Origin of the sequence: Pseudomonas sp. MYb2 (assembly GCF_002979955.1) — a bacterium.
GTDB lineage: Bacteria > Pseudomonadota > Gammaproteobacteria > Pseudomonadales > Pseudomonadaceae > Aquipseudomonas.
Map to the genome: position 1 here is coordinate 173014 of NZ_PCQC01000006.1, position 230686 is coordinate 403699.

Sequence of the window (230686 nt, forward strand, 5' to 3'; positions counted from 1 at the left end):
ATCCGCAATATTTGAACTTCATTCTAACGGCAGCGGACGATCAATGATCACGTGCTTCATCACCAACGTCGATGTCAGACGCTGTACGTTGGGCAACCTCGACAGTTCCTCATCGTACAGTTTTTGAAATGCAGGAAGATCTGCTGTCACCACCATCAGCAGGTAATCAGGATCACCAAAAAGTCTCTGAGCTTGGACGATGTAAGGAATTCGCGGTAAAGCATCTTCAAAATCAGCTACTGCTTTTTGGTGTCCCTCTCTAAGCGTCACGAATATCAGGGACGAGAAATTGAGTCCTAACTCAGTTGCGGATAGTTGAGCTCGATAACCCTTGATCACTCCCTGATCTTCCATTGCCCGAACGCGTCGATGGCATGGAGACAAACTGAGACCTACGCGGTCGGCCAGCTCCGTCAGTGACTGACGACCATCTTGCTGTAGTTGCGCAAGAATCTTCTTGTCCATGCGATCCATTAAGTAAAACCTTCTAATTCAGTGAGCTTTGACAGGTATCTTCGAAAGATAATACCACCTCGCTTTCATTATCCTTCTATCAAGGTTTTTCAGGGCCAAGCGGCGCTTTGAATTGATGGAAGAGGAAGGATTTGATCGTGACTGTTTCTCTGATTATGGCGTTTTGGGCCGTATCATTTTTGTTTGTTATCACGCCCGGGGTCGACTGGGCCTACGCGATTTCGGCAGGTTTGCGAGGCCGCGTCTTACCCGCCGTAGCCGGCATGGTTTCCGGCCATCTTGTGGCCACGCTGATCGTCGCCGCAGGTGTGGGCGGGGTGCTGGTCAAAATTCCCTATGCATTGCTGACGTTAACGCTGATGGGGGCCGCCTATCTCTTATGGCTCGGCCTTAACATGTTGTTCAAGCCTTCGCTGCCTGCTCAAGGGGCATCCCGCGATGAAGGTGCCGGGATGGCCTGGGCGATAAAGGGACTATGCGTCAGCGGTCTCAACCCGAAAGTCCTATTGTTGTTCCTGGCGCTGCTACCTCAGTTCACTGATGCGTCAGCCGCATGGCCAGTAGGGGCTCAGATTGTCACCCTAGGCCTGATTCATGGTGTCAGTTGCGGTGTCGTCTATCTCGCGGTCGGCTATGGCGCTGGTGCGGTGCTTGCTTCACGACCAGCAGCGGCAATCAATGTGAGTCGGATATCGGGAGCCGCCATGATCGTAATCGCTGTGGTTCTAGCTGCCGAGCGGCTGGCCATTTGAATTGAGGAAGCGAAATGTCTGATCAAAATATTGCCCCCTATAACAGCCCGCGTCGCGGTAGGGTACGAATTCCACATTTACGGGATATGAAGGTACTGGGTCAGAAATGGGCCATGTTGACTGCTTATGACATGTACGCAGCGTCAGTGTTTGAGGCGGCAGGAATTCCAGTGCTGCTCGTAGGCGATTCCGCTGCCAACAACGTGTTTGGACATAACTCGACGTTGGCAATAACAGTTGACGAGATGCTTCCTCTTGTCAGAGCGGTTTCGAGTGCTACCGAACGGGCGTTGGTCATTGCCGATTTGCCCTTTGGCTCTTATCAGGGATCGCCTGAGCAATGCTTCCATACCGCAGTGCGCTTCATGAAGGAAGGCGGCGCTCATGCCGTAAAGCTCGAAGGAGGGATCGAGATGCTTGCGCAGGTTGAGATGTTGATAGCCGCTGGCATACCGGTTATGGCCCATATCGGTTTTACCCCACAGGCAGAACATCAGCTGGGCGGATACCGCATCCAGGGCAAAGGCGAAGACGCGCAGCGGTTGATTGACTTGAGCGTTGCCTTCGAGCGTGCTGGGGCGTTTGGCCTGCTGATAGAGATGGTGCCAGGCGATGTAGCAACGAGGATCACCGAGACAGTCTCCATCCCTACCGTAGGAATTGGTGCTGGTAATGGCTGCGATGCACAGGTGCTTGTCTGGCAGGACATGGCGGGACTAAGGGATGGTCAGTTGCCGCGATTCGTCAAGCAGTATGCGGATATGAGAAAGGTGATGAGTGACGCTGCTCAAGCCTTCGCTAAAGATGTCGAATCGGGCTCATTCCCTGGGCCAGAACATACTTTTTAGAGCATCGGAGATGGCAATGAGCACACTGCGCCAGAAGGCGATAGAAGGCCTCGAGGAAGGTGACACTTTTGAAATCAAACGCACTTTTTCGGACGCAGACATCGCCCAGTTTGAAGCGCTATCGCGCGATCACAACCCAGTGCATTCCAATGCCATGTATGCAGAGGCCAAAGGCTTTGATGGTGTCATCGCTCACGGTTTGCTTACCGCGACATTGATCACAGAGATCGGAGGGCAGTTGGGGTGGCTGGCTACTTCCATGAATTTGCGCTTCAAGCGCCCCGTTTATGTGGGGGATGAGCTTTCCTGTGTGTGGAAAATTATGGGGATCGATGAGGGCAATCGGGCTCAAGCCGAGGTAATTGTGACCAACAGTAGCGGCCTGTCTGTCTTGCTCGCGGAGACGACAGGGCTAATTCCCAATGACGCCGAGAGAAAACTACTCGCATCAATGACGGTTGATGAGATCTAGGCTTATCAGGGCGATGCAAAAACACCTTTTGTAGAGAATTTACAGATGCATGGCTTACTAAAATTAATTATTCGACCGGGAACGGAAAAGGCAGACGCCGGCTTTCTCGTTTTAGCCGCTTTCGTTGGTTGCGCAGCGGGACTATTGCTGGCCTACAAAGTGTCGCTTTCGGTGGGATTGCCCTTCGCACTTTGTGCAACCGTAATGCTTCATCTCACCTGGCGGACGCCAGGTTTTTCTCCCCAAACGACACAAAAATCTGGCCGTGCTGACGTATAGCATAACGGGAATAGTGGGGCCGTCTGATCGGTGCAATCAATCAAAGACCTGCTAAATGATTCGCTCTTTAATGGGCACTTTTATGAATCGCACATGACCGCTTTTGGCCGAAAACGGTCGTTCGTGAGTGGCAGCTATCGGCCCAGAGTGTGTAAAAACGCATATGGACTCGCGGTGACGGTTACGCATCCGGTTCGAAGACACCTGCATCCACGAGCATCTCAACTAATGCCTCTGGCCATACCGTTTCTCCAGTAGATTTCAGCTCGGGAGCGGACCACCAGTGATGATCTGCCATGACCTGAGTCTCGTGTAAGGTCCATTCGGAGCTGGAAAGGACAAGGTTTTCTGCGTGCACAACGAAATACTGCTCAACTGCCAATACCGTCTCGCCGCTGGGCAGGAGCATTGAAAACCTGCGATCTGCCACAGGCCCTACAACTGTGTTGACTTGAATACCGGTCTCCTCACGCAGTTCACGTATTGCCGCGGCGTGAAATGTTTCTCCATCCTCAAGGCCACCGCCAGGGGTGGCCCAGTAATTTCTCCCGGCTAAGGCACCGTCTTTGTGAAGAAATTTGAAAAGCAGGACATCTCGAGAGGGGCTTATAACTAGTAATCGTGCTGCCTTTCGCTCACGCATTTAACGTATATCTTCCCTAACAGTTGAGATGTGGAGTGCAGTCCTGATTGGCGGGGGGCGCCCACCTAGCTCGTAGCATTATGATGGGGTAATGATACTTCAGCAGGGCTGCCCATGAAGCGCTTCATCCAAGGTGAACAGCGCGGCCAAAGCACATTGCTTCCCGAGAGCCTCGACGACTGCGTCAGCGATACCAACCCCGTGCGCACAGTCGACGTCTTCGTCGACGAACTGGACTTGGTCAATTTGGGTTTTGAAGGTGCTGTTCCTGCTGATACCGGCCGGCCTGCTTACCATCCTGAGGTCCTGCTTCTGGTCGCCATCGATGGCAGCAAATCAGCAGACAAGGCTGATGGGCGTTTTAACAACGACGCTTTTATCTATGACGCCGCGAAAAATCAGTATGTATGCCCAGCTGGGGAAACGCTGATATGGCGCTTCTCCAGCGTCGAGAAAGGCATGAAGCTGCATCGTTATTGGAGTTCGAAATGCCAAGGCTGTGCGTTGAAATTGCAGTGCACACCTAGTACGGAACGGCGAATCCGACGCTGGGAGCATGAGGCAGTATTAGAGAAGATGCAGCTTCGGCTAAGCAAAGCGCCGGACATGATGCGCATCCGCAAACGTACGGTCGAGCATCCCTTCGGGACGCTGAAGCAATGGATGGGCGCTACGCGTTTCTTGACTCGAAAGCTTGAGGGCGTGGGTGCTGAAATGAGCTTGAACGTACTCGCCTACAACATGAAACGGGTTATAAAAATCCTCGGCACCAGCGGCTTGATGAAGGCGTTGTCGGCCTGAAAGCGTTGGCTTGGTTGACTACCTGGCGCTAGAAGCCTCGCTGAAACCTCCAAGACCATAGTGACGACACGCAGGGCTTACGGCGAGCAACTACTCGGCTAACTACCGTGGGCACTACGCACCGACAGCACACCTGCGCGGTTTTACACACTCTGGGCCGAAAGCGGACATTCACGACGATCCGCTATTGGCCGAAATCTGTCTTTAACGACAGCCATCAACTTCACGAGTATCCGCAAATATCAGCTTACGCCCCGGCTGACATCCGGTGATGCTCCAGCAAGAAGTCCACAAACAATCGCACCCGCGCCGGCATCGCCGCGCCACCAACGAACACCGCATGAATCGGTTCCTGGTCTCCGGGGTTCCAGGCCTCCAGCAGCGCAATCAGCTCGCCGCGCTGCAGATCCTCGCTCACGCTGAACTCTCCGATACGGGCAATGCCGGCACCGACTCGGGCGAATTGTGCCAACGCTTCACCACTGCTGCATTCGATGTTGCCGCTGACCTTCAGGGAAAACGCTTTGCCATCGCCGATAAATGGCCAGTTGGGTTCGGCACGCTTGAAATTGAAGCGCAGGCAGTTGTGCTGTAGCAAGTCTTCCGGTTCCTGCGGGACGCCGTGGCGCTGCAGATACTCCGGCGATGCCACCACGACCTGGCCGGTGGTGCCGATCCTGCGTGCGGTCAGCGGGCTGTCGGGCAGATGACCGAAGCGCACCGCGACGTCGGCCTGCCCGCCGAGAATGTCGACCACTTCGTCGCCGAGGGTGAGGTCGACGACGATGTTCGGGTAACGCGCGCTGAAGGCTGCGACCAATGGAACGATGGCCAGGCGTCCATGACCAAGGGCGGCACTGACCCGCAATCGCCCCTTGGGCACGCCCTGATCGGCGATGGCTTCTTCGACCTCGTCCATGTCGGCGAGGATCCGCCGGGCGCCGCGCAGGAACGCTTCGCCCTCGGCCGTGAAGGTAATCGCTCGGGTAGTGCGCAACAGCAGGCGGGTGCCAAGCCGTTGCTCGGTGCGCGCGATGATCCGACTGACTGCCGAGGGTGTCAGACCCAGTGCACGCGCGGCGGCCGACAAGCTGCCTTCCTGTGCGACGGTGGTGAACACGCTCATTTCACCTGACCTGCCGTTGAAATCCACTTGTGCCTCCTACGCAAAGGTGATTGCCAAAAACGCTATCTACCGCCTGAAAGGGCGGGATCGTAGCATTGGCAGCATAGATGAGGAGCTTTTCATGCGTATCAATCCACCACTTGTTGCACTCGCCATCGGTGCCTTCGGCATCGGCGTTACAGAATTCGCCCCCATGGGCATGTTGCCGGGTATCGCTGCGGATCTGGGCGTTTCCATTCCCGCAGCCGGTTTGCTGGTCAGTGCTTATGCGCTAGGCGTATTGCTCGGCGCACCGCTGATGACCCTGACCACCGGCAGGATTCCCCGGCGCTATCTGCTGATCGGGCTCATGGCGATTTTCACCCTGGGTAATCTGATGTCAGCGTTGGCCACCGATTACTACAGCCTGATGGTCGCCAGGGTCGTGACCTCACTGAACCACGGTGCTTTTTTTGGCGTTGGCTCCGTCGTCGCCGCTACCCTGGTCGCCCCGGAAAAACGCGCCGGGGCAGTGGCGGCGATGTTCATGGGCCTGACTCTGGCGACCATCGGCGGTGTACCGCTGGCCGCCTGGTTTGGCGAACTGTTCGGTTGGCGCACGGCGTTCTGGGGCATTACCGGCCTGGGCGTGCTGACCATGGCCGCATTGTGGTTCGCCTTGCCCAACGTGCGGGCGCCGCAGAGTGTCGGTGTCATGGCGGAAATCCGCGTCTTGGGGCGAGGCCCGGTGCTGGCCGCGCTGGCCCTGACCGTGGTCGGCTCGAGCGCGATGTTCACCGTCTTCACCTACATCGCGCCGATCCTCAGCAGCGAGACCCATGCGTCCACCGCCTTCATCACCGCCATGCTGATGCTTTACGGTGTCGGGTTGACGCTGGGCAACATGTGGGGCGGCAAGGCCGCTGACCGTTCGATCGATCGCACCCTGATCGTCTCGCTGAGCGTGCTGATTGTCGTGTTGTTGGCGTTCACCGTACTGATGCGTTGGCCGCTGCCGGCCGCCGTGGCCATTCTGATCTGGGGTATTGCCAGCTTTGCCCTGGTGCCGCCGCTGCAGATGCGTGTGATGGAAGCGGCCAAGGACGCGCCCAATCTGGCCTCGGCGGTGAACATCGGCGCCTTCAACTTCGGCAATGCGATTGGCGCAGCGCTGGGCGGTGCGGTGATCAGCAGTGGGCTGGGTTATCCGGCGATCTCCCTGGCCGGCGCGGCAATGGCGGGCCTGGGGTTGCTGATGGTGTTGGGGTTTGCGTGGCGTTCCAGAACGGTTGAAGCTGCAGTCGTGTAACACGTTCAACAATGCTTGGCGAGTTGTCAGTATTCGAGAGGATGAGTAAGCTGCCCCCATGAATCAGCCATCCCTATCTGCCTCCTCGCCGAGCACTCGCGGCCCCGCCGAACACGACATTCGTAACCAGATTGTCGCTGCGGCCAACGAGCACTTCAGCCAATACGGCTACGGTAAAACTACGGTTTCTGACCTGGCCAAGGCCATCGGTTTTTCCAAGGCTTACATCTATAAATTCTTTGATTCCAAGCAGGCGATTGGCGAGGCCATTTGCACCAACTGTCTGGGCCAGATCGTTGCCGCCGTCGAACAGGCGATTAACGCGCAAGCGCTTTCAGCCACAGAGCGTTTGCGCAGGTTGGTGAAAACCGTGATCGCCACGGGCGTGGACCTGTTCTTCAATGATCGCAAGCTCTACGACATCGCGGCGTTTTCCGCCTCGGAGCGCTGGAACAGTGCTCAGGTGTATGAAGCGCAGATCAAGGGCTTTATCGTCGACATCGTGCGTCAAGGTCGAGAAGCGGGGGAGTTCGAGCGCAAGACCCCGCTGGACGAGACCGTCGAGGCGATCAATCTGGCGCTGCGACCTTTCGTCAATCCGCTGCTGTTGCAACACAATCTGGATTTGATCGAGCAAGCGCCCACGCTGACCACCAATCTCATCCTGCGCAGCCTCATGCCTTGACCCTTCCCTGAGCAAAATTTTCAGGCGACTCAAGTCAAGGCGACATCCTCATATCAAGTTTCCTGTTCCCTGCACATGAGTGGCGGGAGAGATATCCATTTAGCTCCAAGTGACCATATATTGAATTGGTCATATGGATAATATGGCTTCTTGCAGCTCAGACTGCCAGTAACCATAATACTTACGAGTCGTTCCTGTCGGTCGATTGGTAGTCCTTTATTGCTGATGGTCAGGATGCAGTCATTTCCAAAATAGTGACTATTGACGATATTGGTCACAAGACTGAGAATATGATGATCATCCTATTCCTCAGTAAGGGAATCTATGCGCCGGCTCCGACCTTTCCCCATTGCCGCATGCTTGTTGCCTCTCGCCCTGAGCGCCTGTGGCGAATCTTCCAGCGTTGCAGATCCCCGCACACAGGCGCCACTGGTCAGATCCGCTGCCGTTCAAGCATCAGCCGATGTCGCTCGCTCTTTCACCGGCGTGGTCGCGGCGCGTGTTCAGGGCGACCTGGGGTTTCGCGTTTCGGGCAAGGTGCTCGAACGTTTGGTGGATACAGGGCAGGCCGTCAAGCGGGGGCAGCCGCTGATGCGTCTCGACCCGATTGATCTCGGACTGCAAGCGCGGGCGCAGCAGGCGGAGGTCATAGCGGCTCGCGCCCGCGCCAAGCAGACAGCCGACGACGAGGCTCGCTATCGCAAACTGGTCGGCGTTGGCGCCATTTCGGCATCAGCCTACGACCAGTACAGAGCCGCCGCGGAGACGGCAAAGGCGCAGCTCAACGCCGCGCAAGCGCAAGCGGACGTAGCGAGTAATGCTTCAGGTTATGCGTTGCTGGTCGCTGATGCGGACGGCGTGGTGGTGGAAACGCTCGCCGAGCCAGGACAAGTGGTCAGCCCGGGACAACCGGTGGTGCGCCTGGCGCGCGCAGGTCAGCGTGAAGCCATCGTGCATTTGCCCGAAACCCTGCGTCCGGCAGCCGGCTCCACCGCACAAGCGAACCTCTACGGGGTCAATTCAGCGGCGGTGACGGCAAAACTGCGGCTGCTTTCGGACTCCGCAGACCGCACGACGCGCACATTCGAAGCGCGCTATGTGCTCGAGGGACCGCTGGCCAACGCACCAATCGGTGCGACCGTGACCCTCAGCATTGCCGACGGCGCCACTCAGACACAGGCGTTACAAGTCCCCATCGCCTCTGTTTACGACCCGGGCAAAGGACCCGGTGTATGGGTGATCGCCGGGACACCGGCAACCGTGAGCTGGAGAGCGGTTCAGGTGCTGGGGTTGAGTGATGATTCGGCCCGCATCGCCGGCGACCTCGCTGCCGGTGAGCAGGTTGTAGCGTTGGGCGCCCATCTGCTGCGCGATGGCGAAGAAGTACGATTGCCGCAGCAGAGCGAAGCCAGCGTTGCCGGGAGTCGTCCATGAGCCAGGGACGCTTCAATCTTTCGGCCATCGCCGTGCGCGAGCGGGCGATCACGGTGTTCCTGATTTTTCTGATTGCTGTTGCAGGGACGTTGTCGTTCTTTCAGCTGGGGCGTGCGGAAGATCCACCGTTTACGGTCAAGCAGTTGACCGTGATTACCGCGTGGCCGGGTGCGACGGCGCAAGAGATGCAGGACCAGGTCGCAGAACCCCTTGAGAAGCGCCTGCAGGAACTCAAGTGGTACGACCGCTCGGAAACCTACACCCGTCCGGGACTGGCGTTCACGATGGTGTCGTTGCTCGATAGCACGCCACCCGCGCAAGTGCAGGAAGAGTTTTATCAAGCGCGCAAGAAACTTGACGATGAAGCCATCAGGCTGCCGTCCGGTGTGATCGGGCCGATGGTCAACGATGAGTTTTCCGACGTGACCTTCGCGCTGTTCGCCTTGAAAGCCAAAGGCGAGCCACAGCGCTTGCTGGTGCGTGATGCCGAAGCCATGCGCCAGCGTCTGCTGCATGTGCCGGGTGTGAAGAAGGTCAACATCATCGGTGAGCAAGCCGAGCGCATCTACGTTTCGTTTTCCCATGACCGGCTGGCCACCTTGGGCTTGTCACCGCAGGACATCTTCGCCGCGCTGAACGGTCAGAACGTGCTGACGCCCGCCGGCTCCATCGAAACCCATGGGCCACAGGTGTTTCTGCGTCTCGACGGCGCCTTCGACAAGGTGCAGAAAATTCGCGACACACCGGTCTCCGTGCAGGGGCGCACACTCAAGCTCTCTGATGTGGCCACGGTTGAACGCGGTTACGAAGATCCTGCCACCTTTTTTGTGCGTAATAACGGCGAAGATGCGCTGCTGCTGGGTGTGGTGATGCGCGAGGGCTGGAACGGTCTGGATCTGGGCAAGGCGCTGGATGCGGAAACCGCGCGGATCAATGCAGAAATACCATTGGGCATGACCCTCGCCAAAGTCACCGACCAGGCAGTCAATATCGACTCGGCGGTCGGCGAGTTCATGGTCAAGTTTTTTGTCGCGCTGCTGGTGGTCATGCTCGTGTGCTTTCTCAGCATGGGCTGGCGGGTAGGCGTGGTGGTCGCCGCAGCTGTGCCGTTGACCCTGGCGATCGTGTTCGTGGTGATGGCCGCCACCGGCAAGAATTTCGATCGCATCACCCTCGGCTCATTGATCCTCGCGCTCGGGCTGTTGGTCGATGACGCGATCATCGCCATTGAAATGATGGTGGTGAAAATGGAGGAGGGCTACGACCGCATCAAAGCGTCCGCGTATGCCTGGAGCCATACGGCGGCGCCGATGCTGTCCGGTACGCTGGTGACGGCAATCGGGTTTTTGCCGAACGGTTTTGCCCAGTCCACTGCCGGCGAGTACACCAGCAACATGTTCTGGATTGTCGGCATCGCACTGATCGCGTCCTGGGTCGTCGCGGTGGCGTTCACCCCGTATCTGGGCGTGAAGTTGTTGCCGGACATCAAGAAGGTCGAAGGTGGCCACGCGGCGATCTACAACACGCCGAATTACAACCGCTTCCGCCGGCTGCTGACCGCGGTGATCGCTCGCAAATGGCTGGTGGCGGGCACGGTGGTCACGCTGTTTTTCGTCGCCGTGCCAGGCATGGGGCTGGTGAAGAAACAGTTCTTCCCAACCTCCGACCGCCCCGAGGTGATGATCGAGGTGCAAATGCCCTATGGGACTTCGATCGAGCAGACCAGCGCCGCCGCCGCCAAGGTCGAGGCCTGGTTGCACAAACAGGATGAGGCGAAAATCGTCACGGCCTATATCGGCCAGGGTGCGCCGCGTTTCTTTTTGGCGATGGCGCCGGAATTACCCGACCCCTCGTTTGCGAAAATTGTGGTGCTTACGGACAGTCAGGAAGCACGCGAAACCCTCAAGTTCCGGCTGCGCGAAGCGGTTGCAGAAGGGCTCGCTCCGGAGGCCCGTGTCAGGGCAACACAAATTGTTTTCGGTCCTTATTCGCCGTTCCCGGTTGCCTACCGGGTGATGGGGCCTGATCCGGCGAAGTTGCGCGACATCGCCGAGCAAGTCCGGGGCGTGCTGCAAGACAGCCCGATGATGAGAACGGTGAACACTGACTGGGGGCCGCTGACCCCGACATTGCATTTCAGTCTCGATCAGGACCGCCTGCAAGCCGTGGGGTTGACCTCGAATGCGGTCGCCCAGCAATTGCAGTTTCTGCTGAGCGGAGTGCCGATCACCGCGGTGCGCGAGGATATTCGTTCTGTGCAGGTCGTCGGGCGTGCGGCGGGCAATATCAGGCTCGATCCGGCGCAAATCAAGGGTTTCACCTTGGTCGGCGCGACGGGACAACGCATCCCTTTGTCGCAGATCGGCGAGGTCGATGTGCGTATGGAAGATCCGATTCTGCGCCGCCGTGATCGCACGCCGACCATCACCGTGCGTGGCGACATTGCCGAAGGCTTGCAGCCACCGGATGTATCGAGTGCGATCATCAAGCAGTTGCAGCCGATCATCGACACGCTGCCGTCCGGTTACCGCATCGAGCAGGCGGGTGCCATCGAGGAGTCCGGCAAGGCGGGCAAGGCGATCCTGCCGTTGCTGCCGATCATGATCGCCTTGACGTTGCTGATCATCATTGTGCAGGTGCGTTCGATCGCGGCGATGATCATGGTCTTCCTCACCTCTCCATTAGGCTTGATTGGCGTGGTGCCGACGCTGCTTATCTTCAATCAGCCGTTTGGCATCAATGCGCTGGTCGGGTTGATTGCGTTGTCGGGGATCCTGATGCGCAATACGCTGATTCTGATCGGGCAGATCCATCACAACACGCTGGAAGGGCTGGACCCGTTCCACGCCGTGGTCGAAGCCACGGTGCAACGTGCGCGACCGGTCCTGCTGACGGCAATGGCGGCGATCCTGGCGTTTATTCCCCTGACACACTCGGTGTTCTGGGGCACGCTGGCCTACACCCTGATCGGCGGCACGTTCGTCGGTACCATCATGACGCTGGTGTTCCTGCCTGCGATGTACTCCATCTGGTTCAAGATTCGCCCTGCTAACAAGGCTCAGACTGAAACAGTCAGATTGGCGTAGCTAAAAAAGCCCTTGATAGAGGCCCGCTTTCGCGGGCCTCTTCGTTCCCACGTCAAAGCGTGGTGATCTGCCCGTTGCGATCCAGTTCATACACCTTATTCCCCTGCAATTTCTCCTTCAGCCACCGCTCCGCTTTACCCAGCGGCCGTTGCCGCGCCCAGAGCAAATCCACACCAATCTGCCAGTCGGTATGCGGATACGCCGAGAGCTGCAGTTCCACCAGTTCCCCCTTGGCCAGTTCACGCTGAACAAGCTGGCGGGGCAGGGTGGCCCAACCGAGCCCGGCGCGGACCATTTCCAATAACGCCAGATAACTTTCCGCCTGCCACAACTGGGTCGAGCGCAGGTATTCGCTGCTCGGCAGTTTGCTCGCGTGGGCGCTGAAGGCCAGGCGCCGGTGGACGTGCAGGTCGTCGAAGCTGACGTTATCGAGTTGCGCCAATGGATGCTCGGGGTGGCAGACGTGCAGCATGATCAGTTTGCCCAGTTGCTGGAACGCCAGTTCCTTGGGGTAGCCGGGCTGCGAGAACGCCACGCCGAGTACCGCTTCGCCGCTGCTGACCAGTTCGCTGACGTCGCCGTACACCGGATGGCGGATGATCAGGTCGACGAAGGGGAACGCGGCTTCGAAGGCTTTGAGCACCGGCATGATCGGGCCGTATGGCGTTTCAATCGCCAGTGTCAGGCTGGTTTCGACGTTGTCCGAAAGGCAATCGGCGTGGGCTTCGAAGGTCATGCAGCGTTCGAGTACGGCTTCGGCCTGCACCAACAATTTGTGGCCGCTGGCGGTGAGAGCAGGGCTACGGTTGCTGCGATCGAACAGGTCGACGCCAAGGTCGGTTTCGAGGTTGGCAATCGCCGCGCTGATGGTCGATTGGGTCTTGCCCAGTTTGCGCCCGGCGGCGGAGAACGATCCGCTTTTGACCACTTGGACGAACATCAACAGTTGATCGAGTGAGAAGCGCAAGCGGTGGACTCCCGGGTCGAAGATGGGGGTTGAAAGCAGGTAACGAATGCCAGATTCGTGCCATCGAAAAAAGCGATGGTTGCTAATTTGTTTCATCGCAATAAACGTTCAAATATGCCCTCGCGTCAAACGATCTCCGGGGCGGATCTACCCTTCAAACGCCCCTGAGCGCCCGCGATCTCAACAGATGCCGCACCTTCAGGAGCGTGTGAAATGACCACACAACGCATTCATCCGGTGGACGAAGTTTTGCCACTGCGACAGTTGTTCACGTTTGGCTTGCAGCATGTGCTGGTGATGTACGCGGGAGCAGTGGCGGTGCCGCTGATTCTCGGCAGTGCGATGGGGCTTACCTCGGCGCAGGTGGTGTTGCTGATCAATGCCAACCTGTTGACCTCGGGTGTTGCGACGTTGATTCAAACCCTCGGCTTCTGGAAATTCGGCGCGCGGCTGCCGCTGATTCAGGGCTGCTCGTTCATTGCCCTGGCGCCGATGATCATGATCGGCAAGGAATTCGGCCTCAGTCAGATATTCGGGGCGGTGATTGCGGCAGGCTTTATCACCATTGCCCTGGCACCGGTGTTTAGTCGTTTGCTGCGGTTTTTTCCACCGGTGGTGATTGGCAGTCTGATCACCATTATCGGCATCTCGCTGATGCCGGCGGCGGCGATCTGGCTGGGCGGCGGCAATCCCGACTCGGCGGATTTCGGCAATCCGGCGAACTTGTTGCTGGGTTTGGCCACGGTCAGCGTGACGTTGGTGATCTACTCCAAATGCAAGGGCTTCCTCGGCAACCTCAGCGTGCTCATTGGCCTGTTCGTCGGCAGCCTGATCGCAGCGGCTTGCGGCATGACTCACTTCAACCGGGTCAGCGAAGCCGCGTGGTTTGAGCTGAGTGCGCCGATGGCCTTCGGCGCCCCGGAATTCGCGCCGGTGCCGATTCTTATCATGACCCTGGCGATGCTGGTGATCATGGCCGAGACCACCGGCAACTGCCTGGCGATTGGCAAATTGACCGGCAAACCGACCACGCAACAGACCCTCGGCAACGCGTTTCGCGCCGACGGTTTGTCGACCATGCTCGGCGGCTTGTTCAACAGTTTTCCTTACAACGCCTTCACCCAGAACACTGGTTTGATTGCGCTTTCCAACGTCAAAAGCCGCTTCGTCGTGGCCGCTGCCGGGGCAATCATGGTGTTGATGGGTTTGTTCCCGAAACTCGGCGCGCTGATCGCCGCGGTGCCGACGCCGGTGCTCGGTGGCTGCGCGATCGTCATGTTCGGCATGACCACGGTGGCGGGGATTCAGGAACTGTCGCGGGTGCAATTCGAGGGCACGCGCAACGGCATTATCGTCGCCGTATCGGTGAGCGTCGGCGTCCTGCCGATGTCCTTTCCGGCGCTGTTCGAACACGTCGGCCCGACCCTGAAACTGGTGCTCGACAGCGGGATATTCCTCGGAGCGATCACCGCCATCGTCCTCAACATCCTGCTCAACAACGATAAAAAATCGACCGAAACCATCGGCGCTGAACTGGCCGACTGACTTTTGTTTTCCACTGCCCAGGAGTTACCCATGAATCAATTCACTCAGCTCATCCCGGCCGGCGTCAGCGAGCTTGATCTGACCTTGCTGCGCCAGACCATCGCCTTGTCCGAGGCATCGAAGCAACGCGGTCGCCATCCGTTCGCGGCATTGGTGGCCGATCGCAACGGCAAGGTGATTGTCGAAGCGGGGAATAACTCGATGCCGCCGGAAGGCGATCCGACTCAGCACGCGGAGTTGGTGGCGGCCGCCGCTGCGGCAAAACTGCTGTCGCCGCAAGAGCTGGAACTGTGCACGCTGTACACCAGCGCCGAACCTTGCTGCATGTGCGCCGGCGCGGTGTATTGGACCGGGATCGGGCGGGTGGTTTATGCCTTGTCGGAGCATGCGCTGCTGGGGTTGACGGGCGATCACCCGGAGAACCCAACGTTCTCGCTGCCGTGCCGCGAGGTGTTCGCCAAGGGGCAGCGCAAGGTCAGTGTGTTGGGGCCGATGCTGGAGGGGGAGGCGGCTGAGCCGCATAAAGGCTTCTGGTCGTAAACTGTTGTCCGCTTCACAAGGGCCAGCGAAGCGCAAACAGCAAAGGGCTTGAATGCCGCGCATCCTCGGATGCGCGGCAGACTATCGTTTCGACACTCACGAATCTATCGCGAAAGGAACCTCGCTTTTACAACGCAAACGTAGTCCCCCGAGTATTCACAAACAGCGAATAGATCGAGTGACTGCTGGCCATGAACAACCGATTCCCTTCGCGTCCCCCAAAGCACAAATTCGGGCAGCGCTCAGGCAGCGAAATATGCCCGATGGCCTTGCCCTGCGCATTGAAAACGCGCACGCCGTCGAGTTTTTCCAGGTCGGCCTTGGGGTCGCCATTGCCGCCCCAGCCGCACCACAGATTGCCCGCTTCGTCGCACTTGATGCCGTCGATCGCGGCATAGTCCAGCCCTTCGATATGCTTGCGGCGTTCGCCGAGTGTGCCATCGTCCTTCACGGCAATCGCCCAGATCAAGCGATTGGGCTTGGCGCGACCTTCGACGACGTACAGGGTTTTTTCATCGGGAGAAAAGCACAGGCCATTGGGGCCGTTGAGGTCGTCGATGACCCGCGCAACTTTCTTGCTCTCGCCGTCGATGCGGTACACGGCGTGGGGTTGGCTCGGGGTGATCTTGTGGCCTTCATAGTTGTTGCCGGTCTGAAACGGCGGGTCCGTAAACCAGATCGATCCGTCACTTTTGCAGACGATGTCGTTGGGCGAGTTGAAGGGCTTGCCGTCGAAGCTGTCGGCCAAAACGGTGATCGTGCCATTGGCTTCGGTGCGCGTGATGCGCCGGCCTTCGCTGGTAGTGGTGGAGCCTTCGCAGACGATCAGACGTCCCTGGCGATCCCGGCACATGCCGTTGGAGAAGTTGGAGTGTTCGCGGTACACGCTGAAGGTGTCGGTGATTTCGTCCCAGCGCATGATGCGATTGTTGGGAATGTCGCTGACCAACAAATAGCGGCCATCACCGACCCAGACCGGTCCTTCGGCCCAGCGCATACCGGTGGCAAGTTTTTCAACACTGGCGTTGAAAATACGCAGCTCCAGGAAGCTGTCGTCGAGGATATGAATCAGCGGGTCAGGGTAGCGCTGACTCAAGGGTTCGGCGGCCTCGGCGATCCGCGTCAGTGCGGTGCTGCCGACGGTGGCGAGCGTGGCGGAAACAGCGAGAGACTTTTTCAGGAAGCTGCGGCGGGTATTGCCTGGCGCTCGGTCGAGGCTTGCAGGCGTGGCGGACAGGGATGAGGCCATGTAGCGATCTCCGTGGTTTTATTTTTTTTCGGGGAGACGTAGTAATACCCTGTGATAGGACATCGTACAAGTTGTTCGTTGCGCGACGTGTAGGTAGCGGTGGAAAGCCAGTGAGCATCATGACCTCCACCGTAGAATTGGTATGCGATAACTTCGTGTCCTGCGGGCAAGGACAGCTTTTAGTCAACCATCACCTCATCCAGTGCCTGCTCAAGCAGGCTGACCGTGCGCTCGATATTCTGCAGCTTCTCCAGCCCGAACAGACCGAGGCGGAAGGTCTGGAAGTCGGCCGGCTCGTCGCACTGCAACGGCACGCCGGCCGCGATCTGCAGGCCGTGGTGGGCAAATTTCCTGCCGCTCTTGATGTCGGCATCATCGGTGTAGCTCACCACCACGCCAGGCGCCTGAAAGCCGACTGCGGCCACGCTTTTGAAGCCCTTGCCGGTCAACAGCGCACGCACCCGATCACCCAGCGCCTGTTGTTCATCGCGAACCTTGTCGAAACCGTAGGCTTGCGTCTCTTTCATCACATCGTTGAAGCGCGCGAGGGAATCGCTGGGCATGGTCGCGTGATAGGCATGTCCGCCCTGTTCGTAGGCCTGCATGATCTGCAGCCACTTTTTCAGGTCGCAGGCGAAGCTGCTGCTTTGCGTCTGTTCGATACGCTCGAGGGCCAGAGCGCTGAACATCACCAGCGCGCAGCAAGGGGAGGCGCTCCAGCCTTTCTGTGGTGCGCTGATCAGCAGGTCGACGGCGCATTGGTGCATATCCACCCAAATTGTGCCGGAGGCGATGCAGTCCAGCACAAACAGACCACCCACCGCATGCACGGCGTCGCCGACGGCCCGCAGGTAGTCGTCGGGCAGAATAATCCCGGATGAAGTTTCAACGTGGGGCGCGAAGACCACTTTCGGTTTCTGTGCGGCGATGGCTGCCAGCACTTCGTCCAGCGGCGGCGGGGCGTAGGCTGCCTGGCGCCCCGGCTCGACCGGCCGGGCTTTGAGAACTTTAGTGTCCGCCGGGATGTTGCCCATATCCAGAATCTGGCTCCAGCGATAACTGAACCAGCCGTTGCGTATCACCAGACACTGTTGGCCAGTGGCGAACTGTCGCGCCACCGCTTCCATGCCGAAGGTGCCACTGCCCGGAACCACCGCCACCGCTTCGGCGTGGTAGACCTGTTTCAGAGTCGTGGAAATATTCTTCATCACGCCTTGAAAGGACTGCGACATGTGGTTCAGCGAGCGGTCGGTGTAGACCACGGAGTACTCGACCAATCCTTCGGGATCGATGCTCGGATAGAGCTTTGACATGGTGACTCCTTGGGCAGAGAGGTAAACATCTTTGGCAAGCAAGTGTAGGCAAAGGGCAGGGAACAGCTCATTGATTCGCGCAAATGAGGTTAGAGTGCTCGGCAATGTCTCAATCGTTGCGTGAACCATGAAGCTGCCGCTGTTTATTTCTCTGGATGGGCCCAAGGGCACCGGCAAAACCACACTGCTGGAGGCCGTGACCGCCGCGCTGCGGGCAGACCAGCATAAAGTCATCCGGCTGTGCGAGAGAAAAAGCGATCCCTACCGCGGCGAAACCATGGCGCTGGTCAACCAACTCGCCAGACATCCCTCGCGGGATCTGGAGTGGGCGGTGTGTCAGCGCCTTGCGGATAGCCGTCGCTGGATTTCTGAGCGGGTGCTGCCCAAACAGCCGTTGGACAGCATCATCCTGATCGACCGCTGGTATCCGTCAGATGCCGCATTTCGCCATAGCGTGCCGTTTGCCGAGATTCTGCAGTTGAACATGCAGCGAGGCGTGCGCGTGCCGGATCTGCACGTCGGCGTTGTCACCGCACCTGATATTTCATGGGCGCGGGCAACGGCACGCTCGCGGGGACTGGGCGGCACGGTGATCCAGAAACACGCAGAGCACGTTGTGTGTAGCGAGATGTTCGAAAAAGCGGTTGCCGATCACGGCTGGGTGTTGTGCCGTAACGAAGGAACCATCGAAGCCGCGACGACTCAGGTAGTTGCAGAGATCTATAAGGTGCTTGGCTGATTGTCGCTGCCCAGGCGCTGGTTGAACTTGAATTTCAGGTTTCTCTGATCTGAGCTAACCGTACTGACGGATCCCACGCCCCCCATGCTTACAAACCTCTGGTATGTCGTTCTCCCATCGTCGCAGTTGACTGATGGACTGATGCCGGTTCGATTGCTCGGACAACCGTTCGTGGCGTTCCGCGATGACGCGGGTGTCGCTCACCTGCTCTCGGATATCTGCGTGCATCGCGGCGGCTCGCTGTCCGCCGGCAGCAAAGTGGGCAACAGCGTGCAATGTCCCTATCACGGCTGGCGGTTTGGCGGTGATGGTGTCTGCACGCAGATACCGGCGCAGCCCGACCTGCGGATTCCCGCCAAGGCCCGCGTCGATGCGTACCCGACGCTGGAGCGCTACGGTTGGATCTGGGCGTTTTTAGGTGATCTGCCGGAGTCTGAGCGCCCACCGTTGCCGACGCTCGACTGGATCGACGATCCCGCCATCCGCGTGGTCTCGGGCCACTTTGACTGGCAGGCCAGTTGGGACCGGATTATCGAAAACGGTCTGGACTTCGCGCACGCACCGTTTGTCCATGGTTCAACCTTCGGCGATCCGGATCATCCCGAGATTGAATCATTCGAGGTCGACAGCGATGCATGGAGCGGCACCGCCCAGATGCTCATGCGCAGGCCAGCACGCAAAGGGCTGCTGCGGCGCAAATCCTCCACCGAGTTTGTCAGTGTGGTCACCGTTCCGGGTTTCCATTTGTCCGGGCCGTGCACAACGCTTGAACTTGAGTTACCCAACGGCTGGCGGATCTACATCGTCTCGGCGCATGTGCCGATTGACGCCAATCGCACGCGCACCTGGTGGATGATGGGCAGAACGTTCCTGCGCTCGCGACTGCTGGATCGTCGGTTCATTGCCAGCAATATCCGCATCTTCGAACAAGACCACGTCGTGCTTAAAAACGTGCGGCCCGAGCGCGTGCCCGACTCCTTTCAGCAGGAGGTGTCGTTGAAATCCGACGCACTGCAGATTGCATTCCGCAAAGACGTACAGGCACTGGAACAGCGCGGCTGGCGCATCGATGAAGAGCGTCTTGCGCGAACCTTCACCGGGCGCAAGGCCTGCGCAGTGCCCAGCCCTGAACGTCGTCAGATTCGCGCTTGGGCGATCGAGCCGATTCCGCTTCTGGACATCAGCCAAGAAGAGGAATGACTGTTCCTGAGGGCATACATCTTGCTTTGCTAACAAAAACTATTCCGATAGCTAGCAAAGAGAGAGCCTGCAAACATGATCGCAACCTCCAGTCGTGCGGTGATCTGTACGCCTCATGCCGAAGCCAGCGCCGCCGGCCTGCGGATTCTTGAAGCGGGCGGCACGGCCATCGATGCCATGCTCGCGGCCAGTGCCATGCTCGCCGCAGTGTTCCCGCACATGACCGGGCTGGGCGGCGATGCCCTATGGATGATCCACGACAAACAAGTGCGCACCATCGTGGGGATTGGCCAGGCCGGGCAACGTTTGCCGGAGGGCGGAATCATCACCGTGCGCGGTCCGGCGTCGGTGGCCAGCACAGCAGGCGCGCTGGCGAGTTGGCGGACCGCCGCCGACATCAGTCGTCACCAGTGGGGCTCACGACTCGGTTGGTCTGATCTGTTGACAGACGCCGCGAGCGTGGCCGATGCCGGTATCGAGGTTTCGCGATCGCAACTGTTCTGGCAAACCCTGCGGCGCCCGCTGATCGAGCAACTGCCGGACCTGCATCGGCTGTGCAAGCGCGATGGGCAGTGGCTGCGCGAGGGCGATACCCTGCGCCAACCCGAACTGGCCAACACCCTGCGGCATCTGGCCAGACATGGCGTCGAGGATTTCTATCACGGCGAACTGGCCGAAGCTTTCGGAGCAGCCTTTGATGGCCTGGGCTGCGGCTTGACGACAGCCGATCTGGCGGCGACCCGAGCGCCGGAAGTCGCACCGGTCTCGGTACGCTATCGCGCTGGCCGCCTCTACAATGTCGCGCCGCCATCCCAAGGTTTGTACACGTTGCAGGCCATGGCCGCGCTGCAACACAAGCCGCTGGCAGACGTTGGCAACGGCAGCGCGCTTTACTATCACTATCTGGTCGAAGCCATCAAACAAGGCTTGCTGCGGCGCAATGCGCAGCTGTGCGATCCGCTGAGCCAACCGTGGGATTTCGCCGCCAGCCTGGAGGACGCGCAGATTCAGGCGTATGCCGCTGCCATCGATGACCGGCGTGCCGCGCCGTGGAACGAGCCGGGGCGACCTGCCGATACCGTGTGGATGGCCGCGACCGATGCCGAAGGGCGGACGGCCTGCCTGATCCAGAGCCTGTTCCATGACTTCGGTTCGGGCTGCATGCTCGGCGACACCGGTGTGTTGTGGCAGAACCGCGCGGCGGGTTTCAACGCCAACCCCGAACACGTCAACGGCTGGGCGCCCGGCAAGCGTCCGGCGCACACGCTCAATCCTTCCTGCTATCTGGCTGACGATGGCCGCCGCTGGTTCTTCGGCACCCAGGGCGGCGATGGCCAGCCGCAGACGCAAATGGTCCTGGCGACGCAACTGATCGACTTTCAGCAGCCTGTTGACCAGGCGCTGCTGACCCCGCGTTTTCTGCTGGGTCGCAGCTTTTTCGACAGCACGGACAATCTCAAACTGGAAGGCGATATGCGCGCCAGCACCATTGAAGGCCTCGGCCTGCTCGGGCATGCGGTGGAGATCATTCCGGTGCGCAGCCCCATGACCGGCCACGCCGGCATTATCGCTATTGATGCCGAAGGTCGGCGCAGCGCCATGCATGATCCACGGGGCGAGGGCACGGGACTCGGCCAGGTGGACTGACCTTTGCTATGGGCATTTGCCGGGCCCCGGCGGCTGGCGGATAATGCCGGCCATTGCCCGCCAACCGCAGATGTTGGATTGGCCGGCTTTCTGGACAACAGAGGTAAGGATGGGCTTGAGCACTGTCACCGCCAAACAGCTTGAGGTGCAACGTATCGTCGATGCGCTGTTCAGCGCGATCGCCCAGCATCGACTGCCGCCGGGCACTCGACTGATCGAAGCGCAAATTGTCGAAACCCTGCAAGCCAACCGCAATCACGTGCAGGTAGCGTTGCAGCGTCTGGCGATGCAAAAAGTGGTGACCATCGAAGCCAATCGCGGCGCCATGGTCGCCCAGCCAACGGCACGTGAAGCACGAGATATTTTCAGTGCGCGTCGCGCCATCGAGCGGGCGATTGTCGAGGCGATCACACCGGCAACCATGCGCAAGCAACGGCAGCGCATCGCCACCCACATGAACAACGAACGCAAAGCCACCAACGACACTGATCGCCGCGCCATCGTCCGCGAGCTCAGCGAGTTTCACCTGCTGCTTGGCGAGATCAGTGGCAATGCCGTGCTCAGCGACATCCTCGCCAACCTGATGGTGCGCAGTTCATTGATCGTCGCGCTGTATCAGCGCAATGACGTGCCATCCTGCGCTTCCGATGAGCACCAGGAAATCATCACCGCGCTGGAAAATGGCGATAACGAAAAAGCCGTGGCGGTCATGATCGAGCATCTGGATGAACTGGAAGCGCAGTTGGCGCTGGATGAAAGTGTGCCTGCCGAGTTCAACCTCAAGCAGGCGTTGATTGATTAAGTCGCTTTCATCAACGTTGCCGCCGGCCGGCTGAACGTCTGGCGTCCGCCCTTGAAGCCCATCAGCGGTGCGCTTATTTCGGCGATCACCGCCGCTGGCGAAGGCGCGTCGAACACAATGAAATCGGCGCGGCAACCTGGGCGCACACCGTAATCCTTCAATCTGAGCAGCGCGGCCGACTCGCTGGATACCCACGCCAGGCATTGCAGCAATTCCGCCACCGTACCCATCTGGCTGACGTTGGCGAACAGGTTGGCCTGACGAATCAACGACGCGTCGCCATACGGCGTGAACGGGTTGCCGATGTTGTTGGTGGAAACCGAGCACCTCACGCCGCACGCGTGAAGATGCGCCAGCGGCGCCAGCCCTCGGGGTTTGTTGTGAAACGCCTCGCGGCCCAGCAAAAACAGATCGGTGCTTGGCAGGCAAGTCACCTGCACGCCTGCTTTAGCCAGATGCAGAGCCAGCACCGTCAGTGGCTCACGGGGCAGCGTCGACAGCTTGGTCGCGTGACCGATGGTGACGCGACCACCCCAGCCGTGCAGCTGCGTGCAGCGTGCCACTTCCATGACCGTCATGCCCTCGCTGTTCAGGTCGAAATCCAGGTGCAGGTCCAGGTCGCAGTCGTAGCGCACTGCCAGTTCGAACAGACGCTGGATCTGCCCGTGCGGGTCGCTGTCCATGTAGGGGCAGCCGCCAAGTACGGTGGCGCCGCTTTCCAGAGCCTGGCAGAGCAGGGCTTCAGTTCCCGGATTGTTCAGCATGCCCTCTTGCGGAAATACACAGATTTCCAGGCTGATGGCCCAGGCGTAATCCGCCTGCAAACGGCGAATCGCGTTGAATCCGGTCAGGCCAATCTGCGGGTCCAGTTCGACATGGGTGCGCATGTGCGTCGTGCCTTGCACGATCGCCTTGTCCAGCACCTGCGCACCGCGCTGATAGACATCGTCTTCGGTGAACTCGGCTTTCGCCGCGCGGGTTTGCGCGACGGCTTCGGCCAGCGTGCCTTCCTGCAGATGACAGCGCTGCATGATGCAGGCCTTGTCCAGATGGATATGGCTTTCGATCAGCCCCGGCAGGATCAACCGGCCTTGCAGGTCAAGGGTTTGCCAAGGGCTGACGGTCGCGCTGAAGCGGTCGACAAAGTAGCCGTTCTCGACGTAAAGCTCAGTCACGCGGTGATCGCTGCCCAGCCGCGCATTGATGATTTTCAGAGCGCTCATGCGCTGGCCCCTTCACCCAGATAAGCGGCTGCCAACGCTTTGTCGGCGCGCAGTTCGGTGGAGCCGGCGGCTTTGACAATGGTCCCGGTTTCCAGGACATAAGCGCGATCTGCCACTTGCAGCGCGAGGTTGGCCATTTGATCCACCAGCAGGATGGTCACGCCCTCGTCGCGCAGGGCGGCCAGTGCGTCGTACAACTCGCCGATCATCGCGGGCGACAAACCCAGTGACGGCTCATCGAGCAGAAGAATGCTGGGCTTGGCCATCAGGCCACGACCCACGGCGACCATTTGTTGTTCGCCCCCGGAAAGCAGGCCTGCCGGGTTGTCGATGCGGTCGCGCAGGCGCGGGAAGCGCTTGAGGATGGCCTCGATTTCAGCCTCGGCATCGAAGGACTCGCGGCGCGAATAGCCACCGAGCAACAGGTTGTCGCGCACACTCAGGTAAGGGAAGACCTGACGGCCTTCCGGCACCAGGGCCAGACCTTTGGCGGCGATCGTGCTGGCGCTGGCCAGTTCGATGTTTTCGTTGTCCAGCACAATGCTGCCGCTGGTGGCGCGATGCAGACCGGCCAGACACTGCAGGATGCTCGATTTTCCCGCGCCGTTAGCGCCGAGAATTGCCACCAGTTCACCGGGATTGACCAGCAGGTTGACCTTGTCGACCACGGCTGAGGCGCCGTAATCGATCACCAGATCCTGCACGTACAATCGCGCATCGCGGCTGCCGTTCCAGGCTTGCGCGCGCGGTGTGGCTTGATACTCGGTACCGCCCAGATACGCCGCGATGACCTGCGGATTTTGCCGGATTTCAGCCGGCGGCCCCGACGCAATCGGCTTGCCGGCGTCGAGCACCAACAGCTGCTCAGACACCGACATCACCAACGCCATATCGTGCTCGACCAGAATCACTGTCAGGCCAAAGTCCGCCAGTTTGCGCAGCAATAAGGCGAGATCATCGGTGTCACGACGACTCAGGCCCGCTGCGGGTTCATCCAGCAACAACACCGCAGGCGCCGTGGCCAGTGCGCGGGCGATTTCCACCAGGCGACGATCGACATGAGGCAGATCCTCGGCAGCAATATTCACTTCGCCGCGATAGCCGACCAAGGCCAGTAGATCCAGGGCCAAGCTGCGTTGCTCGGTGGTGGACAGGCTGAACGGCCAGCCCATGCGTCCCTGCTGCATCGCCACCAGAAGGTTGTCCATGACCGACATTTCGCCGAACAGCAAAGTCGTCTGATAGGTGCGAGCAATCCCGGCCCGGGCGCTCTTCCAGGCAGGCAGCCCCGCCAGCGGTTGTTGCAGTTCGATCTGGCCACTGTCCGGCACATAAAAACCGCTGATCATATTGAGCACAGTGGTTTTACCAGCGCCGTTAGGGCCGATGATGCTGGTGATGCTGCCAGCCGGTGCATGCAGGCTGACGTGTTGCGCCGCCTGCACGCCACCGAAGCGAATGCCGATATCGCTGACGCGCAATCCGCAATTCGGGCCACGGCTGCGTAGATGCGCGGCAATGCGCTGCTGATTGAACTGCGTGGGTGGCAGCAAGCGAACCGGTTTGCTCCAGCGTCGGGCGAGGGCGCCCAGCAAACCGTTGGGTGCGATCCATAGCACCAACAGCAGCAAAGTGGAAAAGATCAGCAAGCGATACTCGGCAAAATCCGACAGCAACTCCGGCACCAGCACAATCAACAGCGCGCCAATCAGCGGCCCGAACAACCGGCCGCTGCCGCCGACAATTACCGCCAGCACAAACAGAATCGACTGCGAAAACGGAAAGGATTCAGGGTTGATGAACATCAGCAGCGGCGCGAGCAAGCCGCCCGCCAGTCCGGTCAAAGCCGCCGACAAGGCAAACGCCAGGGTCTTGCTGATCACCGGATTGAAGCCCAGCGAGCGCGCGGCAATTTCCGAGGCTTTCACCGCGAGCATGGCTTTGCCCCAGCGACTGTGGCTCAGGCGCTGAAAAAAGAGCAGGGCGCCAATCATCAGCGCCGCCGCCAACAAAGCAAGGAAGATTGACGGGTCGAGGCCGGCAAATTCCGGCATCGGGATGCCCATCAAACCGTTGGAGCCACCGGTGACGTCACGCCATTCGATCAGGCTGTGATGCACCACAAAAGCAAACGCAATGGTGATCATCGCCAGATACGGACCGCTAACGCGAAGGGCAGGAATTGCCAACAGCGCGCCAATCACCCCGGCCGCCACACCGGCGATCGGCAGAGCCAGCCACAACGGCCAACCCGCCAAGGTCAGCAGTGCCGAGACATAGGCACCGATCGCATAGAAGGCTATATGGCCAAAGGAAATCTGCCCGCTGAGGCCGATCAGAATATTGAGGCTCACGCCGACCACTGTCGCCAGCGCGCACAGGGTAAAAACCAGCAATGAGTAGCTGTCGAGTGTGAACGCCATGACGCCACACGCGACAGCGAGCAGGGCGATGAGCAGAGTAGGCATGCTTTTCATACTTTCACCAATGCCTGGCTGCCGAACAGACCGTTGGGACGAATCGCCAGCGCGACGATGACCAACGCAAAGGTAAAGATCTGCGTGAAGGCCGAGCCGAAATACATCGTGATCAGCGCTTCCGTCAGACCAAATAACAGGCCTGCCGTGAAGACACCGCCGGCACTGGTGATGCCGCCGAGAATGGCCACGGCAAAGGCTTTGAGGCCGAACAGCATGCCCATTTCCGCGTTGACGCTGAACAGCGGCGCAATCAACAAACCGGCCACGGCTGCAAATACCGTGGAAACCGCAAAGGCAATGGCGACCACCCGATTGACGTTGATCCCCATCAGCATTGCTGCGCGGGGATTCTGCACGCAGGCTTCCAGCACTTTGCCCAGCCGGGTGTAACGCCGCACCAGATACAGCGCCAGGGCAATCGCCGCGCCTGCCAGTGGAATAAGCATTTGCAGGGCGCCGACGTTGCTGCCAAACAGCTCGACATTCAGGTTGGCCAGACTGCTTTCAAACTGGCGCGGCTCCTTGCCGAAGGTGAACAGCGCGAGGTTGTCCACCAGAATTCCTCCGGCCACCGTCGCCATCAGCCAGGCCTGTGAGCCACGACTGTGGAAGGGCCGTACCAGCCAGCGTTCAATTGCCAGGCCATAGAGCGCACAGAGCAACAATGTCAGCGGCAGCGCGAGCCACAGCGACCAGCCCCAGTTAATGCAAAAGGTGTAGCCCAGCACCGCGCCGACCATCATGGCGCTGCCTTGGGCAAAATTGACGGTGCGCGAGACGACGTAGGTCAGGTGAAACCCCAACGCCAGCAACGCGTACATGCTGCCGAGGCCAAGCCCGGAGATGATGGCGGCGGTGTACATGGCTTACTCCTCAGGCTTGAGCGGCACGATCTGGTCGTTGACGAAGTGCGTGAACAGGTAATCGTCCGGGCCTAACGCGTCATGCTTTGCTGGGGTAAAGGGTTGCTGGTAGTGCTTGATCAAGCCGGCGTAGTCGCTGATGGCGTAAAAGCCGTCGCGGATCGCCTTGCCGTCGGTACTGCCGGCTTTTGCCATCGCCAGAGCGGCGAGGTGCAGACCGTCGTACGCATTGGCAATGCCGACCGCTGGCGTCACGTCGGCCAGCGTCTTGATCTGCGGGTAAGCCGTTTTCAACGCGGCCAACAAGGCATCGCCCTTGGCGCTGTTGTGCTCGGTGAACACGTAGGTCTGGATGAAATGCACGCGCGATGCATTCGGCCCGGCCAACTCACCAAAACGACCACCGGCCGGCCCCCAGTGCGAGACGACCGGCACGTCCCAACCCATGCGATCCAAAGACTTCACGACTTGCGCGGAAGGGCTGACGTTACCGACGAGGAGGAGGGTGTCTGCACCGGCGTTTTTCAAGCGGGTCAGCTGCGGCACGACGTCGAGATCGCTGTCCTGTATACGCTCGACACCGGCGCTGGCCATGCCACGTTTTTCCAGGGCGCGCTTGAGGCCAGCCTCGTTGGACTCGCCCCACGGGTTGTTGATGAGGATCATCCCCGGCTTCTTCATGCCGTGGTCGACGCCGTATTTCACCAGGGCTTCATCGACCAGCTCATCGACGGCGGAAACCCGGAATACGTAGTTGTCGGCGGCGCCGTTCTCGGTGATTTTCGTCCCCGCCGCCCAGATGCCCATGAACGGCACTTTCATCTGGTTGACCAATGGCACGATGGCCAGGGAAACCGGCGTATCGAGGCCACCAAACAGCACCGCGACTTTTTCGCGCTGGACCAGTTCACGAGCGGCGAGGATGCCCTTGGACGGGTTGCTTTCATCGTCGCGACGGACCAGTTCCAGCGGGCGCCCGAGCACGCCGCCACTGGCATTGACCTCATTGATGGCCATGGTCAAACCGCGAGTCAGGGCTTCACCGGACTTGGCCGACTGCCCCGAAAGCGCGGCGACCAGACCGATCTTGATCGGCGGCTCGGCCGCTTGCGCGCCACCGGACATGGCCAGGTTGAGCGTGACTGCCGCAGCCACGGGAAACAGCAGACGCTGCAGGTTTTGAAGCCGAGTAGCCATAGTTGATTCTCCTGATTGCTAGCAGTTATAAAATTATTGCTAGCAAGTAGGGTGCCACTCGGTCTGGCTATCAAAACTCCGGCTTTTGCAGCGTTGTGTGGCGAGTTGGCGCTCCAAATGGAGGCGTTCTGCACCACGCGGAAGCGCGTTTATTGCTGCGGCGCTGGCTCACCACTCAAGGCATCGACCATGGGCGGATGCTCCTGCACAGCCTGTCGCAAGTCTTCGGTCACCCGCAGCTCAGCGCCCGTCGGCGAGAACGTTGCCGCCGCTGCGAACGGCGCGGGATTGGCCGGGACCGGGCGTTTGCCACGTCGCCACAGAAAGAAAGTGACCATGCACAGATTGACCAGTGCGAAGACCCAGAACAGACCATTGGCGCCGAAGGAATTCATCACCGGCGAAATCATCATCGGACTGATCGCCGAACCCAGCGAGTTGATCAACAGCAAGCCCTGAATCATCGGCACCAATGCTTCGGCAGGCGCACGGTCGGCGGCATGGCTGACGGCAACCGGGTACAGCGCAAACACGCCGCCACCGAGCAGAAACAGCATCACCGCGAGCATTGTCGCGGACAACGGCAACAGCACGATCACCAGCGATAACACGGTGCACGCCACCGTCAGAATCGTCAGCACCTGCAGGCGATCCTTACGGTCGGACCAACGCCCGACCGGGTATTGCAGAAGCATCGCGCCGAGGATGGTCCAGGCCATCATGCTGCCGACTTCACTGACATTCAGCCCGGCGCGTTGCAGGTATAGCGGCAGCAAGGTGTAGATCGCCGCGATGGTGACACCCGAGCCGAAACAGCCGACCAGCCCGGTCGGCGTCACGCCCAACAGTTGTCGAGGCTTGAGCGGTTCCACCTGATCGAGCAGCGGCGACACGCGCGGCAGGATCACGATCGGCAGCACCGACAACGACGCGAGCATGCCGGCAACCATGAACGGTGCGCTGTCGCTCAACCCGGTGATTTTTCCCAGCGCTGCCTGGCCCAGTACACCGGCGCCGTACAAGACGATCATGTACAACGCGAGCAAGCGCCCGCGAATCTTCGCGTCGCCCGCCAACAGCAGCCAGCTTTCGATCACCAGAAACACGCCGACCGTGGCCCAGCCATTGATCAGGCGCAGCGCGAACCAGCCCCAAGTGTCATAGAACAATCCCTGCAGCAGGATGGTCACGGCGATCAGCGAAGCAAAGCTGCCGTAGGCGCGGATATGGCCGATACGCAAAATCAAGCGGTCATTGAATACGGCACCCAGGGTCAGCCCGATGAAGTAGGCCGATGAAACGACGCCGATCATCGTCGCTGAAGCGCCGGCAGCGTCCAGTCGAAGGGTGGTCAGCGAAGACAGGAAACCGTTGCCCAGCGCAACAATGAACAGCCCGAGCAGGGGCGCCAGCGCCATGGCCAGCAAACGCGGAGACATAAAAACCTCAAGAGATCGAACAGCGCAACGTGCGCCTCTGCGCATGCGATTGCCAAGCCGGGGTGTGTGGTGCGGGTGCCCGCCGAACGGGCAGGGCGGTTGGGTACGCTGCGGTCACCAGATCCGGCGACTGCGAGAGCGCGCGGGATTCTAAGGCTTGTGCGGAATTTTCCAATGGCTGTTTGCTGCGACAGTTGGACGCAGGTCAATCAAGGCTGAGTCATAACGACAGCTCATCCTTTGCAGGGCAAAAATGTTCCTTTATTGATGCTCTTTCGCTGGTTAGCCTGTGCGGTCGAGTTGCCATTTTGTGCCAGGAGTCATGATGCTGATCAAAGGTGAGCGGGCCGCCACAGCGTGTGGTTTGGTGGCGATTGTTTTGTGGAGTACCGCCGCCGGATTGATCAGGGGCGTCAGCGAGCACTTCGGCCCGCTGGGTGGCGCTGCGATGATTTATTCGCTGGGCGCCATGCTGTTGCTGGTATTTCTCGGCCGCCCGCGGATTCGTTCGACATCCAGACTCTATCTGCTGCTCGGCAGCGCATTGTTCGTCGCTTATGAGGTGTGCCTGTCGTTGGCGCTGGGTTTCGCCAGTGATCGCCATCAAGCCATCGAACTGGGCGTGGTCAATTATCTGTGGCCGTGCCTGACCGTGGTGCTGGCGATCGTCATGAACGGGCAGAAAACCCGCTGGTTCATCATTCCCGGCTCCGCGCTGGCGATTTTCGGCATCTTGTGGGTGGTCAGTGGCGAGGGGTTGTCGCTGCCGGGGATTGTGCGCAATGTTCAGTCCAACCCGTTGAGCTACAGCCTTGCATTGACCTGTGCGATCACCTTTGCGCTGTATTGCAATGTCACGCGTCGCTATGCCGGCGGGCAGAATCTGGTGGTGCTGTTTTTTGTGCTGACGTCCGTCGTACTGTGGGGGAAGTGGTACGTGAGCCAGGAACAGATTCCGCCATTCACTTGGGAAAATTCCCTGGAGCTGCTGGCTGCCGGAATCGCCATGGCCGGCGGTTACGCACTCTGGAACATCGGCATCCTGCGGGGAAACCTGACCTTGCTGGCGACCGCGTCCTACTCCGCACCGGTGCTGTCGTCGGCGTTCGCCGCGCTGTGGCTGGGCGTCAGTTTGCAGATGCAGTTCTGGCAGGGCGCCGTGCTGGTGACGGTGGGCTCGCTACTGTGTTGGCAGGCGACCCGGCAGCACAAGGTTTCCCAGGCAACTCCGATCAAGGTCAGCGTGGGCGAACCCCCTCACTGAAAGAGACCTTAGCGGTCACCCCTTGCCTGATGCTAAATTGCGGCTGTCACAAGTCTCCCGCAATTGAGTCTCGACAGGCTCAGAGAAATTCAGTGTTGATGCTCTTTTATGTGCAAAAGAAGCTGGCCGAAGCAGGCCAGAAAAACGCCAGTGCAATGGCTGATCAATAGTGGGGACTGAAATTTAGAATGCGCCGCTTAATAGCTCATGGATGTGTTGTTGTCAGTGTTGCGATGCTGTGTTCAGGATGTACCTCCTATGCGACCGTGCCGACAATCAACGAGCGAGCCGGAAATGGAACACAGGAAATCATCTCCAGCTTCAGTTACGAAATAGACTCTCCCTGGAAAAACAGTCGCCTTGGCAAAGACGCCTATGCGCTGACAAAGAACATGATTCCAAATGCGCAGGATCTCAGCTCCAGCCCCACAGCCTCGAGCCGCCCTGCACTGGACATAAAAATCTCGGAATTTTCATTGGGTGGCGCTTGCACGCAAGAGTATTTGACGGGGTTGAGTTTTGGTTTGATTCCGAGTTGGTGTACAAGGCCCGACCTGTTCAAGTTTGAGTTCATTCTGAATAAAGAAAACGGCGTTTGCAGGCAAAAAACCTATTCAGTAAACGCCACAACGGTTTCACATCTCGTGGTGATTCCATTTGCACTGTCGCAGCCCGACAATCGACCACTGACCCTTTATCAGGCTTCGCTAAAAGATTTCCTTCAAGCCGATCAATGTTCCAAAGGCTTGTGACCAGCGCATCAGGCTTTCAAAAATCTCGCGGCGTAACTGACAAACAACAATAGAAAAACCAAGCCACCCAACGCGACCACCAGCGTACTGAGGTGCGCAACCATGCCGATAAATGCCGGCCCCATGAGAATGCCGGCATAGCCCATGGAGATGATCGCCGGGATGGCGGTGCGCTGGGGCATGCGCTGTTGCCGGCCCGCCGCGGTAAACAGCACCGGGACAATGTTCGAGCATCCGATACCGACCAAGGCATAGCCCAGCAATGACGCCTGCCAGCTCTCGAACACCAGCGAAACCAGCATGCCTGCCGCCGCGCAGATCCCGCCCAGCGCCACCACGCGAACGCCACCCAGTCGGCTGACGATGGCGTCTCCGGTCAGGCGCCCGAGCGTCATCGCCGCTGCAAAACTCGCATAACCCAAACCGGCGTAGCTGGGTTCCATTGCGCGTTGCGAGGCAAGGAAAACCGCGCTCCAGTCGAGCATGGCGCCCTCAGTCAGGAACACAATGAAGCACAGGCAGCCCAACAGGAGCACGATCCCTCGTGGAATTGCCAACAACGGGCCATCTCTCTCGGTGCCATAGGGCAGCAAACCTGGCGCAGCCTTGTACAGCGCGGCAAGGATGATTGCCACCAGGCACAGCACGGACAGCAGCGGATCCAGCCCCAGGCTGAGCATCGCCGTCATGGCCCCGGCACCGGCGATGCCACCGACACTGTAGAGCCCGTGGAACCCGGATTGCAGGGTTTCGCCGCTGTTCTTTTCAACAATGATCGACTGGATATTGATTGCGCAATCGAGCATGCCCATGCTCGCGCCGAACCCCAGTACGGCAAGTGCCAGCCCCGGCAGCCAGGTCAGATGGCTGAGCATCGGCAGCACCGAACACAACGCGAGCGTTGAGCAGATGATCACTGGCCGGCAGCCAAAACGTGCGGTCAGGTAACCGGCAAATGGCATGGCGACGATCGAGCCGATACCAAATCCCAGCAACAACAGGCCCAGTCCACCGTCGTCCAGCCCCGTGCGCGCTTTGACTAACGGCACGAGTGGCGCCCAGGCCGACATCACGATGCCGGTGATCAAGAATATGATGCGGGTCGACACGCGTTCGCCGTAGTTTGCATAAGTCGCCACGGATGATGTCGGGGTGTTCATTGAGGCGGACATCCTTATCGGTGTCTCCCGGTTTTTTTGGCTACAAGCCGGAATAACAGCTTTTCGAAGCAAAAGAGTCCCTTCCAGCATCCGTCGGGATGCTGGAAGGGAGGAGGAGTGGAACTGGTGAGGAGAACGGATCAGCCAACAGACTTCAAAGGGATGGGGCCTTTGAGCCGATCCATCATGGTCGCGCAGTACCAGTCATCGAACTGACAAACGCCGGTCTCGGCGGTTTCCGAATAAGGACCCGGTTCGTACGACGGCGATGTCACGCCACGCTGGGTGCCTTCGACCAGCGTGCGGTCCTGATCGTTGGTGGCAATCCAGACTTTGGTCAGGCGATCGATATTGTAGTCAACGCCTTCCACCGCCGTGCTTGGAACGAGCCACTTGGTGGTGACCAATGTTTCCGTAGCGCTGATCGGCAGCACGCGAAAGCTCAACGCATGGTCACCGAGGAAGTGATTCCAGGTGGAGGGGTAGTGGAAGTACAGCAGCGCGCCAATGTCCGCTTCAGCTGTCTTGTCCAGGCGCCCGGCAACGGCTGGTTTGCCGTCCATGGTGTAGCTGACGGCACCGGATGACAGGGGAATACGGGTCATGCGGAACTGGCCGTTGATATCCATCACCAAACGGCTTGGCAACCCGGCGCTTTCGCACTTGGACCAGTAAGCCGACAGCTCTGGATCATCTTCGCCACTGACGCCGCCTACCGAAAGGTTATCGACGAACGAGTGCAGCAGCTCCGGGTGCGAGCCGTCGCAGTGATAGCACTCGCGATTGTTTTCGAAGACCAGCTTCCAGTTGCCTTTCTCGATGATGTTCGATTCGAACGCCACTTTGCAGTTTTCAAGATAGTGCGGCGCAATGAAAGGGCTGACGGCTTTGCGGAAACCTTCGAAATCAGGAGCCTTGGCGGCCACGCAGACATAAATGTAGGTGTCGACGATCTCGCAGTGAACGCTTTTCAGGCTGTATTGGGATTTGTCGAAATCCTGGCCCATGTTGCCAGCGAACAACAGGTTGCCGTCCAGCTCGTACGTCCACTTGTGATACGGGCAAACCATCTTCGCCACTTTGCCGTGATCGGCTTCGCAGATTTTCGCGCCACGGTGACGGCAGGCGTTATGGAACGCCCGGACCTCGCCGTCTTTGCCGCGTACCACTGCAACGGGATAGTCCCCGATCTGCAGGGTGAAATACTGCCCCGGTTTGGTGATTTCAAAGGTGTGGCCGGCGAAAATCCAGTCCTTGTGCCAGATCTGCTCAAGATCCTGGCGGTAAACGCTTTCACTGCTGTAAAGAGCGCCCGGCAGCGAGTGCCAGGGTTTGCGCTGTGCGATCAGGTCAAAAACGCTTTCTTTATTCATTATTATCCTCCCAGGGCGACATAGCCCTCAGCCTATAGGGCGCAGGACAGCGATCACAAACGACATTTGCTGTGGGCAATTCATGCGTTGGCGTTATCGATGGGGTTTGACTGGTGTGCCGGAGCGGCGTGAAAAATCGGCGCTAGAGCAGTAATGGCGCAACTGGATTGAGCGATGTGTTTGATCGCCGCTTTCACCTCGGCACTGCGTTCTACACCGAGACCGCTGGCGAACAGATCAAATTTCTGGCTCAGCTCTTCAGCACTCAGAGCCGTTTCGGGATCGCCCCGCGCGGCAGTGACCGGACTCACCAGCACCGCACCGTTCTTCAGGGTGATGGTCAGTCGCGAGAGGATTTCGTCGGGGAAGCGAGCGGAGATATCAGCGGCTTCGACGACTTCGATACGGCGGCTCAGTGCCAGAATATCTTCGGCAAAAATCGCCGCCCCGGTGACTTCTTCCGGACCGACCTTGCCCCGGACAATCAGTGCGGCCAGCGGGAAGGCGAGGGCGTACTGCGCCTGGTCGGCATCACTTGGTGTATGGCCCTGCAAACACATCGACTCGTAGAACGTTTCCACGCGAACGGTTTCTATCGAGTCGGCATCGAGCTGTGGATTTTCCCGCTGCAGTTCGAGCATGGCGGTCAGCGCCGGTTGCGCCCAGCGGCAGACTGGCCAGGGTTTGAAGTACTGGCTGTCGATCTCCCAGCGTGTACCGATATCGGTCCAGTATTCAGCGACGGTGACGTCTTCAACCGTTTCTGCCGGTGCACCGGTGATGCCTTCCCGGGCCATGAGCAGGGCGTTCAAACCCGCAAATGCACCTGCGCCGTGGGCATCGCGCAGCATCGTCGGCGCGTGTATCAGGCGCATCATCGGGCAACGTGCGCTGAAGTATTCGGCGATGCCCAAGGCATGGCGAAAGGTCGGCTCATCAAAGCCCAGCAACCGCGCGCCGGCGCAGACAACACCGAGCGCGGAAAAACCACCCGATGCGTGATAAGTCGGCGAGGTCGCCATCAATGCGGAACCGGCCCGCAGCGCCGTTTCATAACCGATGCACAGAGCGGTGAGCAGTTCATGGCCGCTGATCGACTGGCCTCGATGATGCAGCGCATCGGCGAGGGCAAGCACCGCAGGAACAACAGTGGCACCGGCGTGGCCCTTGGATTTGAAGTGGCCTTCGTGGGCGTCGAGGCTGTCAGCGCTGAAACCTCCGGCCCAGGCTGCGCCGAGTACGTTGACGCGCTGTCCGGCAAAGATCAGACGACTGCTATAAGCGCCAGCCGGGTAATGCAGTTCGGCAAAACGCCGCATGGCGCTGCTGGTGTCATTGCTGGCCGCGCCGGCCATGACGCCGACGATGTCCAGCAGACTGTTCTGCACAATTGCACGAGTCTTGAACGGGGCATCGAGGAAATCAAAGTCGCGACAGAATTCGAAGAGTGACATTCAACAATCCCTTCCTGTGAGTTGAGCCGAGCCGATCATGGTCGGCGCGGCTCAACAATGAGCCAGGGGAGGGTGCTGCTCTAGCAACATTTTCGTCGGGCTATTGATAACCAAATCAGCCGACGCCTGTGCGGACTGAATTAACGGCGGGGAAACTTCGCCAGAATCCATTCGCGAAAACGCCGCAGCTCGTCTTCGTTTTCGGAGCTTTCGCGACAGCTCAGGTAGTGCCAGCTGTTGCGCAACTGCACCTGTTGCTCGATCGGTCGCACCAGCAAGCCTTGCTGCACCAACCCCGTGACCAGGTGATTCCAGCCCAGCGCAATGCCCTGATGGGTCAAGACCATGCTGATGAGCAGGTTGTAGTCGTTGGCGTTGAAGATCTGCGGGCTGTTCGGCGGACGATCATCGATATCGATGGCCTGAAACGCCAGCCACACGCCCCAGTCGACATGCTCGGCAACTTGCGAGCGGCCGTAGGGACTGAGGTTGAGCAATGCCGAATCACGCACGCCTTCGATCGTCGAAATTTCCGGGTGCTTCTCCAGATACTGCGGGGTGCACACCGGGTAAATCACGTCGTGGCACAACGGGTAGCTTCTATAACCGTCACGGATGCGCGAAATCTTGGTGATGAAGATGTCCGGCTGGACACCGGGTTCCATGGTCAGAAAGTTCTGCGTGGTGATCAAGTTGAGCTCGATGTCCGGGCACTGCGCGAAGAACTCCTGCAGATGATTCGACAGCCACAGCGCGGAAAAGGCCGGCGAGCAACAGACGGTCAGAACCTTCTTGGTCGACTGGCTGCTGCGGATGCGTTCGGCAGCCTGGGCGATGTTGACGAACGAAAGTTGCGCGGCATCGAAGAACACCGCGCCGGCGGCCGTCAGCTCCACCGCACGGCCGACCCGGGTAAACAGTTGCGCGCCCAGGTAGCTTTCCAGCTCACGGATCTGCCGGCTGATCGCGGCTTGGGAAACGCACAGTGCCTCCGCCGCACGGGTGAAGCTTTCGTATTTGGCCGCAGCCACAAATGCCTTCACAGCCCTCAAGGACGGCATTTTCAGCAGGATGGTGTCAGGGTCGACATGCTTGCTCATTCGTACACTCTCCTAACGATACAGCTCCCCAACGAAGCGCGAGGAGGGTAACGGAACCGTCCGCCGTGGGCTATGCCGGCGTCGCTGCGGGGATAGACCCGGTCGCTCAGGGCACGAAAGCGGCTGTTACTCGCCACCGTCGTCATCTCCGATAACCTGACGTTATCAAATTGTCCCTGTAAATGTAGTTGGATTAACCGGGGTGATGCTAATAGATTTGAAACATCCCTTTTTCCTGGGACCTCAAAAATAATAAAAGGAAGCCCGTCGTGAAGACATCTATTCATTACCGCTGCCGCTTACAATTATTTTTGCTCGTTTGCCTGTCGCTTAATGCGAAAGATGCACGATGCGAAGGAGGCAAGGTATGACAAGTTCCGACGAGATCATCTGCGTAAAAAATGTTTTCAAAGTCTTCGGTACGCAGCCAGCACTTGCCATGAAAATGGTTAAAGAAGGTGCATCAAAAGCTGAAGTGTTCAAAAAGACCGGTCAGGCGATTGGTGTTTTTGATGCCAACTTCTCTGTTCGCCGTGGCGAGATTTTCGTGATCATGGGTTTGTCCGGCTCTGGCAAATCGACCATGGTCAGATTGTTCAATCGGTTGATCGAACCGACGTCCGGGCAGATCTTTCTCAATGGCAAGGAAATCACCGGCCTGGGCGACAAGGACTTGTTGCAGGTTCGCCGCAAAGACATGGGCATGGTCTTCCAGTCGTTTGCTTTGATGCCGCACATGAGTGTCATCGACAACGTCAGCTTCGGCCTGGAAATCAGCGGTGTCAGCGAAAAAGAACGCTATTGCCGCGCGATGGGCGCACTGGAGCAGGTCGGGCTTTCGGGGCAGGAGCTGAGCTTTCCCCACCAACTCTCCGGCGGCATGCAGCAACGCGTCGGTCTGGCCCGCGCGCTGGCCAACGATCCCGCCATTCTGCTGATGGACGAAGCCTTCTCGGCACTTGATCCGATGATTCGCAGCGAGATGCAGGGCGAGCTGATCAAGCTTCAGGCCGAGCAGGACCGCACGATCATTTTCATCTCCCACGATATCGAAGAAGCGGTTCGCATCGGTCACCGCATTGCGATCATGGAAGGCGGGCGCGTGGTGCAAATCGGCACGCCGCGTGAACTTCTGTGCAACCCGGTGAATAAATATGTGCGTGATTTCTTTAATGGCTTCGACACCAGTCGCATTCTGAAAGCGGGCGATATCGCCCAGCAGGATTGCAATGTCGCTTATATCCCTGGCGGGCAAACACCGATTAAAGCGGAAGCGTCTCTGCGCGACATCTTTCATCTTGTTGCTGCCTCGGCAACTCCCATGCCGGTTGTGGATGAAGTTGGGCTTTATAAAGGCTCTATTTCGCAAGGCCATCTTCTGAGCTGCCTGTGTAACAGCTGAACTGCGAATAACCAGAATTGATACGCCGTTTCTGAGTGCGAGGTAGCATCATGTCAGACTTCAACTTTTTAGATCCCTTTCAAAGTCTCAATATTCCTTTGGGATCCTGGGTGGAAACCGCCCTTAAATACTTGGTGCATAACTTCAGGGAAGTGTTTCGCTCGATCCGCTGGCCAGTCGATCAAGTGCTCGACGGTGTCCAGTGGGGATTACTGTCGGTTCCGCCCACGGTATTCATCATCATCGCCGGACTGATCAGTTGGCAGATTGGCGGCAAGCGCATCGCCATCTTCAGCGTCGCAACCCTCACCGGGCTCGGACTGATCGGTGTGTGGAGCGATGCAATGGTCACGCTGGCCCTGGTGCTGACATCGCTGCTGTTTTGCGCGGTTATCGGCATCCCGCTCGGCATCCTGTGCGCACGCAGTGATCGCACGGAAATGATCATTCGCCCGGTGCTCGATGCCATGCAAACGCTCCCTGCATTCGTCTATTTGGTGCCGGTGGTCATGCTCTTCGGCATCGGCAACGTGCCCGGTGTGATCGTCACCATCATCTTTTCTGTCGCGCCATTGGTGCGACTGACCAACCTCGGCATTCGTCAGGTTCCGGCCGACAAGGTCGAAGCGGCGCGAGCGTTCGGCTGTACGGGCACGCAAATGCTCATGAAGGTGCAGTTGCCGTTGGCGGCGCCGACGATGATGGCCGGCCTCAATCAGACGCTGATGTTGTCGCTGTCGATGGTAGTGGTTGCGTCGATGATCTCGGTAGGCGGTCTGGGCTTGATGGTGTTGAGCGGCATCGGTCGCCTCGACATGGGCCTGGCCAGCGTCGGCGGTGCCGGCCTGGTGCTGCTCGCGGTATTCCTTGACCGACTGACCCAGGCAATGGGTGAGCGCAGCAGCGATCTGGCCAGCGGTCAGCGCTGGTATGAAAGCGGCCCGGTGGGGCTGGTCATGAAACTGAAGAAAAAGAAGAACGTTGCACGTCCAGTGACGAATTGAGTTGGCCTGCTCACCCCATTAAAAATTCCAAGCGTGGTGAAACATGAAACTGACAAATCTCAAGAAAAGCGTGGTTGCGAGCCTGGTGGCTTCGGTGTTTGGCACCTTGCTGTGCTCGGCGGTTTACGCGGCCGATGCCAACAAACCCGGCGCGGGCGTTTCGATTACGCCGATCTTCCCGACTATCGCCGAAGAGCGCTTTCGCGGTGAAGTCGTGATCGCCGGCCTCAAGGAACTGGGCTATGACGTCAAACAGCCGAAAGAAGTCGACTACCCGGCGATGTTTCTCGCGCTGTCTTACGGCGATGCGGATTTCACCGTGCATGAATGGGAACACCTGCACCAAGCGTTTTATGAGAAGGCCGGCGGCGATGATGTGATGGTCAAGGTCGGGCAAATCATGAAGGGCGTGCTGCAGGGCTACATGATCGACAAGAAGACCGCCGAGGCTTATCAGATCAAGGATCTGTCAGACCTGAAGAAACCCGAAATCGCCAAACTCTTCGACAGCAACGGTGACGGCAAGGCTGACCTGACAGGCTGCAACCCGGGGTGGGGCTGCGAAATCATGGTTGAGCACCACATGAAAGCCTACGGTCTGGGGCCCACCGTGGTCGACAACCGCGGCTCGTACTTCGCCTTGATGGCGGACACCATTGCGCGCTTTCAGCAAGGCAAGCCCGTGCTGTTCTTCACTTGGGTTCCGCAGTGGATCGCCAGCGTATTGGTGGAAGGGCGTGACGTGGTCTGGTTGCCGGTGCCGTTCACCTCGCTGCCGGATGGCAAGGAAAGCAAGGACACTTTCCATGATGGCAAGAACCTCGGTTTCCCGGTGGACACGGTCAATGCCGTCATGAACAAAGAGTTCGCCGAGAAGAACCCGGTGGCGCGCAAATTCCTCTCTGAAGTCAGCATCCCTACAGCCGCTGAAAGTGCGCAAAACCTGCGCATGCAGAACGGTGAAAAGTCGCTGGCCGACATCAAACGGCATGCCGCGGAATGGATCAAGGCCAATCAGCAAGCCTATGACGGCTGGTTGAGTGACGCCCGAGCGGCAGCGAAGTAATCGGTGCAACTACGGGTTGGCGGCGGGCCGTGCCAGTCGCCAAACCAACGGGTTGTCGTTTCAAGTGAAGGTGAGCGGGTGACGCAAGATGGAAACGTTCCAGAGTCCGTTGAAACAACAGAACACCGGATTTCGCCAATCCACCGTGATGTCGGGCCATGAACGTGTGGTGCGGGTGGCGTTTATCCTGCTCGATCATTTTTCGTTGACGACGCTTTCAACGTCGATGGATGCCCTGGCCACTGGAAACCTGATCAACGGCGAGACGATTTACGAGGTATCCACTTACTCCGTTCAGGGCGGGCTGGTTGAAAGTGATATCGGCGTGTCGCTGGCCTCGCAAAGGCTGGTCGCAGAAGGCTTCAGTCATGATGCAGTGATTGTCGTCGGTGGCCAGCGTGTGAGGCTTGCCCCGCAGCCAGTGCTGCGCCGAGTGCTGAAGAAGTCCGCGAGCAAAGGGATCGTCGCCGGTTGCTGGAATGCCGCGTTTTATCTGGCTGACGCCGGTTTGCTAGAGACTGGGGACTTTGCTTGTCACAGCGACAGCTGCGGCCTGATCCATGAATATTTCCCGCAGTTGAACGTTTCGACTCGCGAGTTTGTTTGCACACAGCGCCGAGCCACTTGCGCCAACGCTCATTCGGCGCTGGATATGACCCTGGCGATCATGCAGGAACTGGGCGCGCGCAACGATGCGGCACTGGTCGATGAAATAAAACGGGTTCACCAACCTGGACAAGCTCACCCGAAGTTTGCGGCAAACGCCGACAGCCTTCGCTGCTCTTCGATTCCAAAGCCTTTGAATATCGCGCTCGACTTGATGGAAAAGAACATTGAGGAACCGCTGGAAATCGATGCAATCGCCAGCCAGGTCGGCGTGTCACGCCGGCAACTGGAAAGAAGGTTTGCCCGTTACCTGAATGCGGCACCGAATCGCTACTACCTGGAGCTGCGTTTGACACGGGCTCGGCAATTGATTGTGCAAAGTGACCGCTCGTTGACGGATGTGGCACTGGCCACCGGGTTTGTCAGTTATCCGCACTTCTATAAACGCTTCAAGGACCTGTTCGGCTTACCGCCCATGACCTTCAGGGATTATTACTACGCCAACGACTATGCCAGTAGCGGACGTTATGCCGTGGCGGCCAATTTTTAGAACAAACAGTTAATCGTCACTGTTTGCGCAAGTGCCAGTTTTGCAAGTTTCCGGATCAACGCCACTGCGTGCGTTTGCTTTGTGCCGCGTGCGTTTTGCAACTTCAACGATTAACGGTTCAACACTATGAAAGTCAGTTCATTACCCGCCGATGATGATAGTTGTGGCTGGTTTCACTTGAGCAAGCCACGCAGTCCCGAGCCGGCTCACCGCGGGCACCGTTCAGCCCGCTGGGTGATCATCGGTGCCGGCTTCACGGGTCTGGCGTGCGCGCGGCAACTGGCGTTGAATTTTCCCGACGACGAAGTGGTGCTCATCGAAGCGCAGGAAGTCGGACTGGGCCCGTCGGGGCGTAATGCCGGTTTTGCCATTGATCTTCCCCATGATATTGGCGCTGAGGATTACATCGGTGACATCGCGCTTGCACGCACCAGTTTGAAACTCAATCTGGCCGGCCAATCGATACTTCGCGAGCTGGTCGATCAATACCGTATCGAATGCCAGATGAGAGCTTGCGGCAAATATCAGGCGGCGGTAGAGACCCGCGGTATTGCCGTCCTCGATGCCTATCGCCGGGGCCTGGAAAAACTCGATCAGCCTTTTCAAATGATTGATGCCGATGAGTTGCCCGAACACTTGGGCACGCGCTTTTACCGCAAGGCATTGTTCACCCCGGGGGCGGTGCTACTGCAACCGTCCGGGCTGGTGAAAGGCCTCGCCGACAATCTGCCATCGAACGTCACGCTGTATGAGCGCACGCCGATTCTGGAAGTGGAGTACGGCGCCAAGACTGTCCTCAAGCACGCTCACGGCAGCATCACTGCCGACAAGCTGATTCTGGCGAACAACTCGTTCGGCATGCGTTTCGGTTTCCTGCAAGGGCGCATGTTGCCGATCTACACCTACGCCAGCATCACGCGGCCGCTGACCGAAGAGGAACAGGCGCGCCTTGGCGGCAAACCGTTCTGGGGCGCCATTCCGGCGGATCCGTTCGGCACCACGGTGCGCCGCACCCCGGATAACCGCCTGCTGATCCGCAACAGTTTCACCTTCAACCCGGATGGTCGCAGCAACAGCAAATACAACGAACGTTTCGTGCGCCGGCACAAGGCGTCATTCGATCAGCGTTTCCCGATGTTGCCGGACGTGACGTTTGAATACACCTGGGGCGGCGCCTTGGCCATGTCGCGCAATCACAACGGCTTCTTCGGTGAACTGGCGCCCAATGTTTATGGCGCGCTCGGCTGCAACGGTCTGGGCGTCACGCGCGGAACCGTCACCGGCAAGTTGCTCGCGGACTGGCTGGCGGGACAGCGCGACCCACTGATTGATTTCCTGTTGCAGGCGCCAGGGCCCAACAGCAACCCGCCAGAACCGTTTCTTTCGCTGGGGGTGAACATGAACCTCAAGTGGGGGCAGTACCGCGCCGGGAGAGAAAGCTGAGTCTGCGTTGACTAGTCGCTGAAGCCTCGTCGCTTTGCTGCCGTCCTGAAGGCTTGCGCCGCCAATAACCACGGTCTGCCCGGCATGCCGTCGGGCGCACGGATTGAACATTGAACCACTGGAGAAAACGCTATGAACTTTGACGGAATTTTTACCCCTGCCATTACCCCGTTGTCCGCTGATGGCCAGATCGACTATTCGGCGTTCTCCGAGGTGCTCGAATACCTGATCGAGTCCAAGGTTCACGGCATCGTTATCGGCGGCTCCACCGGCGAGTATTACGCGCACACCGCCGAGGAGCGGGTGGCCGTGGCCGAGCGTGCCAAGGATGTAATTCGTGGGCGCTTGCCGCTGGTCATCGGCACTGGCGGCATTCGTACCGAAGACTCGGTGTACTTCGCCGAAAAAGCCAAGTCCCTCGAAGCGGACGCCATTTTGGTCGGTTCGCCACCGTATGCCTTGCCGACGCAGAAGGAAATTGCCGCTCACGTGCTCGCCGTGGACAAGGCCGCCGGGCTGCCGATCATGTTGTACAACTATCCGTCGCGGATGGGCGTGGCGATGGGCGACGAGTTTTTCCAAGCGATTGCCGGCTGCAAGAACATCGCCGCCATCAAGGAAAGTTCGGGCGAGATGAGTCGCCTGCACCGTCTGGCTCATGCCCATCCGTCGATCCAGTTGTCTTGTGGCTGGGATGATCAGGCTTTGGAGTTCTTCGCCTGGGGCGCGCGCAGCTGGGTGTGCGCCGGCTCGAACTTCATCCCGCGTGAACACATTGCGCTCTACGAAGCCTGTGTCCTGGAGAAGAACTTCGATAAGGGCCGGCGGATCATGTCGGCGATGCTGCCGTTGATGGATTTCCTCGAGAGCGGCAAGTTCGTGCAATCGATCAAACATGGCAGCGAACTCAGTGGCCTGCGTGCCGGCGGTGTCCGGGCGCCACTGCAAGCGCTGGAGCCTTCCGAGAAGCAAGCGCTGGAAAGCGTGATCAAAACCCTTCAGAACAACGTCGCGCGTATCGTCGAGGAGGCTTGAAATGGCAGATCTGCTGAGTCAAGAGCAATACCGTGGACTGGCTGCGAAACTCGAGTTTCGCAATCAAGCGTTCATCAATGGGCAGTTCTGCGCCGCCAGATCGGGCAAGACATTCACCACAACCAACCCGGCTACCGATCAGGTGCTGACTGAAATTGCCGCGTGCAATGCCGACGATGTCGATGCAGCGGTAGCGGCGGCCAAGGAGGCCTTCGCCGACGCACGCTGGCATTCACTGGCGCCGTCGGCACGCAAATCGGTATTGCTGCGCTTTGCTCAGTTGCTGGAGGACAACGCCCACGAACTGGCGGTGCTCGAAAGCCTGGACAGTGGCAAGCCGATTCGTGAATGTCAGAACATCGACGTGCCGGAAACGATTCATACGTTGCGCTGGCACGCTGAGCTGATCGACAAGATTTACGACGCTACGGCGCCCGTCGGCTCGGGTGCAGTGACCATGGTGGTGCGCGAGCCGATCGGGGTTGTCGGCTTGGTGCTGCCGTGGAACTTCCCGCTGCTGATGCTCGCCTGGAAAATCGGCCCGTCGCTGGCAGCAGGTTGCTCGATCGTGGTCAAACCGGCCAAGGAAACCACCTTGAGCACTTTGCGCGTCGCCGAACTGGCGCATCAGGCGGGGATTCCCGCCGGTGTGTTTAACGTCGTGCCCGGGGGAGGGAAGGAGGCGGGCGAGCCGTTGGGGCGTCATCCTGACGTGGCCATGGTCAGCTTCACCGGTTCAACCGCCACCGGGCGGCTGTTTCTCAAATACTCCAGCGAATCGAACCTCAAACGCATCGTGCTGGAATGTGGCGGCAAGAACCCGGCCGTGGTGATGAATGATGTCGAAGACATCGATGTCGTCGCTCAGCATGTGGTCAACGGCGCGTTCTGGAACATGGGTGAAAACTGCTCGGCCTCATCAAGGCTGATCGTGCACGCCGACATCAAGGAAGAACTGTTGCAGCGTGTGCAGGTGCATCTGGGCGATTGGAAAATGGGCGACCCACTCGATCCTGAGAACCGCTTGGGTTCGATGATCAGCAAGGCGCATTTCGAGAAAGTCCGTTCTTACCTTGACGTTGCCCGCGACGAGAACCTCAGCGTGTTGGTGGGCGGCAAGACGGCCAAAGACATCTTCGTCGAACCGACCATCGTTGATGGCGTGAACCGCGATAGTCGCCTGTTCCAGGAAGAGATCTTCGGCCCGGTGCTGAGCGTCACCACGTTCCAGACCGTCGACGAAGCCATTGAACTGGCCAACGACACGGCCTACGGCCTGGCGGCATCGGCTTACACCGGCAACCTGCGCCATGCGCTGAAACTCTCGCGCGGGATCCGTGCCGGGATTGTCACGGTGAACTGCTTCGGTGAGGGCGACGCCTCTACGCCATTCGGCGGCTACAAGGAGTCGGGATTCGGCGGGCGCGACAAGTCGATCTGGGCGCATGACCAATACACCGAAATCAAAACCATCTGGATTGACGCATCCTGACAGCAACTTCGCCGCAAGAAGCCGGATCGCCCCGACCACTGGATTGAGTGGCGGGGCGATTGCCCCATACCGTTAACCAATCCATGAACTGGAATTGTTGGTGACCACATCAGCAGAAAGCTTTCAGTCATCCGCTTTTCGTCAGACATTTTGAACCTAACTCGAAACCGCTGGCTCAACCGGGAAATATTCGGGGTGGGCGAAATGAACGCGTTCAAGAACCAACTGACATTCGCACAAGAAACCAGATTACTCGCTTTGGCTGCCTGGCAACGCGCACTGGAAAACCTTGAACTGCGCATGGATTGCCCAGACGCCTATCACGACGAACTGGTGCGCCAATCGGATGAAATGGATCGTTTGGGCCTGCTCAGCTGGGACGAGTGGCGCGACCTGCGCAGAGAAGCAGACGTCGCCTACCTGCGCGCAGTCGCTGGAGACGATTACCATTGAGGTCATGTACGGTCGTTATCCGCATCCTCTGAAAGATCGAATCAAGAAAACAGGAGATTTCCATGCCCGAGCCGTTGACCTCATCAGCTGCACCTGCTCGCTCCTGGTTCGCCCGTTTCTCTGGGTCCGGATGGGGCGGGCGCGTCTTCTGGTCGATTCTGATCGGCGTGACAGTCTTCCTGCTGATTAGCGGCTATGGCGCCTTCGTCGGGGCCAACAAACAGAATCTGCACTTCGCCTTTATCGGTGGCATGACAGGCTTCGCTGCCACGGCAATGGGCGCTGTCGTAGCGATTGCGTTACGAGACATCGCCGCCCGAACCCAAGACATCATGCTCGGCTTCGCCGCCGGGATGATGCTGGCGGCCAGTTCGTTTTCGCTGATTCTGCCTGGCATAGAAGCGGCTCAGGCGCTTTGCGGTAACCCGTTGCTCGCAGCTTGCGTCGTCGTTGCAGGATTGGGACTGGGCGTCGCGCTGATGGTCGGGCTTGATCGTTTCGTGCCTCACGAACACGAGAAAAGCGGACGCCGGGGGCCAGATGCGCAGCGCATCAATCGTGTCTGGTTGTTCGTCCTGGCAATCACACTGCATAACCTGCCGGAAGGCATGGCCATTGGCGTGAGCTTCGCCAACGGCGATATGAAGGTGGGACTGCCGCTGACGACTGCCATCGCCATTCAAGACATTCCTGAAGGTCTGGCAGTCGCCCTGGCATTACGCGTAACCGGCATCTCCGCACTGCGCGCAGCGCTGATTGCGGTGGGTTCGGGGTTGATGGAACCCATTGGCGCCATCGTCGGCTTGGGTATTTCCAGCAGCTTTGCGTTGGGATATCCCATTGCGCTCGGTCTGGCAGCCGGGGCGATGATTTTTGTGGTGTCCCATGAGGTCATTCCCGAGACCCATCGCAACGGGCATGAGACCCCGGCCACGTTGGGACTGATGCTCGGCTTTGGGGTGATGATGTTTCTCGACACTGCTTTGGGTTAATCACGAACCTGACCAATGGAGAGAAACCGTCACGCACTGGCTTTAACCTCACCCCTGACCACTGATTTACGATAGGTCAGCAAAACGATGCCGGTGACCACGATCACCCCACCGAGAATCTGTCCGTTGCTGAGCATCTGGTCCAGCACAATCCAGCCCATCAGCAGCGTTGCCAATGGCTCGATGTTCATGACCGGCGCATTGCGCGGCATGTCGAGTCGAGGCACGGAAATGAACAGGACGATAAAACCGGTGCCGTACAGCACCACCAAGGTGGCGAGGGCCAGCCATCCGGTCGAGGTGGCGGGCAGGTTCAATCCGCCGGGAAGGGCGCCCGTCAGCCCTGCCAGGTTGACGCTGCTGAACACGATGAAAATGGTCAGCAGACTGCGCACCGAGCCGCGTACCTGAGACAGTTTGTGGTCGGTGATCCACAGCGCGCAGGCGAACACGCTGGCGGCGCAGAATGCGAGTGCGACGCCCGTCAGCCATTGCGCACTGACGTCTGTCGTGGTCGAAAGACGCCCGGGCACGTCCAGCACAAACACCAGGCCCAGTAGAATCAAGCCCATTAACGTCGCAGTGCGTGCGCTCGGTCGCTGACCACCCAGCGCCCAAGTGAGCAATGCCAGCAGAATAGGGAATACGTTTGCCACCAGCAGGGCCAGCGCCACCGGCACCCGTGCGACAGCAGAGTAAAGGCACAGACTCTGCGCAGTGATCAGCAACCCCAGCAACAGTTGCCAGCGCCAGGCACCCGCCGGCAAGCGCGGGCTTTGTCGTTGCCACAGCACCAGAATCGCGAGCACCAGCAAGGTCCCGCCGGACCGCATCAAAATCGCCAGCAGCACACCCGCACCATCATCAAATGCGACTCGCGCCGCCACATGATTGCCGGCAAACGCACAGCCCATGCACAACAGAATGATCACCGCCAGATAACGGGGGTAGGGCGGCGGTACGGTTTGCGTAGCGGTAGGGCGAGGCATGGCAGATCTCAGGATTGTTAGCCGTTCGAACGACTTGGTTTTTATTAGGTTGTCGTACAACCAGCCCGTTTTATCGCATTCGGCGACGTCGGGCAATAGACCTGAAAGCGCACAGCTACGCATATGTTCGGCTTTATGCTGGATTTTTCGCGCCTTTGATTGAGTGTGGAGATCGTATGACTTGATAGAGCTGGGGCCCATCGGCCCCTGCTTCCAGGGATTTACACATTCATGAGAGGCGGGTCGTCTGCTTCTGCTCAGGCATGAAATGGATAATCGATGTAGCCACGCTGATCCCCGCCGAAAAAGCTGCCAGGGTCCGGCGTGTTGAGTGTCAGGCCATCGTGCAGTCGACGCGGCAAATCAGGGTTGGCCAGGAATGGGCGGCCAAACGCGATGATGTCGGCACGATCGGCAATCAGCGCCTGTTCGGCAGATTGCGCATCGTAGCCGCCCGCCAGGATCAGCACGCCGTTCCAGGTTTTGCGCAACTGGGCAATGATCGCGTCCCAGCGCGGGTCGAAATTTTCATCTTTGACTGTGCCGACCATCGCTGGCTCGACCAGGTGTAGATAGGCCAGGTTCCATTGGTTGAGCGCCTCGACCAAGTGGCCGAAGGTGGCTTCCGGGGTGTCATCGCCCATGCCCATGAAACGGCCCATCGGCGTCAGGCGTACGCCGACCCGCTCGGCGCCAACTTCTTCAGCCACGGCCGCGACCACTTCCAGCAGAAACCGCGCGCGATTCTCCACGCTGCCGCCATAGGCATCGTCACGCTGGTTGCTGTTGCTGTTAAGAAACTGATCGAGCAGGTAACCGTTACCGGCATGAATCTCTACACCGTCCATGCCCGCCTGCAGCGCGTTGCGCGCGGCCAAGCGGTAGTCTTCGACGATACCGGCGATTTCCGCGGTTTCCAGCGCGCGTGGCACCGGCACATCACCCCAGACGCCGTTACCGTTGTCGTCGACGATAAACGTCTTGCCCGGCACCGGCAGCGCGCTCGGCGCAACGGGCAGGCCGGCATCGGGTTGAAAGCTGGGGTGGGACACCCGACCGACGTGCCACAGCTGCATGAAGATCAACCCGCCAGCCTCATGCACCGCCGCGCTGACGTCACGCCACGCCCGCACCTGCTCAGGGCTGTAGATGCCCGGCGTCCAGGCGTAACCCTGAGCCTGCCGGGAGATTTGCGTGGCCTCGGTGATGATCAGCGCAGCACTGGCCCGTTGGCGGTAGTACTCGGCGTTCATCGGCGTTGGCACATCGCCTGGTTGGCCGGCGCGTGAGCGCGTTAACGGCGCCATGGCCACGCGATGGGCGAGGGTGTAAGGACCGAGTGCGAGGGGTTGGAACAGACGACGGGTCATGGGTAGCTCCAGATTTCAATAAGGGGAATTCAAGCGCGGCAGCGGCGCCGCGAACCAGTGCCGCTAACTTAACCGCGCTCAGCGGGGCTGATAATCGGTGGCCGGCGCTACGCTGTTTTGCGCAGGGCGCAACGGCACCCTTGCTCATCAGCGATGAACACGGGCGTGGCTCAGGCGGGTGGGTTTGAGCGCGTCAGCGGCAGGTTCAGCCAGCGCCGGCCGGTGGCGTTGGTCACGGCGTTACCAAGGGCGGCGGCCATCGGCCCCTGGACAATTTCAGCGGCACCGAGGAACGGTTCTCCCGGTTGGTCGAGCAAATGCACATCGACTTTTTTCGGCAGTTGCGTGAAGCGCAGAATCGGATAACCGCTCCAGTCGTAGCTACGAATGCCCCCGGCGTCGTAGGCGACTTTTTCGTACAGGGTCCAGCTCGCGGACTGCACGATGCCGCCCTCGACCTGATTGCGCAGGCCGTCGGGGCTGACGATCTGGCCAACGTCAACCGCCGTCACCACGTGATCGATGCGGATCTCGCCGGTCTGCGGATGCACCCGAAGTTTCACCGCGATGGCACAGTAACCCATGATGTTTTTGTAGCGGGCGAAGGCGAAACCGATCCCGGCGCCGGGCTCGCTGCTTTTTTGCGGCCAGCCGATCTCATCACGCACACGTTCTACCACCGCGCGAGCACGCGGGTCGCTGAGATGGGCCAGACGCAAGGCGACCGCGTCGATGCCGGCCCTGATCGCCAACTCGTCGATGCTCGCCTCGATGGCGAAGATATTGATGTGCGCCCCCAGCGAACGCATGGCCGAGGTGCGAAAGGGCATCTGGGTGACGAAGGTCATATTGATGCGCTTCGAGTTCAACTCGTACAGCGGCACCGCGTTGCGATCACCATCGCCTTCGGGCTGGGCGATCGGCACGGAGGGCGCTGAGGTGAAGGGCCGCGCAAGCAAGCGTGCCGGCAGCAGACGCCCGGCGTTGACGATGCGTTCGTTGTGCGGTGTGGTCCAGAGTTCGTAGGCCCAGTCATGCAGCCGACCCTGGCTGATGCCCGCGTCGACTTCGGTGACCATCGCCGAGCTATACGGCTCCCAAAGATTTTCCTGTTCGCGCATCCATTGCACGCGCACCGGCGTACCGGGCACACGCAGAGCAATCAATGCAGCATCGGCCGCGGCATCATCGGCACCGTTATGCCCATAGCAACCTGAGCCTTCGGTATGAATACAGCGCACCCGCTCAGGTGGCAGACCGAGCATTTCGGCAATGCCGGCGCGCAGCGGATAAACACCTTGGGTGTGGGTCCAGACCGTGAGATTGCCGTCCTTGAACCAGGCCACCGCGCAAGACGGGCCGATCGAGCCGTGCATCAAATACTGCTTGGTGACCCGCGCCTGAAAACGCGTGTCGGCCGCGCCGCTCGGCGTGCCGCTGTTGCTGATCGGATAGCGCCGTGAGGGCAGGCGTTTGAGCAGACCATGAATCTCGGCCGCCTCTGGAATCGCTTCGCCCTCGCTCCATTGCGTCACCTCGCTGGCCCTGCGCATGGCTTTGATCGCTTGCCACTCATCACCGGCGGCCACCGCCAGATAGTTGCCGTCGCGGATCACCTTGACCACGCCAGCCAACGCCTCGATGGACTCCGCATCGAATGCTTGTAGCGTGCAGCCCGGACGCGGCGGGCGGATCACCCGCGCATGCAGCATGCCCGGCAGGCGCATGTCCTGGACGAACGCCGCGCCGCCGCTGACCTTCGCCGGGATGTCGAGGCGCGGCAACGAATGGCCGATCAGTTTGAAGTCAGCGGCGGCCATCGCCGGTGATTGAGCCTTGGCGTATTGGTGCACATCGACATGCTTGACCGCGTCGGCGTAACTCATCCGCTGAGCGGCCGGGCCTTCGATCACACCGTTGTGAGTGCTGAGCAGTGCAGCATCAACCTGCCAACGGCGCGCGGCGGCATCGACGAGCATTTCACGCACCTGCGCGGCGGCGTTATACAACGCGGTACCGCTGTCGAAAATGCTGTGGCTGCCGGCGGTGTAGCCTTCGTTGGGTGTCAGCGCGGTGTCGGCGGTGAGCAGGTTGATCGCGGATGCCGGTACCTGCAAACGCTCGGCGGCGATTTGCAGCAACGCGGTTTTCACCCCGGTACCCAACTCGACCTTGCCGGTGTAGACGGTGATGCCGTCAGCGCCGATGCGGATCCAGGCGTCGAGAAACGGGTTGGTGCGCAGGCTTCCGGGCAGGTCAGGCGCGAGGACCACGGTGCCGAGCGTATCGACTTCCGTATCCGCCAACACACGCCGCGCCACCGGCATCAAGGTAAACGCCATCAGCAACGCGCCGCCGCGCAGGAAGGCGCGTCGGCTCGGGTTCAAACCGTTCGACTCGCTCATGTCAGGCTCCCGTTGTGCCCGGCCACCTGTTTGATCGCCTCGATGATCCGCAAGTGCGTACCGCAGCGGCACAGGTTGCCGGCCATGTGCTCGCGAATGGTCGCGTCATCAGGGTGGCGATTACGCTCAAGCAACGCCTGCGCGCGCATCAGCATGCCGGCAATGCAGTAGCCGCATTGCGCAGCCTGTTTCTCGATGAACGCAGCTTGCAGAGGGCCGGGTTTTTCCGCGCTGCCGAGGCTTTCCACGGTGCGGATTTTTTTGCCTTCGAGGCCGGCGCAGGGCGTCAGGCAGGCGAACACTGGTCGATCATCGACGATCACCGTGCAGGCGCCGCATTGACCGAGACCGCAGCCGTATTTGGCGCCGTTGAGGTTCAAGTGATTGCGCAGCGCATACAGCAATGGCATGTCCGGCTCCAGCTCAAGCGGTTGCGCGGCTCCGTTGACGTTGAGGGTGATCTGGCTCATTTCGTCTCCTGACGTAACGCTTCAATAGTGAAAGAGAGGTCGGCCCACGGCTGATCTGGGCTGGCTTGCTGACGCAGATACGCGGCCAGTGCACCGAGCTGCGCGTTGTCGAGGCTGGCGGCGAATGCAGGCATCAGTGGGCCGGGCGATCCTGGCGTGGCGGGCAAGCCTTCAAGCACGGTTTTGAGAAAGTTGCGCGAACTGGCCGCTTGCAACGCCGAGGTGTTTTGCAGGCCCGGGCGACCATCGATGGTGCGCATTGGCGCCGCCGCACCATGGCAACCGGCGCAGGCGCTGCTGAAGAGCAGGGCGCCGGTCGAGTGGTCTGCCGGTTCATTGGCAGGCGTCTTCGGTGGCGTCTCTGTCACCGAAGGCGGGTTTTCCAGACTGAGCACATATTCGGCAATCGCCTCGGCTTCACTGGCGGGCAGGCGCGCCAGACTCAAGCTGACCGGACGCATCGGCCCGGCGGGTGTGCCGTGGCCATCAACGATTTCGGCGCGCAGATAGCTCACCAGTTGCTCACGACGCCACGGGTTGCCGCGTTGGCCCATACCGACCAACGCGGGCGCTTGCCAGCCATCGACGCTGCCGCCCTGCAGATACTCCGAGGATTTTTCCGCGCCGATCAGGTTCAGCGGCGAATGGCAGCCGGCGCAGTGCCCCGGGCCGTCGACCAGATAGCGCCCGCGATTCCACGCCTCGCTGCGCTGTGCCAGCGGCGTCAATGGCTCTCCGTGCAGGAACAGCAAGTTCCAGAACGCCACCAACGGGCGAATGTTCATCGGGAAATTCATCTGGTTCTGCTTGGCCGGCGCGTGCACGGCGGGGCCGCTCATCAAGTAGGCGTAGGCGTCGGCGATGTCTGCTGCGCTCATGCGCCGGTAGTGCACGTAGGGGAACGCCGGATAGAGCAAGTGACCGTCGCGAGCAACGCCCTGACGCATCGCCCGCTCGAAGGCCGGCAGTGACCATTGGCCGATACCGGTTTCTACGTCCGGGGTGATGTTGGTGCTGTACAACGTGCCGAACGGCGTTACCAGCGGCAGCCCGCCGGCCAGATATTCGCCACCGGGGCGGGTATGGCAGACCGCACAATCACCGGCCTCGACCACCCGCGCTCCGCGTTGCAACTGCGCAGTATCGAACAACGTCGGGCGCTCGATGGGCGCAATCGCTGGGCGCCACATCAGCCAAATGGCGCCGATCAGGCCGAGCACGGCGACGACGGCCACGCTGATCCATAGCGTTCTGGACTTCAGAAATGAGCTGTTCATGGGACGGAGAAAAACGCGGCAGGCAATGGCAGAACGGATGGGATACGGGTCATGACAACGCTCCTTGTAACAGCCGGGGAAGGGCGCCGATGGGGACGACGGCGCCAAGGGCCAAAGCGTAGAGAAACCGTCTGCGCGGGAGAATCAGCGGCGCACGCAATAGCGCGTTGCGCGAGAAGCAACGCCTGCGCCGTTGCGCAGGACGCATCAGTGCATTGCCCGCCGTGTGGATTCTGTGGATCGCCACAGGGCCGTAGCCTTGGCAGCACTTTCCTGAACTCAATGAGGTGTCATCATGCTCACGGGCAATCCGGCCGTTGCGGCGAATGCCGAACAGCCAACTTCACTTTCCGGCCTGATGGTCGCGTTCCTGGCATTTTGCTGTGGCGCGGTCGTCGCCAATCTTTATTACGCACAGCCGATCGTCGAGCTGATTGCACCGCAGATCGGCCTGTCCAGCGCGAATGCCAGCCTGATCGTTTCGCTGACGCAGTTTGGTTACGCGCTGGGCCTGTTGCTGCTGGTGCCGCTGGCCGATCTGATGGAAAACCGCCGGCTGGTGGTCGGTTTCACCCTGGCGGCGAGCGTCACGCTGTTGTGCGCCGGACTGACCCATTCACCGTCGATGTTCCTGGTGTTGTCTTTGCTGATCGGCCTGACCTCGGTGGCCGTGCAGATCCTGGTGCCGCTGGCGGCGCACCTGGCGCCCGAAGCCAGCCGTGGCCGTGTCGTCGGCAATATCATGAGCGGTCTGCTGCTGGGCATTCTGTTGTCGCGGCCACTGTCGAGCCTGTTGGTTGAAGTGTTCGGCTGGCGCGGAGTGTTTTACAGCGCATCAGCCCTGATGGCCGTCATCGCTCTGATTACCGCCGTGGCATTGCCGCGTCGGCTGCCGACGCATAAAGCCACGTATGCCGCGCTAATCGGCTCGGTGTTTGCCTTGGCTCGGCGCTATCCGCTGTTGCGTCAGCGCTCGCTGTATCAAGGGCTGCTGTTTGCCAGTTTCAGCCTGTTCTGGACCCTCGCGCCGATTGAACTGATGCGTCACCACGGCTTCACTCAGGCTCAAGTCGCGATCTTCGCGCTGGTCGGTGCAGTGGGTGCCATTGCGGCGCCGATTGCCGGACGTCTGGCCGATGCCGGGCATGGTCGTCGCGGCACGCTGGTCGCACTGTTGCTAGCGCCGGTTTCGCTGCTGATCGCCGCTCTTCCGGGCAGCGGCTATGTCTGGCTGGTGGTGTGCGCGGTGCTGCTGGATTTCGCCGTGCAATTGAGCATGGTGCTCGGCCAGCGTGAGGTCTACGCCCTCGATCCCCACAGCCGTGCGCGTCTAAACGCCGTGTACATGACCAGTATTTTCGTCGGCGGCGCCGTGGGCTCACTGGTCGCCAGTCCGCTGTACGAGCACTTCGGCTGGAACCTGTCCGCCGTCGTAGTGGCGCTGCTGCCAGCGCTGGCGCTCGGGTTGTTCCTGAGCCGCAAGGCCGATGTCTGAACAGCCAGCGAGTGCGTGCAAGCACGGCGGTACAAGACGTCGGGGGAACAGTGATGCACAATCATCCGCGTTCCCTTTCGACCGGACCCCGCTTATGGACAAGTTGCTGGCACTGAAGATGTTTGTGGAAACCGTGCGCTGCGGGGGCTATTCCTCGGCAGCGCGCAAACTCGGGATATCAACGTCGTCAGTGACACGGCAAGTGGCAGGGCTGGAACACGAGCTGGGCGCGAGCCTGCTCAATCGCACCACGCGCAACACCAGCGTGACCGTTGCCGGCCAGACCTATTTCGAAAAAGCCGTGGCGATTCTCGACGCGATCGACGAAGCCGATGCGGTCGTCGCCGATCGTGGCGCCGAAGCGCAGGGCCGTCTGCGCATCAGCGTGCCGGTGGAGTTCGGGCGGCGTCTGATTGCACCGCACCTGAGCCGTTTGCTTGAACGGCATCCGGGGCTGGAGATCAGTCTGTCGCTGAGCGATCAGGTCAGCGACCTGCTCAGCGAGCAGATCGATGTTTCGGTGCGGCTCGGATCGTCGGTGGTCAGTGAAGACATCGTCAGCAAACGCGTGGGGCAGTTTGAACGCTGGGTGGTGGCCAGTCCGGCGTATCTGGCACGTAGCGCGGCGCTCTGTCATCCACGGGATTTGCTGGAGCACCAATGCCTGCGTTTCGATTACGGCGGCACCCACCAACACTGGACCTTTCAGAATGAAGACGCGCCCATTCAGCTCAATGTCCACGGGCGCCTGCAAAGCAACAACGCCGACATCCTGCGCGAAGCTGCCATCGGTGGCGGCGGGGTGACGCTGCTGGCTGACTGGCTGGTGCGCGACGACGTGGCAGCCGGCCGGTTGACCCGATTGCTTGAGCAGTACGAGGTCAATCCCGGCAGTGCCAGCACCTGCATCAACGCCTTGTATTTACCCAATCACCGTGGGTCCAGCCGGATCAATGTGTTTATCGATTTCCTGATGGAAATTCTCAGTCCGGCTGCCGTGACCACGCCCGCCGCGTGATCCCTGCGGCTCAACGGCGCCCGGTCCGCGTACTCACATCCACCCAAACCGCCAACACCAGAATGCTGCCCTTGACGATCATCTGCCAATAGCTGTCGACATCGAGCATGGACATGCCGTTGTCCAGACTGGTAATAACCAGCGCGCCGAGGAGGGCGCCGTACACCGTGCCGGAACCGCCGCGCATCGAGGTGCCGCCGATGAAGCAGGCGGCGATGGCATCGAGTTCGCCCATGCTCCCGGCCGAAGGCGAACCGGCGGCCAGGCGCGCGGTATTGACCACGCCGGCGAGGGCGCACATCACGCCCATGATCCCGAAGATCCACAGCTTCACCGCCTGCACATTGATCCCGGACAGGCGCGTCGCTTCCATATTGCTGCCCACCGCATAGACGCGCCGACCGAACACGGTCTGACTGGTCACGTAGCTGAACACTCCCAACAAAATCAGTAGCAGCAGGACGGGCACGGGAATGCCGTCATAGCTGTTCAGCGTCTGGACGAAGCCGGCGAGCACGGCACCGATCACCAATACGCGGATGACGTCACGCACCAATGAATGCGCCGCGAGGCCGTGCAGGGCGCGATTGCGTCGTTGTTTCCAGGTGAGGAACACGGTCAGTGCGAACAACAAAATACCCAGACCGGTGCCGATCGCGTGGGGCAGGTAACCCTGGCCAATGTAAACCAGCTCCGGCGATACCGGCGCGATGGTCGTGCCGCCGGTAATCCCCAGCAGAATCCCGCGAAAAGCCAGCATGCCGCCCAGGCCGACAATGAACGAGGGGATGCGCAGGTAAGCCGTCATGTAGCCGTTGGCGAGGCCGATCATCAGCCCGCACAGGGCGACCAGACTGAGGTTGGCCAACAGCGGGATGTGATAGACCACATCGAGAATGGCCGCGAGACCACCGAGCAGGCCGAGCAATGAACCGACCGACAAATCGATCTCGCCGCTGATGATCACCAGCACCATGCCGCAGGCAAGAATGCCGGTAATCGACATCTGCCGCAGCAGATTGGACAGGTTGCGCGGGGTGAGGAATCCGCCCTCGGTCTGCCAGCTGAAGAACAGCCAGATCAGCACCACGGCAAACACCAGCGCGAGCATTTTGTAACGAGTGAACAGTTGTTTGACCTGATTCATTTACGCGGATTTCCGATCATTATTGTTATGGCTGCCAGGCTGGCTGAGTGCGGCAGCGAGCACTTGCTCTTGGGTGAGTTCATGGTTGATGAAGTCGCCGCGCAACTGGCCTTCGCCGATCACCAGCACGCGGTCGGAAACGCCGAGCACTTCGGCCAGCTCCGACGAGACCATGATGATCGACACGCCCGCAGCGGCCAGTGCGCCCATCAACTTGTAGATTTCGTATTTGGCGCCGACGTCCACGCCTCGGGTCGGCTCATCGAGAATCAGCACTCGAGGTTTGGCCAGCAGCATCTTCGCCAGTACGGCTTTTTGTTGATTGCCACCCGACAGGCTGGTGATCGGCAGGAACGGACTCGCCGTCTTGAGGTGCAGGCGCGAGATTTCCCGATCGATACTGCCCAGTTCGGCTTCGGCATCAATGCGGGTCAGTTTCGAGTAACTGCCCAGCACGGCGAGGGTGATGTTCTGGCCAACGCCCAGATCCGGAATGATCCCTTGGCGCTTGCGGTCCTCGGGTACCAGACATAGACCGGCACGGATTGATTTGAGCGGCGTGCGCGTGTCGATGGCTTGCCCGTCCAGCCAGACTTCGCCCTCGTGGCGACCGGGAAAAGCGCCGAACAGCGCGGTCACCAGTTCGGTGCGGCCGGCACCGACCAGCCCGGCGATGCCGAGGATCTCGCCGCGTTTGAGCACGAAGGAAATATCGTCGACTCGTTTGCGCTTGGGGTTGTCGACGTCGTAGCAGGTGATGTGGCGGGCCTCGAAAATCACTTCGCCAATGTCGTGTGGCTCGCTGGGGTAGAGGTTGCTCATTTCCCGCCCGACCATCTGCGTGATGATTTGCGCAATATCCATGTCGGCCATGGCGGTGGTGGCGATGTGTTTGCCGTCGCGGATCACCGAAATGGTGTCGCACACGGCGGCCACTTCATCGAGCTTGTGCGAGATGTAGACGCAGGCTACGCCCTTGGCTTTGAGGTCGCGGATGATGTCCAGCAACACCTCGATTTCCGAACGGCTCAAGGCCGAGGAGGGCTCGTCGAGGATCAGCAGGCGGGCCTTTTTGTTCAGAGCCTTGGCGATTTCCACCAGTTGCTGATAGCCGCCGCCGTACTGCGACACCGGCAGCGATACGTTCATGTCCGGGACTTTCAGTTCGCGCATCAGCGCTTCGGCGCGGTGGATCATCGCCGGGTAGTTCATGCGCCCGCCGGGCAGCGTCAGCTCATGGCCCATGAAAATGTTTTCGGCCACCGACAGGTCGGGTACCAGCGTCAGTTCCTGATGAATGATGACGATACCGGCGGCTTCCGTTTCGCTGATCGATTGCGCCTTGAGCGGTTGCCCGTCCCAGAGGATTTCACCGTCCCAGGTGCCGTGGGGGTAGACCGCCGAAAGGATCTTCATCAGCGTCGACTTGCCGGCGCCATTCTCGCCGCACAGACCAACGCATTCACCCGGCCTGACCTTGATGTCGATGCCGTTGAGCGCTTTGACACCGCCGAAGGTTTTGACGATGCCGTTCATTTGCAGCAGATAGTCGGACATGGAGAAGGCTCGTAATCAAAGACTCACACACCACTGAACCTGGGTGGGAGCGAGCCTGCTCGCGAAAGCGTCAGTTCAGACAATGCTTCGTTGACTGACACACCGAATTCGCGAGCAGGCTCGCTCCCACAAGGGTTTTTCGCATTACCGGAGATCACTTCCCGGCAATTTGCGCCTTGGTGTAGAAGCCGTCCTGTTCGAGCAGGTCGATGTTGTCCTTGGTCAGCGGGGTTGGCGTGAGCAGGATGGTGTCGACTTTTTTGCTGCCGTTGTCGTACTGCGAACTGAAGGCAGGTTTTTCGTTGCGCGCCAGTTGCACCGAGAGCTTGGCGGCTTCGGTGGCGATGAGTTTCAGCGGTTTGTATACGGTCATGGTTTGCGTGCCGGCGATCACGCGCTTGACTGCAGCAAGGTCAGCGTCCTGCCCGGAAATCGGCACCTTGCCGGCCAGTTGCTGCGCCGCCAGTGCCTGAATCGCTCCGCCTGCCGTGGCGTCGTTGGAGGCAACGATGCCGTCGATTTTGTTGTCGTTGCGGGTCAAGGCGTTTTCAACAATGCTCAGCGCCTCGGTCGGGTTCCATTCCTTGACCCACTGTTGGCCGACGATCTTGATATCGCCCTTGTCGATGGCTGGTTGCAGCACTTTCATCTGGCCTTCACGCAAGATCTTTGCGTTGTTGTCGGTGGGCGCTCCACCGAGCAGGAAGTAGTTGCCCTTGGGCGCGGCATTCAGCACGCCGCTGGCCTGCATCTCGCCGACCTTTTCGTTATCGAAGGAAATGTAGGCGTCGACATCAGCGTTGAGGATCAGACGATCATAGGACACGACCTTGATCCCGGCTTTCTTCGCTTCGGCCACCGCGTTGGTCAGCACCGTAGCGTTGAACGGCACGATGACGATGACATCGACACCCCGGGAAATGAGGTTTTCGATCTGGGAAATCTGCTTCTGCTCGTTGGCATCGGCTGATTGCACGAAGACCTTGGCGTCCATTTTTTCTGCCGCCGCGACGAAGTAATCACGGTCACGCGACCAGCGTTCCAGGCGCAGGTCATCAATGGAGAAACCGATTTTCGGGTGGGCAGCGTCAGCCATCACCGGCAGTGACAACAGCGCCAGGGCAGTGGCCAATAGCGTGCGTTTTACGTTCTTCATAGTGGGCGTCCTTTTATTGTTGTTGGAAAGACACGGCCTGACGATGAGTATCGGGCTGGTAAAACTGTAGAGAATCCGCAGACGCCGCAGGCACAGAATTGTCGTAGAAATGTCACCGCATGGATGCGCCCGCAGACTCCCTGTGTGATCAGCGATAGATAAACCGGTTGACGATGTTCTCAAGCATTTCCTGGCGGCCGCTGACGGCTTGCGGGTTCAACTCGTTGGTGAACGCGTGCTCGGCCAACGACTCAAGGTTGAAGTCACCGGCCATCACCGCTTGCCCGAACGGCTGCTGCCAACCGGCGTAGCGTTGATCCTTGAGCCGTTGCAGTTCGTCGTTCTGCACCATGGCTGCTGCGCGCTCCAGCGACAGGGCGAGCACATCCATAGCGCCGACGTGGCCATGGAACAGATCGATCTGATCGAGGCTTTGCCGGCGCACCTTGGAGTCAAAGTTGAATCCGCCATTCTTGAATCCGCCAGCCTTGAGAATTTCATAGGTGGCCAGGGTCATTTCTTCGACGCTGTTGGGGAACTGATCGGTGTCCCAGCCGTTTTGCGGATCACCCCGGTTGGCGTCGATACTGCCGAAAATCCCCAGCGAGACAGCCGTCGCGATCTCGTGATGGAAGCTGTGCCCGGCGAGGGTCGCGTGGTTGGCCTCGATGTTGACCTTGATTTCGTGTTCCAAACCGAATTGCTGAAGAAAGCCGAACACGGTGGCGCTGTCGTAATCGTATTGGTGCTTGGTCGGCTCTTGCGGCTTCGGTTCGATCAGCAGGTCGCCGGTAAAACCGATCTTGTGCTTGTGTTCGACCACCATGCGCATAAAGCGGCCGAGTTGTTCGCGCTCTCGTTTCAAGTCCGTATTGAGCAGGGTTTCATAGCCTTCGCGACCGCCCCACAACACGTAGTTGGCGCCTTTCAGGCGCTGGGTTGCGTTCATGGCGCTGAACACCTGCGCTGCGGCGCAGGCGAACACTTCCGGGTCCGGGTTGCTCGCGGCGCCGGCAGCGAAACGCGGGTTGCTGAAGCAATTGGCGGTGCCCCACAGCAGCTTGATGCCGCTGGCTTCCTGATGTTGCTCCAGGTGATCAACCATCTGTGCGAAGTGGTTGCGGTACTCCTTCAGCGAACTGCCTTCCGGGGCGACATCGGTGTCATGGAAGCAGTAATAGTCGATACCCAATTTGGAGAAGAATTCGAAGGCGGCTGCCGCTTTGCCGATCGCCAGTTCCATCGGGTCGCCGGCATGTTGCCATGGGCGCTTGAACGTCCCCGCGCCGAACACATCGGAACCCGGCCAGACGAACGTGTGCCAGTAACAGGCAGCCATGCGCAGGTGTTCGCGCATGGGTTTGCCGAGGATGAGTTTGTCGGCGTCGTAGTGACGAAAGGAGAGGGGGGAATCGCTGTTCGGGCCTTCGTAGCGAATCGCATCGACATCGGGGAAATACTGCATGGACCTTGTCCTTGTTGTTCTTGGCGGTGTCTCGATACTAGCAACGGCCCTGTGCCCGCTGATTATGAAAAACATCAACACCGAGTGCGATTTTGCGTATTGAGCTTCTTCGGCCACGCGCCTAGTCTGTGCCAATCGCCTCCGTGACCAGAGGCCCGGAACAAGCATAAAAACAATGAAAACCGTACCGCCTGTTCACCGCATCGCCCTGTTGTTCAACGGCAGCAAGATCTACGACCGTGGGATCATCAGCGGCATCGGCAACTACCTGAGCAGCACCCGTGCTTCCTGGGATCTGTTCCTGGAGGAGGATTTTCTCTGTCGTCTGAAAGGCATCGAGCGCTGGCAGGGTGACGGGATCATTGCCGACTTCGACGACCCGCTGATTGGCGAGGCGCTGGCCGATATCCAGATGCCGGTGGTAGCGGTAGGGGGCTCGTACGAGGATAAACGCGCCTACCCGAAAGCGATTCCCTACGTCGCCACCGATAACAACGCGCTGATGACCCTCGCTTACACGCACTTGATCGAGGCTGGACTGCAACGTTTTGCCTGCTTCAGCCTTCCGGAAGCCCAGGCCAATCGTTGGGCGCAGGAGCGCGAAAAAGCCTTTCGCAAACTGATGAAACGCGACGGCCTGCACGGCGAAATCTATCGCGGCATGGGCACCAGCGCACCGCTGTGGGACAGCGCCGTTGAACAACTGATCGCCTGGCTGCAGAGCCTGCCCAAACCCATCGGCATCATCGCCGTCAGCGACGCCCGCGCGCGCCAATTGCTGCAAGCCTGCCTGACCGCCGGCATTGCCGTCCCGGAGCAGGTAGCATTGATCGGCATCGACAATGATCCGTTGACCCGCAGCCTGACACGCGTGCCGCTGAGTTCGGTCATCCAGGGCACTGAAACCATGGGCCGTACCGCTGCGCAATTGCTGCATCAGATGCTGCACGGCATGCCATCTAACGGCACGCAGATCCTGATTCCTCCGGATGCAGTCAACGTGCAGGTCTCGAGTTTGCACCAGCCTTTGGGCAATCCCTACGTCATGCAAGCGCTACTGTTTATTCGCCAATATGCTTGCCAAGGCATTAAAACAGCACAGGTCGCGGCTTATGTCGGTGTGTCGCGTTCGTCACTTGAAGCGCATTTTCGTGCTGAGCGAGGGTGTAGCGTGCATGACGAGATTTTGCGTTTCAAATTGGCGGCGGCGACCAAGGGCCTGACGAGTACCGATTCGGTGATTGCCGACGTTGCGCGCAGTTGTGGGTTTAAATCTGCGCAGTATCTGCACACGGTGTTTCGGCGGGAGTTGGGTTGTACGCCTCGGGAGTATCAGCAGGCTCCGCCTAAATCTCATTGCTAAAAAAGCAATAGTCATTTGCGATTCCGGCGGATTGTTGCCGTCTATATCAGAAGTTAGCATCAATCCATTGCTGCAACTCATCAGGCCTTTGGCGCCAGTTCGGACAGTCCACATCGTTAGCCTGTCACTGCGCTGGTCGTCGTCTCAGTTGATCAACCTTGGAAAATTCTGATGTCGAAACTCTTCGAAGCACTTCGCCTGGGCGACACCACGCTCAAAAACCGCATCGTCATGGCGCCGCTGACCCGATCGCGTGCACCCAATGATGCTGCCGATGAACGCGTGGCGCTGTATTACGCGCAACGCGCTACCGCAGGCTTGATCGTCAGCGAAGGCACGCCGATTTCCCGTGAGGGGCAGGGCTATCTGTTCAATCCCGGGATCTTCACTGCCGAGCAGATTGCTGGATGGCGTCTGACCACCGACTCCGTGCATGCCGTGGGCGGCAAGATGTTTGCGCAGATCTGGCACGTCGGCCGCGTCTCGCATCCGTCGATCCAGGACGGTGGAAAACTGCCGGTGAGCGCTACGTCGAAGCAAGCTGTCGGCGCGACAGCATTTGGTTACGACGCTGACGGCAAGCCAGCGCTGGTCGAGCCGCCGGCACCCCGTCAACTGGAAACGGCTGAGGTTTCGCGCATCGTCGGTGAGTTCGCGCAGGCTGCGCAAAACGCAATCGAGGCGGGTTTTGACGGCGTGGAAATTCACGGTGCCAATGGCTATCTGTTCGAGCAGTTCATGAATCCACTGGTCAATGATCGAACCGATCAGTACTCGGCCGATCGCTTGGAAAATCGCCTGCGCTTCACCCTGGAAGTGATCGATGCTGTAGTCGCGCGGATCGGCGCGGGCCGGGTGGGCATTCGTATTTCGCCGTATGGCCAACTGTTCGATATGCCGCTGTACGAGCAAATCGATGAAACCTACACCACGCTGGCTGCGGAGATTGGTGCGCGGCAATTGGCGTATGTTCATGTGATGGATCAGTCCGGTTTTCCTGCTCCAGGTACTGAGGGCGGTGGCGGCGGGCCTATGGCAACGTTCCTTGAGTTGCTGTCGACCATCAAGTCGAAATTGCCGGCCACAGCGCTGATTCTGGCGGGCGGCATGTCGCGCCAGCGTGCGGACGATCTGATCAATGACGGCATCATCGACCTCGCCGCATTTGGCACCGCTTACATCAGCAACCCTGATCTGGTGGCGCGGCTGCAGCACAACTGGCCTCTGACCGAAGCCAAACGCGAAACCTTCTACGGCGGCGGGGCCGAGGGTTATGTCGATTACCCGCCCTATAAAGGCTAAGTAGCCGCTGAAGCACTGGCAGCCGTCACCGATATTCGGGACGGCTGCTTTTTCGTTTCGGATGCAAACAGGCCTGCAAGGATGTTGCGAGAGGACAAGCAGGCGAAGTTCTGTTTTAGTGCAAACCAACTGTTCTTGATGATCGGAAACCTTATGCACCTCAAAGCGCACCGGTACTTCGCCATGGTCGCCGTGACTGGCAGTTTCTCGGCGACGGCTCGTCACTTCCAAGTGCCGGCGTCTTCCGTTTCGCGCTTCATCGCGGCGCTTGAGCGAGAGGTGGGTCAGCAGCTTCTTTATCGAAACACCCGCGCAGTGAAACTGACAGATGCAGGCGAGCGCTATTACCTGCAGATCCGCGAAGTGCTGGAATTGCTCGATGCCGCCGATGAGGAAATAGCCGGCAAGGGTGGCGAGGTTCGTGGACTTGTACGGATCAACGCGCCAGTCGCGTTCGGCAGTCTGCACATCGTCAAACTGTTGAACGGTCTGTATGACAAGTATCCCGAGCTGACGGTCGAGTTGACGGTCACCGACGCCTTTATCGACCCGGTTCAGGAGGGCGCCGACCTCATCTTTCGGGTCGGGCACCTGGGCGACTCTGGCTTGATCGGCCGGAAAATCTGCGATCAACACTATGTTCTGTGCGCCAGTGCGGGATACATAGCAAAGCATGGCCAACCCGTGTCGCCGGCGGATCTGCAGAATCACGCCTGCCTGGTCTACAAGGGAACCGGCGGGGCGCAGCGCTGGTATTTCAGAAAGCCTGGCAGCGACAAACCCGAGATTATCGACGTCCATGGTCCGCTCAGAAGTAACAATGGGCAGGTGTTGGTGGAGGCCGCGCTGGCGGGTAGGGGGATCGTGTTTTTTCCGTCCTGGCTTTTTAGTCGCGAGAGCTTTATGAGCCAGCAGCTCATTCGGCTGTTACCTGATTGGCAGGGATCGGTGGAGCAAACGCCTAGCCAGATCCATCTGCTTTCCCCTGAGAATCGCCTGCGGTCTCAGAAGGTCCGTGTGGTGTGGGACTACTTCATCAAAGCGATCGGCGCGCCTCCTTATTGGGATGATCTCAGTGATTGTTGAGGTAGAAACAGGCAGGGAATGAGCTATCTTGTCGAACTGCCGATTCGATCAACATTCCAGGGACGCCAATGCTCAGTTCACTCATATCAAATGGCCAGGCACAAACGCCTGATCAATTAGAACTGAGGGTCCCTTGGTGGAGTTTCACGAAAACAGTCCTGGCTGCGACAGCCCTGTCGTTGGTCCGAGACGGGCTGATCGGACTGGACGACCAGATTCCTGATGACCCTTTCACCTTACGTCAGCTCTTGCGGCATGAAGCAGGACTGGCCGATTACGGCGAACTTGCGGAGTATCACGCAGCCGTTACCAACGGTGAATCTGCCTGGTCGGCGGACGAAATGATGCAGCGCCTTGACGGCACTTCACTTCGATACAGTCCCGGATCCAGTTGGCGTTACTCAAATGTTGGCTACTTGCTCGTTGGCAGACTGATTGAACGGCTAACTGAACTGACGCTTGATGAGGCGGTGCTTCAACGGGCGATTTCACCTCTGGGCCTGTCGAACGTTCGCTTTGCTAAAACGCGAGCTGACTTACAAGCGACCCATCCCGAATGCACCTTGAATTATGACCCTGCGTGGGTTTATCACGGCCTGTTGGTCGGCCCGGTTTCGCAAGCAGCGCTATTTCTCGATCGCCTCCTCAGCGCCGACTTGCTAACCACAGACTTGCTCCAGCAAATGCAGGCAGCGCGAACATTGGGCGGCCCGATCCCCGGACGCCCATGGATCACTCCGGGCTATGGACTTGGTGTGATGCAGGGGGCGATTGGCAGCGGGCATTCCCTCTGCGGGCACACTGGTTGCGGACCAGGTAGTGTCATCGCGGTCTACCGTATCGGCGACGCCGACGCATCAGCTTGTTGTGCAGTTTTTGAGGCAGGCGTAAATGAAGGCGCTGTCGAGGCCCGCGTTGTTGGACGACTGATGCAAGTACTGCAGCACAGGGATGAAAACATCTGAAAACGGCAGTAGGCCGACAACGGCGGCTTTGGGAACAGGTTACCGAGACACCGGGTTTGTGCAAAATCGACCGGGTTAGTGTAAGTGGACATGCTGCAAGGTCGCATAGCGTAATACATGATTTAACATAATATACATTACACGTAACAAGATGTTTCGAGATTAGCCCGGTTGCACAGTGGATTTCAACCTGCAGAATTGCCCTGAATCCGATCCACAGCTTTTCCTTGAATTCGACGCCTATCAACCCTCATCACGCGTCAGCTTTTCAATCAACGTTCGATGCTGTGGAAATTGCTGCGTGAGTTTCTGCCGATCACCCATTTCCATATCGGCAAAATCAAATCCTGGCGAAACGGCTTCGCTGATCAGCCCAAATCCATTTTCGCCTTCGAGCAACCGTGAAGCTTTCCATATTCCACCCGGTACGTGTAATTGCAAAAGCTGTCCTGCCAGAATGTCGGTGCCCATTACCAATGTCTGCAATGAGCCATCAGCATGAATCAGGCTGTACTCAATGGCGTCGCCCAGGTGGAAATAATGCAGGATGTCGGATCGATTGAAATGAAACTGGCCCACCGGTGATTGCTGATCCAGCAGATAGTAAATCGAAGTCATCAGATACCGTGGGCCGCTGGGGGTTTCGAGTGGGTCGCGATGATCGGCCTGATAGGTTCTGCGGAAGTAGCCACCTTCGAGGTGAGGCTGCAGATCCAATGTTCTAATAATGTCTCCAGCCTTGGCTTCAAGCTTGATCAAGGGCTCTTCTCCGCCGAATATGCTGCTAATTTACGTTAACTCGACTAAACGACCATTTAGTGTAGTTAAACATGATTTTCTAGTGAATAAAGGTCCATGCTCGTGCCACTACTTTTGAAATTCACTACGCCGCTGGTATCTCCAAGCAATCATGACGGAGCCGCCCTACCCTCAATGCAAAACCTCATCAGATCGCCATCACCTTCAAATTTTTCATCGCTTTCCCCCATTTAAAAAACCAGCGCTGCCCAGCGCGCAAATCTCTTTCGAACTGGCCTGTTACGGCGCAGGCCGGGGGCTTAGCTCGATTGGCGTGGTTTCAATCAAGCGCTTCGACAGAATCATCGACTGCGTGATAACAGCGTACTTTTTGAAGTGCGGCGATTCGATATGGCTTCGGTATGCCGAATCGCTGGCGTAGATTTCGAAGAAATGAAACCAGTTCGGGCGGTCGACTTCGGCGACGGCGTAGATTGATATGACGCCCGGCTCTGTTCGAGTCGACTCTGTGATCTCTTCCTTGACTGCGGCTTGATAGGCCGCAACCTGTGCAGGATCGATTTCGAGTTGCGCGATGCGCACCACCAAGCCATTTTCCTCGGCGGCCAGCGCTTGTCCTGCCAGTAATCCAGCCAATGCCACCACTCCTAATAAACGTTTACCCATCAGGTTTCCCCCTCTTCATTGTGTGGCAAGGCGGAAGCACTGATGCCCACCTCTTTGCCTGCGCGATTAAAGCTTTGATGGCGGGCAATGGCGAGAAAGTAGACAAAGTCTGCGACGTTGGCGCGGCTTACATTCATGAGGCCTCACAACTTGAATTCGGGATGGAAGCCGGACGAGCGACCACGTCAGATGATTCTACGGATCACATCAGCGTATTTTGATGAATTTCCCTCATTAAACTGCCGCATCAGACTCATCAGTTGAATTCCATGATCGGGAACGAAGGCCGGAAATCGGCTTCGTATCGCTATTTGCCACCGAGACTCCCTCCCCCATCGACGCTGATCACCTGGCCGGTAACGAAGGATGCTCCCTCGCTCAGCAGGAAGGTAATCAGCGAGGCCACTTCTGATGGCGTGCCCAGTCTTTGCATCGGAATCGTGGACAGTATCTGACGCTCACCCTCACTTCCCACGGGGCGGTTTTTTCGAAAAAGCTCGGTGTCTATAGGGCCCGGTGCGACGGCATTGACCGTAATGCCAATGGGCGCCAACTCAAGTGCCCACGTACGCGTGACCCCCACCAATGCACTTTTTGCCGCCGCGTAAGCGGTTCTGTCCCGGGCTCCAAAAATGGCACGGCTGCAGACATTCACGATGCGTCCTGCAGAAGATCGCTTGAGAGACGGCAGGCAAGCCTGGGCGATTTGTACCGAGGCTCGGACATTCAGGTCAAAAACTTTCTGGAGTGTTTCAAGTTCAAGCGTTTCCAGGCTTTGCGGGGACGCGACGCCTGCGTTATTGACGACGGCATCAATAGAGGTCTGCTCCAGGAGTTTCTCAAGTACTTCTGCCGTTTGCCGAGCATCGGTTAAATCACAGAGCAACAGCTTCCCGGGAAAATCATCAACCGGATGCCTGGCGATGCCGACGACATTCCAGCCTGCCTGATTCAACTGAGTACTGAGTGCAAAACCGATCCCTTTGGTTGCACCAGTGACCAGTGCAGTTCGGCTGTTGTTCATGATTACCCTCTCATCATCCGATGCCAGACCTATTGATAACACTTTCAGAACCCTATCCGACAGAAGTGCTCCGAGGATTTTCATCCTGAGCAAAACAGAGTGGAGATTCACGCATTCGCTACCCAAGTCACGTCAAATTACGAGGTTGCTCGTCCCACAGCCGTTTATATTCCCGGCCAAATTGATCGGCGCTTTCATCGAAGCTGTTTTCGGGATGTAAAGATCTGAGGGCGACATTGCATCAACGATCACCTGCGACGCCAGAAGCAGACGTTCCAGATAACTCACTCCAAGTAATATGACGGCCCTTCAGAATCGGTGAATTTCAATCCGTATCCCCTCATTCGTATCTGGAGCACGAAAGTAGCTCGTTATCAAATCGAACTCTGCGTCGCTTGCTGTAAACTCATGCTCGGCGCGGCCATTGCGCCGATGTAGCCTGCCCCGACAGGTCTCATCATCCACTTCGATGTAGTGGAAACAGTGGGGAATTTTCGGCAGCGTCCGCCAGACCGCGTAACCACTGCCGATCCTCTGGCGTGTTGGCCGGGAAATCCAGAACCACAGTCACGCCAGCCTTCAGCACATCGATGACAAGCGGGCCCACCAGTGCCCGAATCTGACGCGCCAGCCTCACGTAATCGGCCACTGATTGGATCTGATCAGGGTAGATCCTTGAGAGCCAATAATCCTCACTCATCAAAATAGCCGACCGTTCAGACGCCAAGGCATTGGTTTGGTCATGGGGACGTCTCCTTTGAGAGTGGTTTTGCCTGGGTCAGGAGCGGGCCCAGGCTTGAACGCTTGAGCAACTTTGCCAATCATTAAACCAGCACGTTTTCCCGGCGCATCACGATGACCATTCCTGGCCGAATTTCCTCCATAACGATGGGCAGCAATCGGCCATACTTCCGCCGGAACAGTTGATCACTTGTGAGATTATCAGAGGAAATGTGCGTTCAATCAGATTGAGCGCCCCCTTCCAAAATCTCAAACCCGTCATCAATGGGAGCATATCCGACAACTTTTCTGCTCTGATCAATAGAGAGGCGCTTATAGCGGTTATCTGAGACCCCATGGATAACGTGAAACCCCTTTAGCTCGGCTTCAACGCAATTATTGAGTAGCGCGACAACATCTCTAAAACTGATGAAGGCGGCGACGTCTCTGGGACTGTGGGTCTCCCCTTGTTGAAATTTGGCTACGTTGGCAATACGAACTGCGATGGTTGTCATCTGTCCATCGTTTGCATACATCGAAGCCAAAGCTTCTCCAAACGCCTTGCTGACGCCGTAAAGATTGCCTGGTTTAGGGGCCATGCATTCCTGTATCTGAACATCCGTTGGATATCCTTCGATCACTTGGGCACTGCTTGCAAATATGAAGCGCTTGCAGCCTTGTGCCTTTGCGGCGAACAGCATGTTGTAAGTGCCCACGATGTTCACTGGAAGCAGTGAGGCCATGAAATCGGCGTCCGGGTCAGGGTCAGCAGCAAGATGGATGACGGTATGGATACCTTCGCAAGCTCGAAGGCAAGTGGCTTGATCCGTGACATCCAGAGCGAAACGCTGTGCCGATTCCGGAAGTTGAGTTACGTCTAAATCGGCCAAACGCAAATCGGATTTATCGTTGCGCTCTTGCCAAAAAGCAGTGCCGATTTTTCCTGCCGCACCTGTGACGAGGATTTTTCCTGAGCTCATTCCGGCATGTCCTTATGGTAAATGTCACGCTAGCCTCCCAGCCTTTTGGACGGTCTACAACCTCTGATCCAATCAGCAGCGCGCCAACTCTCGTCGGGCTGCAGCCCTCAATTTCACGCAGCAGTCTGCCGCAACTCAGTCCTCACTCGGGTCGTAACTGTTCACATTGGGCACTTGCAAATGCAGCCGCCCAAGCAAATCAACCAACGTATCAACCTCAGCCGGGGTCAATCCGCTGAGCAGTCGCGCTTCTCGCTCAAGTGCAACTTTGAGCACGCGGTCATGCAGTTCTTTGCCGCTGGCCGTCAATCGCACGGTGTAACGCCGCGCATCCTTGGGATCCAGCTGACTGGTGATCCGCCCCGCTGCTTCCAGCGTTTGCAATGAACGACTGACAGCGCTCTTGTCGAGACCGATCGCCTGGCAGATTCGATTGGCGGTGATGTCGGATTCAACCGCCAGCATCGACAGCATCCGCCATTCAACCACGCCGATTCCGAAGTGTTTGCGGTAGCACTGGGAAGCCCCGGTGGCGAGTTTGTTCGCCAGGAATGTCACCAGGCCAGGTACATAACGCGACAGGTTCAGTTGTGTATCGGTAGCCATCGAGAAAACACCGTAGATCGAAGATCTTGCAATTTGGTTGACACCGCAACTAAATTATCTGAGGATTCACTCAGCCTGACATTGCGGACGATGCGCCGCATGATACGCCCTAGCACAACCTCAAAAAAATAATTAACAGGTCTTGCTTATGAACCCTCGCCAACCGTGCCCTTCCCTGGCGCCCATGATTAGCCACTCCTTCTGCTTCTTCGCGCCCGGCTGATTCGTCACCCGCTCGCCCCCCTTTTTGCCATACGTTTTTCAGCTGCCACTTCAATGTGGAGGGAGAAGTCATGCTTCAAGTCAACGTCACCCGCAAAGTCGTTGAGGCCGAGGGTATTTGCAGTTTTGAGCTGTGCGCAGCGGACGATCAGCCGTTACCACCGTTCAATGCCGGTGCTCACATCGACATCCACATTGCCGGCGGCCTCACTCGGCAATACTCGCTGTGCAATGACTCAAAAGAACGTCATCGCTACGTAATCAGTGTGCTGAAGGATCCCGCCTCTCGGGGTGGTTCTGCTGCGATGCACGACACCATCAGCCAAGGACAGACACTCAGCATCAGCGAACCCCGCAACCTCTTTCCACTCGCGGACTCAGCCAACCGTCACCTGCTGTTTGGCGGTGGTATTGGCATTACCCCAATGCTGGCAATGGCTCATGAGCTGCATCATCAAGGCGCGGATTTCGAGCTGCATTACTGCTTTCGATCCAGCGAGCGTGCCGCGTTTATCCAATACCTGCGACAAGCGCCGTTCGCCAGCCACGTGCATTTGCATGACGACAGCGGATCGCCCGCACAGAAACTCGATGCCACCGCCCTCCTCGCCGCGCCAGATACCACGACTCACCTTTACGTGTGCGGCCCTGCCGGCTTCATGAATTTCATCCTCGACACCGCGCAGATCGCTGGCTGGCCCGAAGATCGCGTGCACAGAGAGTTCTTCGCCGCCGCACCTGTCGATGCAAGCGCTGATTTGCCCTTCGAAGTTCAACTGGCGAGCACAGGGCAGATTTTTTACATCCCCGCCGATCGCACTGTTTTCGAAGTGCTCGATGAGGCCGGGATCGCCATCGAGTCATCGTGCGAGCAAGGCGTCTGCGGCACCTGTGTCACGGGCCTGCTCGAAGGCGTTGGCGATCATCGTGACCAGTTCATGACGGCTGCAGAACACGCTGCCAACGACCGTTTCACCCCGTGCTGCTCACGTGCCAAATCGCCCCGACTGGTATTGGATCTTTGACCTGAACCGAGCCTCGACCGCTCGCCGGAGAACATCATGACTACCGCTGCCCAACCCCTCGCCCATGAAATTGCCCCGGCCACTGTGCCGAGCTTCCCGCTCGATCAATGGTACGTCGCAGCCTTGAGCCGGGAGCTGAAAGACCAGCCCCTTGGCCGCACGTTACTGAACAAACCCGTGGTGCTTTTCCGCACGGCAGATAACCAGATCGCCGCGCTGGAAGACCGCTGCTGCCATCGCGCACTGCCGCTGTCCGGTGGCACAGTGGAGGAACGCGGTTTGCGCTGCGGTTACCACGGTCTGCTATTTAATGAAGGCGGTAAATGCATTGAAATTCCGGGCCAGGACAAGATCCCGAGCAAAGCCAAAGTGCCTGCCTACCCTGTCCGGGAGCAGGATCAGATCATCTGGATCTGGTTTGGCAGCGCTGAGCATCCAGAGCCGACATTCGCGCCACCGGTCTACGACGTGCACAGCAGCGGCAAATACCTGTTCGACGGTGATGTCTATCACTACGACGCGCCCTATCAACTCATCCATGACAACCTCATGGATCTCAGTCATCTGGGCTACGTCCATTTGCACACCATTGGTGGCAACGCCAGCATTCACATGAACGCGCAGATGAACGTGGATGGTGATGACTCGACGGTTCGCGTGGTTCGCCACATGCCCGATTCCGTTCCGCCGCCGACCTACACCGCGGCCTACCCGTTCAAAGGCAACATCGACCGCTGGCAGGAGATCGAATTTCACTTCAATCACCTGCGCATCTGGACCGGCGCGATCGATGCAGGCACGGACGACCTGAACAACCCGGATCGAGGCGGTTTTCATATGCGCGGTTTTCACGGCGTGACGCCGGAAACAGACACCACAAGCCACTATTTCTGGACCATGGCCACTAACCCTGAACATGATCCCGAGGCCGTCACAGCCAAAGTCCTGCATCAGACGCGATTGACGTTCGACGAAGACAAAGTGGTGATCGAGGCGCAGTACCAGAACATGTGCCGGTTCGGTACGCGCCCGATGATTGATATTCATGTCGACGTCGGAGCCAATCGTGCTCGTAGAATCATCGAGCGACTGCGCAATCCGATGAATTAGAGGCCTCAAAACAGTGGCGGCAGCAAACGCCGTCCACTGTGCTCAAAGCCTCTGCCGTGCTAACGCGGCGCAAACGCTACGCCGACCCGCTCGGCATACTTGAGCCACGCGGCTTTGAGCCGTTCGACCGTCTGCGGCTGAGCGGCCGCCAGGTCATGGGTTTCACCACGATCCTGCGCAACATCAAACAATTGCCATTGCGGCGGCTGTGCATGATCGCCGAACCCCGCTTGCGGGCGCATGCCCAACAATTTGAGGTTGCCCTCACGATAATAAGCATTGCCGAACAACTCTCCGCCCAGACTCTCAGCGTCGTGAGGGCTGCCCTTGCCTTCGAGCATTGGCAGGATGGATCGGCCGGTAATCGGGTGTTTGTCCGCTTCGCTCGGCAAGGCGATGCCCGCCAGATCAAGGAACGTCGGCGCCAGATCATCCACCCGCGCTACGCCTCTTTCCACACCCTGACGACGCAGTGTCCTGGGCAGTTGAATGATCACCGGCACACTGATTCCGCCTTCGGCCGTGGTGCCCTTGAACAAGTGGAAAGGCGCGGCACTGACCTCCGCCCAGCGCAAACCATAATCGATCTGCGAGCCCGGCTGGCCCAGATTGGCCAAGCTGTTATCGGTGTTCGCGCCGGGTGGATAGAACTGCGCATGGTTTTCCGCCGCTGCGCCGTTGTCGGACATGAACACGATCACCGTGTTGTCGTACTGGCCGCTTTGGCGCAGGTAGTCGATGACCCGGCCAATGTTGTGATCGAGGTTGTCGACCATCGCCGCGTAGATCTCCATTTTCCGCGCTTCGACTTTCTGCTGCTCAGCCGTGAGTTGCTGCCAACCGGGCAGCCGTGGGTTCACGGGCAACGGTTGCGCTGGCTGAAAGTCTTTGTCCACCAGGCCGAGCTTTTTCAGCCGATCAATGCGCGATGAGCGCACGGTGTCGTAGCCTTGATCGAAACGGCCGCGGTATTTGTCCAGGTATTCCTTGGGCGCTTGCAACGGCCAATGCGGTGACGTGTAGGCGGCATAGGCAAAAAACGGTTTGCCTTGGCGTTGGCTGTTTTGCAGATAGCCAATCAGCTTGTCGGTGTAAAAGTCTGTCGAGTAGAACGTGTCGGGCACCTCTACCGACTGGCCGTTTTCACGGTAATGCACTTGCTCCAACGGCGTGGGTGCAACGCTGGCGGGCTTGAAGTGCGTCGCCCCGCCTTCCAGCAAGGTGAACGACTGCTCAAAACCGCGCCGGTCAGGACCTTGATCGGCCTCCAGACCCAAGTGCCATTTGCCGACCATCAGCGTGTTGTATCCGCCCGCTTTAAGTAGCTCGGCAACCGAGTAGGCCCTCCCATTCAGGTATCCCTCATAGCTTGCTTTGCCTCGTTGAAACGGTTGCAAGGCTTCGGCCATGGTGCCCAGCCCGACGAGGTGATTGTCAGTGCCGGACAGCAACATCGATCGGGTGATGGAACAGGTCGGCGCCGCGTACATGCTGGTAAATTGCACGCCCTGTTGCGCCAGTTCATCCAGCCTCGGGGTGTGAATCTCGCCGCCATAGCTGCCCAGATCCGAATATCCGAGATCGTCCGCCACAATCAGCAGAATATTCGGTTGGCTGGCCGCCAGAGCCAAGCCGCTGCCCATACTCAGGGCGCAAAAAAGTGCCGTCAGCGGTAATCGCGATAGAGCCATCGGTTTTCTCTTATTGTCGTTGAAGGAGTGTCCGGAATTCACTCTTCGAAAATAGCCACCGCACGCACAAAACCTGCTGACGCATGGCGGATCTTGTAAGGAAAACACGACACCGTGAAGCCGCTCGCTGGCAGGGATTCGAGGTTGGCCAGTTTTTCCATCTGCCCGTAGCCGATATCGCGCCCGGCCTTATGCCCTTCCCAGATGATCGAGGCATCGCCGCTGGCAGCAAAACGTTCACGGGTGTATTTGAACGGCGCGTCCCAGCTCCAGGCATCCGTGCCGACCACGCGCACGCCGCGTTCCAGCAGATACATCGTCGCTTCGCGCCCCATGCCGATGCCGGCATCGAGATACCCCGGCTGGCCAAACAACGCCCCGGCGCGTGTGTTGACCAGCACGATATCCAGCGGCTGCAACGCGTACTCAATACGCGCCAGTTCCGCTTCAACCTCTTCTGCCGTGACCACGTGACCGTCGGGCAAATGGCGAAAGTCCAGTTTGACCCCCGGCTGCAAGCACCAGTCCAGCGGCAACTCGTCAATGCCAAACGCCGGCTCGCCGCCATCGGTGGTCGAGGCGTAATGCCACGGCGCGTCCATGTGGGTGCCGCTGTGGGTGGTGATCTGCAAACGCTCGGCGGCCCACGATTCGTTGCCGGGCATCTGCTCAAGTTGCAGACCCGGAAACATCGCGGCCATTTCCGGCCAGCCTTGTTGGTGGTCCATGTAATCGATTTTTGGCAACAGCGGCGGCGGGTCTGTGTACGGGTTGTTATCGAGGGTCACCGAAAGGTCGACCAGACGACGTTTACGCTGGATGGGCTGTGACATGAGGCGTATCTCCGTTCAACGGCAGAGGCCGATAAGGGGCTGGATTGAGGGCGTTGCGAATAAGCGTGGCGACGCTGCCGTCATGGCTGAAGCCAGCAGCGCGGGCCTGCGGGGTTTTCAAGGGCGGCATGCGCCCGAACAGGGTTTCGAGGTCAAGGTCAGCGGCGAAACTGATCAGCCCACGGCGTTGCTCGCCGTAAGTTGCCGCCAGTGCATCGATGACCTGGGCGATGGACAAATGCAGCACCGGCAGTTGCCAGACCCGCTGTTGCGCGGCGGCGTCATCCAGTTCAGCGGCGTGGATCAGGTTGTTTACGCAACAGCGCGCCGACATCCACCACGCCGTTGCTTGCGGTGATACCGGACAGCAATACTCAGCGCCCTCGGCAAAGGCACGCATCAAGTCGCTCATAAAGGCCGAGCGCAAGCCGTTGGGTTCGCGTGGGCGCGCGACAATGCCCGGCAGACGCACCGCGCGGCTGTCGACTTCAGCGCGCCGACCCAGATCGATCAGCGCGCGCTCGACCATCACCTTGTGTGTGCCGTACGACAGTTGCGGATGCAGTTCAGCCTGCTCGTTCATCTTCGCTGGCAGATCCGCGCCGTACACCGCGACGCTGCTGGCATAGACCAACACCGGAGGTCGCGCCTTGTTGCGCAGTTGATCGAGCAGTTCGAGGCTGGCCAGCAGGTTGACCTGATAACCCAGTTCGTAATGCGCCTCCGCCGCTCCGCCGGGGACGCTGACCAAGTGAAACACAACATCGATGCCATCGGCCAAGACCCGGCGCATCAACGCTGCATCCGTCACGCTGCCGCTGTGTCGACGCAAGCGCGGATCGTCTGGCAGTCCTTGCACATCGGTGTCGAGCACCAGCAACGAGCGAATGACTTGCCCGCGCAAACTGCCGCGCGCGAGCAGACAACGCAGCAGTTCGCGACCGACAAAGCCATTGGCTCCGGTAATCAGTACACGCATGGGCGTTCCTTAGCCGTGGGCCTTGACGACGCGTTGATCGATCGCACCAAACAGTGACTGGCCATCGCTGCCGGTGACGTCCATGCGCACGCGATCACCGAAACGCATAAAGCCTGTCACCGGTGCGCCGTGCTCGATCATCTCAATGGCCCGACGTTCGGCGATGCACGCCGAGCCGACATTGCGCTCGACGTTCGACACCGTGCCGGAACCGATCAGGGTGCCGGCGCGCAAGCGACGGGTTAAGGCCGCGTGGGCGATCAGCTCACCAAAATGAAAGTTCATCTGCGCGCCGTGCGGCTGGCCAAACCATTCGTCGTTCCACTGCACTTGCAGGGGCAAATTCACGCGGCCATCGCGCCAGGCTTCGCCGAGCTCATCCGGGGTAATCGCCAGCGGGGCAAAACTGGAGGACGGTTTGGCTTGCAGGAAACCGAACCCGGTGCGCATTTCCCGCGGTGCCAGCGCACGCAGGCTGACATCGTTGATCTGCAGGATCAGTTTGATGTGCTGCAACGCGCTCTCGGCCGAACAGCCCATCGGCACATCATCGACCAGCACGACAAATTCGCCTTCGAAATCGATGCCCTGGCTTTCGCTCGGCAGTTGGATGTCATCGTGTGCGCCGATGAAGTCATCACCGGCGCCCTGGTACATCAACGGCGTGCGGTCAGCGCCTTCGATCGGGTCGAGATTGAACGCTTTCTGCATCAGTGCGCCGTGACTGAGAAACGCCGAGCCGTCGCACCATTGATAAGCACGCGGCAGCGGCGCCATCGCCTGCGCGGGGTCGAAGGCAAAGGCCTCGCGGCAATCGTGGTTTTCAAGTTCACGCGCCAGGGCTTGCAAACGCGGTTCGGCTTCAGCCCAGTTTTCGATGGCTTGCTGCAAGGTCGGCGCTACCGAACGGGCGTCAATAGCCCGAGACATGTCGCGCGAAACCACCACCAATTGGCCGTCACGGCTAGCGTTTTTCAAGGTTGCGAGCTTCATGCTTTTTCTCCCGGGCAGTCTTGCAGTTCAGCGGTAAAGCGCCCGTCCAGCAGAATAAACACCATGCGCGCCATGGCCTCGGTGCGGTTGCTCCACGCGTGATTGGTGCCGCGTTGAACCACCACGTCGCCACGCTTGAGGTGGACCTCTTCATCGTCGAGCACCAGCCAGACTTCGCCTTCGGTGACGATGCCGTAATCGAGGGTTTCGGTGCGGTGCATCAGTTTGTGCCGCGAGTTCGCCTGGCCGGTGCCGGCATGCGCTTGGCCAATCTCGGCAAATGCGGCCGCAGCAGCGGCATCATTGACCTGGTTCTGCACGCTGTCTGGTGGAATGTCGACGACACGAATCACGCTGCCCTGCGGGCCGGGGCTCAGCTGTAAAGGTTTGCTGGTTGGATCATCGGCATTGTCCAGCAGTGCCGGACTGCCGCTACTGTTCCATATCTCATGAAACACCGTGCCTGGCACCGCTTGCAGTGCGAAGACGTTAGCGGTTGCGCCGAGACTGGCGACGACGGCGCGGCCGTGGGCATCATGCCCGGTGACCACGCGTTTGAAAGGGGGAAGCGCTTGCATGGAAAATCCTCGTTCAATGGCCGTTGCCGATGGAGTCGTGACCGCCGACATGGGCGCGTTTCAACAGACCACCGAGCCTCGGCACGGACAGACAAAACAGCGCCACGACCAGTTGCAGCCAACCGATCATGGCCAGTGCTTGCGGCAATGCCGTGGAAGCTCCGGATGTGATGGCGAGTACCACCAGCGGGCTGATGAATTCGCCAGCGAAAATCGCCGCGGTGAAACACCCCGCCGCGCGCCCACGCTGGTCAAAACCGACTTGCGCCATGATCCAGGTGATCAACGTCGGCAACATCAGGCCGATGCCCAGACCGTTGACCAAGACCGCGACCACCACTTGCGCGTGGCTGCCGGCAGCGGCCATCAACAGGCCGCCGATGCCGGCCAGGCCATAGGCAATCAGCAACAGATGCTGGCTGCGCAGACCGCTCAACAAGCGAAAACTCAAGGCCCCGACGAGCACGCCGAGTTGATTGGCGCCCATGGTCATGCCGATCTGCTGCGGCGCATCCACGTGCAACAAGTTGAGCAAGTAGCCGGCCTGCACCGGCACGATGAACAGGCTCAGTCCCGCGAGCAGCGACAATGCATACAGGGGCGTCAGTGCCCGCCATGGAAATGCGCGCGGGGCTGGCACCGGCGCCGTTGTCGCCGGTTGCACGCGGGGTTGCGGTTCCCAGAGTTTCCACGCCATCAGCGGCAGAAAAACCAGACCGACCGCGTACAGCGCAAACGGTGCGCGCCAGTCGTCCTGACCGAGAAAACCACCCAGCGCGATAAACACCGCAGCGGACAGTGAGGTCGCGACCATTTGCAAGGCGAACAAGCGCTCGCGTCGGGCGCCGCTGTAGTAGTCGCCCATCAGCGTGGTGCAGCAGGTCATGATCCCCGCCTCCGCCAGACCGATCCCGGCGCGGCTGGCGACGATGGCCTGCAGCGAATCAAGCCACAGCGGTAACACACCGCAAAGCGTGTAGAGGGCCATGCTCGCCAACAACAGCGGTTTGCGTCCGAGCCGATCGACGATGACCCCGGCAAACGGCGCCAGTACTGCAATCATCAATGCCGGCAAGGTCAGCACGATCGGCACCAGCACGGTGCTGCCGGCGACCTCGGCAAAATGGGCCTGCATGCGCGGTAATACCGGTGCGAGCAATACCGCGCCGAGCACGGGCAGGCAACTGCCGAGCAGCAACAGCAACGATTGCGTCCAACCGGCGCGGCGGCCGCTGTTTTCCAATGAAGACTCAACGGCCATGACAGGTCTCCCGATGACGCGATTGATGACTATCTACCGCCACGGCTCGCGACGGCAGGCTCAGATTGATCGCCTCCGCCGGCATTTCTGCGTCGGTGTTCGTGTGCCGTGCAGGCAGCAGGAAGTACGCCAGCGCTGGCAACAGCAGCAGCGCGCCGACCATGTTCCAGACGAACATGAACGCCAGCAGCACGCCCATGTCAGCCTGGAATTTGATCGGCGAGAAGATCCACGTGGCCACGCCAATGGCGAGCGTGATGCCGGTGAGCATCACCACTTTGCCGGTGGACACCAGCGCGCGGTAATAGGCCTCTGACAGGCTCGCGCCCTGGCGCAGATGACCAAGCAGGATGCTCATCACATACAACGCATAGTCGACGCCAATGCCAACACCCAACGCGATCACCGGCAACGTCGCGACCTTTACGCCGATGTTCAGCCAGACCATCAACGCTTCGCAGAGGATCGAGGTGACCATCAGTGGAATCACCGCGCACAGCGTGGCGCGCCACGAACGGAAAGTGATCAGGCACAGCACGATCACCGCGCCGTAGACCCAGAACAACATCTCGCGATTGGCTTGTTTGACCACGATATTGGTCGCCGCTTCGATGCCGGCATTGCCCGCTGCCAGCAGGAACTGCACGTCCTGGTCGTTATTGGCGGCGGCGAATTGCTCAACGTGCTCGACCAGCCGCGTCAGCGTTTCAGCCTTGTGATCGGTGAGGTAGGCGTACAGCGTGAGCAGGCTGCAATCCTCGTTGTACAAGCCGCGTGGCGCACTGGCGGTGATCATGTTGAGCATCGCCTGATTGTTCTGCAGCTCGTACCACTTGGCGCTGCCTTCGCTAAGGCCAACCAGCATGCGCCGGTTGAGCAAGGCCAGCGAGTTGGTCGAATCCACCCCCGGCAATGCCCGCAGTTGCCAGTCCAGCGCATCGACTTTGGCAAGGATGTCGTAACGCGCACATTGCCCGGCCGGAGTCTTCACCATCACGGCGAACAAATCACTGCTGGCGCCGTAATGCCGGGTCAGATACGCATCGTCCTGGTTGTAGCGTGAGTCGGCCCGCAGCTCCGGTGCGCCGGCATCCAGATCACCGATCTTCAATTGCAGGCTGACCACAAAGCCCAATGCCGCCAACGCCAGGCTGATGGCAATGCACAGGCTGGCCCAGCGACGTCGGGTAAACAGATCGAGAAAACGCCAGAAACCATGACGCCGCGCGCCGGCCTGATCGTTCTGCTCGCTCTTCAGGCTCAATTGCGCCGCACGTGGCGTTACGCCGACGTAGGACAGCAACACCGGCAGCAGAATCAGGTTGGTGAAAATCAGCACCGCCACACCGATACTGGCGATCACGGCCAGATCCTGAATCACCTGGATCTTGATCAGCATCAGCACGGCAAAACCCACTGCGTCGCAGAGCAATGCCGTCAGCCCGGCCAGAAACAGCCGTCGAAAGGTGAAGCGCGCGGCCACCACCCGGTGCATGCCGCGACCGATGTCCTGCATGATGCCGTTCATTTTCTGCGCGCCGTGGCTCATGCCGATGGCGAACACCAGAAACGGCACCAGCACCGAATACGGATCCAGTTGATAGTCGAGCAACGGCAACAGGCCCAACTGCCAGACCACCGCCACCAGCGAACAGAACACCACCAGCAACGTGCTGCGCAGGCAGCGTGTGTACCAGAACAGCACGGCGGTGGTGATCAGGATCGCGACGGCGAAGAACAGCAGGATCTGCTTGAGCCCGGCAATCAGGTCGCCGACCTTTTTCGCGAAACCGGTGATGTGAATGTCGATCCTGTCGTTCTGGTACTCGCTGCGCAACGCCTCCAGTTGCTCCGACAGCACCGAGTAATTGAGCGCCTGGCCGTCAGCGGTCGTCGCCAGTAACGGCACGTAAATGATGCTCGAGGTTTGATCGAACGCTACCAGTTGGCCAAGCTCGTTGGAGCGCTGCACGTTGCGGCGCAAAGCCTCGAGACCGGCCGGTGTGCCAGCGTAATCGTCCGGGATCACCGGGCCGCCATCCAGTCCGTCTTCAGTCACTGCGACCCAGCGAGTTGCCGGCGTCCACAGCGATTTCATGTAGGCGCGATCAACGCCAGGCAGCAGGTAAAGCTTGTCGCTCAAGGCCTGCAAGGTTTTCAGATAGTCAGAATCGTAGATATCGCCCTGGCGATTGGCGACGACAATGCGCAAGGAGTTGCCCAGACCGCTGAGTTGCTTTTGATGTTGCAGATAATTGGCGATGTAGGGTTGTTGCGTGGGAATCATCTTTTCGAAACTGGCGTTCAGCTCGACGCGCGTGGCCTGATAGCCCAAGAAAAGCGTGGTCACCAGGCACACCAGCAGCACCCACAACCGGTGGTTGAACAAAGTGCGTTCCACGACCGAGCCGGAGCGCGGGTCGAAACTCGCCAGGCTGGCCGTGGCGTTGTCGAATGGTTTCATAACCTCACTCCGAAGCTGTAGCGGTGGGCGACGCCAGGCGCGTCAACCCGGTAAAACCGGCCAGCACCAGGCTGCCATCGGCGGCCTGCACGACGCTGGCAATCGGTTTGCCCAGCGGTTTGCCGAAAGGCTGCAGGGTGGGTGCGTCGCCCGTGGTGCGAAACATCGCGCCCGCCTGATTGACCACCAACAGCTGGCCGTCAGCGGTGCGGATCGCTTCACTGAAGGACACGGGCATCGGTACGGGCGCGGGCAAAAAGCTGTCGCCGCCGTCGGTGGAAATGAACGCGTTGCCTTTCAATCCTGCCGCCAGCAGCGCGCCGTCATCGCGTACTTGCAGGGCGAAGAAACTGCCGCTGTAAGGGCTGTCGAGCGCAACGAAAGATTGTCCGCCGTCCTCGGAACGCGCCACATAGCCTTGCTCGCCAGCGATGAACCAACGCTCGCCTTGTTGCGCGATGGCATACAGATGCGCCCCCATCGGATTGTCGATATGGCCCATCAGCGACTGCCAGCTCACGCCGCCGTCTTCGGTGGTAAAGGCGAGGCCGTAGGCGCCGACGATCAGGCCGTGACGCGCATCGGTGAACTTGAGGCTCAGAAACGGTTTGTCCGCGCCTTCGCTGACCATCCGTTCGGCGGTTTGCACGCGTGCCGCCGCTGCGTCCGGGTCAGTGGCTGTCGGCAGTTGCTCGCGTGCGGCGTGCAATTCCAATTGCGCCGCGCGGTTGCCGTCCAGCTGCAACGCCCAGTTTTCGCCGCCGTCGTGGGAGACCAGCACCGCACCGGCATGGCCGACCGCCCAGCCCGTGTTGGTATCGACAAACTGCACCGCCGTAAGACTGACGGAGACCGGCACCTGCGCCTGCCGCCAATTGATACCGTTGTCATCGGAGAGCAAGACGATGCCGCGTTCGCCGACTGCCACCAACCGCGCGCCCGCCCGGGCCAGATCAAGCAAGACCGCTTGCCGGGCCTGCGGCGCGCGCATCGCCGGGGTGTTCAATACATCACCGACGGCTGCGGCCTGAGCCTGGCTCACGGGTAATACGCAAGGCAGCGCCAGCAGCGCTAACAACCGCCCGAGCACCTGACAGATTCTGTTCATACCGACCTCGAAACCACCTGTGAAACCGGATCGCCACACCGTGTGGCGATCCGGCCCGATTCAACGAACCCCGGCACCCGCCATCGCCGCCGGCGAGAATTCCGATGCCTTGTAGCGATCGACCACGCCGTATTGCTCAGGCAGGCCGGTGTAGACGTTCTGGATAAACCAGGCGCCGGAGGTCAGGTCGTAGAAACCCGAAGACAGCTGCGCCTGCGCTGGCAGATCCGGCAGCACGGCCGGTAGCGACCACAAGGTTTTGGCGAGTTGGCCGTTGGCGTCCCAACGATCACCGAGCATCGCTTGCCAGGTGTCTTCGTCGAGGTAGTAACGGCCCTTCGGCAGTTGGTGACGTTTGCCCGGTGCGAGTTCGGCGTCCACCACCCACACGCGATGCAATTCCCAGCGCACGTAATCAGGATTCATGTGATGGGCCAGAAACAGGTCTTCCGGCTTGCCTGCGGTCAGGACTTTGTTGGTGTTGTAGGGGATATACATTTCTTGCTTGCCGACCAGCTTCCAGTCGAAGCGATCGATGCGCCCCTGGAACACGCTCAACTCATCGAACGACATCACCCCGGCGGTTGCCGGCGTCGGCGTGTCGCAGCAGGCATTCGGCAACTTGCGCACGCGGCGCTGGCCGGTCAGATAGACGTGGGCCTGGGACTTGTCGCCGTTGATATTGGTGCGCCCCATGATTTGCTCACCGGCACGCAACGGCGGGCCGACGTTAAGCAGACGGAACAGCCAGTAATCACCAGCGAAGCTTTCCGGCGTGCCGTCCTGGTAGTAATACGGCATGTCCTGGATCGCCTGGCCGTCGGTGGTCATCACCTGTTTGCCGTCTGCGGTCATCAGGTAATGGCGAAAGTGCATGGCCAGTGACGTGCCGCGCCAGTTGAGGATGTGGTTCCACATGGCTTCGGCGCCGTTATGCGGAATCGGGAATGGAATACCGCCAAACGCACCTTCGGGCACCGGTCCGGCGCTGCTGTCGACGAGTTTGGCGCGGGTGGCATTTTTCAGGGTGTTGTCATACACCCATTGCGGTGCGGCGGCCGTGCGACGGGTCGGATAGACGTCGATGCGATAGGTGTCAGGAAAACGCTTGAACATTTCCTTGGTGCCATCGCTGAGCTTGCCGGCGTATTGCGCCAGGTTTTTCGAGGTGATGCTGAACAGCGGCTTGTCAGTCGCAAACGGATCACCGCGCTTGCCGCCCGGTTTGTACGCCGGGTCGACCTTGGTGTAACCGCCCTGCCAGGCCGGAATGCTGCCGTCGGCATTGCCTGCGCGCTCGGCACCCATTGGCGTGAGACTGCTCGACAGTTTGGCCGCCTCTTCTGCGGTGGCCGCAGTTGCAACCTGGCTCAGGACGGTCAGCGTTCCGAGAAAGGCAAAGCACAGGGCCGTAAGGCGCGGGAGACGATTGTGGTGGTGAGAAGTCATGCGCAAGTCCTCTTAAAACGTGGTCTTGACGGAGAAGGCGAGGTAATCCCGATCCTTCAGCGATTGCTTGTAATTGAACTGGCTGAGGCCGTTGAGGTTGGTGTCCTCGGCGCCGTAGTAATGCGTGTACGTCAGGCCGGCCGTGACGCGATCGAGGTAAGTGGCGGTGATGCCGATGTTGATGTCGCCACCGTTGTCCGGGCCGAACGAGCTGACCACCGCGGATTTACCCAGCGGGAAATAACTGACGCCGACCGGAATGCTGATATCGATGCCGGAGAAGAACTGGCGGTAGGTCGGCGTGTAGACGACTTTGAAACCGAGGCCATCATCGGTGGCGTTCGGGTCCAGCGCGGCGCGATTTTTGGTGACGCTGAGCAGGCGGTTCCACGCCACTTCGCCAACCAGTCCGGACTCGCGGGCGATGAAGTTGGGGCCAAACGATGCCAACACGTTCAAGTTGACGTGAGCGGTGCGACCCACGGCGTAGAGCGCGTCATCATCATTGTCGGCAATGACGCCGGGCAGCACGGTCTGACCGTTTGAAACCAGCGGCATGTTCCAGCGCATCGACGCTTCACCGGCGAAGCTGTACTCGTCCACGGTGGTGGAAAAACTCGCGCCCAGCGCGCGAATGTCTTCGGGGTAAACCCAGTAGTACTCGCCGATCTGGCCGGTGCTGAAGTTCGGCGCCGCCGTCGACGGTTTCAGATACAGCTTCGGCGTCTTGTCGTGGTACTGAATGGCGTAGAGGCCGTACTCGACGGTCTCAGCGCTGTATTTCAGTTGCAGACCGCCCTGCCCCGAACTGCGCGCTTCCTTGTCATTACCGTGAAAAAACGCCGCGGGACTGGCCGGGTTGCCGCCGAGGAATGCCGGAAACGGCGCACCGACGATCAAGCGCTCATTGCCTTCGCCAATGGTGTCGCTGGTGGAGAAATAACTGCCGGCGGCGGGCAGTCGGGTTTCTTCCCATTCGAGTTGGTAATAAGCGCCGAGCGATACGTCGTCCGTCAGTTGGAAGGTGCCCGACAGTTGATTGACCGGACGGGTGATTTCCTTGAACTGCGTGTTAGGCACCGACTGCGCCTTGACCACGTCAACCGGGGCCATGCCACCGGCAATGCCGTTGGCGCCGAAGAACAGGCTTTCGCCCCAGATCAGGCCATGACGGCCGGCGCGCACCGACGTTGCGCGATCGGCCACTTCACCGTTCCAATAAACGAAGGCGTCGAGGATTTCGCCGTCACCACCGTGCAAATGACGGGTGTCGTCGGTGAACTCGTCGTAGCCGACCGAACGTGCGTTGGCGCGGGACGGATCGTTATTGTCGTTGTTGCCCTGGTACTCGCTGTCGTACCACGCTGCACCACTCAAACGCGCGCCGAAGTCCTGAAACGACAGATCCAGTTCCGAGAGAATGTCGGTGCGATTGGAGATCAGGCCTTTTTTGAACGCACGATCGCCATCGTCCTGATTGAGCGCCACCTGACCCTCGGTCAACTTGCTGCTCGGGTTCTGCGTGCGCCAGGCAGCGCTGTACTTGACCGTGTTGTCCCAGCGCAACTTGAAATCCGGGTTGCCGGTATCAATGTCGAAAGCGTGAGCGGCCTGGCTGCACAGCACCAGCAGCGCAGCAACGCTCAAACCAAAGGGTGCAGACGAGCAGACCGAGCGACGCGCGAGCGCCGCAGTCGTAGAACTAACCATCGCGTTAACCTCTTGTTTTTATAGTGGTAACTGCTGTGGATGAGGCGCAGGTGGGACTTAGATCGGCTCGGCGGTGCGCGCGAGCATTTGCTTGACCAGGCCAATGCGATCGAAGGCGCGGTCGTGCTGCATCTCCTTGTCACCGGCCAGCACCGAGCTTTCGCTGATGTATTTGCAACGTTCGAAGCGCCGCGCCATGAAGCGCTGCAACTGCTGCTCGACGCTGCTGGAGGCGGACTGCTCGTGAGTGAGTTCTTCGCTGAGCACAATCGCGTCTTCGATGGCCATGCCGGCGCCCTGACCGAGGTGCGGCGTGGTGGCGTGGGCCGCATCGCCAATCAGCAGGACGCGTCCGCGATGCCACGGCTCATCGACGAACACCACTTCCATCGGCTTGTAGACGACCTGGCTGTTGTCGGTGATTTGCTCGCGCAGTTCGCCGATCAGCCCGGTAAAGCCTTGCAGGCGCTGGCGCATCTGCGCGGCGAGATCGGCAGGATCCATCCACGGATTGGAGGGCTCGTGGGACGTCAGAAACAGGTACATCAAGTCGCCGGCCAGCGGTACCAGCCCGGCGTTGCCGTCAGCGCTTTGATAGTTGGCAAGATGGTCAATCTGTGGCGCGCGGGGAAAGTTATAGCGCCACACCGACTGACCAGTGAAACGCGGGGTGTAGGTATCGCCGAAGACCAGGCTGCGCACTTTAGAGAACAGACCATCGGCGCCGACCACCAGGTCGTAGTGGCCGCGATTGCCGTCGGTAAACAACACGTCGACCTCTGTGCCGTTGTCGTCCAGCGCTTCCACACTCAGGCCCAAACGCACGTTGGCGCCGAGTTGCAGAGCGGTTTCGCTGAGAACTTTATGCAGCGCCAAGCGAGAAATGCCGACGTTGGCGGGATACTGCGGGCCGGCCAGTCGCTGACCCGGAATGCGCGCCAGTTGTTGCCCGCCCGGGCCGTAGATGGCGACGTCTTCGAAGGCATAAGCGGCGTCCAGATAACCATCAAGAACGCCCAGCTTGGCCATCTCACGGACGACGTTGCTCTGCTGAATAATCCCGACGCCATAGACTGTCCATTCGGACTTGAGCTCGATCAGGTCGACCTCGATACCTTTACGCCGCAAGGCGATGGCCGCACACAAGCCGCCGATACCACCGCCCACGATCAGAACGTTGTTCACTGCACTCATGGTGTTCTCTCTTTTTATTCTTGTGATCGATGCTGCGTCGGGCACGGCATCGTTGGATGAAGCTTCCCGGCAAAGCAGGGATTTGACTAATCGCGAGTAAGGATGCGATGTATCGCCGTACGCGATACCTCGATTTATCCCGGCTGCGGCAACTCTTCAGGCATTTGTAACAGCAGCCAGCCATCCTTCTCGCTGAACGGCAGCGCCTCCAGTCTCTGGCCCAGGCACGGGCCGTAGATGCACTCGCCCGTCGCCGGCAGAAATTGCGCGCCGTGGGCATAGCAGACGATCAGTTGGCCATCGGCAGACAAGAACTTGTCCTTGCGATACTCCAGGCGCACGTCCAGATGCGGACAACGGTTGCGATAGACCCGCACCTGATTGTCGTGACGCAGGGCGAACACGCTGTCGCGGCCCTGCGCCAACGGATCGAATCCGCGCGCCCGGCCCTCCTCCAGTTCGTCCAGCCGACACAATGGCTGCGCGATACCGCTCATGATCAGCGCGGCCTCATCCGAGTTTTGGCGGCGGACCGCCCGGGGCCCATTTTTCTTTCGCGCTGAACAGGAACAGCTGCGAGTTATCCGCCGACAGCGGCGCGCGACGGGCCTCCCAGGCGTCATCGTGCTTGTCCATGTCGGCGTCGTATTCGATGTGGCAACCCAACGGACTGTTGAAATACCAGAACCAGTTGGAGCCAAACAGGTGACGGCCCGGGCCCCAGAAACTGGTCCAGCCCTTTTGCTCGAATCGCGTCCCGGCCAGCAGCACTTCGGTGCCACTGCCCATGTGGAAGGTGAAGTGTTCGCAGCCTTTCATGTGCGGTGGGGTCTGGATCATGAACAGGCAATGGTGATCGTCAGAGCCTGCCGGACGCATGAACGGCCCGGCGCCAATGAAGGTGTCGGTGGTGCGAAAACCCAGCCGCTCGGCGTAAAAAGCTTCAGCTTTCGCCGCATCGGGTACGAAATACACCACGTGCGACAAAGTGCGCGGAACAGCGCCCATATCGAGGGTAATACCCGGCTGGTTAAGCGGCCGCTGTGGCGCATGGCCGGCGGCGTTGGTCAGGTCATCCGGTGCGCTGTACGGCTTGCGTACGCTGACTTGAAACGAGATGGCGAAACCCATGTCGTCAACGCTGTGCAGCACGCCGTGTTGATCACGACGGACGGTGCGGTCACGGGCCAGCTCATCTTCGATGGCATCCAGATCGCTGATCGCAGCGACCCCGTAGACCGTCTCGCGAATCGACGGCGCCGGACCGATCGCCGCCGGCAAATCAGGATCGTCGGCTCGACGGATAATCACCGCGGTGCCATCCAGCGCTTCGAAACGCCCGCCGTTGCTGTCAACGCCGACCGGCGCAAGGCCGTAGTCGCGCAGGCAATCGGTGCAGGCTTGAATGTCATCGACGCCAAAAATCAGGGCATCAAGGCCAATGATGTTCATGGCTTACCACTCCATTGAAATTATGATCCGGTGACTGCCGCCATGGACGCCTTGCAGCGCGCCGGGCCTGACTGGAAACCGGTGGTGGTGTCGGCAGCAGGGCCGACTGCGGCGAAGATTGGCGCAAGGGCTGACAGCTGACTAATCGCGAGTCGGGATGCGACCTATCGGCAAACGCGATACCTGCGACGAAGGTTGACGTGTCGATGGATTCGTTCGAATGTATTGCGAAAATAAATACAAAAACGGACCTGCCCATGCGTTTCAACCATCTGGATCTGAACCTGCTGGTCGCGCTCGATGTGTTGCTCGAAGAGCAGAACATCACCCGCGCTGCCGAACGCCTGCACATGACCCAATCCGCCACCAGCGGTGTGCTCGCGCGTTTGCGCACCTACTTTGAGGATGAGTTGCTGGTGCAGGTGGGACGCAAGATGCAGCCCACGCCCTATGCCACGGAACTGGCCAAACCGGTGCGTGAAGTCCTGCTGACGATCCAGTCATCAATCACCGCCAAACCGGTGTTCGACCCGGCCACCAGCAAGCGTCATTTTCGCTTGGTGACCTCGGACTATCTGATCAGCGTGCTGTTCGCCCAAGTGATCCAGAACATTCATCAGGAAGCGCCCAACATCACTTTCGAAATGCTTGGCCCCAGCGACAATTCCGGCGAGTTGCTGATGCGTGGCGAGGTCGACCTGATGATCGTTCCCGAGCGCTACATCATTGACGGCCACCCTTCGCGCCTGCTGTTCGAGGAAGAACACGTGTGCGTGGTGTGGCAAGGCAATACGCATGTCGGCGACAGCCTTACTCTTGAGGAGTACATGGAGATGGGCCATGTCTCGGTGGGCTTTGGCCGTACCCGACACATGAGCATCGAAGAATGGTTCATGAATCAATACGGTTTCAATCGGCGCATTGAAGTGATCACGAACGACTTCAATACCCTGCCGCAATTGATTGTCGGCACGCAGCGCATCGCCACGATGCACCAGCGCCTGGCGAACCTCTACGCGCACTATCTACCGCTGCGCATCCTGCCGCCGCCGGTGAAGATTCCGGTCATGCGCGAGTACATGCTGTGGCACCGCAGCGTTGACGGCGACCCGATGCACCGCTGGCTGCGCGAGCGCATCAGCGAATCCATCCAGCATCTGCAACACGTGCCCATCGTATCTCGCGATACCTCGTATCCGCCGTCACGATTGGCCAATTAGTCGGGTGATCCTTAACGTGCCTTGGGAATGCCAAGGCAACCATAAGGACAACAATAATCATGTTTCGCTATTTCCCGACCAACTACGTTTGGAATCTCTCTGTCGACCTGGCCATTGAAATGGGCGCCCGCATGGGTGAAATCGAAGAGATGTGCGCCCCGCTGCAAGAGGCGGCCAAGCAGCCGGACGCGGCCGGCACCCGTGCCTTTCGCGAAACCTGGGCGAAAATGGCCGACAAGCTCTGCGGTCTGGCCGAAGAAGACGAAGGCAACGGCCGGATGCTCTCGGCTGGCGAAAAATACAACCGCGCCGCCACCTATTATTTGACCTGCGAGCGCCTGCAAGCCCACGGCGCACCGGGGCGTATCGAGCTGTATCAGCGTTTTCTGCAGACCTTCAAGCGCGGCATCGAACTGTCGCGGGAAAACTGCGAACGGGTGGAAATCCCTTACGAGGGCAAACATCTTTCCGGCTTGCTCGTGCGCGCCGAAGGCGTCGAGGGGCCGGCGCCGATACTGGTACAGGTCAACGGTCTGGACTCGACCAAAGAAATGAAATACCGCGTGGGCCTGCCAGCCTGGCTGGCGAAACGCGGTATCTCTTCGCTGATCATCGACCAGCCCGGCACCGGCGAAGCGCTGCGCCTGCATGGCCTGACTGCACGATTCGACAGTGAACATTGGGCCAGTCGCGTGGTGGATTGGCTGGAAACCCGAAGCGACGTTGATGCCAAACGTATCGGTCTGGAAGGTGTCTCGTTGGGCGGTTATTACTGCCCGCGCGCGGTTGCCTTCGAACCACGCTTCGCCTGCGGCGTCGTATGGGGCGCCAACCATGACTGGCGTGATGTGCAAAAGCGTCGACTGGAAAAAGAAGGCAGCTTCCCGGTGCCGCACTACTGGGCGCATGTCTGCTGGGTGTGGGGCGCCAAGGACGTCGAAGAGTTCATGACCATCGCCGAAAACGTCCACCTCGACGGCGTGCTCGACCGCATCAAAGTGCCCTTCCTCGTGACCCATGGTGAGCAGGATTCGCAGATTCCGTTGAAGTGGGCGCATCGCACCTACGAGCAACTGGTCAACAGCCCTAAATGTGAACTGAAAATCTTCACCGAACGTGAAGGTGGTGTGCAGCATTCGAGCTTCGACAACAGCATCAATGCCGGGCATTACATTGCCGACTGGATCGCCGAAACCTTGGGCGGCCGTACCGCTTGATCCACTGAAAAAACACGCCATGAAAAACGCCGGACAATCTCGCGATTGTCCGGCGTTTTAGTTGATGGCTTCAGCCCGGCGCAGCTATTGACGCGATCAATGCGCAGCCATCGATGCAATCTGCTGGTGGCCCCCTCGCCTGCTCTCTAGCCTCTCTTTGCATAACAATCACATAGCGAAGACGCCATGACTGCCCTGCACCTGAAATGCCAGACCCTGTTTGACGGCACCGGACTGCAAACCCGCCAACAACAGACATTGATCGTCGAAAACGGCCTGCTCAGTTACGTCGGGCCCACCGCGTTGGCACCTGCTCCCAAGCCAGGCGATACCCAGTTGGACGCCGGTGATGATTTCGTCATGCCGGGGCTGGTGGATGTGCACACACATCTGGCCTTTGGTAACGCGCAGAGCGAGGAAGATATTGATCTGTGGACCAGCGACGAATTTCGCGCGTTGCGCGGGATGTTCTTCGCGCAACACGTGCTGGCTGCCGGCGTCACCAGCATGGTCTGCCCCGGCGACAGCGGCCAACTCAGCATTGCGGTGCGCAATGCGGTGACCGCAGGTTTATTTGAAGGGCCGAGGATCGCAGCCAGCAGCCGCGTCATCACCAATCGGCAGAGTCTCAATGACTGGTTCCCGAGTCGGGTGGGCGCCCCGGAATACTTCACCGCGCAGTTGGTCACCAGCCGTAGCGATGCGCTCGCGGAGATCCGCAAGCAGGCCAAGGACGGCGTCGACCTGATCAAGATCGCCATGGACGGCACGCACCGCCGCCCCAACGGCGAAATCATTGCGGCCTTCACTGCCGACGAAACCTTCGAAATGGTCGAGGAAGCGCATCGTCTGGGCTGCAAGGTCGCCACCCATGCGTACGGACGCGAAGCTGTGATGTACGCGGCGCGCGCGGGCGTTGATCTGGTCTTTCATGCCTTTTACATGGACGACGCCTGCATCGAAGCGCTGCTTGAGGCCGGCAGCATCCTTGCCCCGACCATGACGTTCCCGCAGAACACCGTGGATTTCTGCCAGCCCCATGACCCGGCGATCAGCACCGGTTATGCCGGTTATTGTGCTCGCACACTGGAGGTCGGCTCGGCGGTCCTCAAACGCGCCAAAGCGGCCGGCGTACCCTTTGCCTGCGGCAGTGACAGCGGCTTCGCGGTGACGCCTTACGGAGAGTGGCATGCTCGTGAACTGGAGTTGCTGGTGACTCGGCTTGGATTCACCCCTGCCGAAGCGTTATACGCCGCGACCGCTGTTGGCGCGCGCTGCATGCCGCGCGGTGAAACCCTCGGCACCCTGCAAGTGGGCAAGCAGGCAGACTTCCTCGTGCTCGACGGTTCACCGCTGGATGACATCCGCATCCTTCAGGATCGTTCGCGCCTCAAAGCGGTGTACAAGGCCGGCCAACCGGTACGCATGGATCGCAGCCCCTACAACCCCAAGCAAGTGTCCGATTTCAACTCGCTGAAATGGACCGATCTTTACACCCGCGACCGCGTGGCCCAACTGGGTAAGTGGGCCGTATGAGGACAGAGGCCATGCAACAACTTGATCTACTGACTGCGACGAACATGGCCAGCGATGCCATTTGCATTGCTCGGGAAACCGGAATCAAGCCTCTGGGCGTCGCTGTGCTGGATGCCGCCGGCCATCCATTGGCGGTTTTGCGCGACGAACACGCCACTTTCCTGCGCCCGCAAATCGCCACCGGCAAGGCACGCGGTTGCCTGGGCATGGGTTTTGGTGGGCGCGAACTGGCGCGACGCGCGCAGGCCATGCCGGCGTTTTTCGACGCGATCAACAGTTTGACCGGCGGCGAGGTGATTCCCGTGGCGGGTGGTGTGCTGATTCGTAATGCCGAGGGCATGGTGCTCGGGGCCATCGGCATCAGTGGCGATACCTCGGACAACGACGAGCGCTGCGCATTGCTGGCCATCGCCAAGGCCGGATTAATGGCCGACAACGGCGATCAACCAGAGGGCTGATCGAGCAACGCGGCCTGTTCCAGAAGCAGGCCGCGAAACCATTGCATGGCGGGGTCATGTTCTTGATAGGGATGCCATTGCAAGACTTGAACGGCCTCGGGAAAAGCCAACGGCGCCGGGTGGACGCGTAATGGATAACACTGGGCGAAGCGTTGCGCCTGTCGTCGAAACACCGTGGCAATGCGTGCGGTACCGACAATGAATTGCGGCATTAGTACAAAGCTTTCAACGGTCACGGCCACTTGTCGCTCAATGCCGAGTTCATGCAGGTGCATGGCATCCATCGCCAGGTTGTGCCCGTCGGCAAACTCGCGCACCACATGCGCCGCGGTGCGATAGTCGGCCATGCTCAGTTGCTCGCTAAACTCTGGCTGTTGGGCGCAGACGATACAACAGAGCTGATCCGTCATGAGCGACACATGGGGATAGGCCGGATTCAACCGGCGTTGCGGCACGATCACGCAATCGCTGCGTCGATAATCGAGCGCTTCGCTGACGACATCACCGTCGCGCGGGACAGGCATGTCGCGCAGGCTCAAGCGAATACCCGGAGCGATACGCGCCAATGCACGGCTGACTGAAGGCAGCAGCACGTCGGCGACATAGTCGGAGGCTACAAGAGTGATATGCCGGTCGCAGTGTGCCGGATCAAAATTCAGCGGCGCGTCGACGACTTCCCGTGTCAGCGCCAACGCTGCACGCACTTTTGGCAGCAACTCCAGGCCCAGCGCCGTGGGTTCGAGGCGGCGTCCCACTTGTACCAGTAGCGGGTCGTTGAAATGTTCACGCAAGCGGCCCAATGCCGAACTGGCTGCTGACTGCCCCAGACACAAACGCTCGGCCGCCCTGCTGACACTGCATTCGCTCAGCAAAGCGTCCAGCGCAACCAATAGATTAAGGTCGAGGCGTCGATATCGCATGTCGGTTCCGCTGATGGGCGTGGGTCAGGTGTTTGCCCGGAATGGCGGGCATGGTCCACACCCCAATCATGACCTTAACCAGCGGCTTACCGATGTACCAATCGCCTGTATCGCTGGCAGGTATCGTCAACAACGATACCAGGCACCAGCGAGGCGTGACTCAGGTTGGGGACTTCCTGCACCTTGGCTCAGCGGCGCAGCAGTCGATTGACCAAGAGCAGGACGGCCGCGCCAATGGCGAGTGCGGCGACGGGTTTCTCTTTAACGAACGTTGAAACGCTGTCGAGTGTATCGCCGTAGGTTTTGGTCAGTTGGCCAGCCGCCTGACGACCAGCACCTTCAGCCTCCATTGCCGAGTCCCCCATCAGTCTACCGACTGCGCTCTGCGCCTTGCCGGCCAGCTTTTCTGCTACACCTTCTACCTGTTCGCTCTTCATGATTGATCAACCCTGCGTGCATGAGTGGGGAATGCCGACAGCCCTAACCGCGTGGCTGGCAGCACGACATTAGGGGCGCACGCCGGATGATTAGTTCAAAGATGATGTGGCCCGACAGTTTTCCCCTTTGGCAATAGAACCCCTCCAAGTGAGAAGGGTCTGCTCTTGAATCACTCTCGAGAATCCATCCAATGTCCGCGCAACGCAGCCTTGTCATACTCGCCCGGGGAGGCTACGCCGCTCGAGGTGTGCTTTACCTGATCATCGGTATCTTCGCGTTGCTGGCAGCCCATGATTCGACCAAACCCAAGGACAGCCACAGGAGCCTCGAGGCCTTGCTGGCTCAGCCGTTCGGCTATTTTCTCGTTGGGATTGTCGTAGCCGGCCTGCTCGCTTTTGCCGCCTGGCGTTTCCTGCAAGCGACCCGCGATGTCGACCATCACGGCAAAAACGTCAAGGGTTTGGTGATTCGCGCCGGTCTGTTCGCCGGCGGTCTGGTCAACGGTGCGCTGGCATTCTTTGCATTGGGCCTGCTGATCAGCGGCATTAAAAGCTCGGGCGCTTCCGGCGGCCAGACCAAGGACTGGCTGGCGCATTTTTTGTCTTGGGAAGACTCGAACTTATTGGTGTACCTGATCGCGCTCATTCCGCTGGGTGTTGGAATCGCTCACATCATCAAAGGCTGGAAGGCGTCATTCGAGCAATATTTCGAGGCCGACGAAGACGTCATGCGTTACGTCCGCCCGGTGTCGCGGTTCGGTCTGATCGCCCGTGGCGTGGTGTTTATCGAAATTGCCGTGCTGCTGGCCATCAGCGGTTCCGCTTATAAAGCCATGGACCCACCGGGTATGAAGGAAGCCCTCGACGCCCTGCAGAACCTGCCAGCGGGATGGCTGATTCTAATGGTGATGGCCGCGGGGCTGATTGCCTTCTCGGTTTACAGTTTCTCTGAAGCGTTCTGGCGCAAGATCAATATGGATGTGCCGGGCGTCTCAAGGCAGTAGAGCGCTGCGCCCTCTGTCGAAGCTTTTCCAGCCCGGCGGGAGTGTGACTGCCCACGCTCGGTGAGCAGTGCATTCAGTCAGAAATCCACCGTGGCCGACAGCAGATAAGTCCTCGGTGTCGACAACGTCAACCCCGGCTCACTGTCATCCGAGGCCCCGGCCGAACTCCAATAACGCTTGTCCAGCACATTCTCGATATTGCCACGCAAGGTGATGGTCTTGTCGTCAACCTTGAAGGCATAGCGCGTGCCCACGTCGAAGCGCTCCCACGAGTCGATCTCCTTGTCGTTGGACTGATCCAGATACTGCGAACTCGAATAGATGCCACGGGTTGTCAGCGTCAGCCCCTGCACCGTCGGCACGTCCCACTCGGCGCCCAGGTTGACGTTGTATTTCGGCGTCGCCGGCGCCCGGTTGCCGTCGAAGGTGCCATTCGTGGTCTTGGTCAATTCGCTGTCGATGTACATCACGCCACCGAGCAAACGGAAGCCTTTAAGCGGTTCGCCGAACACGCTCAACTCCACGCCGTCGTTCTGTCGCTTGCCGTTGGGTCCGAAGACTCGGGTCGTTGCGTTGGTTTCATAAGCGGGCTGTTTGATCCTGAACACCGCTGCCGTCAATGCATACGAGCCGGCATCGTACTTGGCACCGACTTCAACCTGACGGCTGATAAATGGCGGGAAGATCTCATCCTCGTTCACTGATGTCGAAGGCGCGATCTTGCCCTGACTCAAACCTTCCATGTAGTTGGCGTACAACGACAGTTTGTCGGTCGCCTTGAACAGAATGCCGCCCGATGGCGAAACCTTTTCCTCGTCGTAAGCCGTGTCGCCTTTAACGTCATCGCTCCAGTCATCAACTTTCACCCGCTGCCAGCGCGCACCGAGGGTCAGCAGCAAGCGATCATCGAAAAAGCCCAGGGTGTCGGACAACGCCACGCCGCTGAAGCGGTTTTCGGTGTAGACCTTGGCGTCATTGCGGGTTGGCATGCCAGGTTTTGCCGTTTCCACCGGGTCATACAGATTGCTGCGCCCTGCGGCGTAACGCGCGCCGCCGTTCTCGAAATCCATGTAGAAGTAGCTGGCCGCGAGATTGACCTCGTGGCTCACCGGCCCGGTGTGGAACCAGTTGCGCACGCCGGCGGTGGCCGTGCGCACGTTTTCGTCGCGGGTGAAGTCGCGTGGCAGAACGCTGAAATCACCGGCGTTGTTGGTCACGGAAACGGCGTGGCGCAAGAAGTCATGATTACTTTTGCGCGCACCGACACCGCCGTACAGCATCACCGAATCATTGACGTCGAACTCAGCGTTGAGCGTGCCGAAGGTGTCCTCGGTTTGCGCTTGGCTCCAAGGTTGCGCGTAGTTGCGATGCACGCTGTTCGCGCTCGGCACCTTGGCATTGGCCGCGACCTGCACGCGCTCCTGCGGCGCGTCGGTGTCGCGTTCGGTGTGGCCGATATCGGTCGAAAGGCGCAGGCGTTCACCGCGAAAATCCAGGCCTAGAACGGCCATGTCACGGTCGACACTTTGATGATCCCACTCGGTGTCGCCGGATTGTTTGACGCCGTTGAAACGCAGGCCAAATTGATTGTCCTCGCCGAACCGCCGTCCGACATCCACCGCGCCGCCGACCTGATTGTTCGAGGCGTAATTGGCCGTCAGTGAGGTGATCGGTTTGTCGGTGGCACGCTTGGGCACCACGTTGATCCCGCCACCGACACTGCCCCGTGGCGAAATCCCGTTGATGAGTTGGCTCGGGCCTTTGAGGATGTCGACGCGATCGGCCATTTCCATGTCGATCGTGTAAGTGGGCAGCACGCCATAGAGCCCGTTGTAGGCGACGTCGCTGTTGAACAGGCTGAAACCACGGATGGTGAACTGCTCGTAGCGGCCACCGGCCGGGTTGGTCGCGCGCACCGACGGATCGCTGGCAATCAGATCGCCCAAGGTGCGCGCCTGCTGATTCTTCACCGCCTCGCTGGTGTAGGTGGTCATGCTGAACGGGGTTTCCATGAAATCTTTCGACCCCAGCAAACCCTGCGAGCCACGGCGCGCGACCTGGCCGCCGGCAAACACATCAGCATCACTGGAACCGGTGGCACCAAGAATCGACGTCGGCGCCAGTTGCAGGCTGCTGCCCTCGGCCGCTGGAATCAGTGTGTAGGCCTGATCGCCCAGCGGTTGCAGTTGCAGACCGGAACCCAGCAACAAGCGAGCGAACCCCTCCTCCACAGCGAATTCGCCGGACAAGCCGTTGCTGTTGCGGCCACTCACCAGTGCCGGATCGACCGACAGATTGACCCCGGCCAACCCGGCAAAGCGGGTCAGTGCTGCACTCAAACTACCGGCCGGCACCTGGTAACTGCGTCGAGCGGCGTCTTCGGCCCAACTGGACTGGATCAACACAGGGCTGGCACTCAGGCTCAGCAGGAGGCTCAATTGCAACAACGGACGCAAACGACTTGGGAATACTGCGGGCATTGGAAGAAGCTCTCGATTTTGTTCACTTACCTGCAATGACCGGTGAGGCGAAAAAAAGGGACAGGCTTCAGACGATATTTTTTCGCGGCGTCAGCGTTACCCAGAAACGCGTGCGCGAATGCACCTCCAACGGCAGGCTCGCCGCCAGCAGGGCCAGGACTTTATCGGTGTCGTCGAGACGGAAACTGCCGGTGACACGCAGACCTTCCAGTGCCGGCTCCCAGCGCAAAAGGCCCGAGCGATAACGGCTCAACTCGCGCAGGAAATCCCCCAACGGCTGGTTTTGCGCCATTAACACACCGTCACGCCAACCCGGCATTTTGGCGTCGAACAGCGCGATCGGTGCGGCGCCGGAGGCCTGCAAATTGACCTGTTGCCCGGCGTTCAACTGCAGCGCCGGCCCGTGCAAGGGCTGCAATTGCACCGAGCCGCTGACCACCGAAACATCGCAATCACGCTCGTTGAGGCGCACACAGATTTCGCTGCGGCTGACGATGATCCGACCGTACGCCGCGTTGACCGTCAATGCCGTGCTACCCGGAACGTTGAGCGCCATTTCGCCGCGCACCAAGGTCAACTGACGGCTGGCCAGATCGACGTTTACCGCACTGGCGGTGTTCAGTTGCAAGGTGCTGCCGTCGGCCAACCGTGTTCGGGTGTGCTCGCCAGTGGCGGTCTGTAAATCGGCGCGCCAAACGTCGAGCGGCAACTGGCGACTGATCAACCACGCCGCAGGCACCAACGCCGCCAGACCCAGCGCTCGTTTCAGTGCCGCACGCCGCGCCAGATCCGGGCGATCGAGTGTGGCCATGGCCAATTCTGTCGGCAGACTGGAAAAGCGCTGGCGCAGCAATTGAATCTTCTGCCAGGCGTTTTCATGGCGGCTATCGCTGTCGCGCCAGTGCTTCAGCCGCACGTGATCGTCATCGGTAGCATCACCGGATTCCAGTAACGCCAGCCATTGCGCAGCGGCACGTGCAACATCGCGCGCTTGTAGGTTGGGCGCTATTCGCATCATAGATCCAACATCAAGCAATGCTCGTAAGCCGTTGACATATAACGTTTTATAGTTCGTTCAGAGACTTGTAGACGCTCGGCGATTTCACGGTAACCGAGGCCTTCCAGCTGACTCCAGAGAAATGCCCGCCGCACTGGCCGAGGCAAGCCATCGAGCAATTCATCCAGCGCTTGCAGGGTTTCCAGCAGCACCCACCGTTGCTCGGGCGACGGCACGCATTCTTCGGGCAATTGCGCGAGGGCTTCGAGATAGGCTTTTTCCAGGCTGCGCCGCGTATAGAAATTACTCAGCAGACGTTTGCCCACGGTGAGCAAATACGCGCGCGGTTCGCGCATGTCGGCGATCGGTTGCGCACTGCACAGCACGCGCAGAAAGGTGTCCTGACTGAGATCAGCCGCATCCCACGCATTGCCCATGCGCCGCCGCAGCCAGGTTTCCAGCCAGCCTCGATGATCGCGATACAGTTCGTGCAGGTGCTGCGGCGATGGCGTCGCTGCTTCAGTCATCTCATGAGTCCTGCGCGAAGTCAGTTTCAAATGAGAGTGATTCTATTTAACTTGCGCGCCGAGACAAAGCCTTTTTATCCGCAGCGGCACTTATCAGCGCTTCAGCGTCTCGCTCGGCAACTCCTTGAACAACGCCCGGTAACTGCTGGAAAACCTTCCCAAATGCCAGAACGACCAGTGCATGGCGACCTCCGCCACGGTGGTCTCCGTGGGCCGGCGCTTGAGCAATTCGCGGTGTGCACTGTTCAACCGACGCAAGCGCAGCCAGTGACTCGGGGTCATCCCGGTGTAGGCCTTGAACGCTTGTTGCAATTGCCGCAAAGGTACCCCTGCCACGTGCGACAGTTCGAGCAGATTGAGGGTGTCTTCCGGCGAATCCGCCGCCCACTCCCCGATCCGTTTCATGATCATTCGTTCTTCGCTACGTTTCTGTAACCCGCCGCGATCAAGGCTGGTATGAGCGTTGTCGAGGATGAACAAACAGTCTTCGAGCAGCTGCTTTGTCAGCGAATCTTTATCAAGCGGATCAACAGCTTGCGACAACTTCGTGAGAGTCGAACTTAACCAGCGACTGAACAGGGCATTCTGTCCGCAGTTGAGTTGCGTCATGAACAACCCTTCGAGTTTCGCCACATCCAGACCGTGCTGACGGACAAACTCCGGACCGAACACCACGGCGATTTCCTGATAGTTCTCCGGGGTAATCCAGATGTTGCGGCTCTCTTCATTGAGCAGGTACAGCGCGTTGTCACTGCGATCAAAACAGAACGCCAAAGCACCCGACGGCGCACTGAAATTCTGCTCGACCCGGGTGTTCATCTGCTCTTCATAGACCTCGACGCCCTGCAGATCCAGATAGCGGATCTGCCCGGCAAAATGCCCCGGCGACATCTGTTGGTAATGCTGGACCCAGCCCGGTGTAGCACGGACTTGTTCGGCGACATCGGCGGTGTTGAACGCTTGGACTTGTAGCGGATTGCACGTTGTCATGGGGGGACCTTGCGCACTCTTTTGGTGCGCTTTGGTGCTGCTTAAAGTGGATAGATGGAACTGCAAGGCTCGCCCAAGATAGTCGTCAACGCGCCACAGGGGAAGGGGCGGAAGATGAAACCCGCCCTCCCCGGCGTCTATAAAACCAATAACGAGGTCTTTATGAATGCCCCTTTCGATCAGCTGTTCACGTGGCTGAAAGATCACAAGATTACCGAAGTCGAATGTGTGGTCAGTGACCTGACCGGCATTGCCCGCGGCAAGATCGCACCGACCAACAAGTTCCTGCATGAGCGAGGCATGCGCCTGCCGGAAAGTGTGCTGCTGCAAACGGTAACCGGGGATTTTGTCGACGACGACATCTACTACGACCTGCTCGATCCTGCCGACATCGACATGGTCTGCAAGCCAGTGGCTGACGCGGTCTACGTGATTCCATGGGCGATCGAGCCGACCGCCATCGTCATCCACGACACTTTCGACAAGTTCGGCAATCCGATCGAACTGTCGCCGCGCAACGTGCTGAAGAAAGTCCTGCAGCTCTACACCGACAAGGGCTGGAAGCCGATTGTTGCGCCGGAAATGGAGTTCTACCTGACCCAACGTTGCGAAGACCCGGACTTGCCGCTGAAGGCACCGCTGGGTCGCTCGGGCCGTGCGGAAAGCGGTCGTCAGTCGTTTTCCATCGATGCCGCCAACGAATTCGATCCGCTGTTCGAAGACGTCTACGACTGGTGCGAACTGCAAGGTCTGGACCTCGACACACTGATCCATGAAGACGGCCCGGCACAGATGGAAATCAATTTCCGTCACGGCGACGCGCTGGATCTGGCCGACCAGATCACCGTGTTCAAACGCACCATGCGTGAGGCCGCGCTCAAGCACAACGTCGCCGCGACGTTCATGGCCAAGCCAATCGGCGATGAGCCGGGCAGCGCCATGCACATTCACCAAAGCGTGGTCGACATCGCCACCGGCAAGCCAGTCTTCGCCAATGACGATGGGCAAATGAGCGAGCTGTTCCTGCACTACATCGGCGGTTTGCAGAAGTACATCCCGAAAGTGCTGCCGATGTTCGCGCCAAACGTTAACTCGTTCCGCCGCTTCCTGCCGGACACCTCGGCACCGGTCAACGTCGAATGGGGCGAAGAAAATCGCACCGTCGGCCTGCGTGTGCCGACCTCCAGCCCTGAAGCCATGCGCGTCGAGAACCGTCTGCCGGGGGCCGACGCCAACCCGTATCTGGCGATTGCCGCCAGTTTGCTCTGCGGTTACATCGGCATGGTCGAAGGCATCGCGCCAAGCGCCGCCGTACAAGGCCGCGCCTACGAACGCCGCAACCTGCGCCTGCCGATCACCATCGAAGAAGCGCTGACGCAAATGGAAGAGTGCGAAACCGTCGCGCAATACCTTGGCGACAAGTTCGTGCGTGGCTATGTCGCGGTGAAGCGTGCCGAGCATGAAAACTTCAAGCGCGTGATCAGCTCGTGGGAGCGTGAGTTCCTGATGCTCAGCGTGTAACCCAAGCTAAAAGATCCCCTATGTCGATCGTTCCCACGCTCTGCGTGGGAATGCAGCCCGGGACGCTCCGCGTCCCATCCAAAGCCGAACGCGGAGCGTCCGTTGAGGCATTCCCACGCAGAGCGTGGGAACGATCATTCTAAGAAGAGGTGTCGAAATGCGTCTGTTGAAATCCGTACTCCCGGTCGCCCTGAGCGTGCTGTTCAGCGCGGTAGCCCAAGCTCAACCCCAGGTCAGCGTCTACAACTGGACCGACTACATCGGCGAAACCACCCTCGCCGACTTCCAGGCCAAAACCGGAATCAAGGTGATCTACGACGTTTTCGACTCCAACGAAACCCTGGAAGGCAAACTGCTCGCCGGTCGCACTGGCTACGACGTGGTGGTGCCGTCCAACCATTTCCTCGCCCGTCAGGTGAAAGCCGGCGCGTTCCTCAAACTGGATCGCGAGCAACTGCCGAACTTCAAGAACCTCGACCCGAAACTGCTCGAACTGCTGCAGAAAAACGATCCGGGCAACGCGCACTCGGTGCCGTACCTGTGGGGCACCAACGGCATCGGCTACAACGTCGACAAGGTCAAGCAAGTGCTGGGCATCGACCACATCGATTCCTGGGCCGTGCTGTTCGAGCCTGAGAACCTGAAAAAGCTCAGCCAGTGCGGCGTGTCGATGATGGACTCCGCTGACGAAGTCTTTCCCGCCGTGCTCAATTACATGGGCATGGACCCGCGCAGCGAGAACCCGGAAGACTTCAAGAAAGCCGAAGCCAAACTGCTGAGCATCCGTCCGTACATCACCTACTTCCACTCGTCGAAATACGTGTCGGATCTGGCCAACGGCGATATCTGCGTGGCCTTCGGTTATTCCGGCGACGTGTTCCAGGCCGCCAACCGCGCCAAGGAAGCCAAGAACGGCGTGAACATCGCTTACGCCATTCCGAAAGAAGGCGCCAACCTCTGGTTCGATCTGTTGGCCATCCCCGCTGACGCCAGCAACACCAAAGAAGCCCACGCCTTCATTAATTACCTGCTCGATCCACAAGTGATCGCCAAGGTCAGCGCGTCCGTCGGTTACGCCAACCCGAACCCGGCCGCCAAGCAGTACATGGATCAGGACTTGGTCAACAACCCTGAGGTTTACCCGCCTCAAGAAGTCCTCGACAAGCTCTACATCTCTACTACCCCGCCCCAAGCGATCATGCGTCTGATGACCCGGTCCTGGAGCAAAGTGAAGTCGAACAAATGAATCAGTACACCCAGGAACATGCCCGTTCGTATTACGCAGCGTCAGCGCGGGCGACCACACCGTATCCAACGCTGGACGGTGATCTGACTGCCGATGTCTGCGTGATCGGCGGCGGGTTCACCGGGGTCAACACCGCCATCGAACTGGCTCAGCGCGGGCTCTCGGTGATTTTGCTCGAGGCGCGGCGCATCGGCTGGGGCGCCAGCGGCCGCAATGGCGGGCAGTTGATTCGCGGCATCGGTCATGACGTCGACGGATTCGCCAAGTATGTCGGTCAGGAAGGCGTGCGTTACTTGCAGCGCGCCGGCATCGATTCGGTGGAACTGGTGCGCCAGCGCATCGGCGACAACGGCATCGAGTGCGACCTGAGCTGGGGCTTCTGCGATCTGGCGAACACCAAGGCGCAGTTCGATGCTTTCAAGGACGAACGGCTTGACCTCGCTGAACTCGGCTACGCTCACGAAACCCGCCTGATCGGCCCTGAGCAGATTCGCCAGCAAGTGGTGAACTCCGACATTTATGCCGGTGGCCTGGTCGACATGGGCTCCGGCCACCTGCACCCGCTGGATCTGGTGCAAGGCGAGGCGCGCCTGGCAGCAGCGCTGGGCGTGCGGATCTTCGAGCAAAGTCAGGTGTTGGAAATTATCCACGGCGCGACGGTGCAGTTGCGCTGCGCCCATGGCACGGTGCGTGCCGGCAGCCTGGTGCTCGGCTGCAATGCGCATCTGGATGAACTCGAACAACAACTCAGTGGCAAAGTGCTGCCGGCCGGCAGTTACATCATCGCCACCGAACCGTTGTCCGAGGCGCGCGCCGCGCAATTGATTCCGCACAATCTGGCAGTGTGCGACCAGAAAGTCGGCCTCGATTATTACCGGCTCTCGGCCGATCGGCGCTTGTTGTTCGGCGGTGCCTGCCACTATTCCGGTCGCGATCCAGCGGACATCGCCGCCTACATGCGCCCGAAGATGCTCAAGGTGTTCCCGCAACTGGCCGACGTGCGCGTCGATTACCAGTGGGGCGGCAAGATCGGCATCACTGCTAACCGCTTTCCGCAGGTCGGTCGGCTCAAGCAACACCCGAACGTGTTCTACGCACAGGGCTATTCCGGGCATGGCCTGAACGTGACGCACTGGTGCGCGAAACTGCTCGGCGAGGCCATTCACGCCGGACACAGTCAAGGTATGGACGTGTTCAGCGGCGTGCCGCACATGACCTTCCCCGGCGGCACGGCCCTGCGCTCGCCACTGCTGGCACTGGGGATGTTCTGGTATCGGCTGCGGGAAATGCTCGGTTAAACCCCAAATCCCTGTAGGAGCTGCCGCAGGCTGCGATCTTTTGACCTTGTTTGGAACGCAGAGCGTCCCCGGCTGCGTTCCCACGCAGAGCGTGGGAACGATCAATCAAAAGATCGCAGCCTGCGGCAGCTCCTACAGGGGAATCACGGCGCGTGCGCTATACAGATTTGCTCTATCGCCAAGCACTTCTATATTGATGAGGTGCTTTTGCGTTCCTGACGCTCAGTGCCCAATCAATCGAGGAGGACATGGATGAAGTCGTCAGCCACCGACGAGCCGCGAGCACCTGGCCAGGCCCCAGTCAAAACCCGCCGTTTCGGCATTTCACTTGTATGGATCGTACCGATTGTCGCCGTGCTGGTGGGCATCTCGCTGGTGGTGCACAACATCCTCCAGGAAGGCCCGACCATCGTGGTCACCTTCAAGACCGGCAGCGGGCTGACGGCGAACAAAACCGAGGTCAAGTACCGCAACGTGGTTGTCGGCCAGGTCACGGATGTCGAGTTGAGCGATGACCAGAAAAGCGTCAACGCCACCATCAAGCTGGCCAAACAGGCCGAAACCTTCACCCGTGAAGACTCACAGTTCTGGGTCGTGCGCCCACGGATCGGCGCTGGCGGTGTTTCCGGCATCGACACCCTGCTCTCCGGCGATTACATCGGTGCCGACATCGGCCAGTCCAATGCCCGCGCCAAGCACTTCAAAGGCCTGGAAAACCCGCCCCCCATTACCTACGGCGAACCCGGCAAGCGTTTCATGCTGCATGCTTCGGACCTCGGATCGCTGGACATCGGCTCCCCCGTTTACTACCGCAAGATTCCGGTTGGCCAAGTCGTCACTTACGCCCTCGACCCCGACGGCAAAGGCGTCAATATCGAAGTGTTCATCCATGCGCCGAACGATGCCTTCGTCACCGAAAACACGCGTTTCTGGAACGCCAGCGGCATCGACGTCAATGTCGGCGCCAACGGCTTTGCGGTGAAGACCGAGTCGCTCTCGACCCTGCTGGTCGGCGGCATCGCCTTCCGTGCCCCGGAATACAGCCCCAACGACGTCGCAGCAGCCGAAGACAAAGGCTTCGAACTGTTTGCCGAACAGAGCACTGCCCTCGCTCCGCCCAACGGCAAGGCGCAATACTTGAGTCTGCGCTTCGACCAATCCCTGCGCGGCCTGAAAGTTGATGCGCCGGTGGAGTTCCTTGGCATGGAGATCGGCCGGGTGGTCGGGATCAATCTGGATTTCGATGCGAAAAAACGCAGCTTCCCGCTCAACGTCGGCATCGTCATTTACCCGCAGCGCCTGGGCATGGCCTACGGCAAAATGCTCACTGCCTTCAAGCATGACCCCAACGACGAAGCGGCCGGGATTCGTCTGATCGGTACCTTTATCGACAATGGCCTGCGTGCGCAGGCCCGCAGCGGCAATCTGCTGACCGGGCAGCTGTACGTTGCCCTGGACTTCTTCCCGAAAGCCGAGAAAGTCGCGTTCGATCCGACGTTGCGCCCGGTGATGATCCCGACCGTGCCGGGCAGCCTTGAGCAACTGCAGGAAAAACTCGAAGCCGTGGTCGACAAGCTCAACAAGCTGCCAGTCGATCGCATTGCCAGCAACCTCGACAGCAACCTGGTCGAACTGCGCAAAGGCCTGACCCAGTTCAACGCGAAGACCTTGCCGGGCGTGCAAAACACCCTCGCCGACGTCAGCAAAACCCTACAGTCCGCCAGCTCGACCCTGGCCGAAGATTCACCGCAACGCGAAAAGCTCACCGAGACCCTCGACGAACTCGGGCGCATGTCGCGCTCCCTGCGCGAACTCTCGGATTACCTTGGTCGCCATCCGGAATCGCTGATTCGCGGTCGCCCAGACAACGCAGCGCCGCTGGACCTGAAAGGACCGCCACGCAATTGAGCACAGGAGCTTAACCATGGCTGTACCGCTGAAAATCACCGTGCTCGCTGCGTGCTTGTTGCTCGGCGCCTGCCGCAGCGACCCGATCAGCTTTCATACGCTGACGCCGGTGCAACTGGGCAGCGCCCGCCCCGGGGCGCAAATCCCGATTGAAGCCATCACCGTACCGCCGCAGGTCGACCGTGCGCAAATCGTTATCCGCCAGGGCAACAGCGGCCTGGCGATTCTGGAAACCGATTGGTGGGGGGCGACACTGGCGGATGAGTTGCGCGGTGCGTTGGCCGATCAACTGAGCAATACCAGTGGCCAAGGCAACGTTTCGGTGCGCATCGAAGTGCAACGCTTCGACTCGATCCCCGGTCAGTACGGCCTGATCGACGCCAAATGGCGCTTGCGGCCCGTCGGCGCCACTGACAATGGCTTGCTGACCTGCCGTTCGACCCTGCAGACACCGTCCGGCCCGACCATCGATGATCTGGTGGGCGCCCAGCAGCACAACGTCAAACGGCTGGCCGAGCAGATCAGTCGGGCGGCAACCGGCAACGCTCGCACCTGCCCTTCCCCGTCCTGACGGGGTCTACAGATCGAAGCGATCCACCGCCCGCCGCCGCTCGTTGTCATCACGCACATCGTAGTTGGCGGTGGTCTGGATGTTGCTGTGGTGCGCCAGCTTCTGCGCGATCGACAGGTCATGTTCTTCGATCACCCGGGTAATAAACGAACGACGGAAATCGTGGGGCATGATCTTCACCCCGACCTGAGTGCCACGCTGACGGGCAATGTAGTAGATCGCGTGTTTGGTGATGCGCTCACGGGTGATGTGGCTGCCACGGCGGATGCGGTTGAACAGAAAGGTGTCGTCGCGCTCGCCCTCCTTGAGCTGCCCGCGACGAAACTCCAGCCACGCGTCCAGCTTGGCGAACGCCCACTGCGGTGCGTACTTGATCAGTTGCTTGTTGCCCTTGCCGGTGACGGTCAGGCTGCGCTCATTGAAGTCGACCTGATTCAAATCCAGATCCACTGATTCCGATTTGCGCATGCCGGTGCCGTACAACAGCGCAATCACCGCTGCGTCGCGCAGTCCCTGAGGGCGCGGATCGGCGGCGCAGACTTCCATCAGTTCGTGAATCAAGGTGCGCTTCAAATTGCGCCCCTGAGACAAGCGCGTGCCGGCAATGCCTTTGACCGAACGCATCTTCAGCAGATGATCCTGGCTGATCAGACTCATGCGCCAGGCTTCATTCATCACGCCGCGCACAGCATTGACATACAGCGAAGAGGTGTTCGGCGCATAGCCGTCGGCGCGCAACGCAGCCACCAGCGCCACGACGTCTTCGGGTTGCAATCCGTGCCAGGGGATTTCCTCGATGTCGACGTCTTCGAAACCGAGGCGGTCGGCCGCGTCCTGCAAGACATAACGCATGGTCAATTGGCTGGAAGGCGCCAGGCGTGCCAGATAAATCGTCAGCGGATTAGTGGTGGACGGGGTGGATTCAGTACTCGACAAGTCAATCAAACGAAACGGCCTTGAATAGAAAACAGTTCAACAAAACAAACTGAAAGTGCAAAGAAACTTATATAAGGAGCGACTCTTCTGTAGGACTTTTCTATTAAAAGTGCCGATAAACGGAAGAAGTCTGAACGGTGGCTGTATGGCTTACAGATAGACGAATAGCCAACCGTATTTTGATGTTCCTTTCACAAAAAGCGGCATAACCTTAATTACAACAGGTTGCCCCGAAAGGCCTACAACCTGCCGTCCGTGGACTTAAAAGTCAATCAGGCATTCCCCGGTCGGTATCCCAAACCCTTGAAATCCCGTGTTTTTCAGACAATTGGCTGAAGGATGGCTGTCGCCCCGAGGTTCTTATGAGTCAAGCGTTCCTGCCGTTTTCGCGTCCGAGTATCGGCGAAGAGGAAATAACCGCCGTTGCACAAGTATTACGTTCTGGCTGGATTACCACTGGCCCTGAATGTCAGGCACTCGAAGAACAGTTCGGCGCTTATGTCGGTTGCAAACATGCCATAGCACTTTCTTCGGCCACCGGTGGCATGCATATCGCGTTGCTCGCCTTGGGCATTGGCCCGGGCGATGAAGTTATAACGCCTTCGCAAACCTGGGTGTCGACCGCCAACATGATCTCGTTGCTCGGCGCCAAACCGGTGTTCATCGACGTCGACCGTGACACGCTGATGACCGACGCTGCGCGCATCGAAGCGGCGATCACCCCACGCACCAAAGCGATCATCCCGGTGCATTACGCCGGCGCCGCATTCGATCTTGATCCGCTGTATGCGCTGGCCGACAAGCACGGCATCGCCGTCATCCAAGACGCCGCCCACGCCGCGGGCACCCGTTACAAGGGCCGTCACGTCGGCGCGCAAGGCACGGCGATTTTCTCCTTCCACGCGATCAAGAACATGACCTGTGCCGAAGGCGCGATGTTCGTCACCGACGACGAAGCGCTGGCCAGCCGCGTGCGCATGCTCAAGTTCCATGGTCTGGGGGTTGACGCCTACGATCGCCTGACCGGTGGCCGCAAGCCGCAGGCGCAAGTGATGGAACCGGGTTTCAAATACAACCTCGCCGACATCAACGCCGCGATTGCCCTGGTGCAATTGGAGCGTCTGGACGCGATCAACGCCCGCCGCACCGAACTGGCCGCTGCCTACCGGAAAAAACTCGAAGGCCTGCCGGTGCAACCGCTGGCCCTGCCCGCCTACGCGCAACAACACGCTTGGCACCTGTTCATCCTGCGCATCGACAGCGAGCGCTGCGGCATGGACCGCGAAGCTTTCATGAAAGGCTTGCAGGACCAAGGCATCGGCACCGGCATCCATTTCATCGCCACCCACCTGCACACCTGGTATCGCCAGCGTGACCCTCACCTGTACCTGCCCAACACCGAATGGAACTCGGCGCGGCTGTGCTCGATTCCATTGTTCCCCGACATGACCGATCAGGACCTTGATCGCGTGGTCGGGGCCATCGCCACCCTCATGGATAAACGCCTGTGAAACCCTATCCGATCCGCTGTGTGTCGATCGTCATCCCGGTCTACAACGAACAGGACAGCCTGCCGCAACTGCTGCGCCGTACCGAAGCGGCGTGCCGGATGCTGCGTTACGACTATGAAATCGTCCTGATCGACGACGGGAGCCGTGATGACTCTGCCAACCTCCTTGAGGAAGCCGCGACCCGCGAAGACAGTCCATTCGTGGCGGTCATCCTTAACCGCAACTACGGTCAGCACGCGGCGATCATGGCCGGCTTCGAACAGTGCAAAGGCGACGTGGTGATCACCCTCGACGCCGACCTGCAGAACCCGCCGGAAGAAATCCCGCGTCTGATCGCCGAAGCCGAAAAGGGTTACGACGTCGTCGGCACGGTGCGCGGCAATCGTCAGGATTCGGCGTTGCGCCGCTATCCATCGAAACTGATCAACCTCGCCGTACAGCGCTCCACCGGCGTCGCCATGAGCGACTACGGCTGCATGCTTCGCGCTTACCGGCGCACGATCATCGACGCGATGCTCGCCTGCCGTGAACGCAGCACCTTTATCCCGATTCTGGCCAACAGCTTCGCTCGCCACACCACGGAAATTGTCGTGGCCCACGCCGAGCGTGAACACGGCGATTCGAAGTACAGCCCGATGCGCCTGATCAATCTGATGTTCGACTTGATCACCTGCATGACTACCACCCCGTTGCGCTTGCTGAGCATTGTCGGCTTCGCCATGGCCGGGCTCGGCGTGTTGTTCGCCGCCGCCCTGATCGTGCTGCGCCTGGTGTTCGGTGCCGGCTGGGCCGGTGACGGCATGTTCGTGCTGTTCGCTGTGCTGTTCGTGTTCACCGGTGGCCAGTTCATCGGCATGGGCCTGCTCGGCGAATACCTGGGGCGCATGTACAGCGACGTGCGTGCCCGCCCGCGTTTCTTCGTTGAAAAAGTCTTGCGTGGCCAACCCGCCATGCCGCCGCGCGCCATCACCGTCGACGGCCTCTCCTCCTCCAATGATCAGGTTCTCTCATGAGCGCAAAAACTGTTGTATTCGCTTATCACGATATCGGCTGCGCCGGCATTCAAGCCCTGCTCGACAGTGGCTATGACATTGCCGCGGTATTCACTCACGCCGATGATCCGAAAGAGAACGCGTTCTACGGATCGGTTGCGCAATTGTGCGCACGCAAAGGCATTCCGGTGCACGCCCCGGAAGACGTTAACCACCCACTGTGGATCGAGCGGATTGCCAAGCTCAATCCGGACTACGTGTTCTCGTTCTACTACCGCAACCTGCTGAGCGAATCGTTGCTGGCCACCGCAAAACACGGCGCGTTCAACCTGCACGGCTCGTTGCTGCCGCGCTACCGTGGCCGTGCCCCGGCGAACTGGGTGCTGGTCAACGGTGAAACTGAAACCGGTGTCACCCTGCACCGCATGGTCAAACGTGCCGATGCCGGCGCCATCGTTGCCCAGCAACCCGTGGCCATCGAGCGCAGCGACACCGCGCTGAGCCTGCACGGCAAACTGCGCATCGCCGCCACCGATCTGCTGCGCGACACCTTGCCAGCGATGCTGCAAGGCAAGACCAGCGAAACCCCGCAGGACGAATCGAAAGCCAGCGTATACGGTCGTCGTACGCCGGCGGACGGCAAGCTGCTTTGGTCAAAACCTGCCGAGCAGCTGTTCAATCTGGTCCGCGCCGTCACCCAACCGTATCCGGGTGCGTTCTGCGCCGTCGGCGAACACAAGTTGATCGTCTGGAGCGCGGAAGTCGTCAAAGGCAATGACGGTCAGGCGCCGGGCCGGGTGATCAGCGTCGATCCGCTGCGCATTGCTTGCGGTGAAGATTCGCTGGTGATCCTCTCCGGTCAACGCAACGACACCGGTCTGTTCCTCAGCGGCCCGCAACTGGCCAATGAGCTGGGTCTGGTCGACGGCTCGCTGCTGCGCGGCGCTGAATCCGGTCGTGCGCCGCGTCGTACCCGCGTGTTGATCCTTGGGGTCAACGGTTTTATCGGCAATCACCTGTCAGAGCGCCTGCTGCGCGATGACCGTTACGAAGTCTATGGCCTGGACATCGGTTCCGACGCCATCGACCGCCTGCGCAGCCATCCGCACTTCCACTACGTCGAAGGCGACATCAGCATTCACTCCGAGTGGATCGAGTACCACATCAAGAAGTGCGATGTGGTCCTGCCGCTGGTGGCCATCGCCACGCCGATCGAATACACCCGCAACCCGCTGCGCGTGTTCGAACTCGACTTCGAAGAAAATCTGAAACTGGTGCGTTACTGCGTCAAGTACAACAAGCGCGTGATCTTCCCGTCGACCTCGGAAGTCTATGGCATGTGCCAGGACAAGCATTTCGACGAAGACACCTCCAACCTGGTGGTCGGCCCGATCAACAAGCAGCGCTGGATTTACTCCGTCTCCAAACAATTGCTGGATCGAGTGATCTGGGCGTACGGCGCCAAGGGTTTGAATTTCACCCTGTTCCGTCCTTTCAATTGGATGGGCCCGCGTCTCGATCGACTCGATTCGGCCCGCATCGGCAGCTCCCGCGCTATTACCCAGTTGATCCTCAACCTGGTGGAAGGCACGCCAATCCGTCTGTTTGACGGTGGCGAGCAGAAACGCTGCTTCACCGATATTGCCGACGGTGTCGAGGCACTGGCGCGGATCATCGACAACGACAACGACGTCTGCAACGGTCAGATCATCAACATTGGCAACCCGGACAACGAGGCCAGCATTCGTCAACTGGGCGAAGAGCTGTTGCGCCAGTTCGAAGCGCATCCGCTGCGCAGCAACTTCCCGCCGTTCGCCGGTTTCCGCGACGTCGAGAGCAAGGCGTTCTATGGCGCCGGTTATCAGGACGTCGAACACCGCAAGCCAAGCATCGCCAACGCCAAGCGCCTGCTCGACTGGACGCCGACCGTGGAAATGCGCGAGACCATTGGCAATACGCTGGATTTCTTCTTGCGCGAGGCGATGCTCGAACAAGCGGAGCTCTCTAACAAAGAGGCAGGTTGATGCAGGCCGGACTACGCATCGACGTCGACACCTTTCGCGGCACCCGTGAAGGTGTGCCGCGCTTGCTGGAAATGCTCGACGAGGCGCAGATCAAGGCAACGTTTTTCTTCAGTGTCGGCCCCGACAACATGGGCCGGCATCTGTGGCGCCTGATCCGCCCGCAGTTTCTCTGGAAGATGCTCCGTTCCAACGCCGCCGGCCTGTATGGCTGGGACATTCTGCTGGCCGGCACCGCGTGGCCGGGCAAACCGATTGGCCGTGATCTCGGGCACCTGATGCGTCAGGCCCGCGATGCCGGTCATGAGGTTGGCCTGCATGCGTGGGATCACCACGGCTGGCAAGCCAACGCCGGGCGCTGGAGCAACGAACAACTGATTGAGCAGATCCGTCAGGGCGTCGACACCTTGAGCGACATTCTCGGCGCGAAAGTCGAGTGCTCGGCCGCCGCTGGTTGGCGTGCCGACGAGCGCGTGATCGAGGCCAAGCAAGCCTTCGGCTTTCGCTACAACAGCGATTGCCGGGGCTCGCGGCTGTTCCGCCCGTTGTTGGCCGATGGCACGCCGGGCACGCCGCAGATTCCGGTGGACCTGCCGACCTTCGATGAAGTCGTCGGCCCCATCGTTGCGGCGCGGGATTTCAACGGTTTCATTCTCGATCACTTCCGTGCGCAACAGCTCAACGTCTACACCATTCATGCCGAGGTCGAAGGGATTCTGATGGCTGAAGAATTTCGTCAACTGCTGGCCGCTGCGCGTCAGCGCCACATCGACTTCACTCCGCTGGGCGATTTGTTGCCCGAGTTCTTCAACACCTTGCCCGTGGGCCGCGTGCAACGTGGCGCGCTCGATGGTCGTGAAGGCTGGCTGGGAGTGCAAGGCGCATGACCAAACGCTGGGCATTGCCGTTGCTCTTGCTGGGAATCGGTCTGCTGGCTTACCTGCTGCCACTGGGTACGCATGGCCTGTGGATTCCCGATGAATCTCGCTACGCGCAGATCAGCCAGGACATGCTGCTGAGCGGCAACTGGGTGTCGCCGCACTTCATGAGCCTGCGCTATTTCGAGAAGCCGATTGCCGGCTACTGGATGATTGCACTCGGGCAAGAGTTGTTCGGGCAAAACCTGTTTGGCGTACGCTTCGCCTCGGCACTGAGCACCGGGTTGAGCGTGTTGCTGTGCTATCTGATCGCGCGGCGCTTGTGGAACGAGCCGCACAAAAGCTTTGTTTGCGCGCTGCTCTACATGAGCTTCACCATCGTTGCCGGTCAGGCCGGTTACGCCAACCTCGATCCGCAATTCACCTTCTGGGTCAACCTGAGTCTGGTGGCGCTGTGGTTTGCCGTCGACAGTCAAACCAGCGGCAAGCGAATGGTTGCCTGGGCAGTGCTGGGGCTGGCCTGCGGCATGGGTTTCATGACCAAGGGTTTTCTCGCCTGGCTGCTGCCCGTGCTGATCGCCTTGCCGTGGATGCTTTGGCAAAAACGCTGGCGTGAACTGCTGATGTACGGCCCGGTGGCGATTGCCATCGCAATCGTCGTCAGCTTGCCGTGGGTGCTCTCGGTGCATGCGCAGGAGCCGGACTACTGGCGGTTCTTCTTCTGGCATGAACACATCCGCCGCTTTGCCGGTGACGATGCCCAGCATGATGCGCCGTGGTGGTTCTACTTGCCGCTGCTGGTGGCGTTCAGTTTGCCGTGGGCGGGATTGCTGCCGACTTCATTCAAACAAGCCTGGCAGACCCGCACTCAGCCCAAAGTCGTGTTTTTGCTGCTGTGGCTGCTGATGCCGCTGCTGTTCTTCAGCCTGAGCAACGGCAAATTGCCGACCTACATCCTGCCGTGCCTGCTGCCGCTGGCGTTGCTGCTCGGCAATGCGCTGGCCGACCGCTTGCGTCTGGAACAAGGTCGGGCGCTGAGCATCAATGGTGTGCTCAATCTGCTGCTGGGCATCGTCACGCTGATTGCCCTGGTGTATCTGCAACTGACCAAACCGGTGTACGACCACGAACTGCACAGCATGGTGCTGGTGTTCATTGCCTTGATCGGCTGGATCATCGCCAACCTGCTGCAAGCCTTCCTGCCGCTGCAATGCTGGGCGGCGCCGGCGCTGGGCAGCCTGTTGCTGATCGCCGTTTTGCCGGCAGCGATGCCCAGATCAGTGGTCGCCAACAAGATGCCGGATCAGTTCATCAAGCATCACCTCACCGAGCTGGCACAGACCGACCACCTGCTGAGCAACGACCTGGGCGCGGCGTCGGCGCTGGCCTGGCGTCTGAAAACACCGCAAGTCGCGTTGTACAACACGATAGGCGAATTGAAATATGGCCTTGCCTATCCTGACGGCATTCAACAACGGGTTGACTTCGATCAAGTGCAACAGTGGATGCGTGAGGCCCGCCGCAGCGGTTCGGTCGGCGTGGTGATGCGCGTCAAGGGGCAGGACGAACTGGACGAAATCGACAAGTTGCCAAAGGACGGCGTCCGTTTTGAGCAGGGCAACCTGGTGATCATGATCCTGCCGAAGGTGGCGTCATGAGCCTGTTGCTGCTGTTGGCCGCGTGCCTGCTGACCTGCCTTGGCCAAGTGGCGCAAAAGTACGCCGTGGAGAGTTGGCGCGGGGTCGAGTCGACGTGGACCGACAAACTGCGTTCGCCATGGTTGTGGCTGGCGCTGTTCGCCCTCGGTTCAGGCTTGCTGGTGTGGCTTGTGGTGTTGCAGCGCCTGGAAGTCGGCATCGCCTACCCGATGCTCAGCCTCAACTTTGTGCTGATCACCCTGATCGCCCGCTTCGTCTTCCGCGAACCTATCGACCGTCAGCATTGGCTCGGCGTGGCGTTGGTGATCGGCGGCGTGGTTTTGCTGGGGCAACAGACATGAACAAGCGCCGCGGAATCACTTTCGCCCTCGGCAGCGTTTTGCTGGTCAGCGCCGCGCAACTCGCGATGCGCTGGAGCATGACGCGTCTGCCCGCACCAGAACAATGGCTGCACATTGACAGCCTCGACCTGCGCGCATCGGCCGTGGTCATTGCGGCGATCTTCGCCTATGCCCTGTCGATGCTCTGCTGGCTCGCCGCCCTGCGCGATCTGCCGCTGGGCCGCGCTTACTCGCTGCTGAGCATCAGCTACGCGCTGGTGTATCTGCTGGCGGCCAGCCTGCCGCTGTTCAACGAATCCTTCAGTTTCACCCAATCACTGGGCGTGGCGCTGGTCATGCTCGGGGTCATCACCATCAACACGCGTCCGGCTCGTGCGCCCGCATTCAGGAGTGCTCCATGAAAATCACAGTATTTGGCAGCGGTTACGTCGGTCTGGTGCAAGCGGCTGTGTTGGCCGAGGTCGGCCATGATGTCGTGTGCATGGACATCGACCAGAAGAAGGTCGACCTGTTGCGCCAGGGTCATGTCAGCATTTTCGAACCGGGGCTGGCCAGCCTGGTGCGCGAAGGTCTCGATTCGAAACGCCTGCAATTCACCACCGATGAAAAACTCGCCGTGCAGCACGCTCGGGTGGCGTTTATTGCCGTCGGTACGCCGTCGCGGGAGGACGGCTCGGCGGATCTGCGCTACGTGCTGTCGGTCGGCGACGCGATTGCCCGTCATCGTGAGCAGGCGTTGATCATCGTCGAGAAATCCACGGTGCCGGTGGGCACTGGCGATACGTTGCGCACGCATATCGAAAAGGCCTTGATCAAGGTCGGCCGCCTGCTGCAGTTCGATATCGTCTCCAACCCGGAATTTCTCAAGGAAGGCTCGGCGGTTGCCGATTGCCGGCGTCCGGACCGCATCGTTATTGGTTGTGAAGGTGATGAGGTGCGCGACGTAATGCGCGACCTGTACTCGCCGTTCAACCGCAACCACGACCGCATCATGTTCATGGACCTGCGCAGCGCCGAACTGACCAAGTACGCCGCCAACTGCATGCTGGCGACCAAGATCAGCTTCATCAACCAGATCGCCGAACTCGCCGAACACTTGGGCGCCGACATCGAATCGGTACGCCAGGGCATCGGTGCCGACACGCGCATCGGTTACCACTTCATCTACCCGGGCTGCGGTTATGGCGGCTCGTGCTTCCCCAAAGACATGCGTGCGTTGATCCACAGTGCTGAACAAGCGCACTGCTCCAGCGACTTGCTGCAAGCGGTCGAGGCGATCAACCAGCGGCAGAAACACAAGTTGTTCGAGCGCATCAACGCGTTCTACAAGGGTGATCTGCGCGGCAAGACTTTTGCCCTTTGGGGGCTGGCGTTCAAACCCAACACCGACGACATGCGTGATGCGCCAAGTCGAGTGCTGCTGGAAGAACTGTGGGCGGCCGGTGCCAGCGTGCGCGCCTTCGACCCGGAAGCCATGCAGGAAACCCAGAACCTCTACCCGGACGAATCGAAACTGATGCTGATGGGCACGCCGGAATCGGTACTGCCCGGCGCCGACGCATTGATCATCTGCACCGAATGGCAGCAGTTCAAGGCGCCAGATTTCGACCTGATCAAACAACGCCTCAACACCCCGGTGATCTTCGACGGGCGCAACCTGTACGACGCTGAACGTCTGGCGCGCAACGGTTTCCACTACTTCCCGATGGGCCGTGGCGAATCGCGCAAATTGCCGATCCCGCTGCAACAGTGGCCGCATGAGTCCGACGTCGCTTGAAGCCTCTTGTAGGAGCTGCCGCAGGCTGCGATCTTTTGATCTTGTTTTTTTGAATCCAGATCAAACGATCGCAGCCGGCGGCAGCTCCTACATGAATATGATCATTCGCCTTGCAAGGCCCGCTGACGCGTTGGCCCTGCCCCTCTCCTGATATCAGTACAAATCCCCTGTAGGAGTGAGCCTGCTCGCGATAGCGGTGGGTCAGCCTAACCTATGTTGCCTGACACTCTGCTATCGCGAGCAGGCTCACTCCTACAGAGGATTTGTGGTGTGGCGGCTTGACCGGTGATGGTTGCGCGGGGAGGATGACGCACGCCCGCCAAGCATTTGAAATAAGGACATTGACCTCTTCGTGGCCACCTATTCGCGCTTCATCCGCCGGTTGATGATCAGCTCGCTGACCGTCGTCATCAGCCGCGCCCTGATCAGCCCGCTACTGACCCTGTTCCTCAGCAACAAGCTCGGCCTCAACCCGCAAGACGTCGGTCTGCTGTTGGGCATCGCGGTATTCAGCGCCACGTTGCTGTCGCTGTACGGGGGTTACATCATCGATCGGCTGGACAAGCGTCAGTTGCTGATACTGACCATGCTCTCCAGCGGCATCGGCCTGATCCTGCTGAGCTTCGCGCAGAATCTGTACCTGGTCACATTGGTGTTGATCATCAGCGAAACGGCGTCGGCGCTGTTCCTCATCTGCTCCAAAGCCATCCTCAGTGAAAACCTGCCGGTGGGCCAGCGGGTCAAGGCGTTTTCCCTCAACTACACGCTGACCAACATCGGTTACGCCGTCGGCCCGATGATCGGCGTGGTGATTGCCGGTATCCAGCCTTCGGCGCCGTTTATCGTCGCCGGCGCGATTGCCATTGGCAGCATTTTTCTGCTGGTGGGCGCAGCGAAAGAGCCTAATCCGATCGCCCCGGTCAGCCAGCCGCAAAGCTTTCTGAAAACCCTGATCATCCTGAAAAACGACCGCACGATGATCCTGTTTACCCTGGGCTGCCTGCTCAGCACGCTGGTGCACGGGCGCTTCACCCTGTACCTGTCGCAATACCTGTTGGCCACCCACACCCAGCAACAGACGCTCGACACCATGGCCGCCCTGCTCGCCTGCAACGCGATCACGGTCATCCTCTTGCAATACCAGATCGGCCGATTCCTCAAGCGCGAACACTTGCGCCAGTGGATCGCCGGCGGCACCGCGCTGTTCATCCTCGGGCTGATCGGTTTCAGCATGGCCGACAGCCTCATCGGCTGGTGCGTGGCGATGTTCATCTTCACCCTCGGCGAGATGATCATTTACCCGGCGGATTTCCTCTTCGTCGACACGCTCGCCCCCGAGGAACTGCGCGGCAGTTACTACGGCGCGCAGAATCTGGCGGCACTCGGCGGCGCTGCAAGCCCGGTAATGTGCGGGTTTCTGCTGATGCACACGCCGGCGCCGATGATGTTCTATGCCTTGAGCGCATTGGCGGCGGTCGGCGGCTATTTGTGTGTCGCCAGCGGTCGCCGCGCGGCTTCAGTGCAACAATAATGCACTCAAACTGCATTTATATGAATTTGTCAGCATCGAGATTGAACGGCACACTGTGTGCGTTCCTCCCCCAATGTTGGAACACTTCGAGGGCTTTCCGGATATGCCGGACAAGTCCTTTTTTTTGCCCGGATTTTGTAGAAGGATCAGTTTCACATGCTCGCTCGCTGGTTGCCCGCTGCCATAAACACCCGCCCAACCGAATGGAGCCGCGCCGCCATCGGCATGGCCTTGGGCACGTTGTTCAGTGTGTGGTTGTGCGCGCAGGTGTTCGGCCATGACGTCGCTTATCACCTGATCGGGCCGTTGGGCGCTTCCGCGGTGTTGCTGTTCGCCGTGTCCTCCGGCGCCCTTGCCCAGCCGTGGTCGATTCTCGGCGGGTATTTGTGTGCCGGTGTCGTGGCGCTGCTGGTCGCTCACGTACTTGGCCGAACCCTGGGCAGCGCCTGTCTGGCGGCGGGCATGGCGCTGATTCTGATGTGCTGGCTGCGTTGCCTGCACCCACCGGCGGGCGCTTTGGCGCTGACGCTGGTGCTGGCGGATCCTGCGACTATTGCCATGGACTGGAAAGCCATGGAACCGGTGATGCTCGGTGCCGCGTGCATGCTGCTCAGTGCCCTCGCCTATAACAACCTGACGCGCATTCGTTACCCGAAACGCCCCGCTGAACCGGCGCCCGCAGTAGCCCCGGTCGACAATCAGGCAATCACCGCCGAAGACCTGAAACTCGCGTTGGCCGACATGGAAGCCTTCATCGACATCACTCCCGAGGATCTCGAACAACTGATCCACGCCAGCGAACTGCATGCCAAGCGCCGCAGCATTACCGCTACCTTCACCTGACCCCTTATGTAGGAGCTGCCGCAGGCTGCGATCTTTTGATCCTGTTTTTCAAGATCAAAAGATCGCAGCCTGCGGCAGCTCCTACATGAGTCCGCATATATTTCGGGTAAGGTAAAAACGCAGACAGGCCCTGCACATATCCCCGTTGTACACGGCAAATTTGCACTGTTACGATCCGGTAACGCTCGCGCGCGAGCTTCTCGAATAAAGACAATAAAAGCAGGGAGTTACTGATGACAGCTCAGGCTTCATCCCCGCGGACCCAGTCCATGGATGCCACGCAAAACGAAGTGCTGGCCGAGGTTCGCAACCACATCGGTCACCTGACCCTCAATCGCCCCGCCGGTCTCAACGCCATTACCCTCGACATGGTGCGTTTGCTGCAACAGCAGCTAGACGCCTGGGCAACTGACACCAATGTTCACGCCGTTGTCCTGCGCGGTGCCGGTGAAAAGGCCTTCTGCGCCGGTGGCGACATTCGTTCCCTGTACGACAGTTTCAAGAGCGGCGATACGCTGCACGAAGATTTCTTCGTCGAGGAATATGCCCTCGACCTGACGATTCATCACTACCGTAAACCGGTGCTGGCCTTGATGGACGGTTTCGTCCTCGGCGGCGGCATGGGCCTAGTGCAAGGCGCCGACCTGCGCGTGGTCACCGAGAAGAGCCGATTGGCGATGCCGGAAGTGGCCATCGGTTATTTCCCGGATGTCGGCGGCAGTTACTTCCTGCCACGCATTCCCGGTGAGCTGGGGATTTACCTGGGCGTCAGCGGCGTGCAGATCCGTGCCGCCGACGCGCTGTATTGCGGCCTGGCGGACTGGTATCTGGACAGCAGCAAACTGGCCCTGCTCGACGAAAGACTCGACCAGATGGAATGGCAGGACACGCCGCTCAAGGCGCTGCAGAACCTGCTGGCCAAACACGCTGTGCAAACCCTGCCCGATGCGCCGCTCGAGGCCCTGCGCCCGGCTATCGATCACTTTTTCGCTCTGCCGGATGTGCCGAGCATGGTCGAGCAATTGCGCGCGGTGACCGTTGCCGACAGCCATGAATGGGCGACCACCACCGCCAACCTGCTGGAAACCCGTTCGCCGCTGGCCATGGCCGTGACCCTGGAAATGCTCCGGCGCGGTCGGCACCTGAGCCTGGAGCATTGCTTCGCGCTGGAGCTGCATCTGGATCGCCAGTGGTTCGCCCGTGGCGACCTGATCGAAGGCGTGCGCGCCCTGCTGATCGATAAAGACAAGTCACCACGCTGGAACCCGCCGACTCTTGCTGCGCTGGACGCTGCGCATGTCGCGAGTTTCTTCCACGGTTTTGATGAGAGCGGGAGCTGAGCCATGCACGATCTCGAACTGACTGAAGAACAAGTGATGATCCGCGACATGGCCCGGGACTTTGCCCGTGGCGAAATCGCACCGCACGCGCAGGCGTGGGAAAAGGCTGGCTGGATCGACGATGCGCTCGTCGCGAAAATGGGCGAACTCGGTTTGCTCGGCATGGTGGTGCCCGAGGAATGGGGCGGCACCTACGTTGACTACGTGGCCTATGCCTTGGCCGTGGAAGAAATTTCTGCGGGTGATGGCGCGACCGGCGCATTCATGAGCATTCACAACTCGGTCGGCTGCGGCCCGGTGCTCAACTACGGCAGCGAAGCACAGAAACAGACCTGGCTGGCGGATCTGGCCAGCGGGAAAACCATCGGCTGCTTCTGCCTGACCGAACCGCAGGCCGGCTCCGAAGCGCACAACCTGCGCACCCGCGCCGAACTGCGTGACGGCCAGTGGGTGATCAACGGCGCCAAACAGTTTGTCAGCAACGGTAAACGGGCGAAGCTGGCGATTGTGTTTGCGGTGACCGATCCGGACCTGGGCAAGAAAGGTATTTCGGCGTTTCTGGTGCCGACCGATACCGCCGGTTTCATCGTTGATCGCACTGAACACAAGATGGGCATCCGCGCTTCCGATACTTGTGCGGTGACCCTGAACAACTGCAGCATTCCCGAGGCCAATCTGCTCGGCGAGCGCGGCAAGGGTCTGGCGATTGCCCTGTCCAACCTTGAAGGCGGACGCATCGGCATCGCGGCGCAGGCTTTGGGTATCGCGCGCGCGGCATTTGAAGCGGCGCTGGTGTATTCGCGCGATCGCATCCAGTTCGGCAAACCGATCAACGAACACCAGAGCATTGCCAATTTGCTGGCCGATATGCACATGCAGATCAACGCGGCGCGGCTGATGATCCTGCATGCGGCGCGACTGCGGACGGCGGGCAAACCTTGCTTGTCCGAGGCTTCGCAGGCCAAGTTGTTTGCGTCGGAGATGGCCGAGAAGGTCTGCTCGTCGGCGATCCAGATTCATGGCGGGTATGGCTATCTGGAGGATTATCCGGTCGAGAAGTACTACCGCGATGCGCGGATTACCCAGATCTATGAAGGCTCGAGCGAGATTCAGCGGATGGTCATTGCGCGGGAGCTGAAGAACTATCAGTTGTAATGGTGTTGGCCCCTTTCCCTCACCCCAGCCCTCTCCCCGAGGGAGAGGGGGCCGACCGAGGTGTCTGGCGTTATACATCGACCTGAAAGATTGAGTCGATTATGGATTCAATAAAGCACCTTCAGGTCAGCGTACCTCCGCAGCCTTCGCTCTCCGGGAAAGGGGGCCGACCGAGGTATCTGGCGTTATGCATCGACCTGAAAGACCGCGTCGATTATCGATTGGATGAACCAGGTCGATCAGGGATTCAGTAAAGTTCTTTCAGGTCGGCGCAGATCATCAATATCCCCCAATCAGTCCCCTCTCCCTCCGGGAGAGGGTTAGGGTGAGGGGCTTTTGATTTTGATGTACATCAAGCCTGCTCGCGAAGGCGTCAGCTCAGGCACCACATTTATTTGCCTTGGAATGCAGCCTCACGCTTGGCAATAAACGCCGCCATCCCCTCCTTCTGATCCTGCGTGGCAAACGCCGCATGGAACACCCGACGCTCGAAGCGCACGCCCTCAGTCAGATTCACTTCAAAGGCACGATTCACGCTCTCTTTGACCATCATCGCAATCGGCAGCGACTTGCTGGCAATCACCGCCGCCACCTTCAGCGCTTCATCCAGCAACTCGTCACTCGGCACAATCCGCGCAACGATGCCGCAACGCTCGGCTTCCACCGCATCGATCATGCGCCCGCTCAGGCACATTTCCATGGCTTTCGCTTTACCCACGGCGCGGGTCAGACGCTGGGTGCCGCCCATGCCCGGCAGGACGCCGAGGTTGATTTCCGGTTGGCCGAATCTGGCGTTGTCACCGGCCAGAATGAAGTCGCACATCAACGCCAGCTCACAGCCACCGCCTAGGGCGAAACCGTTAACGGCGGCAATGATCGGCTTGCGCCGGTTGGCCACGCGATCGCTGTCGCTGAACAGATCGTCCATGTAAATCTGCGGGTAGGTCAGCTCGGCCATTTCCTTGATGTCGGCACCGGCGGCGAAGGCCTTTTTCGAACCGGTGAGGACGATGCAACCGATGTTCGCATCGGCTTCCAGCGCATCAAGGGCCTGGTTCACTTCGCTGACCAGTTGCGCATTCAGCGCGTTCAGCGCATGCGGGCGGTTGAGGGTGATCAGGCCAACGCGGCCGTGGGTTTCGAGCAGAATGGTTTCGTACGTCATGAATAAAAATTCCTTCTTAAAGATTGCGCGAAATGACCATGCGCTGAATATCGCTGGTGCCTTCGTAGATCTGGCAGACGCGCACGTCGCGGTAGATGCGCTCCAGCGGGAAGTCGTTGAGGTAACCGTATCCACCGAGGGTTTGCAATGCCATCGAACAGACTTTCTCGGCCATTTCCGAAGCGAACAGTTTCGCCATCGATGCCTCGACCAGTGCCGGTTGCCCACTGTCTCGCAGAGCGGCGGCATAATGGACCATTTGCCGCGCGACGGCGATCTGTGTCGCCATGTCGGCGAGTCGGAAAGCGACAGCTTGGTGTTCGATGATCGGCTTGCCGAAGGTGTCGCGCTCACGGGCGTAATCCCGCGCTGCTTCAAACGCCGCGCGGGCCATGCCCACCGATTGCGAAGCGATGCCGACGCGGCCGCCCTCGAGGTTGGCCAAGGCAATCTTGTAGCCCTCGCCCTCTTCGCCCAATCGATTGGCTACCGGCACTTTTACATCTTCAAAAAGAATCTGGCAGGTGTCTGAGGCGTGCTGGCCGAGTTTGTCTTCGACGCGAGCAACTTTGTAGCCCGGTGAATCGGTCGGCACGATAAACGCGCTGATGCCGCGCTTGCCGGCGCTCGGATCGGTCACGGCAAAGACGATGACGATCCCGGCGTTTTGCCCCGAAGTGATGAACTGTTTGCAGCCATTAAGCACGTAGTGATCGCCTTCCAGCCGTGCGCGGGTTTTCAGGCTGCTGGCATCGGAACCAGCCTGTGGTTCGGTCAATGCAAAAGCGCCGAGCATCGCGCCACTGGCCAGCGGTTTGAGAAAACGTTCGCGCTGATCATCGTTGCCGAACTTGAGGATCGGCACGCAACCCACCGAGTTGTGCACGCTCATGATCGTCGAGCAGGCGCCGTCGCCGGCAGCGATTTCTTCCAGGGCCATGGCGTACGCCAGGTAACCGGTGTCGCAACCGCCCCACTGTTCCGGCACGAGCATGCCGAAAAAGCCCAGCTCAGCCATCTGGCCGATGGCTTCCTTGGGGAAACGGTGCTCGCGATCCCACTCGGCGGCGAACGGCTTCAAGCGTTCCTCGGCGAACTGCCGGGCCATGTCGCGGATCTGGGTTTGGTCTTCGTTGGGAATCATGGTGAATCCTTAAATCCGGTTTACCACAATCCCCTGTAGGAGCTGCCGAGTGCAACGAGGCTGCGATCTTTTGATCTTAAAAGCAAAGTCAAAGGATCGCAGCCTTCGGCAGCTCCTACAGGGGTGGTGTGTTTAGTAGAGGCATTCCACGGCCATGGCCGTCGCTTCGCCGCCGCCGATGCAGATCGCTGCCACGCCGCGTTTGAGGTTGCGCTGGCGCAGCGCTGAGAGCAACGTCACCAGAATTCGCGCACCCGACGCGCCAATCGGATGGCCCAGCGCGCAAGCGCCGCCATGCACGTTCAGCTTGTCATGCGGGATTTCCAGATGCGTCATCGCCGCCATGCCGACCACAGCAAACGCTTCGTTCACTTCGAACAGATCAACATCACCCAGCGACCAACCGGTTTTCTTGATCAGCTTCTTGATCGCCCCAATCGGCGCCACCGGGAACAGGCCGGGGGTGTCGGCGAACGCTGCATGACCATGGATAACGGCCAACGGTTTCAAACCCAGATTCTGCGCCTGCGACTGACGCATCAGCACCAACGCCGCCGCCCCGTCAGAGATTGAACTGGAGTTCGCCGCCGTCACCGTGCCGCCTTCGCGGAATGCTGGTTTCAGCGAGGCAATCTTGTCCAGTTTGGCTTTCGGTGGCTGTTCGTCATGGCTGATCAGCACCTGTTCTTTGCCGACGGTCACGGTCAGCGGGACGATTTCGTCCTTAAAGCTGCCGTCCTTGATCGCCTGCTGCGCGCGGGTGGTCGAAGCGATGGCAAACGCATCCTGCGCTTCACGGCTGAAGTGGTTGGTTTCGGCGCAGTCTTCGGCGAAGGTGCCCATCAGGCGCCCCTTGTCGTAGGCATCTTCGAGGCCGTCGAGGAACATCGAATCAAGCACGCGGCCATGGCCCATGCGGTAACCGGCGCGCGCGCGATCCAGCAGATACGGTGAGTTGGACATGCTTTCCATGCCGCCGGCAATCACCACGTCGGCGCTGCCGGCGATCAGCATGTCGTGGGCCAGAATGGTGGTTTCCATGCCTGAGCCGCACATCTTGTTGACGGTGGTGCAACGGGTCGATTTATCCAGTCCGGCGCCCAAAGCGGCCTGACGCGCAGGCGCCTGACCGAGGCCCGCAGGCAATACGCAACCAAACAGCACTTCATCAACCGCGTCGCTGGCGACACCGGCGCGTTCAACCGCAGCCTTGATTGCAGCAGCACCGAGTTGCGGTGCGGTAAGGCTTTTCAGTTCGCCCTGAAAACCGCCCATTGGCGTGCGCACGGCACTGACGATAACAATCGGATCGTTGGAAATAGTCATGACAAATCCTCCTTACTTGGCGGCCATGCGCAAGGCGCCGTCGAGACGGATCACCTCGCCGTTGAGCATGCTGTTTTCGATGATATGCCGAACCAGCGCAGCGTATTCCGCAGGCTTGCCCAGGCGCGGCGGGAACGGCACGCCGGCGGCCAGCGATTCGCGAACTTCCGGGGTCATGCCGGCCATCATCGGCGTTTCGAAAATGCCTGGGGCGATGGTCATTACACGGATGCCGAAACGTGCCAGTTCGCGGGCGGCCGGCAGCGTCAGGCTGGCGATTGCGCCTTTCGAAGCGGAATACGCCGCCTGGCCGATCTGGCCGTCGAATGCAGCGACGGATGCGGTGTTGATGATCACACCACGCTCGCCATCAGCGTTGGCCTCGGATTCGGCGATGGCCGCAGCGGCCAGACGCAGCATGTTGAAGCTGCCGATCAGGTTGACGTTGATCACTTGCGCGAAACTGCTCAGCGCATGCGGGCCGTTCTTGCCGAGAATTTTCTCGCCACGGACGATGCCGGCGCAGTTGACCAGACCGTTGAGGCTGCCGAAGGCTTTGACGGTCGCTTGCACGGCGGCTTCAGCAGCGGCTTCATTGCTGATATCGGCAACCACGCTTTGCGCGCCCAGACGCTGAGCCTGTGCGGCGACTGCTTCGGCATTCATGTCCACCAGCATCACTTTGGCGCCGGCACTCACCAGCAATTCAGCGGTGGCCGCACCGAGGCCGGATGCGCCGCCGGTGACGATAAAAACCTTGTTCTCGATCTGCATGACTGTATTTCCTGATTCAAGCTGAAACGTTAGGCGCCGCAGCCTCTTGAGCCTTGGCGATTTCCTGGTTGCGCAAGATAAAGCGCTGCAATTTGCCGCTGGGGGTTTTGGGCAATTCGCTGACAAATTCGATTTCACGCGGGTACGCATGCGCCGCCAGACGCTTGCGTACGTGTTGGCGCAGCTCTTCGGCCAGCTCCGGCGCGGCGCGGTATTGCGCACTCAGCACGACGAAGGCTTTGACCAGTTCGGTGCGCTCCGGATCGGGTTTGCCCACCACCGCCGCCTCGACCACCGCCGGGTGTTCGATCAGCGCACTTTCCACATCGAACGGGCCGACGCGGTAGCCGGAGGTAGTGATCACGTCGTCGCTGCGGCCGACGAAGCTGATGCTGCCGTCCGGATTCCACTCGACGGTGTCGCCGCTCAGGTAATAATCGCCGACAAAGGCCTTGGTTGGCGCACCCTCATAGCCGCCGAACCAGCACATCGGTGATTGCGGGCGGTCGATGGCGAGAATGCCGGGCTGACCGACACCGAGTTCGTTGTACTGGTCATCGAGCACGACGATACGGTGGCCCGGCGAGGCGAAACCGGCGGCGCCGACGTGCACCGCGTGGTCGAGGCCGTGGTGGTTGCACAGGACCATGCCCAGTTCGGTCTGGCCGTAATGGTCATGAATGACCACGTCGAGATTGTCGGCGAACCAGCGGATCACTTCCGGGTTCAGCGGTTCGCCAGCGCTGCTGACAATGCGCAATTTGCCTTTGATCGACTTGGCGAACTCATCGCCACCGGCAATCAACAAACGATAAGCCGTTGGCGATCCGGTGAGATTGGTGATGCCGTACTTGTTGATCACCCGGCAAGTGCTCTCGAGTGTGAACGGGCCATCGTAGAAAGTGATCGGGTGCCCCATCGACAACGGGCCGGTGACGCCGAAGTAGATGCCGTAGGCCCAGCCCGGATCGGCAACGTTCCAGAACGAATCTTCCGGGCGCAGATCCACGGCGTCCCGGGTGTAGCTCTGGAACGCGACAATGGCTTTGAGTGGCACCGACAGCGCTTTCGACGGGCCGGTGGTGCCCGAGGTGAACATCAACAGGAACGGGTCTTCGCCAGTCAGCATTACCGGTTCGCAGACGTTGGAATGATTGGCTAGTTCGGCCCAGAAACTGAAGTCGCCACGGACGATGCCCTGGCCTTTCGCGCCGCCGACGGTGACCAATGTCGGGCAATCAGCGACTTCAGCGAGTTTCGGCCGGTTGACCGCGTCGGTGACCACCACTTTGGCGCCTGAGCTGTTCAGGCGATGTTCAAGGGCTTTGGGGCCGAACGCGGTGAACAGCGGCTGATACACCGCGCCGATGCGCCAGGTGGCGAACACGGTGATGAGCAATTCGATGTTGCGCGGCAGCAGGCCGGCGACCTTGTCGCCCTTCTGCACGCCCTGGGCGAGAAGGAAATTGGCAAAACGCGCGGCTTTGTCCTGCAGATCACTGAAGGTGTACGTCGCACTGGCGCCATCGCGGCCTTCCCAGAACAGCGCAATACGCCCCGGCAAGGCATGGCGGTCGCAGCATTCGACGCAGGCGTTGAGCGCCTCAAGCGTACCGCTGAGCGCGGCATCCACGGTGTGCTGATAGTTGAACTGTGCGGTGGCAGACAAGTAATCGCGCATTGCCAGAATCCCTCTGTTTTTTATTAGGCTGGGAAGCGTAAACAACAGAGGGATAGTCGCGCTGTGTGGGGGTTGGGGCAATGGTCAAAGCTATCAAAGTGGCTGACTGGTTTGGCCAAGACTGCTACCACACTGATCGTTCCCACGCTCTGCGTGGGAATGCAGCCTTGGACGCTCTGCGTCCGCTCCAGAGCTGGAACGCGGAGCGTCCCTTGAGGCATTCCCACGCAGAGCGTGGGAACGATCAAGCGTCGGGATGTGTTGGATCAGACAACCTCATTCAGGATCAGCGTGCGGTAGTGGCCGGGATTCGACCCCGACCACTTGCGAAACGCCTTATAGAACGAACTCGCATCGGCAAACCCCAATCGACTGGCAATCTCGACAAAACTGATCGAAGGTTCCGCCAGCCAGATAATCGCCAATTCCTTGCGCACGCTGTCTTTGAGGCCTTGATAGGTCTGCCCTTCCTCGGCCAGGCGCCGGCGCAAGGTCGAGGCCGACATGCACAACTGTTGCGCCAGTGCCTCGGTTTCCGGCCATTGTTCAGCGGGCAATTGCCGCAGATCCTGCTTGATCCGACTGGCGAGGCTTTCCGGGTCGCGGTACTTCACCAGGATGTTGGCCGGCGCATGGGCCAGAAAGCGCTTCAACTCTTCAGCGGAACGTTTGATCGGCAGATCAAGGCAATCGGCAGAAAAGATCATCCGCGTGCGTGACCGATCGAACCGCAGGTTTTCGGAAAACATCACCCGGTAGTCATCGGTGAAATCCGGCTCTGGGCAACGCAATTCAATGGCCAGAATCGGAATCCGCCGCCCCGCCAGCCAGCAGGCGACGCCGTGGACAATCATCCAATAGGTGAAATAGGTGAAAGCGCGGCGCGGTTCGGCGTCGTCCTCCAGCACTACAATTTCCGCCAGACTTTGCTGGCGCACCAGTTGCGCCGGCATGCGCTCCAGCATCAGTGAGAGAAAACCCAACCCCGTGCTCAACCCCGCTGCCAGTGTCGGTTGCGCCATCGCACTGCGACAGAGGAATTCGAGGCTGCCGGACTTGAGCTTGCGCGGGTCCATACCGAAAAACTCGTCATCGCCGCGCCGAGCCAACAAGCGCCAGAGCTTGGCGTACTGCGAGGCCGGCACCCGACCCTGCGCGGTTTGCAGCAGCGCCGGATCAATCCCGACCTTGTTCAACACTTCTTCCGTGGCCACGCCCAGGGCACAACTCTGCAGCAGCGCTTCACGCACCAGTTGAACGGCGATGGTGTCTTTTTCCGACATGGAGCGCGGTGAACCTTGTTGTTTTTGAGTGGTGGGCATATTACCGCAGGTGGCGAATTCAACACGAACCCCCTGTAGGAGTGAGCCTGCTCGCGATAGCGCTGGGTCTGAAAAATCAGCGCTGACTGATACGACGCCATCGCGAGCAGGCTCACTCCTACAAGGATCAATGCGAGGCAAAAATTGAGGTCGTTCAGCAACTGTTCAGGTTTATGTCAATCAATGTCATGTGAGAATGACTTTCATTATGTTACAACTTGTAACCTCTTCGAATGACTTGTTGGATACCGAATGCTCGTTCCCTTCCTGATCATGCTGCGCGAAGGCATTGAAGCCGCGCTGATCGTTGGCATTATCGCCAGCTACCTGCAACAGACTGGCCGTGGCCAATGGATGCCCGCCGTGTGGATCGGCGTATTCCTCGCCGCCGCTCTCGCCCTGCTGGTCGGTGGCGGCCTGGAACTGGTCAGTGCCGAATTCCCGCAAAAGCAGCAGGAGCTGTTCGAAGGCATCGTCGGCCTGGTGGCCGTGGGCATTCTCAGCTCCATGGTGTTCTGGATGCGCAAGGTCGCGCGCTCGATCAAGCATTCGCTGCAAGCCTCGCTGGATCACGCGCTGACCTCTTCGAAGCATCAGGTCATTGCGCTGATCGCCATGGTCTTCTTCGCTGTTGCTCGCGAAGGTCTGGAAACGGTGTTCTTCCTGCTCGCGGTGTTCCAGCAAAGCGAAGGCCCGGGCGCGCCGATCGGTGCCCTGCTCGGGCTGATTCTGGCGATCATCGTCGGCTTCCTGATCTACAGCGGCAGCATGCGCCTCAACCTTTCGGCGTTCTTCAAGTGGACCGGCCTGTTCATTCTGGTGGTGGCCGCCGGGATTCTCGCCAATTCCGTGCAAGCCCTGCATGAAGCCGGGCTGTGGAATCACCTGCAAACCGTGCTGTTCGACTTCAGCGCGACGCTGCCGATGGACGGCCCGCTGGGCTCGGTGCTGGCCGGCATGTTCGGTTATCAGGATGCGCCGACCGTCAGCACACTCGGGGCGTATCTGATTTACCTGGTGGTGGCGCTGGTGATGTTCTTTTATCCGGCTCCCGCCCCCAAGCCCTCCGCGCAATCGTCTTCCGTTTCCAGCCAATAAGGGCATCCATGTCAAAGCCTAATACTCCTCAGGCCTCCCCTCCCCGTGCCTTGCGCTGGGCGGTGGCCGGTTCGGTGGTCATCATGATCGCCGCCGGTGGCCTGTTCTGGTACGCCTCGAAAATGGCCGCGGCCAAACGTCAGCACAATCACGACGAAGTGGTGGTGAACATTCACCCGGGCCGTTGCGAGCCGAATGCGCTGACCGTGCCGGCCGGCCGCGCCAGTTTCCGCATCGTCAACCGCTCCGACCGCGCGGTGGAATGGGAAATCCTCGACGGTGTGCTGGTTGTCGAAGAGCGCGAAAACATCGCGCCGGGCCTGAGCCAGGTGATCAACGCCAATCTGCAACCCGGCGATTACGCGATCACCTGCGGATTGCTCAGCAACCCACGCGGCACCCTGCATGTGACGCCGACGGCAGCCTCTGACGCGGCGGCCAAGGCCAAACCATCGATGGTCGCTTTCGTCGGGCCGTTGTCGGAATTCCGTGTGTATCTGGCCAGCCAGAGCAGCGCGCTGATCAAAGCCGTGACCGCACTCAATCAAGCCATTGAAAGCGGCGATTTGAGTCAGGCTCAGGCGCTGTACCTGCCGGCACGCTCGGCGTATCAACATCTGGCCCCGGCTGCGCAGCGTCTGGCAGAACTGGACAACAGCATCAACGCCCGCGCCGATTACTTCGAAAAACGCGAGCAGGATCCAGCCTTCGTCGGCTTCCATCGCCTCGAATTCGGCCTGTTCCAGCAGCGCAAACTCGACGATCTGGCACCGGTTGCCCAGCGCCTGCTCAGCGACGTCACCACGCTCAAACAGCAACTGCTCGCGCAGAGCCTGCCACCCGAGCAACTGGTCAACATCGTCGTGCGCAACCTCAATACATTGGCCGACGTGCGCGCCGCCAGTGGTGAAGAAGAACGCTACAGCCACAGCGACCTCAACGGTTTCGCCGCCAATGCGCAAACCGCGCACAAAGTCGTCGATCTGCTGCGGCCAATGCTGAGCAAATCCGCCGCCGACCTGTTGCCAAAAATCGACAAGGCCTTGGCGGACTTCGACAGCGAACTCAACAGCTACAAGATCAAGGACGGCTACGCCAGCTACGACTCCGTCAGCGGCGCACAACGCAAGCAGATTGCCGACAAGGCCCAGGCTCTGGCCGACGCACTGGATGGCATCGATCCCGCCCTCGGCCTCTCCGGCCTGTAAGCAGAAGACGAATTAGCGATGAAAGATTCAGAAACGCTCAACCTGCAACGCCGCCGTGTCCTGATGGGCATGGGCGCCGCCGGTGTCGCCCTTGCCGGCTCAGCCCTGAGCTGCCCGGCCATGGCCGCCGCGCCGGCGCAAGTCACCGAAGCACCGAGCAGCGACAAGACCCAAGACCGCCACGATTTCCACGGTGTGCACCAGACCGGCATCGTCACCCCGCGCCCGGCCTCCGGCATGCTGGTGTCGTTCGACGTGCTGGCCAGTGATCGCGAAGACCTCGAGCGGTTGTTCCGCACGCTCAACGAGCGCATTGCGTTTCTGATGAAGGGCGGCCCGGTCGCACAGATCGACCCGAAACTGCCGCCGCCGGACTCCGGCATCCTCGGCCCGAACGTGACACCGGACAACCTGACCATTACCGTCTCCGTCGGCGAATCCTTGTTCGATGAGCGCTTCGGTCTGGCCGAGGCCAAGCCAAAACGCCTGATCCGCATGGTCGGCTTCCCCAACGATGCGCTGGAGGCTGACTGCTGCCACGGCGACTTGAGTTTGCAGTTCTGCTCCAACACCACCGACACCAACATCCACGCCCTGCGTGACATCGTCAAAAACCTCCCCGACCTGCTGCTGGTGCGCTGGAAACAGGAAGGCAGCGTGCCGCCACAAGCCCCGGCAAAACCCGGTGTGCCGGCGCAATCGGCGCGCAATTTCCTCGGCTTCCGTGACGGCTCGGCCAACCCGGACTCCAACGATGCCAAAGCCATGGACAGCATCGTCTGGGTGCAAGCGGGCAGCGATGAACCGGCCTGGGCCGCGCATGGCAGCTATCAAGCGGTGCGGATCATCCGCAACTTCGTTGAACGCTGGGATCGCACACCGTTGCAGGAACAGGAAAGCATCCTTGGCCGGGTGAAAACCTCCGGCGCGCCCATCGGCGGCAGCCATGAAACCGAAGTGCCGGATTACCGCAAAGACCCCGAAGGCAAACTGACCAAACTCGACGCGCACATTCGCCTGGCTAATCCGCGCACGGCTGCGACTCAGGCCAACCTGATCCTGCGCCGGCCATTCAACTATTCCAACGGCGTGAACAAGAACGGTCAGCTCGACATGGGCCTGCTGTTCATCTGTTACCAGGCCGACCTGGAAAAAGGCTTCATCACCGTGCAGACCCGCCTCAACGGCGAGCCGCTGGAGGAATACCTCAAACCGGTTGGCGGCGGTTACTTCTTCACCCTGCCGGGTGTCACGGGCGACAAGGATTTCATCGGTCGCTCGCTGCTTAACGCCACACAACCGAAAACAGCTGCATAGAACAATCCCAACACTGGAGCCGCCCCCCATGAAAAAGACGCCACTCGCGTTATTGCTAACCCTCGGTTTGCTCAACACCCCGCTGTCAGCGTTTGCCGCCACGGCACCGCTGGATCTGGTCGGACCGGTGTCGGACTACAAGATTTACGTCACCGAACAACTCGATGAGTTGGGCAGCCACACGCAGCAGTTCACCGACGCGGTGAAAAAAGGTGACCTGGCCACCGCACAAAAGCTCTATGCGCCGACCCGCGTTTACTACGAGTCGATCGAGCCGATTGCCGAACTGTTCAGTGACCTCGATGCCTCCATCGACTCCCGCGTCGACGACCACGAGAAAGGCGTGAAAGCTGAAGACTTCACCGGGTTCCACCGCATCGAATACACGCTGTTCGCGGAGAAAAGCACCCAAGGCTTGAACGAGTTGGCGGACAAGCTCAACAGCGACGTCAAAGACCTGCAAACCCGCGTGGCCGGCCTGACGTTCCCGCCGGAAAAAGTCGTCGGTGGTGCCGCCGCGCTGCTGGAAGAAGTCGCCGCGACCAAGATATCCGGCGAAGAAGATCGCTACAGCCACACCGACCTGTACGACTTCCAGGGCAACATCGACGGTGCGAAGAAAATCGTTGATCTGTTCCGTCCGCAGATCGAGCAGCAGGACAAGGCGTTTGCAGCGAAGGTCGACAAGAACTTTGCCACCGTCGACAAGATTCTGGCCAAGTACAAGACCAAGGAGGGTGGGTTTGAAACCTATGACAAGGTGAAGGATAACGACCGTAAAGCGCTGGTTGGGCCGGTGAATACACTGGCGGAAGATCTGTCCACGTTGCGTGGCAAGTTGGGGCTGAATTAAGTTTTTTAGCGCCTGTTAAGGCCCTATCGCGAGCAGGCTCACTCCTACATTTGGAATGCGTTCCCCTGTAGGAGTGAGCCTGCTCGCGATAGCGGTTGTATGACCGCCACAAATGTAAGGCCTTACAAAATCCGGTAGAGCAACCGCTCAATCCGCACCCGACTCACGCGCTTGAGAAACTTGGCCACCCCGGCCGGATACTCCGGCAGCGTCTCCAGATTCTGAAAACTGTCGATCCGCGTGGTATGGCGGAAAATCTCTTCCAGCTCCTTCGCTCGCGGCGCCAGCCACTCCCCCTTCGGATCATCAATCAACAACGCATTCTCCAGATCCAGACGGAACGCCCGTGGATTGAGGTTGTTGCCGGTCAGCAGCGTATAGCGCTGATCGACCCACATGCCCTTGAGGTGATAGGTGTTGTCACCATCACGCCACAGATGCAGGTTCAACTGGCCGCTGTCGATATTGCGCTGATGCCGTTTGGCGAAGCGGCGCAGACTGATTTCGTAGAGATACGGCAGCGCCGCGATGACCTTGAACGGCTCGCTCGGCGGGATATAGAAATCGTTGGCAGTCTTGTCACCGACCACGATGTCGATCTTCACGCCACGGGCCAACGCGCGATTGATCTCGCGGATCACGCCCAGTGGCAGATTGAAGTACGGCGTGCAGATGGTCAGCTGCTTTTGCGCGCTGGCGACCAGCTCAAGAATCGCCCGGTTCAAGGGGTTGTTCTTGCCGACGCCGAGCAACGGGGTCACGGACAAGCCCTCTCGGGCGGTGCTGCCCGTGGCGGTGTCGTATGTCGCGTATTTGAGACGGCTGCGCAAGTCGCCGATGTCGTTGCGCAGGCTGCGGGTGGTCGGCAGGTTAGGCAGATCGAGGCGATGCACGGCTTTCGACTCGATCAAGCCATGCTTGACCAGATGATGCATCGAGTCCGCCAGCTCATGGCTTTGCAGCACGTGGTAGCGGTCGAAACGGTACTTGTCGAACTTGTGCAGGTAGACGTTATTCAGGCTCGCACCGCTGTAGACCACGCAATCGTCGATCACGAAGCCCTTCAAATGCAGCACACCGAACAGTTCGCGGGTCTGCACCGGCACGCCGTAGACCGGCACTTCGCTTTCGTGCGTGCGGGTCATTTCCTGATACCACGCCGAATTGCCCGGCTGCTTGCCGGCACCGATCAGCCCGCGTTGCGCACGCAGCCAGTCGACGACCACGGCGATTTCCAGCTCGGGACGCTTGAGCTTGGCGGCGTGGAGGGCATCGAGGATTTCCTGACCGGCTTCGTCTTGCTGCAAGTACAGCGCGACGATGTAGATGCGTTGGGTCGCTGCGGCGATTTTCTCCAGCAGGCAACGACGGAACTCGGCGGCGCCGGACAGAATGGTCACAGCCTCGGCGGTCAGCGGGAAGCTGCGCAATTTAGGCAGCAAGGAGCGTTTGAAAAGCAACGGCATAGGGCTCGCAATGGGTCGAATCCGAAGAACCCGAGAGCTTACACCATCGCATCCTTCGGGTCTTGTTAGTGTCTGTAATGGCGTCTTCGCGAGCAGGCTCGCTCTCACCTTTGAAACGCATTCTCCTGTGGGAGCGAGCCTGCTCGCGAAGACGATTTCACAATCGACAAAAATACCCGCTTGACCAAGGAGAACAATCGTTCTACTGTTTGCCACATGAACGAAATCACTAGCAACGACACGCGCGACATCATTCTGGACGTCACCGAAAAGCTGATCTACAAAAGTGGCATCGCTGCCACCAGCATGGATCTTCTGGTGAAAACCGCCGGTGTCTCCAGAAAAAGCATCTACCGTTACTTTGCCGACAAGGACGCACTGACCGTCGCCGCCCTGCAACGCCGCGACATCCGCTGGATGCATTGGTACAAAAGCGCCGTCGATCAGGCCAAAACCCCGGCCGATCGCCTGCTCAACCTGTTTACCGTGCTCAAAGGCTGGTTCGCCTCGGAAGGCTTTCGCGGCTGCGCCTTCATCAATACCAGCGGCGAGACCGGCGACCCGCAAGACCCCGTACGGCTGGTCGCCAAAGAACACAAACAGAAGCTGCTCGACTACGTGTGCGAGCTGTGTACCGAACATGGTGCCGAGGATCCGCAACTGCTGGCCAAACAGTTGCTGATCCTGATTGACGGTGCCATTACCGTAGCGCTTGTGATGGGTGATCACAGTGCCGCCGATAATGCGCAATGCATGGCGCGAAAGTTATTGGACCTGTAATGCCTTAATAAGCCGGACTTGTTGTTCAATTATTAATTAGATCGGGAGACTGAACATGTCTACTGCAGCCCAGGTACGTCCGCCATTACCGCCCTTCAGCCGTGAATCGGCGATCGAGAAAGTTCGACTGGCCGAGGATGGCTGGAACTCCCGCGACCCGGAACGGGTATCGCTGGCCTACACCCTCGACACCCAATGGCGTAACCGCGCCGAGTTCGCCAACAACCGTGAAGAAGCCAAGGCTTTTCTGACCCGCAAGTGGGCAAAAGAGCTGGATTACCGTTTGATCAAAGAGCTGTGGGCGTACTCCGACACGCGAATCGCCGTGCGCTATGCCTATGAATGGCACGATGACTCAGGCAACTGGTTCCGCTCCTATGGCAATGAAAACTGGGAATTCGATGAGCAGGGCCTGATGTTCCAGCGCTATGCGTGCATCAACGACATGCCGATCAAAGAGAGTGAGCGCAAGTTCCACTGGCCGCTGGGCCGGCGCCCGGATGATCACCCAAGCCTGTCTGACCTCGGTCTGTAAGCCAACACAGCTCCAACTGTAGGAGTGAGCCTGCTCGCGATAGCGGTGTGTCAGTCAACCTATAAGTTGAATGTTCAGACGCCATCGCGAGCAGGCTCACTCCTACAGGGGATGTGTGGGGTTCAGGCGACGGCAGCGGTCTTTTCGGCCTCCAACTCGCGCACCAGCGGCAACACCCGCCGGCCGAAATATTCGACCTCTTCCTGAAAGTGCAGAAACCCCGCCAACACCAGATCCACCCCCACCGCCTTCAACGCGACAATCCGCTCGGCAATCTGCAACGGCGTGCCAATCAGATTGGTCTTGAAACCGTCGTTGTACTGCACCAGATCCTCGAACGTCGATTTCGCCCAGTTGCCCTCTCCCTCCGGTGACGCCCTGCCCGCCTGTTTCGCTGCGTCGCCAAAGGCATTCACCGCTTCCGGATCGGCCTGATCGATGATCTGCGCCAGCACTGCCCGCGCCTCTTCCTCGGTGTCGCGAGCAATGACGAACGCGTTGACGCCGATCTTCACCGAATGGTTATTCGCCGTCGCTTTGGCGCGAATATCGTCAACCTGCGCCTTGATCCCTTCAACGCTATTGCCATTGGTGAAATACCAGTCCGAGACCCTTGCGGCCATGTCCCGTGCTGCCCGCGAGCTGCCACCCTGAAAAATCTCCGGACGGCCCAGCGGTTTTGGCTTGAGGGTGTAATTATCGAAACGGTAGAAATCGCCGCGAAAGGTGAAATTGTCCTGACTCCACACGCCGCGCAGCGAGCGGATGAACTCCTCGGAACGGCGATAACGCTCGTCGTGCTCCAGCCAATGCTCGCCGATGGCCTGGAACTCGCCTTTGAACCAGCCGCTGACAATGTTCACCGCGATGCGGCCGTTGGTGAGCTGATCGATGGTCGCCAGTTGTTTGGCCGCCAGTGCCGGTTGCCACGGGCCGGGCAAAATGGCTGCGATGACTTTCAGCCTGGTCGTGGCGGCCAGCAAGGCATGACTGAACGCAACCGACTCGTGCTGGAACTCGGCGCCGTAACCGGCGGTGAAGCGAATCTGCGTCAGCGCGTACTCGAACCCGGCCGCCTCGGCGATCTGCGCCAGTTTGCGGTTGTAGTCGATGCCCCAATCCGTGCGCTGTTCAATCTTGCTGACCACCAGCCCACCGCTGACGTTCGGCACCCAGTAGGCAAATTTTACCGCTTGCTGACTCATTGGCGTGTCCTCGGGACATTTGAGAGATGAGAGTGGTAGAGCAGCAAGCGTGCCAGGCCTGGAATGCCCGGTTTTGTTGGGTTTGTTGTGTGGTGCAGATGTTTTGTAGAGGTGGGATTTGTTGGCGGGTTGTTGTGTGGACAACAGTTGGTTTGGGGTCGGCATGAAGAATGCCTTCGCGAGCAGGCTCGCTCCCACAGGGTGGAATGCATTTCAAAATGTGGGAGCGAGCCTGCTCGCGAAGGCGTCAGACGGGTCGCCGCAACACTTGGAAATGAGTAACATGACCGCCCTCCCCGCAGCTCACGTTCTGCGCCCTGCCGAATAAGCCGATTCCATGCCTTTCGAACTCAGCGTTGACCTCACCACTCTGGCCATTCTGGCCATCGTCGCCTTCATTGCCGGTTTCATCGACGCCATCGCCGGCGGTGGCGGCCTGCTGACCACGCCAGCGTTGCTGACTGCCGGCCTGCCGCCGCACCTGGTGCTCGGCACCAACAAGTTGAGTTCGACTTTCGGTTCGGCCACCGCCAGTTTCACCTTCTACCGCCGCAAGCTGTTTCATCCACGCCAGTGGGTGCATGCGATTGTCGGCACGCTGATCGGTGCATTGACCGGCGCCATCGTCGCCCATTACCTGCCGGCCGAATGGCTGAACAAGATGCTCCCGGTGATCGTCTTCGCTTGCGGTCTATATCTGTTGTTCGGCGGCACGCCAAAAGCGCCGCTGGACAGCGATGCGCCGATCAAAAAGAAATGGCAGTCGACCCAAGGCTTCAGCCTCGGTTTCTATGACGGTGTGGCTGGGCCTGGCACTGGCGCATTCTGGACGGTGAGCAGCCTGCTGCTCTACCCGATCGACCTGGTCAAGGCCAGCGGTGTGGCGCGCAGCATGAACTTCGTCAGCAACATTGCGGCGCTGTCGGTGTTCGTGTTTTCCGGGCAAGTGGACTGGATCATCGGCCTGAGCATGGGCCTGTCGGTGATGGTCGGCGCGTTCTTTGGCGCGCGCACCGCAATCAGCGGCGGCGCCAAGTTCATTCGCCCGGTGTTCATCACCGTGGTGCTGGGTTTGACCGTGCGCCTAGCCTGGCAGCACTGGTTCAGCGTGGCCTAAGCGCCGCGCCACGTAGACGTCGATCAAGTAACGGGCAATCGACTTTGACGCCGGCAACGGCGGCAGGTCGTGCACGTTGAACCACTGGGCGTCTTCGATCTCGTCTTCCTGACAGACAATTTCGCCACCGGCATATTCGGCATGGAAGCCGAGCATCATCGAATGCGGGAACGGCCAGCACTGGCTGCCCAGGTACTGAATGTTCTGCACCTCGATCTGCACTTCTTCGCGCACTTCACGAATCAGGCAATCCTCGGCCGACTCGCCAGGTTCGGCGAACCCCGCCAGCGTGCTGTACACCCCGCTGACAAAACGCGGTGAACGCGCCAGCAGAATCTCGTCGCCACGGGTGATCAGCACGATCATGCTCGGCGAAATACGCGGATAACTGCGCAAGTCGCACGGCTGGCAATACATCGCCCGTTCGCGCGGCACCTGCGTCATCGCCTGGCCGCAATTGCCGCAGAAACGGTGCTCGCGAGCCCACGTGCCGATCTGCGCGGCGTAACCGAGCACTTTGTAGATCGTGTGATCGCCATCGAGCATGAACGCTCTCAGGCCTTTCCAGTTGCAACCCGGCACCTCACTGGTGCTGCGCAGTTCGAGCAGATACACCGGCTCGCCGTCGAGATGGCCAATGCCGTGCTCGGCGAGGATCGACAAGTCCTGCCGCTTGAGCCATTCGCGTGGGAACAGCGCGCCGTTGTCATCAAACAAAAAACCGTCCGGGCTGCGCGCAACCGCCCAGCCGCCCGGTTGATCGGTGTCGAGTACTGCAGTGGTCCAGCGAGCTGTCATGGTTTCTCAGTCCAGGAATTCAGGTTTCTGTTTGCTCATATGGGCGGCCATGGCCACGCGCAAGTCGGTGGATTGCAGCATGGCAGCGTTCCAGGTGGCAACGTATTCGAGGCCGTCGTCGATGCGATGGTCGCGCATGTAGCTGATCATTTCCTTGGTGCCGGTGACCGCGATCGGCGATTTCGAAGCGATCTCGCGGGCGATCTCCAGCACGCCTTCGAGCAACGCGTCCTTGTCGCTGTAGACGCGATTGACCAGGCCGATGCTGCGCGCCTCGTCAGCGCCGAAGGTGCGGCCGGTGTAAGCCAGTTCACGCAGCATGCCGTCACCGATGATCCGTGGCAACCGTTGCAAAGTGCCAACATCGGCGGCCATGCCGATATCGATTTCCTTGATCGAGAATTGTGCGTCTTCGGCGGCGTAACGCATGTCGCACGCGGCGATCAGATCGATGGCGCCACCCAGGCAGTAACCCTGAATCGCTGCGAGCACCGGTTTGCGGCAGTTATCGACGGCATTGAACGAGGCTTGCAGGGTGAGGATCTTGCGGCGCAGCAGGCGCGCGTTGCGGCCGACGTCCTTGCCCAGTTCATTGGCGACGCCGGCGAGCATCATCAGATCGATGCCAGAGGAAAAATGTTTGCCATTGCCGCTGAGCACCACTACACGCACTTCGTCGGTGTCGTCGATCCACTGGAAGATCTCGACGATCTCGCTCCAGAATGCCGCGTTCATCGAGTTGATCTTTTCCGGGCGATTGATTTGCACATGGGCGATGTTGTCGGCCAGTTCGACGCTGAAAGCGGAGTATTGAGTCATGGCAGTGATCCTTTACCGGGCTGAAAATGAGGCCCGAACTATAACAAGGCATCACAGTGGCGGTTCGGCCAAATGCGGGACTGACTTGAGGAGATGTACTGCAACATTCCACCCTGTAGGAGCTGCCGCAGGCTGCGATCTTTTGATGCTGATTTTAGAAGACCAGATCAAAAGATCGCAGCCTGCGGCAGCTCCTACAGGGATTTTCGTGTCACGAAGGCTGCGGTTTCGTAGGGGACTGTTACTACATCCTTGCCGCGCAACTCGGGCTCGGACGCGATCAGCGCGCAAATCTGCTCATCAACCTTCGTCCGTTGTGCGTCCGGCAGTGCGGCAATGAAACTGGTCGAACGCACCCGATTGAAAATCACGTCCTCCGGCGAGCCGGTATGCCCATTGTGAAACTGCTGCAACTGCAGTGGCCCGAACGCCGGGTGCGGAAACGCCTTGCGCCATTCGCCGGTGTAATAACGCGGCGTATCACCTTCCAGCGCATTAACGATGGCGTCCAGCTTCGGCACCCAGCTCACTTGGGTGTCGCGCAGGTTCCAGATCAACCCCAACTTGCCGCCAGGCTTGAGCACTCGAGCGATCTCGGTCAACGCGGCTTCGCTGGCAAACCAGTGAAACGCCTGCGCGCAGATCACCACGTCGACCGACGCATCCGGTAGCGGCAAATCGGTCGCCGTGCCATGCACGGCCAGCACCTGCGGCCAGGCATCAGAAAGTTTCTCAAGCATCTGCGCCACGGGTTCGACGGCGATAACCTGCGCGCCTGTGGCCACCAACCGACCGGTGAATTTGCCGGTGCCGGCGCCCAGATCAATCACCGTCTTGTGACCATCCAGACCTAGCGTTGTCGTCAGCCAGTCACTGACTTGCGGTGGGTAATCCGGCCGCCCTTTGACGTAGGTATCAGCGGCCGTTTTGTAGCCCCCAGTGGAATGATGCAGATGATCGTTCATGGCAGTCCCCCTTATCGCAGAGCTTCGGATCAACGGCAGACGCTTGCGAGCATAGCGCCGGAATTTGTGCCTGACTTGAACAGTCACTGACTAAGCAATGAATAAAATTTCACCCTGTGGTGTTCAAAGTGAAACATAACCCCCTGTGGAGCCTTGCCCATGACTATCCGTTCCGTTATGTTCGCCGCCCCGCTGCTGCTGGCGGCTGCCATGTCCAGCCATCTGGCCTTCGCCAATGGTGACGAAGACGAGCCGGTGCAGAAGCCCGAATGCCCGAAAGGCCAGGTCTGGGACAGCAAAACGCAAAAATGCGTATTGCAGACCAGCAGCCTGCTGCCCGATGCCGACCGCACCGATTACGCCTATCGCCTGGCCAAGGCGGGTCGCTACGATGAAGCACTGGCGTTACTCGACACGCTGAAACAGCCGAACACCGCCAAGGCGCTGAATTATCGCGGGTACGCCACGCGCAAACTCGGGCGTACCGACGAAGGCATCAGCTATTACCTGCAATCGGTGAAACTCGATCCGCAATACGCGCAAGTGCGCGAATACCTCGGCGAAGCCTACGTGATCAAAGGCCGCGTCGACCTCGCGCAAGAACAGTTGCGGCAGATCCAGTCGATCTGCGGCACGGCGTGCGAGGAATACCAGGACCTGGCGCAAGCCATTAACGACTCATCGAAAACCTGATATCAAAAGCGGAGGCCATCATCGTCAGCGATCAGGCATTCAGAGCAGAACTCGGACAGCATCTGGCGCGATTGTGGCGCTACGGTCTGCTGCTGTCGCGCAATCGGCATGTCGCCGAGGATCTGGTCCAGGCCACCTGCGTGCGGGCGCTGGAGCGTTCTGCTCAATATATCGCCGGTACGCGCATGGACCGCTGGCTACTGAGCATCCTGCATTCGATCTGGCTCAATGAAGTGCGCGCGCGGCGCGTGCGTCAGGGCGCAGGACAGGTCGATGCCGACGGCCATCTGGCGTTCGATGGTGAATACGCCGCGCAAACCCATGTACTGGCTGCGCAAGTGATTCGGCGCGTCGACGTCCTGCCCGAGACCCAGCGTGAAACGGTGTATCTGGCCTATGTCGAAGGCTTGTCCTACCGCGAAGTCGCCGAGATCCTGCAAGTGCCGATCGGCACGGTGATGAGTCGCCTGGCCACCGCACGCCTGAAACTCGCCGAATACCCGCCGCTGCAAGCGGTGCCGAAAACCACCGAAGGAGACCGGTCATGAACACACCTTCGGATGAACAACTGGTCGCGTACCTGGACGACGAACTCGACCGCGAACAGCGCAGCCAATTCGACAGTGCCATCACCGACGATCCGCTGCTCAGCCTGCGTGTGCAATGGCTGAGCCGCAGCAATCTGCCGTACAAAGCGGCCTACGATGAACTGGCGCAGCAGGCGCCGCTGGAACGCTTGCAGGCTCGGCTCGACGGTATTGCGTCACCGGAACATCCGGGCCTGAGCCGACGCTGGTTTATCGCTGCGGCGGCCGCCACCCTGGTGGCTGGCGGCGTGTTGGCCGATCGGCTGTTGCTCGGCTGGCAAGCGGCGCAAGACCACAGCTGGCGCGAACGGGTCGGCGACTACATGGCGCTTTATGTCCCGCAGACGCTCGATCATCTGCCGGTAGACGAAGCCAGTCAGCGCGCGCAGTTGCGCACGGTGGACGCGCGATTGGGCTTGAGTCTGGCACCGGCCACGCTGAGGCTGCCCGGCGCGGAGCTCAAGCGCGCGCAATTGCTCGAATACGACGGCGTGCCGATCGCGCAAATCACCTATCTCGATGCCAGACATGGGCCGATGGCCCTGTGCGTCACCCGCGCCAACAGCGGCAGCCAGCCGCTGGCTCACGAACGGCGACACGCCATGAACGTGGTGTACTGGACCGCGCGCGAGCATGCGTGGATGTTGATCGGGCATAACCCGGCGCCGGAACTTGATGCTCTGGCCAGACACCTGATCGAACGATTGAGCGCATGACGGCCGTTGCTACTATCCTGTGCGCGTGATTATCCAAGGAGGACATACCGATGCAGATTTCACCGCGCAGCGCGCTGCTGGTCATCGACGTGCAGAACGACTTCACCCCAGGCGGACAGTTGGCTGTACCGGAAGGCGATCAGATCGTCCCGCTGATCAACCGTCTCGGCGGCCACTTCAAGCAGGTCATCATTGCCCAGGACTGGCACCCTGCCGGTCATGCTTCGTTCGCCTCCAGCCATCCCGGGCGCGAGCCTTACGATGTGATTGAGTTGCCTTACGGCCAACAAACGCTGTGGCCGGATCATTGCGTGCGGGCTACGCCCGGCGCCGAGTTCCATCCGGAACTGAATCTGCCTCATGCCCAACTGGTGATTCGCAAAGGTTGCAACCCGGACATCGACAGTTATTCGGCATTCCTGGAAGCCGACCGCACGACGGTCACCGGGCTCGCCGGCTATCTCAAGGAGCGTGGCATCGACACGGTCTATATGGTCGGACTGGCGCTGGATTTCTGCGTGATGTTTTCCGCCCTGGATGCACGCACGGCAGGCTTCAACGCATTTGTCGTGCTGGATGCCTGCCGGGCGATCGATCTGCAGGGATCACTGGCAGCAGCAATCGAGCGCATGCAACTGGCCGGGGTCGGTCTGATCCAGTCAAACGAACTGATCTGACCCGTGTAGGAGCTGCCGCAGGCTGCGATCTATTGAGGGTGTTTTCAAGATCAAGAGATCGCAGCCTGCGGCAGCTCCTACAGTGGTTTCAGGTGGTAGTGGGCAGCCATAGCCGGAAGCGTGCGCCACCCAACGGTGAGGATTCCACGGTCAGGGTGCCACCCTGCGCTTCCAGGGCCCGGCGACTGATGGCCAGACCCAGGCCAAAACCACCGGTGGCCCGGTCGCGGCTACGGTCCAGCCGGTAGAACGGCTCGAAAATCCGCTCGCGCTCATCGTCCGGGATGCCGATCCCGTCGTCGTCCACCCAGATCTCACAACCTTCGCCACTGACCTGCACGCCGATCTGAATGCGTTTCTCACAGTAACGCATGGCATTGCGCAGCAGATTCTGGATGGCGCGGGCGGTCAGGCGCGGATCCAGCGAGAAGCGTTCGAGTTGACCATGCAACAACACGTCGATGACGATTTCCGGCGACTCCAGCTCCTCATCGACGCTGCCGAGAATGCTGTCGATGAATTCGTCCAGTGAGACTTCAATCTGCTCCGGCAATTGCGCCGGGTTCTGCAAGCGGCTGTAGGACAGCAGCTCAAGCACCAGCTCATCGAGTTCACGAATGTGCGCGACCAGGCCCTGCAAGCGCTCGCGGCTGGCGGCCGGCAAATCGTCGGACAGCGCCAGCGCGAGGCCGAAATCGAGACGCGTCAGCGGAGTACGCAGTTCATGGGAGACAGCATTGAGAAGGTCGCGCTGCTGATTCAACAGGTTTTCGATGTCGCCGGCCATGGTGTCGAACACGTTGGCCAGACTGCCGATGTTCGAACTCTGGGCGATTTTCGTGCGCTCGCTCAAATGACCTTTACCGAAGCGTTCGGCAGTGCCCTTGAGGCGTTCGAGATCGCGCCAGTGCGGGCGCAACCAAAGCAGCAGGCACGCCAGCAGGCTCGCGCCGATCAACACGTTAATGCTCCAGTACAACAGATTGACGTCCATCGGGTCCGGCGGCACGACCATTTGCACCGCCATATCGTCATTGAGCGGTGTCACTGCCAGCGTGCGCCAGCCCCAGTCGCCGATGCGCACCACGTTTTCGCCACGGCGCAGTCGTTGCTGCTCGATCGCGGTGAAATCGGCGTTATCGATGCGCGCAAGGACGATGTGCAACGGCTGGAAATCCTTGTCCATCGACGCCGCAATCGCCGGCCACTGTTCGTGCGGTGCAGCATGAAACTGCTTGGTGATCAGCGATTGCAGGCCGCGCGAATAATCCAGGTTATAGGTGACGAAGCGTTCACGGAATGCCATGACCACCAGGTCCGGTACCAGATAGATCGCCGCGCTGTACGAGATGATCGTCACCAGGTACAGGCGAAACAGGATGCGAAACATCAGCTCAGCATTCCCACTCGGAACGGCTGAACAGATAACCCTTGCCCCACACGGTCTTGATCTTGCGCGCCTCACCGGCGTGGTCGTCGAACTTGCGCCGCAGCTTGGAGATCGCAACGTCCACCGAACGGTCGGTGCCATTGAATTCGATGCCGCGCAAACGTTGCAGAATCTGGTCACGACTCAGCACTTCGCCGGCATGCCGGGCCAGCACGACCAGCAAATTGTACTCGCCGCTGGACAGTTCCACCGGTTGCTCGCGCCAGGTCACGGTACGCTCGGACAGATCAATGCACAGGTTGCCCATGACGATGCGATCGTTGACCGTCAACGGTTCGCCGAGGCTGCTGCGGCGCAACAAGGTGCGTACCCGCGCGAGCAAAACACGTGGCTCGCAGGGCTTGGTGACGTAATCGTCGGCGCCCATTTCCAGGCCCAGCACCTGATCGTGGCTGTCATCGCGGGCGGTGAGCATCAGGATCGGCAACGTCGCCGAGTCGGCCCGCAGCAAGCGGCACACCTGCAGGCCATCGAGGCCCGGCAACATCAGGTCGAGAATCACCAGGTCCGGCGGATTGACCCGCGCCCGCTCACGTACGTGATCGCCACGGCCGATGACACTGACGGAATAGCCGTTGCGTTCCAGATAGCTGGAAATCAGTTCGGCGAGGGCGGTGTCGTCTTCGACCAGGAGGATGTTGGGCATGGAGGTGTCCAGAAAGTGCAGTGGCGACATTGCAGGCCTCATCGCGGGCAAGCCCGCTCCCACAGTGCTTTCGGGTGTTCACATGATTTGTGTCCACAACCGATCCCTGGGGGAGCGGGCAAGCCCGCGATGGCGATGCAACTGTCGCAATAAATTTCAAGGGCTAAAGGATATACGCCCTCAGCCGCCCCTGAGTAAAACCCTTACACAATTTCACACAGCGCCTACAAAGCTTCACCGCTACTCTCGGCCACTGGCCGTAGGATGCAGGCATCAATATTGGGGGTGGTAAATGTCGAACAAACTGTTGGCCGGGCTCGGCCTGATCGCAATGGCGCTGACGCTGAGTGCCTGTGACTCGTCCTCGAACGCCGAGGAACAGGCGCCACCGGCCACCGTGCGCATCGAAACCATCGAGGCCCATCCCCTGTCGATCAGCAGCGAACTCAGCGGCCGCGTCGCTGCGCCGCGCATTGCCGAAGTCCGCGCACGGGTTGCCGGCGTGGTGCTGCAGCGCACCTTCCGAGAAGGCAGCGACGTGAAAAAGGGTGACGTGCTGTTCCGCATCGATCCGGCGCCGTTCAAGGCTGACCTCGACAGCGCCGAAGCCGCGCTGCGCAAAGCCGAAGCCAATGCCTTCCAGGCAAAACTGCAGGAACAACGCTACGCGCAGCTGATCGACGACAAGGCCATCAGTGGTCAGGACTACGACAACGCGCGCGCCAACGCCCGGCAAACCGCCGCCGACGTCGCGGCCAACAAGGCCGCCGTCGAGCGGGCGAAACTGAATCTGGGTTATGCCACCGTCGTCGCACCGATTTCCGGGCGTGTGGGGCGTGCGCTGGTCACCGAAGGCGCGCTGGTCGGGCAGAACGAAACCACGCCGCTGGCATTGATTCAGCAGTTGAACCCGATTCACGCCGACGTCACGCAATCGACCCGCGAACTCAACGAACTGCGGCGTGCATTCCGCTCCGGGCAGTTGCAGGAGGTCGGTCAGGATCAGGTCAAGGTCACGCTGATTCAGGATGACGGCAGTCTCTATGCGTTGCCGGGCAAACTGCTGTTCAGCGATATCACGGTTGATCCGGGCACAGGCCAGATCATCTTGCGCAGCGAATTTCCGAACCCGGACCTCGATCTGCTGCCGGGCAGTTTCATCCGGGTGCGCATCGAACAGGCGAAGATCCAGAACGGTATTACCGTGCCGCAACGCGCCGTTCAACGTGACAGCGCCGGCATCGCGCAAGTGCTGACCGTCGACGAGCAAATGCGTGTGGCGCAGCAACCGGTGCAACTGGGCGCGGTGCAAAACGATCGCTGGATCGTCACCGGCGGTCTCAAGCCCGGCGACCGCATCGTCGTCGAAGGCGTGCAGCACGCCCGTCCTGGCGAAAAAGTGCAGATCGACGATACCCCTCTTCCACTTGCCCAGACTTCTGGTCAGTAAGCAGGACGCTTTTCCATGCCGCAATTCTTTATCGACCGTCCGGTGTTTGCCTGGGTCGTCGCGTTGTTCATCCTGCTGGCCGGTGCGCTCGCCATCCCGCAATTGCCGGTGGCGCAATACCCCGATGTCGCGCCGCCGCAGATCGAAATCTATGCCGTGTACCCTGGTGCGTCGGCGCAAACCGTCGACGAAAGCGTGGTCAGCCTGATCGAAGAAGAGCTCAACGGTGCCGATCACCTGCTGTACTTCGAATCGCAGAGCAGCCTTGGCAGTGCGACGATCAAGGCGACTTTCCAGCCTGGCACCAATCCGGAGCTGGCGCAGGTCGACGTGCAGAACCGCCTGAAAGTGGTCGAGTCGCGTCTGCCGCAAGCGGTCAATCAGCAAGGCTTGCAGGTGGAGAAAGTCTCCTCCGGTTTCCTCCTGCTGATCACCCTGACGTCCAGTGACGGCAAACTCGACGACGTCGCGCTCAGCGATTATCTGGCGCGCAACGTGATGAACGAGATCAAGCGTCTCGACGGCGTCGGCAAGGCGCAGCTGTATGGCGCCGAGCGAGCGATGCGCGTGTGGATCGATCCGCAGAAACTCATCGGTTTCCACCTGACGCCGGCTGACGTCAACGCCGCCATCGTCGCGCAGAACGCCCAGGTTTCTGCCGGTAGCATTGGCGACTTGCCAAACCCGTCCAGCCAGGAAATCACCGCAACCATTCTGGTGAAAGGTCAGTTGTCGACGCCGCAAGAGTTCGCCGACATCGTGCTCAAGGCTAATCGCGACGGCTCCACCGTGCGCATCGGTGACGTGGCGCGGGTCGAGATCGGCAGTCAGGAATACCAGTTCGGCACGCGCCTCAACGGCAAGCCGTCGACCGCCGTCGGCGTGCAGCTGTCGCCGGGGGCCAACGCGCTGAACACCGCGACGCTGGTGCGGGCGAAGATGGACGAACTGGCGCGCTATTTCCCGGCGGGGGTGGAATACAAGATCCCGTACGACACTTCACCGTTCGTCAAAGTCTCGATCACCAAAGTGGTCTACACCTTGGGCGAAGCGATGTTGCTGGTGTTCGCGGTGATGTTCCTGTTTCTGCAGAACGTGCGTTACACGCTGATCCCGACACTGGTGGTGCCGGTGGCATTGATGGGCACGTTCGCGACCATGCTGGCGCTGGGCTTCTCAATCAACGTGCTGACCATGTTCGGCATGGTCCTGGCCATTGGCATTCTGGTGGACGACGCGATTGTTGTGGTCGAAAACGTCGAACGGATCATGGCCACCGAGGGTTTGTCGCCCAAGGAAGCCACACGCAAGGCGATGACGCAGATCACTGGCGCAATCATCGGCATCACGCTGGTGCTGGTGGCGGTGTTCATTCCGATGGCCTTCATGCAGGGCTCGGTCGGGGTGATCTACCAACAGTTCTCGCTGTCGATGGCCACGTCCATTCTGTTCTCGGCGTTCCTTGCCCTGACCTTGACTCCGGCATTGTGCGCGACGCTGCTCAAGCCGATTGCCAAGGGCGAACATCACGAGAAATCCGGGTTCTTCGGCTGGTTCAACCGCCGCTTCGAGCACCTGACCGATCGTTATCAGGGCTGGGTCGGCTATGCGCTGAAACGTAGTGGCCGATACCTGCTGATCTACGTCGTCCTGCTGGTGGGGCTCGGTCTGTGCTTCGCGCGTCTGCCCTCCTCGTTCCTGCCGGTGGAAGATCAGGGTTACACCATCACCGACATTCAGCTGCCACCCGGTGCGACCAAGAATCGTACGGTGGCCGTGGCTGAACAGCTCGAGGCGCATAACGCCGGCGAGCCAGGGATCAGCGACAGTGTGGTGATTCTCGGTTTCAGCTTCTCCGGTAGCGGCCAGAACGCAGCCTTGGCGTTTTCGACCTTGAAGGACTGGTCGCAGCGCGGCAGTGATGACTCCGCCAGTTCGATTGCCGACCGCGCCAATATCGCGTTGAGCGAGATCAAGGACGCCATGGCGTTCTCGGTACTGCCACCGCCCGTGGATGGCCTGGGCACATCGAGTGGTTTCGAGTTCCGTTTGCAGGATCGCGGCGGCCTCGGCCATGCGACCTTGATGCAGGCGCGCACCGAACTGCTCGCGGCAGCGGAGAAAAGCCCGGTACTGATGAACGTGCGCGAAAGCGCGCTGGCCGAAGCGCCGCAAGTGCAATTGGTCGTCGACCGCAAGCAGGCAAATGCCTTGGGCGTTTCGTTTGCCGACATTGGTAATGTGCTGTCCACCGCCGTCGGTTCCAGCTACATCAACGACTTCCCCAACCAGGGGCGCATGCAGCGTGTTGTCGTGCAAGCCGAAGGCGATCAACGCAGCCAGGTCGCCGACCTGCTGAAAATGCACGTACGCAACAACACCGGGCACATGGTGCCGCTGTCAGCGTTCGTGCAGGCCAACTGGATTCAGGGCCCGGCGCAGTTGACCCGTTACAACGGTTATCCGGCGATTGCGATTTCCGGCGAACCGTCAGCGGGGCACAGTACCGGTGAGGCCATGGCCGAAATCGAACGTCTGGTAGCGCAGGGCCCGAAAGGCCTTGGTCAGGAATGGACCGGGTTGTCGTTGCAGGAACGCCTGTCCGGCAATCAGGCGCCGATCCTCCTCGGTCTGTCCTTGCTGGTGGTGTTCCTGTGTCTGGCGGCGCTGTACGAGAGTTGGTCGATTCCAACCTCGGTGTTGCTGGTGGTGCCACTGGGCGTGCTCGGCGCGGTGCTGGCCGTGACGTTGCGCGGCATGCCCAATGATGTGTTCTTCAAGGTCGGGCTGATCACCATCATCGGCCTCTCGGCAAAGAACGCGATCCTGATCATCGAGTTTGCCAAGAGTCTTTATGACGAAGGTCACGACCTGATCGATGCAACGTTGCAGGCCGCACGTTTGCGTCTGCGTCCGATCGTGATGACGTCGCTGGCGTTCATTCTCGGTGTGGTGCCACTGGCCATCGCCACTGGCGCCAGTTCCGCAAGCCAACAAGCCATCGGGACAGGGGTGATCGGCGGCATGATCACCGCGACGCTGGCGGTGATCTTCGTCCCGGTCTTCTTCGTCGTCGTCATGAAGCTCGTACAACGATTCACCAGGCACTGATGCAAAAGTAGGAGCTGCCGCAGGCTGCGATCTTTTGATGTTGTTTTGAAGATCAAAAGATCGCAGCCTGCGGTAGCTCCTACAAAAGCAAGGTTGTGTGAGCTATGGTGCTGGGACAGTTCACCACGTGAGTCCCCATGCGCTTTCTCGCTCGCACCCACCCTCGCCTGTCTGCCGCCGCCCTGTTCGGCCTTGCCACCGGCCTGTTGGCACCCGCCGACTCCATCGTCAGTAAAATCCTCATTGGCTGGAACGCCGGTGTCTGGACTTACCTGATCCTGATGTTCTGGCTGACCGCGCGCGCCAAGGCCCCGGACGTCAAACGCATCGCTGAAGTCGAAGACGAAAATGCCGGGCTGGTGCTGTTCGTGGTGTGCATCGCCGCGCTGGCGAGTCTGGCGACCATCACCTTCGAACTGGCGGGCAGCAAAGACCTGGAAACCACGCGCAAGCTCATGCATTACGGGTTTACCGCACTCACAGTGATCGGTTCGTGGCTACTGATCGGAGTGATTTTCTGCGTGCACTACGCCCGCCTGTTTTACACCTGGGATGGCAAGGAACCGGCGCTGCGTTTCGCCGAAGGACTGACCACGCCCAACTATTGGGACTTCTTGTACTTCTCGTTCACCATCGGCGTGGCGGTGCAAACAGCGGATGTGGGCGTGGCGACGCGGGATATCCGCAAGATTGTGCTGGCGCAATCGTTGATCGGGTTCGTATTCAACACGGCGATATTGGGCTTCTCGATCAATATTGCGGCAGGGTTGTTTAGTTGAAGGTGGCCTGGAAGACGACAATTACTTGGCAACCGGCGATGTTATCCAAGAACCATTAGTTTCACAGATTGGAGACTTCGTAAACTGTCAACAGTGACAGTATACAATCCCTATACGGACAGTATTAGATGGCTCATCCAGGATTAGGGCTAAGGCCTTTGGGTACCTCTTCTTTCGTAACGGAGACCGATTCCATGAAAGCGGTAATCAAGCGCACCAGCTTCGCAGACGGTAACTATGTCAATGCAGCAGCATTTGCTACGAAAACAGAATTTCCAGAGTTTATCGCCACTTCTCGACTGATAGACAACGTGAAATCCGGGCCACAAAAAACCGACGCCGTTCTTATTACAGCCGTACATCGACCCGCCGCAAAGACAAAGGCAAAAAGCCTGGCTGCTCGGACAGTGTACATTTCATTACCGGCCAATTTCGCCGTTGGCGATTATGAGTTGAGATCGCGCGCTGATGTGGACTTTAGTTTTAAAGATGCTGATGGGACTGTCTATGAAAGCATCTCTGGAAATATCAAACTGGAGCCAGCGCTTGGAGACAACGTCAAAGGCAGTTTCCAGGCAGCTCTTGAGTATCCAGGTACAGAGGGCGAGACGTTTACCCTGAAAGGCAATTTTCAGGTTTTGAAGGCTGGATGAATAAAAGCATTAAAAAAAAAGGAAGGCTAAGCCTCCCTTTTTTTATGACTCAAAATTGATAATGGACACCAATGCCCATACCAAAGTCTTTGCTGACATTTTCACCTTTGCTGGTATCCACCTCTGCGTACATCTGCCAACGGCCAATCAATGTCCATGATACTCCGGCCCCCACTTCAAACTGCCCACCGGACAAATCGTTATTGAATTTATTATCGTTGATGCGCACTTCGTTGTTTTTCACAAATTCGTTGACTACCGCGGCGCGCACATGAGGCTGCACGATACTGCCATCCGCCAAGGTCGTACCTCTGCCTAGCGTGACGCCCACCTTGCCAAGCATAGAGCGTGTAGTGTCGGCGTCAGCGCGCAACCCGTTATCCAGCGTATATTCCTTGCCTTGCACAGACGCAGCCTGCCACTGAGTGAAAACTTCAGCGTAGTAATCCTCGCTGATGTCGATGTGCTTACCAAACTCCACCGACGCACTCGCGCCAAGGTTGTCGTAATCACCTTTGGTACGAGTGCCATCACTCATCGTCACTTTGGCATCGTTGCGAAAATGATTGAGTTTGGCAACAGTATCCAGGTAATAGCCACTCTCACCCAACCACGTACCATAGACACCGATCGAGGTGCTGTCGATTTCGCCTGAACTGCCGCGTTTCAAGTCCAGATCGGACTTGCTGTACCCTGCGAAAACGCCAAACAATACTGTTTCATCCGCGAGCTGGATTGGAGTGTCCACACCCATGGACAAACCATACTGATTTTGGCTGTAACCATCGCCATAAGCGTTATTGCTGATGGAATATCGATTGCCGTAAGAGCGAACCCAGCCACCGGTCAACTCGCTGTTATTGCGAAGATCGCCCATGCGGTTATTCAACGATGCCATCTCGCCGTATATCACCGTGGGAGCCGTACCAAAAATGGCCAAGACCGAGCGTGTGGGTGTACTGACAACTTCCTTGTCAGGCTGCAAATACCAGTCGTTTCCTTCCTTGATCAATTTGTAGGTGAATGCACCGGCATCCACTTTGCTGTTGACCAAACCATATTCGGCAGTACCGGCGACGCTCTGCACCACTTTTATTGACGCATCACTGACAGGGTCCAGCCCTGTACTTGAAACCAATAACTGGTGATTACCGGCTGCACTGCCCGTCACATTCAAAAGATCACTGATGCCCCTGTTGAAGTCGGTGCCCATCTCGAACGTACCGCTGCCCGACAGATTCGCCACATCAAGCTGGAAATACTGTTGGCCGTCGCCCAGCTTCACCCTGCCGCCATTGGCGAGCGCCAGGTTACTCACAGATTGGCTGGCGGTCATTTGCCACAACGCCTGATTGCCGATGGCAAAGTTGGCAACATCATTGACTTGCCCTATCAGCGTGGAAGCATTGTCCAGCCGCAAGGCCGAAACGCTGTTCGCGGCACCTGAAACGTTGCCGGTCATAACGCTTTGATTGTTGATCGTGGTGTTGGCGACATTCTGCAAGTCGCCGGTCAACATGGAAGCATTGTCGATCAACATGGTAGATGCGCCTATGACGTTGCCCGACATATTCGCCCGATTATTGAGTGTCGCGCTGGTAACGTTTTGCAAGTTGCCGCTCAAGGTTGCATTGTTTTGCAGCGTGACATTTGCCGAGCTGCCGGAAGCCACTTCGACATTCCCCTTTAGAACGCTGTCGTCCACGACAAGGTTTGCGGAAGCACCAGGACCGACCTCAAGCAAGGTGCCGTTGGCGCCGATCAATGTCGAATGATTACGTACTGTGATATTGGCAATGGTAGGGAAATTCGGCGCATTGAAGCCCACCAAAATGGCGGAGCCGCCCTGACCTTCCACCCGCGTACCATCAAGCAGGATCGTTGATGGAATGATGGCCGACGCCTGAGTGTCGGTTCCGACGATCAAACCGTTGCGTCCACCCGTGAGGGTGCTTGAGGTGGCGGACAGTGTGCCTTCAAGCAATCGAATACCAAAACTGCTGCCTCCAGTGCCTTGCACAGTGGAGTTCTGGATATCGATATTGCTGAACCGATTGCCCGCGATCCCGCCTTGTAGGCCTTGAACTACAGATTGGTCACGCAAGGTCACCGTCGATCCTCCGACGCTGGCAACGCCACGAACCGCTGACATACCAATCCCGCCCGCACTGGTGACAGTAGTGCGACTCAATATGGCACTGGCGTTGGTCAGGAACATTCCTTGTGAAGCAGATGCTGAGGTAACGGTAGAGCCGGTCAAGTTGACAGTACTGCCCACCGTACCAGTGATAGCGAGAGTTTCGGCGCCAAGGCCTATCAACGAAGCATTGGTTTCAAGTTGCCAGGTATCCAATGGTGTAGTGGCATCAATATTTTGCGTGGTGCCTGCTGGAACGGTGGCGGCGTGGGACAATCCCGAATCAAATAAAATTGGAATACATGTAAGCAAACAAAAATGAAGAGTGTTTCTGGGAAACGCGGAATCTGATATTGAAGACATATTTAGGCCCTACTCGGTAACATTACCTGACGAACGCGGTTCCCCCCATGACTGATATGTGAGGGCAATCCGAGACGGCCGTCAGACTACGGTTTACCAAGCCAGTTATATGTAGGAAACATCCTCGTCGAGGTAGGACTTGTCTCATTTTCATGTACGAGGCTTCATTCGAAAGTAAAAAATCGCCAGCACTGATGAAAGAAAAGCCAGTTGACTTTCACCAGCGCTGACGAACTCATACGCCGAATCAAGGAGTTACTTCAGGCCGTTCAATGTCGCAATACACCAGACTCGTATTCAGAAGCGCCACAGGGACGATCGTTTCGGATGTAATGCCGTTGACCGTGTAGGCAATGCGGGCGTAACGGGTGGCTGGACGAGTCCCTGGTGCAGTACTCGGCAACTGGATCGTTTTGATCGCCTCATAATCGGTAAGACGGAACTCTAGATCTCCCGTTGGCGGCATCGGGGCGGAATCCGTGATAGTGGTGTTGGGAATATCCGTGCCAGCCGGAGTATTTGTGGTGCGCCCCACGAACGTCAGATCGACCGTTGCCCCAGTCGGGATATTGGCATCGCGGATAATCCGGATCCGCAAATTACGCGGCTGATACGGCGGCATTGGACCGTTCACCGTAACAGGATGATTAAGGCTAGGGCAGTTGATGCTGGTGATAATCCGCTCCGGCACAACAGTTCCACTCGCAGCTCGGAACGCTGACACGATAAGCTGAGGCGCGGGTACATTGATCACGATAGCAGTCACCTGGACATCGGTAGGTATCTTCTGCTTCATCACGTTGGCGCTGCCCGGGTACTCGATGGTGATGTACGCTTTGCGAGCGTCTGCCCCCGTACCGTTCCCCTCCAGGCGAATGGTTTCCCAAGGCAATGTCGTTTGCACGGTTGTGTCGCCCACCCGTACCGGAATGGGTTCGCCGACCTGTTTATCCTGGTAATAGAACTTGACGATTTCACGCCCGGTGACCGGACGGTTTACATCAGTCCACAAAGGCCAATTCATCGTTGCCGCAATACCAGCCTGTGCCGGACCCAGTGTGTTTGGTGCTGGCGCCGGAGTTCCAGCGCCCTGCACCACGACAGGAGAAATGTTGATGTTCGGCAAGTCGGGCAGATTCGGTTGCTCAGGCCCGGCATAGGAAAAGTCGACGATGGCAAACACAGACGCCGAAGTCGGGTTAGGCGTGATTGTTGAGCGCTCCAGTTCGTACCAGTACTCAAACTCCACCTCTTGAGTCCCATTGGCATCGCCAAAGAGCTGGGACATGATGTCAAAATCCAGTTCGAAAAGCAGAGGCCCGGCAGTACCAGCCGGCGGAATCGGTTGTTCAGGCAACGCAATCGCTGCCCCGGCCTGATCAGAGGTCAAGTACGGAATGATTCGATCACCCGGAAGCGAATTCAACGGAAAGTCGATTTCCATGATGACTTTGGTTGGATCAGCAGCAGTGGACAAGGTAATCGGAACACTGCCATTGGCGCCCGTGACAGGGATTCTTGGAACTTCCAATACCGGCGCAGGAGTCTTGACGCGCCTGAACAGCGTGGTAATAGCCGAGTTGTTGCTTACATTGCCCGGCAAATCGATCAGGTTGTAGGAATAAAAGTAAGACCCTTCATTCATCGCCGACAAATAGCTGAGCGGCACATTGATAACACCGCCGGTTGGCACTGGAAAGTCTTCGACCACCGCGCCTTCACCCTGCATCAGAGAAAACGTGGTTTGCGTCGAGATATAAAAATTGACCTTATCTTTGCTCGCTTCGAACTTCTGATAAGCCGTGGGAATGGTTAACTTCAAACCACCACTGTTGGCAGGATTGAGCAGCCAGGCATCATCGATAACTGGAGGAAACCCCGCACCCAAGGTCAACAGCGTAGGCCGTATACCTGTGCCGTTCGGACCACCGGGTTGGCGTTGGTAAGGCGCAGTCTGATCCAGCAGGATCTCGGTGTGGGGACTGGAGGTATCGACGTTATCGAATGCATCATAAATGAAGAACGACAATTCAAAAGGTGTGTAATCACCGTTCGCATTGAAGACCTCCCTTACCCTGGCCGGGATATCGACCTCGAACACAATAGGGAATGTCCAGTCTCCACCGGGCTCGGCGGCTTTGGTTTTCGTCACAACAACAAATGTTGGGTCGAACTCGACAGGAACTGTTCCCTTGGGAAAAAGATAAAGTTCAATCCTTGCTGCCCCGTCCGGGCCCTTATCATCAATATCAGTCAAGTGCACAGTAATTTTTTTATTAACGACCAACTGCTCGTAAGTCAATCGACCATCCGGCAAATTGCCTACAATAACAGGAGGCAACGCCAGCACACCCGTCCCAAGTTTCGCCTGCATATTCATATTCGTACGCTCCATCAACATGCCATTTATTGGATAATTAACGTTATCGCCCAATAGAAAACTACGCGACTGCAGACTGCTAACTTCTTTGGCTAACATTTTGTTGCTTTCAGAAACGTCCAACACACTTGTTACCGGCCCACAAAAATTACTTTTACCAGGAACAACCCGGTCGAACTTGACCAGGCCAGTTTCTGACTTTCCCAAAGCGGTGTTATTTCGATGCAAGGTGTAGGTGGCAAGAGCAGAAGCATCTCTTGCCATCGGCTCAATATATTTGGCGTAATGTTGGGAAGTCAGCTCAAACGAGAATCCGTCAGTTGAATTAGCATCTGCCAGGGTCAATGTTTTGGAGAACCGTCCCGCCGTTCCTTTGATTGGCCTCACGCCATTGAGACTTTGAAAACCTTCCCAATCCAGAGTGACGACGTCTTTTTCGGCAAACCGTCCAGGCTGCGCAGGCACTTTGATTTGTACTGTTTCCCACACTTTGGGTACTGAATTGCAATTGAGATACCCCCAGATAGTTGCACTTGGAAATTCTGGCTCCAACAAGTTGACGGGAATTAGTCGGCTGACGATGTACCATTGCGGCAAGGACGTATCAGGATTACCAGTGTCTTGCGCAGTAACGCGATATCTGAGCCGGATATCGCCGTCACGCTGTAAATATCGAGGTGGAAGGATAAAAAAATCAGGGACGGTCACAGGTACTGGAAGGCGTTCACTGTGAAAAATCTGTTCTTCTGCCTCGGAGGCTCCGGGTTCCAGAACCATGATTTCAATCAGATCGAAGTTACCAGGAATGACCGACGGATTCGGCCACATGGGTATACGGATGATCACGCCTTTAACGGGTGCGTCAGGTGGAAGTGCACCGCCCGTGCCGACGCCATCGATCGTTAGCGGAACCGCAAAAATACCGATGTTATTTGTTTCGATAGAGAAAGAATTCATTGGCTGACGGCCCTGTAAAATTCCGTTCGCAACGCTGAGGGAATTAAGCGCTTAGCGAACAGACTTGCCTACTGTCAGATCTGACAGGTAAAGCGACCGCTCGTCGGCGAAAGACCTCTGACGCAGGTTGGCTCGTGATTAACGCACCTTGACGTACACACGCCGATTGGTGTTTCCTGAAACCGGTTTCAATGACGTTTCAAACACTCCAACAACAAGAAAGTTGCCGCCACGATGAACGACTTCTCCACCGCCCAACGCAGCCGCGTGACCATGCTCGACGTCGCCGAGCGCGCCGGGGTCTCGAAGGCCAGCGTCTCGCGCTTCATCGGCGATGACCGCGCCCTGCTCTCTGATGCCATCGCCCTGCGCATCGAGCAAGCCATCAGCGAACTCGGCTACCGCCCCAACCAAATGGCGCGCGGCCTGAAACGCGGGCGCACGCGCCTGATCGGCATGCTGGTGGCCGATATCCGTAACCCTTATTCAATTGCCGTGATGCACGGGGTGGAAACCGCCTGCCGGGCGCACGGCTACAGCCTGGTGGTATGCAACACCGACCGCGATGACGAGCAAGAGCGCCAGCACTTGGCCCTATTGCGTTCGTACAACATCGAAGGACTGATCGTGAACACCCTGGGCCATCACCGTGACGAGTTGCACGAACTGCGTCGCGAGATGCCGCTGGTGCTGGTCGATCGCAAGGTCGACGGTCTCGACAGCGACATGGTCGGGCTGAACAACCCGCTAGCTGTGGAGATGGCGCTGATGCATCTGGAGCAGCGCGGTTATCGCAATCTGGTGCTGGTGACTGAACCCTATGACGGCACCAGTTCGCGGATCGAGCGGGTCAGCAGTTTTCAGGCACAGATTGCTCAGCGCTCGGCGCTGACTGGGGTGGTGCTGGAAACCGGCGATGAGCTGGGCGCACAACTGCAAACCTTTTTAAATACGCCCGGTGCCGGACCAAAAGCGTTGTTCTGCGCCAATGGCGTGGCAGCGCTGGCCGCAACGACTGCGTTGCGCCAGATGGGTTGCCGGTTGTTCGAGGATGTCGGGTTCATCGCCCTGGATGATCTGGATTGGTATCCGTTGGTGGGCAGCGGGATTACCGCACTGGCTCAGCCGACGGCAGAGATTGGTGCGCGGGCGTTTGAGTGTTTGCTCAAGCGTTTGCGTGGGGATGATGAGGTGGCGCGGGTGGTGGATTTTGCGCCGGTGCTGGTTGAGCGTGGGTCAACCTTGGGGATTAGCGTTGTTTGAGCTGACCTATCGCGAGCAGGCTCACTCCTACATTTGGAATGCGTTCCCCTGTAGGAGTGAGCCTGCTCGCGAAGGCGTCCGAAAGGACAATACAGAACACCTGATATTTTTTTGAACAAAAATGAAACCGGTTTCAGAGGTCAATAACAATGAATAAACCCGACGTTTCCATCAGTCTGTCCAGCTACGGCGCCGAGCTTGTGCGTCAGCGTGGACAAGCTTCCTTCATCGATATCCTGGCTGCCGCCGGGGCCAATCGCATCGAGTGGCGCGAAGAATTGCTGACGCGCGAAGACCCTGCGCAACTGGCCGAGGCCACTCAGGCGCAGGGCCTGCAGAGCATCTATTCCTCGCCCACCGAACTGTGGCTGGCCGGTCAGGCACAACCGAATCCCGAATTGATTACCGCCCTGCAACAGGCCGAAGCGTTCGGTTCGAAATGGCTGAAAGTCTCCCTCGGCTACTTCACCGACAATAACGATCTGCAAGCCTTGGCCGAGCGTTTGCAGCACAGCCCCGTGCAGTTGCTGGTGGAAAACGACCAGACCTTGCATGGCGGGCGTATCGAACCGTTTCAACGCTTCTTCAACGCTGTCGAACAGCACAACCTGCCGATCAAGATGACTTTCGACATCGGCAACTGGCAGTGGCAGGACCAGTCCGCCACCAGCGCCGCCCGCCTGCTCGGGCGGCATGTCGGCTATGTGCACTGCAAAGCCGTGGCCCGTCGCGCCGACGGCAAACTGGTCGCGGTGCCGCCTGCCGTCAGTGACCTGCATCTGTGGGAACAACTGCTGCGGCACATGGCCCAAGGCGTTATGCGCGCCGCCGAATATCCGTTGCAGGGCGAGGATCTGTTGCAACTGACCAGCGAACACGTCGCCGCCCTCGCCCGCCTCGGCCAATCGCGTCTGGAGCCTGCTCATGTCTGAGATCGATATTCTTTCGTTCGGCGAAACCATGGCGATGCTGGTCGCTGAGCAGACCGGTGATCTGGCAACGGTCGAGCACTTCCACAAGCGCATCGCCGGGGCCGACAGCAATGTCGCCATCGGGCTGTCGCGCCTGGGTTTCAACGTCGCGTGGCTGAGTCGGGTTGGCAATGATTCGCTCGGGCGCTTTGTGGTCGAGACGTTGATTAAAGAAGGCCTGGACTGCAGCCATGTCGATGTCGATAAACAGCACCCGACCGGTTTCCAGTTCAAATCCCGCAACGACGATGGTAGCGATCCGCAGGTCGAATATTTCCGGCGCGGTTCGGCGGCCAGTCATCTGTCACCGCAGTCGATTACCGCCAACCTGCTGAGCGCGCGACACCTGCACGCCACCGGCATTCCGCCAGCGCTGTCGGCCTCAGCGCGAGAGATGTCTTTCGAACTGATGACGCGCATGCGCAATGCCGGTCGCAGCGTGTCGTTCGATCCCAACCTGCGCCCAAGCCTGTGGGCCAGCGAGCGCGAAATGATCCGCGAGATCAACCGCCTCGCCGCCCTCGCCCATTGGGTTTTGCCGGGATTGAGCGAAGGCCGCTTGCTCACCGGGCTTGAAGACCCGGCGGACATTGCGGCGTTTTATCTGGATCAAGGTGCGGAAGCGGTGGCGATCAAACTCGGGCCGGAAGGCGCTTATTACCGAACGCATCTGGCGTCGGGATTTGTCGCCGGGGTGCCGGTGGCGAAGGTGGTCGACACGGTGGGTGCCGGTGATGGTTTTGCCGTGGGAATGATCAGCGCCTTGCTGGAACACCAGAGCTTTGCCGAGGCGGTGCAGCGGGCGAACTGGATTGGCAGTCGTGCGGTGCAGAGTCGCGGGGATATGGAGGGCCTTCCAACCCGGGCTGAACTCTTCAGCGAATTTGAGGCCGCCATCGCTGGCAAGCCAGCTCCCACAAGGGTTGATGTTGGCAATGCAATCTTTGACATACCAGAGATCCCTGTGGGAGCTGGCTTGCCAGCGATGAGGCCCTGACAGACAACCGATTTATTGAACCTGCTGCGACAAAAACAACAAGCTCAGGAGCAACACCCATGAAAACCGCAACCCTCGCCACCCGCCGCTGGTGGTACATCATGCCGATCGTGTTCATCACCTACAGCCTGGCGTATCTTGATCGCGCCAACTATGGCTTCGCTGCCGCGTCCGGTATGGCCGCCGACTTGATGATCACTCCGGGACTGTCGTCGCTGCTCGGCGCGCTGTTCTTTCTCGGTTACTTTTTCTTCCAGGTACCCGGTGCGATCTACGCACAAAAACACAGTGTGAAAAAGCTGATTTTCGTCAGCCTGATCCTCTGGGGCGGCCTCGCCACATTGACCGGCGTGGTCTCCAACGCTTATTGGCTGATCGTCATCCGTTTTATGCTCGGCGTGGTTGAAGCAGCAGTGATGCCAGCGATGCTGGTGTATCTGTGCCACTGGTTTACCCGTGCCGAACGCTCGCGTGCCAACACCTTTCTGATCCTCGGCAACCCGGTAACGATGCTGTGGATGTCAGTGGTCTCGGGGTACCTGGTGCAGCATTTCAGCTGGCGCTGGATGTTCATCATCGAAGGTTTGCCGGCGGTGCTGTGGGCGTTTATCTGGTGGCGTCTGGCCGATGATCGTCCGTCCCAGGCGAAGTGGCTGAGCGATGAGGAAAAGCACGACCTGGAAAGTGCCTTGGCTGCCGAGCAGGTCGGTATCAAAGCCGTGAAGAACTACGCCGAGGCGTTCCGTTCGCCGAAGGTGATCATTCTGGCGCTGCAGTTTTTCTGCTGGAGCATCGGCGTCTATGGCTTTGTCTTGTGGCTGCCGTCGATCCTCAAGGCCGGCGCGCAAATGGACATGATCGAGGCTGGCTGGCTGTCGGCGCTGCCGTATCTGGCGGCGGTGATCGGCATGCTCGCCGTGTCGTGGGGCTCGGACAAACTGCAAAAGCGCAAACGCTTTGTCTGGCCACCGCTGTTGATTGCATCCATTGCCTTTTACGGCTCCTACGCCTTGGGCGCTGAACACTTCTGGTGGTCATACACGCTATTGGTGATTGCCGGCGCCTGCATGTACGCGCCTTATGGACCGTTCTTTGCGATCGTCCCGGAGATTCTCCCTGCCAACGTGGCCGGTGGCGCGATGGCGCTGATCAACAGCATGGGCGCGCTCGGTTCATTTGGCGGCTCGTATCTGGTCGGTTACCTGAACAGTTCGACCGGTTCGCCCGGCGCTTCGTACCTGTTGATGAGCGGCGCGTTGCTGCTGTCGGTGGTGCTGACCATGTTCCTCAAGCCCGGCGCCAGTGATCGCGTCGTTGCCAAAGCCGTCGCCACGCGTGCCGTGCCGGCGCATTCCTGAAGAGATTTTTGTCATGAAAAAACAAGTCGTGTTGTACAAGAAACTGTCGCCAGCGCTGATGGCGCGTCTACAGGAACAGTGCGAGGTCGCGCTGATCGAAAGCCTCGACGCCGACGGCCTCATGCAAATGCGTGACGCCCTGCCCCGCGCTCACGGTCTGCTCGGTGCCAGCCTGAAACTGGATGCCGCGTTACTCGATCTGGCGCCGCAGCTTGAGGCCATCGCCAGCGTCTCGGTCGGCGTCGACAACTACGACATCGATTACTTGACGCAGCGCAAGATCCTTCTCACCAACACGCCGGATGTACTCACCGAGACCACCGCCGACACCGGTTTCGCCCTGATCCTCGCCGCCGCCCGGCGTGTGGTCGAATTGGCGAACATGGTGCGTAGCGGTCAATGGAGCCGCAACATCGGCCCGGCGCATTTCGGCACCGATGTGCATGGCAAGACGCTGGGGATCATCGGCATGGGGCGCATCGGCGAGGCGTTGGCGCAGCGTGGCCATTTCGGTTTTGGCATGCCGGTGCTCTATCACAGTCAGTCGCGCAAGCCGGCGGTCGAGGCGCGGTTTGATGCGCAATATCGTAGTCTTGAGGATCTGCTTCAGCAGGCCGATTTCATTTGTCTGACCTTGCCGCTGACCGCGCAGACTGAAGGTTTGATCGGGGCAGAGCAGTTTGCGTTGATGCGCCCGCAAAGCATCTTTATCAATATTTCCCGGGGCAAAGTGGTGGATGAGGCGGCGATGATCGAAGCCTTGCGCAATAACCGCATACGCGCGGCCGGGCTGGATGTGTTTGAGCGTGAGCCGTTGCAGCATGACTCGCCGTTGTTGCAGTTGAACAACGTCGTGGCGACGCCGCACATGGGTTCGGCGACGCATGAAACGCGGGAAGCGATGGCGCGGTGTGCGGTGGAGAATCTGTTGGCGGCGTTGAGTGGGGAAAAACCGGCGAATCTGGTGAATCCATTGGCCTGGCAGAGCTGAGATTTTTATTGCCTGTTAAATCGCTATCGCGAGCAGGCTCACTCCTACAAGGGTCAGGGTGAACACTGAATTTGTGTACACCTCAAATCAATGTAGGAGTGAGCCTGCTCGCGATGAGGTCAGTGAAGGCCCTGCAAAACCATCAGGCACTACGCGCCTGTAAAAGCTGCGCCGCACAGAGAGCAATCCGCGCACAGGCATCCGCCAGTTTCACCCGATCCACCACCAGGCCGATACGAATATGCCCCGCCGCACTCGGCCCGAACGCCTCTCCCGCCAACACTGAAACCCCATATCCCTCCAGCAGCCGCTCGGCGAATGCCTGGGCGCCGAGCCCGGTCTGGCGTACATCGACCATCACGAACATGCCGCCATCGGGACGGATCGGGTACAACCCCGGACACCCCTGCAAACGCTCGCACACCAGGTCACGACGCAGCCGATACTCCTCGCGCATCTGCGTCACTTCCGGCAGATCCGAGGCCAGCGCAACTTCCGCCGCTTTCTGCACAAAATCCGGCAACCCAAAGAGCATGCTCAGCGACAGATTGACCAAATGCTCGGCCAACGATTTCGGCCCGATCATCCAGCCGATGCGCCATCCGGTCATGGCGTGGGATTTTGACAGGCTGTTGATGGTCGCCGTGCGTTCAGCCATACCCGGCAAACTCGCCGGGCTGACGTGCTGACCTTCATAAAGCAGTTCGCTGTAGACCTCGTCGCTGATCAGCCACAAATCATGCCGCACGCACAGCGCCGCCAGCTCTTGCCAGATCAACAGTGACAGGCTCGCGCCAGAGGGATTGTTCGGACTGTTGAGCAGCATGGCGCGGGTCCTCGGCGTGATACGTGCCGCGACATCCGCCGGATCGACGCGGAAACCGTTCTCCGGCCGCACCGGTACCGGCACCACGGTCGCGCCGCAGGCACCGAACACGCCTTCATAGGTGACGTACATCGGCTCGGCGACGATCACCTCATCGCCCGGATCGAGCAGACATTGCGCCACCGAATACACCGCGCATTGCGCACCGGGCATGACGATCACATGGTCGGCATCGACCGCCTGACCACTGTGCCGCCGATGGCGTTCGGCAATCAACTTGCGCAATGCCAGCCGACCACGGACTTCGGAATAATGCGTGTCGCCCGCCAACAGGCTGTCGATGGCGCCGTGAATGATCGGCAGCGGTGTATCGAAATCCGGATCGCCCACACTCAACAACAGAACATCAACGCCCTCGGCGCGCAACTCCAGCGCTCGATCGTGAATCTGCCAGGCAGCGGCTCCTTCCCCGGCGATTCGTTGGGTCAAGGCTGAATAGCGCATGCACGTCTCCTGATGGCGCGGTCTCCAGTCTTCACCCTATCTCAAATCACAAAACGCGCCACCATGGCATTCAAATCTACCGCCAGACGCGACAGTTCATGGGTGGCGGCGCTGGTCTGGTTGGCCCCGGCAGCCGATTGCGTGGCCAGGTCACGAATGTTGACCAGGTTGCGATCGACCTCACGCGACACTTGCGCCTGCTCTTCCGAAGCACTGGCGATGACCAGATTGCGCTCGTTGATCTGATGAATCGACTGGGTAATCTGCTCCAGCGCGACGCCGGCCGCACGGGCCATTTCCAGGGTGGACTGGGTGCGTTGGTTGCTCTGTTGCATCGACGAAACCGCTTCGCCGGTGCCGTTTTGAATGCCGGCGACCATTTTTTCGATTTCCTGGGTCGACTGCGCGGTGCGATGGGCCAGCGCGCGTACTTCGTCCGCAACCACGGCAAAACCACGACCGGCCTCACCGGCACGCGCGGCTTCGATCGCGGCGTTGAGTGCGAGCAGGTTGGTCTGCTCGGCGATGGCGCGGATCACGTCGAGCACTTTGCCGATGTCACGACCTTGCGCAGCGAGGCCTTCGATCATTTGCGCGGTGTTCTGCACGTCATGGGTCATGGTCTGGATTGCGTCGACGGTTTTCACCACTTGATCGCGACCCTCGCGCGCGGCGTGGGTCGATTGGTTCGAGGCTTCTGAAGTCGACACCGCATTGCGTGCAACTTCTTCGACGGCAGCGGTCATCTCGTTGACGGCGGTGGCGGCTTGTTCGATCTCGTTGTTTTGCTGCTGCAGGCCACGGGAGGCTTCTTCGGTCACGGCGCTGAGCTCTTCGGCAGCGGCGCCCAGTTGCGTGGCGGAACCGGCGATCTGTTCGATGGTTTTGCGCAGGTTGGCCTGCATCGCGGCCAAGGCTTCCAGCAGGCGCGCCGGCTCGTCGTTGCCATCGATTTCGATGACCTTGGTCAGGTTGCCCTCGGCAATGGTGCGCGCAGCGGCGACGGCGCGGTTCAAGGGGGTGACGATGCTGCGGGTCAACAACCAGGCCAGCAGCACCGTGGCCAGCGCGGCAACAATGGCGACGAGGACGATGCCGAAAATCGCACTGTCGTATTTTTCACCGGCCTGCGCCGAAGCGGCTTTAGCGCCAGCGGCGTTGATCGCAATCAGCTTGTTGAGTTGCTCGCCCATTTGGTCGGTGCCGTCCTTGATCCGCGTGTTGATCAGGCTGCGCATCTCATCGATTTTGTCCTGACGTGACAGCTCCATCATCTGGTTCTGCGCTTGCAGGTAGTTGTCCAGCGTGCTGGCGAACGTCTGATACAACGCACGTTCTTCCGCGCCCGCCGGCAGTGCGGCGTAACTGGCCTGGGCACTGCGAACCTTGTCGACCAACGTGGCGATGCGGGTCTGGGCTTCCTGCAAACCGGCCGGTTCGCGATTGACCAGCACGCGGAACGACAGGATGCGCAGACGCAGGACGTTTTCCGTCACCACAGCGAGATGCGTGACGCTGGGCAGTTGCGTCGACTCCATGTCGATCGAAGCCTGGCGGATGATCGACATGCGGTTGACGGCAAACACGCCGAGCACGACCACCAGCAAGGCGATGAAGGCAAAACCGAGGAAGGCACGGGGCGCGATATTCAGGTTACGCAAGGACATGGTTGGACTCTCGGAAGATAAAAACTACGAGCGTCCATGCCGTTATCACTGGCCCGCTAAGGGCTTCGGTCCGGCGTCACTGTTTTGGGGGTGTGGTGTGCGCGCCTGTTAGCTGTATCGGCCAGGCTTTAGGAAGATTGCGGGGCAAGATCAACTATTTTTCAGGGTGATACATGAATGAAACACTGCGATTCCAATCTTGATGCAGGAACTGCCGAAGGCTGCGATCTTTGGATCTTGCTCTTAAAAACAGGATCAAAAGATCGCAGCCTTCGGCAGCTCCTACAGAGGCGGGTCAGTTTTTGCTGGCGAGTTGCCAGACACGGGCAATGTCGGTAGCGCGCTCGCGCAGCAAGCGTGGTGCTTCTGCGCAGGCCTGCTCCAGCGTCATCGGGCCGCTGGTCAGCGCAAAAGCGGCATCGATGCCGTGGTTGTAGAGTTCCTGATAACCCTCCCCCAAAGTGCCCGCGATCACGATCACCGGCACGTTGTGCTGCTTGGCGATGCGCGCCACACCAAACGGGGTTTTGCCGCGCAAGGTCTGGGCATCGAAGCGGCCTTCGCCGGTGATCACCAGATCCGCGCCTTTAACGGCTTCAGCGAGGCCGACCAGTTCGGCGACCACTTCTACCCCGGCTTTGAATTGCGCGCCAAGAAATGCCTTGGCGGCGAACCCCAAACCACCCGCTGCACCGCAGCCCGGCTCATCGCGCACATCTTTGTCCAGCGCCTCGGCACACAGGTCGGCGAAGTGCCCCAACGCCTGATCGAGTTGCTGCACCTGCGCCGGCGAAGCGCCTTTTTGCGGGCCGAAAATCGCTGACGCGCCGTGGGGGCCGCACAACGGATTGTTCACATCGGCGGCGATATCAAATCGCACATGCGCCAGACGCGGATCAAGTTCGCTGATGTCCACTCGCGCCAGTTGCGCCAAGGCCAAACCGCCCGGTACCAGCGTCTGATTTTGCGCATCGAGCAATTTCACCCCCAGCGCCTGCATCGTACCGGCGCCGCCATCGTTGGTCGCACTGCCGCCAATCGCCAGAATCACCCGTTGCGCGCCGGCATCCAGCGCCGCACGAATCAGTTCGCCGGTGCCAAATGTGCTGGTGATACAGGCATCACGCTGCCCCGGTGGCACCCGTTGCAAGCCGCTGGCTTCAGCCATTTCGATGATCGCAGTGCGGTTGTGCGGCAACCAGCCCCACGCGGCGTCGACCGGCGCGCCGAGCGGGCCACGCACACGGGTGCGGCGCAACTCGCCTTCGCAGGCCGCGAGAATCGACTCGACCGTGCCTTCACCGCCGTCAGCCATCGGGCATTTGACCAGCGTGGCTTGCGGCCAGACTTGCGCCAGACCCAAAGCAATGGCCTCGGCAACGCCTTGGGCACTCAGGCTGTCCTTGAACGAATCGGGGGCGATGACGATTTTCATGCGAATTCTCCAGTTCCAATGCCCCTCATGCTGCCAGTCGGCATGCGCATTGACGCCGGTCCGCTGCACAAGCGGCGTGGGCGTTTATTGTTCATTTCCACAAAATACTCTGCGCCGAATGTACCGCCGCCATCGCGAGCAGGCTCACTCCTACAGGGGAATGCATTCCAATTGCAGGAGTGAGCCTGCTCGCGATGGCGTCCTTGGGGACACCGATCAATTCGGGTCGATCTGCGGCAGCAACTGCACCCCAAGATACAGCGCCAACATCCCGTCCAGCCGCAACGGATCAACCCCACTCAACTCGGCAATCCGCTCCATCCGATAGCGCAAACTGTTGCGGTGAATGCCCAACGCATCCGCACACGCCTGACTCTGCCCGTCGTGTTCGCACCAACTGCGCAGCGTCGCCAGCAATTGGCCGTTGCCGTCCTTGGCGATCACCTTGCGCAGCGGCTTGAGCAATTCATCCAGCGCATCGTCATTGCGATGCCGCCACAACATCACCGGCAAGCGATAGCGATTGAGCGTCAGCAAGCGTGAATGCGGTAACACTTCACGGCCATAGGCGAGCAAATCGCCGACCCGTCGATAGCAACGTCGCAGCCCGAGCAAGCCATCCGCCTGGCCGCCGACGGCAATGCGCAAAATGTTCCAGCCCAGACCATCGAGTTTTTCCAGCAGCCGATCATGCTCGACGTTGTGACTCGCTGGCCGACACCAAAGCAGTGACGACTTGGCCGAACTTACGCACCAACTGTCGGGATAGCGCGAGGTCAGCCAGGCACTCAGCGCATCGACGGTTTGTCCCGGCCCATGCTCCAGACCCAGCTCAAACAGGTACGGCACCCGCGTCAATTGCGGCTTGAGCCCCAATTGCTGCGCCTCATCAATCAACCGCGGCGAATCTCCGGCCTCGCTCAACAGCAATGCCAACAGATCGTCGCAGCGCTGCCGCCGCCACTGCTGCTCGGCCTGCTGATTGCGCTGGCCGACGAGCATTTCGGCGGTCATGCGTACCAGCTCAGCGTAAGTGCGCAGTTGCTCCGGCTCGCCGGTGATGCCGAGTACACCGATCAGGCGTTGATCGAGCAGCAGCGGCAGGTTGATCCCCGGTTGCACGCCTTTCAAATGCACAGCGGTTTGCGCATCGATTTCCACCACGCGACCGTTGGCCAGCACCAGTTGCGCACCTTCGTGACGCGTGTTGATACGCTCGGGTTCGCCGCTGCCGAGGATCAGACCCTGGCTGTCCATGACGTTGACGTTGTAGGGCAAAATGGCCATGGCCCGGTCGACGATGTCCTGGGCGAGGTCGTGATCGAGTTCAAACATAACGGCGGCAATCCTTATTTTCTGGCACTGGCGGTTGTTCACCCGCACAGGGTCTGGCGGCAAACCCTGTGCTCAGGCACAAAGACAATCCTGCCAAGGTTGGCCGAGACTCTCAGGGCGATCAACGTTACCCTTTGCATCGCAAAAAATCATAATAAAGAGAGAGCCGCTATGTCGCACAGCGCCGCAGCTACCCAGACCATCGACGACGATAAAAACGCCGTTTACAAACGCATCACCCTGCGTTTGATCCCCTTCATCTTCATCTGCTACTTGTTCAACTACCTCGACCGGGTCAACGTTGGATTCGCCAAACTGCAGATGCTCGACGCACTGAAATTCAGCGAAACCGTGTACGGCCTCGGTGCCGGCATCTTCTTCATCGGTTACGTGCTGTGCGGCGTACCAAGCAACCTGGCGTTGACCAGGTTCGGTCCTCGACGCTGGATTGCGTTGATGATGATTACCTGGGGCACACTGTCGACCTGCCTGTTGTTCGTCACCACCCCGACCGAGTTTTATACCCTGCGGCTGTTTACCGGTGCGGCCGAAGCCGGGTTCTTCCCGGGCGTCGTGCTGTATCTCTCGCAATGGTTCCCGACCTTCCGGCGTGGCCGGATCATGGCGCTGTTCATGTCGGCGATCCCGGTATCCGGTTTGCTCGGCAGCCCGTTCTCTGGCTGGATCCTCAATCACTTCGCCGCAGGCCAGGGCGGTCTGGCCGGCTGGCAGTGGATGTTCCTGCTGCAGGGCATTCCGACGGTGATCCTTGGCGCCCTCGCCTACTTCCTGCTGAGCGACAGCTTCGCCAATGCCAAGTGGCTGACCCCGCACGAGCGCGCGGTGCTTGAAGCGGATCAGGCCGAAGACCTGGCGAACAAGCCGAAAACCACTTCCGACTCGTTGATTGCCGTGTTCAAGAACCCGGCAATCTGGGCATTCGGCCTGATCTACTTCTGTATCCAGAGTGGCGTGTATGCGATCAACTTCTGGCTGCCGTCGATCATCAAGAACCTCGGCTTCAGCGATAACCTGGTGATCGGTTGGTTGAGCGCGATTCCGTATCTGCTGGCGGCGGTGTTCATGCTGGTCGTCGGTCGCTCGGCAGATCTGCGCAAAGAACGTCGCTGGCACTTGGTGGTGCCGATGCTGATGGGCGCGATCGGCCTGGTCATCGCGGTGAACTTCGCGGGCAACCCGGCGATTGCGATTCTCGGCCTGACCATTGCGACCATGGGCGCGCTGACCGGCCTGCCAATGTTCTGGCCAGTGCCGACCGCCATGTTGAGTGCCGGCGCTGCAGCCGGTGGTCTGGCATTGATCAACTCGATGGGGCAGATGGCCGGTTTCCTCAGCCCGTACCTGGTCGGTTGGGTCAAGGACAGCACCGGCTCGACCGATGCGGCGTTGTATCTGCTGGCGGGTGTGATTGTTGGCGGGAGTCTGTTGGCGCTGCGGATGACGCGGACGTTGCGGGCTTAATTACAAGAGCAGGATCAAAAGATCGCAGCCTTCGGCAGCTCCTTCCTTGGAATGTGTTCCTTGTAGGAGCTGCCGCAGGCTGCGATCTTTTTGCGTTTAAACGCCGCAACAATTCACTTTGCGCCCTGTTACACATCTGTTATTTGTTGAGGTTTCCCACCGACAAAAGGATTTCGGCATGAGCTATCGCACACTGGGGCATTCGGGGTTGCAGGTGTCTACCCTCACGCTCGGTACGATGATGTTCGGCGAGCAGACCAGTACCGAAGAGTCGTTGCGCATCATCGACAAGGCCTGGGATCAGGGCATCAACTTCATCGACACCGCCGACGTATACACCAACGGTCGTTCGGAAGAGATCGTCGGTGAAGCAATTGCCGGCAATCGGCATGAGTGGGTGCTGGCGACCAAGGTCGGGTTCGGCCCGGTGGACGGTGTGCCAAACCGCAGCGGCCTCAGCCGCAAGCATATCTTCAATGGTCTGGACGCCAGCCTGACCCGGTTGGGCACCGACTACCTCGACATCTATTACCTGCACCGCGAAGACCACAACACGCCATTGGAAGTGACCGTTTCGGCGATTGGCGATCTGATTCGCCAAGGCAAGATTCGCTATTGGGGCCTGTCGAACTATCGCGGCTGGCGGATTGCCGAGGTGATTCGTGTCGCCGACAAACTGGGCGTCGATCGGCCGGTGATCAGCCAGCCGTTGTACAACATCGTCAACCGTCAGGCCGAGACCGAGCAGATTACCGCCGCGCAAACCTACGGCCTCGGTGTGGTGCCTTACAGCCCGTTGGCCCGTGGCGTGCTCAGTGGCAAGTACGCGCCGGACGTGACACCGGATGCCAACAGCCGCGCCGGGCGTCAGGACAAACGCATTCTGGAAACCGAATGGCGCGTTGAGTCGTTGCGCATTGCCCAGCAGATTCATCAGTACGCCGAACAACGTGGCGTTGGCATGGTTGAATTTGCGATTGCCTGGGTGTTGAACAACAGCGCAGTGACGTCGGCGATTGTCGGGCCGCGTACGGAAGAACAGTGGGATGCGTACACCAAGGCGCAAGCGGTGAAGATCACAGCGGAAGATGAGGCGTTTATCGATTCGCTGGTGACACCGGGGCATGCATCGACACCGGGCTTCAACGATGTCAGTCATTTTGTGTCCGGCCGCAAAACCCACTCAGCCTGACGCCATCCATGTAGGAGCTGCCGCAGGCTGCGATCTTTTGATCTGTTTTTTTAAAATCAAAAGATCGCAGCCTGCGGCAGCTCCTACAATTGTGGGGATGTACGTGTGGGAAATAATGACCATCCGGCCAATATTCAGCACAAAAACCACGTATCCTTCGCGCCCCGTTTGATCACCCACCCGCGAGGACAGTTTGTCTAAAGGTATCGCTTTATCGGTTTCGGCCTCGGTGCTGTTTGCCGTCATGTATTACTACACCTCGCTGCTCACCCCATTGAGCGGCGTGGAAATTTTCGGCTGGCGGATGCTGCTGACGGTGCCGTGCATGACCGTGTTCATGTTGGTCTCTGGCGAGTGGCGACGGGTGCTGGAGCTGGTTCGGCTGATGGCCGCGAAGCCAAAACTGATCGCCGGGCTGATCGTCTCTTCCGCTCTGCTCGGTGTGCAGTTGTGGCTGTTCATGTGGGCACCGCTCAATGGCTATAGCCTCGATGTGTCGCTCGGCTACTTCCTGCTGCCGCTGGCCATGGTGCTGACCGGACGGATCGCCTACGGCGAAAGCCTGTCGTACCTGCAAAAAATCGCGGTGTTCTTCGCTTCGCTGGGTGTATTGAATGAGCTGTATCAGGTTGGCGGATTTTCCTGGGCGACACTGGTGGTCGTGGTCGGCTATCCGCTGTACTTCGTCCTGCGCAAATACCTGAAAACCGATCACCTCGGCGGGCTTTGGGTTGATATGACGCTGATGCTGCCAGTCGCGTATTGGTTCGTGCGTGGGGGTGAGCAAGGTTTGGGCGTGTTCGATCAATACCCGGGGTTGATGTGGCTGATCCCGCTACTGGGTTTGATCAGTGCCTCGGCACTGGTGGTGTACATCATTGCCAGCCGCCTGCTGCCGTTCAGTCTGTTTGGATTGTTGAGTTATGTTGAGCCGGTGCTGTTGCTCGGGGTGGCGCTGCTGCTCGGCGAGAGCATCAAGTCTGGCGAATGGCTGACTTATATTCCGATCTGGATGGCGGTTGTGGTGCTGGTCTTCGAAGGCTTCAAACACCTGATGCGCCAACGCCGTCCTTAAGCCAAACACAAAAAAATGTAGGAGTGAGCCTGCTCGCGATTGCGGTCATTCAGTCACCAGCATTGCCGGATCTGAAAACGCTATCGCGAGCAGGCTCACTCCTACAGTGTCTATCGGTGTAGCGGATTACTCGGTAGCGAGTACACCGCGACGCACCTGATCACGCTCGATCGATTCGAACAAGGCCTTGAAGTTGCCCTCGCCGAAACCATCGTCACCCTTGCGCTGAATGAACTCGAAGAACACCGGACCCATCAGGGTTTCCGAGAAGATCTGCAGCAGCAAGCGTTTGTCACCCTGCTCCGATGCGCCATCAAGCAGAATGCCCCGCGATTGCAGTTGATCGACCGGCTCGCCGTGGTTCGGCAGGCGGCCTTCGAGCATTTCGTAGTAGGTGTCCGGCGGCGCGGTCATGAAGCGCATGCCGATTTTCTTCAGTTGATCCCAGGTCTTGATCAGGTCGTCGGTGAGGAATGCAACGTGCTGGATGCCCTCGCCGTTGAACTGCATCAGGAACTCTTCGATCTGACCTGCGCCCTTGGACGATTCTTCGTTCAGCGGGATGCGGATCATGCCATCCGGCGCGGTCATCGCTTTCGAGGTCAGGCCGGTGTACTCGCCTTTGATGTCGAAGTAGCGGATTTCGCGGAAGTTGAACAGCTTCTCGTAGAAGTTCGCCCAGTAGGCCATGCGACCGCGATACACGTTGTGCGTCAGGTGATCGATGATTTTCAGACCAGCGCCAACCGGATTGCGATCAACGCCTTCGATGAACACGAAATCGATGTCATAGATCGAACTGCCTTCGCCGAAACGGTCGATCAGGTACAGCGGCGCGCCACCAATGCCTTTGATCGCTGGCAGGTTCAGCTCCATCGGGCCGGTTTCGATGTGGATCGGCTGAGCGCCGAGTTCCAGTGCGCGGTTATAGGCCTTTTGCGAATCCTTGACGCGGAACGCCATGCCGCAAACGGACGGGCCATGCTCGGCGGCGAAGTACGAAGCGACGCTGTTCGGTTCGTTGTTGAGGATCAGGTTGATCGCGCCCTGGCGGTACAGGTGCACGTTCTTTGAGCGGTGGGTGGCGACTTTGGTGAAGCCCATGATCTCGAAGATCGGCTCCAGGGTGCCCGGCACCGGCGATGCGAGCTCGATGAATTCAAAGCCCATCAGGCCCATTGGGTTTTCGTATAAATCTGTCATGGTGACGCCTCATCATTCTTATCAAATTAACCAGGGTTATTTGTCAGTCATGCGAGGTTGGTGGGTGGCGCGCAGGAGATGCCACGCACACTGCGGGCGAGGAAGTCACCGTAGATCAGTTGAAACCCGAATATCTTCATTGTCGACCCAAGGCTCTTGCGGGCGAGGCTTCTGCTGCCAGAAGACGATTATTATTGTATGCGTAACCCGATTCTACACAGCGTAAATAGGCTTGTCTGCTCTCTCTATAAAATCCGCTTTTTTGCCGACGGCGCAAGGGGTTTGTTGCACAGATAAATGCCCGCCAGGATCAACGCACCGCCCAGATACATGGCTAGCGTCAGATGCTCACCGAGCAGCAGCGCGCCCAGCAACACGGCAGTCAAAGGGCTCAAGGCGATAAACACCCCTGACCGCGTCGCGCCGATTTTGCGAATGCCGTCGTAGTAACCGATGTACGCCAGCGCCGAACCGAACACGCCTAAATAGACAAGACTCAACCACTGCGTCACGCCCAGGTCGAGCAACGCCGTCCAGCTCAGTTCGCCGCGCACCGCCGCCAGCGTCCACAGCATCAGCGTGCCGAGCAGGATCGAGTACGTCACGGTCTGCACCGGCCCGAGCGCCTGATTGAGACTGCGGGAAAACAACGAATACACGCCCCAGCCCAGCACGCAACCGAGGATCAGTACGTCACCGATCCAGGCGTCGGGCGTTGCTGCCAGCAGTTGTGGATTGCGGCTGACGATTACCGCGCCAGCACCGCCAATGCACGCGACGATGCCAATGACTTTCACGCGTGCCAGACGTTCTTTGAACAACAACCACGACGCGAGGCCGATCACCGCGGGATTCAACGCAACGATCAATGAAGCACGCGAGGCGTTGATGTACTGCAAGCCATAAAAGAAACACACGTTGTAGAAGAAAATCCCGAAGAACCCCAGCAATGCCAGTTGCAGCCATTGCCGTGGCGCAGGCCGTGCCAACGGAATTCGCGCCAGCCACAGAAATCCGAGCAACGCTGCGCTGGCAAGCAGGAAGCGCAGGCTGGCGGCGAACATCGGGCTGAGGCTACCAGCGAGAAAACGCCCGGCGACAAAAGTCCCGCCCCATACCATGGTGACTGCCGCCAACGTCAGATAGACCGGCATGTCGGTGGTTGTCGGTTGGGTTTGCTGAAGATTATGCATAAGGCTTGAATCCGGGTAACTGAAGGATGGCGTATGATCCATCTCATTCCTGTTCATCGTAAAATGAGTAAATACTCATGACTCTCACACAGCTGGAAATCTTCTCGCTGGTTGCCGAGCTGCGCGGATTTACCTTGGCCGCCCATCGTTTGGGCATTTCCCAGTCAGCGGTGTCGCACGCGCTGAAATCACTGGAGCAGGAACTGGGCGTCGAACTGCTGCGTCGGCATCAGTCACAAGTAGCGCTCAGCGATATCGGCGAACAGTTGTTGCTGCGTGCCCGGGCCATGCTGGGTCTGGCCAACACGTTGCGTCAGGAGGCTGCCGATGCCCGTGGCATGAAGCGCGGCACTTTACGCATCGGCTCATTCGGCCCGACTTCGTCGGTCAAGCTGTTGCCGGCGATTTTGCAGCGCTATCGCGTCGCCTATCCAGGCATCGAAGTGCATATGGATGAAGGACCGGATCGACAGGTGATCCAGTGGCTGGAAGAGCGGCGGATCGACATCGGTTTCGTGGTACTGCCTGAAGAGCGCTTCGACACCTTTGCCGTGATCGAGGACCAGATGGTTGCCCTGCTGCCGCTTGACCATCGCTTGGCGACGCGCTCGACGGTGAACCTCAGGGAGCTGTGCGACGACCCATTCGTGCTTACAGAAGCGGGATCTTCGGAGCTGGTGTCGCGACTGTTCAGCGCTGCTCGCTTGCAACCGAATATCCGTTTTCGCTGCTCGCAACTGCTCAGCACTCTCGACACGGTCAGTCGTGGCGATGCCATCACCGTCGTCGCTGAAAGCTCGCTACCGCAGGCGCAGAATCCACGGTATGTGAAAGTTGCGCTATCGCCGCAAGTCAAACGCCAGGTCGGCCTCGCCGTCCTTGATCAGCGCCAGGCCTCACCCGCCACACTGGCCTTTATCGAGTTGGCCACGCGGATAAATCATCCCTGAGCGGCGCAAGCGGCATCTGCCATCTATCCTCCCCGATGACTCAACTGTTTTTCAGCAGCGCGCCATTCTCCAGCCTGCATTCAAGAGTCCCCCTTCATCGCGACAGGATGCGCCCATGCCATTGACCGTCAGACCTCGCCGAAAACGCAGCACCCGCCTCGTAGTGACCCTGCTCAGCGGCCTGCTTCCAGTGGCGCTCGGCGGTGTGATTCTCTACATGCAGGCCGAGCGCACTTTGCAGCAGAGCACCCGGCAGACCGCCACCGAGGCGCTGCGCCAGTTCGAGTTGATGCTCGACAACACTGCGCAGGCGGCCAAAGACCTACTGCCACTGGCCGGAAAAACCTGCGAAGAGGTGAAACTGGCGTTGCGCGAGCAGGTCACTCGCCGACCGTTTGTACGCTCGACCAATCTGGTCTGGGACAACAATCTCTATTGCAGTTCGCTGTTCGGTGACTACAAGGAAGCGGTCAACTCCGGCGATTACCACGAGGGCAAGTTGTGGCTTATGAACGGCAACCCGGTGACGCCCGATACCGCGCTGCTGGTTTACCGCTTGGGTGAGGGTCGTGGCGGCGCATTGACCACGCTTGATGGTTATCACTTGAGCAACATTCTGCGCTTGATTGGCCGGCAAACCCTGTTGCTGCTGCAGGTCGGCGACAACTGGCTGTCCGCCGACGGCAAAGTGCACCAAGGCAGCCTTCCCGCGCTGCCGATTGCCCAAAGCATGCTGCAGTCGTCGCGCTATGCCTTCAGTGTCGCCGCCGGTTACCCGCAAGGCGAAACGTGGCGTTACATGGCGGACGAATATCCGCCGCTGTTCAGCTTGTTGATGTTCTTTGGAATAGTCTCCGGTGCGATTGGTCATGTCTTGCAAAAACGCTCGACGTCTCCCAGCCATGAAATGCTCCGTGCGCTGGAAGCTGGCGAGTTCATCCCCTACTTCCAGCCCGTCGTGCACGGCGACAGCAAAAAATGGTCTGGCGCAGAGGTGCTGATGCGATGGGATCATCCCAAAGAAGGCCTGGTACGCCCGGACCTGTTCATTCCGTTTGCCGAACACTCCGGATTGATCGTGCCGATGACCCGTTCGTTGATGCAGCAGACCGCAGCCGTACTGGGGCCGCTGTCATCAAGCTTCGCCACGCCCTTCCACCTCGGCATCAACATCACCGCAAGTCATTGTCGGGACCTGGAACTGGTTGACGAATGCCGCCAGTTTCTCGCAGCGTTCGCACCTGGCAGCATCAGCCTGATCCTGGAATTGACCGAGCGCGAACTGATTGAACCGACCGACATCACTCACCAACTGTTCGAACAGTTGCATACCTTGGGGGTGAAGATCGCCATCGACGATTTCGGTACCGGCCATTCCAGCCTTGGCTATTTGCGCAAGTTCAATGTCGATTTTCTCAAGATCGACCAGAGTTTCGTTGCCATGATCGGGATCGACGCGCTGTCACGGCATATTCTCGACACGATTATCGAACTCTCGGCCAAGCTTGATCTGGGGATTGTTGCCGAAGGTGTCGAAACTCAAGCGCAGGCGGACTACCTGACCGCGCACCAGGTCAACTTTCTGCAAGGCTATCTCTTCGGAAAACCAATGCCTGCCGCGGACTTCATCAGCGCATTAAGTCAACATTAACTTACTGGCGTTAAGCTTGACACGCCGATCGGGCGCACCAAATTGATACAAAAGACCGCTGTTGTTACATGAAGACAACATCAGGATTTACTCTGGACGCATTAACTACTACAATTTTTTCAACCTGAGCAAAAATTCGCAGGTGAGCCATTTATCACGGAGTCGTTTCAAGGCTCTTGGCTTATAGCTTTGTTTGCGGTTGGTATCAGCCAAACACACTATTGGAGTAAAGATATTGTCCAGACTCGCTGAATTTCGTGCAGCTGAAAAGGCCCTTCAGGAACAGCTCAAGCAGCTGGAATCGCTGAAGAACGATGCCGGGTTGAAGAAAGAAATCGAATTCGAAGAAAAGCTCCAGGGGCTGATGAAAACCTACGGCAAAGGCCTGAAAGACATCATCTCCATTCTCGATCCGAATCCGGCAAAATCCGCTCTGCAAACCTCGGCAGCACCGAAAACCCGCCGCGCACGCGTGGTCAAGGTTTATCACAACCCGCACACCGGTGAACTGATCGAGACCAAGGGTGGTAACCACCGCGGCCTGAAAGCCTGGAAAGAACAATACGGTGCCGCCACCGTTGATTCCTGGTTGCGCGGTTAATCTCACGCCAACAAAAAAAGCCCTGCTCTATGCAGGGCTTTTTTATTGACAATATCTAACAAATGAAATTAATTTCATCGAGCAAGTTAGGAATAGTCTGTAACGCTGCTGAGAAAAACCTTAAACGTTTCGCCGCGTGATGTTGCCATTCGCGGTCTACGTTTAACTTTGTGCTTAATCCGTTCGGGTATCTAGTCGAGTCACGCATAGAACAGATGACTAAAGTTTCAGGCTGTTTTTTACCGCCACTATTTCATCGGCACTTGCCTTATACACCTCGGCCTGTCCTGCGTAGGAAAGAACATAGGCCTTGTCCGCCTCGACTGCGGCGACCAGGGTTTGCGACAACACGTGTCGACCGTTTTCAGTGATCGTGCAAGTCGTCTCCAGCGCGGACAAAGAACCGAGCGTTGCCGGATGGATTTTGTTACAGACACTCTGGTAGCCGTCGTGAAAGAAACCCTTCTGGATGGACTTGCGCATTTCCAGCAGCACGCCCTCCAAGTTGACCTGATGGCCAGTCTCGACCTGCGTCATGGTCAACTCCATCACCATCACCTGATTGCCCTCGGCATCGTTCTTTACCGCCCGTTGCCGGGAAACCTGCGGCGACGCTTGCGGCAGCGCTTCAACCTCCCAGCCTGCAGGCCAGGTGACGTCCGGTGCATCCGCCAGCACGCAATTTGCGCCAAGAGACAAAGCGGAAAAAACAAACAGGGATTTGAACAGTCGGATCATTGCCAGGCGCACTCGCTAATTGAGCCGTAAAGTCTGAGCCTCGCTCACTTTCAGGGCAAGCCCGCCTTTCATTTGGCGATGCCGGCGGGCATGCGTATCATTGCGCCCATCACTCGCCCATAGTTATTGGAGGGCCCATGAGCCTGCACGAACTGAACACCTTTCCCGGCGTCACCGCCACACCAGACAGCGCAACCCAACACTTTGTCTTCAACCACACCATGTTGCGCGTGAAGGACATCACCAAATCCCTGGACTTCTATACTCGCGTGCTGGGTTTCTCGCTGGTCGAAAAACGTGACTTCGCCGAAGCCGAGTTCAGCCTGTACTTCCTCGCACTGGTCGACAAGGCGCAGATCCCGGCCGACGCCGCTGCACGTACCCAGTGGATGAAATCGATCCCGGGCATTCTCGAACTGACGCACAACCACGGCACCGAGAACGACGCGGACTTCGCTTATCACAACGGAAATACCGATCCACGTGGTTTTGGCCACATCTGCATTTCGGTACCGGATATCGTTGCTGCGTGCGCACGTTTTGAAGAGCTGGGCTGTGATTTCCAGAAGCGCCTGAGCGATGGCCGCATGAAAAGCCTGGCGTTCATCAAGGATCCGGATGGTTACTGGGTCGAGATCATTCAGCCTGCGCCGCTGTAAAAGCTGAAAAGCCCCTCAGCCTAACCCTCCCGAAACGTCGGACCGCCCATAGGGAGAGGGAGCTGATTGGGGGATATTCAAGAATTCCGCCGACGTGAAAGATCTTTACCGAATCCATAATCGACTCGGTCATTCAGGTCGATGGAAAACGCCAGACACCTCGGTCGGTGCCCTCTCCCTCGGGAGAGGGCTGGGGTGAGGGGCCAGATTTCACGCCCAATAAAAAACCCCATGATCACTCATGGGGTTTTTCATTCCAGGCCTGACGCTTACGCCGGAGCCGAAGTGCGGATCAAGTGATCAAAAGCACTCAACGAAGCCTTGGCGCCCTCACCCACCGCAATCACGATCTGCTTGTATGGCACAGTCGTCACGTCACCGGCAGCGAAGATCCCCGGGATCGAAGTCTCGCCACGGTTATCGACAATGATCTCGCCACGCGGCGACAGCTCGATAGTGCCCTTCAGCCAATCAGTGTTCGGCAGCAAACCGATCTGCACGAAAATCCCTTCCAGCTCGACCGTGCGCAGCTCATCAGTATTGCGATCCTTGTAGCGCAGGCCGTTGACCTTCTCGCCATTACCGGTGACTTCAGTGGTTTGCGCACTGGTGATCACGGTGACGTTCGGCAGGCTGTGCAGCTTACGTTGCAGCACGGCGTCAGCACGCAGCTGCACGTCGAACTCCAGCAGCGTTACGTGGGACACAATACCGGCCAGGTCGATGGCCGCTTCAACGCCGGAGTTACCGCCGCCGATCACCGCCACGCGCTTGCCTTTGAACAGCGGGCCATCGCAGTGCGGGCAGTACGCCACGCCTTTGTTGCGGTAATCCTGCTCGCCCGGCACGTTCATTTCACGCCAGCGCGCACCGGTCGCCAGGATCACGCTCTTGGCTTTGAGGGTTGCGCCGCTGGCGAAGCGCACTTCATGCAATTCGCCGTTCTTGCCAGGGATCAGCTTGTCGGCGCGCTGCAGGTTCATGATGTCGACGTCGTATTGCTTGACGTGTTCTTCCAGCGCCGTGGCCAGTTTCGGCCCTTCGGTTTCCTGCACGGAAATGAAGTTCTCGATGGCCATGGTGTCCAGCACCTGACCGCCGAAACGCTCAGCTGCCACCCCGGTGCGGATGCCTTTACGGGCGGCATAGATCGCTGCCGAAGCACCGGCGGGGCCACCGCCGACGACCAATACGTCAAAGGCTTCTTTCGCGCTGATTTTCTCGGCCTGACGCTCGATGGCGCCGGTGTCGAGTTTGGCGAGAATTTCTTCCAGACCCATGCGGCCCTGACCGAAGTTTTCACCATTGAGGTAGATGCTCGGCACAGCCATGATCTTGCGATCATTGACTTCGTCCTGGAACAGCGCGCCATCGATGGCGACGTGGCGGATGTTCGGGTTGAGCACGGCCATCAGGTTCAGCGCCTGGACCACGTCCGGGCAGTTCTGGCAGGACAGCGAGAAGTAAGTCTCGAAGCTGAACTGGCCTTTGAGCGAACGGATCTGCTCGATCACTTCAACACTGGCTTTCGAAGGGTGGCCGCCGACTTGCAGCAAGGCCAGTACCAGCGAAGTGAATTCGTGGCCCATCGGGATGCCGGCGAAACGCAGACTGATGTCGGCGCCCGGGCGGTTGATCGAGAACGATGGCTTGCGCGCGTCGTCACCGCTGTCGATCAAGGTAATCTGGCTCGAAAGACTGGCAACGTCTTTCAGCAGTTCGAGCATTTCACGGGATTTCGCACCGTCGTCGAGGGAAGCAACGATCTCGATCGGCTGGGTGACCCGTTCCAGGTACGATTTCAACTGGGCTTTAAGATTGGCGTCCAACATACGGGCGATTTCCTTTATTTGAGGCGAAAAAAAGCCCGAGCGAATCTCGCCCGGGCATTTTTATTGGGCGGTGCAGCGTACTTAAGAAGGTGCGGCGTACCGCCCTGAGTTGCGTGTCACAGACTTAGATCTTGCCGACCAGGTCCAGGGACGGTGCCAGAGTGGCCTCGCCTTCTTTCCACTTGGCTGGGCAAACTTCGCCTGGGTGAGCAGCAACGTACTGAGCAGCCTTGATCTTCCGCAGCAGCTCGGAAGCGTCGCGGCCAACGCCGCCATCGTTCAGTTCAACGATTTTGATCTGGCCTTCAGGGTTGATCACGAAGGTGCCACGGTCAGCCAGGCCAACTTCTTCGATCAGTACGTCGAAGTTGCGGGAGATGGCGTGGGTCGGATCGCCGATCATGGTGTATTCGATTTTGCCGATGGCTGGCGAAGTGTTGTGCCAGGCAGCGTGGGCAAAGTGGGTGTCGGTGGAAACGCTGTAGATCTCTACGCCCAGTTTCTGGAAAGCAGCGTAGTTGTCAGCCAGGTCTTCCAGCTCGGTTGGGCAAACGAAGGTGAAGTCGGCTGGGTAGAAGAACACGACCGACCACTTGCCTTTCAGGTCAGCGTCCGAGACTTGAACGAAGTCGCCGTTTTTGAACGCGGTAGCTTTGAACGGTTTTACTTGGCTGTTGATGATAGGCATTGATGACTCTCCGTCAGTGGTTGTGAATTCGATGGGTGAATCCTACCCACTCACTCGACGGATGGCTCATTGGCAAACCTGATGCTGCTGATTTGTTTTCGCTATTAGCTGACTGTATTAATAGAAGAAAACGATATCTACGACGAAGCCGGGTTATCCGTAATCCGAGCCATCCCCTGGAATGGGCTGGCTTCAACATAGCGCATCGCGGACTTCATGTCCTTCCAGCCCACGTAACTCATCAGGGATTTCAGATCCCAGCCGCTTTGATGGGCCCAAGTTGCGAAGCCTCGACGCAGGGAATGGCTGGTGTAGTTTTCGGCAGCAATGCCGGCGCGCTGCAAAGCCTGACGCAGCAGAGGAATGATGCTGTTGGCATGCAGACCTTCTTCGTTGAGATTGCCCCAGCGGTCGATGCTGCGAAAAACCGGGCCACGCACCAGCGCGGCTTCGGTGATCCAGTCGATGTAAGCCTGCACCGGGCAGAGCTTGAGCAGCGCCGGGGCTTGATAGGTCTGGCCGAGATTTTCCCGATCGCCCTTGCTGCGTGGAAGGTACAAGGTGATGCCTTTGCCGGCGTGTGCCTGCACGTGCTCGATTTGCAAGCGACACAGTTCATCGCTGCGGAAGCCGCGCCAGAATCCCAGCAGAATCAGTGCGCGATCACGATAAGCCTTGAGCAGTAACGGCCGATCCTGCTGCTCTCTCGCCGTTTGCGCCTCGTGCTCCAGCCAATCGATGACGCGCTGCAGATCCTGCAGCTGCAACGGCTCGGCCTGTTTCTCCTGCGCCGGATGCAATGCCCGGATGCCTTTGAAGACTTTGCGCACCACCGGCGCTTTGGTCGGATCGGCAAAGCCCTGACTGTTATGCCATTGCGCCAGCGCTGACAGACGCAGCTTCAACGTATTGATCGACAGCTCGCCGGCGTGAGCCACCAGATATCGCGCCACGCTGTCAGCCGTGGCCGGCAGAAACCCGCCCCACTTCACTTCAAAATGTTCAATGGCTGCGCGATAGCTGCGGCGGGTGTTATCGCGCGTGGCGGCTTGCAGATAGCGATCCAGATCGCTCATGGGCTGTTTTCTCGCTGGCGTACTGAGACTGGGATGCAGAAACGCATTTTGCCGCCTGACACTGGGTAATACCAGTATATCCCGCGTCTTTTTTATCAAAGGTTTACCTTTATTTTCTGGATGGTACACTGCGTACTTTAGTGGCATGTACCACAGTACGTAACCGTAGGAGTTCACATGGCCCGTGGCGGCATTACCAAAGCACTGGTGCAGATCGCGCGCACAGCGATCCTCGCCCGTGGCGAACACCCGAGCATCGATGCAGTACGCATTGAAATGGGCAACACCGGCTCGAAAACCACGATCCATCGTTACCTGAAAGAGCTGGACGACGGCGCACAGCCCGTTGAAGCGTCGTCAGAGCCCATCGATGATGAGTTGAGCGCCCTCGTCTCGCGCCTCGCCCAACGCCTCAAAGAACAGGCGCAAGAGCCTATCGAGCAGGCCCGCGAGCAGTTCGAGGAGCAGCGCGAGGCGCTGGAGTCGGAGCTTAAACAGACCCGCCAGGCTCTGGAAAAGCTCGAGCAAGAACACGACATTCAAGGCGCAGCGCTGGAGCGCGAGTCCGAAGCGCTTGGCAACACGCGCTCAATGCTGCAAACCGAACAGACCCGCAACGCGGGCCTGAATCAGGCGCTGGCCGATTTTGAGTTGCGCCTGCAAGACAAGGACGAGCAGATCCGCTCGCTGGAAGAAAAACACCTGCACGCCCGTGACGCACTGGAGCACTACCGCAACGCCACCAAAGAACAGCGCGAGCAGGAACAGAGCCGTCACGAAGCACAAGTGCAGCAGATTCAGGCCGAACTGCGTCAGGCGCAGCAAAGTGCGCTGATCCGTCAGGACGAGATCACGCAACTGCACCGCGACAACGAACGCCTGCTCACGGAAAACCGTGGCACGCAGCGTGAGCTGAGCCTGATGCAGGATCAGCTCAAACAGAGCAATCAGCGTCAGGATCAACTGCTGGAGCAAGCGGCCCGCGTTGACAGCGAACGCACCCTCCTCCAGGAACGCCTGCGCGTTGCGACACTGGAAAGCCAGGCACTCAAACAGAGCGTCGAGGAGCAGACACTGCTCAACCAGTCATTGGAAAAGGAATTGAATAAGGCTCAGACGAGCCTGGAGGAAAGCCAGCGCCTGGCAGCTACCGTTGCAGCAGCGCCAGACACCAGCAAAGCGAAAGACGCTTAAGCGCCGACCGGCGTACGCATGGTGACAAACTCTTCGGCGGCCGTCGGGTGCACCCCGATCGTGTCGTCGAAGTCGCGTTTGGTTGCGCCAGCCTTCAGCGCAATCGCCAGACCCTGCACGATCTCGCCTGCGTCCGGACCGACCATATGGCAGCCGAGGACTTTGTCGGTCTTGCCATCGACCACCAGCTTCATCAGGGTTTTCTCCTGGCACTCGGTCAGGGTCAGCTTCATCGGTCGGAAACGGCTTTCAAAGATCACCACATCGTGGCCCGCCTCGCGCGCTTCTTCCTCGGTCAAACCGACCGTGCCGATGTTCGGCAGGCTGAACACCGCCGTCGGGATCATCTTGTAATCCACCGGACGGTATTGCTCAGGTTTGAACAGACGACGCGCCACGGCCATGCCTTCAGCCAATGCCACTGGCGTCAGTTGCACACGACCAATGACATCGCCCAGCGCCAGAATCGATGGCTCGCTGGTCTGGTACTGCTCGTCGACTTTGATGAAGCCTTTGTCGGTGAGCTGCACATCGGTGTTTTCCAGGCCAAGATTGTCCAGCATCGGACGCCGGCCGGTTGCATAGAAAATGCAATCCGCTTCCAGCTCACGACCATCTTTAAGCGTGGCTTTCAAACTACCGTCAGCCTGCTTGTCGATACGCGCGATGTCAGCATTGAATTGCAGATCCAGACCACGCTTGGTCAGCTCTTCCTGCAAATGCTTGCGTACCGAACCGTCGAAACCGCGCAGGAACAGATCGCCGCGATACAACAGCGTAGTGTTTGCGCCGAGGCCATGGAAAATCCCGGCGAACTCAACGGCGATGTAACCGCCGCCAACCACCAACACACGCTTTGGCAGCTCCTTGAGGAAGAACGCCTCATTGGAACCGATCGCATGCTCGCGCCCCGGAATCTCCGGAATCTGCGGCCAGCCACCGGTCGCGATCAGAATGTTTTTCGCGGTGTAGCGCTGGCCGTTCACTTCAACCTCGTGCGGGCCAACGATCTTCGCGTGCGCCTCGTGCAGGGTCACACCGCTGTTGACCAGAAGATTGCGATAAATTCCGTTGAGGCGATTGATCTCGCGATCCTTGTTGGCGATCAGGGTCGCCCAGTCGAAATTCGCCTCACCCAGACTCCAGCCAAAACCGGATGCCTGCTCAAAGTCTTCGGCGAAATGCGCGCCGTACACCAGCAGCTTTTTCGGCACGCAGCCAACGTTGACACAGGTCCCGCCCAGATAACGGCTCTCCGCCACCGCCACTTTCGCACCGAACCCGGCCGCAAAACGCGCAGCGCGCACACCGCCGGAACCGGCACCAATCACATAAAGGTCAAAATCGTAGGCCATTTCTATCTCCTCGGCAGGGGATCAGCATACCTGCAGATGCTCGTTGGGCAAGCACTGCCAATCATATGGGGCGCAAAATGAAAAAACCCGCCGAAGCGGGTTTTTCTTACAGACAAATCAAGCGCTCTTAGTAAGCCTTGCCAGTCTTGTAGAAGTTCTCGAAGCAGAAGTTGGTCGCTTCGATGTAGCCTTCAGCACCACCGCAGTCGAAACGCTTGCCTTTGAACTTGTAGGCCATGACGCAGCCGTTCTGGGCTTGTTTCATCAGCGCATCGGTGATCTGGATTTCGCCGCCCTTGCCTGGCTCGGTTTGTTCGATCAGGTCGAAGATGTCCGGGGTCAGGATGTAACGACCGATGATTGCCAGGTTCGACGGCGCGTCTTCCGGCTTTGGCTTCTCGACCATGCTGTGCACGCGATAGATGTCGTCGCGGATCATTTCGCCAGCGATAACGCCGTACTTGCTGGTTTCCTGCGGATCGACTTCCTGGATGGCGATGATCGAGCAGCGGAACTGCTTGTACAGCTTGACCATCTGGGTCAGTACGCCGTCGCCGTCGAGGTTGACGCACAGGTCGTCCGCCAGGACCACGGCGAACGGTTCGTCACCGATCAGCGGGCGACCGGTCAGGATCGCGTGGCCCAGACCTTTCATTTCGGTCTGACGGGTGTAGGAGAACGAGCACTCGTCGAGCAGTTTGCGGATACCGACCAGATATTTCTCTTTGTCGGTGCCTTTGATCTGGTTTTCCAACTCGTAGCTGATGTCGAAGTGGTCTTCCAGAGCGCGCTTGCCACGACCGGTGACGATGGAGATTTCCGTCAGGCCAGCATCCAGAGCTTCTTCAACGCCGTACTGGATCAGTGGCTTGTTTACCACCGGCAGCATTTCTTTGGGCATGGCTTTAGTCGCTGGCAGGAAGCGAGTACCGTAACCGGCTGCTGGGAACAAGCATTTCTTGATCATATAAGTCCTTGAAAAGGCTGTGTGTACGAGTTTCGGCGCAGTCTAATCAGGCGGCGTGCACCTTACAATGCCCCGCACTGGCTAACCGATGCCATCATAGAGAAATATTCTCGCCGATAGTTCCGTTGACGTCTTCAGGCAGCGAACTCAGCTTAGCCCAAAGATGCCGATTAACTCGACCACCATACGCGCATCGCCCCCAATGCGAGCATTTGCCGGTATCATGGCGCCTTTGAACCAGCGAACGAGACAGATAGATGGCCGCGGTAAAAATCGTCAACGGGTATGTGATCGACAAGAAGGACGGCAAGTGGACGCTGACCACGACCAACGGCGAACACATCGCCGGTCCCTTCGACAGCGAGCAGATGGCGACTGATGTGGCGTCGGTGTTCACCGACACGCCTGCATCGGCAAAGCGTCGTGGCAAAGATCAGGACTGATCGACTGCAACATGCCCCAAGCCCTGCCCTTGCGCAGGGCTTTTTTGTACCCGCGTGCAAACAAGTGGCCAATCGCTATAACCTTTTCACACCGGCGCTGTCAGAGCGTCTAGACCCCCATGCTGAAGACGACATAACCATGAATATGAACAGATTGCTGCCCCTTCTTGCGGTATTGACGCTGAGCGGCTGCGCCACGTCCGAAACCACGTATCTGAATAATGGCGAACAGGGCCTGTCCATCGATTGCTCCGGCGAGGCCAACTCCTGGGCCACCTGCTACGAAAAAGCGGATGCTTCATGCGCGGGCACCGGTTATCGCATCGTTGGCACTGACGGCACGCCTCAACCCAAGGAAAGCGACAAGACCTTGGGTGTCGACGTCGGCAACTACAAAAACCGCAGCGTGGTGGTGGTCTGCAAGTGAGCCTTACATGTGAATTTCGGCGAACTTGATCCCGAGGCCGCGCACCACTTCGATCAAATCGTCGAGCCGGCCGAAAGATTCGACCTCATCGTTGTCATCCACCAGGAAATAACTGCGCCCGGCGCTTTTCTTGAAAAACACGATCCACTCGCCCGGATTCGCCGGGTTCTGGATAACATGGGTGGCAGAGATCAGGCCCTCTGCGTGGCGTTCCCGTACTTGCTCTCGCTTCATCGCGACTCCAGAAATGAAAATGCCGTCACAGCAAGACTGCGACGGCATTGGTGCTGATGACTGTCAGTCTATCAGCCGGAAATACACGCATTGGCCGCCTTTTGCACGTCGCGGGGACGTACCGGCACATTCGACATGCGTTCATGCAATTTGATGCTGCTGCCGCCGGAGCGGTCTTCGATATCAAATACGGCGGCAGGGCCTGAGGACAATTTCCCCGGAACGATCACTTGAACGCCATCCTTGTGCGGTTGCACCTGCAATGCGCCACGACTGTCCGCGAGTTTTTCTGCCAGGCACTGGGCATATTCATGGGGCTTCTTGCCGGAGATCACGCTCATGGTCGGCAATGTTTCATTGATTTCGGAAACATTCGCACAACCAGCCATAGCCAAAACCAACGGCACACACACCACACCCCACTTCATACAAAACCTCCGTTAAAGACCGTCCGACAGCACAAATGCCGTTTTTCTCCGGGGCCTTCTGCATTTAACCCGCATCCGACTGCGAATATCTGTTCAAAATTGTCAAACCAACGCCCGACGGCCAGATAATAACCCGTGCGGGCTGATAAACTGCGCTCATCGACAAGCTATCGTTTTGATTTTGTAGAAAAAGCCCTTCTGGAGGCGCCCATGAAATTTATTCACCAGCGCGAGCACCTCAATGAAGACGACATCGTCGTCATCCAATGCTCGCAAATGTGCAACATCCGTCTGATGAACGACGCCAACTTCCGTAGCTTCAAAAACGGCGGTCGTCATACCTATCACGGCGGCGCCTTTGACACCTTCCCGGCCCGAATCACAGCGCCGAGCACCGGTTTCTGGAACATTACCATCGACACCGTCAACCGTCGGCCGATCAGCGTCACCCGCAAACCGACCCTGACCCACTCGATCAAGATCATCCGCCGCTCCAGCACCAAACTCAGCTGAAACGCTCTGCCCAAACAAGGAAAGCATGACCGTGGCCCAAACGACCAAGTACGTCATTAAATACAAACTCAACGGTGAACGCCGTTTTGAGTTCGCTCAGTTGGAAAACGGCACTGAAGAGGAAGCCAAGGCTGAACTGGACAAGCTTCATGACCAGGAAGACTTGATCAGCGACATCGCCGTCAGCAAAGCGCTGTAAGCATCGACAGGAATTTCACCGCAAGCGGTGGAGTGTTCTGCGGCAGGGCCCTGCCTGGACTGACGTTCTTCGGCCATGAGTCAAGGAGTCAGCATGTCGATGTCATCTTCCCGACAGGAATCGCTCGACAGGGCAAGCCTTGTGCAGCGACTGGATCAGGGCGGCGGTGCGATCCTCCGTTCGCTGCTGCAGACCGAACCGTTTTGCGCGCAGGTGATCATGGCCCGCCACGGTTTCGGTCGTGGCGAGTACACATACTTGCGCTGCCCCTGCCAACACCAGTAGCACGGCTGTCTTGCGCACTGCCCTCGCGTTTCGGGTGACCGTACGTCACGGTGTCATTCGCCTGCACAGTGGAAACGGCATACCCTAGGTATCACCTTCACGACGCGTCATGACCTTCATGCAACCGAGCAATTTCGATTTGTTCGCCGACCACGAACCCGAACAGCATCCACGCGCCGAACAAATTGGCGAACAGTCATGGCTGCTTCGCGGTTTTGCCCTGCCGGTCATCGATCAACTGCTGAAGGCGCTGGACGGGATTCTACTTGCGGCCCCTTTGCGGCACATGCTTACGCCCGGCGGCTTCAGCATGTCGGTGGGCACCAGCAGTTGCGGAGCATTGGGCTGGATCACCGATCGCAGCGGTTATCGCTATTCCAGCGCCGATCCGCTCAGCGGCTTGCCATGGCCGGCGATGCCAGCGGTGTTTGCCGATCTGGCATATTCGGCGGCAGCGCGAGCGGGGTTTGCAGATTTCACGGCAGATTCCTGCCTGATCAACCAATATGTTCCCGGCGCCAAGATGTCATTGCATCAGGACAAAGACGAAAAATCCTACGCGGCACCGATTGTTTCGCTGTCACTCGGGTTACCGGCAATGTTTCTGTTCGGTGGTTTCAATCGCAGTGACAAAAGCCAACGGATCGCGCTGTTGCATGGCGACATGGTGATCTGGGGCGGCGTTGATCGGCTGCGCTTTCATGGCGTCTTGCCGATCAAGCACGGTCACCATTCACGTCTGGGTGAACAACGGATCAACCTGACCTTTCGCGTAGCGGGCGAAACAGCCAAAATTTGACCGCAAGGCCCGGAGTGTTGCGCTTGCTGGCTCTGGTTAACCTGAATCAAACAGGTCAACGGATCAACCCACATGAAAACGCTTGCACCTCCTCTCGACATCGAAACCGATCCACGCTGGATCGCCGTGGTTGCGCGTGATCCACGAGCAGACGGGCTGTTTGTCTATGCGGTGAAAACCACCGGCATCTATTGCCGCCCGAGCAGCCTTGCGCGGTTGCCGAAACCGCAGAATGTCGAATTTTTCGAGAACGCCGAGCAGGCCGAAGCGGCAGGCTATCGGCCGAGCAAACGCGCCAGCAAGGACCGAACCGACGTCAGCGCTCAACATGCCGCCACAGTGGCGACAGCCTGTCGGCAGATTGAAGTCGCCGACACGCCTCCGGCGCTGAATGAACTTGCCGAGACCGCCGGCTTGAGCCCTTTCCATTTTCATCGGGTTTTCAAAGCCGCTACCGGCCTGACCCCAAAAGGCTATGCCGCCGCCCATCGTTCGCGTCGGGTGCGGGAGCGCCTGGCAGACGGTGGTTCGGTCACCGACGCGCTGTACGATGCCGGTTTCAACTCCAACAGCCGTTTCTATGAATCAGCCGATCAAGTGCTAGGCATGAAGCCCGGCGATTTCCGCGCGGCCGGGCAGAACAACGACATTCGTTTTGCCGTTGGGCAATGCTCGCTCGGGGCGATTCTGGTGGCGCAAAGCCAACGTGGCGTCTGCGCGATTCTGTTGGGTGACGACCCGCACCAACTGGTCTGTGATCTGCAGGATCAATTTCGCAAAGCCAACCTGATCGGTGCCGATAGCGGCTTTGAGCAACTGATCGCCGAGGTCGTGGGATTTATAGAAGCGCCGGCGATTGGCCTGGATTTGCCCCTGGACGTCAGAGGCACGGCTTTTCAGGAACGCGTCTGGCAAGCGTTGCGCGAAATCCCGGCAGGCAGCACGGCCAGTTACGCTGACATTGCCCAACGCATCGGCGCCCCCACTTCCATGCGCGCCGTGGCCCAGGCTTGCGGCGCCAATCGTCTGGCAGTAGCGATCCCGTGCCATCGTGTCGTGCGCAGCGATGGCAATCTCTCGGGTTATCGCTGGGGCGTCGAACGCAAACGCCAGTTGCTTGAGCGCGAGACGCTGGCCTGATGGACGCCGATTTAGAGCGCTACTGACTCGGGGACGACGCTTACAGGGTCAGCGATTGACGTCCACCACAACCCGCCCGCGAAGCTGTCCGGCGAGCAACTTCGGCGCTACGTCAATGGCCTCACTCAGGCCGATTTCATGACTGATCAATGCCAGCAAGGAGAAATCCAGATCCCTGGCCAAACGCTCCCATGCTTGCACACGGCGTGCCTTGGGTTGCGTCACGCTGTTGATACCGGCCAGGGTCACGCCACGCAAAATGAACGGCGCCACCGAAGCCGGGAAATCCATGCCTTGCGCCAGACCACAAGCGGCGACGGTGCCTTCGGAGCGAGTGCTGGCGCAGGCATTGGCCAAGGTGTGACTGCCGACCGAATCGATCACCGCTGCCCAGCGTTCCTTGGCCAAGGGCTTGCCAGGCGCTGACAACGTTGCACGATCGATGATTTCGCCGGCGCCCAGTTGCTTGAGATACTCGTGCTCGGAGACGCGCCCGGTAGACGCGACAATTCGATAGCCAAGTTTATTCAGCAGTGCGATGGCAAAACTGCCAACACCGCCATTGGCCCCCGTTACCAACACTTCACCCTGCTCTGGCGTCACGCCGTTGCGCTCAAGCGCCAGAATGCACAGCATCGCCGTATAACCGGCCGTACCAATGGCCATGGCTTGCGCCGCAGTAAAAGCTTTGGGCAATGGAATCAACCAATCGCCATTGAGCCGCGCCTTCTGCGCCAGACCGCCCCAGTGATTTTCGCCGACACCCCAGCCATTGAGCAGCACCTGATCGGCGACTTTATAGTCGGCGTGGGAACTGGCTTCGACAGTCCCCGCCAGGTCGATCCCCGGCACCATCGGAAACTTTCGCACCACCGGGCTGCTGCCCGTAATTGCCAGGCCATCCTTGAAATTCAGCGTGCTGTAAGCGATGCGCACGGTAACATCGCCTTCGGGCAATTGATCATCGTTGACCTGTTGCAGGTTGGCGCGATAACCGCTGTCGTCTTTGTCGATCAGAATGGCGTTGAACATGACGGCCTCTCTTGGCTGGTTTCAAGATCTCGCCCCTTGAAATACCACATCGCAACACGTTGCCACACTCGACTTTCCGCCAATCCATGAATCCGCCAGGTATTTCCATGGCGGGCGGCTATGCTTTTTCGACGGTCGTACTTTCGCCGTCATTTGTTTTGAGACCGGCCTGTCGATGGAGCTGACGATGTCTTGCCCGCGTTCGTTGTTCGTGATGTTGATCCTCTGCCTGCCGGCCTTCGGCAACGCGTGGGCGGCCCCCAACGCTACGCAGCCGCAAGCCGCGCCAATGGTGCCGTCGTGGCCGCAGGTCATTACCGGCGACAAGGCCAGATTGACGGTCTATCAACCACAACTCGACAGTTGGGATGGCTACACCCTCAACGCCCGCGCGGCAGTCGAAGCCACCGGCAATGATGGCAAGTCCACTTATGGCATCGTCCGGTTCAGCGCGCACACCTTGGTCGATAAGGCCACACGCTGGGTCGCTCTCGATCAATACAAAATCATCAAGGCAGATTTTCCGGCCGATGCCAGTCAGGCCGACACCTGGCTCGCAGCGCTGCAAAAAGATGCCGAAAGCCGCAAGAAAACCATTTCACTCGATCAACTGGAAGCTGCTGTCGGCGTGCTCTCGGCCGAACGGAAAGCCGACAGCGCACCACTGGAAAACACGCCGCCGACCATCATCAGTTCCGAGGTTCCGGCACTGCTCGTCTATATCGATGGCGACGCCGCGTATCGCCCTGTAGAAGGCACCTCGCTGCAACGTGTAATCAATACTCGCCCGTTATTGTTGAAGGATGAACAGGGCAAGCACTACCTGCATGTCTTCGATGGCTGGATGGTCGCTGACCAGTTGAACGGTGATTACACGCACCTGCCCTCGCCACCTGCCGACCTGGAGAAAGCCAAGCAGGCCGCCATCAAGAGCCGACAAGTCGATCTGCTGACCGGGCAGAGCGATCCGAAAGACAAGATTCCCAGCCTCGCCAAGCCGCCACAGCCGAGGATCGTTGTCGCCACGACGCCCACCGAGTTGCTGGTCACCGATGGCGCGCCGCAGTGGCTGCCCATTCAAGGCACAGGCCTGTTGTACGTGAGCAATACCACCGGGCACATTTTCAAGGAGATCGGCGACCAGAACAGCTACGTGCTGATTTCCGGTCGCTGGTTTCGCGCCAGTGACATGAACGGCCCGTGGACGTTTGCCCCGGCGGACAAGCTGCCGGCAGATTTCGCCAACATCCCCGATGACAGCGCGAAAGAGAACGTCAAGGCTTCCGTTGCCGGCACCCCTCAAGCCAAGGAAGCGGCGATTGCCGCAACCATTCCACAGACCTCGGCAATCAAGAAAAGCGCGGTGAAAATGACTGCGCCACAGTTCGACGGCGAACCACAACTCAAGGCGATCGACAGTACGCCGCTGCAGTATGTGGCCAACAGCGCCACGCCGATCATCCGGGTCGACAACAACAGTTGGTGGGCGGTGGAAAACGGTGTCTGGTTCACAGCAACAATGGTGAATGGCCCGTGGACCGTGGCCAGTTCGGTGCCGGCGGTGATCTATTCGATCCCGCCGAACTCGCCGATGCATTACCTCACTTACGTCAAAGTCTATGAGTCCAGCGGCGATACCGTCGTCGTCGGTTATACGCCGGGCTACCAGGGATCAAACCTCGATCCTGCGACAGGCGTCGTGGTCTACGGCACCGGATATCCCTATACGCCGTGGGTCGGCAGTGTCTGGTACGGTCCGCCAGTCACCTACGGTTTTGGTGTCGCCATCCGCTATACCCCCTGGACCGGCTGGACCTTCGGTTTCGGCTTCGGCTGGAGCTGGGGCGGCAGCACTGTCGCGATGGGCTGGGGCTGGGGCGCCTATCCGTGGTGGGGCAATTACGGCTGGGGCTACGCCTGGGGGCCGCACTTGTATCCAGCACCTTTGGCCTGGGGCGGCGCCGCTTACGGTTATCACGGCGGCGCGGTAGCCTGGGGGCCCGGTGGCTGGGCCGGAACCACCGGCAACATTTATCATCAGTGGGGTGACCGGGCCACAGTCAGCCGCTACGGCGCCGGTTACAACGCCTGGACCGGCAATCACTGGGCCGGACAGGTCGGCGCTTCCTACAACTCACGCACCGGCGTCGCGGCTGCCGGTCAACGCGGCGCAGTCCACAATGTCTACAACGGCAATTACGCCGCTGGACGCAGTGGCGTGGCGGTCGGACCGAACGGTGGCGCAATTGCCGGCGAACGGGTCACCGCCGGCAATGCGCGCAACGGCACGCAGGTCACCGCCAATCGTGGCGCCGTGTATAACCCCAACACTGGCAACACCACCCAATATCGCGGCATTCGCGCACGCAACGGCGGCGCTGCACGTGTTGGCGACAACGTTTACGCGGGCCACGATGGCAACGTGTATAAAAAGACCGACAACGGCTGGCAGTCGATGGTTGGCGGCGGCGCGACCCGCAGCGCCCCCATCAACAACAATGCGCAATTGCAGAACCTCAACCGCGACTCTGCGGCGCGCAACTTCGGCAACCAACGGACCAACAATTTCCACAACTCCTCGCAATTCATGAACCACTCGTTTGGCGGCGGTGGCGGCGGGTTTCACCGACGCTGAAAAACTGCATGGGTTGTTCTGAATTTCGCACTGGATGCTGATCCGCTTTTACTGTTAAAAAAACGGCTCTGCCTTTCACCGTTCGGAGAACAGCCTTCATGAGCCAATGGCCAGACACGCGCATTCTTGATCTGCTTGGTATCGAACTGCCGATCATCCAGGGCCCGATGGCCGGTGCGACGAATTCGTCCATGGTTATCGCCGTGTGCAATGCCGGTGGCTTGGGTTCAATGCCCGCAGCAATGCTGAGCATCGAGCAATTGCGCGACGAGCTGAAAACCATTCGCCAACACACCGACAAGCCCTTTAACGTGAACTTCTTCTGCCATCAGCCACCGGCGGCGGATGAGCAACGCGCACGTGAATGGAAGCATCTGCTGGAGCCGTATTACCGCGAACTGCATGCCGATTTCGACGCACCGACGCCGGTGTCCAATCGCGCGCCGTTCGATGCGGCAGCGTGCGAAGTGCTGGAAGAATTTCGACCTGAGGTTGTGAGTTTCCACTTCGGTCTGCCAGAGCAATCCCTGCTCGATCGGGTCAAGGCAACCGGGGCAAAAATTCTTTCCTCGGCCACCACTGTCGATGAAGCAATCTGGCTGGAACAGAACGGCTGCGACGCGATCATTGCCATGGGGTATGAGGCGGGTGGCCATCGCGGCATGTTTCTCAGTGATGACCTGAGCAGTCAGGTCGGTACGTTTGCCTTGGTACCTCAGGTGGTCGATGCGGTGAACGTACCGGTGATTGCCGCCGGAGCCATTGCCGATGCTCGCGGCGTGGCGGCAGCGTTCGTATTGGGGGCGTCAGCGGTACAGGTCGGTACCGCGTATCTGTTCACACCGGAAGCGAAAGTCAGCGCCTCGCACCACAAGGCGCTGCGCACGGCCAAGGAAAGCGAAACCGCGATCACCAATCTCTTCACCGGACGTCCGGCGCGTGGCATTCTCAACCGGGTCATGCGTGAGCTCGGCCCGATGTCGCCAAAGGCGCCGGCATTTCCCTTGGCCGGCGGTGCGTTGATGCCATTGAGAGCGGTCAACGAAGCAGAGTTTGCCAACCTCTGGGCCGGTCAGGCATTCACTTTGGGCCAGGACTTGGGTAGTGCGCAATTGACCCGGCAATTGGCACAAGACGCACTGGCGAAACTCACACGCCAGTAATGTCGAGTTGAGTGGGGAGTCGAGCGCCCCCCACTCTGGCTTTAATCAGCACTTCCTGTTTGGCGGCATTTCGCTATATATTTATTTATATAGCGAACTTACCCCTCGCATCGGCGCAGTCCACTTCCAACAATAGCTGCCCTATGCACTCGCCAACCACGGAGCTGTTACATGACCATTCGTGTCTCTCGTTTTGCCCCTGCCGGCCTGGTTTCCTTGCTCGCGGTCTTCGCCGCCAGTGCTGCTCAGGCGGATGAAGTACAGGTAGCTGTTGCCGCCAACTTCACCGCACCGATCCAGGCGATCGCGGCCGATTTCGAAAAAGACACCGGGCACAAACTGGTCGCAGCCTACGGCGCCACTGGCCAGTTCTACACTCAGATCAAGAACGGCGCACCGTTCGAAGTGTTCCTCTCGGCTGACGACACTACCCCGGAAAAACTTGAAAAAGAAGGCGATACCGTTAAAGGCTCGCGCTTCACCTACGCCATCGGCACCCTGGCACTGTGGTCGGCCAAAGAAGGTTATGTCGACTCTAAAGGCGAGGTGTTGAAGAAGAACGAATACCAACACCTGTCCATCGCCAACCCGAAAGCCGCACCCTATGGCCTGGCCGCCACCCAGGTACTGGAAAAGCTCAAGCTGACCGAAGCGACCAAAACCAAGATCGTTGAAGGTCAGAACATCACTCAGGCGTACCAGTTCGTGTCTACCGGCAACGCCGAGCTAGGCTTCGTCGCCCTGTCGCAGATTTTCAAGGACGGCAAAGTCACCAGCGGTTCGGCGTGGATCGTGCCTGCCAGCATGCACGACCCGATCAAACAGGACGCTGTGATCCTCAACAAAGGCAAGGACAATGCTGCCGCCAAGGCACTGGTTGAATACCTCAAAGGCCCGAAAGCCGCTGCGGTGATCAAGTCTTACGGCTACCAGCTTTAAAATGTCGCTGACGAGTGCCGATTTCGCGGCGATCTGGCTGACCCTGAAACTGGCGTCCCTGACCACTGTCATCCTGCTGGTTGTCGGCACTCCGATTGCCCTGTGGTTGTCGCGCAGCCGTTCGTGGTTGCGCGGCCCGATCGGGGCGATCGTCGCCCTGCCCCTCGTGCTGCCACCCACCGTGATCGGTTTCTATCTGTTGCTGATGATGGGCCCGCACGGCTTTCTCGGTCAGTTCACACAATGGCTGGGGCTGGGCACGCTGACGTTCAGCTTCACTGGGCTGGTGATCGGTTCGGTTATTTACTCCATGCCGTTCGTGGTGCAACCGTTGCAAAACGCGTTCTCGGCGATCGGCACCCGCCCACTGGAAGTGGCCGCAACACTGCGTGCCAATCCTTGGGACACTTTTTTCAGCGTGATTGTGCCGCTGGCGCGTCCCGGTTTTGTCACCGCGGCGATCCTCGGGTTCGCGCACACCGTCGGTGAATTCGGCGTGGTACTGATGATCGGCGGCAACATTCCCGATAAGACCCGCGTGGTCTCGGTGCAGATCTACGACCATGTCGAAGCGATGGAATACGCTCAGGCCCACTGGCTCGCCGGAGCGATGCTGGTGTTCTCGTTCCTCGTATTGCTGGCGTTGTACTCCAGCCGCAAGACCCGCACAGACTGGAGCTGATCGATGATTGATGCACGTTTGCAACTCGCCTACTCAGGCTTCAGCCTCGACGTCGATCTGCATTTGCCGGGACGCGGTGTCAGCGCGCTGTTCGGTCATTCCGGTTCGGGCAAAACCACTTGCCTGCGCTGTATCGCCGGGCTGGAGCGCGCCGAACGAGGCTTCGTGCAGATCAACGACGAAGTCTGGCAGGACAGCGACAACGGCCTGTTCGTGCCACCGCACAAGCGCGCCATCGGTTATGTGTTTCAAGAAGCCAGCCTGTTTGCGCATCTGTCAGTGCTGGCCAATCTGCAATTCGGTCTCAAGCGCATCGCCAGATCTCAACGCCGGGTCGACATGGCACAGGCCACCGAACTGCTCGGCATCGGGCATCTGCTGGAGCGCCATCCGCAGCACCTGTCCGGCGGCGAACGCCAACGTGTCGGCATCGCCCGCGCCTTGTTGACCAGCCCGAAACTGCTGCTGATGGATGAACCGCTGGCCGCGCTCGACAGCCAGCGTAAAAACGAAATCCTGCCGTACCTGCAACGCCTGCATGACGAACTGGATATTCCTCTGCTGTACGTCAGCCATGCGCAGGACGAAGTCGCACGGCTCGCCGACTACCTGGTGCTGCTCAGCGAAGGCAAGGCATTGGCCAGCGGACCGATCGGCGAAACTCTGGCACGCCTGGACTTGCCGATGGCGCTGGGCGACGACGCCGGGGTGATCATTGAAGGTCAGGTCAGCGGCTACGATGCCGACTATCAGTTGCTCAGCCTGCAACTGCCGGCCACCGAAATAGCCATACGAGTGACACACGCACCGATGGCATTGGGGCAGGCCTTGCGCTGCAAAGTACATGCGCGGGACATCAGCCTCGCGCTGCACAACGATGAGTTCAGCAGCATCCTCAATCGTCTGCCGGTGACGGTGGTCAGCGAGCAGGCCGCCGACAACGCTGCGCATGTGCTGATTCGTCTCGACGCTGCCGGTACGCCGCTGCTGGCACGGATCACGCGGTTTTCGCGGGATCAGTTAGGCGTGCATCCAGGGCAGCAGCTCTGGGCGCAGATCAAGGCCGTCGCCGTCCTCGCCTAAATCATTCGGCACGACGGCCACCGCGCGCGGTCAATCGTTCTACACACCGCCGCGCCACCGAAGGAAGCCGCCATGCCCGACACCGCGCTGACTGACGCACTGCCATCCGACCTGCATTATGTCGATGACATCCAGCCCGGCATTACACGCAAGAAGCTGCGCGGCAAGTTCAGCTATTTCACGCCGTCGGGCCAGCGCATCATCGCTCTCGATGAAATCGCACGCATCAACGCCCTGGCCGTGCCGCCGGCCTATACCGATGTGTGGATCTGCCCCGACCCGCGCGGTCATCTGCAAGCCACCGGCCGCGACGCCCGGGGCCGCAAGCAATATCGCTATCACCCGCGCTGGCGCGAAGTGCGCGATGCGGACAAGTATTCGCGCCTGCGCGAATTTGGTGTGGCGTTGCCGAAACTGCGCAAACAGCTGGAAACACTGTTGGCCGCACCCGGTTTCAGCCGGGACAAGGTCATGGCCACGGTGATCACGTTGCTCGACGCCACGTTGATTCGGGTCGGCAACACACAGTACGCCCGGGATAACCGCTCCTATGGCCTGACTACGTTGCGCAGCCGCCATGTCGAGATCAACGGCAGCGCGATCCTCTTCCAGTTCCGGGGCAAGAGCGGCATCGAACATCAGATCACCGTCAAGGATCGGCGTCTGGCGCGGATCATCAAGCGTTGCCTGGAAATTCCCGGGCAGAACCTTTTCCAGTACCTTGATGAAAATGGTCAACGGCACACGGTCAGCTCGTCCGACGTCAACACCTACCTGCAAACCCTGACCGGCGCCGACTTTACCGCCAAGGACTATCGCACCTGGGCGGGCAGTGCACTGGCTTTGGCGGTGCTACGCAAGCTGACTCACGAAACGGAAACCGAAGCCAAGCGCCATGTCGTCGAGATGGTCAAAGGTGTGGCCAAACAGTTGGGCAACACGCCGGCGGTGTGTCGCAAGTGCTATATCCACCCTGCCGTGGTGGAAAAATTCATGCTCGGCGCCCTTGCCGATCTGCCGCGACCACGTATGCGCAAAGGGCTGCGAGCCGAGGAAGTAGCGCTGGCGATGTTTCTCGAACAGATGAGCGAGATGACGGGCGCGCCTTGATTATCGCTGTAACGTTCTCTAGGCTAGCCATCTTCCTCTCTTCAGGACGACCGCAGACGTGAACAACCCAGCCTTCTAAAAATGCCCTCGCGACACGCCTTTTTTGGCGCGTGTCTGTTTTCACGAGATTTTTTGGAGGTGCCGATGACTCACGTCTCGCGTACGCGCGCACTCGTCTCCCTGAATCAATCGAGCTTTCATTTTGCCAATGGCGGGATGATTTTCGACGCCCTGAATCTGAAGTTCGATCAACTGCCAACCGCTATCGTTGGCCGCAACGGTGTCGGCAAAAGCGTGCTCGCACGCCTGATTGCCGGATATTTGCGCCCTACTGCCGGCACGGTCACACGCTGTGCAACCGTGCATTACGTTGCACAATCGTTCATCGCCCAACCAGGGCAGACCGTTGCCGAGGCGACAGGCAGCGCCACGGTACTGGCAGCACTGCAAAGGATAAATGAAGGTCGGGCCTCGGCTGCCGATTTCGACCTTGCCGCAGAGCGCTGGGATCTGCCGGACCGCCTGCGCAACAGTCTCGACGAAGCCGGCCTCGGCGATATCGCAACCACCGATCTGACGGAGCGCCTCAGCGGCGGCCAACAGGCGAAAGTCGCCCTGATCGGCGCGCTGGTGAGCGACGCACAATTGCTGGTGCTCGATGAGCCGAGCAATCACCTCGACAGCAGCGGTCGCGAATGGCTGATGCGCAGGCTTGAACAATGGCGTGGCGGCTTGATTATCGTCAGCCATGACCGACAGCTGCTCGAGCGGATGCAGCGCATCGTCGAACTCACGCCGTTGGGCGCGAACGTTTTCAGCGGCGGCTATACCCAATTCGTCGAGCAGCGTCGAATCCATCAAGCCGCGGCGCAGGCTCAGCTTGATCAGGCGCGCAACCAGCGCCAGCGTGAGCGATCACGGCTGCAACGCGAACACGACACGATCCAGCGCCACGCTGCCGGCAGTCGGCGTAACGCCGACACCGCTAACGTTTCCGGCTTCGAACGAGCGGCGCTCAAAGCCGCCGCGCAAGAGATCATGGGACAGGTAAAAGTCGGCCATCAAGCACGCAAATCCGATCTCGACGCGCGCGTTCGCGAGGCCTACGCGAAAGTCCTGCCCGAGGAAGGCGTGCTGATTAACCTGCCAGGAAGCGCGGTACCGAGTACCCGACAGGTCTGCACGTTGATCGATGCCTGTCTGCCGTGGTTACCTGTCGACGCACCGACAGCCCGCCTGAACCTTGCCCTTCATGGGCCAATGCGCATTGCCGTCAGCGGGCCGAACGGTTGCGGCAAATCGAGCCTGTTGCGAATGCTTGCCGGCGAGCGGCGAATGCGTCACCCATGTGCCTTTGGCCTTTCTCGATCAGCAATTGCGCCTGCTCGATGGACGAACTGCAATTGTCGAGCAGTTGCAGGCGCAACGGACGCCGTTAGACGAAGGCACCTTGCGCAGCTACCTCGCGCACCTGCAACTGGATGCACGGCGGGCAACTTTGCCCTGCGCGTCACTGAGCGGCGGCGAACGCCTGAAAGCGGCGCTTGCACTGGCGTTGTGGCGCCAGGTGCCAGCGCAATTGCTGTTGCTCGATGAGCCGAGCAATCACCTCGACCTGAGGTCGGTGGAAGCGTTCGAACACGCCTTGCAGACTTTTCCAGGGGCAATTGTCGCGGTTTCCCACGACCCGGCATTTCTGAAGGCGTTGAATCCCAGCCATGTCCTGAGTTGGCACCCCACTGGTTGGCAGTGGCAACCGACGAGCTGAACTGTGTATTTTTTGCACGATTGCCGCGGCCTTCTATAGTTGATCTGACACGAATCAGCTGCGGTGACGCCATGGAAGACATTTTCGTCGTGAAGCGTTGCAACAAGATCATCATTCACGGTCGACGTGCCGGAGAAAGCCAGCATGATCCTGCCGAAGCCCTTGGCTGGTTCCGCATCTGCGACACGCGTACCGGCGGGTTCATCGGTGACGGCTATGACGCGCAAGAGGATGCCCAGCGCGAATGCCAGCGCCTCAACAAAGTCAGTTCGCCACTACCGGCCCGCCAGTCCTCCGGCTGATGCCGAGCAAAAGCGGGTCTATACTCAAACCAGCTGACGGAGCAGCGCCCCAACGGCAGAAGGCTCGCGACTCGCGGGCTTTTTGCTGCAGCTCAGGTTTCGTAAAAACGGAGGTGTTTCATGTCCGAAAAAGAGTCCATCACCACCCTCCTCACCCTGCTCGACGCCCGGCAGGCACGCCTCGCGGCCGCTTGCAAAGAGATCGCCGACTGGGTCGATCACCAAGGCGGGCACCCGACCGCCCTGCGCATCCGCGATCGTCTGAACGACATCGAGAAAGACGCACCATTGATCCGCAATACGTTGTCGGCGCTCAAGCCTGTCGATCGACCGCTGCCACGGTTCAGGTAAGCGCTTTCACGCGCCAGAGTTACTTGCGGGTGTTCTACCGGTGTTTCATTTTGATGAACACCGGCTGTCGTGCGTGGTCGAAAAAGACACACGTCACGAAGGAGGCATCTGATGGTTATTCATTTCAATGTAGATGGACATCTGGCCTGTGGTCACAAGGGCCAACACCTCACGGCGAGCCGCGAACTCAATCGCGTCAAGTGCCGCAGCTGCCGCAATACCGATGCGTATAAACAAGCCCGCAAGGATCAACGCAATGCGGCACGCCGAGCGTCGCGCCAGACCAAAACCAGCCACAGCCTGGTGAACTGGCGTACCGAATGGCAGGAACGTCTCACTGCAATGGGCGGCCGCCAGCGTTTACCGCGCGGCTTTGCTCAACAACGCTTCGTTTGACGCACAAAAAAGGGGTCGAATGTTTCGGCCCCTTTTTTATTCTCAGTGTCCCGTCCGGAATCAGGTTTACCGCTTCTGATCTTTTTTCAGGAGGACGTACTGGAATCAGCAAAAAGGCGCAGTCAGCGCGGATACACGCTGACCTTCAAATTGTCTGTCTTCGATCAAGTCGAAAAAGGCGAGTTGAGTATAAAGAGGCTCAGGAGCGCTACGTGATTCAAGGCAAAACGACCGTTCTGACGCGGTGACTCAAGCATGGTCGGCAAGATTGGAGCCCCAAGCGCATACATCGGGTCGCAGAGGATGGAGCCTATGCTCGACAAAAACCGATTCGTTGTATCGTGACCACCCGCAACGTGTAGTTGGGCGTGGCGGCGCAGTGTTTTGTCGAATGTCTGATCCAAGTGATCCGCCGGTGTGCGCGTTCGGCGCGGGCGGAGGATGTCAGGTTGTTTGGTACCTTGGAGTTGTTGGTCTGACGCGGGGGATTGGCTTGAGGTTCAGATGCTCTGATCAGCTGTTTCTGCACAGAAGAATCCCACGACGGGCGGGACTAAAAATCAGACAGTGGCATCGTGTTAACATTAACGCTTAACCCGCGCTGGATGGAAAGTTGCAAAAATGAATAGAGACACCTCTTTTTTGAACGGTATCCGAGCCTTCGCGGCTTTTTGGGTAGTCACCGGACACTGTTTCATTTGGGGCGGTTCATGGTTGGAGATGTCGGTTCCAGCACCCAAAATTGCTGTTGACCTCTTCATGGTTTTATCTGGACTACTGATGGCTTATACCGTTCAGGCTCGTGAAACGACCGAGCCGATGTCAAACCCTGCCAACTGGCTACGGTTTTACGTGCGTCGTTATTTCCGATTGGCCCCTGCGTATTATCTTTGTCTGTTTCTAGTCGTCGCCCTCGCGCCAATTTATCTTGGTGGTTATACACATCTGCGCGAATTGAACCCCTCCCTCTGGCAAGGTGATTGGGTTTATGATCCAGCAAGAACAAATTACACCATTGGCAATCTGCTGCTTCACATCTCGTTTCTATTCGGTCTTTTTCCCACCTATTCTTTCTCGACGTTTTTACCGGACTGGAGTCTCAGTCTGGAAATGCAATTCTACGTCGTATTCCCTTTCATTTACCTGGCGATGAAGCGATTTGGCACGGGGAAAACAGCAATCGCGCTGGCGCTCTTCTCGTACGCATTCATGTGGCTATTTGACCAAGCGGTAGCCGCTGGCAAAGCCAATTTCTTTTTTGAACCCTCTATGTTGTTCTTCAAACTGCCGATATTTGTCGCGGGCATATTGATTTATCGCGCCGCATCAATATCGAACTCATCGAAATGGCACAGAGCCGCTTACGTGTTATTGGCACTTCTAATGTGCACTAAGCTGGGCGACATTTACCGATACCAAGTACTTTACCTCACCGCTCTGGTGGCGTTGATCGCAATCATGCTGGTGCCCTATCGTCCTGTAGCACGTTACTTGACTGTACTAGAGACGGTTTGCCGCAGCAGGGTTGTGACATTTATGTCAGATGTTTCCTATTCAGTGTATCTGTTCCATGGCCTATTCCTTGCCATCGTTGGCTCCCGGATCGGCATGGCGGCAAAGGGATCGGGATGGTCACTTATATCCGGCACGCTGGCAATTTGGCTAATCGTAATATTGCTCACCTATACCTTTAGCTATCTGGTTTACCGTTTCGTTGAGCTGCCTGGTATTGCCCTCGGCAAAACTATTGCCGGTCGTATAGGATCAACAAATGCTGCGGAAGCAAAAGTTAGCCAATAAGCGGTTCTGGAAACAAGAAGATTTCCAGCATCAAAATTTTAACGGTGGCACGCCAGCGTTAACTTTAAACCTTATGGACAGTTAGACGAATGGAAAGATTGTTCCGTTTTTTCTCCGGCAAAAAAGCCAAAATCAACGCAACCGCGAACGAAACAGCTCCTGAACGAGTTGAGGAAACGCCAGTCAATGTGCAAAACGCCCATGCGTTAATGTGCGAGGCACTTCTCGACAAAGAGTTCTACTTGAAACAATACCCGGACATTCAGGCGGCGGGGGTCGATCCGCTTCAGCACTATATTGATGCAGGACATGGTGAAGGCCGTTACCCATTGAACCTGCGCTCCGCTGATGCGATGAAGAGAGTTTCTCTCGCACTGGAGCACAATTCATCGGATCAGATGGCGCTTACACTGCATATCATTCTAGAGCTGGAAAGCGGAACCCATGAGCGGATTTCAGCCGCGGCTACGCTGTACAGTGATGCCTTGCCAGACAGCACACCAGCGACATCTCTAGCAGGATATTTTGAACAGGCAGCCTCGTTCCTCTTTGGCTGCTGGATAAGGTACGAAAGCACAATAAGCATCGATGAGATCAAAGCGCTTACAGCAAAACTCCTGTCGTTCTTTCCTGAGTCGCAGGTCCTTTCCGCGATATACGCAGATTTGCTGTTCGAGGCGGGGGAAATAAGCCTTGCAGAACAGGAATTTGCCAGGAACCCGGAGCTTCACGGCTTGCAACCCGAACTGGAGAGCATTTGCAGAAGCGCCAAAAATCAAATACTTGACGCAAAAGCAGTAAACACTGCGCCACCATCAGAAACACGCCTCTTGCTCCTTGATTCAGCGTTCCCCTCGAAAATTTCATCTTTTCGCTATGGGGAGTTTTCCACCTATATGACGTCGATTAAAGACAGCTCCGTGCAGACCCGCCCCGACGCAAAGCTGTTCAGCTTTGGCGAGCAGAGTGCACTTTCGAATCAGGTCGATGACTTCTGTAAAGCAAACGACATCAGCAAGGAAAGACTCCGGCGCTTCGATAGAAATCACATCGGCAACCCCAAGGTAGCCTATTGCGTATTCCTGAATCTTGCCGATATTTTCTTCACCCAGATTGGTGTGCCCTCAGCTGATCATCTTGTTTTCACTCTCTATCCAGGGGGTGGTTTTGCCCCCAATTACCCGCGATCCGATGAGTCGCTGCGGCGTCTCTGTGATAACCCAAAGGTTAAAAAAATAATCACCACCCAGATAACCTCCTACCGGTATCTGATAGACAAGGGTTTCTGTGGTCCCGAACGAATAGTTCATATTTTTGGCGGAATCATCCCTGAACTGTATTCAGAGATGCCTCCCCTGCCGCGCTCTATCAATCATTCTGCCATCAACGTTTGCTTCGTTGCGCAGCGCTATTCGGCCATCGGTGCAGAAAAGGGCTATGACGTTTTTGCAGATGTTATTAAAGCTTTCTCGAACAACCCATCAATCAACTTCCATGTCGTCGGCGGGTTCGACGCGACAATAATAGATCTGGGCGATGCGCGTAACGTAACGTTTTACGGAACAAGGCCCGCAACGTTCTTCCCGGACTTCTATGCTTCCATGGATGTAATACTCTCGCCAAACATTCAACATTCCGCACTTGATCCAGCCTACCCGGAATCCTTTGATGGCTTCCCGACTACCTGTGTCGTCGAAGCGGGCCTGCAGGGCGTTGCGATGTTACTGACTGATTTCCAGAGCATGAACCAGAATCTTGATGGCTCCCGTATTTTCGCCCCTGAAGAGATGGAAATCATCAATCGTGATTACGCAATGATCTGCGCTCGCCTCCAGTACTACATGGACAATCGAGAGGAACTTTACCAACTCGGCCAATCTGGACGCCAGGCCATCCTCCGAGAGTTCAGCTTCGAGCGCCAAATGGTTCCAAGAATCAAGCTACTTGAGAGCTACCTCGATACATAGTCCATACAGCCAACTCCGCTCTATACAGAATCCGGCAACGGCGCCTGTATAGAGCGGTCTTTGCAATTTTTACCGTTCGCCCCGGCAGAGATAATCGGCGGATTGCAACACCATACGGCTACGACGAAAATCCCCTGATAGGCCAGCGCCTTGAGCAGGTAGGCAAACCCCTCTGCGAGCATCAAGCCGTACACGATTACCCCGACCACCAACGCCCACAGCAAATACGAACCGCGCACGCCAAAATGCCCGAAGAACGCCTGCATGTTCAACGTTGCCAGGTAGTAATTGGCGGTGTTGATCCGGGTTTGTGTCGCCCAGACAAACAGCAGTCCCCACAAGCTTCCTCAATCGCGCCTAGGTGATTTTGCGCAGCGTCGGCCAATGGCAATCCTTTCAAACCTGGTGCATCGCCTGTGGTTCGCCTTCCTTCAGCTTCTTTGCGAGGGAGGTTTGACGCGGCGCGCGAGGCTGCACGAGTAGAGAAAAAACGTTTGTAAGATCTTCGTGGCTGGGCCGGCGCTGACAAAAGCAGAAACAAGCGGCGACATCATGCAGGCCAAGTACCAGCTCAGGGACTTCCGCAGTAATGAGCGAGAATTAAATCTGGAAAGGATCGGCACAAAAATCAGCCCGACCAATTAGGTCGCGGAGCAGACTCAAAAATTGCGGAAAACAAATAATAAGGGCCTGCATGAGAAACCTCACGCAAGCCCTTGATATTCATGGTGCCCGAAGCCGGAATCGAACCGGCACGCCCTTACGAGCGGGGGATTTTAAGTCCCGAGTGGAAATCAATCAGGCCGCGCGTTGTGATAGGTTTTCTGGGCCGCAATCAAGCTCAAAAACCTGCCATACAGCCCAATGTTTCCGCATTCCGTAAAACGATTGCGGCCCGAATAAAAGCTCTCAAATCCGCGTAGAATTTCTTATCTTATCGGCTACTGTAAACTCGTAGTATGCCGATTCTGCATGATTCAGCGGTTTGCCCTCCTCCGGCGTTCTGCCGACAATGAATCCCCTGCTACTCTGGTTTCTTCACGGAGGAAACCAAAATGCCGAACTCAGATCTGCTCCCTTCCCTGCTCTTCAAGATCAACGAAAATCAGCTTGCCCTCGAAGCCGCCATCATGGAGCTGTCGAACTGGGTCGAACAACGCGGATCGGCCGACGTCGCCGAGAACGTCCGCGGCGCCCTCTGGGCAATCGACAAAAACGAAGAATTCATCAAAATGACCTTGGCTGTGTTGATGACTCCCGACTGACAGTTCGTCGCCTCCTCCTCGCCTACTCGCCGCGCCTCGATTACTGTACATGCATACAGCATTTGTACAGCGAACCCCGTTCCATGAATTTCGACCAAGCGAAAACCCTCCGGCTCCAGCGATGGCGTGCACATCTCGACGACCAGGACTTCCGCATGCAAAACCCCGAAGGCCACCGTGAAACGCTCTATGAGATGACGGCGGCGCTACTTGATGAGGGCTTGATCGATGAGCTTGAGCGATTCGACATGAACGAAATGGCAAACGCGGCGTACTGGCACGCCGTCGAGGAGCTGCAGAACTCAACCGGGCACTACCGCGGCGCCTCGACCTATGACGTCGTGCAGATCGACAACGGAAACCTGCTGGGCACTATCAGCCGCTCAATATTCAACTTCGCCAATGACGAGCCCCGTGGTGCTTCCTTCGCTTACGGCGGGAAGGTCTACTCCGACGCGGATGGTGTACGGCTGACCCTGGGGCTTTCCCGAAAGGTTGGGAAGATTTCAGGCTTGGTGCTGGAAATGAATGGGCGCCGGTATCAACTGGTCGAGACCGAACGAATGATCGCCGGCATCACCCACCACCCTCTCTCTGACGCTGACGCCTATCGAGCGCTTATAGATGCAGCGCAAGTCGCGCATGAAGAACGGGATCTGCGCGCTTTTGAAAAGGTGCGTCCTCACATTGAGTCGGCGGCCTTCTGCATGTGTCCTGCCTGCCTCGATCGCTTTGATGCGCGTGACGACTGCCAGACCTGCGCCGGAAATGGCTTTGTGACAAAGCCCGCAGCAGTGGGTCTTCGGTCAAAGATTGAAGATTGACGATGTGTGGAGTAGCTGGCGTTTTTGGTCTGGGGGTTTTAAAGGGCTTCAGGGGGCATTCCACCCCCTAATCCCCCCTCAAAAAAGCAGGATTGGTACAAAAAGTGGTACGGGAATTACTTCACTGCGGTGCTGTTCCACGCGCCAATTCTTATCAGAACTGCGGCGTCACCATCGTCATTCCACACTCCAGAGCTCAACCCCCAATACACTTTGTGCCAGACAACTCCATCATCACCCTTGACAGTTACGTCCGTACCATTTCGGGTATAAAGCACCACTCTATCCCCCTTCTTTACTTCCTTCGAGTTGAACCACTTAGAGTGTCTGTGCTTATTTGAGAGCCTGCCGCTCTCGGCGAACGTTGCGTCAGAAATCATGTAGTAGTGCAGATTGCAATCTTCTAATGCGGTTAACCTAACTCGCTCTTCTTTGTGATCGCCATGACCATGAACGGAATCGATTCTTAATTTCACTGCTGACTTCCTTTTTAGCTGTAAAGCACATAGAGGGCAGTCAATTTAATCCAGAGAATATCAATCTGCCAGCAAAGGTCGTTTCAGTTCGTTTTTTGCTCAAGCGCCCTGACGTAGTCCTGGCACGCCTGCAGCGCGATCAACCCCCGGTCACCGTTGTCGGTGATGGCGACAATTCTTTGAGCATGCGCCGGGTCAAGTCGGGCGCGTACGACTGCATGATCCACGCCGCCGGCGCCGGGGGCGGCAGGCACTGAACAGCCACCGGCTGAACCCGTGTCGAGGAGGACTGACAGCCGCAGATCAGAAGTGGCAAGGCGATCGCGCAGGCGATCTTGATTCTTTTGGGCATCAGTCATTTTCTCGAAGTGTGCTTGCTCGCTGGTCGCCAGCCTCTGCTCGAGCGCTCGGCGCTTATCCTGCTCGGCCTGCTGTGCTGTAGCGGCAGCTTGGGTGAGTTGATTGAAGTCTTCAGTGTGCAACCGGGATTGCTCGGCCAACTGTTTGCCGTAGCGCCAGTCCTGAAGCTGCCAGGCGCTGCCGAAGCCGGCGAGAACCAACACCAGCACGCCTAACGCTTTCCAAGGAACGACCATCACGGCACATCCTTGAAGAAGACGTGCCCGCCCAGCTTGAGCGTCTGCTTGGCCTTCGCCGACCATGCCGGCGCCTTGATGCTGGTGGCGTAGTAATGCGTGGCACCGCCGGTTGGATCCTGCACCTTTCCGTCGATTACCTGGTCAGCAACGATCCGGCACTGCGCCAGCTCACGAAACGGAATCTGCTTCACGCCGATCAGGAACTGATAGTTCGGGTCGGTCTTGTTCCAGCAACTGAACTGATAGGGCTTCTGGCAGACGCCGGCATAGCCCTCCCCCCACCACGAATTTGCCTTGCCGTCATTCACGCGGTTTTTGATCGTCCAGGCCACGGCAATCTGGCCGGCCGTCCCTTCGCCGCGAGCCTCACCCCACAGCGTGCGGGCGAGGACGTCGCGGTCTTTCTCGGTTGCAGTCATCAATTTCTCCAGGCAAAAAAATACCCGCTCGATGGCGGGCCGCGTAATGCAGGCTTGAATCAATTCATCAAACGGCGCCGAACTCCTCTGGCGCGGCGACGATTACCGGGGTAGGAGGCTCAGCCGGCCAAACCGGTGCGGCATACCAAGTCGGCTGCACAGTCACCTTGCCCAGCGCGAACTTGTACGTTTTCCACGCCTTCAGGTTGAGCACCAATGCAGCCTGTTCGGCTTCGTCATCTGCGGTTGCCTCGCCGATATCGATGCCGAAACCGATCGTATCGATTCGGTCTTGAATGCGGCCGATCTGAGCGACGGCCTTCGCGTTTTTTAAGGAAAGTTCTGCTTTGGCGAAGGCCAACTGCTCCGCCTGCGCGGCGGCGTTCTTCATGGCTTTGGTAATGAGTTTGGTCCAGTCGATACTCATGACTGCTCCTCGATGATCGCCTGATCGTTGATGACGGGCAGCGCCGGCGGAAAAGCAATTTCGCCATCTGGAACATTTTCCATTGGCAGAGGAAAAGCCTGCTCGGGACTGAAGTTTCGCGGGATCGGGAAAAGCAACGTCAGGATCAGCTCGCCATCTTGCTTTTCGACATCGGCCGGAAACCATGGGGAGTTGATCGCCTCGGCCGGCAATGTATCGCCACCCCCCATGGGGGAGAAATCGAACAGTTCTCCGTTGATGATCAATGAATCGCCCGATTTTGTGGCGACAATTTCCTGCTCGCTGCGTACTGGGGACAGATGAATTTTCATTAGAACCACCGACCGTAGGCTATGCGATGAAGCGTCAATGACAGCGAGGAAACTTGCACCTGGCTGAAGGGGTAAACAGCAGACCAGAGTGAGCTTGTGCTGACCCCGGTAGTTGCCGCCCACACTTGGCCGGTACTTGGCTCAAAGTACTGATTGGTGGCCGGAACACCGACGAATGCGGCTGGATAGACCTGCGACGGTGCCGGGGAACCATTGAACACCGCGCCAGCGACCGCAAGGATGCTGGTAGATGCGTAAACGGTCGACGAGCGACAGATCATCGTGCCGTCTGCGAACTTTGTGAATGTGCCGTTGGCTGTCGTACCCGTCTCAATAATCGAACCCGTTGCCACGCCTGAAGACTGGCTTACCGTGCCTACGATATCCGCGAGCGCCGCCTTTTTAAGGCCAAGGGCGGTGCGCGCATCCACCACCGTCGCGGCACCAGTTCCGCCCTGCGCGATCGATACGGTTTTGTTCGTTCCGGACAGGTCGGCTTTTGTTGCCTGGAGCTTGCCGAGCGCCAGAAGAATGCTGTCCGTCGAAGCAACCGCGCCTGGCGTTACCACATCGATCCCGCTCAGGGTGATCGCCCGAACACCTGAGGCGGTCATGTATTTGTTGGTAGCCCCCTCAGGAAGTCCGTCGGTGTTGGTCAGGTTAAGAGCGGCGCGAACCCCGGCAGTTGTTGGTGTTTGACCGAGAACAGCCAGCACGCCACCGAACTGGTTGACGAGAGCCCGAAGAGCGTCGGCCGAATCTTTGACGTAGCCCTGCATCGGTGCCAGTGCATATGCGCCGCTCGCATTGGCTGCGCCTTGGTAGATCGGCGCGATTGACAGAGCGGCATCGCTGGCAATATTGGTCACCTCGTACCAGCCGCCGTCCGGGCCACGGAAAGCATCGCCGACGCGGGCGTTAGCAATGAATGCCGTGCCCGTGCCGATCACAGCATTGGAATTTTGGACGACAGAAACCGTCCCGGACTTGTACCAGGGCATTGAGCATCTCCAGAAACGTTAGGGAATCAGGCCAGCAATTTGGCGCAGAGGAATGGGCGGTGGCCTTGGTCAGTCCAGGCAGTTGTAGCCAGGCTATACATCATGATTCGGCCGCCTGCGAAATCGACACCGAGGGCGCACCCTCCACCTGACGCGTCGTTGTGACAGTTCATTGCGAAGGGATTCAAAGAGATGTATTCGCCCACACCGAGAGCCTTCGCAATAGTCCATATATACCGACGACCCACGGTCAGTTGCTCCAACCCCAAATAAGTCCAGTTACCAGCGGCGAAGGTCACCACAACCGCCGGGGCGCCGCTGTCGTAAACCAATGTACCTCCTCCATCCCACAGCCGCATTCCGTATGCCGCGGTTCCCATAGAGGCCCAAGCCGCAACAAAATAAAGGCCGCTTAGGCTCCCGTCGACCACCGAGGCGCGCATTGAAAAACCGGTCCAGTTTCCAGGTCCACCCGTGAACCAAACAGCAATTGGAACCTGAATGGCGCCGGTCTGGTTTGGGCGAATGAAAACCATTGGTGGGTCAACGCTCGTCACTGCCCTGGCAAATGTTCCAGACGCGACAGTGCTTCCGGAATACGCCCCAGTGGTCAGTACACAGAGTCTCGGTGCCTCTGAGTCGATTTGAACAAACGAATTGTCGTTGATGCTCTGAAAGCCATATGTCATGTCCCGTACCTGATTGCATACCCCTTCGCGACAATCCTCGTCTGAAGCGTCGAGGCGCTGGCCGATGGGTTTTTCGGGCGCACCACTACTTGACCGACAGCGGTCGTGACGTAGGGGTATGATTTTATATTGCCGCTACCATCAGTCTCCGACGACTGCACATCCTGTGCCCTTGTCGGAATGATCATGAACACGCAGTTGGCCGGGTTGAAGCCCGGAATATTCAGCGTGTAACTGGGAACGGATCCACTGAAGTCAATCACACCCTGCCAGATCACTTGGTAGGTAAAGCTGTTGGTGTCCATTCCCAAATTGCCGTTCTCGTCCCAGACCCTCGCTCCATAAGTCATGCGTCGAGATCCCCTAGTTGCACGCGCTTCACACCGTTCTGATCGAACACTTTGATCGCACGATTAGTCATTGTTAAACGACCACCACCAGGCGCCGGCCCGTTAAATTCAAGATTCCCAAGCTTATCTAGCCGCCACCCCTGGACACCGGAAACAAAGTTGTCTGACTGAATAAAGGCGCCAATTTTTGCGTTGACGATTGACCCGTCTTTCACCAGCAGCGAATTAACGAATACTTGTCCACCCTCTACCGCGAAAGGGATCGTAAGCGCACCGCCAGCGATGCTGTTGACGATGGCAAAGCGATCGGCACTCACCAGGAACTGGCTTTGCAGTCCTGCTCCGGTGTTTTCAATCCCGAGCCCGATGCCGGCAGCGACGTACTGCCCATTTGCCGTGATCTGCATCTTCACCGACCACATAGTGGTCAGCTTCCCATTGGTATCGGCGAACGCTGTCGAGGTTTCCTGAATGGCGGCGGTGTTCTCTCCGACTTTCACGTTGACCTGAGTGATCGCCTGCGCAGTGGCTTCCTTGTCCGTTGCAACAGTCTTCCGCAAGTCAACGACGTTTGCTTCATTCTCGGCAACCGATGCCGTCAAGGTCTCGGTTTTTTGTGAAATCGCGAAATTCTCCGAGGACCTAACTTTCTCCTCGCCGGCGATTGCGGCTGTACTACCCCACTCTTTCAGCGCCCCATCAAGATCGCCCAGCCCATCATCATCACGCCAAGAGGCACGCAAAGCGTTGAACGCCGATGATGTTGCGGTTACTTCGCCGTCGAGCTCAGTAATCTCCGTGGTGTGTGTTGAAACTTGCTCTGCAAGACCGCTTGCTGTTTCAAGAAGATCACCTACGTCTTCCCAGTAGAGTGGATTTGGCGGTGGCGTGTTTACTGGAACCGGCTGCAAGGCCATATAAATCTGACCGCTTTCAACAATCATCTGCCCTTTCAGATACACCTGATCCGGCTCATATCCCTTTAGCCCGTCAAGCGCATCGATCTGATCCTGTAGGCCCGGTATTTTGTCAATTTCGTCGACTATGTCCTGGCCAAGCTCTGTACGACCCACCTTGCCTGCCATTGCGGCGAGGTAAGCAGAAACGTCATTCGAGGTCTGTGCCGGAACATAAAGGAAGGAGCTTTTACCGTATGCGTTCGAGGATCTGATGAAATAATAATAATTCGTCCAGAACCCGAGGCCCGTGTGGGTGAAGGTCAGACCTTGCCCCAGATATTCCGCATCAGCAGAGGTTGCCGTCGGCGATGTGCTGAAGAAGTATTCGTAGGTGCCGCCGTTCAGACCGTTTTGCGAGTTGCTCGGAATCAGCACGATGTTGTCGATCGAGGACTGCACCACGCAAGATTCTGGAATAGGCGGGCCATTGATGCTGACAGTGATGGTCGCCTCGCCCGAGCGCGCCATTGGTCCTACCGCAGCAACACTCATGGTGTAATTGCCGGAGGGCAAGCCGTTTATAGCGATCTCGGTTGAAGTGGCCGGAACGTTGTGCGACTGAATCGCGTTATAGCCCTGGCGAACAATGACGATGTATTCCTTCACGATCCCTGTAGGTGGCAGCCACGACAGCACTCCTTGCGTTACCTCGGCCGTAGTGTCCTGCGTCCATGTCAGCGCGCTCGGCGTGCCGAGACCGCCGGCCGGCAGATTGATGAAGCCGATCGGATTGTACGGCTGCCCAACAGCATCATCGAAGATTGCCGCCTCGTACTGTTTGACCTGGACATTGCAGCCTTCGCTATCGCCCATGGACCAGTCCGAAACGATGAACTCTCCCAGGATGTTAAGGGACGGCAGGTTGACCCGCACAACGCGGCCCGGCCGGCAGTTATAGCCAGCAAAGTTCATCGGAATGCTGATCGCGCCGCCCGCGCGGCGCCGGCGCAACTCCATGTTCGCCAAACGCTGCGCCTGATAGGGGTCGGTGACGTAGGAGTAAGTCAGCGTTTCTGCAGCCTCGCCGCCGTCCTCAACGATCCATTCGGCGACACTGACCTCGGGATAGTCCGTTTCTGTCCACGACTGCAACGGGTCAATGAACGTGCCACGGACGGTGTTGATTGCCGAGTCATTGGTGGGCTCAGTGCTGCCGGTGACTGTGCCGATCACCATGTCCTCAGTGATCTCGAAGTCATAAGGACCGTAGTAGGCGCCAGCCTGAAGCATCCAGCGACCACCAACACGGATCAGGTGACCACCACAGGCTGCTTCCAGCTTCTGGAGAACACCCGTGCGCTGCTCATCTGCGCCAATCACGCAGCCGCTGCGATAGCGCTGGCTGGTCGAGCCATCGGCATTGGTCAGGGCCTCGTCGCACACATTGGCAGCGCTGGCGAAGGTTTCGAACACGATCTCGTCGTCAGGCACTCCGCAACGTGCGCGCAGGAACCAGAGCAGGTGCAGAGCAGTATTGGCGCTGTAAACGGCGGTGCCGGTGCGCGGGTCGTAAACGTCGTTGCGGCCGCGCACCACGAAGCGGGTGTCCGGAATGCCCGAAGGGAATTTCTCTGCACTGTACTGCAGCGAAACCCGGACGAAGGACAGACCTCGGCCGATCTGGCTGTCTTTCCAGTCTGGGCAGTTGGCCTTCAGGAAGGCGTTTACCTGTGTCGGATTGACCACTAACTCATAAGTTGCCTGCGCGCCGTAGCTGCCAATTTCTTCCTCCCCCAGATAGATGTTTTCGAGCGCAGCAATTGGGCCTTCGGATAGCACGTAGACCAGGTGCAACCATTCACCCTCGCCCTGCGCGCCCGGTTGTTCCTGCGCCCAGACCAGCACGCCACCGGTTGAAACGCGACCGAGGATGAAGCGAACTGGAGCCTTCGATGAACGCACGGTCTGCGCCGAAGGCTCGTTGTCGCGCAATGACGATTTGGTGTTGAGCTTTTCCTGTTGCTCTGAAGCATAAAAAGCCAGCGCCGCTCCGGCGACTGCACCCCATGGGCCGCCCTGCGCAAAACCAACAACGGCACCAACGACAACCGAAGCAATTTTCCTTACGCCGCCGCTCATTCAACCCTCCACGCGGCCAATGGCTCGCATACAACGCGTGCTGCGCCGTCGTCGGTTGTTGCCCAATAATCGCCAGCCCAGAAAACAGCCATGCTTCGGCCGCCGGGCGCGTCATATAGCACCACGTCGCCGCGCTGGATGAACGTCAGCGGCACCCTTGCAAAATGGGCATCCCATGCAGCTTCAAGGCTTCCGTGCTGCTTTTTTAGCTGCCGCTTGGCGCCGGTTTCCGTGGTGTATTTGCCGCGGTAGTTCTCGGCCGGATCGACTCCACATATCGCTGCCGTACAGTCAGCCGCGAACAGGCAACAGTCAAATTCGCCCCATAAAAAAGGCCGCTCTTGGGCGGCCTTGATCGTGTCGTTCAGACGGGTTGTCCAGTCTCGGTAGCGCATGGCTAGCTTCCGTAGGTGAATGTCGGCGCGTCCTTTTTCGAGCCCCAGTAAATGGGCCACTCGGACATTTGCGCGATCGCGTAGAAGAAACGGTCGCCGTCGTGTCGGGCGCGGTGGTTCTCGTCGGTGAAGCGCTCGGTGCCGGTGCGGCTCCACTCGGCCATCCGGTCAACCACGGGCACAGTGATGCTGTTGCCGTCTTGGCCGTTGCCGGCGAACGAGAACTTGGCCGCGTCCATCCGCCCGGAAAACAGGATGTCCGCCGCGTAGTTGCCGGCCTCGTCAAACACCACGAACATGACCTTGGCTATCCGGCCCCGGCAGCCGCGAACGTTCGTTTCGGAGAGGATGTAAGAATCCAGGCCGCTGAGCGTCAGCTCGACCGACATTGGAGAGCCTGAGTTATCGCTTTCCTGCGATTGGCTGACCTGGCCGAAATTGCCCACTCCCTGATAAGTTATCCCGTTGACCACTAAATCACCGGTACCGGTGTGTGCGAAGACCATGCCGTCGACAAAGTCGAGCTGCACCGCGTACACCGGCATGAACTTGCCAGTGGCGATGATATTCACCACGCTCTGGCTGAAAGGAAATGCTGAGGGCATCAGAAGGCCTCCCTGAATTGGTAGCTGCCGTTCGAGATCACCGGCTTGATGGACATCGCCCATGTATCGGTGGTCATGCGCATTTCCGAGTAGGGGTTGAGGTACTCGACAGCGGTACCGGCCGTGAGCGTCTTGCGGATCCGTTTGTTGAGCAGCACGGTCACCCTTCCCTGCGCATTTGCTGATGCAGGATCGGTGACCTCGAACATCTCGCCGGCGATGGTGATGTAGTCGCCAGCTGAGAACACAACGGCATTCGCCGGCGCGCCGCCGATGACCATCGATCGCGCCTGCGCGTTTCCGGTTACCACGCTGAGAGCGCCGACGCTGTTGGTGCGCCGGCGGGTGAAGGCTGGCAGGTTGAAGGTGCCCATCATGCCGTCAAGCCTCCCGAGGAAAGATGACAGCTGTCGATCCTCCTCTCGGGTCAGCAATCCGAAGGTCAAGGTGCACTGCCAGTAAGCGCCCGGGTAGCCGACGATCTGCTGGGCGTTCGAGAGCGTCGAAGTGAACGCCCTGCTGTTGTTGACGATGCCCCACGTCATTTCTGACGGGCGCAGCGAAGCCGGCCACGTGAGAGCCATGCAGTACTCCTTAAATTGCTTAGCGCCGCGCGATCAGCTGGCGGATGGTTCCGTTCATTTTCAGGTCGCGCACGACCAACTCGTAGCCGCCCTTCGCCCCCTGCATGGCAGCCTCTTTCACCAGATTGACAGTGGCGTCATCCGGAGTGCCTTGGAAGCTGAAGCTTTGCTGGAAGACCGGAGCGGTGGACGACCCCGATGAGATCGGAACGACATTGGAGGTGGGCCCAGCAGCATTTGCGCCGACGTATCCGCCATCTGCGTACCCTTTGGCGTTCGCGTTCATGCGCTCGAGGAATTCCCGGGCGCCTGGCTGGCTAACCGCCTCCTTGCGAACTACGAACTCACCGCCGTGCACCACGCCCTTCGGCTCGAACTTGCCGCCGTCACCGGTATAGCCGCCGTCGGAGAAACCGAATTGCGAGCTGTAGCCGGCGGCTAACGCGCCGAGAGTAGACGAAGTGGCAGCAGCAGATCCGGCGGTTAAGCCGCTTCCCGCAGCAGATGCACCGGCACCGGCAAAGCCACTAAACAACGTGCCAAAAATCCCGACAGCAGCCTTGCGCACTTGGATGCGGATCAGATCTGCAATGATGCCGTCCGCCAGATCCTTGAACGACAGCTTCCCGGTCTTAACGAACTGGATGATGCCGTCTTCCATGTTGCTGAAGGCGTTGGTGAACAGGTTGCGGGTCTGGCCGGCAACGTCGCGGGCCTGCTCGGAATAGGTCTGAAACGCCGATGAAGCACCGAGCGACCAGTCAGATTGGGCCTCGTCCACGTCCGTGTAGTACTGCTGCTGCATTGCGAGGCGGGTTTGCAGCGCTGAGCGGAGGGCATCAGTCTCTTCGCTGTAAAGCTTTTCGCTGATGCGTCCCTCGTTGCGCTGCTGCTGCAGAGCATCCATCTGCGACTGGTACTGCTGCTCAATGCTGAGCTGTTCCTGCAAGCGCTGACGCTGCTGGTCGCCCATCCCCATGCCGGCGAGGTTGTTGTCCAAGCCCGTCTGTGCCTTTACCAATTGGCTGGCCAGATTGGTCTGGAATGCCGCGAGCTTCTGCGTCTCCTCCGTGGATATCTTCTTGAGCTGGTTTTCCTTCTCAAGCGCGGCGTTCTTTTTCAGCTGGGCGGTGATCAGCTCCTGGTTCGCAACCAGGGCCTTCTGGTCGGCCGTCAGGATCTGCTTACCCTTGATGTCGGCGAGCTCCTGCTCCCACTTCACCAGCGCCTGCCCGGCGGCGCCAAGCTTGTCTACCTCACCTTTCTGTACGCCGATCAGCGAGTTCTGCTGTTGCAGAACTGCATATTGCTGGCGGGCTTGGTCGAGCGCCTTCATGCCGGCGTCTTCGCGATATGCCTTTGGCTTCTTCTCTGCCGCATCCTTAAAGCTATCGCTTTCTCTGACGGCCTTCAGAGCTGCGGCTTCCTGTTCTGCGGTGATCGTATAGCCCGCAGCCCTGGCCGCGTTGATTCGTTTCAGCTCATCCTCAAGAGCCTTGTTCCTCTTTTGCTCCTTTGTGAAGTATTGCTCTTTATTTTTTTCGAAAGCCTCATATGCGGCCTGACCGTCGCGCTGAATTTGGGCGTTTCGTGCGGCAGCATCAGCTGCGTCCTGCTCGGCCTTCGACTTTTTGTTATAGGCATCCAGTTCAGCCTGAAGAGAGGCGATTCGCTCCCTTGCGTTACCGTCCTCATAACCAGTATCAAGAGTGGACTTCAGGTAATTTATTTTTTGCTGGATGGCTTGAACATCAGGACCGTCGTTCGACTCCCGCCCGATATTCAGAATGGCATCCCATCCGCTCTTGGCTGCACCAGCAAGATCATTCCACGCTCTTTCTAGAGAGCCGAGATTCGCCTTCATCGTTGCGGCGCGCTCGCCCAGCGCCCTCGCGTATGCTTCCTGAGCTATAGCCGCGGCCGCCTCCTTCTCACCCATTTGCTGAGCGGCACGGATTTGCTCGTACACCGAAGCAGTCAGAAAGTTGTACTTGTCGTTTAGCTCCGCTACCGCCTTCACAGGGTCGTCGGCAAGCCGGGCAAACTCTGCAACGGTCTCAGACACTGCTTTGCCGGTGGCTTTTTCGTACGCAATTGCGGAAGTTGCGATTTGCTCAAAGCTTGAGCTCGCGATCTTCCCGGTACCGGCAAGTTGAGCCAGCGCCGCAGCAGCGTCAGCCGTGGTGCCGACGGCTCCACTAACGCGCTTCGCCATCTCTGCCAGCGCGATCGTCGTGGTGCCGGCGGCATTGCCAGTGGTGACGATGGAGAGTCGATAGGCATCCTGCTCTTTCGAGCCTTGGTAATACGCCAGACCCAGCACACCAACCGCAGCTGCAGCCACAGTGAACGGGTTGACCAGGCCGAGGATGTAGCCGCCCAGCGCTTTCGCGGCAGGTCCAACACCGCCGAACATATCTTTGAGTTGGCCACCCTGTTGCAGGAAAACAGTGAGAGGCGCCTGCCCGCCTTGCAGCGAAACGGCGATATCGGTGAACTGCGCAGGAACGCCCCGCAGTGCGGCGGCTGTTGCTTTTGCTGTCATGCCGGTTTTGCCAAGGTCCGTGTTGAAGCGCCCAAGATCTGCTCGAGTGGTATTGATCTTCGCTTGATAATCTGAAAACGTATCGGCGTCGATCAAGCCAAGCTTTCGGTTTTTGGCCAGCTCCTTCTCTTGCTTGTCCAGCTCACCCAGCTTTCGGGTGACAGGGTCGATGCTCCCCAGCAGCTCTTCCAGTTGCTCCTTCTGCGTTTTGACCTTTTTGCCCGTGGCTTCCGAGGACTGACCAACGCTATCGATGCCGTCAGCCAGCCTGTCCATGACTGGCTTAGCCCGAAGCCCGGCACCTTCGAGCGCCTCAAGCGCCTTGCGTGTGTCAGCAGCCTTTTGCTCGGCGTCCCGGCTGTCGATCTCCAGAACCAGGCGGGATGTCTGAGCCATTGTTTTCTCCAGGCATAAAAAAAACCCGCCGTAGCGGGTTTTGTGAGCGATTGGTCTATCCGTTGGCATCCAGGCACTGACGAAACGCATCGTTCCTGAATTCATTGATTGCTTCAGTCTTGTTTCTGTCGACTATTGCTACCGGTCGCTCGTAGGCTTTGAGGATCATAGAGCGCGCAAATTTGCTGCCGTCGCCGATTTTATCGAGCGAATCCTCAAGTAACTGACCGTTCTGGCGCGCTGTCATAGCCTGCCCGGCCAGCGCAGAAATTTTCTTGCACGAACTGTCTTCAGCATGGGCTGAAAGCGCAATGCACAATGATGCTAGCGATGCCGCAATTAATCGTTTCATGCCGCCTCTCTACTTGTATTTATAGGGCTCTGGTGATGTCAACAATGGTTCAGCCTTGTCCCACATTCCGCGATATCCGCGAACTGAATAAGAGTATCCAGGCTTCAAATCGAGCAGCATTCCTCGCAGATCACCCCCGGCGCACGCAGCATTGTTTTTGATGCTCAGTTGGACTGGGCCGGGCTTGTGGTACAGCTTCACCGATTTCCCGCTGCTCGTTTCAGCTGCCAGTCTTTCGTTGAGAAAAACCTGCATACCTGCACCGAGGCAGCTCAGAGCGCCTGCGTCCTGAGTGAAAACAATGCGAGCATCACTGGCCGAATTTGACTTCCCAAAGGCAAAGATATCGTCTGCCGGGACCTGTGCGGCCTTCTCAGGCGAAACGCGAGTAGTTTCGCAACCCGCCAGAAGCAAGAACGCCAGCCCAAATGCTATTTGTCTTTTCAAAGACACCCCCTCCCTGTTTGAAAGAGGAATCTAGCACCAAGTCGAGGCCCTCAACAAAATCACGATTTCAAAAGCTGAGTAACCACAGTGACAACCGCAGCCTTGATTGTGTCGAGCGTCAGGCCAATCCCTTTTTCTTTCAGCAGCCCTTTTGTCTTATCCCAGACCGAAGGTGCTCTGATGCTGTCGAGCAGCTCGCGACCTTTCCACGTTAGCCCCAGCGCGAAAAACTGGGGAGGGCCACTCAGAAATCCAGGGTCGTTACCTTCGATCAAGCCACCCTCTTCCATCATTTTCATGTGTAGAGCTACCCAGTCCGCTGGGAATGGCGGCATTTCCTCAGCCTTCCTGTGCTCACCGTTTGCCTCTTCGAGATCCAAAAGGATCATCCGGATCAAATCCCAATTACGCTGCATGTCTTCCGCTCCATGGCTATGAATTTTCATTCTAACCATCGTCGCCGGCCAAGCACACAGCATCCAGCGCAAACATCACATCATCGATCTCATCGCGCGGCAGCGGCGAAGGGTGCGACTCCAGCCAGTCGGAGATCTCCCGCGCCGACAGTGGGAGCGGGAACGCACCGGCCATGCCGGCGATGTACCGGCGGCCGCGAGAGACGTTCCGGTACAGATTGAGCAGGTAGGCGGTGAGCGGGTCATTCTCGGGCTCGCCAGGGATCGCCATCTTCAGCCGCGAGTAGACCGCCCGGCGCTTCTCGCTTTCCCCGCCCCACTCTTGCTCCCACTCGAAGCGGCAGACGGCTTTCCCACCGACTCAGCTCGCTCTTCGGCGGCATCGTTGGCAGCCAGCGCGCCTTCGCGCAGCACGAAGATGAAGAACTCGATGTTGTTTTCGAGCAGCTCGGCGGCCACTGGAGGGCTGTATTTGATCGGGTTGCCCTCGGCGTCCAGTACGCCTTCCCAGTCCTTCACGATGAAGTGGCTGAGCAGCATTGCGTGGTTCTGATGCTCGGTCATTTCGCCGGCAACCACGCCCACCTGGCCCTCTTCAAAGCGAGCGTCGTTGCGATGGATCCGGCGGCGCATGCGCTCAAGAGCGACTTGGTATTCAGGGTTGTCGATGCTGGCGAGCAGAATTTTGGTGTCGTCGTCGAACTTCGCCCAGCGCTCACCGGCGATCGCCGGCTTCTTCTTGCCCAGTTGCAGAGCCATTTCAATTCCTCAACGCCACGCCAATAAAAGGAATCCCCCGGCCGGCGTTTGAACCGAGGGAGCCAAAGGGTTTACGGGGTTGGATCAGCCGCTTCGCGGGTGATGGTCGGGCTGAGCTTGGCGACGGTGTAGTTCAGCGTGACCTCGATCAGGTCGCGCTTACCTCCGTTCGGAAGCTCGCCGTCCACTTCCACGGCTGGGAAGTTGAACGTGTACTTATTGCCCAGCGAGTCGGTGATCGGGAAGACAACTGCGATCGGCGTACGGGTGAAGGTGTTCTTCCAGATTTCCCACGCGCGCTTCGACCAGGCCAGCGTGATGCTGCCGGTCACCGCCGCCTCGGTGGCGATGTGCGCGCCCGGCCCCAGACGATCGGAGCCAAGGCAGCGCTGAGTTTGCAGGCTGTTGTCGAGGTTCACGGTCATGGCCGAGACACAGGCAACGCCTTCCAGCGACTGGCCGTTCACCAAGATCGTGCCGACGTTGTTGTTCGACAGGAACGGCGTGGTGGTCGGCGCATTCGGCGAAACGACAATCGGCGTGTCGCCATCGGTGTAGTCCAGGCACGCCATGTTGAACGTGGCGGTCACCTTCCCTTCCGATGGGATATCGAGCGCGAAGGTCGAGACGTGCGCGCCCTTGAACACGCCATACACGCCGACGTCGTTGTAGCCCTTGGCGATGCTGAAGGTGTGGCGGGTATCGCCCACGCGCAGGACGTCAGCCGTCCAGACGCCGTAGAAGGCAGCTTCGAGCATCTGGTCGAAAGAGCCGAACGAGAACTCGGCCGTCAGATCGCCGCCGATATCGATGCTGGTGGCCACCGAGCCTTGGCTCAGCCGGGTGTCGGTGATTTCATCGCTGACTTCGGTGTTGACGGTCGGGGTCAACGCGTTGCCGGTGAGGCGCAGCGTGTCCCAGGTGCCGACGGGGGTAACGCCGGGCGTCACCTCCGCAATGATGTGGCTTACAACTTTTGCGCCAGAGCTCATTGGAGCCTCCTATTCGCGGGCATAAAAAAACCCGCAGGCGCGGGCGATCTGAAGTGGTAAATCTTCGAGGCGTTGAGATAATCAACGCCACTTCACTAAGGGCTTCATCGGCAATGGAATGGACATTTGTGCTTCATGCAATCGGTAGTCATCTCCCAAGCGCGGAGGCAATTGCAGCATTCGCCGGCGCAGGATCAGCTATCGCAGCAGTCTGGACGATAAAAAGGACAGCGAGCGCTAGAGAGAATGAGCGTTTGCTAGCTTATGCGGTACTTACCCTTGAGCGCTCCTTTGCTGCGCTAAGTGGGCAGAGCCGCCCTGGCTCTCCCCCTCCTTCCGACAGACTTGGCTGGCTGACGGCGGCTAGGCTGGTCGAGGAATACAAATCTGCGAAGGAACGCATGAAAGATCCGCTAATTCTGCAAGAGTGTAAAAGCCACGAAGCGCACTGGAGAAATCAGTTTAGGAATAAGCTCGAACTGATCTCGGAAGGGCCGATGGACTATTACACAAGGGCAGGCTTTGGCAAGGAGGTTCAACAGACCTCAGCCATCATCGTTCACAACTTCGCAGATTGGCCGGCAGACAAAGAGGATGAGCTCGACAAGTATTTGAATCATGCTGACGCGATAAAGAAACTAGGCGTATCGAACAAATGGTTCGTCCTACGCCACTACTGCAGATTGCTTTAACCGGCGCGGAACCTGATATTGACGTTGACCTGATAGAAGCCTTCGAACTCGCCAGCCACCACTTGACTGGCTTCCATGCACTCAAGGTCGCCGGACATCCAGTAGGCGAAGTGCGCTTCAAGCGCGTCGGCCAGTTCGTTGATGGCTTTGGTGCCAGTGCGCTCGCGCGCGAAGCACTGAATGCTGATCTGACCGGGCTTGCGTGTATGGGGTCGGTCGGCCATGCCAGCCATGAAGGCCGAGGCGTATTGAATATTCAGCCGGCACCAGAGACCGGTCGCCGGGGGCGTAAACACTTCCGGCTGGTTCGGGTAATCGATCCGCGCCTGGTCAATGCCAGTGAAGGCGACCATGCGTGCGGTGATGAGCGCCCTGATCTGCTCGAAGGTCATTTGTAGGCCTCGGATACGCCGATGAACGCGAGGTCATAAACCCCGCCGGGCGCCTGCGTGGAATGCCCCAGTTCCAGCATCTCGCCGTAGGGGCTGTTCGTTTGGATGTAGATGACGGGAAACTGGCCTGATGCCTTGATGAGCATGCTGCCCTTGCTGATCGTCTCCCGGCCGGACGGGTCGATGTTGTCGGTCACGGTCATGTCGGGCGCGCCGATCGATACCAAGTGACTACCTCGGAACGTGCCGCCGATATAGCCCTTCCCCACTGCCTGCGCTTTGACGAAGTAGTTCTCTTCGCGCTCGCGCTTGGTCAGCTTCTTGAAGGCCCGGCCACCGGTGCGCGCCGTGTTACGTGCGTCGACGTTCGCATCATAAGCATCTGCCAGCGCCACGTTCTTCGTGCGCAGCGCCACGTTGCCCTGCCACAGGTCAGGGTTCCCGACCGGGGAGCGATTCACCACCTCCGTGAGCATGGCGGTCGCGATGACGCGCGCCATCTGAGTGATGTCCTCGCCAGCCTGATCGGCGAAGTCCGTGAGGCTATGGCTCCAGCCCGCCTTGTTCGTCATCAGACCTTCCTCAGCTGGATCTCGTAATGGGCGCCTGCCGGGTCGGCCTGGACGTTAACCACGTCGAAATCGTTGATCTTGTGGCCGATGTCCGGCACCCCGCCGATGGTTTCGTTGGTCAGCGCGATCAGCAGTTGGTCGGTGGCGCGGATGTTCACACCATCAACTTGGGCGATCTTGAAGGCGTCGAACACACCTCGGCCGGTGTAAGCAATGACAACAGGGTCGCCCGCCACCTCGGTGACCGGATCCCACGTTCCCGGCAGTGTCACGCCGCCACTGAATGGCTTCACGGCGTCCGCCAGATCAGTGTCGAAGGCCTCGGCCAGATCCGCCTGGATCTCTTCACGCAGGCCCATGGGTCACCTGTAAACATTGAAGCTGAAGCCGCTGACACGCCATGGCGCGAGCAGCCCCAGCGCGAGCTGGACGCCATCGGGCAGCGCGGTGGATTTGCTGGTGTCGATCGAGGCGAACGTCTTGCTGGTGGTCACCGACCCGGCCTTCACAGTCTTGGCCTCGAGCGATCCCTCGGTCTGTTGCTGGTACAGCTTGCCTTCAGAGGCGACAACCGCCAGCTCGGCGCCAGCCTGCTTCACCTCATCGGGAATCGCGGTCATGTCGATGCCGACCAGGTTCAGCGAGGTCATGTAGGCATTCGCCTGCAACACGGCTCGGGCTTTCTTGTCATCTGGCGCCCATGAAGGCCCGAGCTCGGCGTCAACGTCCGCCACGGTGATGTAGGTAGCCATCAGGCCTCCGCTTGAATGAGTGGGGCCGAAGCCCCGGGTATTACTGGTGGGCCTTCAGCAGAGCGAGCAGCTCAGGCTTCGAGTCGTTGACCTTGTAGCCAACACCCTTGGCGTCGAGCTGTTCCTTGATCTGCACGACGGTAAGATCATCGAGAGCTGAGCCGTTGCTCTGCGGTGCAGGAGTCAGCCGCACGACTTCTGCGCGGAGCGATTCAACTTCACCCAGCAGTTCATCGCGCTTGCTCTTCAGTGAAGCGATGCCTTCGTGAATAGAGGTCAATGCATCGAACAGCCGAATCGGCAGTTCGCCGGCGCCAGGATGTTCCAGTGGAGCGAGACCCTCGGCCGCTTCGATCAACAGCACGACGCTGTCGCGCTCTGCATTCAACTTGTCGATCAGCTCCTGCAACGCTGCGCCATCAACACCTCCTTGGCCGTCGATCACCAGGACCGGCACCGGAGCTGCCTGTCGCAGTGTCACTTCAGGCACATCAACAGCTTCACCCTCGCGGTCTTCGGTGACGTTCGCGTCGACGATGCGCAAACCGTATTCCTTAGCCAGCTCTTTCACGTTTTCCCGATACTGGTGGAACGGGCCGGGCAGATACCAGATTTTGTTGCTCATGATCATGTCCTCGCGGAACCGGGCACGCAGCCCGGCTCAGCAGTCAGGGTTACTTGGAGGCGTCACCGATCAGAGCCACACCGGCGGTGTGCTTGATGCTGGTGGCGGTCTTGTCCCAGTTGGTGCCGGTCGCCAGTTCGGCGTCGGTCGGAGACTTGCCGCCGGCGGTGGTGTCCCAGGTGTAACCCTTGAGGCCCAGGCCAAAGGTGTAATCGGTTTGGAGCGTAGTTTCGATGCGCTCTTTGCCGTTGGTGGTCTGAACGTTGCTGATGATGTCGCGGCCGTCGTGCACCATCGCTGCGCCCTGAACCAGGGACAGAACGATTTCCTTGTTCGGCGTACCGGTCTGCATCAGCGCCGGCGCGTCAGTGACCACCGAGATCTTGCCGAGGATGTCCACTACGCGGACGTTGCCCGCTTGGAACAGCTGCTCGCTGTTGGTGAGCGCCTGACCGACCAACTTGTGGTAGGTGGTGCCCTGCATGATCTGGGTGACCAGCGACTGGCTCGCATCGCCGAACTTCGCGTGAGCGTTGTTCAGTGCAGCCTGGCTGATGCCGGCAGTTGCAGACACGTCGTTCACGGCTGCCGCCTGAGCGGTGATTGCGGCGACCAGTGCAGCGATTGCGGTGTTCAACTGATCCTTCAGCAGGATCTCGGCGAACGCACGCGATGCCACTTCGATGCCCTGCGCGGTTGGGCGCTCCAGCCAGGTCATCTGCGAAGGCTCGTACCGGATCGGGCCGAAGCCGCCAGCCACTTTTACCGAGGAGTTTTTCAGCTCGGTCAGGTCGGTGATCGGTGCGGCGCCGTTGGCGGCATAGCGATCGACGCGGCGCTGGGCGGCAGCCAGGGTCTGGAAGAACGACTCCTGGAGGAAGTCGCCAGTGAAACCGTCAGGCGACAGCAGGATGGCGCCACGGCTGGCTGCGTTGAACGCGACCAGCATCTGATCCAGCGTCTCGATGGTCGCCGGCATTACGTATTCGTTGAAGACCTGCATTTGCGACAGGGACATGAGTGATTTTCCTTATTTCTGAGGGAGGTCTGGGAACCGGCTCGCGATTGCGGCCTGTCGTTCCTCTTTGGTGCCGCCGATGTTTCCTTTTGCGGCCCCGCCGCCTTTCCCAGCACCGCCGGCCCCGCCGCCCGATGCCTTGCTGCCAGCGATCAGCGGACCAAAGGCCGGATCGTTAGTGAATTCTGCTTTCAGCTCGTCCAGCGTTGCCGCCGAGAGCTTGCCGGCCGCGTCCAGCACGACGACGGTTGGTTTGCCGTCGCGTTGCTCAACGCTGAGTCGGCGTTCGATGTGGGGAAGCAATGCCTTGGAGCTGCCCGGAATGGCCAGAGTGGTCGCGATCTCGGTAGCAGTACGACCCACGGTCAGATCCCGGATCTGGCCTTGCAGGGTGGCGTTCGTGCTTTCAAGTTGGCTGCTCAGCTCAGCTTCGCGGCGCGCGTACTTCTCGGACCAGGACTTTTCGAGCTCTTCGACATTTCCGGACTTGCGTAGCGCCTCTTCACGATCCAGGCGTGCCTGGTCCTCGGCGGCTTTACGTTTTTCGGCCTCTGCCTTCTTCTCGTCCAGCAGCTCTTGGACTTTGGATTTCAGGCCGGAAACATCTTCCGGCTGTGGCAGCCCTTCGATGCCAAGGACGAACTTGCCGTCTTTCTCGACGTACAGGGCCTGGATGGATTCGTCGACGCCTTCGAGGCTGTCCAGTTGGAATTTCAAGGTCATTGCTGTCTCCCAGAGACGTAGTGCAGGCCCTGCCTGCGGGCATAAAAAAACCGCCTCGAGGGCGGCTTTGATTAATCTTTTCAGTTAGCTTGGGAAGTCGACTTCTATACAACGCACACGATTAGCAATGATCGCTCTCGCTTTCACCTCGCTTTTGTGATCGCCTTCAACTACGCCAACGTTATCAACGGTGTAGTGGAACATCCCGTCATCTGTCTCCAGTGGCTCTAGGTCAAATTTCGAAAGGAGTCGTTTGTGATCCTCTGGCGTATAGATATGCACACCATGCGAACGCTGATCACGCTCACCGTTCTTCCCCTTTTTCACCACGACCATCTCGCCGGTTAGGTACCCAAACTGAGTTGTCCCGACTGGAATGATTTCCTTTTCTCCAGCATAAACCGCTAGAGCCCATATCAGCCCCCAACCCTCAAGATCATTGAGGTTCTTTTTAGTCATTCCTTTGCTCGACATTAGATCGCACCCATCTGGACAGTGCTCTCGACACTACATACTCGCTGCGGCAAAAGCCATCGGCTCTCGCTCTCGCAACTCCCTGAGGGTCAGCGTCTTGCCGTTGTCGTCGATGAACTTATCCAGAGTTAGCTCACCTTTGCTAAAGAGCGCATACCGGTTCGGCCCGAGAATATCGCGCTGAAAGGCCGCTGGCTGACGAGCCAGCCATTCCTGATAGCTCGTCTTGCTCGACACAAGCGCCACCCCGTCAGGGCCGATTGAGGGCCGCGTCGAGCCTTTGATTTCGCGGGCAAACTCGTCCTTCAGCACCGGAATCAGCGTGGTGCGGCAGCCCCAGTGATACGGAGGCTTCGGTCCATCTAGCGGGATCACCGTCTGGTCGACGCTCATGCAGAAGAGCGTGGTCTTCGAGTCCAAGGTCGCCACCCTGCGCATTCCTGCGAGGATGTCGTCGTTCGCCTTTAGCGTTTCCACTCGCGCTGTGCTGGCGATGTGGTTGGTCATGGTCCGAACCAATGCGCCGGCCTGGTCCTGCTGCAACTGGTGAATACCAGTCAGGCGTCGGCTGATCTGCTGGCTGGTCTCGCCCAGGCTGGAACCGATCTGGATCTCGCCAATGATCTCGGCGGCCTTCTTGGTTCCGAACTGGTCGAGTGCGCCGCTGATGCTGATGCGCTGAATGCCCTTGCGCGCTTCGAGCTGCAGCGGATCAGCCAGAGCTGCGGCGGAGATAATCTCGGCTGATGGCGCATTGAGCTGAACCACCGCACGGACAACCTTGCCCAGCATCGTCGCGTTGAACTGGGCCTCGTAGGTGGCGAACTCGCCGAGGTCTAGCTGAGCGCGCCCTTTAAGATCGTCGTAGATGCCCCGCAAGTCGCCCTGAAGCGTTTCGATCTGAGTGTTGTACCGACGCGTACCGTAAGCGCTCAGGCCGTCCGACACGCGCTGCTTTGCCGTCTTGATGGCTTTGCTGATGAACGACGCGACGCGCTTCAGGTTTCCGCCAGCGTATCGCTGGACGTAAATCTGGTGACGCGTGGCGGCGTCCTCAAGAAAGCCTTCATTGCTCATCGTTTCCGCCTACAGGTGGCGCGCTGGCCAGCTCTTCGTCGATTTTCTCGTCAGTGCGATCCGCTTCAAGCAGACCGCCCTGACGCAGGTTCACCCGGACATCCGACTTCGCAATGAAGCCCTGCTGCCACAGCTGCACCTGGGCGAGGATGTCTTGCGCGGTCATCGTCTCGTCGAAGAACGACTGATTGAGCCAGAACACCGTGCCTTTCTCGTCCGGCGCATCCATCATGAAGCGCTCGGCGTCGAGGATGGCTCGCTTCAGGGCCTCGGATACGTTGCCAGCAATGGTGCCCAGCACACTGTTGTCTGAGCTGTACCGGATTCGAACTGCCTCTGCCGTCTCGGCGCCGCTGCCCTTCTGGACGACACGGGCGCCGATCATCAGCATCTGCTCTTCCTTGTCCTTCATCAGGGTTCGGGCGAGCTGGGTTTCGGTGGCCTGCAGCATGACTGCGGATCCGGACTTCCCGAGGTTGTGGCCCCGGCGCGAGCCAATGTGCATACCGTTCGGGTTTAGCTTCGCGAACTCGTCGGCTTCGATGCTGGTGGTGATGAACAGCGTCGGCTGGCTACTGATGAAGCCACTCTCCTCCACCGTGGCGCTGTTGCCGTAGTGCAGGATGTTGACGTCGGCCAGGTCTTCCAGAGGCGACTTGTCGATACTGGCGTCGTTGTTCTGGGCGCCGTAGAAGCTGAACGGGATGTGATCGAAGGGCTGGCCAGCCTTGTCAGTAGGCTGCGCCTCCTCGACGCTTGCTTCGCCTTCCTTGTAGACCCGCTGTACGTATTTCCCATCGACCAGCAGCAGGACTCGGTTCTGTGTGCATGTCTCGCGGGACAGATCGGTAGCGTTGAACTCAGAAACGCATTCCCGCAGGTTCACGTACACCAGGCGTTTCACGCCATCGATCACCTGCTCATCCCAGTCGATAATCG

At 59.0% G+C, this 230686-nt stretch carries 212 protein-coding genes, 1 tRNA gene and 5 pseudogenes (1 of these 218 cut by a window edge); 106 read left to right on the forward strand and 112 right to left on the reverse strand.

Annotation, left to right across the window (positions count from 1 at the left end; all coding sequences use genetic code 11):
* Positions 1-18 precede the first annotated feature (18 nt).
* Positions 19-474, reverse strand: coding sequence for an Lrp/AsnC family transcriptional regulator (locus CQ009_RS12130; protein WP_105706407.1), 456 nt, complete (start codon positions 472-474; stop codon positions 19-21).
* Between the two features lie 131 nt (positions 475-605).
* Between CQ009_RS12130 and CQ009_RS12135 the strand changes: the two genes are divergently transcribed.
* The 3 genes from CQ009_RS12135 to CQ009_RS12145 are packed head-to-tail and all read left to right on the forward strand — an operon-like array spanning position 606 to position 2546.
* Positions 606-1226, forward strand: a complete 621-nt coding sequence (locus CQ009_RS12135) for a LysE family translocator (RefSeq protein ID WP_105706409.1) — start codon at positions 606-608, stop codon at positions 1224-1226.
* 14 nt (positions 1227-1240) lie between these two features.
* A complete protein-coding gene (panB, locus tag CQ009_RS12140; protein WP_105706411.1) occupies positions 1241-2074 on the forward strand; it encodes a 3-methyl-2-oxobutanoate hydroxymethyltransferase in 834 nt (277 codons plus the stop codon).
* A 16-nt stretch (positions 2075-2090) separates the two neighbouring features.
* The gene (locus CQ009_RS12145; RefSeq protein ID WP_105706413.1) at positions 2091-2546 is read left to right on the forward strand and encodes a MaoC family dehydratase; all 456 of its coding nucleotides are present in this window, start codon (positions 2091-2093) and stop codon (positions 2544-2546) included.
* A gap of 460 nt (positions 2547-3006) precedes the next feature.
* Here the strand turns inward: CQ009_RS12145 and CQ009_RS12150 are convergent, their stop codons facing one another.
* A complete protein-coding gene (locus tag CQ009_RS12150; protein WP_105706415.1) occupies positions 3007-3468 on the reverse strand; it encodes an NUDIX hydrolase in 462 nt (153 codons plus the stop codon).
* A 114-nt stretch (positions 3469-3582) separates the two neighbouring features.
* On the opposite strand from CQ009_RS12150, the gene CQ009_RS12155 reads away from it, so the two are divergent.
* Positions 3583-4269, forward strand: a complete 687-nt coding sequence (locus tag CQ009_RS12155) for a transposase (protein WP_105706418.1) — start codon at positions 3583-3585, stop codon at positions 4267-4269.
* A 247-nt stretch (positions 4270-4516) separates the two neighbouring features.
* Here the strand turns inward: CQ009_RS12155 and CQ009_RS12160 are convergent, their stop codons facing one another.
* Positions 4517-5422, reverse strand: coding sequence for a LysR family transcriptional regulator (locus tag CQ009_RS12160; RefSeq protein WP_105706420.1), 906 nt, complete (start codon positions 5420-5422; stop codon positions 4517-4519).
* A 94-nt stretch (positions 5423-5516) separates the two neighbouring features.
* Here CQ009_RS12160 and CQ009_RS12165 point away from each other — a divergent pair, with 94 nt between their 5' ends.
* From CQ009_RS12165 to CQ009_RS12180, 4 genes are all read left to right on the forward strand, one after another.
* The gene (locus CQ009_RS12165) at positions 5517-6683 is read left to right on the forward strand and encodes an MFS transporter (RefSeq protein WP_016986841.1); all 1167 of its coding nucleotides are present in this window, start codon (positions 5517-5519) and stop codon (positions 6681-6683) included.
* 58 nt (positions 6684-6741) lie between these two features.
* Positions 6742-7368, forward strand: a complete 627-nt coding sequence (locus CQ009_RS12170; RefSeq protein ID WP_105706422.1) for a TetR/AcrR family transcriptional regulator — start codon at positions 6742-6744, stop codon at positions 7366-7368.
* 324 nt (positions 7369-7692) lie between these two features.
* Positions 7693-8802 carry an efflux RND transporter periplasmic adaptor subunit gene (locus CQ009_RS12175; RefSeq protein WP_105706425.1) on the forward strand — a complete coding sequence of 370 codons (1110 nt, stop codon included), beginning with the start codon at positions 7693-7695 and terminating at the stop codon, positions 8800-8802.
* Entirely contained in the window at positions 8799-11888 is a 3090-nt protein-coding gene (locus tag CQ009_RS12180) for an efflux RND transporter permease subunit (protein ID WP_105706427.1), read from the forward strand. The genes CQ009_RS12175 and CQ009_RS12180 overlap by 4 nt, the downstream gene beginning before the upstream one ends.
* A 52-nt stretch (positions 11889-11940) precedes the next feature.
* Here CQ009_RS12180 and CQ009_RS12185 read toward each other — a convergent pair whose 3' ends face one another.
* Positions 11941-12855 (reverse strand): LysR family transcriptional regulator, encoded by a 915-nt coding sequence (locus CQ009_RS12185; protein WP_105706429.1) that lies wholly within the window; start codon positions 12853-12855, stop codon positions 11941-11943.
* 213 nt (positions 12856-13068) lie between these two features.
* Between CQ009_RS12185 and CQ009_RS12190 the strand changes: the two genes are divergently transcribed.
* Both CQ009_RS12190 and CQ009_RS12195 read left to right on the forward strand, forming a co-directional pair.
* A complete protein-coding gene (locus CQ009_RS12190; RefSeq protein ID WP_105706431.1) occupies positions 13069-14400 on the forward strand; it encodes a nucleobase:cation symporter-2 family protein in 1332 nt (443 codons plus the stop codon).
* 30 nt (positions 14401-14430) lie between these two features.
* Positions 14431-14940, forward strand: a complete 510-nt coding sequence (locus tag CQ009_RS12195) for a nucleoside deaminase (protein ID WP_008077533.1) — start codon at positions 14431-14433, stop codon at positions 14938-14940.
* 127 nt (positions 14941-15067) lie between these two features.
* On the opposite strand, the gene CQ009_RS12200 is transcribed toward CQ009_RS12195, so the two are convergent.
* Both CQ009_RS12200 and CQ009_RS12205 read right to left on the reverse strand, forming a co-directional pair.
* On the reverse strand, positions 15068-16189 hold the full coding sequence (locus CQ009_RS12200; RefSeq protein ID WP_105706433.1) for an SMP-30/gluconolactonase/LRE family protein: 1122 nt from the start codon (positions 16187-16189) through the stop codon (positions 15068-15070).
* Between the two features lie 179 nt (positions 16190-16368).
* Positions 16369-17502, reverse strand: a complete 1134-nt coding sequence (locus CQ009_RS12205; protein ID WP_105706435.1) for an aminotransferase class V-fold PLP-dependent enzyme — start codon at positions 17500-17502, stop codon at positions 16369-16371.
* 127 nt (positions 17503-17629) lie between these two features.
* On the opposite strand from CQ009_RS12205, the gene CQ009_RS12210 reads away from it, so the two are divergent.
* The 4 genes from CQ009_RS12210 (at position 17630) to CQ009_RS12225 (ending at position 21890) form a co-directional block, all read left to right on the forward strand.
* Positions 17630-18241 (forward strand): dTMP kinase, encoded by a 612-nt coding sequence (locus tag CQ009_RS12210; RefSeq protein WP_064390013.1) that lies wholly within the window; start codon positions 17630-17632, stop codon positions 18239-18241.
* A gap of 84 nt (positions 18242-18325) precedes the next feature.
* Complete coding sequence (locus CQ009_RS12215) at positions 18326-19441, forward strand: aromatic ring-hydroxylating dioxygenase subunit alpha (protein ID WP_105706437.1); 1116 nt, start codon at positions 18326-18328, stop codon at positions 19439-19441.
* A gap of 75 nt (positions 19442-19516) precedes the next feature.
* On the forward strand, positions 19517-21088 hold the full coding sequence (locus tag CQ009_RS12220) for a gamma-glutamyltransferase family protein (protein ID WP_105706439.1): 1572 nt from the start codon (positions 19517-19519) through the stop codon (positions 21086-21088).
* Positions 21089-21197: 109 nt separating this feature from the next.
* Entirely contained in the window at positions 21198-21890 is a 693-nt protein-coding gene (locus CQ009_RS12225) for a GntR family transcriptional regulator (RefSeq protein WP_064390016.1), read from the forward strand.
* Here the strand turns inward: CQ009_RS12225 and CQ009_RS12230 are convergent.
* The 5 genes from CQ009_RS12230 to CQ009_RS12250 form a co-directional block, all read right to left on the reverse strand.
* Positions 21887-23113 carry an amidohydrolase family protein gene (locus CQ009_RS12230; protein WP_064390017.1) on the reverse strand — a complete coding sequence of 409 codons (1227 nt, stop codon included), beginning with the start codon at positions 23111-23113 and terminating at the stop codon, positions 21887-21889. The two genes, CQ009_RS12225 and CQ009_RS12230, sit on opposite strands and share 4 nt — an antisense overlap.
* Positions 23110-25581: a branched-chain amino acid ABC transporter ATP-binding protein/permease gene (locus CQ009_RS12235; protein ID WP_256585412.1), complete on the reverse strand. Its 2472-nt coding sequence runs from the start codon at positions 25579-25581 to the stop codon at positions 23110-23112. Before CQ009_RS12235 ends, CQ009_RS12230 begins: the two co-directional genes overlap by 4 nt.
* A 5-nt stretch (positions 25582-25586) precedes the next feature.
* Positions 25587-26456 (reverse strand): branched-chain amino acid ABC transporter permease, encoded by an 870-nt coding sequence (locus CQ009_RS12240; protein ID WP_105706443.1) that lies wholly within the window; start codon positions 26454-26456, stop codon positions 25587-25589.
* 3 nt (positions 26457-26459) lie between these two features.
* Positions 26460-27653: an ABC transporter substrate-binding protein gene (locus tag CQ009_RS12245; RefSeq protein ID WP_105706445.1), complete on the reverse strand. Its 1194-nt coding sequence runs from the start codon at positions 27651-27653 to the stop codon at positions 26460-26462.
* A gap of 149 nt (positions 27654-27802) precedes the next feature.
* Entirely contained in the window at positions 27803-29137 is a 1335-nt protein-coding gene (locus CQ009_RS12250; RefSeq protein WP_371920140.1) for an MFS transporter, read from the reverse strand.
* A gap of 280 nt (positions 29138-29417) precedes the next feature.
* Between CQ009_RS12250 and yddG the strand changes: the two genes are divergently transcribed.
* The gene (gene yddG / locus CQ009_RS12255) at positions 29418-30356 is read left to right on the forward strand and encodes an aromatic amino acid DMT transporter YddG (protein WP_105706450.1); all 939 of its coding nucleotides are present in this window, start codon (positions 29418-29420) and stop codon (positions 30354-30356) included.
* Between the two features lie 188 nt (positions 30357-30544).
* Positions 30545-31108 carry a hypothetical protein gene (locus tag CQ009_RS12260; RefSeq protein ID WP_105706452.1) on the forward strand — a complete coding sequence of 188 codons (564 nt, stop codon included), beginning with the start codon at positions 30545-30547 and terminating at the stop codon, positions 31106-31108.
* A gap of 8 nt (positions 31109-31116) precedes the next feature.
* Here the strand turns inward: CQ009_RS12260 and CQ009_RS12265 are convergent, their stop codons facing one another.
* The 4 genes from CQ009_RS12265 to CQ009_RS12280 form a co-directional block, all read right to left on the reverse strand.
* Positions 31117-32268 carry an MFS transporter gene (locus CQ009_RS12265; protein ID WP_105706454.1) on the reverse strand — a complete coding sequence of 384 codons (1152 nt, stop codon included), beginning with the start codon at positions 32266-32268 and terminating at the stop codon, positions 31117-31119.
* 140 nt (positions 32269-32408) lie between these two features.
* Positions 32409-33644, reverse strand: coding sequence for an aromatic ring-hydroxylating dioxygenase subunit alpha (locus CQ009_RS12270; protein WP_177430987.1), 1236 nt, complete (start codon positions 33642-33644; stop codon positions 32409-32411).
* A gap of 77 nt (positions 33645-33721) precedes the next feature.
* Positions 33722-35095, reverse strand: coding sequence for an MmgE/PrpD family protein (locus tag CQ009_RS12275; RefSeq protein WP_105706458.1), 1374 nt, complete (start codon positions 35093-35095; stop codon positions 33722-33724).
* 140 nt (positions 35096-35235) lie between these two features.
* A complete protein-coding gene (locus tag CQ009_RS12280) occupies positions 35236-36195 on the reverse strand; it encodes a LysR family transcriptional regulator (protein WP_007913217.1) in 960 nt (319 codons plus the stop codon).
* 367 nt (positions 36196-36562) lie between these two features.
* Here CQ009_RS12280 and CQ009_RS12285 point away from each other — a divergent pair, with 367 nt between their 5' ends.
* The 9 genes from CQ009_RS12285 to CQ009_RS12325 all read left to right on the forward strand — a co-directional run bounded on the left by CQ009_RS12285 (position 36563) and on the right by CQ009_RS12325 (position 46238).
* On the forward strand, positions 36563-37597 hold the full coding sequence (locus CQ009_RS12285) for a glycine betaine/L-proline ABC transporter ATP-binding protein (protein ID WP_016986065.1): 1035 nt from the start codon (positions 36563-36565) through the stop codon (positions 37595-37597).
* A 50-nt stretch (positions 37598-37647) separates the two neighbouring features.
* On the forward strand, positions 37648-38601 hold the full coding sequence (gene proW, locus CQ009_RS12290; RefSeq protein WP_105706459.1) for a glycine betaine/L-proline ABC transporter permease ProW: 954 nt from the start codon (positions 37648-37650) through the stop codon (positions 38599-38601).
* A gap of 43 nt (positions 38602-38644) precedes the next feature.
* Positions 38645-39667 carry a glycine betaine/L-proline ABC transporter substrate-binding protein ProX gene (proX, locus tag CQ009_RS12295; RefSeq protein WP_163030252.1) on the forward strand — a complete coding sequence of 341 codons (1023 nt, stop codon included), beginning with the start codon at positions 38645-38647 and terminating at the stop codon, positions 39665-39667.
* 88 nt (positions 39668-39755) lie between these two features.
* Complete coding sequence (locus CQ009_RS12300) at positions 39756-40823, forward strand: GlxA family transcriptional regulator (RefSeq protein ID WP_105706460.1); 1068 nt, start codon at positions 39756-39758, stop codon at positions 40821-40823.
* 126 nt (positions 40824-40949) lie between these two features.
* Positions 40950-42266, forward strand: a complete 1317-nt coding sequence (locus CQ009_RS12305) for an FAD-binding oxidoreductase (RefSeq protein ID WP_105706461.1) — start codon at positions 40950-40952, stop codon at positions 42264-42266.
* A 132-nt stretch (positions 42267-42398) separates the two neighbouring features.
* Positions 42399-43301, forward strand: a complete 903-nt coding sequence (locus tag CQ009_RS12310) for a dihydrodipicolinate synthase family protein (RefSeq protein ID WP_064390031.1) — start codon at positions 42399-42401, stop codon at positions 43299-43301.
* A 1-nt stretch (position 43302) separates the two neighbouring features.
* Complete coding sequence (locus tag CQ009_RS12315) at positions 43303-44793, forward strand: aldehyde dehydrogenase (protein ID WP_105706462.1); 1491 nt, start codon at positions 43303-43305, stop codon at positions 44791-44793.
* Positions 44794-44997: 204 nt separating this feature from the next.
* Entirely contained in the window at positions 44998-45246 is a 249-nt protein-coding gene (locus CQ009_RS12320) for a hypothetical protein (protein WP_026000673.1), read from the forward strand.
* A 62-nt stretch (positions 45247-45308) separates the two neighbouring features.
* Entirely contained in the window at positions 45309-46238 is a 930-nt protein-coding gene (locus CQ009_RS12325; protein ID WP_064390033.1) for a ZIP family metal transporter, read from the forward strand.
* A gap of 29 nt (positions 46239-46267) precedes the next feature.
* Here the strand turns inward: CQ009_RS12325 and CQ009_RS12330 are convergent, their stop codons facing one another.
* The 5 genes from CQ009_RS12330 to CQ009_RS12350 form a co-directional block, all read right to left on the reverse strand.
* A complete protein-coding gene (locus CQ009_RS12330; RefSeq protein WP_064390034.1) occupies positions 46268-47227 on the reverse strand; it encodes a DMT family transporter in 960 nt (319 codons plus the stop codon).
* A gap of 257 nt (positions 47228-47484) precedes the next feature.
* Entirely contained in the window at positions 47485-48597 is a 1113-nt protein-coding gene (locus tag CQ009_RS12335) for an alkene reductase (protein ID WP_064390035.1), read from the reverse strand.
* A gap of 170 nt (positions 48598-48767) precedes the next feature.
* Entirely contained in the window at positions 48768-51002 is a 2235-nt protein-coding gene (locus CQ009_RS12340) for a molybdopterin cofactor-binding domain-containing protein (protein ID WP_105706464.1), read from the reverse strand.
* Positions 50999-51472: a (2Fe-2S)-binding protein gene (locus CQ009_RS12345; RefSeq protein WP_064390037.1), complete on the reverse strand. Its 474-nt coding sequence runs from the start codon at positions 51470-51472 to the stop codon at positions 50999-51001. Before CQ009_RS12345 ends, CQ009_RS12340 begins: the two co-directional genes overlap by 4 nt.
* Positions 51469-52707 carry a cytochrome c gene (locus tag CQ009_RS12350; RefSeq protein WP_371920141.1) on the reverse strand — a complete coding sequence of 413 codons (1239 nt, stop codon included), beginning with the start codon at positions 52705-52707 and terminating at the stop codon, positions 51469-51471. Before CQ009_RS12350 ends, CQ009_RS12345 begins: the two co-directional genes overlap by 4 nt.
* 337 nt (positions 52708-53044) lie before the next feature.
* Between CQ009_RS12350 and CQ009_RS12355 the strand changes: the two genes are divergently transcribed.
* Positions 53045-54244, forward strand: a complete 1200-nt coding sequence (locus CQ009_RS12355; RefSeq protein WP_105706468.1) for an MFS transporter — start codon at positions 53045-53047, stop codon at positions 54242-54244.
* 94 nt (positions 54245-54338) lie between these two features.
* A complete protein-coding gene (locus tag CQ009_RS12360; protein ID WP_064390039.1) occupies positions 54339-55262 on the forward strand; it encodes a LysR family transcriptional regulator in 924 nt (307 codons plus the stop codon).
* Between the two features lie 10 nt (positions 55263-55272).
* Here the strand turns inward: CQ009_RS12360 and CQ009_RS12365 are convergent, their stop codons facing one another.
* The 4 genes from CQ009_RS12365 to xylA all read right to left on the reverse strand — a co-directional run bounded on the left by CQ009_RS12365 (position 55273) and on the right by xylA (position 60587).
* Entirely contained in the window at positions 55273-56409 is a 1137-nt protein-coding gene (locus CQ009_RS12365) for a sugar ABC transporter permease (protein ID WP_007913196.1), read from the reverse strand.
* The gene (gene xylG / locus CQ009_RS12370) at positions 56410-57966 is read right to left on the reverse strand and encodes a D-xylose ABC transporter ATP-binding protein (protein ID WP_105706470.1); all 1557 of its coding nucleotides are present in this window, start codon (positions 57964-57966) and stop codon (positions 56410-56412) included.
* 154 nt (positions 57967-58120) lie between these two features.
* Positions 58121-59122, reverse strand: a complete 1002-nt coding sequence (xylF, locus tag CQ009_RS12375; protein WP_007913194.1) for a D-xylose ABC transporter substrate-binding protein — start codon at positions 59120-59122, stop codon at positions 58121-58123.
* Positions 59123-59270: 148 nt separating this feature from the next.
* Positions 59271-60587, reverse strand: coding sequence for a xylose isomerase (gene xylA, locus CQ009_RS12380; RefSeq protein ID WP_105706472.1), 1317 nt, complete (start codon positions 60585-60587; stop codon positions 59271-59273).
* 175 nt (positions 60588-60762) lie between these two features.
* Here xylA and CQ009_RS12385 point away from each other — a divergent pair, with 175 nt between their 5' ends.
* The 4 genes from CQ009_RS12385 to CQ009_RS12400 all read left to right on the forward strand — a co-directional run bounded on the left by CQ009_RS12385 (position 60763) and on the right by CQ009_RS12400 (position 65303).
* Positions 60763-61950, forward strand: coding sequence for a XylR family transcriptional regulator (locus tag CQ009_RS12385; RefSeq protein ID WP_105706474.1), 1188 nt, complete (start codon positions 60763-60765; stop codon positions 61948-61950).
* A gap of 171 nt (positions 61951-62121) precedes the next feature.
* Positions 62122-63252, forward strand: a complete 1131-nt coding sequence (locus CQ009_RS12390) for an alkene reductase (protein ID WP_105706476.1) — start codon at positions 62122-62124, stop codon at positions 63250-63252.
* An 81-nt stretch (positions 63253-63333) separates the two neighbouring features.
* Positions 63334-64338 (forward strand): LysR family transcriptional regulator, encoded by a 1005-nt coding sequence (locus CQ009_RS12395; RefSeq protein WP_256585414.1) that lies wholly within the window; start codon positions 63334-63336, stop codon positions 64336-64338.
* 68 nt (positions 64339-64406) lie between these two features.
* Positions 64407-65303, forward strand: a complete 897-nt coding sequence (locus CQ009_RS12400) for a serine hydrolase (RefSeq protein ID WP_064390045.1) — start codon at positions 64407-64409, stop codon at positions 65301-65303.
* 243 nt (positions 65304-65546) lie between these two features.
* On the opposite strand, the gene CQ009_RS12405 is transcribed toward CQ009_RS12400, so the two are convergent.
* The 7 genes and pseudogenes from CQ009_RS12405 to CQ009_RS12430 all read right to left on the reverse strand — a co-directional run bounded on the left by CQ009_RS12405 (position 65547) and on the right by CQ009_RS12430 (position 70058).
* Positions 65547-66062 (reverse strand): cupin domain-containing protein, encoded by a 516-nt coding sequence (locus CQ009_RS12405; protein ID WP_105706479.1) that lies wholly within the window; start codon positions 66060-66062, stop codon positions 65547-65549.
* A 279-nt stretch (positions 66063-66341) separates the two neighbouring features.
* Positions 66342-66728, reverse strand: a complete 387-nt coding sequence (locus CQ009_RS12410; RefSeq protein WP_064390105.1) for a putative quinol monooxygenase — start codon at positions 66726-66728, stop codon at positions 66342-66344.
* 8 nt (positions 66729-66736) lie between these two features.
* Positions 66737-66865, reverse strand: a pseudogene (locus tag CQ009_RS30200) (LysR family transcriptional regulator); the annotation flags it as partial.
* A 170-nt stretch (positions 66866-67035) separates the two neighbouring features.
* On the reverse strand, positions 67036-67752 hold the full coding sequence (locus CQ009_RS12415; protein ID WP_064390706.1) for an SDR family oxidoreductase: 717 nt from the start codon (positions 67750-67752) through the stop codon (positions 67036-67038).
* A gap of 309 nt (positions 67753-68061) precedes the next feature.
* Positions 68062-68482: pseudogene (locus CQ009_RS12420) on the reverse strand (AAA family ATPase); the annotation flags it as partial.
* 229 nt (positions 68483-68711) lie between these two features.
* A complete protein-coding gene (locus CQ009_RS12425; protein WP_064390106.1) occupies positions 68712-69452 on the reverse strand; it encodes an NAD(P)-dependent oxidoreductase in 741 nt (246 codons plus the stop codon).
* 135 nt (positions 69453-69587) lie between these two features.
* Positions 69588-70058, reverse strand: coding sequence for a MarR family winged helix-turn-helix transcriptional regulator (locus tag CQ009_RS12430; RefSeq protein ID WP_105706482.1), 471 nt, complete (start codon positions 70056-70058; stop codon positions 69588-69590).
* A gap of 293 nt (positions 70059-70351) precedes the next feature.
* Between CQ009_RS12430 and CQ009_RS12435 the strand changes: the two genes are divergently transcribed.
* Complete coding sequence (locus CQ009_RS12435; RefSeq protein ID WP_105706485.1) at positions 70352-71305, forward strand: PDR/VanB family oxidoreductase; 954 nt, start codon at positions 70352-70354, stop codon at positions 71303-71305.
* A gap of 36 nt (positions 71306-71341) precedes the next feature.
* The gene (locus CQ009_RS12440) at positions 71342-72415 is read left to right on the forward strand and encodes an aromatic ring-hydroxylating dioxygenase subunit alpha (RefSeq protein WP_105706489.1); all 1074 of its coding nucleotides are present in this window, start codon (positions 71342-71344) and stop codon (positions 72413-72415) included.
* 59 nt (positions 72416-72474) lie between these two features.
* Here CQ009_RS12440 and CQ009_RS12445 read toward each other — a convergent pair whose 3' ends face one another.
* The 13 genes from CQ009_RS12445 to CQ009_RS12505 all read right to left on the reverse strand — a co-directional run bounded on the left by CQ009_RS12445 (position 72475) and on the right by CQ009_RS12505 (position 88127).
* Positions 72475-74106, reverse strand: a complete 1632-nt coding sequence (locus tag CQ009_RS12445; protein WP_105706492.1) for an arylsulfatase — start codon at positions 74104-74106, stop codon at positions 72475-72477.
* A 38-nt stretch (positions 74107-74144) separates the two neighbouring features.
* Complete coding sequence (locus CQ009_RS12450) at positions 74145-74939, reverse strand: cyclase family protein (RefSeq protein WP_064390111.1); 795 nt, start codon at positions 74937-74939, stop codon at positions 74145-74147.
* Positions 74917-75918: an NAD-dependent epimerase/dehydratase family protein gene (locus CQ009_RS12455; protein ID WP_064390112.1), complete on the reverse strand. Its 1002-nt coding sequence runs from the start codon at positions 75916-75918 to the stop codon at positions 74917-74919. The genes CQ009_RS12450 and CQ009_RS12455 overlap by 23 nt, the downstream gene beginning before the upstream one ends.
* Positions 75919-75927: 9 nt before the next feature.
* Positions 75928-76911: a fumarylacetoacetate hydrolase family protein gene (locus CQ009_RS12460; RefSeq protein WP_064390113.1), complete on the reverse strand. Its 984-nt coding sequence runs from the start codon at positions 76909-76911 to the stop codon at positions 75928-75930.
* Positions 76908-77489, reverse strand: a complete 582-nt coding sequence (locus CQ009_RS12465; RefSeq protein ID WP_064390114.1) for a cupin domain-containing protein — start codon at positions 77487-77489, stop codon at positions 76908-76910. Before CQ009_RS12465 ends, CQ009_RS12460 begins: the two co-directional genes overlap by 4 nt.
* 13 nt (positions 77490-77502) lie before the next feature.
* Positions 77503-78750: an MFS transporter gene (locus tag CQ009_RS12470; RefSeq protein WP_064390115.1), complete on the reverse strand. Its 1248-nt coding sequence runs from the start codon at positions 78748-78750 to the stop codon at positions 77503-77505.
* Positions 78740-81214: an RND family transporter gene (locus CQ009_RS12475; protein WP_105706496.1), complete on the reverse strand. Its 2475-nt coding sequence runs from the start codon at positions 81212-81214 to the stop codon at positions 78740-78742. Before CQ009_RS12475 ends, CQ009_RS12470 begins: the two co-directional genes overlap by 11 nt.
* Before the next feature lie 4 nt (positions 81215-81218).
* On the reverse strand, positions 81219-82322 hold the full coding sequence (locus CQ009_RS12480; protein WP_105706499.1) for a YCF48-related protein: 1104 nt from the start codon (positions 82320-82322) through the stop codon (positions 81219-81221).
* A gap of 60 nt (positions 82323-82382) precedes the next feature.
* Positions 82383-83771, reverse strand: a complete 1389-nt coding sequence (locus CQ009_RS12485; protein ID WP_105706503.1) for a DUF1329 domain-containing protein — start codon at positions 83769-83771, stop codon at positions 82383-82385.
* A 12-nt stretch (positions 83772-83783) separates the two neighbouring features.
* Positions 83784-85481: a DUF1302 domain-containing protein gene (locus tag CQ009_RS12490; protein WP_105706505.1), complete on the reverse strand. Its 1698-nt coding sequence runs from the start codon at positions 85479-85481 to the stop codon at positions 83784-83786.
* 57 nt (positions 85482-85538) lie between these two features.
* The gene (locus tag CQ009_RS12495; protein ID WP_105706509.1) at positions 85539-86675 is read right to left on the reverse strand and encodes an FAD-dependent oxidoreductase; all 1137 of its coding nucleotides are present in this window, start codon (positions 86673-86675) and stop codon (positions 85539-85541) included.
* Between the two features lie 134 nt (positions 86676-86809).
* Positions 86810-87172 (reverse strand): Rieske (2Fe-2S) protein, encoded by a 363-nt coding sequence (locus CQ009_RS12500; protein WP_105706511.1) that lies wholly within the window; start codon positions 87170-87172, stop codon positions 86810-86812.
* A gap of 13 nt (positions 87173-87185) precedes the next feature.
* Complete coding sequence (locus CQ009_RS12505) at positions 87186-88127, reverse strand: VOC family protein (RefSeq protein WP_105706513.1); 942 nt, start codon at positions 88125-88127, stop codon at positions 87186-87188.
* Positions 88128-88384: 257 nt separating this feature from the next.
* Between CQ009_RS12505 and CQ009_RS12510 the strand changes: the two genes are divergently transcribed.
* The 4 genes from CQ009_RS12510 to CQ009_RS12525 all read left to right on the forward strand — a co-directional run bounded on the left by CQ009_RS12510 (position 88385) and on the right by CQ009_RS12525 (position 92558).
* The gene (locus tag CQ009_RS12510) at positions 88385-89347 is read left to right on the forward strand and encodes a LysR family transcriptional regulator (RefSeq protein WP_105706515.1); all 963 of its coding nucleotides are present in this window, start codon (positions 88385-88387) and stop codon (positions 89345-89347) included.
* A gap of 59 nt (positions 89348-89406) precedes the next feature.
* Positions 89407-90564: a S9 family peptidase gene (locus CQ009_RS12515; RefSeq protein ID WP_105706517.1), complete on the forward strand. Its 1158-nt coding sequence runs from the start codon at positions 89407-89409 to the stop codon at positions 90562-90564.
* A gap of 186 nt (positions 90565-90750) precedes the next feature.
* Positions 90751-92100 (forward strand): amidohydrolase family protein, encoded by a 1350-nt coding sequence (locus CQ009_RS12520; RefSeq protein ID WP_105706519.1) that lies wholly within the window; start codon positions 90751-90753, stop codon positions 92098-92100.
* A gap of 11 nt (positions 92101-92111) precedes the next feature.
* Positions 92112-92558, forward strand: coding sequence for a heme-binding protein (locus CQ009_RS12525; RefSeq protein ID WP_105706521.1), 447 nt, complete (start codon positions 92112-92114; stop codon positions 92556-92558).
* Here CQ009_RS12525 and CQ009_RS12530 read toward each other — a convergent pair.
* Together CQ009_RS12530 and CQ009_RS12535 are read right to left on the reverse strand one after the other, a co-directional pair.
* Positions 92543-93478 (reverse strand): LysR family transcriptional regulator, encoded by a 936-nt coding sequence (locus CQ009_RS12530; RefSeq protein ID WP_105706523.1) that lies wholly within the window; start codon positions 93476-93478, stop codon positions 92543-92545. The two genes, CQ009_RS12525 and CQ009_RS12530, sit on opposite strands and share 16 nt — an antisense overlap.
* 188 nt (positions 93479-93666) lie before the next feature.
* The gene (locus CQ009_RS12535; protein WP_105706525.1) at positions 93667-93915 is read right to left on the reverse strand and encodes a CsbD family protein; all 249 of its coding nucleotides are present in this window, start codon (positions 93913-93915) and stop codon (positions 93667-93669) included.
* Positions 93916-94106: 191 nt separating this feature from the next.
* On the opposite strand from CQ009_RS12535, the gene CQ009_RS12540 reads away from it, so the two are divergent.
* Positions 94107-94919, forward strand: a complete 813-nt coding sequence (locus CQ009_RS12540; RefSeq protein ID WP_105706528.1) for a DUF1206 domain-containing protein — start codon at positions 94107-94109, stop codon at positions 94917-94919.
* Positions 94920-94996: 77 nt separating this feature from the next.
* Here the strand turns inward: CQ009_RS12540 and CQ009_RS12545 are convergent, their stop codons facing one another.
* From CQ009_RS12545 to CQ009_RS12560, 4 genes are all read right to left on the reverse strand, one after another.
* Entirely contained in the window at positions 94997-97399 is a 2403-nt protein-coding gene (locus tag CQ009_RS12545) for a TonB-dependent receptor (RefSeq protein ID WP_105706530.1), read from the reverse strand.
* 67 nt (positions 97400-97466) lie between these two features.
* Positions 97467-98417, reverse strand: a complete 951-nt coding sequence (locus CQ009_RS12550; RefSeq protein ID WP_177430982.1) for a FecR domain-containing protein — start codon at positions 98415-98417, stop codon at positions 97467-97469.
* The gene (locus tag CQ009_RS12555; protein WP_105706534.1) at positions 98414-98923 is read right to left on the reverse strand and encodes a sigma-70 family RNA polymerase sigma factor; all 510 of its coding nucleotides are present in this window, start codon (positions 98921-98923) and stop codon (positions 98414-98416) included. Before CQ009_RS12555 ends, CQ009_RS12550 begins: the two co-directional genes overlap by 4 nt.
* Before the next feature lie 93 nt (positions 98924-99016).
* Positions 99017-99913 (reverse strand): helix-turn-helix domain-containing protein, encoded by an 897-nt coding sequence (locus CQ009_RS12560; RefSeq protein ID WP_105706536.1) that lies wholly within the window; start codon positions 99911-99913, stop codon positions 99017-99019.
* A gap of 162 nt (positions 99914-100075) precedes the next feature.
* On the opposite strand from CQ009_RS12560, the gene CQ009_RS12565 reads away from it, so the two are divergent.
* The 5 genes from CQ009_RS12565 (at position 100076) to CQ009_RS12585 (ending at position 106457) form a co-directional block, all read left to right on the forward strand.
* A complete protein-coding gene (locus CQ009_RS12565; RefSeq protein WP_064390134.1) occupies positions 100076-101434 on the forward strand; it encodes a glutamine synthetase family protein in 1359 nt (452 codons plus the stop codon).
* A 157-nt stretch (positions 101435-101591) separates the two neighbouring features.
* Positions 101592-102680 (forward strand): polyamine ABC transporter substrate-binding protein, encoded by a 1089-nt coding sequence (locus CQ009_RS12570; RefSeq protein ID WP_105706538.1) that lies wholly within the window; start codon positions 101592-101594, stop codon positions 102678-102680.
* Complete coding sequence (locus tag CQ009_RS12575; RefSeq protein WP_105706540.1) at positions 102677-103978, forward strand: FAD-binding oxidoreductase; 1302 nt, start codon at positions 102677-102679, stop codon at positions 103976-103978. The genes CQ009_RS12570 and CQ009_RS12575 overlap by 4 nt, the downstream gene beginning before the upstream one ends.
* Positions 103979-104230: 252 nt before the next feature.
* The gene (locus CQ009_RS12580) at positions 104231-105886 is read left to right on the forward strand and encodes an intermembrane transport protein PqiB (protein WP_064390137.1); all 1656 of its coding nucleotides are present in this window, start codon (positions 104231-104233) and stop codon (positions 105884-105886) included.
* Between the two features lie 16 nt (positions 105887-105902).
* Positions 105903-106457: a membrane integrity-associated transporter subunit PqiC gene (locus tag CQ009_RS12585; RefSeq protein WP_064390138.1), complete on the forward strand. Its 555-nt coding sequence runs from the start codon at positions 105903-105905 to the stop codon at positions 106455-106457.
* A gap of 6 nt (positions 106458-106463) precedes the next feature.
* Here the strand turns inward: CQ009_RS12585 and xerC are convergent, their stop codons facing one another.
* The gene (xerC, locus tag CQ009_RS12590; RefSeq protein WP_224790837.1) at positions 106464-107309 is read right to left on the reverse strand and encodes a tyrosine recombinase XerC; all 846 of its coding nucleotides are present in this window, start codon (positions 107307-107309) and stop codon (positions 106464-106466) included.
* A 446-nt stretch (positions 107310-107755) separates the two neighbouring features.
* On the opposite strand from xerC, the gene arnB reads away from it, so the two are divergent.
* The 12 genes from arnB (at position 107756) to CQ009_RS12660 (ending at position 121440) form a co-directional block, all read left to right on the forward strand.
* Positions 107756-108904: a UDP-4-amino-4-deoxy-L-arabinose aminotransferase gene (gene arnB / locus CQ009_RS12595; RefSeq protein ID WP_105706543.1), complete on the forward strand. Its 1149-nt coding sequence runs from the start codon at positions 107756-107758 to the stop codon at positions 108902-108904.
* A complete protein-coding gene (gene arnC, locus CQ009_RS12600) occupies positions 108901-109917 on the forward strand; it encodes an undecaprenyl-phosphate 4-deoxy-4-formamido-L-arabinose transferase (RefSeq protein ID WP_064390142.1) in 1017 nt (338 codons plus the stop codon). The genes arnB and arnC overlap by 4 nt, the downstream gene beginning before the upstream one ends.
* On the forward strand, positions 109914-111920 hold the full coding sequence (gene arnA / locus CQ009_RS12605) for a bifunctional UDP-4-amino-4-deoxy-L-arabinose formyltransferase/UDP-glucuronic acid oxidase ArnA (protein ID WP_105706545.1): 2007 nt from the start codon (positions 109914-109916) through the stop codon (positions 111918-111920). The genes arnC and arnA overlap by 4 nt, the downstream gene beginning before the upstream one ends.
* A complete protein-coding gene (gene arnD / locus CQ009_RS12610; RefSeq protein ID WP_105706547.1) occupies positions 111920-112804 on the forward strand; it encodes a 4-deoxy-4-formamido-L-arabinose-phosphoundecaprenol deformylase in 885 nt (294 codons plus the stop codon). The genes arnA and arnD overlap by 1 nt, the downstream gene beginning before the upstream one ends.
* A complete protein-coding gene (gene arnT, locus CQ009_RS12615; RefSeq protein ID WP_105706549.1) occupies positions 112801-114453 on the forward strand; it encodes a lipid IV(A) 4-amino-4-deoxy-L-arabinosyltransferase in 1653 nt (550 codons plus the stop codon). Before arnD ends, arnT begins: the two co-directional genes overlap by 4 nt.
* Positions 114450-114794: a 4-amino-4-deoxy-L-arabinose-phosphoundecaprenol flippase subunit ArnE gene (gene arnE, locus CQ009_RS12620; RefSeq protein ID WP_064390150.1), complete on the forward strand. Its 345-nt coding sequence runs from the start codon at positions 114450-114452 to the stop codon at positions 114792-114794. Before arnT ends, arnE begins: the two co-directional genes overlap by 4 nt.
* Positions 114791-115195, forward strand: coding sequence for a 4-amino-4-deoxy-L-arabinose-phosphoundecaprenol flippase subunit ArnF (gene arnF, locus CQ009_RS12625; RefSeq protein ID WP_105706551.1), 405 nt, complete (start codon positions 114791-114793; stop codon positions 115193-115195). The genes arnE and arnF overlap by 4 nt, the downstream gene beginning before the upstream one ends.
* On the forward strand, positions 115192-116571 hold the full coding sequence (locus tag CQ009_RS12630; RefSeq protein ID WP_105706553.1) for a UDP-glucose/GDP-mannose dehydrogenase family protein: 1380 nt from the start codon (positions 115192-115194) through the stop codon (positions 116569-116571). The genes arnF and CQ009_RS12630 overlap by 4 nt, the downstream gene beginning before the upstream one ends.
* A gap of 352 nt (positions 116572-116923) precedes the next feature.
* Positions 116924-118102 carry an MFS transporter gene (locus CQ009_RS12645; protein ID WP_105706555.1) on the forward strand — a complete coding sequence of 393 codons (1179 nt, stop codon included), beginning with the start codon at positions 116924-116926 and terminating at the stop codon, positions 118100-118102.
* Between the two features lie 156 nt (positions 118103-118258).
* Positions 118259-118945 (forward strand): HPP family protein, encoded by a 687-nt coding sequence (locus tag CQ009_RS12650; RefSeq protein WP_064390156.1) that lies wholly within the window; start codon positions 118259-118261, stop codon positions 118943-118945.
* Positions 118946-119178: 233 nt separating this feature from the next.
* Positions 119179-120285, forward strand: a complete 1107-nt coding sequence (locus CQ009_RS12655; RefSeq protein WP_105706557.1) for an enoyl-CoA hydratase/isomerase family protein — start codon at positions 119179-119181, stop codon at positions 120283-120285.
* A 3-nt stretch (positions 120286-120288) separates the two neighbouring features.
* Positions 120289-121440: an acyl-CoA dehydrogenase family protein gene (locus CQ009_RS12660; RefSeq protein ID WP_064390160.1), complete on the forward strand. Its 1152-nt coding sequence runs from the start codon at positions 120289-120291 to the stop codon at positions 121438-121440.
* Positions 121441-121831: 391 nt separating this feature from the next.
* On the opposite strand, the gene CQ009_RS12665 is transcribed toward CQ009_RS12660, so the two are convergent.
* From CQ009_RS12665 to CQ009_RS12690, 6 genes are all read right to left on the reverse strand, one after another.
* Complete coding sequence (locus CQ009_RS12665) at positions 121832-122605, reverse strand: enoyl-CoA hydratase (RefSeq protein WP_105706559.1); 774 nt, start codon at positions 122603-122605, stop codon at positions 121832-121834.
* A 16-nt stretch (positions 122606-122621) separates the two neighbouring features.
* Positions 122622-123749 carry an acyl-CoA dehydrogenase gene (locus tag CQ009_RS12670; RefSeq protein WP_064390162.1) on the reverse strand — a complete coding sequence of 376 codons (1128 nt, stop codon included), beginning with the start codon at positions 123747-123749 and terminating at the stop codon, positions 122622-122624.
* Positions 123750-123881: 132 nt separating this feature from the next.
* Positions 123882-125075, reverse strand: coding sequence for an acetyl-CoA C-acyltransferase (locus CQ009_RS12675; RefSeq protein WP_105706562.1), 1194 nt, complete (start codon positions 125073-125075; stop codon positions 123882-123884).
* A 12-nt stretch (positions 125076-125087) separates the two neighbouring features.
* Positions 125088-125849, reverse strand: a complete 762-nt coding sequence (locus tag CQ009_RS12680) for an SDR family NAD(P)-dependent oxidoreductase (protein WP_064390165.1) — start codon at positions 125847-125849, stop codon at positions 125088-125090.
* Between the two features lie 16 nt (positions 125850-125865).
* Positions 125866-127530, reverse strand: coding sequence for an AMP-binding protein (locus CQ009_RS12685; protein ID WP_105706564.1), 1665 nt, complete (start codon positions 127528-127530; stop codon positions 125866-125868).
* Positions 127531-127796: 266 nt separating this feature from the next.
* On the reverse strand, positions 127797-128813 hold the full coding sequence (locus tag CQ009_RS12690; protein ID WP_105706566.1) for an AraC family transcriptional regulator: 1017 nt from the start codon (positions 128811-128813) through the stop codon (positions 127797-127799).
* 291 nt (positions 128814-129104) lie between these two features.
* Between CQ009_RS12690 and efeU the strand changes: the two genes are divergently transcribed.
* The 4 genes from efeU to efeO (CQ009_RS12715) are packed head-to-tail and all read left to right on the forward strand — an operon-like array spanning position 129105 to position 133328.
* Complete coding sequence (gene efeU, locus CQ009_RS12700; RefSeq protein WP_105706568.1) at positions 129105-129950, forward strand: iron uptake transporter permease EfeU; 846 nt, start codon at positions 129105-129107, stop codon at positions 129948-129950.
* Positions 129951-129958: 8 nt separating this feature from the next.
* Positions 129959-131158: an iron uptake system protein EfeO gene (gene efeO / locus CQ009_RS12705; protein WP_105706570.1), complete on the forward strand. Its 1200-nt coding sequence runs from the start codon at positions 129959-129961 to the stop codon at positions 131156-131158.
* An 18-nt stretch (positions 131159-131176) separates the two neighbouring features.
* The gene (efeB, locus tag CQ009_RS12710) at positions 131177-132475 is read left to right on the forward strand and encodes an iron uptake transporter deferrochelatase/peroxidase subunit (RefSeq protein ID WP_105706572.1); all 1299 of its coding nucleotides are present in this window, start codon (positions 131177-131179) and stop codon (positions 132473-132475) included.
* A gap of 28 nt (positions 132476-132503) precedes the next feature.
* Positions 132504-133328 carry an iron uptake system protein EfeO gene (gene efeO, locus CQ009_RS12715; protein WP_105706574.1) on the forward strand — a complete coding sequence of 275 codons (825 nt, stop codon included), beginning with the start codon at positions 132504-132506 and terminating at the stop codon, positions 133326-133328.
* A 122-nt stretch (positions 133329-133450) separates the two neighbouring features.
* On the opposite strand, the gene pssA is transcribed toward efeO (CQ009_RS12715), so the two are convergent.
* Positions 133451-134794 (reverse strand): CDP-diacylglycerol--serine O-phosphatidyltransferase, encoded by a 1344-nt coding sequence (pssA, locus tag CQ009_RS12720; protein ID WP_105706576.1) that lies wholly within the window; start codon positions 134792-134794, stop codon positions 133451-133453.
* Positions 134795-135010: 216 nt separating this feature from the next.
* Here pssA and CQ009_RS12725 point away from each other — a divergent pair, with 216 nt between their 5' ends.
* Together CQ009_RS12725 and CQ009_RS12730 are read left to right on the forward strand one after the other, a co-directional pair.
* Positions 135011-135574, forward strand: coding sequence for a TetR/AcrR family transcriptional regulator (locus CQ009_RS12725; protein WP_105706578.1), 564 nt, complete (start codon positions 135011-135013; stop codon positions 135572-135574).
* A 55-nt stretch (positions 135575-135629) separates the two neighbouring features.
* The gene (locus CQ009_RS12730; protein ID WP_105706580.1) at positions 135630-136109 is read left to right on the forward strand and encodes a nuclear transport factor 2 family protein; all 480 of its coding nucleotides are present in this window, start codon (positions 135630-135632) and stop codon (positions 136107-136109) included.
* Between the two features lie 122 nt (positions 136110-136231).
* On the opposite strand, the gene sfnG is transcribed toward CQ009_RS12730, so the two are convergent.
* On the reverse strand, positions 136232-137314 hold the full coding sequence (sfnG, locus tag CQ009_RS12740) for a dimethylsulfone monooxygenase SfnG (protein ID WP_105706584.1): 1083 nt from the start codon (positions 137312-137314) through the stop codon (positions 136232-136234).
* A 337-nt stretch (positions 137315-137651) separates the two neighbouring features.
* Here sfnG and CQ009_RS12745 point away from each other — a divergent pair, with 337 nt between their 5' ends.
* On the forward strand, positions 137652-138431 hold the full coding sequence (locus CQ009_RS12745; protein WP_105706587.1) for a TSUP family transporter: 780 nt from the start codon (positions 137652-137654) through the stop codon (positions 138429-138431).
* Here CQ009_RS12745 and nudC read toward each other — a convergent pair.
* The 3 genes from nudC to CQ009_RS12760 form a co-directional block, all read right to left on the reverse strand.
* Positions 138399-139229: an NAD(+) diphosphatase gene (nudC, locus tag CQ009_RS12750; RefSeq protein ID WP_105706589.1), complete on the reverse strand. Its 831-nt coding sequence runs from the start codon at positions 139227-139229 to the stop codon at positions 138399-138401. The genes CQ009_RS12745 and nudC overlap by 33 nt on opposite strands.
* Positions 139230-139235: 6 nt before the next feature.
* Positions 139236-140048 carry a crotonase/enoyl-CoA hydratase family protein gene (locus tag CQ009_RS12755; RefSeq protein ID WP_105706590.1) on the reverse strand — a complete coding sequence of 271 codons (813 nt, stop codon included), beginning with the start codon at positions 140046-140048 and terminating at the stop codon, positions 139236-139238.
* Positions 140049-140242: 194 nt separating this feature from the next.
* Positions 140243-141013, reverse strand: coding sequence for a class I SAM-dependent methyltransferase (locus CQ009_RS12760; protein WP_105706593.1), 771 nt, complete (start codon positions 141011-141013; stop codon positions 140243-140245).
* Between the two features lie 159 nt (positions 141014-141172).
* Between CQ009_RS12760 and CQ009_RS12765 the strand changes: the two genes are divergently transcribed.
* The 4 genes from CQ009_RS12765 (at position 141173) to pncA (ending at position 143686) form a co-directional block, all read left to right on the forward strand.
* Entirely contained in the window at positions 141173-141706 is a 534-nt protein-coding gene (locus CQ009_RS12765) for a tetratricopeptide repeat protein (RefSeq protein WP_064390192.1), read from the forward strand.
* A gap of 62 nt (positions 141707-141768) precedes the next feature.
* Entirely contained in the window at positions 141769-142254 is a 486-nt protein-coding gene (locus CQ009_RS12770; RefSeq protein ID WP_371920143.1) for a sigma-70 family RNA polymerase sigma factor, read from the forward strand.
* Positions 142251-143009 carry an anti-sigma factor gene (locus CQ009_RS12775; RefSeq protein ID WP_105706595.1) on the forward strand — a complete coding sequence of 253 codons (759 nt, stop codon included), beginning with the start codon at positions 142251-142253 and terminating at the stop codon, positions 143007-143009. The genes CQ009_RS12770 and CQ009_RS12775 overlap by 4 nt, the downstream gene beginning before the upstream one ends.
* A gap of 50 nt (positions 143010-143059) precedes the next feature.
* Positions 143060-143686: a bifunctional nicotinamidase/pyrazinamidase gene (pncA, locus tag CQ009_RS12780; RefSeq protein ID WP_064390194.1), complete on the forward strand. Its 627-nt coding sequence runs from the start codon at positions 143060-143062 to the stop codon at positions 143684-143686.
* Between the two features lie 88 nt (positions 143687-143774).
* On the opposite strand, the gene CQ009_RS12785 is transcribed toward pncA, so the two are convergent.
* Both CQ009_RS12785 and CQ009_RS12790 read right to left on the reverse strand, forming a co-directional pair.
* Complete coding sequence (locus tag CQ009_RS12785; RefSeq protein WP_064390195.1) at positions 143775-145076, reverse strand: ATP-binding protein; 1302 nt, start codon at positions 145074-145076, stop codon at positions 143775-143777.
* 4 nt (positions 145077-145080) lie between these two features.
* Positions 145081-145782, reverse strand: coding sequence for a response regulator transcription factor (locus CQ009_RS12790; RefSeq protein WP_064390196.1), 702 nt, complete (start codon positions 145780-145782; stop codon positions 145081-145083).
* Positions 145783-146074: 292 nt separating this feature from the next.
* On the opposite strand from CQ009_RS12790, the gene CQ009_RS12795 reads away from it, so the two are divergent.
* From CQ009_RS12795 to CQ009_RS12810, 4 genes are all read left to right on the forward strand, one after another.
* Positions 146075-147232, forward strand: coding sequence for an efflux RND transporter periplasmic adaptor subunit (locus CQ009_RS12795; RefSeq protein ID WP_064390197.1), 1158 nt, complete (start codon positions 146075-146077; stop codon positions 147230-147232).
* Between the two features lie 15 nt (positions 147233-147247).
* Positions 147248-150343 (forward strand): efflux RND transporter permease subunit, encoded by a 3096-nt coding sequence (locus CQ009_RS12800; RefSeq protein ID WP_105706597.1) that lies wholly within the window; start codon positions 147248-147250, stop codon positions 150341-150343.
* Positions 150344-150480: 137 nt separating this feature from the next.
* Positions 150481-151122 (forward strand): DUF1345 domain-containing protein, encoded by a 642-nt coding sequence (locus tag CQ009_RS12805; RefSeq protein ID WP_105706599.1) that lies wholly within the window; start codon positions 150481-150483, stop codon positions 151120-151122.
* A gap of 194 nt (positions 151123-151316) precedes the next feature.
* Positions 151317-151775: a hypothetical protein gene (locus tag CQ009_RS12810; protein ID WP_105706601.1), complete on the forward strand. Its 459-nt coding sequence runs from the start codon at positions 151317-151319 to the stop codon at positions 151773-151775.
* 49 nt (positions 151776-151824) lie between these two features.
* Here the strand turns inward: CQ009_RS12810 and CQ009_RS12815 are convergent, their stop codons facing one another.
* Both CQ009_RS12815 and CQ009_RS12820 read right to left on the reverse strand, forming a co-directional pair.
* Complete coding sequence (locus CQ009_RS12815) at positions 151825-154188, reverse strand: autotransporter outer membrane beta-barrel domain-containing protein (RefSeq protein WP_256585415.1); 2364 nt, start codon at positions 154186-154188, stop codon at positions 151825-151827.
* 334 nt (positions 154189-154522) lie between these two features.
* The gene (locus CQ009_RS12820) at positions 154523-157612 is read right to left on the reverse strand and encodes a hypothetical protein (protein WP_105706605.1); all 3090 of its coding nucleotides are present in this window, start codon (positions 157610-157612) and stop codon (positions 154523-154525) included.
* A gap of 234 nt (positions 157613-157846) precedes the next feature.
* Between CQ009_RS12820 and CQ009_RS12825 the strand changes: the two genes are divergently transcribed.
* The 5 genes from CQ009_RS12825 to CQ009_RS12845 all read left to right on the forward strand — a co-directional run bounded on the left by CQ009_RS12825 (position 157847) and on the right by CQ009_RS12845 (position 163192).
* Positions 157847-158875, forward strand: a complete 1029-nt coding sequence (locus CQ009_RS12825; protein ID WP_064390203.1) for a LacI family DNA-binding transcriptional regulator — start codon at positions 157847-157849, stop codon at positions 158873-158875.
* A gap of 149 nt (positions 158876-159024) precedes the next feature.
* Positions 159025-159807 carry a sugar phosphate isomerase/epimerase gene (locus tag CQ009_RS12830; protein ID WP_105706609.1) on the forward strand — a complete coding sequence of 261 codons (783 nt, stop codon included), beginning with the start codon at positions 159025-159027 and terminating at the stop codon, positions 159805-159807.
* Positions 159800-160843: a sugar kinase gene (locus tag CQ009_RS12835; protein WP_105706612.1), complete on the forward strand. Its 1044-nt coding sequence runs from the start codon at positions 159800-159802 to the stop codon at positions 160841-160843. Before CQ009_RS12830 ends, CQ009_RS12835 begins: the two co-directional genes overlap by 8 nt.
* 59 nt (positions 160844-160902) lie before the next feature.
* A complete protein-coding gene (locus tag CQ009_RS12840; protein ID WP_064390206.1) occupies positions 160903-162201 on the forward strand; it encodes an MFS transporter in 1299 nt (432 codons plus the stop codon).
* A gap of 13 nt (positions 162202-162214) precedes the next feature.
* A complete protein-coding gene (locus CQ009_RS12845; RefSeq protein ID WP_105706616.1) occupies positions 162215-163192 on the forward strand; it encodes a D-glycerate dehydrogenase in 978 nt (325 codons plus the stop codon).
* A gap of 142 nt (positions 163193-163334) precedes the next feature.
* Here the strand turns inward: CQ009_RS12845 and CQ009_RS12850 are convergent, their stop codons facing one another.
* From CQ009_RS12850 to CQ009_RS12865, 4 genes are all read right to left on the reverse strand, one after another.
* A complete protein-coding gene (locus CQ009_RS12850; protein WP_105706619.1) occupies positions 163335-164522 on the reverse strand; it encodes a pyridoxal phosphate-dependent aminotransferase in 1188 nt (395 codons plus the stop codon).
* A 41-nt stretch (positions 164523-164563) separates the two neighbouring features.
* Positions 164564-166189, reverse strand: a complete 1626-nt coding sequence (locus tag CQ009_RS12855) for a methyl-accepting chemotaxis protein (protein ID WP_105706622.1) — start codon at positions 166187-166189, stop codon at positions 164564-164566.
* Positions 166190-166484: 295 nt separating this feature from the next.
* Positions 166485-167624, reverse strand: coding sequence for a glycerate kinase (locus CQ009_RS12860; protein WP_105706626.1), 1140 nt, complete (start codon positions 167622-167624; stop codon positions 166485-166487).
* Between the two features lie 216 nt (positions 167625-167840).
* Entirely contained in the window at positions 167841-168959 is a 1119-nt protein-coding gene (locus CQ009_RS12865; RefSeq protein ID WP_064390211.1) for a sugar diacid recognition domain-containing protein, read from the reverse strand.
* A 171-nt stretch (positions 168960-169130) separates the two neighbouring features.
* On the opposite strand from CQ009_RS12865, the gene CQ009_RS12870 reads away from it, so the two are divergent.
* Positions 169131-170441, forward strand: a complete 1311-nt coding sequence (locus CQ009_RS12870; RefSeq protein ID WP_105706629.1) for an MFS transporter — start codon at positions 169131-169133, stop codon at positions 170439-170441.
* A 178-nt stretch (positions 170442-170619) separates the two neighbouring features.
* The gene (locus CQ009_RS12875) at positions 170620-171633 is read left to right on the forward strand and encodes an aldo/keto reductase (protein ID WP_105706632.1); all 1014 of its coding nucleotides are present in this window, start codon (positions 170620-170622) and stop codon (positions 171631-171633) included.
* Here the strand turns inward: CQ009_RS12875 and CQ009_RS30055 are convergent.
* Positions 171625-171879, reverse strand: coding sequence for a hypothetical protein (locus tag CQ009_RS30055; protein WP_177430979.1), 255 nt, complete (start codon positions 171877-171879; stop codon positions 171625-171627). The two genes, CQ009_RS12875 and CQ009_RS30055, sit on opposite strands and share 9 nt — an antisense overlap.
* On the opposite strand from CQ009_RS30055, the gene rarD reads away from it, so the two are divergent.
* The gene (rarD, locus tag CQ009_RS12885) at positions 171827-172708 is read left to right on the forward strand and encodes an EamA family transporter RarD (RefSeq protein ID WP_064390214.1); all 882 of its coding nucleotides are present in this window, start codon (positions 171827-171829) and stop codon (positions 172706-172708) included. The genes CQ009_RS30055 and rarD overlap by 53 nt on opposite strands.
* A 126-nt stretch (positions 172709-172834) precedes the next feature.
* On the opposite strand, the gene hppD is transcribed toward rarD, so the two are convergent.
* Positions 172835-173911, reverse strand: a complete 1077-nt coding sequence (gene hppD, locus CQ009_RS12890) for a 4-hydroxyphenylpyruvate dioxygenase (protein ID WP_016984437.1) — start codon at positions 173909-173911, stop codon at positions 172835-172837.
* A gap of 245 nt (positions 173912-174156) precedes the next feature.
* Entirely contained in the window at positions 174157-175104 is a 948-nt protein-coding gene (locus CQ009_RS12895) for a DMT family transporter (RefSeq protein WP_105706635.1), read from the reverse strand.
* A gap of 77 nt (positions 175105-175181) precedes the next feature.
* Between CQ009_RS12895 and CQ009_RS12900 the strand changes: the two genes are divergently transcribed.
* The 3 genes from CQ009_RS12900 (at position 175182) to CQ009_RS12910 (ending at position 178306) form a co-directional block, all read left to right on the forward strand.
* Positions 175182-176054, forward strand: coding sequence for a LysR family transcriptional regulator (locus tag CQ009_RS12900; RefSeq protein WP_105706637.1), 873 nt, complete (start codon positions 175182-175184; stop codon positions 176052-176054).
* 115 nt (positions 176055-176169) lie between these two features.
* Positions 176170-177705 carry an EAL domain-containing protein gene (locus tag CQ009_RS12905; protein ID WP_105706639.1) on the forward strand — a complete coding sequence of 512 codons (1536 nt, stop codon included), beginning with the start codon at positions 176170-176172 and terminating at the stop codon, positions 177703-177705.
* Between the two features lie 235 nt (positions 177706-177940).
* Complete coding sequence (locus CQ009_RS12910) at positions 177941-178306, forward strand: histone-like nucleoid-structuring protein, MvaT/MvaU family (protein ID WP_105706642.1); 366 nt, start codon at positions 177941-177943, stop codon at positions 178304-178306.
* Positions 178307-178525: 219 nt separating this feature from the next.
* Here the strand turns inward: CQ009_RS12910 and CQ009_RS12915 are convergent, their stop codons facing one another.
* On the reverse strand, positions 178526-179044 hold the full coding sequence (locus CQ009_RS12915) for a DUF4946 domain-containing protein (RefSeq protein WP_105706643.1): 519 nt from the start codon (positions 179042-179044) through the stop codon (positions 178526-178528).
* 137 nt (positions 179045-179181) lie between these two features.
* On the opposite strand from CQ009_RS12915, the gene gloA reads away from it, so the two are divergent.
* Positions 179182-179703: a lactoylglutathione lyase gene (gloA, locus tag CQ009_RS12920; protein WP_064390220.1), complete on the forward strand. Its 522-nt coding sequence runs from the start codon at positions 179182-179184 to the stop codon at positions 179701-179703.
* 269 nt (positions 179704-179972) lie between these two features.
* Here gloA and ahpF read toward each other — a convergent pair whose 3' ends face one another.
* From ahpF to CQ009_RS12935, 3 genes are all read right to left on the reverse strand, one after another.
* A complete protein-coding gene (ahpF, locus tag CQ009_RS12925) occupies positions 179973-181535 on the reverse strand; it encodes an alkyl hydroperoxide reductase subunit F (RefSeq protein ID WP_064390221.1) in 1563 nt (520 codons plus the stop codon).
* A gap of 124 nt (positions 181536-181659) precedes the next feature.
* Complete coding sequence (gene ahpC, locus CQ009_RS12930; RefSeq protein WP_007912224.1) at positions 181660-182223, reverse strand: alkyl hydroperoxide reductase subunit C; 564 nt, start codon at positions 182221-182223, stop codon at positions 181660-181662.
* Positions 182224-182360: 137 nt separating this feature from the next.
* Positions 182361-183299 (reverse strand): site-specific integrase, encoded by a 939-nt coding sequence (locus tag CQ009_RS12935; protein ID WP_064390222.1) that lies wholly within the window; start codon positions 183297-183299, stop codon positions 182361-182363.
* A 177-nt stretch (positions 183300-183476) separates the two neighbouring features.
* Between CQ009_RS12935 and CQ009_RS12940 the strand changes: the two genes are divergently transcribed.
* Positions 183477-184493 carry a DNA-binding protein gene (locus CQ009_RS12940; RefSeq protein WP_105706645.1) on the forward strand — a complete coding sequence of 339 codons (1017 nt, stop codon included), beginning with the start codon at positions 183477-183479 and terminating at the stop codon, positions 184491-184493.
* Here the strand turns inward: CQ009_RS12940 and gorA are convergent.
* Positions 184490-185848 carry a glutathione-disulfide reductase gene (gorA, locus tag CQ009_RS12945; RefSeq protein ID WP_105706646.1) on the reverse strand — a complete coding sequence of 453 codons (1359 nt, stop codon included), beginning with the start codon at positions 185846-185848 and terminating at the stop codon, positions 184490-184492. The two genes, CQ009_RS12940 and gorA, sit on opposite strands and share 4 nt — an antisense overlap.
* A gap of 127 nt (positions 185849-185975) precedes the next feature.
* Complete coding sequence (gene galU / locus CQ009_RS12950; protein WP_053120371.1) at positions 185976-186815, reverse strand: UTP--glucose-1-phosphate uridylyltransferase GalU; 840 nt, start codon at positions 186813-186815, stop codon at positions 185976-185978.
* 257 nt (positions 186816-187072) lie between these two features.
* Between galU and CQ009_RS12955 the strand changes: the two genes are divergently transcribed.
* Positions 187073-187258 (forward strand): hypothetical protein, encoded by a 186-nt coding sequence (locus CQ009_RS12955; protein WP_008082671.1) that lies wholly within the window; start codon positions 187073-187075, stop codon positions 187256-187258.
* Positions 187259-187403: 145 nt separating this feature from the next.
* Positions 187404-187685, forward strand: a complete 282-nt coding sequence (locus CQ009_RS12960; RefSeq protein ID WP_064390225.1) for a hypothetical protein — start codon at positions 187404-187406, stop codon at positions 187683-187685.
* 3 nt (positions 187686-187688) lie between these two features.
* Here CQ009_RS12960 and CQ009_RS12965 read toward each other — a convergent pair whose 3' ends face one another.
* Together CQ009_RS12965 and CQ009_RS12970 are read right to left on the reverse strand one after the other, a co-directional pair.
* A complete protein-coding gene (locus CQ009_RS12965) occupies positions 187689-187919 on the reverse strand; it encodes a hypothetical protein (protein ID WP_064390226.1) in 231 nt (76 codons plus the stop codon).
* Positions 187920-187990: 71 nt separating this feature from the next.
* Entirely contained in the window at positions 187991-188347 is a 357-nt protein-coding gene (locus CQ009_RS12970) for a hypothetical protein (RefSeq protein WP_064390227.1), read from the reverse strand.
* Between the two features lie 210 nt (positions 188348-188557).
* Here CQ009_RS12970 and CQ009_RS12975 point away from each other — a divergent pair, with 210 nt between their 5' ends.
* The 5 genes from CQ009_RS12975 (at position 188558) to ada (ending at position 191283) form a co-directional block, all read left to right on the forward strand.
* Positions 188558-188860, forward strand: coding sequence for a DUF1883 domain-containing protein (locus CQ009_RS12975; protein ID WP_016984992.1), 303 nt, complete (start codon positions 188558-188560; stop codon positions 188858-188860).
* Positions 188861-188885: 25 nt separating this feature from the next.
* Positions 188886-189059, forward strand: a complete 174-nt coding sequence (locus tag CQ009_RS30060; protein WP_163024135.1) for a hypothetical protein — start codon at positions 188886-188888, stop codon at positions 189057-189059.
* A 93-nt stretch (positions 189060-189152) separates the two neighbouring features.
* A complete protein-coding gene (locus CQ009_RS12980) occupies positions 189153-189344 on the forward strand; it encodes a hypothetical protein (RefSeq protein WP_241088787.1) in 192 nt (63 codons plus the stop codon).
* 118 nt (positions 189345-189462) lie between these two features.
* Positions 189463-190143, forward strand: coding sequence for a DNA oxidative demethylase AlkB (gene alkB / locus CQ009_RS12985; protein WP_105706845.1), 681 nt, complete (start codon positions 189463-189465; stop codon positions 190141-190143).
* Between the two features lie 72 nt (positions 190144-190215).
* A complete protein-coding gene (gene ada, locus CQ009_RS12990; RefSeq protein ID WP_105706648.1) occupies positions 190216-191283 on the forward strand; it encodes a bifunctional DNA-binding transcriptional regulator/O6-methylguanine-DNA methyltransferase Ada in 1068 nt (355 codons plus the stop codon).
* Between the two features lie 48 nt (positions 191284-191331).
* On the opposite strand, the gene CQ009_RS12995 is transcribed toward ada, so the two are convergent.
* On the reverse strand, positions 191332-192315 hold the full coding sequence (locus CQ009_RS12995) for an MDR family oxidoreductase (protein WP_105706650.1): 984 nt from the start codon (positions 192313-192315) through the stop codon (positions 191332-191334).
* Positions 192316-192502: 187 nt separating this feature from the next.
* Between CQ009_RS12995 and CQ009_RS13000 the strand changes: the two genes are divergently transcribed.
* The 13 genes and pseudogenes from CQ009_RS13000 (at position 192503) to CQ009_RS13065 (ending at position 206511) form a co-directional block, all read left to right on the forward strand.
* Positions 192503-194950, forward strand: a complete 2448-nt coding sequence (locus CQ009_RS13000; protein ID WP_105706652.1) for an autotransporter — start codon at positions 192503-192505, stop codon at positions 194948-194950.
* Between the two features lie 98 nt (positions 194951-195048).
* On the forward strand, positions 195049-196113 hold the full coding sequence (locus CQ009_RS13005) for a nitronate monooxygenase family protein (protein WP_105706654.1): 1065 nt from the start codon (positions 195049-195051) through the stop codon (positions 196111-196113).
* Positions 196114-196284: 171 nt separating this feature from the next.
* Positions 196285-197052 carry a molybdate ABC transporter substrate-binding protein gene (gene modA, locus CQ009_RS13010; protein WP_064390233.1) on the forward strand — a complete coding sequence of 256 codons (768 nt, stop codon included), beginning with the start codon at positions 196285-196287 and terminating at the stop codon, positions 197050-197052.
* Between the two features lies 1 nt (position 197053).
* Positions 197054-197734, forward strand: a complete 681-nt coding sequence (modB, locus tag CQ009_RS13015; protein ID WP_064390234.1) for a molybdate ABC transporter permease subunit — start codon at positions 197054-197056, stop codon at positions 197732-197734.
* A gap of 3 nt (positions 197735-197737) precedes the next feature.
* On the forward strand, positions 197738-198817 hold the full coding sequence (modC, locus tag CQ009_RS13020; protein ID WP_105706657.1) for a molybdenum ABC transporter ATP-binding protein: 1080 nt from the start codon (positions 197738-197740) through the stop codon (positions 198815-198817).
* A 72-nt stretch (positions 198818-198889) separates the two neighbouring features.
* Entirely contained in the window at positions 198890-199927 is a 1038-nt protein-coding gene (locus CQ009_RS13025) for a DNA topoisomerase IB (protein ID WP_105706659.1), read from the forward strand.
* A gap of 144 nt (positions 199928-200071) precedes the next feature.
* Positions 200072-201695: pseudogene (locus tag CQ009_RS13030) on the forward strand (ATP-binding cassette domain-containing protein).
* Between the two features lie 71 nt (positions 201696-201766).
* Entirely contained in the window at positions 201767-201997 is a 231-nt protein-coding gene (locus tag CQ009_RS13035; protein ID WP_105706661.1) for a hypothetical protein, read from the forward strand.
* A 120-nt stretch (positions 201998-202117) separates the two neighbouring features.
* Positions 202118-202348 carry a hypothetical protein gene (locus tag CQ009_RS13040; RefSeq protein ID WP_008082703.1) on the forward strand — a complete coding sequence of 77 codons (231 nt, stop codon included), beginning with the start codon at positions 202118-202120 and terminating at the stop codon, positions 202346-202348.
* A 111-nt stretch (positions 202349-202459) separates the two neighbouring features.
* Complete coding sequence (locus CQ009_RS13045) at positions 202460-202744, forward strand: hypothetical protein (protein WP_105706663.1); 285 nt, start codon at positions 202460-202462, stop codon at positions 202742-202744.
* Positions 202745-202843: 99 nt separating this feature from the next.
* A pseudogene (locus CQ009_RS13050) lies at positions 202844-202989 on the forward strand (IS3 family transposase); the annotation flags it as partial.
* A gap of 376 nt (positions 202990-203365) precedes the next feature.
* Positions 203366-204544: an acyltransferase gene (locus CQ009_RS13060; protein ID WP_105706665.1), complete on the forward strand. Its 1179-nt coding sequence runs from the start codon at positions 203366-203368 to the stop codon at positions 204542-204544.
* 89 nt (positions 204545-204633) lie between these two features.
* Entirely contained in the window at positions 204634-206511 is a 1878-nt protein-coding gene (locus tag CQ009_RS13065) for a glycosyltransferase family 4 protein (RefSeq protein WP_105706667.1), read from the forward strand.
* 116 nt (positions 206512-206627) lie between these two features.
* On the opposite strand, the pseudogene CQ009_RS13070 reads toward CQ009_RS13065, so the two are convergent.
* Positions 206628-206852, reverse strand: a pseudogene (locus tag CQ009_RS13070) (allantoin permease); the annotation flags it as partial.
* Positions 206853-207237: 385 nt separating this feature from the next.
* A tRNA-OTHER gene (locus CQ009_RS29935) sits at positions 207238-207315 on the reverse strand.
* A 251-nt stretch (positions 207316-207566) separates the two neighbouring features.
* On the opposite strand from CQ009_RS29935, the gene CQ009_RS13075 reads away from it, so the two are divergent.
* Complete coding sequence (locus tag CQ009_RS13075) at positions 207567-207776, forward strand: hypothetical protein (RefSeq protein ID WP_016774031.1); 210 nt, start codon at positions 207567-207569, stop codon at positions 207774-207776.
* A gap of 83 nt (positions 207777-207859) precedes the next feature.
* Positions 207860-208600 (forward strand): hypothetical protein, encoded by a 741-nt coding sequence (locus CQ009_RS13080; protein ID WP_105706670.1) that lies wholly within the window; start codon positions 207860-207862, stop codon positions 208598-208600.
* 559 nt (positions 208601-209159) lie between these two features.
* On the opposite strand, the gene CQ009_RS13090 is transcribed toward CQ009_RS13080, so the two are convergent.
* From CQ009_RS13090 to CQ009_RS13175, 18 genes are all read right to left on the reverse strand, one after another.
* The gene (locus CQ009_RS13090) at positions 209160-209672 is read right to left on the reverse strand and encodes a lysis system i-spanin subunit Rz (protein ID WP_105706675.1); all 513 of its coding nucleotides are present in this window, start codon (positions 209670-209672) and stop codon (positions 209160-209162) included.
* Positions 209672-210094, reverse strand: coding sequence for a cell wall hydrolase (locus CQ009_RS13095; protein WP_105706678.1), 423 nt, complete (start codon positions 210092-210094; stop codon positions 209672-209674). The genes CQ009_RS13090 and CQ009_RS13095 overlap by 1 nt, the downstream gene beginning before the upstream one ends.
* 67 nt (positions 210095-210161) lie before the next feature.
* Entirely contained in the window at positions 210162-210521 is a 360-nt protein-coding gene (locus CQ009_RS13100) for a phage tail protein (protein ID WP_105706680.1), read from the reverse strand.
* Complete coding sequence (locus CQ009_RS13105) at positions 210518-210853, reverse strand: hypothetical protein (protein ID WP_105706682.1); 336 nt, start codon at positions 210851-210853, stop codon at positions 210518-210520. Before CQ009_RS13105 ends, CQ009_RS13100 begins: the two co-directional genes overlap by 4 nt.
* Positions 210853-211854, reverse strand: coding sequence for a phage tail protein (locus CQ009_RS30205; protein WP_256585416.1), 1002 nt, complete (start codon positions 211852-211854; stop codon positions 210853-210855). The genes CQ009_RS13105 and CQ009_RS30205 overlap by 1 nt, the downstream gene beginning before the upstream one ends.
* Positions 211855-211880: 26 nt before the next feature.
* Positions 211881-212543, reverse strand: coding sequence for a hypothetical protein (locus tag CQ009_RS13115; RefSeq protein WP_105706684.1), 663 nt, complete (start codon positions 212541-212543; stop codon positions 211881-211883).
* Entirely contained in the window at positions 212540-212893 is a 354-nt protein-coding gene (locus CQ009_RS13120; RefSeq protein WP_105706687.1) for a hypothetical protein, read from the reverse strand. Before CQ009_RS13120 ends, CQ009_RS13115 begins: the two co-directional genes overlap by 4 nt.
* The gene (locus CQ009_RS13125) at positions 212890-215931 is read right to left on the reverse strand and encodes a DUF1983 domain-containing protein (protein ID WP_105706689.1); all 3042 of its coding nucleotides are present in this window, start codon (positions 215929-215931) and stop codon (positions 212890-212892) included. Before CQ009_RS13125 ends, CQ009_RS13120 begins: the two co-directional genes overlap by 4 nt.
* Positions 215928-216326, reverse strand: a complete 399-nt coding sequence (locus CQ009_RS13130; RefSeq protein ID WP_105706691.1) for a hypothetical protein — start codon at positions 216324-216326, stop codon at positions 215928-215930. Before CQ009_RS13130 ends, CQ009_RS13125 begins: the two co-directional genes overlap by 4 nt.
* Positions 216327-216328: 2 nt before the next feature.
* A complete protein-coding gene (locus CQ009_RS13135; protein ID WP_105706693.1) occupies positions 216329-216931 on the reverse strand; it encodes a hypothetical protein in 603 nt (200 codons plus the stop codon).
* A complete protein-coding gene (locus CQ009_RS13140) occupies positions 216931-217515 on the reverse strand; it encodes a hypothetical protein (protein ID WP_105706695.1) in 585 nt (194 codons plus the stop codon). The genes CQ009_RS13135 and CQ009_RS13140 overlap by 1 nt, the downstream gene beginning before the upstream one ends.
* Before the next feature lie 19 nt (positions 217516-217534).
* A complete protein-coding gene (locus tag CQ009_RS13145; protein ID WP_256585417.1) occupies positions 217535-220546 on the reverse strand; it encodes a phage tail tape measure protein in 3012 nt (1003 codons plus the stop codon).
* Positions 220512-220808, reverse strand: a complete 297-nt coding sequence (locus CQ009_RS13150) for a hypothetical protein (RefSeq protein WP_105706699.1) — start codon at positions 220806-220808, stop codon at positions 220512-220514. Before CQ009_RS13150 ends, CQ009_RS13145 begins: the two co-directional genes overlap by 35 nt.
* 9 nt (positions 220809-220817) lie before the next feature.
* Positions 220818-221255, reverse strand: coding sequence for a hypothetical protein (locus CQ009_RS13155; protein WP_105706701.1), 438 nt, complete (start codon positions 221253-221255; stop codon positions 220818-220820).
* 59 nt (positions 221256-221314) lie between these two features.
* Positions 221315-221671: a DUF2513 domain-containing protein gene (locus CQ009_RS13160; protein WP_158260937.1), complete on the reverse strand. Its 357-nt coding sequence runs from the start codon at positions 221669-221671 to the stop codon at positions 221315-221317.
* A 31-nt stretch (positions 221672-221702) separates the two neighbouring features.
* Positions 221703-221942, reverse strand: a complete 240-nt coding sequence (locus tag CQ009_RS13165; protein WP_105706705.1) for a hypothetical protein — start codon at positions 221940-221942, stop codon at positions 221703-221705.
* Between the two features lie 2 nt (positions 221943-221944).
* Entirely contained in the window at positions 221945-222430 is a 486-nt protein-coding gene (locus CQ009_RS13170) for a hypothetical protein (RefSeq protein WP_105706707.1), read from the reverse strand.
* A 71-nt stretch (positions 222431-222501) separates the two neighbouring features.
* Entirely contained in the window at positions 222502-223422 is a 921-nt protein-coding gene (locus CQ009_RS13175; RefSeq protein ID WP_177430984.1) for a phage tail tube protein, read from the reverse strand.
* A gap of 113 nt (positions 223423-223535) precedes the next feature.
* Between CQ009_RS13175 and CQ009_RS13180 the strand changes: the two genes are divergently transcribed.
* A complete protein-coding gene (locus tag CQ009_RS13180) occupies positions 223536-224114 on the forward strand; it encodes a hypothetical protein (RefSeq protein WP_146117538.1) in 579 nt (192 codons plus the stop codon).
* On the opposite strand, the gene CQ009_RS13185 is transcribed toward CQ009_RS13180, so the two are convergent.
* The 10 genes from CQ009_RS13185 to CQ009_RS13230 form a co-directional block, all read right to left on the reverse strand.
* Positions 224111-224506, reverse strand: coding sequence for a phage tail terminator-like protein (locus CQ009_RS13185; protein ID WP_105706711.1), 396 nt, complete (start codon positions 224504-224506; stop codon positions 224111-224113). The genes CQ009_RS13180 and CQ009_RS13185 overlap by 4 nt on opposite strands.
* Positions 224503-225078: a hypothetical protein gene (locus tag CQ009_RS13190; RefSeq protein WP_105706713.1), complete on the reverse strand. Its 576-nt coding sequence runs from the start codon at positions 225076-225078 to the stop codon at positions 224503-224505. The genes CQ009_RS13185 and CQ009_RS13190 overlap by 4 nt, the downstream gene beginning before the upstream one ends.
* A complete protein-coding gene (locus CQ009_RS13195) occupies positions 225078-225437 on the reverse strand; it encodes a hypothetical protein (protein ID WP_105706716.1) in 360 nt (119 codons plus the stop codon). Before CQ009_RS13195 ends, CQ009_RS13190 begins: the two co-directional genes overlap by 1 nt.
* A 3-nt stretch (positions 225438-225440) precedes the next feature.
* The gene (locus CQ009_RS13200; RefSeq protein WP_105706718.1) at positions 225441-225830 is read right to left on the reverse strand and encodes a protein singed; all 390 of its coding nucleotides are present in this window, start codon (positions 225828-225830) and stop codon (positions 225441-225443) included.
* A 40-nt stretch (positions 225831-225870) separates the two neighbouring features.
* The gene (locus CQ009_RS13205) at positions 225871-226455 is read right to left on the reverse strand and encodes a hypothetical protein (RefSeq protein WP_105706720.1); all 585 of its coding nucleotides are present in this window, start codon (positions 226453-226455) and stop codon (positions 225871-225873) included.
* Positions 226456-226504: 49 nt separating this feature from the next.
* Entirely contained in the window at positions 226505-227473 is a 969-nt protein-coding gene (locus CQ009_RS13210) for a major capsid protein (RefSeq protein WP_047297589.1), read from the reverse strand.
* Positions 227474-227485: 12 nt separating this feature from the next.
* Positions 227486-228196 carry a hypothetical protein gene (locus CQ009_RS13215; protein ID WP_105706723.1) on the reverse strand — a complete coding sequence of 237 codons (711 nt, stop codon included), beginning with the start codon at positions 228194-228196 and terminating at the stop codon, positions 227486-227488.
* Between the two features lie 84 nt (positions 228197-228280).
* Positions 228281-228655 carry a hypothetical protein gene (locus CQ009_RS13220; protein ID WP_105706725.1) on the reverse strand — a complete coding sequence of 125 codons (375 nt, stop codon included), beginning with the start codon at positions 228653-228655 and terminating at the stop codon, positions 228281-228283.
* A 48-nt stretch (positions 228656-228703) separates the two neighbouring features.
* A complete protein-coding gene (locus CQ009_RS13225) occupies positions 228704-229747 on the reverse strand; it encodes a phage head morphogenesis protein (RefSeq protein WP_105706727.1) in 1044 nt (347 codons plus the stop codon).
* On the reverse strand, positions 229737-230686 hold the 3' portion of the coding sequence (locus tag CQ009_RS13230; protein WP_105706729.1) for a DUF4055 domain-containing protein. It continues 469 nt past the right edge of the window; 950 of the gene's 1419 nt are visible here — the last part of the coding sequence; the start codon falls outside the window, past its right edge; it ends in the stop codon at positions 229737-229739. The genes CQ009_RS13225 and CQ009_RS13230 overlap by 11 nt, the downstream gene beginning before the upstream one ends.

Excerpts from the sequence above, each read along its gene's own strand:
- CQ009_RS12130 (WP_105706407.1), bottom strand. The coding sequence starts at position 474 with ATGGATCGCATGGACAAGAAGATTCTTGCGCAACTACAGCAAGATGGT.
- panB (WP_105706411.1), top strand. The coding sequence starts at position 1,241 with ATGTCTGATCAAAATATTGCCCCCTATAACAGCCCGCGTCGCGGTAGG.
- CQ009_RS12145 (WP_105706413.1), top strand. The coding sequence starts at position 2,091 with ATGAGCACACTGCGCCAGAAGGCGATAGAAGGCCTCGAGGAAGGTGAC.
- CQ009_RS12150 (WP_105706415.1), bottom strand. The coding sequence starts at position 3,468 with ATGCGTGAGCGAAAGGCAGCACGATTACTAGTTATAAGCCCCTCTCGA.
- CQ009_RS12155 (WP_105706418.1), top strand. The coding sequence starts at position 3,583 with ATGAAGCGCTTCATCCAAGGTGAACAGCGCGGCCAAAGCACATTGCTT.
- CQ009_RS12165 (WP_016986841.1), top strand. The coding sequence starts at position 5,517 with ATGCGTATCAATCCACCACTTGTTGCACTCGCCATCGGTGCCTTCGGC.
- CQ009_RS12170 (WP_105706422.1), top strand. The coding sequence starts at position 6,742 with ATGAATCAGCCATCCCTATCTGCCTCCTCGCCGAGCACTCGCGGCCCC.
- CQ009_RS12175 (WP_105706425.1), top strand. The coding sequence starts at position 7,693 with ATGCGCCGGCTCCGACCTTTCCCCATTGCCGCATGCTTGTTGCCTCTC.
- CQ009_RS12180 (WP_105706427.1), top strand. The coding sequence starts at position 8,799 with ATGAGCCAGGGACGCTTCAATCTTTCGGCCATCGCCGTGCGCGAGCGG.
- CQ009_RS12190 (WP_105706431.1), top strand. The coding sequence starts at position 13,069 with ATGACCACACAACGCATTCATCCGGTGGACGAAGTTTTGCCACTGCGA.
- CQ009_RS12195 (WP_008077533.1), top strand. The coding sequence starts at position 14,431 with ATGAATCAATTCACTCAGCTCATCCCGGCCGGCGTCAGCGAGCTTGAT.
- CQ009_RS12200 (WP_105706433.1), bottom strand. The coding sequence starts at position 16,189 with ATGGCCTCATCCCTGTCCGCCACGCCTGCAAGCCTCGACCGAGCGCCA.
- CQ009_RS12205 (WP_105706435.1), bottom strand. The coding sequence starts at position 17,502 with ATGTCAAAGCTCTATCCGAGCATCGATCCCGAAGGATTGGTCGAGTAC.
- CQ009_RS12210 (WP_064390013.1), top strand. The coding sequence starts at position 17,630 with ATGAAGCTGCCGCTGTTTATTTCTCTGGATGGGCCCAAGGGCACCGGC.
- CQ009_RS12215 (WP_105706437.1), top strand. The coding sequence starts at position 18,326 with ATGCTTACAAACCTCTGGTATGTCGTTCTCCCATCGTCGCAGTTGACT.
- CQ009_RS12220 (WP_105706439.1), top strand. The coding sequence starts at position 19,517 with ATGATCGCAACCTCCAGTCGTGCGGTGATCTGTACGCCTCATGCCGAA.
- CQ009_RS12225 (WP_064390016.1), top strand. The coding sequence starts at position 21,198 with ATGGGCTTGAGCACTGTCACCGCCAAACAGCTTGAGGTGCAACGTATC.
- CQ009_RS12230 (WP_064390017.1), bottom strand. The coding sequence starts at position 23,113 with ATGAGCGCTCTGAAAATCATCAATGCGCGGCTGGGCAGCGATCACCGC.
- CQ009_RS12235 (WP_256585412.1), bottom strand. The coding sequence starts at position 25,581 with ATGCCTACTCTGCTCATCGCCCTGCTCGCTGTCGCGTGTGGCGTCATG.
- CQ009_RS12240 (WP_105706443.1), bottom strand. The coding sequence starts at position 26,456 with ATGTACACCGCCGCCATCATCTCCGGGCTTGGCCTCGGCAGCATGTAC.
- CQ009_RS12245 (WP_105706445.1), bottom strand. The coding sequence starts at position 27,653 with ATGGCTACTCGGCTTCAAAACCTGCAGCGTCTGCTGTTTCCCGTGGCT.
- CQ009_RS12250 (WP_371920140.1), bottom strand. The coding sequence starts at position 29,137 with ATGCGCAGAGGCGCACGTTGCGCTGTTCGATCTCTTGAGGTTTTTATG.
- yddG (WP_105706450.1), top strand. The coding sequence starts at position 29,418 with ATGCTGATCAAAGGTGAGCGGGCCGCCACAGCGTGTGGTTTGGTGGCG.
- CQ009_RS12260 (WP_105706452.1), top strand. The coding sequence starts at position 30,545 with ATGCGCCGCTTAATAGCTCATGGATGTGTTGTTGTCAGTGTTGCGATG.
- CQ009_RS12265 (WP_105706454.1), bottom strand. The coding sequence starts at position 32,268 with ATGAACACCCCGACATCATCCGTGGCGACTTATGCAAACTACGGCGAA.
- CQ009_RS12275 (WP_105706458.1), bottom strand. The coding sequence starts at position 35,095 with ATGTCACTCTTCGAATTCTGTCGCGACTTTGATTTCCTCGATGCCCCG.
- CQ009_RS12280 (WP_007913217.1), bottom strand. The coding sequence starts at position 36,195 with ATGAGCAAGCATGTCGACCCTGACACCATCCTGCTGAAAATGCCGTCC.
- CQ009_RS12285 (WP_016986065.1), top strand. The coding sequence starts at position 36,563 with ATGACAAGTTCCGACGAGATCATCTGCGTAAAAAATGTTTTCAAAGTC.
- proW (WP_105706459.1), top strand. The coding sequence starts at position 37,648 with ATGTCAGACTTCAACTTTTTAGATCCCTTTCAAAGTCTCAATATTCCT.
- proX (WP_163030252.1), top strand. The coding sequence starts at position 38,645 with ATGAAACTGACAAATCTCAAGAAAAGCGTGGTTGCGAGCCTGGTGGCT.
- CQ009_RS12300 (WP_105706460.1), top strand. The coding sequence starts at position 39,756 with ATGGAAACGTTCCAGAGTCCGTTGAAACAACAGAACACCGGATTTCGC.
- CQ009_RS12305 (WP_105706461.1), top strand. The coding sequence starts at position 40,950 with ATGAAAGTCAGTTCATTACCCGCCGATGATGATAGTTGTGGCTGGTTT.
- CQ009_RS12310 (WP_064390031.1), top strand. The coding sequence starts at position 42,399 with ATGAACTTTGACGGAATTTTTACCCCTGCCATTACCCCGTTGTCCGCT.
- CQ009_RS12315 (WP_105706462.1), top strand. The coding sequence starts at position 43,303 with ATGGCAGATCTGCTGAGTCAAGAGCAATACCGTGGACTGGCTGCGAAA.
- CQ009_RS12320 (WP_026000673.1), top strand. The coding sequence starts at position 44,998 with ATGAACGCGTTCAAGAACCAACTGACATTCGCACAAGAAACCAGATTA.
- CQ009_RS12325 (WP_064390033.1), top strand. The coding sequence starts at position 45,309 with ATGCCCGAGCCGTTGACCTCATCAGCTGCACCTGCTCGCTCCTGGTTC.
- CQ009_RS12330 (WP_064390034.1), bottom strand. The coding sequence starts at position 47,227 with ATGCCTCGCCCTACCGCTACGCAAACCGTACCGCCGCCCTACCCCCGT.
- CQ009_RS12335 (WP_064390035.1), bottom strand. The coding sequence starts at position 48,597 with ATGACCCGTCGTCTGTTCCAACCCCTCGCACTCGGTCCTTACACCCTC.
- CQ009_RS12340 (WP_105706464.1), bottom strand. The coding sequence starts at position 51,002 with ATGAGCGAGTCGAACGGTTTGAACCCGAGCCGACGCGCCTTCCTGCGC.
- CQ009_RS12345 (WP_064390037.1), bottom strand. The coding sequence starts at position 51,472 with ATGAGCCAGATCACCCTCAACGTCAACGGAGCCGCGCAACCGCTTGAG.
- CQ009_RS12355 (WP_105706468.1), top strand. The coding sequence starts at position 53,045 with ATGCTCACGGGCAATCCGGCCGTTGCGGCGAATGCCGAACAGCCAACT.
- CQ009_RS12360 (WP_064390039.1), top strand. The coding sequence starts at position 54,339 with ATGGACAAGTTGCTGGCACTGAAGATGTTTGTGGAAACCGTGCGCTGC.
- CQ009_RS12365 (WP_007913196.1), bottom strand. The coding sequence starts at position 56,409 with ATGAATCAGGTCAAACAACTGTTCACTCGTTACAAAATGCTCGCGCTG.
- xylG (WP_105706470.1), bottom strand. The coding sequence starts at position 57,966 with ATGTCCGACTATCTGCTGCAAATGAACGGCATCGTCAAAACCTTCGGC.
- xylF (WP_007913194.1), bottom strand. The coding sequence starts at position 59,122 with ATGAAGAACGTAAAACGCACGCTATTGGCCACTGCCCTGGCGCTGTTG.
- xylA (WP_105706472.1), bottom strand. The coding sequence starts at position 60,587 with ATGCAGTATTTCCCCGATGTCGATGCGATTCGCTACGAAGGCCCGAAC.
- CQ009_RS12385 (WP_105706474.1), top strand. The coding sequence starts at position 60,763 with ATGAAAACCGTACCGCCTGTTCACCGCATCGCCCTGTTGTTCAACGGC.
- CQ009_RS12390 (WP_105706476.1), top strand. The coding sequence starts at position 62,122 with ATGTCGAAACTCTTCGAAGCACTTCGCCTGGGCGACACCACGCTCAAA.
- CQ009_RS12395 (WP_256585414.1), top strand. The coding sequence starts at position 63,334 with ATGTTGCGAGAGGACAAGCAGGCGAAGTTCTGTTTTAGTGCAAACCAA.
- CQ009_RS12400 (WP_064390045.1), top strand. The coding sequence starts at position 64,407 with ATGCTCAGTTCACTCATATCAAATGGCCAGGCACAAACGCCTGATCAA.
- CQ009_RS12410 (WP_064390105.1), bottom strand. The coding sequence starts at position 66,728 with ATGGGTAAACGTTTATTAGGAGTGGTGGCATTGGCTGGATTACTGGCA.
- CQ009_RS12415 (WP_064390706.1), bottom strand. The coding sequence starts at position 67,752 with ATGAACAACAGCCGAACTGCACTGGTCACTGGTGCAACCAAAGGGATC.
- CQ009_RS12425 (WP_064390106.1), bottom strand. The coding sequence starts at position 69,452 with ATGAGCTCAGGAAAAATCCTCGTCACAGGTGCGGCAGGAAAAATCGGC.
- CQ009_RS12430 (WP_105706482.1), bottom strand. The coding sequence starts at position 70,058 with ATGGCTACCGATACACAACTGAACCTGTCGCGTTATGTACCTGGCCTG.
- CQ009_RS12435 (WP_105706485.1), top strand. The coding sequence starts at position 70,352 with ATGCTTCAAGTCAACGTCACCCGCAAAGTCGTTGAGGCCGAGGGTATT.
- CQ009_RS12440 (WP_105706489.1), top strand. The coding sequence starts at position 71,342 with ATGACTACCGCTGCCCAACCCCTCGCCCATGAAATTGCCCCGGCCACT.
- CQ009_RS12445 (WP_105706492.1), bottom strand. The coding sequence starts at position 74,106 with ATGGCTCTATCGCGATTACCGCTGACGGCACTTTTTTGCGCCCTGAGT.
- CQ009_RS12450 (WP_064390111.1), bottom strand. The coding sequence starts at position 74,939 with ATGTCACAGCCCATCCAGCGTAAACGTCGTCTGGTCGACCTTTCGGTG.
- CQ009_RS12455 (WP_064390112.1), bottom strand. The coding sequence starts at position 75,918 with ATGCGTGTACTGATTACCGGAGCCAATGGCTTTGTCGGTCGCGAACTG.
- CQ009_RS12460 (WP_064390113.1), bottom strand. The coding sequence starts at position 76,911 with ATGAAGCTCGCAACCTTGAAAAACGCTAGCCGTGACGGCCAATTGGTG.
- CQ009_RS12465 (WP_064390114.1), bottom strand. The coding sequence starts at position 77,489 with ATGCAAGCGCTTCCCCCTTTCAAACGCGTGGTCACCGGGCATGATGCC.
- CQ009_RS12470 (WP_064390115.1), bottom strand. The coding sequence starts at position 78,750 with ATGGCCGTTGAGTCTTCATTGGAAAACAGCGGCCGCCGCGCCGGTTGG.
- CQ009_RS12475 (WP_105706496.1), bottom strand. The coding sequence starts at position 81,214 with ATGAAACCATTCGACAACGCCACGGCCAGCCTGGCGAGTTTCGACCCG.
- CQ009_RS12480 (WP_105706499.1), bottom strand. The coding sequence starts at position 82,322 with ATGAACAGAATCTGTCAGGTGCTCGGGCGGTTGTTAGCGCTGCTGGCG.
- CQ009_RS12485 (WP_105706503.1), bottom strand. The coding sequence starts at position 83,771 with ATGACTTCTCACCACCACAATCGTCTCCCGCGCCTTACGGCCCTGTGC.
- CQ009_RS12490 (WP_105706505.1), bottom strand. The coding sequence starts at position 85,481 with ATGGTTAGTTCTACGACTGCGGCGCTCGCGCGTCGCTCGGTCTGCTCG.
- CQ009_RS12495 (WP_105706509.1), bottom strand. The coding sequence starts at position 86,675 with ATGAGTGCAGTGAACAACGTTCTGATCGTGGGCGGTGGTATCGGCGGC.
- CQ009_RS12500 (WP_105706511.1), bottom strand. The coding sequence starts at position 87,172 with ATGAGCGGTATCGCGCAGCCATTGTGTCGGCTGGACGAACTGGAGGAG.
- CQ009_RS12505 (WP_105706513.1), bottom strand. The coding sequence starts at position 88,127 with ATGAACATCATTGGCCTTGATGCCCTGATTTTTGGCGTCGATGACATT.
- CQ009_RS12510 (WP_105706515.1), top strand. The coding sequence starts at position 88,385 with ATGCGTTTCAACCATCTGGATCTGAACCTGCTGGTCGCGCTCGATGTG.
- CQ009_RS12515 (WP_105706517.1), top strand. The coding sequence starts at position 89,407 with ATGTTTCGCTATTTCCCGACCAACTACGTTTGGAATCTCTCTGTCGAC.
- CQ009_RS12520 (WP_105706519.1), top strand. The coding sequence starts at position 90,751 with ATGACTGCCCTGCACCTGAAATGCCAGACCCTGTTTGACGGCACCGGA.
- CQ009_RS12525 (WP_105706521.1), top strand. The coding sequence starts at position 92,112 with ATGCAACAACTTGATCTACTGACTGCGACGAACATGGCCAGCGATGCC.
- CQ009_RS12530 (WP_105706523.1), bottom strand. The coding sequence starts at position 93,478 with ATGCGATATCGACGCCTCGACCTTAATCTATTGGTTGCGCTGGACGCT.
- CQ009_RS12535 (WP_105706525.1), bottom strand. The coding sequence starts at position 93,915 with ATGAAGAGCGAACAGGTAGAAGGTGTAGCAGAAAAGCTGGCCGGCAAG.
- CQ009_RS12540 (WP_105706528.1), top strand. The coding sequence starts at position 94,107 with ATGTCCGCGCAACGCAGCCTTGTCATACTCGCCCGGGGAGGCTACGCC.
- CQ009_RS12545 (WP_105706530.1), bottom strand. The coding sequence starts at position 97,399 with ATGCCCGCAGTATTCCCAAGTCGTTTGCGTCCGTTGTTGCAATTGAGC.
- CQ009_RS12550 (WP_177430982.1), bottom strand. The coding sequence starts at position 98,417 with ATGATGCGAATAGCGCCCAACCTACAAGCGCGCGATGTTGCACGTGCC.
- CQ009_RS12555 (WP_105706534.1), bottom strand. The coding sequence starts at position 98,923 with ATGACTGAAGCAGCGACGCCATCGCCGCAGCACCTGCACGAACTGTAT.
- CQ009_RS12560 (WP_105706536.1), bottom strand. The coding sequence starts at position 99,913 with ATGACAACGTGCAATCCGCTACAAGTCCAAGCGTTCAACACCGCCGAT.
- CQ009_RS12565 (WP_064390134.1), top strand. The coding sequence starts at position 100,076 with ATGAATGCCCCTTTCGATCAGCTGTTCACGTGGCTGAAAGATCACAAG.
- CQ009_RS12570 (WP_105706538.1), top strand. The coding sequence starts at position 101,592 with ATGCGTCTGTTGAAATCCGTACTCCCGGTCGCCCTGAGCGTGCTGTTC.
- CQ009_RS12575 (WP_105706540.1), top strand. The coding sequence starts at position 102,677 with ATGAATCAGTACACCCAGGAACATGCCCGTTCGTATTACGCAGCGTCA.
- CQ009_RS12580 (WP_064390137.1), top strand. The coding sequence starts at position 104,231 with ATGAAGTCGTCAGCCACCGACGAGCCGCGAGCACCTGGCCAGGCCCCA.
- CQ009_RS12585 (WP_064390138.1), top strand. The coding sequence starts at position 105,903 with ATGGCTGTACCGCTGAAAATCACCGTGCTCGCTGCGTGCTTGTTGCTC.
- xerC (WP_224790837.1), bottom strand. The coding sequence starts at position 107,309 with ATGCGTTATGTCTTGCAGGACGCGGCCGACCGCCTCGGTTTCGAAGAC.
- arnB (WP_105706543.1), top strand. The coding sequence starts at position 107,756 with ATGAGTCAAGCGTTCCTGCCGTTTTCGCGTCCGAGTATCGGCGAAGAG.
- arnA (WP_105706545.1), top strand. The coding sequence starts at position 109,914 with ATGAGCGCAAAAACTGTTGTATTCGCTTATCACGATATCGGCTGCGCC.
- arnD (WP_105706547.1), top strand. The coding sequence starts at position 111,920 with ATGCAGGCCGGACTACGCATCGACGTCGACACCTTTCGCGGCACCCGT.
- arnT (WP_105706549.1), top strand. The coding sequence starts at position 112,801 with ATGACCAAACGCTGGGCATTGCCGTTGCTCTTGCTGGGAATCGGTCTG.
- arnE (WP_064390150.1), top strand. The coding sequence starts at position 114,450 with ATGAGCCTGTTGCTGCTGTTGGCCGCGTGCCTGCTGACCTGCCTTGGC.
- arnF (WP_105706551.1), top strand. The coding sequence starts at position 114,791 with ATGAACAAGCGCCGCGGAATCACTTTCGCCCTCGGCAGCGTTTTGCTG.
- CQ009_RS12630 (WP_105706553.1), top strand. The coding sequence starts at position 115,192 with ATGAAAATCACAGTATTTGGCAGCGGTTACGTCGGTCTGGTGCAAGCG.
- CQ009_RS12650 (WP_064390156.1), top strand. The coding sequence starts at position 118,259 with ATGCTCGCTCGCTGGTTGCCCGCTGCCATAAACACCCGCCCAACCGAA.
- CQ009_RS12655 (WP_105706557.1), top strand. The coding sequence starts at position 119,179 with ATGACAGCTCAGGCTTCATCCCCGCGGACCCAGTCCATGGATGCCACG.
- CQ009_RS12660 (WP_064390160.1), top strand. The coding sequence starts at position 120,289 with ATGCACGATCTCGAACTGACTGAAGAACAAGTGATGATCCGCGACATG.
- CQ009_RS12665 (WP_105706559.1), bottom strand. The coding sequence starts at position 122,605 with ATGACGTACGAAACCATTCTGCTCGAAACCCACGGCCGCGTTGGCCTG.
- CQ009_RS12670 (WP_064390162.1), bottom strand. The coding sequence starts at position 123,749 with ATGATTCCCAACGAAGACCAAACCCAGATCCGCGACATGGCCCGGCAG.
- CQ009_RS12675 (WP_105706562.1), bottom strand. The coding sequence starts at position 125,075 with ATGACTATTTCCAACGATCCGATTGTTATCGTCAGTGCCGTGCGCACG.
- CQ009_RS12680 (WP_064390165.1), bottom strand. The coding sequence starts at position 125,849 with ATGCAGATCGAGAACAAGGTTTTTATCGTCACCGGCGGCGCATCCGGC.
- CQ009_RS12685 (WP_105706564.1), bottom strand. The coding sequence starts at position 127,530 with ATGCGCGATTACTTGTCTGCCACCGCACAGTTCAACTATCAGCACACC.
- CQ009_RS12690 (WP_105706566.1), bottom strand. The coding sequence starts at position 128,813 with ATGTCGGAAAAAGACACCATCGCCGTTCAACTGGTGCGTGAAGCGCTG.
- efeU (WP_105706568.1), top strand. The coding sequence starts at position 129,105 with ATGCTCGTTCCCTTCCTGATCATGCTGCGCGAAGGCATTGAAGCCGCG.
- efeO (WP_105706570.1), top strand. The coding sequence starts at position 129,959 with ATGTCAAAGCCTAATACTCCTCAGGCCTCCCCTCCCCGTGCCTTGCGC.
- efeB (WP_105706572.1), top strand. The coding sequence starts at position 131,177 with ATGAAAGATTCAGAAACGCTCAACCTGCAACGCCGCCGTGTCCTGATG.
- efeO (WP_105706574.1), top strand. The coding sequence starts at position 132,504 with ATGAAAAAGACGCCACTCGCGTTATTGCTAACCCTCGGTTTGCTCAAC.
- pssA (WP_105706576.1), bottom strand. The coding sequence starts at position 134,794 with ATGCCGTTGCTTTTCAAACGCTCCTTGCTGCCTAAATTGCGCAGCTTC.
- CQ009_RS12725 (WP_105706578.1), top strand. The coding sequence starts at position 135,011 with ATGAACGAAATCACTAGCAACGACACGCGCGACATCATTCTGGACGTC.
- CQ009_RS12730 (WP_105706580.1), top strand. The coding sequence starts at position 135,630 with ATGTCTACTGCAGCCCAGGTACGTCCGCCATTACCGCCCTTCAGCCGT.
- sfnG (WP_105706584.1), bottom strand. The coding sequence starts at position 137,314 with ATGAGTCAGCAAGCGGTAAAATTTGCCTACTGGGTGCCGAACGTCAGC.
- CQ009_RS12745 (WP_105706587.1), top strand. The coding sequence starts at position 137,652 with ATGCCTTTCGAACTCAGCGTTGACCTCACCACTCTGGCCATTCTGGCC.
- nudC (WP_105706589.1), bottom strand. The coding sequence starts at position 139,229 with ATGACAGCTCGCTGGACCACTGCAGTACTCGACACCGATCAACCGGGC.
- CQ009_RS12755 (WP_105706590.1), bottom strand. The coding sequence starts at position 140,048 with ATGACTCAATACTCCGCTTTCAGCGTCGAACTGGCCGACAACATCGCC.
- CQ009_RS12760 (WP_105706593.1), bottom strand. The coding sequence starts at position 141,013 with ATGAACGATCATCTGCATCATTCCACTGGGGGCTACAAAACGGCCGCT.
- CQ009_RS12765 (WP_064390192.1), top strand. The coding sequence starts at position 141,173 with ATGACTATCCGTTCCGTTATGTTCGCCGCCCCGCTGCTGCTGGCGGCT.
- CQ009_RS12775 (WP_105706595.1), top strand. The coding sequence starts at position 142,251 with ATGAACACACCTTCGGATGAACAACTGGTCGCGTACCTGGACGACGAA.
- pncA (WP_064390194.1), top strand. The coding sequence starts at position 143,060 with ATGCAGATTTCACCGCGCAGCGCGCTGCTGGTCATCGACGTGCAGAAC.
- CQ009_RS12785 (WP_064390195.1), bottom strand. The coding sequence starts at position 145,076 with ATGTTTCGCATCCTGTTTCGCCTGTACCTGGTGACGATCATCTCGTAC.
- CQ009_RS12790 (WP_064390196.1), bottom strand. The coding sequence starts at position 145,782 with ATGCCCAACATCCTCCTGGTCGAAGACGACACCGCCCTCGCCGAACTG.
- CQ009_RS12795 (WP_064390197.1), top strand. The coding sequence starts at position 146,075 with ATGTCGAACAAACTGTTGGCCGGGCTCGGCCTGATCGCAATGGCGCTG.
- CQ009_RS12800 (WP_105706597.1), top strand. The coding sequence starts at position 147,248 with ATGCCGCAATTCTTTATCGACCGTCCGGTGTTTGCCTGGGTCGTCGCG.
- CQ009_RS12805 (WP_105706599.1), top strand. The coding sequence starts at position 150,481 with ATGCGCTTTCTCGCTCGCACCCACCCTCGCCTGTCTGCCGCCGCCCTG.
- CQ009_RS12810 (WP_105706601.1), top strand. The coding sequence starts at position 151,317 with ATGAAAGCGGTAATCAAGCGCACCAGCTTCGCAGACGGTAACTATGTC.
- CQ009_RS12820 (WP_105706605.1), bottom strand. The coding sequence starts at position 157,612 with ATGAATTCTTTCTCTATCGAAACAAATAACATCGGTATTTTTGCGGTT.
- CQ009_RS12825 (WP_064390203.1), top strand. The coding sequence starts at position 157,847 with ATGAACGACTTCTCCACCGCCCAACGCAGCCGCGTGACCATGCTCGAC.
- CQ009_RS12830 (WP_105706609.1), top strand. The coding sequence starts at position 159,025 with ATGAATAAACCCGACGTTTCCATCAGTCTGTCCAGCTACGGCGCCGAG.
- CQ009_RS12835 (WP_105706612.1), top strand. The coding sequence starts at position 159,800 with ATGTCTGAGATCGATATTCTTTCGTTCGGCGAAACCATGGCGATGCTG.
- CQ009_RS12840 (WP_064390206.1), top strand. The coding sequence starts at position 160,903 with ATGAAAACCGCAACCCTCGCCACCCGCCGCTGGTGGTACATCATGCCG.
- CQ009_RS12845 (WP_105706616.1), top strand. The coding sequence starts at position 162,215 with ATGAAAAAACAAGTCGTGTTGTACAAGAAACTGTCGCCAGCGCTGATG.
- CQ009_RS12850 (WP_105706619.1), bottom strand. The coding sequence starts at position 164,522 with ATGCGCTATTCAGCCTTGACCCAACGAATCGCCGGGGAAGGAGCCGCT.
- CQ009_RS12855 (WP_105706622.1), bottom strand. The coding sequence starts at position 166,189 with ATGTCCTTGCGTAACCTGAATATCGCGCCCCGTGCCTTCCTCGGTTTT.
- CQ009_RS12860 (WP_105706626.1), bottom strand. The coding sequence starts at position 167,624 with ATGAAAATCGTCATCGCCCCCGATTCGTTCAAGGACAGCCTGAGTGCC.
- CQ009_RS12865 (WP_064390211.1), bottom strand. The coding sequence starts at position 168,959 with ATGTTTGAACTCGATCACGACCTCGCCCAGGACATCGTCGACCGGGCC.
- CQ009_RS12870 (WP_105706629.1), top strand. The coding sequence starts at position 169,131 with ATGTCGCACAGCGCCGCAGCTACCCAGACCATCGACGACGATAAAAAC.
- CQ009_RS12875 (WP_105706632.1), top strand. The coding sequence starts at position 170,620 with ATGAGCTATCGCACACTGGGGCATTCGGGGTTGCAGGTGTCTACCCTC.
- CQ009_RS30055 (WP_177430979.1), bottom strand. The coding sequence starts at position 171,879 with ATGACGGCAAACAGCACCGAGGCCGAAACCGATAAAGCGATACCTTTA.
- hppD (WP_016984437.1), bottom strand. The coding sequence starts at position 173,911 with ATGACAGATTTATACGAAAACCCAATGGGCCTGATGGGCTTTGAATTC.
- CQ009_RS12895 (WP_105706635.1), bottom strand. The coding sequence starts at position 175,104 with ATGCATAATCTTCAGCAAACCCAACCGACAACCACCGACATGCCGGTC.
- CQ009_RS12900 (WP_105706637.1), top strand. The coding sequence starts at position 175,182 with ATGACTCTCACACAGCTGGAAATCTTCTCGCTGGTTGCCGAGCTGCGC.
- CQ009_RS12905 (WP_105706639.1), top strand. The coding sequence starts at position 176,170 with ATGCCATTGACCGTCAGACCTCGCCGAAAACGCAGCACCCGCCTCGTA.
- CQ009_RS12915 (WP_105706643.1), bottom strand. The coding sequence starts at position 179,044 with ATGATCCGACTGTTCAAATCCCTGTTTGTTTTTTCCGCTTTGTCTCTT.
- gloA (WP_064390220.1), top strand. The coding sequence starts at position 179,182 with ATGAGCCTGCACGAACTGAACACCTTTCCCGGCGTCACCGCCACACCA.
- ahpF (WP_064390221.1), bottom strand. The coding sequence starts at position 181,535 with ATGTTGGACGCCAATCTTAAAGCCCAGTTGAAATCGTACCTGGAACGG.
- ahpC (WP_007912224.1), bottom strand. The coding sequence starts at position 182,223 with ATGCCTATCATCAACAGCCAAGTAAAACCGTTCAAAGCTACCGCGTTC.
- CQ009_RS12935 (WP_064390222.1), bottom strand. The coding sequence starts at position 183,299 with ATGAGCGATCTGGATCGCTATCTGCAAGCCGCCACGCGCGATAACACC.
- CQ009_RS12940 (WP_105706645.1), top strand. The coding sequence starts at position 183,477 with ATGGCCCGTGGCGGCATTACCAAAGCACTGGTGCAGATCGCGCGCACA.
- gorA (WP_105706646.1), bottom strand. The coding sequence starts at position 185,848 with ATGGCCTACGATTTTGACCTTTATGTGATTGGTGCCGGTTCCGGCGGT.
- galU (WP_053120371.1), bottom strand. The coding sequence starts at position 186,815 with ATGATCAAGAAATGCTTGTTCCCAGCAGCCGGTTACGGTACTCGCTTC.
- CQ009_RS12955 (WP_008082671.1), top strand. The coding sequence starts at position 187,073 with ATGGCCGCGGTAAAAATCGTCAACGGGTATGTGATCGACAAGAAGGAC.
- CQ009_RS12960 (WP_064390225.1), top strand. The coding sequence starts at position 187,404 with ATGAACAGATTGCTGCCCCTTCTTGCGGTATTGACGCTGAGCGGCTGC.
- CQ009_RS12965 (WP_064390226.1), bottom strand. The coding sequence starts at position 187,919 with ATGAAGCGAGAGCAAGTACGGGAACGCCACGCAGAGGGCCTGATCTCT.
- CQ009_RS12970 (WP_064390227.1), bottom strand. The coding sequence starts at position 188,347 with ATGAAGTGGGGTGTGGTGTGTGTGCCGTTGGTTTTGGCTATGGCTGGT.
- CQ009_RS12975 (WP_016984992.1), top strand. The coding sequence starts at position 188,558 with ATGAAATTTATTCACCAGCGCGAGCACCTCAATGAAGACGACATCGTC.
- CQ009_RS30060 (WP_163024135.1), top strand. The coding sequence starts at position 188,886 with ATGACCGTGGCCCAAACGACCAAGTACGTCATTAAATACAAACTCAAC.
- CQ009_RS12980 (WP_241088787.1), top strand. The coding sequence starts at position 189,153 with ATGTCGATGTCATCTTCCCGACAGGAATCGCTCGACAGGGCAAGCCTT.
- alkB (WP_105706845.1), top strand. The coding sequence starts at position 189,463 with ATGCAACCGAGCAATTTCGATTTGTTCGCCGACCACGAACCCGAACAG.
- ada (WP_105706648.1), top strand. The coding sequence starts at position 190,216 with ATGAAAACGCTTGCACCTCCTCTCGACATCGAAACCGATCCACGCTGG.
- CQ009_RS12995 (WP_105706650.1), bottom strand. The coding sequence starts at position 192,315 with ATGTTCAACGCCATTCTGATCGACAAAGACGACAGCGGTTATCGCGCC.
- CQ009_RS13000 (WP_105706652.1), top strand. The coding sequence starts at position 192,503 with ATGTCTTGCCCGCGTTCGTTGTTCGTGATGTTGATCCTCTGCCTGCCG.
- CQ009_RS13005 (WP_105706654.1), top strand. The coding sequence starts at position 195,049 with ATGAGCCAATGGCCAGACACGCGCATTCTTGATCTGCTTGGTATCGAA.
- modA (WP_064390233.1), top strand. The coding sequence starts at position 196,285 with ATGACCATTCGTGTCTCTCGTTTTGCCCCTGCCGGCCTGGTTTCCTTG.
- modB (WP_064390234.1), top strand. The coding sequence starts at position 197,054 with ATGTCGCTGACGAGTGCCGATTTCGCGGCGATCTGGCTGACCCTGAAA.
- modC (WP_105706657.1), top strand. The coding sequence starts at position 197,738 with ATGATTGATGCACGTTTGCAACTCGCCTACTCAGGCTTCAGCCTCGAC.
- CQ009_RS13025 (WP_105706659.1), top strand. The coding sequence starts at position 198,890 with ATGCCCGACACCGCGCTGACTGACGCACTGCCATCCGACCTGCATTAT.
- CQ009_RS13035 (WP_105706661.1), top strand. The coding sequence starts at position 201,767 with ATGGAAGACATTTTCGTCGTGAAGCGTTGCAACAAGATCATCATTCAC.
- CQ009_RS13040 (WP_008082703.1), top strand. The coding sequence starts at position 202,118 with ATGTCCGAAAAAGAGTCCATCACCACCCTCCTCACCCTGCTCGACGCC.
- CQ009_RS13045 (WP_105706663.1), top strand. The coding sequence starts at position 202,460 with ATGGTTATTCATTTCAATGTAGATGGACATCTGGCCTGTGGTCACAAG.
- CQ009_RS13060 (WP_105706665.1), top strand. The coding sequence starts at position 203,366 with ATGAATAGAGACACCTCTTTTTTGAACGGTATCCGAGCCTTCGCGGCT.
- CQ009_RS13065 (WP_105706667.1), top strand. The coding sequence starts at position 204,634 with ATGGAAAGATTGTTCCGTTTTTTCTCCGGCAAAAAAGCCAAAATCAAC.
- CQ009_RS13075 (WP_016774031.1), top strand. The coding sequence starts at position 207,567 with ATGCCGAACTCAGATCTGCTCCCTTCCCTGCTCTTCAAGATCAACGAA.
- CQ009_RS13080 (WP_105706670.1), top strand. The coding sequence starts at position 207,860 with ATGAATTTCGACCAAGCGAAAACCCTCCGGCTCCAGCGATGGCGTGCA.
- CQ009_RS13090 (WP_105706675.1), bottom strand. The coding sequence starts at position 209,672 with ATGGTCGTTCCTTGGAAAGCGTTAGGCGTGCTGGTGTTGGTTCTCGCC.
- CQ009_RS13095 (WP_105706678.1), bottom strand. The coding sequence starts at position 210,094 with ATGACTGCAACCGAGAAAGACCGCGACGTCCTCGCCCGCACGCTGTGG.
- CQ009_RS13100 (WP_105706680.1), bottom strand. The coding sequence starts at position 210,521 with ATGAGTATCGACTGGACCAAACTCATTACCAAAGCCATGAAGAACGCC.
- CQ009_RS13105 (WP_105706682.1), bottom strand. The coding sequence starts at position 210,853 with ATGAAAATTCATCTGTCCCCAGTACGCAGCGAGCAGGAAATTGTCGCC.
- CQ009_RS30205 (WP_256585416.1), bottom strand. The coding sequence starts at position 211,854 with ATGCCCTGGTACAAGTCCGGGACGGTTTCTGTCGTCCAAAATTCCAAT.
- CQ009_RS13115 (WP_105706684.1), bottom strand. The coding sequence starts at position 212,543 with ATGACATATGGCTTTCAGAGCATCAACGACAATTCGTTTGTTCAAATC.
- CQ009_RS13120 (WP_105706687.1), bottom strand. The coding sequence starts at position 212,893 with ATGACTTATGGAGCGAGGGTCTGGGACGAGAACGGCAATTTGGGAATG.
- CQ009_RS13125 (WP_105706689.1), bottom strand. The coding sequence starts at position 215,931 with ATGAGCGGCGGCGTAAGGAAAATTGCTTCGGTTGTCGTTGGTGCCGTT.
- CQ009_RS13130 (WP_105706691.1), bottom strand. The coding sequence starts at position 216,326 with ATGCGCTACCGAGACTGGACAACCCGTCTGAACGACACGATCAAGGCC.
- CQ009_RS13135 (WP_105706693.1), bottom strand. The coding sequence starts at position 216,931 with ATGCCCTCAGCATTTCCTTTCAGCCAGAGCGTGGTGAATATCATCGCC.
- CQ009_RS13140 (WP_105706695.1), bottom strand. The coding sequence starts at position 217,515 with ATGGCTCTCACGTGGCCGGCTTCGCTGCGCCCGTCAGAAATGACGTGG.
- CQ009_RS13145 (WP_256585417.1), bottom strand. The coding sequence starts at position 220,546 with ATGCGTTTCGTCAGTGCCTGGATGCCAACGGATAGACCAATCGCTCAC.
- CQ009_RS13150 (WP_105706699.1), bottom strand. The coding sequence starts at position 220,808 with ATGAAACGATTAATTGCGGCATCGCTAGCATCATTGTGCATTGCGCTT.
- CQ009_RS13160 (WP_158260937.1), bottom strand. The coding sequence starts at position 221,671 with ATGCAGCGTAATTGGGATTTGATCCGGATGATCCTTTTGGATCTCGAA.
- CQ009_RS13165 (WP_105706705.1), bottom strand. The coding sequence starts at position 221,942 with ATGGCGATCCCTGGCGAGCCCGAGAATGACCCGCTCACCGCCTACCTG.
- CQ009_RS13170 (WP_105706707.1), bottom strand. The coding sequence starts at position 222,430 with ATGGCTCTGCAACTGGGCAAGAAGAAGCCGGCGATCGCCGGTGAGCGC.
- CQ009_RS13175 (WP_177430984.1), bottom strand. The coding sequence starts at position 223,422 with ATGAGCTCTGGCGCAAAAGTTGTAAGCCACATCATTGCGGAGGTGACG.
- CQ009_RS13180 (WP_146117538.1), top strand. The coding sequence starts at position 223,536 with ATGGAATGGACATTTGTGCTTCATGCAATCGGTAGTCATCTCCCAAGC.
- CQ009_RS13185 (WP_105706711.1), bottom strand. The coding sequence starts at position 224,506 with ATGACCTTCGAGCAGATCAGGGCGCTCATCACCGCACGCATGGTCGCC.
- CQ009_RS13190 (WP_105706713.1), bottom strand. The coding sequence starts at position 225,078 with ATGACGAACAAGGCGGGCTGGAGCCATAGCCTCACGGACTTCGCCGAT.
- CQ009_RS13195 (WP_105706716.1), bottom strand. The coding sequence starts at position 225,437 with ATGGGCCTGCGTGAAGAGATCCAGGCGGATCTGGCCGAGGCCTTCGAC.
- CQ009_RS13200 (WP_105706718.1), bottom strand. The coding sequence starts at position 225,830 with ATGGCTACCTACATCACCGTGGCGGACGTTGACGCCGAGCTCGGGCCT.
- CQ009_RS13205 (WP_105706720.1), bottom strand. The coding sequence starts at position 226,455 with ATGAGCAACAAAATCTGGTATCTGCCCGGCCCGTTCCACCAGTATCGG.
- CQ009_RS13210 (WP_047297589.1), bottom strand. The coding sequence starts at position 227,473 with ATGTCCCTGTCGCAAATGCAGGTCTTCAACGAATACGTAATGCCGGCG.
- CQ009_RS13215 (WP_105706723.1), bottom strand. The coding sequence starts at position 228,196 with ATGACCTTGAAATTCCAACTGGACAGCCTCGAAGGCGTCGACGAATCC.
- CQ009_RS13220 (WP_105706725.1), bottom strand. The coding sequence starts at position 228,655 with ATGACTAAAAAGAACCTCAATGATCTTGAGGGTTGGGGGCTGATATGG.
- CQ009_RS13225 (WP_105706727.1), bottom strand. The coding sequence starts at position 229,747 with ATGAGCAATGAAGGCTTTCTTGAGGACGCCGCCACGCGTCACCAGATT.